General features: G+C 50.3%; 143 protein-coding genes, 1 tRNA gene and 2 pseudogenes. 68 read left to right on the forward strand and 78 right to left on the reverse strand.

Translation table 11 applies throughout. From position 1 onward, the window contains the following. Nucleotides 1-310 precede the first annotated feature (310 nt). The 4 genes and pseudogenes from H9I36_RS08400 to H9I36_RS08415 form a co-directional block, all read left to right on the forward strand. A pseudogene (locus H9I36_RS08400) lies at nt 311-469 on the forward strand (integron integrase); the annotation flags it as partial. Between the two features lie 112 nt (nt 470-581). After that, nucleotides 582-1,463, forward strand: a complete 882-nt coding sequence (locus tag H9I36_RS08405) for a cytochrome c oxidase assembly factor Coa1 family protein (RefSeq protein WP_187384912.1) — start codon at nt 582-584, stop codon at nt 1,461-1,463. Between the two features lie 108 nt (nt 1,464-1,571). Next, nucleotides 1,572-1,781: a hypothetical protein gene (locus H9I36_RS08410; protein WP_187384913.1), complete on the forward strand. Its 210-nt coding sequence runs from the start codon at nt 1,572-1,574 to the stop codon at nt 1,779-1,781. Between the two features lie 209 nt (nt 1,782-1,990). After that, a complete protein-coding gene (locus tag H9I36_RS08415) occupies nt 1,991-2,515 on the forward strand; it encodes a hypothetical protein (protein WP_187384914.1) in 525 nt (174 codons plus the stop codon). 710 nt (nt 2,516-3,225) lie between these two features. On the opposite strand, the gene H9I36_RS08420 is transcribed toward H9I36_RS08415, so the two are convergent. The 5 genes from H9I36_RS08420 to H9I36_RS08440 form a co-directional block, all read right to left on the reverse strand. After that, complete coding sequence (locus H9I36_RS08420; protein ID WP_187384915.1) at nt 3,226-4,119, reverse strand: PfkB family carbohydrate kinase; 894 nt, start codon at nt 4,117-4,119, stop codon at nt 3,226-3,228. A gap of 152 nt (nt 4,120-4,271) precedes the next feature. Beyond that, a complete protein-coding gene (locus tag H9I36_RS08425; protein ID WP_187384916.1) occupies nt 4,272-5,753 on the reverse strand; it encodes a glycoside hydrolase family protein in 1,482 nt (493 codons plus the stop codon). Nucleotides 5,754-5,882: 129 nt separating this feature from the next. Continuing rightward, nucleotides 5,883-6,887, reverse strand: a complete 1,005-nt coding sequence (locus H9I36_RS08430) for an ABC transporter permease (RefSeq protein WP_021495821.1) — start codon at nt 6,885-6,887, stop codon at nt 5,883-5,885. 2 nt (nt 6,888-6,889) lie between these two features. Further along, nucleotides 6,890-8,383 (reverse strand): sugar ABC transporter ATP-binding protein, encoded by a 1,494-nt coding sequence (locus H9I36_RS08435; protein WP_021495815.1) that lies wholly within the window; start codon nt 8,381-8,383, stop codon nt 6,890-6,892. Nucleotides 8,384-8,453: 70 nt separating this feature from the next. After that, nucleotides 8,454-9,401, reverse strand: a complete 948-nt coding sequence (locus H9I36_RS08440) for a sugar ABC transporter substrate-binding protein (RefSeq protein ID WP_187384917.1) — start codon at nt 9,399-9,401, stop codon at nt 8,454-8,456. Nucleotides 9,402-9,703: 302 nt separating this feature from the next. On the opposite strand from H9I36_RS08440, the gene H9I36_RS08445 reads away from it, so the two are divergent. Then, nucleotides 9,704-11,728 carry a LacI family DNA-binding transcriptional regulator gene (locus tag H9I36_RS08445; protein ID WP_187384918.1) on the forward strand — a complete coding sequence of 675 codons (2,025 nt, stop codon included), beginning with the start codon at nt 9,704-9,706 and terminating at the stop codon, nt 11,726-11,728. Nucleotides 11,729-11,921: 193 nt separating this feature from the next. Next, nucleotides 11,922-12,158: a hypothetical protein gene (locus H9I36_RS08450; protein ID WP_187384919.1), complete on the forward strand. Its 237-nt coding sequence runs from the start codon at nt 11,922-11,924 to the stop codon at nt 12,156-12,158. A 134-nt stretch (nt 12,159-12,292) separates the two neighbouring features. Here the strand turns inward: H9I36_RS08450 and H9I36_RS08455 are convergent, their stop codons facing one another. Then, a complete protein-coding gene (locus H9I36_RS08455; protein WP_187384920.1) occupies nt 12,293-13,249 on the reverse strand; it encodes an alpha/beta hydrolase in 957 nt (318 codons plus the stop codon). 130 nt (nt 13,250-13,379) lie between these two features. On the opposite strand from H9I36_RS08455, the gene H9I36_RS08460 reads away from it, so the two are divergent. The 3 genes from H9I36_RS08460 (at nt 13,380) to H9I36_RS08470 (ending at nt 14,956) form a co-directional block, all read left to right on the forward strand. After that, nucleotides 13,380-13,754 carry a desulfoferrodoxin family protein gene (locus H9I36_RS08460; RefSeq protein ID WP_187384921.1) on the forward strand — a complete coding sequence of 125 codons (375 nt, stop codon included), beginning with the start codon at nt 13,380-13,382 and terminating at the stop codon, nt 13,752-13,754. A 14-nt stretch (nt 13,755-13,768) separates the two neighbouring features. Then, nucleotides 13,769-14,422 carry an HAD family hydrolase gene (locus H9I36_RS08465; RefSeq protein ID WP_255422714.1) on the forward strand — a complete coding sequence of 218 codons (654 nt, stop codon included), beginning with the start codon at nt 13,769-13,771 and terminating at the stop codon, nt 14,420-14,422. A 129-nt stretch (nt 14,423-14,551) separates the two neighbouring features. After that, the gene (locus H9I36_RS08470) at nt 14,552-14,956 is read left to right on the forward strand and encodes a rhodanese-like domain-containing protein (RefSeq protein WP_187384922.1); all 405 of its coding nucleotides are present in this window, start codon (nt 14,552-14,554) and stop codon (nt 14,954-14,956) included. Between the two features lie 51 nt (nt 14,957-15,007). On the opposite strand, the gene H9I36_RS08475 is transcribed toward H9I36_RS08470, so the two are convergent. After that, nucleotides 15,008-15,982: a cation diffusion facilitator family transporter gene (locus tag H9I36_RS08475; RefSeq protein WP_187384923.1), complete on the reverse strand. Its 975-nt coding sequence runs from the start codon at nt 15,980-15,982 to the stop codon at nt 15,008-15,010. Nucleotides 15,983-16,100: 118 nt separating this feature from the next. Then, nucleotides 16,101-16,835: a deoxyribose-phosphate aldolase gene (deoC, locus tag H9I36_RS08480; protein WP_187384924.1), complete on the reverse strand. Its 735-nt coding sequence runs from the start codon at nt 16,833-16,835 to the stop codon at nt 16,101-16,103. Nucleotides 16,836-16,962: 127 nt separating this feature from the next. On the opposite strand from deoC, the gene H9I36_RS08485 reads away from it, so the two are divergent. The 5 genes from H9I36_RS08485 (at nt 16,963) to H9I36_RS08505 (ending at nt 22,661) form a co-directional block, all read left to right on the forward strand. Further along, nucleotides 16,963-17,136, forward strand: coding sequence for a ferredoxin family protein (locus tag H9I36_RS08485; protein WP_187384925.1), 174 nt, complete (start codon nt 16,963-16,965; stop codon nt 17,134-17,136). A 77-nt stretch (nt 17,137-17,213) separates the two neighbouring features. Continuing rightward, on the forward strand, nt 17,214-17,594 hold the full coding sequence (locus H9I36_RS08490; protein ID WP_187384926.1) for a hypothetical protein: 381 nt from the start codon (nt 17,214-17,216) through the stop codon (nt 17,592-17,594). A gap of 1 nt (nt 17,595) precedes the next feature. Continuing rightward, entirely contained in the window at nt 17,596-18,723 is a 1,128-nt protein-coding gene (locus H9I36_RS08495; protein ID WP_187384927.1) for a LysM peptidoglycan-binding domain-containing M23 family metallopeptidase, read from the forward strand. Continuing rightward, entirely contained in the window at nt 18,720-19,706 is a 987-nt protein-coding gene (locus tag H9I36_RS08500; protein ID WP_187384928.1) for a hypothetical protein, read from the forward strand. Before H9I36_RS08495 ends, H9I36_RS08500 begins: the two co-directional genes overlap by 4 nt. A 417-nt stretch (nt 19,707-20,123) precedes the next feature. Further along, on the forward strand, nt 20,124-22,661 hold the full coding sequence (locus H9I36_RS08505; protein ID WP_187384929.1) for a penicillin-binding protein 1A: 2,538 nt from the start codon (nt 20,124-20,126) through the stop codon (nt 22,659-22,661). A gap of 97 nt (nt 22,662-22,758) precedes the next feature. Here H9I36_RS08505 and H9I36_RS08510 read toward each other — a convergent pair whose 3' ends face one another. Further along, nucleotides 22,759-23,220 carry a threonine/serine exporter family protein gene (locus H9I36_RS08510; RefSeq protein ID WP_187384930.1) on the reverse strand — a complete coding sequence of 154 codons (462 nt, stop codon included), beginning with the start codon at nt 23,218-23,220 and terminating at the stop codon, nt 22,759-22,761. Between the two features lie 53 nt (nt 23,221-23,273). Then, entirely contained in the window at nt 23,274-24,068 is a 795-nt protein-coding gene (locus H9I36_RS08515; RefSeq protein WP_187384931.1) for a threonine/serine exporter family protein, read from the reverse strand. A 95-nt stretch (nt 24,069-24,163) separates the two neighbouring features. Between H9I36_RS08515 and H9I36_RS08520 the strand changes: the two genes are divergently transcribed. Beyond that, nucleotides 24,164-24,979, forward strand: a complete 816-nt coding sequence (locus H9I36_RS08520; protein WP_187384932.1) for an aldo/keto reductase — start codon at nt 24,164-24,166, stop codon at nt 24,977-24,979. Nucleotides 24,980-25,069: 90 nt separating this feature from the next. On the opposite strand, the gene H9I36_RS08525 is transcribed toward H9I36_RS08520, so the two are convergent. Both H9I36_RS08525 and H9I36_RS08530 read right to left on the reverse strand, forming a co-directional pair. Next, nucleotides 25,070-26,044 carry an SDR family NAD(P)-dependent oxidoreductase gene (locus H9I36_RS08525; protein WP_187384933.1) on the reverse strand — a complete coding sequence of 325 codons (975 nt, stop codon included), beginning with the start codon at nt 26,042-26,044 and terminating at the stop codon, nt 25,070-25,072. A gap of 35 nt (nt 26,045-26,079) precedes the next feature. Continuing rightward, nucleotides 26,080-26,514 (reverse strand): MarR family winged helix-turn-helix transcriptional regulator, encoded by a 435-nt coding sequence (locus tag H9I36_RS08530; RefSeq protein WP_255422715.1) that lies wholly within the window; start codon nt 26,512-26,514, stop codon nt 26,080-26,082. A gap of 54 nt (nt 26,515-26,568) precedes the next feature. Here H9I36_RS08530 and H9I36_RS08535 point away from each other — a divergent pair, with 54 nt between their 5' ends. Next, on the forward strand, nt 26,569-27,354 hold the full coding sequence (locus H9I36_RS08535; RefSeq protein WP_187384934.1) for a hypothetical protein: 786 nt from the start codon (nt 26,569-26,571) through the stop codon (nt 27,352-27,354). A gap of 109 nt (nt 27,355-27,463) precedes the next feature. After that, a complete protein-coding gene (murD, locus tag H9I36_RS08540; protein ID WP_187384935.1) occupies nt 27,464-29,014 on the forward strand; it encodes a UDP-N-acetylmuramoyl-L-alanine--D-glutamate ligase in 1,551 nt (516 codons plus the stop codon). 14 nt (nt 29,015-29,028) lie between these two features. Here murD and mutS read toward each other — a convergent pair whose 3' ends face one another. The 4 genes from mutS to H9I36_RS08560 all read right to left on the reverse strand — a co-directional run bounded on the left by mutS (nt 29,029) and on the right by H9I36_RS08560 (nt 39,073). Continuing rightward, a complete protein-coding gene (mutS, locus tag H9I36_RS08545; protein WP_187384936.1) occupies nt 29,029-31,611 on the reverse strand; it encodes a DNA mismatch repair protein MutS in 2,583 nt (860 codons plus the stop codon). A 4-nt stretch (nt 31,612-31,615) separates the two neighbouring features. Continuing rightward, nucleotides 31,616-32,149, reverse strand: a complete 534-nt coding sequence (locus tag H9I36_RS08550) for an OmpH/Skp family outer membrane protein (protein ID WP_222864676.1) — start codon at nt 32,147-32,149, stop codon at nt 31,616-31,618. A 30-nt stretch (nt 32,150-32,179) separates the two neighbouring features. Further along, a complete protein-coding gene (gene bamA / locus H9I36_RS08555) occupies nt 32,180-34,609 on the reverse strand; it encodes an outer membrane protein assembly factor BamA (protein ID WP_187384937.1) in 2,430 nt (809 codons plus the stop codon). Between the two features lie 78 nt (nt 34,610-34,687). Beyond that, complete coding sequence (locus tag H9I36_RS08560) at nt 34,688-39,073, reverse strand: translocation/assembly module TamB domain-containing protein (RefSeq protein WP_187384938.1); 4,386 nt, start codon at nt 39,071-39,073, stop codon at nt 34,688-34,690. Between the two features lie 75 nt (nt 39,074-39,148). Between H9I36_RS08560 and tmk the strand changes: the two genes are divergently transcribed. The 5 genes from tmk (at nt 39,149) to H9I36_RS08585 (ending at nt 43,555) form a co-directional block, all read left to right on the forward strand. Further along, nucleotides 39,149-39,766 carry a dTMP kinase gene (gene tmk / locus H9I36_RS08565; protein ID WP_187384939.1) on the forward strand — a complete coding sequence of 206 codons (618 nt, stop codon included), beginning with the start codon at nt 39,149-39,151 and terminating at the stop codon, nt 39,764-39,766. After that, the gene (locus H9I36_RS08570; protein ID WP_187384940.1) at nt 39,763-40,392 is read left to right on the forward strand and encodes a hypothetical protein; all 630 of its coding nucleotides are present in this window, start codon (nt 39,763-39,765) and stop codon (nt 40,390-40,392) included. The genes tmk and H9I36_RS08570 overlap by 4 nt, the downstream gene beginning before the upstream one ends. A gap of 11 nt (nt 40,393-40,403) precedes the next feature. Further along, nucleotides 40,404-41,516 (forward strand): 3-dehydroquinate synthase, encoded by a 1,113-nt coding sequence (locus H9I36_RS08575; RefSeq protein ID WP_187384941.1) that lies wholly within the window; start codon nt 40,404-40,406, stop codon nt 41,514-41,516. Between the two features lie 5 nt (nt 41,517-41,521). Continuing rightward, nucleotides 41,522-42,715, forward strand: coding sequence for a cysteine desulfurase family protein (locus H9I36_RS08580; protein ID WP_187384942.1), 1,194 nt, complete (start codon nt 41,522-41,524; stop codon nt 42,713-42,715). A gap of 420 nt (nt 42,716-43,135) precedes the next feature. Continuing rightward, nucleotides 43,136-43,555, forward strand: coding sequence for a DUF3276 family protein (locus H9I36_RS08585; RefSeq protein ID WP_187384943.1), 420 nt, complete (start codon nt 43,136-43,138; stop codon nt 43,553-43,555). Between the two features lie 202 nt (nt 43,556-43,757). Here the strand turns inward: H9I36_RS08585 and H9I36_RS08590 are convergent, their stop codons facing one another. Then, the gene (locus tag H9I36_RS08590) at nt 43,758-45,854 is read right to left on the reverse strand and encodes an elongation factor G (RefSeq protein WP_187384944.1); all 2,097 of its coding nucleotides are present in this window, start codon (nt 45,852-45,854) and stop codon (nt 43,758-43,760) included. A gap of 198 nt (nt 45,855-46,052) precedes the next feature. Here H9I36_RS08590 and H9I36_RS08595 point away from each other — a divergent pair, with 198 nt between their 5' ends. The 3 genes from H9I36_RS08595 (at nt 46,053) to H9I36_RS08605 (ending at nt 50,318) form a co-directional block, all read left to right on the forward strand. Next, nucleotides 46,053-47,819, forward strand: a complete 1,767-nt coding sequence (locus H9I36_RS08595; protein ID WP_255422716.1) for a phosphohexomutase domain-containing protein — start codon at nt 46,053-46,055, stop codon at nt 47,817-47,819. 149 nt (nt 47,820-47,968) lie between these two features. After that, a complete protein-coding gene (locus H9I36_RS08600; RefSeq protein ID WP_187384946.1) occupies nt 47,969-49,753 on the forward strand; it encodes a phospho-sugar mutase in 1,785 nt (594 codons plus the stop codon). After that, on the forward strand, nt 49,737-50,318 hold the full coding sequence (locus H9I36_RS08605) for a 3'-5' exonuclease (protein WP_187384947.1): 582 nt from the start codon (nt 49,737-49,739) through the stop codon (nt 50,316-50,318). The genes H9I36_RS08600 and H9I36_RS08605 overlap by 17 nt, the downstream gene beginning before the upstream one ends. Nucleotides 50,319-50,412: 94 nt before the next feature. Here the strand turns inward: H9I36_RS08605 and H9I36_RS08610 are convergent, their stop codons facing one another. The 17 genes from H9I36_RS08610 to H9I36_RS08690 all read right to left on the reverse strand — a co-directional run bounded on the left by H9I36_RS08610 (nt 50,413) and on the right by H9I36_RS08690 (nt 69,270). After that, complete coding sequence (locus H9I36_RS08610) at nt 50,413-51,306, reverse strand: M23 family metallopeptidase (RefSeq protein ID WP_187384948.1); 894 nt, start codon at nt 51,304-51,306, stop codon at nt 50,413-50,415. A gap of 142 nt (nt 51,307-51,448) precedes the next feature. Further along, nucleotides 51,449-52,672: an HD domain-containing protein gene (locus tag H9I36_RS08615; protein ID WP_187384949.1), complete on the reverse strand. Its 1,224-nt coding sequence runs from the start codon at nt 52,670-52,672 to the stop codon at nt 51,449-51,451. Beyond that, nucleotides 52,672-53,475, reverse strand: a complete 804-nt coding sequence (locus H9I36_RS08620; protein WP_187384950.1) for a hypothetical protein — start codon at nt 53,473-53,475, stop codon at nt 52,672-52,674. Before H9I36_RS08620 ends, H9I36_RS08615 begins: the two co-directional genes overlap by 1 nt. 125 nt (nt 53,476-53,600) lie before the next feature. After that, nucleotides 53,601-55,364 (reverse strand): DNA repair protein RecN, encoded by a 1,764-nt coding sequence (gene recN, locus H9I36_RS08625; protein WP_187384951.1) that lies wholly within the window; start codon nt 55,362-55,364, stop codon nt 53,601-53,603. Further along, nucleotides 55,342-56,199 carry an NAD(+)/NADH kinase gene (locus tag H9I36_RS08630; protein ID WP_187384952.1) on the reverse strand — a complete coding sequence of 286 codons (858 nt, stop codon included), beginning with the start codon at nt 56,197-56,199 and terminating at the stop codon, nt 55,342-55,344. Before H9I36_RS08630 ends, recN begins: the two co-directional genes overlap by 23 nt. Before the next feature lie 11 nt (nt 56,200-56,210). Beyond that, the gene (locus tag H9I36_RS08635) at nt 56,211-57,275 is read right to left on the reverse strand and encodes a DegT/DnrJ/EryC1/StrS family aminotransferase (protein WP_187384953.1); all 1,065 of its coding nucleotides are present in this window, start codon (nt 57,273-57,275) and stop codon (nt 56,211-56,213) included. Nucleotides 57,276-57,283: 8 nt separating this feature from the next. After that, the gene (locus H9I36_RS08640; RefSeq protein WP_187384954.1) at nt 57,284-57,763 is read right to left on the reverse strand and encodes a chemotaxis protein CheW; all 480 of its coding nucleotides are present in this window, start codon (nt 57,761-57,763) and stop codon (nt 57,284-57,286) included. A gap of 360 nt (nt 57,764-58,123) precedes the next feature. Further along, nucleotides 58,124-58,852 (reverse strand): ComF family protein, encoded by a 729-nt coding sequence (locus H9I36_RS08645; protein WP_222864677.1) that lies wholly within the window; start codon nt 58,850-58,852, stop codon nt 58,124-58,126. Nucleotides 58,853-59,184: 332 nt separating this feature from the next. Beyond that, complete coding sequence (malQ, locus tag H9I36_RS08650; RefSeq protein ID WP_187384956.1) at nt 59,185-60,783, reverse strand: 4-alpha-glucanotransferase; 1,599 nt, start codon at nt 60,781-60,783, stop codon at nt 59,185-59,187. Nucleotides 60,784-60,801: 18 nt separating this feature from the next. Continuing rightward, nucleotides 60,802-61,209, reverse strand: coding sequence for an ArsR/SmtB family transcription factor (locus H9I36_RS08655; RefSeq protein WP_187384957.1), 408 nt, complete (start codon nt 61,207-61,209; stop codon nt 60,802-60,804). Between the two features lie 334 nt (nt 61,210-61,543). Continuing rightward, nucleotides 61,544-62,326: a hypothetical protein gene (locus H9I36_RS08660; RefSeq protein WP_187384958.1), complete on the reverse strand. Its 783-nt coding sequence runs from the start codon at nt 62,324-62,326 to the stop codon at nt 61,544-61,546. Between the two features lie 30 nt (nt 62,327-62,356). Then, on the reverse strand, nt 62,357-63,037 hold the full coding sequence (locus tag H9I36_RS08665; protein ID WP_187384959.1) for a tetratricopeptide repeat protein: 681 nt from the start codon (nt 63,035-63,037) through the stop codon (nt 62,357-62,359). Between the two features lie 46 nt (nt 63,038-63,083). Continuing rightward, nucleotides 63,084-64,631 (reverse strand): sigma-54-dependent Fis family transcriptional regulator, encoded by a 1,548-nt coding sequence (locus H9I36_RS08670; protein WP_187384960.1) that lies wholly within the window; start codon nt 64,629-64,631, stop codon nt 63,084-63,086. Between the two features lie 20 nt (nt 64,632-64,651). After that, nucleotides 64,652-67,009 (reverse strand): 30S ribosomal protein S1, encoded by a 2,358-nt coding sequence (gene rpsA, locus H9I36_RS08675; RefSeq protein ID WP_187384961.1) that lies wholly within the window; start codon nt 67,007-67,009, stop codon nt 64,652-64,654. Nucleotides 67,010-67,162: 153 nt separating this feature from the next. After that, a complete protein-coding gene (locus H9I36_RS08680; RefSeq protein WP_187385044.1) occupies nt 67,163-67,885 on the reverse strand; it encodes a pseudouridine synthase in 723 nt (240 codons plus the stop codon). Nucleotides 67,886-67,898: 13 nt separating this feature from the next. Continuing rightward, complete coding sequence (gene scpB, locus H9I36_RS08685; protein WP_187384962.1) at nt 67,899-68,438, reverse strand: SMC-Scp complex subunit ScpB; 540 nt, start codon at nt 68,436-68,438, stop codon at nt 67,899-67,901. A gap of 10 nt (nt 68,439-68,448) precedes the next feature. Next, nucleotides 68,449-69,270 (reverse strand): segregation and condensation protein A, encoded by an 822-nt coding sequence (locus H9I36_RS08690; RefSeq protein ID WP_187384963.1) that lies wholly within the window; start codon nt 69,268-69,270, stop codon nt 68,449-68,451. A gap of 631 nt (nt 69,271-69,901) precedes the next feature. Between H9I36_RS08690 and H9I36_RS08695 the strand changes: the two genes are divergently transcribed. The 3 genes from H9I36_RS08695 (at nt 69,902) to nudC (ending at nt 73,361) form a co-directional block, all read left to right on the forward strand. Then, entirely contained in the window at nt 69,902-71,644 is a 1,743-nt protein-coding gene (locus H9I36_RS08695; RefSeq protein WP_187384964.1) for a DUF5312 domain-containing protein, read from the forward strand. Further along, complete coding sequence (locus H9I36_RS08700; protein WP_187384965.1) at nt 71,641-72,447, forward strand: purine nucleoside phosphorylase YfiH/LACC1 family protein; 807 nt, start codon at nt 71,641-71,643, stop codon at nt 72,445-72,447. The genes H9I36_RS08695 and H9I36_RS08700 overlap by 4 nt, the downstream gene beginning before the upstream one ends. 167 nt (nt 72,448-72,614) lie before the next feature. Continuing rightward, a complete protein-coding gene (nudC, locus tag H9I36_RS08705; protein WP_187384966.1) occupies nt 72,615-73,361 on the forward strand; it encodes an NAD(+) diphosphatase in 747 nt (248 codons plus the stop codon). Here nudC and H9I36_RS08710 read toward each other — a convergent pair. Both H9I36_RS08710 and H9I36_RS08715 read right to left on the reverse strand, forming a co-directional pair. Next, nucleotides 73,358-74,842, reverse strand: coding sequence for a M16 family metallopeptidase (locus H9I36_RS08710; protein ID WP_187384967.1), 1,485 nt, complete (start codon nt 74,840-74,842; stop codon nt 73,358-73,360). The genes nudC and H9I36_RS08710 overlap by 4 nt on opposite strands. Then, nucleotides 74,839-76,314: a M16 family metallopeptidase gene (locus H9I36_RS08715; RefSeq protein ID WP_187384968.1), complete on the reverse strand. Its 1,476-nt coding sequence runs from the start codon at nt 76,312-76,314 to the stop codon at nt 74,839-74,841. Before H9I36_RS08715 ends, H9I36_RS08710 begins: the two co-directional genes overlap by 4 nt. Before the next feature lie 132 nt (nt 76,315-76,446). Here H9I36_RS08715 and H9I36_RS08720 point away from each other — a divergent pair, with 132 nt between their 5' ends. Both H9I36_RS08720 and lgt read left to right on the forward strand, forming a co-directional pair. Next, the gene (locus tag H9I36_RS08720) at nt 76,447-77,595 is read left to right on the forward strand and encodes a nucleotide-binding protein (protein WP_187384969.1); all 1,149 of its coding nucleotides are present in this window, start codon (nt 76,447-76,449) and stop codon (nt 77,593-77,595) included. Nucleotides 77,596-77,598: 3 nt separating this feature from the next. Beyond that, complete coding sequence (gene lgt, locus H9I36_RS08725; protein ID WP_187384970.1) at nt 77,599-78,588, forward strand: prolipoprotein diacylglyceryl transferase; 990 nt, start codon at nt 77,599-77,601, stop codon at nt 78,586-78,588. 213 nt (nt 78,589-78,801) lie between these two features. Here lgt and tkt read toward each other — a convergent pair whose 3' ends face one another. The 8 genes from tkt to H9I36_RS08765 all read right to left on the reverse strand — a co-directional run bounded on the left by tkt (nt 78,802) and on the right by H9I36_RS08765 (nt 88,431). Next, the gene (tkt, locus tag H9I36_RS08730; RefSeq protein WP_187384971.1) at nt 78,802-80,772 is read right to left on the reverse strand and encodes a transketolase; all 1,971 of its coding nucleotides are present in this window, start codon (nt 80,770-80,772) and stop codon (nt 78,802-78,804) included. Between the two features lie 268 nt (nt 80,773-81,040). Then, complete coding sequence (locus H9I36_RS08735; protein ID WP_187384972.1) at nt 81,041-82,498, reverse strand: hypothetical protein; 1,458 nt, start codon at nt 82,496-82,498, stop codon at nt 81,041-81,043. Between the two features lie 52 nt (nt 82,499-82,550). Further along, nucleotides 82,551-83,195, reverse strand: coding sequence for a CBS domain-containing protein (locus tag H9I36_RS08740; RefSeq protein ID WP_187384973.1), 645 nt, complete (start codon nt 83,193-83,195; stop codon nt 82,551-82,553). 404 nt (nt 83,196-83,599) lie between these two features. Continuing rightward, entirely contained in the window at nt 83,600-84,304 is a 705-nt protein-coding gene (locus tag H9I36_RS08745; protein ID WP_187385045.1) for an ABC transporter ATP-binding protein, read from the reverse strand. A 48-nt stretch (nt 84,305-84,352) separates the two neighbouring features. Then, nucleotides 84,353-85,150 (reverse strand): ABC transporter ATP-binding protein, encoded by a 798-nt coding sequence (locus H9I36_RS08750; protein WP_187384974.1) that lies wholly within the window; start codon nt 85,148-85,150, stop codon nt 84,353-84,355. Next, nucleotides 85,143-86,138 carry a branched-chain amino acid ABC transporter permease gene (locus tag H9I36_RS08755; protein WP_187384975.1) on the reverse strand — a complete coding sequence of 332 codons (996 nt, stop codon included), beginning with the start codon at nt 86,136-86,138 and terminating at the stop codon, nt 85,143-85,145. The genes H9I36_RS08750 and H9I36_RS08755 overlap by 8 nt, the downstream gene beginning before the upstream one ends. A 53-nt stretch (nt 86,139-86,191) precedes the next feature. Then, nucleotides 86,192-87,115: a branched-chain amino acid ABC transporter permease gene (locus H9I36_RS08760; protein WP_187384976.1), complete on the reverse strand. Its 924-nt coding sequence runs from the start codon at nt 87,113-87,115 to the stop codon at nt 86,192-86,194. 170 nt (nt 87,116-87,285) lie between these two features. Then, complete coding sequence (locus H9I36_RS08765; RefSeq protein ID WP_187384977.1) at nt 87,286-88,431, reverse strand: ABC transporter substrate-binding protein; 1,146 nt, start codon at nt 88,429-88,431, stop codon at nt 87,286-87,288. A 279-nt stretch (nt 88,432-88,710) separates the two neighbouring features. Between H9I36_RS08765 and H9I36_RS08770 the strand changes: the two genes are divergently transcribed. Continuing rightward, on the forward strand, nt 88,711-90,075 hold the full coding sequence (locus tag H9I36_RS08770) for an immunoglobulin-like domain-containing protein (RefSeq protein WP_187384978.1): 1,365 nt from the start codon (nt 88,711-88,713) through the stop codon (nt 90,073-90,075). Between the two features lie 159 nt (nt 90,076-90,234). Here the strand turns inward: H9I36_RS08770 and ftsH are convergent, their stop codons facing one another. After that, nucleotides 90,235-92,265 (reverse strand): ATP-dependent zinc metalloprotease FtsH, encoded by a 2,031-nt coding sequence (gene ftsH / locus H9I36_RS08775; protein ID WP_187384979.1) that lies wholly within the window; start codon nt 92,263-92,265, stop codon nt 90,235-90,237. 185 nt (nt 92,266-92,450) lie between these two features. Between ftsH and fliS the strand changes: the two genes are divergently transcribed. From fliS to H9I36_RS08805, 6 genes are all read left to right on the forward strand, one after another. Beyond that, on the forward strand, nt 92,451-92,891 hold the full coding sequence (fliS, locus tag H9I36_RS08780) for a flagellar export chaperone FliS (RefSeq protein WP_187384980.1): 441 nt from the start codon (nt 92,451-92,453) through the stop codon (nt 92,889-92,891). 14 nt (nt 92,892-92,905) lie between these two features. Continuing rightward, complete coding sequence (locus tag H9I36_RS08785; RefSeq protein ID WP_187384981.1) at nt 92,906-93,385, forward strand: flagellar biosynthesis protein FlgN; 480 nt, start codon at nt 92,906-92,908, stop codon at nt 93,383-93,385. Between the two features lie 6 nt (nt 93,386-93,391). Next, nucleotides 93,392-93,910 carry a dihydrofolate reductase gene (locus H9I36_RS08790; RefSeq protein ID WP_187384982.1) on the forward strand — a complete coding sequence of 173 codons (519 nt, stop codon included), beginning with the start codon at nt 93,392-93,394 and terminating at the stop codon, nt 93,908-93,910. A gap of 130 nt (nt 93,911-94,040) precedes the next feature. After that, nucleotides 94,041-95,288 carry a response regulator gene (locus H9I36_RS08795; RefSeq protein ID WP_222864678.1) on the forward strand — a complete coding sequence of 416 codons (1,248 nt, stop codon included), beginning with the start codon at nt 94,041-94,043 and terminating at the stop codon, nt 95,286-95,288. Next, nucleotides 95,275-97,254 (forward strand): hybrid sensor histidine kinase/response regulator, encoded by a 1,980-nt coding sequence (locus H9I36_RS08800; RefSeq protein ID WP_187384983.1) that lies wholly within the window; start codon nt 95,275-95,277, stop codon nt 97,252-97,254. The genes H9I36_RS08795 and H9I36_RS08800 overlap by 14 nt, the downstream gene beginning before the upstream one ends. Nucleotides 97,255-97,276: 22 nt before the next feature. Next, entirely contained in the window at nt 97,277-98,110 is an 834-nt protein-coding gene (locus H9I36_RS08805; protein ID WP_187384984.1) for a histidinol-phosphatase, read from the forward strand. A gap of 264 nt (nt 98,111-98,374) precedes the next feature. Here H9I36_RS08805 and H9I36_RS12815 read toward each other — a convergent pair whose 3' ends face one another. From H9I36_RS12815 to H9I36_RS08815, 3 genes and pseudogenes are all read right to left on the reverse strand, one after another. Next, nucleotides 98,375-100,321 (reverse strand): InlB B-repeat-containing protein, encoded by a 1,947-nt coding sequence (locus H9I36_RS12815; RefSeq protein WP_222864679.1) that lies wholly within the window; start codon nt 100,319-100,321, stop codon nt 98,375-98,377. Between the two features lie 253 nt (nt 100,322-100,574). Further along, a pseudogene (locus H9I36_RS12935) lies at nt 100,575-100,772 on the reverse strand (hypothetical protein); the annotation flags it as partial. Nucleotides 100,773-100,933: 161 nt separating this feature from the next. Beyond that, nucleotides 100,934-101,290 carry a TraR/DksA family transcriptional regulator gene (locus H9I36_RS08815; RefSeq protein ID WP_187384985.1) on the reverse strand — a complete coding sequence of 119 codons (357 nt, stop codon included), beginning with the start codon at nt 101,288-101,290 and terminating at the stop codon, nt 100,934-100,936. A gap of 272 nt (nt 101,291-101,562) precedes the next feature. Between H9I36_RS08815 and infA the strand changes: the two genes are divergently transcribed. Continuing rightward, on the forward strand, nt 101,563-101,781 hold the full coding sequence (infA, locus tag H9I36_RS08820; protein WP_016521760.1) for a translation initiation factor IF-1: 219 nt from the start codon (nt 101,563-101,565) through the stop codon (nt 101,779-101,781). A gap of 55 nt (nt 101,782-101,836) precedes the next feature. On the opposite strand, the gene H9I36_RS13070 is transcribed toward infA, so the two are convergent. From H9I36_RS13070 to H9I36_RS08865, 9 genes are all read right to left on the reverse strand, one after another. Further along, nucleotides 101,837-102,406, reverse strand: a complete 570-nt coding sequence (locus H9I36_RS13070) for a DnaJ domain-containing protein (protein ID WP_370586964.1) — start codon at nt 102,404-102,406, stop codon at nt 101,837-101,839. Nucleotides 102,407-102,517: 111 nt separating this feature from the next. Continuing rightward, nucleotides 102,518-103,393 (reverse strand): aldose 1-epimerase family protein, encoded by an 876-nt coding sequence (locus H9I36_RS08830; RefSeq protein WP_187384987.1) that lies wholly within the window; start codon nt 103,391-103,393, stop codon nt 102,518-102,520. A gap of 64 nt (nt 103,394-103,457) precedes the next feature. Beyond that, on the reverse strand, nt 103,458-104,000 hold the full coding sequence (locus H9I36_RS08835) for a Smr/MutS family protein (RefSeq protein WP_187384988.1): 543 nt from the start codon (nt 103,998-104,000) through the stop codon (nt 103,458-103,460). Between the two features lie 43 nt (nt 104,001-104,043). After that, on the reverse strand, nt 104,044-105,543 hold the full coding sequence (locus H9I36_RS08840; protein ID WP_187384989.1) for a hypothetical protein: 1,500 nt from the start codon (nt 105,541-105,543) through the stop codon (nt 104,044-104,046). After that, nucleotides 105,492-107,132 (reverse strand): VWA domain-containing protein, encoded by a 1,641-nt coding sequence (locus H9I36_RS08845; protein WP_187384990.1) that lies wholly within the window; start codon nt 107,130-107,132, stop codon nt 105,492-105,494. The genes H9I36_RS08840 and H9I36_RS08845 overlap by 52 nt, the downstream gene beginning before the upstream one ends. A gap of 1 nt (nt 107,133) precedes the next feature. Further along, nucleotides 107,134-108,135: a VWA domain-containing protein gene (locus H9I36_RS08850; RefSeq protein WP_187384991.1), complete on the reverse strand. Its 1,002-nt coding sequence runs from the start codon at nt 108,133-108,135 to the stop codon at nt 107,134-107,136. 185 nt (nt 108,136-108,320) lie between these two features. Then, nucleotides 108,321-109,322, reverse strand: a complete 1,002-nt coding sequence (locus H9I36_RS08855) for a hypothetical protein (RefSeq protein WP_187384992.1) — start codon at nt 109,320-109,322, stop codon at nt 108,321-108,323. Next, a complete protein-coding gene (locus H9I36_RS08860; RefSeq protein WP_187384993.1) occupies nt 109,319-110,215 on the reverse strand; it encodes a DUF58 domain-containing protein in 897 nt (298 codons plus the stop codon). Before H9I36_RS08860 ends, H9I36_RS08855 begins: the two co-directional genes overlap by 4 nt. A 2-nt stretch (nt 110,216-110,217) precedes the next feature. Next, nucleotides 110,218-111,210 carry an AAA family ATPase gene (locus H9I36_RS08865; protein WP_187384994.1) on the reverse strand — a complete coding sequence of 331 codons (993 nt, stop codon included), beginning with the start codon at nt 111,208-111,210 and terminating at the stop codon, nt 110,218-110,220. Between the two features lie 77 nt (nt 111,211-111,287). Between H9I36_RS08865 and H9I36_RS08870 the strand changes: the two genes are divergently transcribed. Together H9I36_RS08870 and H9I36_RS08875 are read left to right on the forward strand one after the other, a co-directional pair. After that, nucleotides 111,288-112,589 carry an aminotransferase class I/II-fold pyridoxal phosphate-dependent enzyme gene (locus tag H9I36_RS08870; RefSeq protein ID WP_187384995.1) on the forward strand — a complete coding sequence of 434 codons (1,302 nt, stop codon included), beginning with the start codon at nt 111,288-111,290 and terminating at the stop codon, nt 112,587-112,589. Then, on the forward strand, nt 112,543-114,009 hold the full coding sequence (locus H9I36_RS08875; RefSeq protein WP_187384996.1) for an ABC transporter substrate-binding protein: 1,467 nt from the start codon (nt 112,543-112,545) through the stop codon (nt 114,007-114,009). Before H9I36_RS08870 ends, H9I36_RS08875 begins: the two co-directional genes overlap by 47 nt. Before the next feature lie 2 nt (nt 114,010-114,011). Here the strand turns inward: H9I36_RS08875 and H9I36_RS08880 are convergent, their stop codons facing one another. Next, nucleotides 114,012-115,007, reverse strand: a complete 996-nt coding sequence (locus H9I36_RS08880; protein WP_187384997.1) for an endonuclease/exonuclease/phosphatase family protein — start codon at nt 115,005-115,007, stop codon at nt 114,012-114,014. Between the two features lie 194 nt (nt 115,008-115,201). On the opposite strand from H9I36_RS08880, the gene dnaE reads away from it, so the two are divergent. From dnaE to H9I36_RS08895, 3 genes are all read left to right on the forward strand, one after another. Beyond that, nucleotides 115,202-118,777: a DNA polymerase III subunit alpha gene (gene dnaE, locus H9I36_RS08885; RefSeq protein WP_187385047.1), complete on the forward strand. Its 3,576-nt coding sequence runs from the start codon at nt 115,202-115,204 to the stop codon at nt 118,775-118,777. 66 nt (nt 118,778-118,843) lie between these two features. Next, entirely contained in the window at nt 118,844-119,440 is a 597-nt protein-coding gene (locus H9I36_RS08890; RefSeq protein WP_187384998.1) for a YggT family protein, read from the forward strand. A 3-nt stretch (nt 119,441-119,443) separates the two neighbouring features. Beyond that, the gene (locus H9I36_RS08895) at nt 119,444-121,891 is read left to right on the forward strand and encodes an ATP-dependent DNA helicase RecG (protein ID WP_187384999.1); all 2,448 of its coding nucleotides are present in this window, start codon (nt 119,444-119,446) and stop codon (nt 121,889-121,891) included. Nucleotides 121,892-121,970: 79 nt separating this feature from the next. On the opposite strand, the gene H9I36_RS08900 is transcribed toward H9I36_RS08895, so the two are convergent. After that, the gene (locus tag H9I36_RS08900; protein ID WP_187385000.1) at nt 121,971-122,810 is read right to left on the reverse strand and encodes a sigma-70 family RNA polymerase sigma factor; all 840 of its coding nucleotides are present in this window, start codon (nt 122,808-122,810) and stop codon (nt 121,971-121,973) included. A 326-nt stretch (nt 122,811-123,136) separates the two neighbouring features. Here H9I36_RS08900 and H9I36_RS08905 point away from each other — a divergent pair, with 326 nt between their 5' ends. Next, complete coding sequence (locus tag H9I36_RS08905; protein WP_187385001.1) at nt 123,137-123,670, forward strand: DNA-deoxyinosine glycosylase; 534 nt, start codon at nt 123,137-123,139, stop codon at nt 123,668-123,670. 3 nt (nt 123,671-123,673) lie between these two features. After that, entirely contained in the window at nt 123,674-124,735 is a 1,062-nt protein-coding gene (locus H9I36_RS08910; RefSeq protein ID WP_187385002.1) for a YkvA family protein, read from the forward strand. Between the two features lie 54 nt (nt 124,736-124,789). Here H9I36_RS08910 and H9I36_RS08915 read toward each other — a convergent pair whose 3' ends face one another. Both H9I36_RS08915 and H9I36_RS08920 read right to left on the reverse strand, forming a co-directional pair. Beyond that, complete coding sequence (locus H9I36_RS08915; protein WP_187385003.1) at nt 124,790-126,793, reverse strand: ABC-F family ATP-binding cassette domain-containing protein; 2,004 nt, start codon at nt 126,791-126,793, stop codon at nt 124,790-124,792. 11 nt (nt 126,794-126,804) lie between these two features. Continuing rightward, on the reverse strand, nt 126,805-128,118 hold the full coding sequence (locus tag H9I36_RS08920; RefSeq protein ID WP_187385004.1) for an SH3 domain-containing protein: 1,314 nt from the start codon (nt 128,116-128,118) through the stop codon (nt 126,805-126,807). Between the two features lie 188 nt (nt 128,119-128,306). Here H9I36_RS08920 and H9I36_RS08925 point away from each other — a divergent pair, with 188 nt between their 5' ends. Beyond that, complete coding sequence (locus H9I36_RS08925) at nt 128,307-130,415, forward strand: methyl-accepting chemotaxis protein (protein WP_187385005.1); 2,109 nt, start codon at nt 128,307-128,309, stop codon at nt 130,413-130,415. A gap of 22 nt (nt 130,416-130,437) precedes the next feature. Here the strand turns inward: H9I36_RS08925 and hisC are convergent, their stop codons facing one another. Genes hisC through amrA form a run of 4 tightly spaced genes read right to left on the reverse strand, consistent with a single transcriptional unit; the run spans nt 130,438 to nt 134,876 of the window. Then, a complete protein-coding gene (hisC, locus tag H9I36_RS08930; RefSeq protein WP_187385006.1) occupies nt 130,438-131,586 on the reverse strand; it encodes a histidinol-phosphate transaminase in 1,149 nt (382 codons plus the stop codon). A 52-nt stretch (nt 131,587-131,638) separates the two neighbouring features. Beyond that, nucleotides 131,639-132,484, reverse strand: a complete 846-nt coding sequence (gene amrS / locus H9I36_RS08935; protein WP_370586965.1) for an AmmeMemoRadiSam system radical SAM enzyme — start codon at nt 132,482-132,484, stop codon at nt 131,639-131,641. Next, nucleotides 132,471-133,439 (reverse strand): DNA-methyltransferase, encoded by a 969-nt coding sequence (locus H9I36_RS08940; RefSeq protein WP_187385007.1) that lies wholly within the window; start codon nt 133,437-133,439, stop codon nt 132,471-132,473. Before H9I36_RS08940 ends, amrS begins: the two co-directional genes overlap by 14 nt. Before the next feature lie 15 nt (nt 133,440-133,454). Beyond that, the gene (gene amrA, locus H9I36_RS08945) at nt 133,455-134,876 is read right to left on the reverse strand and encodes an AmmeMemoRadiSam system protein A (protein WP_187385008.1); all 1,422 of its coding nucleotides are present in this window, start codon (nt 134,874-134,876) and stop codon (nt 133,455-133,457) included. 180 nt (nt 134,877-135,056) lie between these two features. Between amrA and H9I36_RS08950 the strand changes: the two genes are divergently transcribed. Genes H9I36_RS08950 through H9I36_RS08965 form a run of 4 tightly spaced genes read left to right on the forward strand, consistent with a single transcriptional unit; the run spans nt 135,057 to nt 142,657 of the window. Beyond that, nucleotides 135,057-139,055 (forward strand): phosphoribosylformylglycinamidine synthase, encoded by a 3,999-nt coding sequence (locus tag H9I36_RS08950; protein ID WP_187385009.1) that lies wholly within the window; start codon nt 135,057-135,059, stop codon nt 139,053-139,055. A 4-nt stretch (nt 139,056-139,059) separates the two neighbouring features. Next, nucleotides 139,060-140,073 (forward strand): thioredoxin family protein, encoded by a 1,014-nt coding sequence (locus H9I36_RS08955; RefSeq protein ID WP_187385010.1) that lies wholly within the window; start codon nt 139,060-139,062, stop codon nt 140,071-140,073. 3 nt (nt 140,074-140,076) lie between these two features. Continuing rightward, nucleotides 140,077-141,369: a hemolysin family protein gene (locus tag H9I36_RS08960; protein WP_187385011.1), complete on the forward strand. Its 1,293-nt coding sequence runs from the start codon at nt 140,077-140,079 to the stop codon at nt 141,367-141,369. Between the two features lies 1 nt (nt 141,370). Continuing rightward, nucleotides 141,371-142,657: a hemolysin family protein gene (locus H9I36_RS08965; protein ID WP_187385012.1), complete on the forward strand. Its 1,287-nt coding sequence runs from the start codon at nt 141,371-141,373 to the stop codon at nt 142,655-142,657. Here H9I36_RS08965 and H9I36_RS08970 read toward each other — a convergent pair. Further along, nucleotides 142,639-143,565 carry an omptin family outer membrane protease gene (locus tag H9I36_RS08970; protein WP_187385013.1) on the reverse strand — a complete coding sequence of 309 codons (927 nt, stop codon included), beginning with the start codon at nt 143,563-143,565 and terminating at the stop codon, nt 142,639-142,641. The genes H9I36_RS08965 and H9I36_RS08970 overlap by 19 nt on opposite strands. 46 nt (nt 143,566-143,611) lie before the next feature. Next, complete coding sequence (locus H9I36_RS08975; protein ID WP_187385014.1) at nt 143,612-144,361, reverse strand: RluA family pseudouridine synthase; 750 nt, start codon at nt 144,359-144,361, stop codon at nt 143,612-143,614. Between the two features lie 166 nt (nt 144,362-144,527). Between H9I36_RS08975 and H9I36_RS08980 the strand changes: the two genes are divergently transcribed. The 8 genes from H9I36_RS08980 (at nt 144,528) to H9I36_RS09015 (ending at nt 151,469) form a co-directional block, all read left to right on the forward strand. Next, nucleotides 144,528-144,598 (forward strand) — tRNA-Gly (locus H9I36_RS08980). A 345-nt stretch (nt 144,599-144,943) separates the two neighbouring features. Beyond that, nucleotides 144,944-145,684 carry an FAD-binding protein gene (locus H9I36_RS08985; RefSeq protein ID WP_187385015.1) on the forward strand — a complete coding sequence of 247 codons (741 nt, stop codon included), beginning with the start codon at nt 144,944-144,946 and terminating at the stop codon, nt 145,682-145,684. 535 nt (nt 145,685-146,219) lie between these two features. Then, entirely contained in the window at nt 146,220-147,242 is a 1,023-nt protein-coding gene (gene aroF, locus H9I36_RS08990; RefSeq protein WP_187385016.1) for a 3-deoxy-7-phosphoheptulonate synthase, read from the forward strand. Between the two features lie 39 nt (nt 147,243-147,281). After that, a complete protein-coding gene (locus tag H9I36_RS08995) occupies nt 147,282-148,202 on the forward strand; it encodes a prephenate dehydrogenase (protein ID WP_187385017.1) in 921 nt (306 codons plus the stop codon). A 100-nt stretch (nt 148,203-148,302) separates the two neighbouring features. Next, on the forward strand, nt 148,303-148,527 hold the full coding sequence (locus H9I36_RS09000; protein ID WP_016521546.1) for a DUF1902 domain-containing protein: 225 nt from the start codon (nt 148,303-148,305) through the stop codon (nt 148,525-148,527). Between the two features lie 250 nt (nt 148,528-148,777). Beyond that, nucleotides 148,778-149,311 carry an adenine phosphoribosyltransferase gene (locus tag H9I36_RS09005; RefSeq protein ID WP_187385018.1) on the forward strand — a complete coding sequence of 178 codons (534 nt, stop codon included), beginning with the start codon at nt 148,778-148,780 and terminating at the stop codon, nt 149,309-149,311. A gap of 76 nt (nt 149,312-149,387) precedes the next feature. Beyond that, the gene (gene asnA, locus H9I36_RS09010) at nt 149,388-150,419 is read left to right on the forward strand and encodes an aspartate--ammonia ligase (protein ID WP_187385019.1); all 1,032 of its coding nucleotides are present in this window, start codon (nt 149,388-149,390) and stop codon (nt 150,417-150,419) included. Nucleotides 150,420-150,542: 123 nt separating this feature from the next. Then, nucleotides 150,543-151,469 carry an RluA family pseudouridine synthase gene (locus H9I36_RS09015; protein ID WP_187385020.1) on the forward strand — a complete coding sequence of 309 codons (927 nt, stop codon included), beginning with the start codon at nt 150,543-150,545 and terminating at the stop codon, nt 151,467-151,469. 126 nt (nt 151,470-151,595) lie between these two features. On the opposite strand, the gene H9I36_RS09020 is transcribed toward H9I36_RS09015, so the two are convergent. The 7 genes from H9I36_RS09020 to H9I36_RS09050 form a co-directional block, all read right to left on the reverse strand. Then, nucleotides 151,596-152,210 (reverse strand): dihydroxyacetone kinase family protein, encoded by a 615-nt coding sequence (locus H9I36_RS09020; RefSeq protein ID WP_187385021.1) that lies wholly within the window; start codon nt 152,208-152,210, stop codon nt 151,596-151,598. A 12-nt stretch (nt 152,211-152,222) separates the two neighbouring features. Further along, nucleotides 152,223-153,230, reverse strand: coding sequence for a dihydroxyacetone kinase subunit DhaK (locus H9I36_RS09025; RefSeq protein ID WP_187385022.1), 1,008 nt, complete (start codon nt 153,228-153,230; stop codon nt 152,223-152,225). A gap of 45 nt (nt 153,231-153,275) precedes the next feature. Beyond that, nucleotides 153,276-153,758, reverse strand: a complete 483-nt coding sequence (locus H9I36_RS09030; RefSeq protein ID WP_187385023.1) for a DUF4867 family protein — start codon at nt 153,756-153,758, stop codon at nt 153,276-153,278. A 5-nt stretch (nt 153,759-153,763) separates the two neighbouring features. Beyond that, on the reverse strand, nt 153,764-154,678 hold the full coding sequence (locus H9I36_RS09035; protein ID WP_255422717.1) for an ABC transporter permease: 915 nt from the start codon (nt 154,676-154,678) through the stop codon (nt 153,764-153,766). A gap of 78 nt (nt 154,679-154,756) precedes the next feature. Beyond that, on the reverse strand, nt 154,757-155,770 hold the full coding sequence (locus tag H9I36_RS09040) for an ABC transporter permease (RefSeq protein ID WP_255422718.1): 1,014 nt from the start codon (nt 155,768-155,770) through the stop codon (nt 154,757-154,759). Continuing rightward, nucleotides 155,751-157,271: a sugar ABC transporter ATP-binding protein gene (locus H9I36_RS09045; protein ID WP_187385025.1), complete on the reverse strand. Its 1,521-nt coding sequence runs from the start codon at nt 157,269-157,271 to the stop codon at nt 155,751-155,753. The genes H9I36_RS09040 and H9I36_RS09045 overlap by 20 nt, the downstream gene beginning before the upstream one ends. Nucleotides 157,272-157,485: 214 nt before the next feature. Then, nucleotides 157,486-158,493 carry an autoinducer 2 ABC transporter substrate-binding protein gene (locus H9I36_RS09050; protein ID WP_187385026.1) on the reverse strand — a complete coding sequence of 336 codons (1,008 nt, stop codon included), beginning with the start codon at nt 158,491-158,493 and terminating at the stop codon, nt 157,486-157,488. A 291-nt stretch (nt 158,494-158,784) separates the two neighbouring features. On the opposite strand from H9I36_RS09050, the gene H9I36_RS09055 reads away from it, so the two are divergent. Beyond that, on the forward strand, nt 158,785-160,284 hold the full coding sequence (locus tag H9I36_RS09055; protein WP_187385027.1) for a glycine hydroxymethyltransferase: 1,500 nt from the start codon (nt 158,785-158,787) through the stop codon (nt 160,282-160,284). Between the two features lie 105 nt (nt 160,285-160,389). Here the strand turns inward: H9I36_RS09055 and H9I36_RS09060 are convergent, their stop codons facing one another. The 3 genes from H9I36_RS09060 to H9I36_RS09070 form a co-directional block, all read right to left on the reverse strand. Continuing rightward, the gene (locus tag H9I36_RS09060) at nt 160,390-161,154 is read right to left on the reverse strand and encodes an Rpn family recombination-promoting nuclease/putative transposase (protein ID WP_187385028.1); all 765 of its coding nucleotides are present in this window, start codon (nt 161,152-161,154) and stop codon (nt 160,390-160,392) included. A gap of 116 nt (nt 161,155-161,270) precedes the next feature. Next, complete coding sequence (locus tag H9I36_RS09065; RefSeq protein ID WP_187385029.1) at nt 161,271-161,798, reverse strand: hypothetical protein; 528 nt, start codon at nt 161,796-161,798, stop codon at nt 161,271-161,273. Continuing rightward, nucleotides 161,795-162,766 (reverse strand): hypothetical protein, encoded by a 972-nt coding sequence (locus H9I36_RS09070; RefSeq protein ID WP_187385030.1) that lies wholly within the window; start codon nt 162,764-162,766, stop codon nt 161,795-161,797. Before H9I36_RS09070 ends, H9I36_RS09065 begins: the two co-directional genes overlap by 4 nt. 173 nt (nt 162,767-162,939) lie before the next feature. Between H9I36_RS09070 and H9I36_RS09075 the strand changes: the two genes are divergently transcribed. Both H9I36_RS09075 and H9I36_RS09080 read left to right on the forward strand, forming a co-directional pair. Further along, complete coding sequence (locus tag H9I36_RS09075) at nt 162,940-164,088, forward strand: lipoprotein TP_1001-related protein (RefSeq protein WP_187385031.1); 1,149 nt, start codon at nt 162,940-162,942, stop codon at nt 164,086-164,088. Nucleotides 164,089-164,382: 294 nt separating this feature from the next. Next, nucleotides 164,383-166,623 carry a peptidase U32 family protein gene (locus tag H9I36_RS09080; protein ID WP_187385032.1) on the forward strand — a complete coding sequence of 747 codons (2,241 nt, stop codon included), beginning with the start codon at nt 164,383-164,385 and terminating at the stop codon, nt 166,621-166,623. Nucleotides 166,624-166,648: 25 nt separating this feature from the next. Here the strand turns inward: H9I36_RS09080 and H9I36_RS09085 are convergent, their stop codons facing one another. Then, nucleotides 166,649-167,086 carry a single-stranded DNA-binding protein gene (locus H9I36_RS09085; protein WP_187385033.1) on the reverse strand — a complete coding sequence of 146 codons (438 nt, stop codon included), beginning with the start codon at nt 167,084-167,086 and terminating at the stop codon, nt 166,649-166,651. 347 nt (nt 167,087-167,433) lie between these two features. On the opposite strand from H9I36_RS09085, the gene sdaAB reads away from it, so the two are divergent. The 7 genes from sdaAB (at nt 167,434) to H9I36_RS09120 (ending at nt 174,547) form a co-directional block, all read left to right on the forward strand. Continuing rightward, nucleotides 167,434-168,102, forward strand: coding sequence for an L-serine ammonia-lyase, iron-sulfur-dependent subunit beta (sdaAB, locus tag H9I36_RS09090; RefSeq protein WP_187385034.1), 669 nt, complete (start codon nt 167,434-167,436; stop codon nt 168,100-168,102). Nucleotides 168,103-168,105: 3 nt separating this feature from the next. Then, nucleotides 168,106-168,990, forward strand: a complete 885-nt coding sequence (gene sdaAA, locus H9I36_RS09095) for an L-serine ammonia-lyase, iron-sulfur-dependent, subunit alpha (protein WP_187385035.1) — start codon at nt 168,106-168,108, stop codon at nt 168,988-168,990. Nucleotides 168,991-169,163: 173 nt separating this feature from the next. Then, nucleotides 169,164-170,678: an ABC transporter substrate-binding protein gene (locus H9I36_RS09100; protein WP_187385036.1), complete on the forward strand. Its 1,515-nt coding sequence runs from the start codon at nt 169,164-169,166 to the stop codon at nt 170,676-170,678. An 84-nt stretch (nt 170,679-170,762) separates the two neighbouring features. Continuing rightward, a complete protein-coding gene (locus H9I36_RS09105; RefSeq protein ID WP_187385037.1) occupies nt 170,763-171,698 on the forward strand; it encodes an ABC transporter permease in 936 nt (311 codons plus the stop codon). A gap of 4 nt (nt 171,699-171,702) precedes the next feature. Continuing rightward, the gene (locus H9I36_RS09110) at nt 171,703-172,584 is read left to right on the forward strand and encodes an ABC transporter permease (RefSeq protein WP_187385038.1); all 882 of its coding nucleotides are present in this window, start codon (nt 171,703-171,705) and stop codon (nt 172,582-172,584) included. A gap of 14 nt (nt 172,585-172,598) precedes the next feature. After that, complete coding sequence (locus H9I36_RS09115) at nt 172,599-173,591, forward strand: ABC transporter ATP-binding protein (RefSeq protein WP_187385039.1); 993 nt, start codon at nt 172,599-172,601, stop codon at nt 173,589-173,591. Then, a complete protein-coding gene (locus tag H9I36_RS09120; RefSeq protein WP_187385040.1) occupies nt 173,591-174,547 on the forward strand; it encodes an ABC transporter ATP-binding protein in 957 nt (318 codons plus the stop codon). The genes H9I36_RS09115 and H9I36_RS09120 overlap by 1 nt, the downstream gene beginning before the upstream one ends. Nucleotides 174,548-174,684 lie beyond the last annotated feature (137 nt).

The raw sequence follows: 174,684 nt of genomic DNA on the forward strand, positions 1-174,684 counted from the left end.
CCTTGAATGTGATTTTATCGCTTACTCCTCTGCTCATACTTAAATTTTAGCACAGAACAAATCTTTTGTCTTTAAAAATAATCAGGGCTGTCCTTTCTTTTTGGACAGCCCCATGTTGTTCTCATAAGGTGGTTGCAGTCGGCATTAATACCCTTTGTTACGACGCGGCATGTGAGATAACCCTCCGCACGAATAAAAAAAGTACCGAACAGAGATTGGATTCCGGCCGGATGTTTTTGGAAAGACAATGACAGCGAACTGCAAAGATATTTTCTCTCCTCTTGCCCAAGAACGATTACGGTCTTTTTATCCGGTTGCTTTTGCAAAAAAATATCCCAATGCCGGCAAAACTCAGGTCTGGCAGTGGGTGTTTCCTCAAGCTTGCCGATGGCGTAACAAAGAAACCGGCGAGCAGGGACGCCACCATATCGATCCTTCGGTTATTCAGCGTACCCTGCATGAAGCGGTTGATTTATTCCAGCTGATGATAAGGAAGAAAGATGTGATTTTTTGATCCGCAGCAATTTAGATGGAAAAGCATAGATTTTTGTGATATTATACGAAAATGTTGCAAGGATGTTATGAGAACACGCATTGGCGTGCAAGAATGGGAAAAAATGGAAAAAATAATTGATTTTTATGAAAAAAGAATAAAAATTATTCTAGGTATAATTCTTGGAGTTTGCATATTAAATTGTATTATTCACATCTGTAAAGATATAAAAATTTCAGAAGCTGTATTAGGTTTTGGAATAAGTATTGGCTTTTTCTTTATAGCATGGGCAATGGTTTTTATTGTGTTAGGTTTCCAAAAAATAAATCCGTTTTGTCCAAAATCTATTTTTAAGTTTTTTTGTTACTTTGTCATAATAATAAGTACAATTGGCGTTGTTTTAGGAATTATAAATGATACAATCCTTTGCGCGCTTAAAGATAAAAAGGATATATTTCAATTTACATACTCTACAGGCGCATTAGGCTTTATTTATGGGAGCATCTATTTATACAGAAAAACTTTTGGTAAAAATAGTGAATCAGAAGTTTCCGGAAGAAAAATTGAAAAATCAGATGAATCAAAAAAGAAAAAAATTATAAAATATTCTGTTATTTTTGGAGTTGGTTTTGTTGGTGCTATAATAATAGTATGTATTACAATTTTTTCATCATTTTTAAAATCTGAACCATATTTACATTCAATTAAGCTTATTGAAAATAATACAGAAATTTTGGAATATCTTGGTGAAGATTATAAACTTCCCAAAATTATAAGTGGTTCCATGAGCACAAATGGAAATGGGACTGGAAAAGTATCTATTTCATATACAATTAAAGGTAAAAACGGAAGCTCACGGGTTTATGTTGATGCAGAAAAAGAAAATGGAATTTGGAATTATAAAAAAATAATATTTTATAAACAAAAAGGAAAAGTAGATTCTATAGATTTACTTATAAATGAAAAATAGCGCCTAACACCGTTTTCAAAGCCGACAGGTAATCGAGCTGCCTGCGGTTTAAAACAATGTTATGTACACAACGCTATAGGCGTGGTTTTTAGAAAAAGGGGTAATAGAATGATTTTTCCAGGTTTAAAAAAATTGAGCCAAGAATTTGGTTTCAAAAATAACGGAACATATTTTTATGGATTTATAAATAATACATATGTTATGTTTGCAGATGGGGCGAATCGGAAAAATGTGTGTTTCAGATTTCCAATTGAATTAAATGAAGGTGATAAAAAAAAATTTTATCTTGGAAAAGGAAAGGATATGCAAAAAGTATAGATTTTTTTGACGATCAGTCTTTTGATGTTTATATTGTATTTACGGAATATTTTTTACCTTTCAAAATTTCAAAAATAAAAGAAGTAATTGAAGACATAACTGGTTATATTAAACAAAAATACCCGCAAGAAAAATCAAAATGCAGTGGAGATAACTGTATAGAAACGGATGGACTTAATATATTTGATATTGATGGTATTCCGTTGCCAATGTGTTCTTCTTGTGCAAAAAGATTAGAAACTAAAATTGAAAATGCGTATGAAGATTTTAGGCTCCAACCAAATAATTATCTTCAAGGTTCAATAGCAGCGATAGTTTTTTCTATTCCTGGAATATTAGTAACATTCATTTTATTTTTGTTAGGTAGAATCGCAGGTGCGTCAGGTTTAATATATTTTTATCTTTCACAAAAAGGCTATGTTTGGGCAAAAGGCAAAATGAACAAGATAGGTGTACTTATAATTTCTTTAATAAGTTTGGTATATACGGCTGTCGGAGTATATTTAAGTTATATTGCTGTTATTATAAAAGAAGTATTAAAGCTTCCAGAAATAAAAGGTTATCCGATATTTGAAATTGTAAAGCTTTCTTTTGAATCAGTAAAAGAACCTGAAGTCAAAAAAGAATTACTTACAAATATATATTTATCGTTGTTTTTGTGCGGTATTTGTATTTTAATAAATATGATTCAGTTATTAAAATCAACTGGCAAGGTAAAAATAAAAAAAGCATAACAAGGTTTTCAAAGCCGATAAAAACTTTGTCACAACAGTTGCTTTCCGCAGCTTTTCGCCGCTGCAACTTTTGCACCAATTTTGCGCGTTGCGCAAAAACGTTTTTACGGTTTAAAACGCTGGTTATACGAACGGCCGCAAAATGGAAAATATAAAAGAAATAAATGTTAATTATAATTTCACAACCGATACATATGGTTTTTGGGATGGTTATCGGTTAAACAGAAAAGGGCTTGGAATGTTTAATAATGGTTGTAATCCTGATTCAAAATATAAACAAAAGTACGTAAAATTCTTGTCGTCATATTTACACTGCTCGCAAAGTTTCAGAAAAAGCAGATAGACAATCAACGCTATCCATATTTGTGTTTTGACCGCATTTTCCTTGAGCCGAGTGACGAACAGAACGCCATTTTCGCAGAAATTGCCGAAGGTTTTATAATTACAGTAGCCTAAATTAAACGTAACAGTAGATTTAGGCGCTGTATAATTAGTGCGCGGAAGCGCACACGTGCATCTGCGAGTTTTCGAAAGAAAACTCGAAATTAAATTGAACGGCGCTATTTCAGACGTTCAATTTAAACCTTCGGTTATTGTTCGTATAGGAAATCGCGGAGCGTTTCACGTCCTTGTGAATGCCGAGATGATAGAGGCTGCCGCTTGTGATATGGTTTTATGTTCTAACCCAACTATACCGCGAATTACAGACTTTAAAAAGTACCTTCTTTATCTTGGACGTAGTGAAATTTATTTAAAAGCTCTTGGTCGTATTCTGGAATTGCGCCCTGATGCGCGCAGACATAATCCGCAAGGGTTGATCCGAAAGCCAACGCCTGCTGTAAAGGAGCGCCTTTAAGCATCATGTGCAAAAAACCTGCGGATAAACTGTCTCCGGCGCCGACCGTATCTACGACGGTTATGTCTTTACAGTTCTGCCGGAAAATTTTTCCGTCCTTCGTACAGCAAACCGAACCTTTTTTTCCGAGAGTTACTAAGATTATATCGAGCGGGTATCGGTGAAAAAGCTCCGCTATCGTTTCATCGAAATTCTTTTTACCGATGTCTGCGGCGTTCGCTATAACGGGAATTTCATCGTTATTCATTTTAACGATGGTGGCATGTAGAAGCCCTTGATCGATTATTTCCTTGCTGTAAAAATTTTTACGGATATTTACGTCGAAAAATCTTACAGGTACGTCGATAGAGTCCCATATTCGGCAGAGGGCTTTTCGGTTTTGTTCGCTGCGTTGTGCAAGAGTTCCGTAACATAGAACGTCAAACGGCCCTTTTAGCTCATCGGAAATTTTTATGTCGTCCCAAGCGCACGGCTCGTTAAAAGCGTAGTCGGCTATTCCGTCGACAAGAAAAACTTCGGCTTTTCCGGTAGGAAATTCGCTTATATGAATATGCTCGGAGCCTATTCCGAATTTTTTAACGGTGTCCAACGCCGACCGCCCCAGTTCGTCATCTCCTACCGCACTGACGATAGTTCCCGTTGCGCCGAGTTTTTGAAAATGCGCGGCCACATTTAACGGGGCGCCTCCGATTCTTGCCGAATCTTTGAATATGTCAAAAAGTATTTCTCCGAAACAGATAAATTTCATATTATTCAATCATTATAACATAATAGTCGCTATAAAGCGACCGTATCGTTGCCGTATTGTTACCGCCTGTTTCCGCCGGATTATTGATATCCAAGCGGCGGCGGCAAACCGGTACTGCGGATTTTTAAAAGACGAACGGCAACATACTCCGTCTAAACCGCAAAGTTTATATCACAGAATTCGACGTTGCAGTCTTCCGCTATAAAGCCCAGCTCATATTCGGGTTTTTCATACAGACGATATGAAAAAGCGATTTTTTCGTCAATGAATATGTCTATATTATCCTTTTCAACGAGCAGGCAGATCTTTATCCATGAATTTACATCAAAGGCAAAAGATTTTTCGCAAACCCTAAAGCCGTCAGGGCCCGGCATTTTCGGTTTGGGGATAGCCTGGCAGGATTGCTGCCAAAACGGATCCACGGGCATGGGAAGATTTAAAAGGGATACCCTTTGCATGGAATAATCGAATTCCAACTGCAGACAAGTCGATGCGTCGCGATCGCTTTTTAAAAGAATGCCGAAATTGTTATATATTTCATGAGCTCTGCATCGGCAGGAAAATAAATAGGATTCGGGGATGCCGGTGAAAAAACCGTAGGAGCACGTTCCTAAAGAGGATATGTCGATAGATCTGTTGCCGAAGTTAGTCCCGTTTCCTTGGATCTGCATATACTGCCAATCGATCTTTTTAGGATATAGAGAGCGAATTTCAGGCGGCATTTTTACATCCAATTCTCCTTTTGAGTTTTGTACCACTTCGTGCGGGACGCAAAATTTACCGCCCCAATACCATTCTCCCTGATCGCAATCGTCGCCTCTGTCGTGCGCCCAAGCAAAATAAATACGGCGTCCTTCATCGTTTGCCATGGACTTCGCGGCATAGAAGCGTCTGCCGCCTATTCCGTCGGATTTCGGGGTTCTCCACGGGCCGAAAGGCGAACTTGAAACTCTGTAAATGGTATTTACGTATTCCGAAAACCTTGAATAAGATAAATACCAATTTGAACCGATTTTATACATTTCGGGGCATTCGGGACAGTTGGTGTTCCCCGGATAATAAAGAACACGTGAATATGTCCATTTATCCAAGTCCGGGGAAGTATACAATACAACACATCCTCTTCTGGTAATCGCATTGCCTTTAAGCCTTGCAGACAAGATCATCCAATAGGCATTCTCTTCATCATTGTAAAATACGTAAGGATCTCTCCAGTCCAAAGCTTCAAAAAGATCTTCATTAGGTAACAGTATGGGATTCTTTTTATCTTTTTCCCATGTGATGCTGTCTTTGCTGTATGCATGGCATATAGTTTGCTGATATTTTGCTTTAATATTGTATCCGGTATAAAACGCATGGAACATTCCGTTACCGAAAACGACGGAACCCGTCCAAACACCTGAAGAATCCGCATCATCGTTTGTGCCCGGATGTATGGCTACGGGTAATTCTTCCCAGTGAAGCAGATCTTTTGAAATTGTGTGGCACCATGAAGTTCTAAGTCGATCGGGATATACTGTAGTGCCTTGGGGCGGGGTAAGTGAAAAAATATGATATGTGCCGTCATGAAAAAAAGGGATTGCATCGCCTGTTGACGGGCAGTGTTTTGTATGTCTGAATAATTTTGATGTCATTTTTATCCTCCTTAAAAATTCGACAGCCTAACAAAATATCGATTTTATAAGATGTTGAATCAGTGCGCTTTTTGTGCACGGTTTAAGTTTAAACTGAACGGCGTTATTTCGGATGTTCAATTTAAACGTTCATTTATTCTTTTTAATAAAAGAACGCAATATGCCGTTGCCGCCCTTTTGCGTGTCTATCAGGATTGCGATCAAGATGATTATACCCTTTACTATCAATTGCCAAAAAGAGCTTACTCCCAGTAAGTTTAAACCGTTTGAAATGATACCGATGACCATCGCTCCTATTACGGTTCCGCTTAGAAGACCTTTGCCGCCCGACATGGAAATCCCACCGAGTACGCAGGCGGCGATGGCGTCAAGTTCATAGCCGCTTCCTACCGAAGGCTGTCCCGAATACATTCTGCTTGAAAGGACTATTCCCGCAAAAGCGGATAAAAATCCGCTGATGGTATATATCAGCACTTCAACTTTGAAGATAGGCACGCCGCTTAATCTGGCAGATTCTCTGTTGCCGCCGATCGCATATATGTAGGCGCCGAATTTGGTTTTATTCAGCAGAAACGAAAATATAATTATCAGGATTAGCATGTAGACAATCGGCAACGGAATGACATTGAACAAATAGCCCGTCCCTATGTTAACGAAAAAAGATTCCTGAATTCGGGTTGATCTTCCGCCGCTGTATACATAAGCAACGCCGTTTGTAATATTCATCATAGCCATGGTTACAATAAAAGCGGGAACATTGAATTTGGCAATAAACAAACCCGATAAGAATCCCGTAGCCGTGCCTATGAGCAGCCCCAAAATAATAGCCGCCCATATAGGCATACCCTGGGTGACTATAAAGCCTACGGTCAAGGTTCCCGTCATCGCAACGATCTTCCCAACTGAAAGATCAATGCCGCCAAGGATAATTACCAACGACATTCCGATTGCGATATACATATTGATGGAAATTTGTCTTAAAACGGACAAAATATTATTTGCGGTAAAAAATTTATCCGTAAGAAACGTTAATAAGATACATAAAAAAAGCAGAACAACCAATATGCCTGCGTTGTTTTTTAATGTTGCAAACATACCGCGGTTTTTTACTTTTATGATTGTTTTATTGTTCATTATCATCCTCCTGCCGCATATTTCATGATTAATTCCTGCGATAATTCGTTTTTTGTGAGTTGCTTTACCAATCGGCCTCTTTTCATTACACAGACGGAATCGCACATATTAATCACCTCCGGCAGATCGCTGGAGATCAGTATTATTGCCAGTCCGGCTTTTGAAAGTTCATTAATTATTGAATAAATTTCAAATTTGGCGCCCACGTCTACACCCCGCGTAGGTTCATCCAAGATTAATAAGCTGGGATCGGTAGATAACCATTTGGCTATGACAACTTTTTGCTGGTTGCCTCCGGAAAGATTTATAACGTCGGTATCGTAAGATGATGCCTTTATCTTAAAGTTATCCGCATAGTAGTGAATCAGTTTATTCTTCTTTGCAGTGTCTATGGCAAATCCGCGCATGATCCGATCAAGAGACGCAAGTACCATATTAAAACCTACCGAATTGCTCAAAACCAATCCTTGTTTTTTTCTGTCTTCAGGAACAAATCCGATTCCTTTTTTAATAGCTTGAGAAGATTTTTTAAAATAAACGCTTTCACCGTTTAAATATACCTGTCCCTGCGTGCGATGAGGCGTGTTTGCAAAGATGCTCATCATAAGTTCGCTCCGTCCGGCCCCTATAAGGCCTGCAAAGCCGAGGATTTCTCCTTTATGAACTTTGAAAGTTATATCCTTAAAGGATTCACTCGAAAGCCCTTGTACGTCTAAAACAGTTTGAGTGTTTTTAAATGAAATTCCGGTACGAAAATCATATTTCTCTAAAGCGCGTCCTACCATCATGGATACAAGTTCATCCGTATCGGTTTTTTGAGTAAACTTTGTACCGACAAAGTGTCCGTCTCTTATAACGGTGATCCTGTCGGAAATTTGGAATAATTCTTCCATTCTGTGAGAAATATAGATGATGCTTACTTCTTGTTTTTTTAAACGCTCGATCGTCCGGAAAAGAGTATTTACGTCTTCTTTTCCTATTGAGGAGGTAGGTTCGTCCATGACAAGTATTTTGGCATTAAATGAGATGGCCTTAACTATTTCAACCATCTGCTGTTGTGCTATTGTCAATTCTTCAACTCTCCGTGTGACGTCAAGATCCACCCCGAGAGAGTTTAACTTGTCCTTCGCTTCAAGGATCATTGCCTTTTCGTCAAGAATTCCTGTTTTTTTTGTTATCTCCCGTCCAAGAAAAATATTTCTGTAAACCGGTATGGAAGGAACCAGCATTATTTCCTGATGGATTATTCCTATGCCGTATTCTCGGGCGGTATGTACATTTTTAATTTCAACAGGAGCTCCGTTTAAACTTATCGATCCCGAATCCGGTCTATATATGCCTCCGAGCACTTTTATTAGAGTAGATTTTCCTGCACCGTTTTCGCCAAGCAGAGCGTGTACCTCTCCTCTTTCCAGTGAAAAATCTATTCCGTTGAGCGCATAAACACCTGAAAATGATTTTGATATGTTTTTCATTTCCAGAATCGGACCATTCATAATATTACCCTTGAAAACATGTAAAACGAAGGAAAGGAATGCTTTCCTTCGTTTTGGTTATTATTGAAAATTACTGCCAGTCGTTGAGTGTTTTTTTAGCTTCGTCTATGGAAACCAAGTGGGAAGCAAGGTAAACGGAATTTTTGATCTGCTTGCCGCTTAGCACATCAAGTCCTTGCTGGAATGCGTATTTTACGATTTCTATAGGTACCTGTGCGGCTACGGCTGCAAATTCTCCGTCCAGCAGAGCTTTTTTTCCGCTGGGAGAAGCATCTATGCTGTATACTTTTATTTTACCGCTTTTATTTGCAGCTTTTACCGCTGCAGCGGCTCCTAACGCCGACGGATCGTTTATGCAGAAAAAGGCCTTTAGATCAGGGTTAGCCGTAATGATATCTTCGGCGAGTTTTAAAGATGCATCCAAAGCCGCTTTTCCGTCCTGCTGCGCCGTTATGTTGAATTTACTCTTATTGGATCCAAGTCCGTTTAAAAATCCGTTTACGCGATCTACACAGCTTTCGTTTGACGGAAAATCCAGAATTGCAATTTGTCCGCCGGAAGGAAAGTCCTTGACCATCTGTTGCCCGACAAGCTGCCCGGCCATATAACAATCCGTTGCTACAACCGATAAAACCAAGCCCAAATCCGCCTTTCCTACGGATGTATCGACATTGATTACGGGAACACCCGCATTTTTAAGCTCGATAAGTCCTGCAGTAATACCGTTTGAATCCACGGGAATTACGAATACCATGTCATAGCCTTGAGTCGCAACATCCGATAGTTGATTCAGCTGTTTATTCAGATCGTAGTCCGGATCCAGACAAGTATATTCAATATTTTTTTCGGCACAAAGTTTTTTAAAAGTGTCGTTCATTGTACTCTGAAATGTGTTGTTCTGCGTGTTCGGCAAAAAAGCAAATCTAAGAGATTTCGATTTTTTCTCATTTTCTCCTCCGGCAAACATTGCCATAGAAACAACACACAGCGATAAAATTATGCTGACTGTTTTTTTCATATTACATCCTCCTTGTTTGACGGAATACGCCCGCCCTTGTTTTACGTAAATATTAACACGATACAAAGTATATGTCAACAAATTTATTTTAATATTTATTTTACATAGACTTTTTCTTTAATTTTACGTAAAATACTGTAAAGTACAAATAATCTGTATAGCTTTGTACATTATAATAGAAAAACCTGTAAAAAATATCAGGCTGTTTCTTTTTACACGCACACAGAAGCTTTTATCCTTGTTATTCTCTGTGTTTTATGCAATCATATATTATTATTTTACGTAAAATTTGAGGAATACCGATGGCAAATAATAAAAAAGTTACCTTACAGGATGTAGCTGAAAGAGCGGGGGTATCGATTGCAACCGTCTCTCATGCAATAAATCATACAAGGTTTGTCGCCGAGAACTTGAATGAAAAAGTATTTAAGGCTATTGCAGAGCTGGGGTATGTCACTGACAACATAAAAGATACCGGTTTGAAAAAGCGAAACAAATGTTCCGTGATCTGCCTATTATTACCCAATCTTTCCGGTACCGTAAATCTTCAAATTGCCACTATGCTGGGAATCTATTTCATGTCACATAATTACCGCTTTATCGTGGAGATTACGAGTAATAACATATCGCAAGAAAAAGACATACTTACTTCTTTAGCAGCCGATAAAACTATTGCAGGCATATTTATTATACCTACCACAAATAACATTGCAAATTATAAACGTTTAATAAAAATAAACAAACCCATAGTTTTTTTGGACGGAAAACTTAACTCTAAAAACATATATCAAATAATTTCCGATTATAAAAAGGCCGTCTACCTTAGTACACAGCAGCTTTTGCTCTGCAAACACCATGACATTGCTCTTATTGTTTTAGAAAATGACCCATCGAGGGCTTCAGAACAGCTTGAAGGGTACAGAGAAGCCGTGGCAGAGCACAATGTTTTTTTTAGAGATTCTCTGGTTCTTACCGTTGACTCGGAGCAATCTATGGAAAATCAAGAGCATAAGATCAGAACGTTTTTAGAAGACATAAAACCTACAGCCTGCATAACATGCGGAAACAATCTTACCTTGTCGTTAATTAAAGTCCTTCAAATACTTGGTTTGGATTGCCCTGAAGACATATCCGTTATCGGATACGGAGATTCTCCTTGGAGTGAATTGTACTCTCCCCCGTTGACTGTATTAAAACAGAATGTTTCAAAAATTATAGAAAGTTCGAATGTCCTTATGATGAAACTTTTACAAGGTGAAAGACCCGAAACAAAGAAGATTGTCATACCGATTGAAATTATACAAGGTAAATCTATACAGATGATCAGCATGGGGCCATTTGGAGAAAAGGCAACCGCACCCGAAGAATTGGAATTAACGCAAAGGGAAAAAGAGATTATCAGAAATAAAAAACCCAAGGTTGCGATTTCTCTTCATTACGGAGGAACCGCATGGGCAAGATTGCACGAACAAGGGATCAGAGAAACCCTGGGAAATCTTGGAATTTCGGTAATATCCGTTATGGATGCGGATTTCGATCCTAAACTGCAACTTGCACAGCTGGATGCGATTAGATTGCAAAAACCCGACGCTCTGATCGCAATACCTACCGATGATAATCTTACGTCTCTTAAATTTACGGAATTGTCAAAACAGATGAAACTTATTTTTTTAAGCAATGTTCCCGCCGGTTTTAATGCCGACGCCTATGTTTCATGTGTTTCGGTAAATGAAAACGAAAACGGAAGGAATGTCGGAACACTGCTTGGCGAATATTACAAAAAAAGGGAACATGTGACGGTGGGCTTTCTTGTCCATGGAATACCTTTTTACGGAACACAGATAAGAGATTCTACAGCGGAGAAACTTGTCAGAGAGTATTATACTAATGTAAATATTTTTGCATGTGAAAAATTTATCTCGATTTCAAACGCATACAAAACCTGCTATGACTTGGTTAACTCATGCCCTGAAATCGAGGGTTTATATATTTCATGGGATCAGCCTGCGCTTGAAGCGATTCGTGCTCTTACCGATTTAAAAAGATTGGATATTGCCGTGTTCACATGTGATCTTGATCATGATATTTCAATGAATATGTTGCGCAAAAAAATGGTAAAAGGTTTAAGCACTCAGCGCCCGTATGAACAAGGAGTTGCAGCTGCAATGGCTGTTGCAAAATCCTTGGTTTCAAATAAAAAAATTAAATACATCGGCGTTGATCCGTATGTTGTAAAACCCAAACAGCTTATAAAAGCATGGAAAGATATCATGCATGAAAAGCTACCGGCTGATTTGGAAAAAGAACTAAAGAATAATTTTTTATAAAAAAACTATACGGGCACCGCAAAATAAAAAAATAATGGGGGCATGATAAAATCGTAAGAGACTGAATGGGAACTTCGCAACGAAGTTTCCAGCGGAATGGAACACACTATCGATTAGACTTTCCGCTGAAGCAAGACGGAGGTCATCATGACAGTTTACCGTGCATGTAAGAGTTGAGGACAAGATTGAAAATTTGTCTGAAATCAAGCAGTACCCGACAACAGCATCCGGTTATACGAAGTTTTTTGAAAGAATTGCCGGGTACAAGGCGGCGGACTTTGCAGTTAAAATCGGAGTGGAGTCAACCGGCAACACCAGATTCTTCAAGAATCAGGTTGAGAAAGCCGGAGCGGAAGTGACGGTAATCAATACATTGAAGTTTAAGATAATCAACGAATCGACGAAGAAAACCGACAAGTATGGGGCTTGATGATGAGCTTAGAAGCTTACAAAGTAAAAAAGGGCGCCAAAAAGGTCTTCACAGTCTCAAAAAACTATGCAAAACAAAGCAAAAGTCATGTCTACGGAACGCGCTACGAGAAAGGCTTTCATTCGGCATATATGCTAGTTCTGCAGCATGCCGTTTTCTTTCAACCACGCCTCTATGTCTTCGTTCCAGCGTGTCTCTTTCATAAAGGCGCCCTCGAGCATACCGAAACCGTGTCCGCCCGTTTCGTATTGCGCAAAGCGGCACGGTATATTTTTCGCTTTGAGAGCGGCGTACAGGAGACGGCTGTTTTCGAATTTGACGACCGGATCGTCGCGGCAGGCGAGGATGTATGTCGGCGGCATTGTCGGAGGAATTTGCTTTTCCATGGAAAAGCGTTCTTTTCGTTCTTCGCTCATATTTTTTCCGAGCAGGCTTTTCCGCGACCACTTGTTTGCGATATCGTCGCGCATCGAAACGACGGGATAGATCGCCATAACGCAGTCGGGGCGCAGGCTTACTTTCACATCGATGCCGAGCTTTGCAAGTTCGTTGCCGCGTTCGGCAAAGGCGCCCGCCATCGTCACTAAGTGTCCGCCTGCGGAAAAACCGATCGCGCCGACTCTGCCGGGATCGATGCCGTAGTCGCGTGCGTTTTCGCGTACGAGCTGGATCGCCCGCTGTATGTCTTCGAGCTGGGCGGGGTGATGAGCGCCTCCTTGGGCGACGCGGTAGCGCAGTACGAAAGTCGTAACGCCGAGCGCGTTGAATCGCTTTGCAGTACAGTGCCCTTCGTTATACATACCCAAGTGGTGATAGCTTCCGCCGGGGCAAATGATGAGAGCTGCCCCGTTTGCGTTTTCGGGCTTGCTCATAAACATGACCGAATCGCAGTTTTTCATACTCCGTACGCCCTGCCACAAAAAAACGGCGCGGCGGGAAGCGGAAAGAGGAAAGGCGGAAAAGACAATAAAAAGAACCGTACATACCGTACGAGTGCGGCGCATATTTGTTTTGATATTTTTTTTACCGTTTGCAAAGAAGCGCAATGCCGTTATATTGAAACGATGCAAGCTTTCGATTTTTTTATGCATGGTAAAAACTTACCCGAATACGACCCTTCCGTCAATGCGCAAAAAACTGAAATAAAAACAAAAATAAAATTATTTGCTTTTTTTTGTTTTTTCGGTATATTATATATAATACTATGTCTTGGAGGACACTATGCTATTTTACATATGCAGACATTGCGGCACAATCGTCAGCATGATTCACAAGGGAGGCTGCCTTCCGTCCTGTTGCGGAGAAGAGATGCAGGAACTCAAAGCGAACACGACCGACGCTGCGCAGGAAAAGCACGTGCCGGTCATCACGGTCAAAGGCAGCGAAGTTCATGTCGCCGTCGGTTCCGCCGTCCATCCGATGGAAGCCGATCACTATATTCAGTGGATCGCAATAGAAACAGAACAGGGCGTCCAGCGCAAGTCGCTTAAACCCGGAGAAAAGCCCGAAGCGTCGTTTGCGCTTGCTTCAGGCGACAAATTGATTGCGGCATACGAGTACTGCAATAAGCACGGACTCTGGAAGGCAAAAGCCTAAGCGCCGGAACACCGATGATGATGAAAACTTTTGCCGCAGTGATTTTCGATATGGACGGGGTTTTGCTCGACAGCGAAACCGTCTGCGATCTTGTGTGGCGTAAAGCGGCAAAAGAGTGCGGCATTGACGATATCGAGTACCTTATCGAAAAGAACCGCGGATGCAATTATGCCGACACCCGTGCCTCGCTCGAACACGATTTGCAAAGCGTATCCGCGGCCGATAGATTTATGAATCGCATCGCCGTGCTGTTCAATAAAATCGAAACGGAAGAGGGGCTTCCTTCGATGAAAGGCGCGCGTGAGGCGCTTGAATATTTGACAAAAAAAGGCTACCGCATCGCGCTTGCCTCTTCCACCGACGGAGATGCCGTGCGCCGTCAGATGAAAAACGCAGGTTTTATCGATTTTTTCGAAACGCTTACGACAGGCGATACGGTCGCGCGCGGAAAACCGGATCCCGAAATCTACGAGCGCGCCTGCGCATCGCTCGGTCTTTCGCCCGATGTCTGCTGTGCGATCGAAGATTCGCCGAACGGTATGCGGAGCGCGTACAGAGCGGGACTTTCGTGCATCATGGTGCCCGATAAAATTGCACCCGACGATGAAATGAAAAAAATCGCGATGTGCATATTGCCGTCTCTCGATGCGATCGGCACGGTTTTGTAATCGCATCGGCGAACGCGAGGGCTTCTGCCGGAAGTGCAGCCGATTTTTATATTATATGCCGTTTTTGGAAAATACGGTTTCCGGTGTTGTTGACACGGATCATATACTATTTTGATAAGGATTGAAAATATGAATACACGTACGATCGGAATTATTATTTTTATGGGGGCGATAATGTTTTTTTCGTGTTTTGCAAAAGAAAATGAAAAAAAATCGGCAGAGCAATTCACATCGATTTCTATGGATGAAGCTGCAAAGCTTATGGAAACGGAAAAGGATTTTATCCTCATCGACGTGCGCCGTCCCGATGAATACAAAGCGGGACACATTCCGGGCGCCGTCCTTTTAACAAACGAAACGATTACCGAAGAGAGTGCCGCACACATTTTGAAAAATAAAAATCAAAAAATTCTCGTTTACTGCAGGAGCGGACAAAGGAGCCGTGTTGCCGCCGGAAAACTTTCGTCGATGGGATATACAAACGTTGTCAATATCGGCGGCATTATGAGCTGGAAGGGTAAAATCGAAAAATAGCGAGCGGGGAATTTTCGAGTCTGCCCGCGCATGAGACTATACAGCGCGCACTCAACTGTCACCATTCGCGCGGTGACTGTCGACTCTTACATCGTTTTCATCGAGACCGAACTGCTCGTTTTCATCGTTCGATCCTGCCGGTTCCACATGAACCATGATGTCGTATACGTCGGGGATAGCCTTTCTGACGGCGGCTTCCACTTCACACGCGATTTCGTGCGCGGACGATACGCTCATATCGGCATCCACTTCGATATCCAAATCGATATCCCAATATGATGCGATTTTTCTGATCCGTGCGCGATGGGGATGCGACACCCCCTGCACGGAAGATGCTGCATCGAAAAGGCGCTTGTATATACCCCTGTCGGTGTTGCCGTCCATCAACTCGGTATTCGTATCGGAAAAGATCGCGATCGCGTTTTTGATAACCCAAACGCTTACGAGAAGAGCGGTAACGGGATCGAGTGAAGGGCAACGGAAAAGACGCGCAGCACCGATACCTAAAAGCACGCCCCCCGACATAACGATGTCGCTTTTCATATTCTGCGCATTCGCTTGGATCATGGCGCTGCCGCTTTTTTTGCCGAGTCTGTACTGCGTTACGGCGAGAATCGCTTTTCCTCCGATCGACAGCGCGGCAGCCGCGATGGCCGCAATGCTCACTTCGGTTTTATACGAATGTTTGACAAGCTGACTGACGGACGAAAGAGCGAGCTGCGTGCCGGCAAAAAAGATGACGAAGGATAAGGCCATCGTTGCCGTTGTCTCAGCCCTACCGTGCCCCCACGGATGTTCTCTGTCGCTCGGTCGAGAGATGACAGTGCTCACGATGAGCGTCATAAGCGCGATCGCGACATCGGTGAGCGAATCGATGCCGTCGCCCAAAACGGCAAGGCTTCCGGAAAGTTTCGCAAGAGCGATCTTCGCGCCGCCGAGCGCGAGGTTTCCGAAAAGCGCGATATAGCCCGCCCGCCTGATAAGCGATGTATGTATTTCGTTTTTATCGGTCGATTCGGAATTCATAGCGGATAATATTAACAAAATATTCAGCGTATCGCAAGCGCCGCGTTGCGGGGTACAGGTATCGCAAACGCGGCCTTGGCGACCTGTACGTTGACGGCGCCGCACATTTCCGTATTTTTCAACAGCCTTTGACGGCGGCGCTTTCGTCCCAATCTTCGACGATTTTGACGCCGCTCGACGTTCCGAGCCTGTTCGCACCGGCGGAAAGCATCGCCGAAGCGGTTTCTGCGGAGCGTATGCCGCCGGAAGCTTTTACGCCGAGCGCGCTGCCGACCGTTTTCCGCATGAGTTCGACGTGATGAGATGTCGCTCCGTTCGGAAGCGGCTTTCCGTCATCTCCTTTCGGATTTGCGAAGCCCGTCGATGTTTTAACAAAATCGGCTCCGGCCTTCGCCGCGCAGGTGCAGCACGAAGCGATCTCTTCATCTGAAAGAAAGCAGGTTTCAAGGATCACTTTTACGACGACGCTCTTTCCCGCTTTTTTTGCGGCATCCCGCGCCGAATCGGTGACGGCTTTGATGTCCGCTTCGACATCGTTGAAGCGGCCGTCCTTTGCCGCCCCTATATCGATCACCATATCGACTTCATCGGCTCCGTCTTTGATCGCGTGATCGGCTTCAAACGCTTTCACGGCGCTTGCATTCGCACCGAGCGGAAAGCCGATGACCGTACACACGCGTACACTCGAACCTGCCAGTTCCGAAGCCGCGAGCCGTACGTAGACGGGGTTCACGCATACCGATGCAAAACGATATTTTTTCGCATCCGCACAAAGTTTCCGTATTTTTTCCGCCCCCGCTTCCGGCGCCAAAAGCGTGTGATCGATCATCGATGCAACAGTTTCTTTTTTCATAATCATCCTCTTTTGTTCTGTACATACAGTATAACAGTCTTGCGCGGTTTTCGGCAATAGTGTATTATTTAAGATGTGGTGTGCCGTGTCACGGCGCAAAAAATCAAGCTATAACAGGAGAACACCTATGGCGTACAGAATCAACAAAGAGCAGTGCGTAAACTGCGGAACATGCGAACCCGACTGTCCGGTCGGCGCTATATCGGAAGCCGATAATGCCCGCATCATCGATGAAGAAAAATGCATCAGCTGCGGAACATGCGCAGGCGAATGCCCGACTTCGGCGATTGCAGAAGTGTAATTTTATCGCTTCGAAACAGGGACACGAGGCGAAGTGAAAATCGCTCCGCTGGTGTCCCTTTTTTTATACGGGAGTCTATGGCAAAGCGTATTCTCTATTATGTAATCACTGCGTTTTCTTCGGCGGCAAAAGCGGCGGCTCTCATTGCGCTGTGTGCCCTTGTCGGCATCTCCCTTACGTTTCCGCTGTGGTACTTTGCGACTTCCTTTCCTTCCCTCTACACGGCAGTCGTCCTCAGTGTTTTCGCCGCATACGTCGTATATAAAACGGCGCGCGCGATAAAAAAATCGACACCGAAAACAGTGTTCTGCGTCGCACTCGATATCGTCATAATCGCAGCAGGGCTTGCAGTTGCAGTCTCGCTCGTATTTGCAGGCGCGCGCTTTATCGCTATCCCCGTCATCATCCTCATCCCCGTGCTTTGCATTATCTCATCCCGTCTCTTGAAAAACGGGTAATATGCGAACTATACGCCGCCTCTTTATCGCGGCAGCTTTTACCGTATTTTTACCGATCCGTCCGCAAAACGCATTCGGATTTCGAAACGCCGCTCTTCAAAGAAATACATACGCAGCTGACGTCCAAAAGACGAACACGATTCCGACATACGCAGCCGCCGTTCAAAAAGCAAACACGGGTTCGCCCGTCGGAGCCGTATCTGCGCACGAGCCTTCCTGTAGCCCTTCATCGTCGGTACGCACGACTTCGGCGAAAAACGACATCACGCTGTACACTGAAAAGCTCCCGCGCATCCCGCATCTTTCTTCACGAGACGATGTTTTTAAGCAGTACGGTGCCGACGTCGAAGAAAACTACAAGCGTTCAGCCGCAGGAAAGATAAAGCACGCACAGTTTTACGCCTACACGCCGACTGCCGACGATACGCTTTTTACCCTCGCGGCAGCCTGTTCGATTCCCTACGAAACGATAGCAACGGTAAACGGCATCGCGAATATCGGCGATATGGCTGCAGGCAAAACGATCATTCTGCCCACCGATGCGGGCTTATTCGTTCCGGAAACGCCTGAATCGTCCATCGAAATATTAATAGAAAAAAAATATTTTCGGCTTATGGAAAATGTGCCGAAAGAGTGGTATAGTATAAACGGGAGGCGTTTTTATTTTCTGCACGGAGAGCGTTTCGATTCAACCGAGCGCGCGTTCTTTCTCGATGCGGATTTTAAAATGCCGCTCGACGCATCGTGGCTGTCGTCCGCATACGGTATGAGGGTAAGTCCCATCTCCGGCGAAATGCGCTTTCACCGCGGCATCGATTTGGCGGCTCCCGAAGGGGAACCCGTATATTCGTGCAAAAGCGGAAGCGTCATACGCTGTACAAAGGGCGATTCGATATACGGAAATTACGTCGTATTGAGACACGACAAAGGCATGACGAGCATTTACGCGCACCTGTCGGACGTACTCGTGCACGAAGGCGATATCGTTACGGGGAGAACTCGAATCGGGAGTGTAGGAAAAACGGGAGCTGCGACGGGAGCGCACCTCCATTTTGAAATACGCGTAAACGGCGTTTCGACCGACCCGCGCGGTCTTTTGCCGGATTACGACGGCAGGCAGGGACGATGAAGATACACGGTATCCGCAGTAAAATTATTATCTTTTCACTTTTATGTGCCGCATCTCCTCTTTTTTCCGAAACGTTCCGCGTACGAAAACTTTTTCCGCTCAAACTCACCGGTACGGTGCAGAGCGAACAAACGCTCGTAACCGGCATCAACGACAGTATCGCGATCTTTTTGCCGGAAGATCGCAGCTGGCTTGAAGGTATCGAAATAAAGATAGCGATCCCCGAAGAGGTCGCCGCATGGCAGGATTCGGTCGCTCTCTCCCTTTACGACAATATAACACCGCTCCCCTCCTCTTCTCAAATCGATTACAGCGGTACGCGTTCTTTTGTCAAACCGCTTCCGACCAGGCTTTCGTGGGTCATCCGCATTCCCCTGTCGGCATCGGTATCGTTCAAAGAAAGCGCATACGATACAAAGCTCGGCGTCGTTCCCGATACAAAACAGGGCTTCGTATTCGTACGACTGCAGCCGGCAATGAAAGGCATTCCCGACGAAACGATCAACGCGGAATTAAAGATTAGTATAAAACCGATTTTAATAAACAAAGGAAAGCTGCGAGTTTCCGTCGCCTCTCCGAACGGAGATACGTCTCCCTATACGCTTTTTATCGACGGCACTAAAACGGATGTCGATGAGAAAGGCTATACGCTCACTCCCGGCGCACACGACGTAAACATCGTATCCGATTTTTACCGCGACGAAATGCGCACGGTATGCATCGATCAGGCGAAGACGACGGAGCTTTCGATCGTGCTTAAAAGCCTCGTCCCGACGCTCGCCGTCACGGCTCCCGACAATGCGACGGTATATGTCGACGGGCAAAAATGCACCGTGTTCGGCAAAGAATTCGAAATTTCCGAAGGCGAACACACGGTGCGCTTTGTCATGGGCGATTACGAAATTTTGCGCACGCTCAACGCGCAAAAAGGCAAATCGTATACGGCTTCGGTTACCGTCGATTTAACGATAAGCGAACAATAACATCGAACATCGGTACGCGAAACGATCGGAAAATTTCGGAACGCTCGAAGTTCGCAGGTACACAAAACAGCGGGGTATCGAACCCTCCGCACGAATCAACACCCCCGACGCAAGCGTCGGGGTATGTTGTTCTCATAAGGTGGTTGCAGTCGGCTTTAATACCCTTTGTTACGACGCAAGCGTCGGGGTATTAAACCCTCCGCACGAATAAAAAACACGCCGATTCTTTTAAATCCGCTAATTTTTTTCGGCATTTCAGTCGATATAATATATACCGGGAGCATTTCCCCTCCCACCCATGCTTCCGGTTGCCTGATGGGCATTGGAGCCGATATGCGTTTTGCGTACCGGCTCCTTTTTTATATCGGGTGATTTACAAAATGCGCTATTCGGGCTAGTATACCCGTATTGACGCGTATGATAGAAAACAGGATTACCGGTTCGATTAAAAAATCGACGATCATAGAGGTTGCGCTGCTCGCATTTTTTGCGCTTGCGTTCGGGGGCACACTCGGCTGGGCATTGTCCGAAACGATCAATATTAAAAATACCGAATATATCACCGAATTCGAAACGGCGCTGCCGACAAAACTGCTCGACATAAACGGAGAACTCATCACCGAACTCGCGTCCGATGAAAAACGCGAAATCATCAGTTTCGAGCGCTTGCCGCGCCTCGTAGTAAATACGCTTCTTACGCGCGAAGACCGCGTCTTTTACAAACACCGCGGCTATTCCGCAAAAGCGATCGTGCGCGCGGTGATCGGACAGGCGCTGCATCTGGGACTCGGCGGCGGTTCGACTTTGACGCAGCAGATCGCGGGAACGCTCTACTGCGACCGTTCCGACAGAAGCGTAAAGCGAAAGATCAAAGAACTGTGGTGGGCGATGCAGATGGAGCGGCGGCTTTCGAAAAACGAAATCCTCGAAACCTATCTCAACCGCATCTACTTCGGAGGCGGCACCTACGGCGTCAACGCCGCATCGAAATATTATTTCGGACACGATGCGACAAAAATCACTCCGGCCGAAGCTGCGATCCTCGTCATCCAGTTGTCGAATCCCGCGTACTATAATCCCTTCGATCATCCCAACAGAGCGATGGACAGGCAGCGCGACGTCCTCGCGTCGATGGTAAACAGGGGATACATCACAAAGGCGGATGCCGACGAATCTTTCGACGAATACTGGGCGAATTTCGATTACACGAGAACGAGCGCATCGGCATACTTTACGCGAGACGATAAAGCTCCTTGGTTCAGCGAATACGTGCGGCGCGAACTCGCCAATATGGTCTACGGTTCGGAGGATATCTACACGAGCGGATTTACCGTCAATACGACGCTCGACCTGTCGCAGCAGGCGGCGGCGCAGGCGGTTATGGATAAATACATTTCACAGGCGAATCGAATGTGGAGGCGGGAACAGGGAAACCGCGCCGTAACGACCTTCAGCCCCTACGTCCCTCTTTCCGAACTCATCGCCCTCACTTTCGGTCTGCCGGGCATAAAGCTTTCGGCCGAACGCGCGAAAAAAACGGCAAACGCCGCATTCGTCGATCAGATCAATCCCGTACTCGATACGTGCTCTCTCATGTTCGGTCTTGAAGATTTGAAAATGCAGATCGTCAACAACGCGACGAAAATTTCGCAAGCGGAAAGCGAGCGGACGACGATCGAAGGAACGATGATCGCGATCGAAAACGATACGGGCTATATCACAGCTCTCGTCGGCGGCAGTCAATACGGCCAAAGCAATCAATTTATACGCGCCGTGCAGTCGCGCTTTCAGCCGGGTTCCACATTTAAACCGCTCTACTACTCTGCGGCGATCGATTCGAAAAAATTTACTGCCGCAACGGTTATCTCCGATACGCCGACCGTCTTTCACAAATCCGACGGCACGCCCTATATTCCGCAGAATTTCAAAGGCGTATACAGAGGCAACGTCCAGCTGTGGTACGCGCTTGCCCATTCGATGAACGTACCGTCCATAAAAGTGCTCGATGCCGTCGGCTTCGACGCCGCAATCGACAGGACGGCAAAGCTGCTCGGCATTCCGCAAAGCGAATACCGAGAGCGCAGTTTTATTCCCGTCTACCCTTTCGGGCTCGGTGTCTGTGACGTGCGGCCGGTTGAAATGGCACGGGCATTTGCAATATTTGCAAACGGCGGAAAAGAAGTCGTACCGATAGCGATCCGTACCGTCGAAGACAGAAACGGCAACGTCATCTTTAACCCCGAACGCGATATCCTTTTGGCGCAGCAGCAAAAGGGTGCCGCCGCGCAAATCATTTCTCCCCAGACGGCGTACGTTATGACGCAACTTTTGACGAACACCGTAAAAAGCGGAACGCTTGCCGGACAGAGCGGAAAGCTTTCATATAAAACGGCAAGCGGCAAATCCTATGCGATCCCGCTCGCGGGCAAAACGGGAACGACGCAAAACTGGGCGGATGCGTGGACGATCGCATTCAGTCCGTATTACACATCGGCTTTCTGGTTCGGCTTCGACAAGCGCGGTAATTCGCTCGGACTCAACATAACGGGAGCGACGCTTGCAGGCCCGGCCATGGGCGACTTTATGGGTGCGATTCACAAAGAGCTTCCGTCGAAAGATTTTACCGCGCCCGCATCCGGCGTTATACGCGCGACGGTCTGCACCGAAAGCGGACTCTTGCCGACGCCCGAATGCGGAAACCACATAACGACGCAATGGTTTCTCGAAGGGACGGCACCGACGGAACTCTGCACGATCCATTCGGATAAAAATGCGACGGCCGTATTTATCGACCGGCTGCAAAAGGAAATGTATAAATCGGGATTCGGCTATGACGAAGCCTACGATACGTCCCCGCTGACGATACCGTCGGATATTTTCGACGGCGGAACGCGAGCGGAAAGAGAAGACGATGCGGCGGACGGCGATGCGGATTACAATTATCTCATGGAATAAGAGCGAGTGCCGAAAAGTATCACGGTATGAAAGGATGCCTTTGCACGCATAAAATCGATAGAGTAAACGATTTTGCGACCGCCCTTTGAGACAACCGCTATCGCTTTATACTACGGCGTTTGGCGATAGCCGACCTCACGGTTCCCGCAACGGACGATGCAATCGCAATGCCGAGCGCGATCGCGACGGCTGCTCCGAGCGCGCCGTACCCGTATGAAAGAGATGTCGAAAAATCCCCCTGCACCGCGCTCCGCATCATTAAAAACACGCCTCCCCCTGGAACGAGCGGAATGATGCCCGGCACGAGATAGACGGTCGCAGGTCGCTTTAGGATTACAGCAAACACTTCCGCTCCCGAGGCAACCGCAAACGAAGCGCAAAAACAGCCGAACGATTCGTGTCCTCCGTAGAGCTTAAACACGCAAAACAAAAACCAGCCGACTCCTGCGAGTATCGAAGCGATGAGCGCATCGCGTTTTTCAGCGTTGAAGTAAAATGCGCAGCAGGCGGACGCTCCGAATGCCCACAAAATTTCAAGCGCGATTTTTGTCACCGTCATTTCGATCCTCCTATAAAAACTTTTGCAGGAAGTTGCAACTTCTGGAAAAATTTTTAGCCGACACTTTTTATTATCCTTTCGATGGCGTGCGTCACAAGCAAACCCGCAGTGCTGCCGACGGAAAGCGCGAGCGCCGTCAAAAGCGCATCGACGAGGCGCGACGTGCCGGCGACAAAATCGCCTGCAATGCTGTCGCGTATCGAATTGACGAGGGCAAGACCGGGAACGACCTGCATGAGCACGCCTATGATGACGACCGACGAATGAAGGGGAAGCGGCGTAAGACCGAGGATATCCGTCATAACCGAAGCGGCCGAACCCGCACACAGTGAAACGAAAAAATTATTGACCGTGCTTTTTCCGAGAAGACGGATCGCAGCGCGGAGGATGCCGCCGATAAGGAGCGCACAAAGAGCATCGAGCACGGTACCGCCGAAAAGCAGCGTAAAGAAAAAAGAACTCAACGCGGCGGAAGCGACGATAAAGGCGACTGAATATTCTTTCGCCCTTGCGATATGCATGATGCGCCGCTCGATGAGCGCAACGTCCGGAACACGCTTGTGCCGCTCAAGCGAGCGCGACAGATTGTTGATCATCGCCAATTTATTAAGATTGATATCGCGCTTGTATATGCGTTTGAAATACGAATAGTGATTCCGTTTTTCATCGAGAAACGAAACCATGACGACCGTCGTCGTTATAAACGAAGAGGGCTCGACCGCGCCGAGCGAGGCGGCCGTCCGCACAACCGTCGTTTCCGCGCGGTAAGTTTCCCCTCCGTTTTCAAGCACGACTGCACCTGCGGAAGCGGCGATCTGCTGTATGTCGTCGACATCGATGTGATCCATAGCGCGATTATAACGGGGAGATGCCGGCTTGTAAATGTATTTTTTTTTGATATAATAAAAACACAGTTTTGATTTTTATTAACGGGAGGTTCCATATGGGTATCGATGAAAAAGTTACGCTCAACAACGGCCTACTCATGCCGAAGTTCGGTCTCGGTGTTTACAAAGCCGGAGATGCAACGATCGAAGCGGTACAGGCGGCACTCCAATGCGGCTATCGTCTCATCGATACGGCGGCCTTTTACAACAACGAAACCCAAGTCGGCAAAGCGATCCGCGAAAGCGGCGTGCCGCGTGAAGAAGTTTTCGTTACGACGAAAATGTGGAATCAGGATCAGAGAGACAACCGGCAGGAAGACGCATTTCACGAAAGCCTCAACAAACTCAAACTCGATTACATCGATCTCTATCTGATTCACTGGCCGGTACCCGGCAAATTTATCGATACGTGGAAATACATGGAGGATTTTCTCGCATCGGGAAAAGTCCGCGCCATCGGCGTAAGCAATTTTTTACAGCATCACCTCGAAGAACTCGCCGCAGTTTCGAACACTGTCCCCGCTGTCGATCAATTCGAATGCCATCCGTTTTTAACGCGCGAAAGCCTGCGCGACTACTGCGCTTCCCATTCGATTTTTCCCGAAGCGTGGAGCCCGCTCGGACGCGGCATCGTGCTCGAAAGCCGGACGATCGAAGAAATCGCCAAAGCGCACAAAAAGAGCGCAGCGCAGGTGACGCTCCGCTGGGATTATCAAAACGGCATTATCACAATCCCGAAATCGGTCAATCCGAAGCGCATCAAAGAAAACGCCTCGATTTTCGATTTTGCTCTCACCGAAGACGAAATGGAAAGGATAAGCGATTTGGATACAGGTATGATGAAACAGGATCCCGACAATTTCGATTTTTAATAATTATTATTAAAATGCGGCATTGCAGAAAATATCAATTTTCGAAAATGCCGCATCGGTGCGTGAGCGCGCACATGTACATTCTTAATTTTATAACAAGCGCCAGAGTTCCCACAGCAACTGCATGATCTCTCGCGGTATCATCTTTGCAATGATGCGGTGCAGCGTACTCACGGCGCCCGTCGTTACAACAGGCAGGTTTAAAGCGCTCCCCAAAAGTGAAAGGTGCGCAACTACGGCAGTATCTTCTCCGAAATGAAAATTGCGTATCGCGCGCGAAGACGGCAGGGTACTCGATTCCGCATTTTTAATAAATTCGGTTTTCGTCATCCAGTACGGACATACCGCCGTCACGCGGATGCCGCGTGAAAAAAGCTCCCGGCGGACAGCCCGCGACCAGCTCAGCACGAACGCTTTTGTTGCGGCATAGACGGCGAGATGCTGAAACGGCTGAAACGCGGACGTGCTCGAAACGTTGATGAGCCTGCTCCCCCGCTTCATATACGGAAGAGATGCGAGCGCGGCATTGACAAGAGCCGTACAGTTGAGCGCGATCATGCGCTCGTTGTCTTCCCGCGCTATATCGCAATAATCTCCGATTTTGCCGATGCCCGCACAGTTTATAAAAAAAGCGATCGTCATGCCGTCACCGCTTTTTTCGGTCGCAGCCGAAAGGGCGAGTTCGGCGAAGGGCGAGCGTTTCACCTTCGATTCGAGTGCAATTTTTAAACGATCGATGCTCGCAGATTTTGTTAAATCGAGCGGCAGAACTGTAGCCGGATGAGCGAGTTCCGAAGCAAGGGCAAGCAATTTGTCTTCCCTCCGTGCGATAAGCAAGATTTCATCGATATCTTTCCGCCGGTCTACAAGTTTTGCATATATGCTTCCGAGTCCGCTCGAAGCGCCCGTTATCACAGCGAGCCGTATCATCATGAAGAAAATAATAAGGTGCTTTTCGCTTCGCGTCAATACAGCACCGGCGACAGCCTCTGTTTGACAGGGACGCCGATGCGCATACGCGAGTACGACACCGCTCCTGTGTTCGTCGCCCTCATCCGTACGCATACGTGCGACCTGCATCGCATAGGCGCGGGCGTTTTTTACTGCGGAAAATTTTCTGCAATGCGCGTGAGGTAGGCAAAAGCCTTTTTCTTTTCGTCTTCGGAAAACCCTTTATAGAATATTTTCAGCAGACCGTTTGCAAGTTCCGCCGTCACATCGTTGTAGCGCTTTCCTTTAGACGTGAGCGATACGAGCTTGCTTCTCGCATCGGCGGGAGACGGAGCCGTTTTGACAAATCCGTCGCGTTCGAGCTTCCGCACCAAAACGGTCGCCGTCGATTTATCGCGGTTGATTTTCTCCGCAAGCTCTTTCATCGAGAGCGCGTCCTTTGCGGCGAGCTGAAATAAAATAAAGCCGTGAGAAGAAGCAAAATCGGGCAAGCCCTTTTCCGCAAGACGCTTTATGAGAAAATCCGCCGCCGCCGAATGTATGCGCGATACGAGCGACATGCTCTGCCGTATATCCGTATTCATAACAAAAGTATACAGCTTGTTGCGCTCTAAATCAAATAGCGGTACAATGGCGCCATGTATCTCTTTTTTATCAAAAAAAATTTTTACGACGGTTGGGATAATATACTCACGCTCATCGTCGTAAACATCGTCGTCATGGCCGCTTCTTTGGGACTCTTGTCACTTATCTATGCGCTCCACCGAAGTACACCCCTCGTCATTGCGCTCATCATCATCTTCGGCATCGTCATATCGATACTCGCACTCGCAGCGGGAGAAATCGCTTCCTCTGCGGCAAATTTCGGCAGCGCCCATATTGCGGACTTTTTTCGCGCGATCCCGTCGTGTATCGCGGACGGCATCCGTTTCGGTCTTGTTCTTGCCGTCGTGGGAGCTGCGTCGTATGTATGCATCCCGTTTTACTTTGTGCAAAAAACGCTTCCTGCAATGTTTATCGGTTCGATGTTCGTATGGCTCGTCATCTTTACGCTGCTTTCCCTCCAGTGGTTCGTCGCAATCCGTTCCTTGCTGCATAACAATTTCAGAAAATGTATAAAGAAATGTTTTCTCATATTTTTTGACAATATATGGTTTTCCCTGTTTATGGCGGCATATACTTTTTTCCTCACGGCGCTGAGCGTTTTTTTACTCGGACTCCTGCCGTCTCTGTCGGGCATCGCCATGGCACAGGTGAACGCGTTCAGGCTTCGGTTGTATAAATACGATTATTACGAAGCGCATCCCGAATTGAAAACGCCGAAAGAAAAGCGCTGCATACCGTGGGATGAACTTTTGCAAAACGATAAAGAGACTCTCGGCCCGCGTTCGTTCAAATCGCTGATATTTCCTTGGAAAGAATAGGAAATGCTGACTGCTGAGTGACGATACCGATTATATTAAAAACCGTATGCGCTTAAGTGTACTATTTTCATTTGCACTTTATACGTTTTTCTGTTAATGTTTATCGATTATGAATTTTAAAAGTATAATAACTTCTCCTCATGTATATCCCGAAGGCTGCGTGTTTTCATCCCTCGCCGACATAAAAAACAAACACATCACCGTCATGGGACTCGGCTTAAACGGCGGCGGAGAAGCGGCCGTCAGATTTTTTTTAAAGTATGGAGCCTACGTCGTCGCAACCGATATGAAAACCGCGCAAGAGCTGAAGCCGACCGTCGACTCGCTCAACAACGATGCCTCTCTCAACCGGACACGGCTCACCTATCGGCTCGGCGAACACAGAATCGACGATTTCCGTTTTGCAGACTGCGTTATTAAAAATCCCGGAGTAAAGTACGAAGGCAATACTTATCTCGCTTGTGCAAAAGCGATCGAAACCGACATGAGCATATTCCTTGCATTTACGAAAGCGCCGATCATCGCGGTGACGGGCAGCAAAGGAAAATCTTCGACGGCGAGCGCGATTTATTTCGGTCTTTCAGAGGCGGGTCTTATGGCCTTTCTCGGCGGAAACATCACCGTAAGTCCTCTTTCGTTTTTGGAAAAGACGAATAAAACGACGCCTGTCGTACTCGAACTTTCGAGCTGGCAGCTTGCGGATCTTCGAGGAAGAAAATTATTAAAACCTCGCATTTCACTCATCACGAAGATCGTACCCGACCATCAAAATTGGTACGGCGATATGGCATCCTACGTCGCCGATAAGCGCCTCATCTACGCCGATCAGGGGAAAAACAACTGTTCGATTTTCGATGCGGACGCCGACGACGAAGGGACGCCGGAACCCGAAGCAGGGCTTTCGTGGGGCGATTTTTTTGCGCGCGAATCGAAGGCGACGGTTTTCCGCTACAGCATGCAAGCCCTTCCTCAAGGCGTATACGGCGCATGGCAGGATACGGACGCCGACGGAAAATTTTGCGGAAAGGCGCGTCTTCCGGGAAACGATGTTCCCGTAACCCTCCTCCGCTCGGTATCCGTTCCGGGACGTCACATGAGGGCAAACGTTTTGAACGCGGGGCTCGTCATGGCACTGTCGGGGATCGGAGCGGAAACTATTTCGAATATTTTAAGCCGATGGAAAGGCATACCGCACCGCTTGCAGTACTTTCACGTATGGAATCGAAAACGCATAAGGTTTCACTTTTACAACGATTCGTGCGCGACCGTTCCCGAAGCCGCCGTCGCCGCCGTCAGTTCGTTTAAAGTGCCGGTGATTTTGATCGCGGGTGGAACCGATAAAGGATTGCCTCAAAACCCGCTTTCCGAAGCGCTTTCAAACGATAGGAGAAAGCGCGTAAAAGCGCTGTACCTGCTTTCGGGAACGGCGACCGATAAATTGACGGAATTGCTTCGTGCCGACGGTACTCCGTTTTACGGCCCCTACGATTCTCTCGGCGAACTGCTCGGTGCGCTCAAAGCGAACGAATGCGCCGACGATGAGCGGGAAGCAAACGAAGTCGTTCTCTTTTCTCCGGGTGCGACATCGTTCGGTATGTTTACAAACGAATTCGATCGCGGCGCGAAATTCATGGAAGAAGTAAAACGCGTATTTCCGTAAATCGATTCGACCTATTATTTTCCCGAAAGCGATTTTTTCCAGCGAGCGACGACCTGCAGCGCGGCAAGAGGTGTCATATTGTCGGTGTCGGCTGAAAGTATTTCATCGAGCACGATCTCTTCGTCGCTGAAAAGACCGGGCGCATCGGAAGAGACGCGGACATCGGGAACGGAATCGAGAAGAGGTTTGTTCGAGGCAAGATTTTGAATATGCGCGAGGATGACGCTCGCGCGGTCGATCACCGACTGCGGCACGCCCGCCAAGCGCGCAACGTGGATGCCGTACGAGTTTTCGGCAGCTCCCTTTTTTACTTTCCGCAAAAATACAACCGTCCCGTTTTCTTCCGACACGTCCATGCAGAGCATTTCGAGCGACGGGTGTTCCATACGGGTGAGTTCGTGGTAGTGCGTCGCAAAGAGCGTTTTGCACCCTATGCCGTCGAGCAGGTATTCCGACACCGCCTGCGCGATCGCAAGCCCGTCTTCCGTAGAAGTACCGCGCCCGACTTCGTCCATGATGACGAGCGATTTTTTTGTCGCCGAACGGAGGATGTTCGCCGTCTCGGTCATTTCGACGAGAAAGGTCGATTCTCCGCGCGCGAGGTTGTCCGTCGCGCCGACGCGGCAAAAAATTCTGTCGACGATGCCGAGCTTCGCCCTTTTCGCCGGTACAAAGGAACCCGTCTGCGCGAGCAGCGCGATGAGCGCGTTTTGCCTGAGAAATGTAGACTTACCGGCCATATTCGGTCCCGTGATAAGCGCAAACGAATGGCCGCCGTCTTCTCCGATCGTCAAATCGTTCGGTACGAACTCGCCCGCCCCCATGTGCGCTTCGACGACGGGATGTCTGCCCTGCTCCACTTCGAACGCGCATCCGTCGGTGATTTCAGGCTTCGTCCAAGCGTGCAAAACGGCGGCATGCGCAAAAGATGAAGACGCATCGGTATAGGCAATTTCGCCTGCAAGCTGCATGAGATACGGCACGTATTCGTGCAGAGCGCTCCTGATTTTAATAAAAAGATCTCGCTCGAGTTCGAGCACTTTCGTATCGGATTCGGTAAGCTCGTGTTCGAGTTCCTGCAGTTTTTCGGTCGTATAGCGGTCACCGTTTACGAGCGCGCGTCGCATGATAAAGTGAGGAGGAACCGCCGAAAGCTTTCCCTTACTCACTTCGATAAAATAGCCGAACGCATTCGTGTATTTTATTTTCAGATTGGCGATCCCCGTGTTCCGCCGCTCTTCTTCTTCGTAGCGTGAAAGTATTTTATCGAAATTGTCGTGAACGCCCCTCCAGTGATCGAGTTCTTTCGACCATCCGCTTTTAATAATTTTCCCTTCGGTAAGCGTCGTCGGAGGATCGTCGTTTATAGCATTTTTAATAATTTCTATAATACGCTCCGCACGTGAAAAATCGATGAGCGAAAAATCGCGTCCTTGGAGTATCTCGCGCGCGTTCCTCCACCCCTCAAGACTTCCGCGAAGCGCCTGCAGATCTTTCGGATGAGCTCTGTCCATTGCAATGCGGCCGGCAAGCCGCTCTATGTCGAGTATGGGTTCAAGACGGCTCCGTATATCGCCGAGGAGTTTTCTGTCGTCGGCAAACAGGGACACGTGTTCCTGCCGTGCGGAAATTTTTTTCAGCTCTGTAAGCGGATACAAAAGCCACGAACGGAGCATACGGTTTCCCATCGCGGTTTTCGTGTAGTTGACGCATTCGAGCAGGCTGTACTGAGCGCTTCCGTCGCGGAGATTCGCCGTTACTTCGAGATTGCGCATCGAAGAATCGTCGATGACGACGTACTCGCTGTCCCTGTACACGCGTATGCCGTCCACGTGAGGAACGGCGGTGTTCGTCGTCTTTTCAAGGTAGTCGAGCAAAAAACCCGCAGGCGCGACTTCGGCCGAATCTTCGCACAGCCCGAATGGCGCGAGGTTCGCCGTTTTAAATTGCGCCGTCAATTTTTTATACGCCGTATTCGAATTGAAATGCCAATCGGGATAATACGAAAGTGCGAGGGATGGAAACGCGGAAAGGGCTGCCTGAACGGCGGAAGACGATTTCAGCGATTCCGGCAAAAGCAGTTCGCGCGGAGACGAGCGAGAAAGCTCTTTCGGAAAATGCTCCGCCGTCTCAGCCGCCGGCCAAGAGGTCGCGCTGAAAGAAGAAGTCGTCACGTCGATAAACGCGAATCCCGCTTTACCGTGAGACACGGAAAGGGCTGCCGCATAGTTCGCGACGCTTCCGTCGAGATATTCCGCTTCGACCGCCGTCCCCGGCGTGATGATTTCGACGACTTTGCGTTCGGTCAAGCCTTTGCCGTGAGCTACTTCACCGACCTGTTCGCAGATGACGATTTTTTTGCCGAGACGCAAAAGACGGGCAATATACACTTTCGCCGCATGATACGGGATGCCGCACATCGGAGCATCTCCTCTATGCGTCAGCGTTAAATTCAGAAGACGCGATACTTCTATCGCATCCTTGTTGAACATTTCGTAAAAATCGCCGAGACGGAAAAACAGCACTTCGTTTTTATACTTCGATTTTATAGAAGCATACTGCGCCATGAGCGGCGTCGGCGAGTTTTCCGTCTTCATGCCGCTAGTTGTTTCCGAGCTCCGCGATCACTTGCTCCGTAACGTCGACGGAGGGGCTGTACCACAAAATCGCGTTGTTTTGCTGGAGACTCAAAATCATACTGTAGCCGCCTGCTTCCGCGATTTTTGCAAGTACGCCGTAAAGCCGCCTGTAAAACGAATCGGAATCCTGAAGCGATTTTTGCATCGTCGCGAGCTCGATGTTTTTCGCATTCGTGTACTCGCGCAGGTATTCCGTCTTTTGCGTGATTTGACTTTCGATGCGCACCGCATTCGATTCGTCGCCGGAATCTTCGTAGGAGAGCTTTCTCTGCTGCAGTGCGCGGAGCTCTTCCGTCCGCTTATTGATTTCTTCCTGATACTCCGCTTTTTTCCGTTCGTAATTGCGTACCGCCGATGAATTGCGGAAATACGCGTTATACACTTTCGCCGTATCGACGACGCCGAACTTCGTAATCTGCTGTGCGGAAAGTCCTGCCGTCGAAAAGAGGGCGCAGAGCGAAACGGCAATCAGTATTTTTTTTATTCGATCGATCATCGCATTCTCCAAAATTATTAATTATTAATTTCAGCGGTTCGTTATATTGAAAGAAAGCACCAATACGCCGTTCGGATCGTTGAAGTACCATCCCCTCGCATCGCTGTGTTTAAACGTCCACGCATACAAAAGATGCAGGGGAAACTGCGGCAAGAGGAAGCGCAAGCCGGGTCCGAAGCTGAAATAAAAATCGTTTATCGACAGATTGTTAAACATCGTTCTGACGTCGCTCGTGATGGCCGCCGCATCGAAAAATCCGTCTACGCCGACGATATTCGGAAATATCGGAATGCGCAGTTCGAGACGGTTGCTGAGCATCGCTTTGCCGCGGACTTTGTTGTAGATACTCGTCCACCCGCGTCCGTTGAACATACCGTCGATATAGGCTTTGTTCGAATCGCCGAGAAGCGTTCCGGGTACGGGGAATATCGTCGTAAGCCCCGTATACGCGGCGAATACCGCCTTAAACGACCACGTTTTCGTAACGGGGAGATTGAACAGCGTAAAATAGCCTTCGAGCTTCGTATCGCTTTTAAGGAAAAATTCTTTTTCAAGGCCGGGGATAATGCCGTACCAGCCGAGCCGTTCGCTGACGAACCAGCCCCGCGAAGGGTCGTAGCTGATATCGCGGTTGTCAAGCGATATGCTGCCCCACAGGGAATTAGTCAAACCGAGCCTGTTCGCGTTTTGATTGACGCTCGAATCGTGCGGTACGTAAATCGATTCGTCGTACACGTTATCGCTGAGCGACGTCGAAAGTCCGCCGTTTATCTGCAAAATCGCAAAGTCGGGAAGCCACCTCCGTCCTACGGAAGAACTGAACGTAATACCCCACGATTCAAACTGCATATAGTATTCGTCGTCCGAAACCGTTCCGTCTCCGAGCATCTGCAGACGCAGCGCCGATTCTTTCGAATGTGAAAACGATATGGACTCATTGATGCCGATCGGCAAATCGAAAAGCCAATTTTGTCCGTAGGAGGCCGTCACGGTCTGGGACGTATTTGAAATATTGGTACCGGCGGAAATGGATTTTCCTTCTCCCCTCAGATTGGAATTCTGCCAGCGAGCAAACAGCGATATCGGAAAATCGTCCGGATCGGAAACGCCCGAAAAAGTCATACCGAATTCGAGCGTCGTCGTCGACTGCTCTTCAACGGTAAACACCAAATCCACAAGATCGTTTTCGCTGCCGGGCATCGGCTCCGGAACGACGCTCGAAAAATATTGCAGGTTGTACAGATTGCGCAAACCCTTCATCACTTTGTCGCGCGAAAAGACGTCGCCCGGTTCGAGCGGGATCTCCCGGCGGATCACGTAATCCTTCGTTTTGGTATTGCCCTTAATGATGATATTTTCGATGTGGCTTCTCGGCCGCTCGACGATCGAAAGCGCAACGGAAATCGTATGACGCTCGGCGTCTTTATTGAGTGCAGGCGCATATTGGTTGGTCATATAACCGTTTTCGGCATAGATATTCGTAATGCCCTGCAAGCCTTCCTGATACTTCGTCTGATTGAATACGGCGCCGGGCTTTAATTTGATATACGACAAAAGCGTTTCTGTAGAAAATATTTCGTTGCCGCTTATCGTCGTACCGCCGTACGTGTACTGCGGTCCTTCCTGCATGACAAAGGTAAGCGTCAATTCGTTGCGACCCTTCTTTTCGTTGAAAGCCGTTTCCTGCATGACATCGAGCACACGTGCATCCGCATAGCCTCTGTCCTGATAATACGAAATGATCGCCTGTTTGTCGGCTTCGAGGGACGAGCGCTGAAATGCACGGTTCTTCGCAAGCCCCGATTCTTTAAGCGACATTTTGCTTTTAAGCGTACGCTCCGAAACGAGCGTATTGCCGGAAAAGCGTATCGCCGAAATCACCGTGCTCGCACCTTCGCTTACGACAAAGGTAATGCGGATTCCGTCCGAAGTCTCTTCGATCGTGTGTGAAATCGTCGCATCGGTATAACCTTTTTTCAGATAGACGTCGCGGAGCGCTCGCTCGTCGAGGAGTACTTTGCTTTCGACGAATATGTCGCCGGTTTTTATCGCAACCGCATCGCGCAGCTCTCCGTTTCTGATCTTAGAATTGCCGGAAAAGCGTATGGATTGAACGACGGGGCGCTCTTTTACTTGAAAGACGAGCAGTATCTTATCCGCCGTTTTGGGGTCGTGTTTTGCAAACGGCGTAATATCGTCGAACATATCGAGCGCATAGAGGCGGTCGGACAAATCGGCATAGACTTCTTCGGTAAACGGCCGTCCGATAAACGCATTTGTAATGCCCGTAAGTTCGGAGCGCTTGACGTTTTTCAATCCTTCAAACGTGATTTCGGAAATCGTTTTACCCCAAAACCATCCCTCGTCTTCGCTTTCTTGGGCGGACAGGAAAGAGGCTGCACTGAGTGCAATGAAAAGCGAAAGCACGAAACGAATATACATCTTGCGGTTAAAACGCATAGCATCTCCCATCAATACGCGCATATGGATAAAAGCGGCTGCAATATGCCGTACGGCGTTTTTTATTTCATAAAATTTTCAAAACGAAAATCGCCACGAAAGCGTCAACGCCGTCGAAGGAACAATCACATTATTCAATATCGCAGTGATATCCGGGGTCATGTCCCATCTGATATTTACAAAGGGCGCTTCGAGTTCGAAACCGAATTCCGGCTGAAACGTTATCCCCTGCACCGTCGTACTGTCGTCGACCCTCGTCTTATCGTACACCAAATGCATGAGCGCATCGGCATATAATACGCTTCCGAAGTATTTACCAATATAAACAGTCGAATTATCGAGAAAGTTACCGGCCGACAGATCCCTGCGGCTCAAATCTCCCGAAAAACCCATACGCAGCGTATTCTGCAACACGGTCGTTCTCACGGAAAATATATCAAAATTCAGCCAATCGCGCAACTTGTTTTCGATTGCGCGCCCGATCGTCGATTGAACGGCATAATCCGTCGTCGCGATGAAGATATCGCGCATATTTCCCGAATCGGCGGCGACGATCTGCCCCAAAAGCGTCCGTATTTCCGCTTCCGATTTTGCAGGAATTGACGAAACCTGAGGATTGAAATCGAGCAGCGGCTGATTTTCCGCCGTAAGGATGATACGTATATCGCCTCCGTTCGCATCGCGTTCGCGTACTTCGGCGCGCACCGTAATGCGCGGATTGAAGGCTTCATCCGTATCGCTGAAACGGAGCAGTCCCTGTCTGAGATAAAAATTGCGGTTCAAATACGCGATATCGCCGGAACGTAGATGCATATCGCCCGCTATCGAAAACGAATCGTTCGTCTGATCTACTTTGACGTTGATTGAATCGCCGGGCACGAATACGCATCTGAGCAGCGGATCGAACACGAGGTTGACGTGGGGCCCGAATGTGATATCGACATTCGCCCTCACCGGAATGATATAATTCACATCGCGCTCTTTGAGCAATTCGGGCATACGAAATTTCGCTTTGACGTCTTCAACGTATACTTTCCCCGTCACGTCGAAAATTTTATCCTGCAAGGACAGGCGAAGATCGACGCGCGCCATGCCGTTAAATTCGGCGATATCGATATCCAAATCCGCAGGTGCGGTTTTATTCGGAGGGGTACGGACAGTCGCTTCGAAGCGATCGAAGGCCCAGCGGTCGAAATATATCGCCCCGGCAACATCGATAGCGCTGCCCCGCACGTCCATCGTCACAGGCGGGAGCGTTATTTCATTGTGATCCAGCAACAAAAAAAAGCGTTCTTGCGTGATATGGGACGGGATGGCTTTCGGAAAATTAAAGTCCGGTTTTTCGACGGAAAAGCTGCCGCTGAATTCGGGATCCGATAAAAGCCCGCCTATATGCGCTTCTCCGATCAACACGCCGTTATAGATTGTCACGACATCGTTTGAAATATGAGACATAAGCGAAGCCAAATCGACTGAGACATCGGACACCCGTATATCGAGCTTTTGCGATGCGATCGTTCCGCTGATGCCGGAGCGGAATGACCTGTCGTTCGAAATGCGCAAGTCGAGGACACCCGTATCGGTGATGCTGCCTGAAACACCGAGCGACGCAGACGAAGTGATAAACGCATTTCCTTCGGTGTATAAAAGCGTAAGCGAAAACGGAAACGGTTTTACAAAAAAAGAACCCGAAGCTCCCGGCGACGAAAGTGTCAGCGCAAACGATGAAGGGGCTGCCCCTCTTTTTTGAAATACCGTATCCGAAATTGCGAGCGAAAGCGGCAGTTTGACGCTCCTTTTCATAACGGTCGTCGTTATGTCGGCCGATGCGTTTCCGGTGTACGATGCAAATGAAAAACCGGCGCGGACATTATCGACGAGCAGTCTGCCGTATGAGAGGTGCATCGAATTGACGGAAAGATTTCGATCTTCGAGCGTCGCGCTTCCGTTTGCGGAAAGCAGCACACCCGCAAACATCACATCGGCGTCATCGACGGAAAGGGTCACGTAGGGATTTTCGAATGTTCCCGTCGCGCTCATCGACGCGGTCAGTCGATTGTTTTCGCTTTGTTCGGTCACAAAGCGGTTCAAATCGATATTACCGAATAAAACATCCGCATTGAAATACAAATTCTTTTTTAACATTTCGACGGAAAGCGGCACACGGTCGGGATTGTTTATTTCCGCGCTCGCCGTCACGGCTTCTTTGGAAAGCGGATTTGTCATCGTCATGTCGATATGTGCGGACTCGAATCCGCTGTCACTCATATTGACGGTACATTGAGAGGAGCCTGTGAGCGCGGAAAACGAATCCGTATACGAAACCGAATCGAAAACCGCTCCGTACTTTGTCACCGTGCCCGACAAAAGCACGTGGGGCGAAAAAGAAAATTTTCCGCCGGCGTCTTCCGATTCGAGCCGCGCGATGTGTACGGCAAAACCTTCGTCTTTCGTATACGCAAAGCCCGCTTCCGTAGAAAGCGTAAAGATCGTACCGAAGGCCTGCAGCGGAAAATTTTCCATCGCGAGAGAACCTTCCATACTGCCGTTATCGTAGCGCTGAAACTCGGCGGCAAGGTTGTAATCGCCCGACACGCTGACGACATTGGGCATGATGTTTCCGGTAAAGTGATAAGGAACCGATTTGTGCAGTACATCGAGCGTAAAAAACGAAGCCGACGAATCGGGAGCACGATCGATTTCAGCCGATGCGGAAAAGGTATCTCCCTTGTACACGACATTGAGCTGCGATACTTGCAGAGAAGATTCGTTTCCGTCAAACGACAAAAAGAGCGCTTCGTTTTCTTTTTGCGTATTTACAAAAAGCGCATAGGGCGCGTTGTAGGAAACCGATTTCAAATCCGACGAAACGTAGAGCTCTCCGGTAAAGACATAAGGGGCAAGGCGCGGTGCAAAGGACGACAGCGAAGCGGAATTGCTTTTGGGTAAAAAAAAGGCTCCCGCTTCGGCCGCACTGTCGAGGTAAAAATTGTTGATGTCGATCCCCGCTTGAATATAATTCGTGCGGGTAAGATAACTTCCGTCTATCCGAAGCGAGCCGGGCCTGTCCGCTTCGGCATGCGCATAGTCGGAAAGCTCAAAACTGTAATCGACCGAATTTCCGTTCGGTATCACGCGCGCTTCAAGTGCGGTAAAGTTTTTTTCTCCGAGGTGCACTTCGGGAGCGAAACACACAAAACCCCGATCGAGCGGGTCGAAATACAATTCGGCTGAAAGCACGTTCCCGTCGGGAAGGGCGATACGCTTTGCATCGACGATACCCGAGAGACGCATACCGTCGAAGCGATATAAAAGCGAAGCTTCGGCATCGCAGTTTTCCCCGGAGACGACGAGGTGCGGAATCGAAACTTCGTCTTTTGTGCCGGACACATCGTAACGCACGGAAAGAGAACCTCTCACAATCGTTTCGGGAACGAAAAAGCTGCCGCCGCTTGTATACGAAAGCGATTTTTGTTCGGCATCGTATTCGGCAGACCCCTTTGCCGTAAGTGATACTTCTCCTATGCGGCGCACGAAGTCCGCACGCCGCCGGGACGAAATAAACGATGAAAGTCTAAAACGCTCGGCGGCAAAAGAGGCTTCGCCCTTTTTCGAATCGATGTCGTAGGATGCGCTCATCATAAGCGGAAACGCCGACTGAAAGGTGCGCACGGAAATGACGCGGTCGTCGTAGGATGCGCGGAAGCTCAGTCTGCCGAACGAAAAATCGCCGCCTGTCATATTCGAAAAGCGTGCAACGAGGGAGCTTCCGTTTAAGCCTGAACGGACGGAACTCGAAAGCGTATATTTTCCCGAAACGCGCATACCCTTTGCGCCGTATAAAACCGCATCCGATGAGCCGCGCGCGCTCACGCCGAGCGAACGGGAAGCTTCATTGTACACGGCATCCGCAGAGCGTATCGTAAACGACGCATCCGCATAAGCGCTCCGATATCGAATGCGTACGTTTTTTATTAAAAGCGAAAACGGCAAGTCGACGCTGATGCGCGAAAAGTCCGTCCGTTTAGCGTTCCGCTTTGCGCCTCCCTCTTTTGTAAGCGATGCGATTTTTTCAATGATCGCTCTGTCGGCTGCATCGTCGTAATCGACGGCGACGCCGTCTATCGTCAAACTTTTAAAAGCGCTGTCTATGTCGCCTTGAAGCAATTTCAGCAATCGGTAGCGGAGCGTGATCCGTCTGATCGACACGAGCGCTTTGCCGTCGGCGGCGGAGCTGAGGACTATACCTTTTATATTGAAAACCGTTAGAATGGACGGCGACAGTGACGCATACGAAAAGGTAAGACCTGTCGTATCTTCGAGCATCGTCCGCATCGTTTGTACTCGGTGCGAAATGTTTTCGGTGAGCGCCTTATAGATCGGACGGACGCATGCAAACGACGCGAGGAGTATGATGAGAAAAATCAAAATGTATACACTGCGGATAACCGATTTTTTACTCATGCAGCCGCCGAATCCTCAAAGCGAAATCGCAAACCCCATCATATCAGAATATCGGAAAAAGTGCAGGCGTTTTCTATGATATTGCATAATTTTATCGTATTCGAAGGCATCGACGGATCGGGTACGTCGACACAGCTCGGCATCCTCAAAAAAAAGCTCGGCGATAAAATCTTTGCAACGGCAGAACCGACGGAACTCCCGACGGGGCTTTTTTTGCGCCGTATGCTCAAAGGCGAATTTTCGGTAGACGAGCGGACGGCGGCCTTTCTCTTTGCCGCCGACAGGTGCGAACACATCTACGGAAAGGGCGGCATCACGGAGCACGTGCAAAACGGCAAGATCGCCGTAAGCGACCGCTACATCTTTTCAACGCTCGCCTATCAGTCGGCTTCGTTCGGAGACGACATCCCTCACCTCGTAAACAGCGCCTTTCCGCTTCCCGAAACGCTTTTTTATTTCCGTATCGACCCTTCTCTTTCGTTCGAGCGCGTCGTACATCGCGCAGGGCAAAAAGAGATCTATGAAAAAGCCGATTTCCAAAAAAATACCGCCCGCCGCTACGATGCGGTCATCGAAGCGTTTGCAAAAAAAGAAGCGATGAACATAATCACGCTCGACGCATCGCGTCCCATAGAAGAAACAGCGGAAAAAATATGGAGTTACTTTGAAAATCTGCCGATATTGAAATCGTGAAAAAGTATTTTCCGTATATCGCGCGCATCGTCGCCGTTTCGCTCCTCTTTTCCCTCGGTATGGCTGTGCCCCTAAGCGCGTATATGGTCAAATACAAAGAGGATTTTTATCGCCTCTATCACATCCACTATCAGCAGTATCCCGACGACTGCATCGAAAATATCTATTGGCTTGAAAAAGCGGTGCAAGCGGACTTTTGCAATCCGCTCTACGCCGGCTTAAAAATCGAAACGAAAAAAGAATGGGAAAAATACCGCTACCTCTTTCAAATGCATTTGAATCTCAAACTCATCGAACAGCACTTGAGACTCGGCAGAACCTACGATAAAAAAGCCGCATATTTTTACGATGCTCCGTGGAAAGACGAATACGTGCGCGATTTGGAAAAAGCGCTTTCATGCTATACGGCCGGTCTCCATTATTGGAAAGAAGCCGAGCTGTGGGCGGAAAAAGCGAATGCCGTTTCGTTCGATTTTTTGTTTATCACCGAACGACAGTTTTGGGAAGACGAACGCGAGCGCATAAAAAACGGCAGTCTCGATTACGGAAAAATGCTCGCACGGGAAATCGCGCGCGTACAAAAAGTGCGCGACGCTTTTCTTGCAATGGACACGAAAAGCTATTAAAATATCCTCTTATGGATACTATCGTACGCATCTCCTATCCGCCCGTTCATCCGGGAACGGATGCTACCGGCATCGTCTTTGCAGAAACAGCTCCCGACTTTATCGATCTCTTTAAGCCCGGAGAAAAAACGGGACGCCGACGCTTTTTCGTCACCGATGCAAAGGTCGCAACGCTGCCTCTTTTCGCGCCTTTTATCGCAAGATTCGACGACGGAATTTGCGGAGACGACAGACTTGCCATACTCGGTTCGGGCGAAGGATACAAAACGATCGAAAGCGTCCTTACCATCGTAAAAAATGCGATCGATGCGGAGTTTTCGCGAAAGGATATTTTTGTCGCCGTCGGAGGAGGCGTCATTTCGGATATAACGGCTTTTGCGGCATCTCTTTTTAAGCGGGGCGCATCGTGCGTGTTCGTGCCGACGACGCTGCTTTCGATGGTCGATGCGGCGATCGGAGGAAAAACCGGATGCGATTTTAATAATTATAAAAATATGATCGGCTCGTTTTATCCCGCCGAATCGATATACATTTTCCCGGAATTCGTGCAATCGCTTTCCGAAGACCAATACCGATCGGGACTCGCCGAAGCTTTTAAAACCGCACTCCTGTACGACGCCGAACTCTACGACGTATTTAAAAACGAAAGCGAAAAGATATGTTCGCGCGATAAAGCGACGGTAAACTTTATTATTAAAAAATGCGCCGCGGCAAAGGCTTCCGTCGTCGAGCGGGATTTTACCGAACAAAATATCCGCATGTATTTGAATTACGGGCACACTTTCGGCCACGCCCTCGAATCGCTTGCGGGTTTCGGCAGCGTCACGCACGGAGATGCGGTCGCGTGGGGCATATCGCGCGCCGCCGCTCTCAGCTGCAATATCGGTTTGTGCAGCCGAGCGTATAAAGACGAAGTGCTCTCCGTCCTCGAGCGCTACGGTTGGGAAACGGATCCCGTGCCTTCGATTATAAAAGGAGGTGCTGCGGGAGCGAGACTCCTTTCTATCATGCACAAAGACAAAAAAAATACCGGCGGCGGCATCCGCCTCGTTTTACAAAAAGGTCTGACCGAAACGGTTTCCGAAACCGTAGCCGACGATGACATCTTGAACGTTTTAAAATAATGCGTATGGAACAAAACAATATCGATCATTATTTTGACTGGGCGGCAACCGCACCCTCCGACAAAGATATTTTGGAAGCCTCTCTTGCGGAAACTTTTTCGGCGTGGGGAAATCCTTCGAGCGTGCATTCCGTCGGAAAAGAAGCGAAACGGCTTTTGGAAAAAGCGCGCGCACTATGTGCCGCATCTTTGGGCGTACCGTCCGAAACGATTTACTTTACGTCGGGCGGAACCGAAAGCGACTGCATTCCCCTCCTTTCCGTATTGAACCGTCCGCAAAAAGGCACCGTGCTCGTAAGTTCCATCGAGCATCCGGCAGTCCGCGAACAGGCGGAATCGTTGACAAAATGCGGATGGCGCGTCGTCCGCATTCCCGCAACAACGGGCGGCATCATAACGGAAGAAGCGGTGCTGTCAAAACTCACCGACGATACCGCCCTCGTCTGCGTCATGGCGGTGAACAACGAAACGGGCGCGATTCAGCCGATCAAAGACATAGCCGATGCGCTTGCAAAAGGAAGCGGAAATAAACGAAAAGCGAAACTGCACGTCGACTGCGTTCAGGCTGCGGGAAAAATTCCGCTCGAACTTTCACACTTAAGTGTCGCAAGCGCGGCTTTCAGCGCCCACAAAATCGGCGGCCCGCGCGGGATCGGCATACTCTACCTTGCCGACACGATCGAATCTTTTTTCCGCGGCGGCGGACAGGAAAAAAATATACGAAGCGGAACGGAAAACGTTTTCGGTGCGCTCGCATTTGCGCGCTGCCTCGAACGCTACTGCATTTCGAATACAAACGAAAAAGCGCGCACGCGTTTTGAAACGCAAAAAAAATTAACAAAATCTTTTATGCAAAGCCTTTCCGAAATCGCAGGCTGTACGATTATCCCCGAAGCGCGGCTCGACGCCCGACACGAAGACGAATATTCTCCGTGGATCGTGCAGGCGTCTTTTAAAAACATTCCGGGACAAGTGATGCTCCGCGCTCTCGACGCCGAGGGATTTTGTGTTTCGACCGGAAGCGCGTGTTCTTCGCACAAGGGGCAGCATAAAGGCGGAAGCGCAGTTTTACAGGCGATGAACGTGAGTGCATCCGTCCGCGAGGGTACGGTGCGCTTCAGCTTCGGGCCGCGTACGAGCGAAGACGCGATGAAAGCGCTTGCAGCAAAGGCGGCCGAAATCGCCGCAAAATTCGCATAATCGACTGATACCGGGAGTGCAGCCGATTTTTTTCGTTACACGTAATTTTTTAGAGAATATAGATTCTGTTCTGCCGGCCGCTTTCGGCACACTCAGGAATTACGCATGAAAAATGTATACACAGAAAAGAGACATAGCATAAAATAAAAAAGGCGGAACGCGAGGCAGCGGCAATGCCGCCGAACCGCTCTGACCGATGGCAAGCAAAATTTCGAAGAAATTTTGCGCAGTCCGATTCCGATTACGGTCAGCCGCGGTGAACGGCAGGGCTGCTGCCGGGAGTGCAGCCTATTTTTTACGGTAACGGTTATTTTTTAAGAATATATATTTTCATGCGTAAGCCCTGCGGTACGGTGCCCTGAGGCGCAGTTGCCCAAGCACTCTTTTTATGATACTGTGAAGCGAACAGAGGAACGGATTATGGGTGCACGCGGAGAACTCTTTACAACGCAAGTATATTTGGACAATCGGTCGTATTTTTTTAACGTCAAAGAAAACAGAACCGGCGATATATTTCTTCAAATCGTCGAAAGCAAAAGCCGCGACGGAGCGGATTTCGACCGCCATCAAATTGCGATTTTCGCCGAAGACATGCAGAAGTTTTTACAAGGCATGGATAAATCGCTTTCGTTTATCGACAAAGCGCGCAGAGCCCGCGTCAAAGCCGCCCGCGAAAAAGAAGCAAAGTATGCAAAAAAAGTGTACTACGTAAAAGACGGCGAAAAAGAAGCGAAGCGCGACGACGGCATCAAACGCACGGGCAGAGTTCACATCGTATCGAAGCGGAGCAATGCCGATAAAGCAAGCGATGCTGCACAGACAAGCGGCGAAGAAAATTAAGGGAAGGTTTAAAAGCACCGCTGAAATGGCGCGGCGCTTTTAACTTCGAGTTTTCTTTCGAAAACTCGCGGATCAACATATGCGCTCACGCGCATGAGACGGCTGTCGAAAATCTCTTGTATCGCAATCCTTTCTAAAAGACCTGTACCCCATTGCAAACTCCCCTCGCGTTTTCGAAAATACCGCGAGGGGTACATATCTCCTACTCTTCGGCAAATCCTGCAGCGGCTTTTTCGGCACGGGCGGCTACTTCTTTGCTCTGAATGTCGACAGGAGCCTGTTCGTAGCGCGCGAATTCATAACTGTATTCTCCCCGTCCTCCGGTCATCGAACGAAGTCCCGTACAATAATCGAAGAGTTCCATCTGCGGAACGTCGGCTTCGATGATCTGTCTGCCGCCGGGTGCGGGATTCATGCCGAGCACGCGGCCCCTCCGCTTCGTCAAGTCGCCCATAATGTCTCCGGTGTACGCATCGGGGACGACAACTTTTAAATTGACGATCGGCTCGAGGAGCACAGGGCTCGCTTCCATAAAGCCTTTTTTAAACGCAAACTTCGCCGCAGTTTTAAATGCGATTTCGGACGAATCGACCGGATGATACGAACCGTCGTAGAGCGTCGCCTGTACGCCGACGACGGGATAAGCCGCAAGCGGACCGCGGGCAGTCGATTCGGCGATGCCTTTTTCGACTGCGGGAAAATAATTTTTCGGCACGGAGCCGCCGACGACTTTTTGATCGAACTCGTAGGCTTTCGTAAAATCTCCGGTCGGCGCAAAGCGCATTTTGACGTGTCCGTATTGTCCGTGTCCGCCGGTTTGTTTTTTGTATTTGTGCTCGACGTCGGAATTCTTTTTGATCGTTTCGCGGAACGCAACTTTCGGTTTTTCGATCCGCAAATCGATTTTATATTCGTCTTTCAAAATGTTTTGAATGACATCGAGGTGCATATCGCCCATGCCGTACATGAGCATCTGTCCGTTGACGGAATCGTTGACCGTTTTAAACGTCGGATCTTCCGCAGAAATTTTTGCCATCGCCTGCGCGATTTTATCGACGTCGGCTTTATTGACCGCGTGATAGCGCAGATACGTATACGGCACGGGAAGATCCTGTCTGGGATATTGGATCGGCGTCGCCTTCGTCGAAAGCGTATCGCCCGTCTTTACGTCACCCAGTTTCGCGACGGCTCCCAAATCGCCGGCATGGAGTTCGGAAATCTCAGTCGTCTTATTGCCCTGCATGATGTAGAGCTTTCCGATTTTGAATTCGGATGCAGTGGATACGTTGTAGACGAGATCGTCGGTTTTGAATATACCCGAGCGGATTTTAATAAGACTGTATCTACCGAGGAAGGGATCGACGATCGTTTTAAATACGAACGCCGTTTTCGGCTTAAGCACGTCGAAGTTCGCTTTGAAAATTTCGTTCGTACTCGTATTGATGCCGGACACTTTGCGGCTTTCCGCCGACGGCATATACTTTTCGATATCGTCCATGAGGTTGTACACGCCGTGCACCGCAGTGCCCGAACCCATGCACACCGGTACGATGGAACCGTCCTGTATGGAAAGGCGTACCGCTTCCCGTATTTCAGTTTCGGAAAATTCTTCGCCCGCAAAAAAGCGTTCCATAAAATCTTCCGACGTTTCGGCAACCGCTTCCATCAAAATCGTGTGATAGGCGGCCAAGTGCTCTTTCGAATAATCGGGTATATCCGTCGGTTCGACGACGCCGATCGCTTTGTAGCGAAACGCCTTTTGCTGGATGACGTTGACGTAGCCGGTAAACTTGCCGTCGTCGCGGATCGGCATATTGAAAGGCGCGATCTTTTTACCGTAAACCGCAGTCAAATCTTCGATCACTTTTCTATAGGAAACATCGTCGATATCCATATCGGTTACGAAAAACATGCGCGGCAGATGATATTTTTCGCACAGCTCCCACGCTTTTTCGGTGCCCGCTTCGATGCCCGATTTACCCGACACGACGATGATCGCGCCGTCGGCGACGCTCATCGCTTCATCGACTTCGCCGGCAAAATCGAAATAGCCGGGAGTGTCGAGGATATTGAATTTATAATCGTTCCACTCGACGGGAACGAGAGAGGTTCTGATCGATATGCCGCGCTTCTGCTCTTCTTTCGTAAAATCGCTGACGGTGTTTTTGTCTTCAACGCGGCCGAGCCTCGTCGTCAATTTGCTTAAATAGCACATCGCTTCGACGAGCGTCGTTTTGCCGGCGCCGCCGTGCCCGAGAACGGCAACGTTTCTGATTTTATCGGTTGTGTAGACCTTCATGATGCACTTTCCTCCAAATTTTATAAATATGTATTATTGTACTACGGGATCGGTGAAAACGCAAATATTTTTTTACGGCATTTACGGCACAGGTCGTTATAAAAAGCGCTCGTAAATCGGATACGCAAAGCGGAGTACTTTAACAGTACTTTAACAGGAGCATTTCATTTTGAAGCGCTTTGTGATAGAATGACAGTTATGGAACACAATATGATTCTTTCCGCGTCGGGCTGGCGCAAAGTTTTTGCAAAATCGGGCGACGAACAGGACACGACGAGTGAAATCGGCTCTGAAAATACCGCGCTCGCCGTTATCGCCGCTGGCGTTTTTTTCGATTATATCAGCGCCGCAACGGGACAAAAAAATCCCGTCATCGTATGCGGTACGGACACTCGCCCGACGGGAGGAGCAGTCGCATCGGCGATCGTGCGAACGCTTCTCGCGCGAAAAGCAATCGTGCGCTATCCCGGCGTCGTCGCGGCTCCGGAAATCATGGCGTACGCTCGAAAATTCGACGGCTTTATCTACATCTCCGCAAGCCACAATCCGATCGGTCACAACGGACTCAAAGTCGGCTTGAGCGACGGGGGAGTCGTAAACGCCGAAGAAAATGCGAAAATGGTCAAAGCCTTCGTCGAAAAATGCGCCGATGCCGAAGCGATGCAAAAAGCGGCATCGCTGCTCAATTCGTGCAGTGTGCGCGATGCGGAATGGGTATATGCGGAATCGCCGGGCTGTAAAAAAGATTCGCTTGCCGCATATAAAGCGTTTATCAAAGAAGTCGTCTCCGCTCTTCCCGAAGGCGCCGAACAGGACGCTCTTTTTTCAAACATCAAAAGCGCTGCCGAAAAAGCGCATATCGGTATCGTGTGCGATATGAACGGTTCGGCGCGTACGCTTTCGATCGACAAAGATTTTTTTGCCGAAAACGGTATCGGCTTTTATGCGATAAACGACAAAGCAGGCGCCATCGCTCACGAAATCATCCCCGAACCGGAAAACCTCGTGTGGTGCGCACAAGAGATGGAAAGGCTGCAAGCCGAAGGCAAAAGGGAGGCCGTCTTGGGCTATATGCCCGACTGCGACGGAGATCGGGGCAATATCGTCTATTGGAATGAAAAACAAAAAAAAGCGCTGCCTCTGAAAGCACAGGAAGTGTTTGCGCTTTCAGTCCTCGCCGAACTCGCATACGCCGACAAGCTCTACGCTGCAAAGAGCGGCTATAAGCCCGCCGTTGCGGTCAACTGCTGCACGTCCATGCGCGTCGACGACATCGCAAAGGCATTCGGCGCAAAAGTTTTTCACGGAGAAGTCGGAGAAGCGAACGTCGTCAATACCGCACGAAGTGCTCGTGAAAAGGGCTTTACGGTGCGCATTTGCGGCGAAGGCGGAAACGGAGGAAACATCACGTACCCGTCCGCCGTCCGCGATCCGCTTTCTACGCTGTTCGCAATTATTAAATTATTGACTGCGGACGGTTTGTATAAAGCGTGGTGCGAAAAATCGCATCACACATACAAAGAACGCTTTACGCTCACCGACGTTCTCGAAACGCTTCCCGTCTACACGACAACCGGCGTTTCCGAACCCGGCGCCGTACTCCGCCTCAAAACCTCAGACAACGCGGCGCTCAAAGGAAAGTTTCAGCGTATTTTCGAGCGCGAATGGAAGTCGAAAAAAGCGGAACTCGAAAAAAAATACGGCATCGTCTCATACGAAGCGGTTTTGACGAACGGAACGAAAGAAACTCGGAACGCTTCCGATTTTTCAAAGAGCGGTAAAGGCGGGCTCCGCATCATCTTTTTCGATAAAGATAAAAATCCGAAATCGTTTATGTGGATGCGAGGTTCGGGTACGGAACCGGTTTTCCGCATACTCTGTGACGTAAAAGGAGACGCGCACGACGAAGAGCGGATGCTCATCGAATGGGAAACGAAAATGCTTAAAGAGGCCGACAAAGCGTAAATGCGGGGAAAACACGGTATCGGTATTTTAAATCGGCGGGCGTACGGTGATTTTGCTCCGCGCGAAAAACTTACGCGAAATTGAAGTGCTGCGTAAAACCTGCTATACTTGAACGCGCCGCACAATAATAAAATGAAAAGGAGTGTGATATGGAAAAATCGGAAATCTTAAAACGCGCGAATGCGTACATCGCCGAAGAAAAAGATGAAAACTTTCGGAGCGAAGTCGAGGCGCTCATCGCAAAAGACGATATCAAAGAGCTCGAAGACAGATTTTATCAATCGCTCGAATTCGGCACGGGCGGACTTCGAGGTATAATGGGAGGCGGAACGAACCGCATGAACCCGCTCGTCATAAACCGCGCAACGCAGGGGCTCGCTTCTTACGTAATCAAAGCCTTTCCCGAAAAGGCAAAGGCGGGCACGCTTTCGGCCGTACTCGCCTACGACAGCCGAAAAAACTCCGACGTGTTTGCGGAAGCAGCAGCGTGCATTTTCGCGGCGAACGGTATCAAAGCCTATCTCTTTTCGTCGCTGAGGCCCACGCCCGAACTTTCGTTCGCCGTCCGTACGCTCGGTGCCGACACCGGCGTTATCGTAACGGCTTCCCACAACCCGCGCATCTATAACGGCTACAAAGTGTATTGGAACGATGGCGCGCAAGTGATTCCGCCGCACGACAAGGGTATCATCGGCGAAGTGAACGCCGTCAAAGAAATCAAAACGATGTCGAAAGACGAAGCGATAAAAGTCGGCAAAATCGTCCTCATCGACAAAGAGATGGACGAAAAATTCTGGGACATGTGCAAAGCGCAGCTTTTCCGGTCGGATCTCATCAAAGCGCATGCGAAAGACGTCAAAATCGTCTACACTCCGCTTCACGGAACGGGCGGTATGCACGTCGAAAAAGTGCTCGGCGATTTGGGACTCGAAGTGATCACCGTTCCCGAACAGCGAGACCCCGACGGGAATTTTCCGACGGTCGAAAAACCGAATCCCGAAGAAGCGCCTGCAATGAAACTCGCGATAGCGCTCGGCGAAAAGGAAAAAGCCGACTGCATTATGGCGACGGATCCCGATGCCGATCGCTTCGGCTCGGCTTTCCCGGACAAAGACGGAAAATTCGTTTTGATAACGGGCAATCAAATGGGCGCGCTTTTTCTCGAATATATTTTGCTTTCACGGAAAGAGCTCGGCAAAATGCCTGAAAAACCCGCTGCCGTCAGAACGATCGTCACCTCACCGTTTATCGACTACATCTGCAAAAAATACGGCGTCAAAGTTTTCGAATGTTTAACCGGTTTCAAATGGATCGCAGCGATCGAAGCCGAGATGGAAAAAGACAACTCGGCAAGCTACGTGTTCGGATTCGAAGAGAGCTACGGCTATAAAATCGAAAAAGAAGTGTTCGACAAAGACGGCATTTCCGCCTCGGCGATGTGCGCGGAGATGACGCTCTATTGGAGAAACAAGGGCAAAAGCCTCCTCGAACACCTCGACGACATGTATAAAGAATACGGTTACTTCGAAGACAAAACGATCGAACAGTATTTCCCGGGTCCTACGGGCGGAGATGCGATGCGCGGCATCATGACGAAGCTCAGAAACGAAGGGTTGAAGACGCTCGGCGGAAAACGCGTTAAAGAAATTCGCGACATCGAACGGAGCGTTTCGTTCGATCCGGCAAATCCGGCGACGACAAAACCGCTCGATCTTCCAAAAAGCAATGTGCTGCAGTTTTTCCTCGACGACGGAACGATCGTAAGCGCGCGGCCGTCGGGTACGGAGCCGAAAATCAAATTCTACATAAACTGCACGGTTCCCGTCGCCGGCAACAACGATGCGGGTCTTGTACAAGCGAAAAAAGAAGCCGCTCTCCTCCGCGATGCGATCGCTTCGGAAATAAAATCCACGCTCGATGCGGCTGCCCAATAAAATTTTCCGCGATTACAAAAAACTGCTCCGCCTCGTAAACGGCGGGGCGGTTTTTGCGGCGATCGATACCGAAACGACGGGTCTTACTCCCGACACTTGCCGCATCATCGAAATCGGCGCCGTGCTCTTCGATAAAACGGGCGTACTCGACACTTTCGCCTCTCTCGTAAATCCGGGAATCGCTCTGCCCTCTTTTACGAAAGAGCTTACACACATCACCGACGATATGCTTTCCTTCTCTCCGCCTGCATCTTCGGTGCTTCCGGCTTTTATCGAATTTATAGGAAGCGCTATCCTCGTAGCACACAACGCGCCTTTCGATTTGCTTTTTATCAATAAAGAATTGGAACGGAGCGGTATGCCTTCCATGTCGAACAAAGCGATCGATACGCTGAATTTGAGCCGATGGGCGTACCCTTCGGCAAAACATCATTCGCTGCAATACCTCGCAGCCGCTATGGGGATCGATGCGGAAAACGCACACCGCGCATCGGACGATGCGAAAACCTGCCGCAAAATATTTTTACGCTGCTTAAAAGACACAGAATCGGTGCAAAAAAAATAAATCGGATTTAAAAATTATATACAACGATCATTCACCGCGATTTTCGATGCGCATCGGCAAAGCCTGCGGCAATCGATACAGTCGGCGGAAACTTTCAACCGCGCGGCGCTTTTGCGGGGTCGATCGGCATACCGTTTTGGAAAACCATAAAGGTCAAACTCGGACTTCCCGCCGCATTTTTTCCGGCAGTGCCGACCGTGTCTCCGCACACGACGTAGTCGCCTTTTTTTACGTGTACCGAACCGAGCCACGAATACGCGTAGATCAATCCCGTCTTCGATTCGACAAACACGATATTTCCGTAGCCGCGGTACATTCCCGTGTACATGACGGTTCCCGCGCGGATCGATTTTACCGGTTCGTCTTTTTCAGCCGAAAGTTCGACGCCCGATACTTTACCCTTCGTGTAGACGACCGTCGGATGCTTTACCGGCCATAAAAGCGAAGAGTCTCCCGTTCCGGCAGGACTCTGAGATGAAGAGGAAGGCTTACCCGATGAAGGATTGTTCGGAATATTTTTTGCAACAGCTGCGGATTTTGCGGGCACTTTTATGTGCTGCCCTACTTTGATCACGGCATCGTTTGCCATATTGTTTATCGAAAGCAGATCGTATAATTTTATATCGTATCTCCGCGCGATCGAATAGAGTGTATCGCCTTTTTGAACGGTATAGGTTTCCGCATTTTTTGCGATTTCGGAAACGGGGACGCCCGGTTTCGTTTCCGGTACGGCACTCAATGCCGCCGCATTCGTTATATCGGCCGACGGAATTGTCAATTTTTGCCCCGCTTGAAGCACATCGTTTTCCGAAAGATTGTTTGCCGTTCGAAGCTCTGCAACCGTAAGCTCGTAGCGGCGGCTTATCGAATAGAGCGTGTCGCCTTTTTTGACGATATACGTAGTGTCCGCAAAAACGGACGAGGAAAGTGCGATGATGAGGGCGGCATACAATACGAACGAGGACGATTTTTTTCCGTTGACTTTCATACCGTTATAATATCGGCAAAAAAAGCGAATTTAATGAGACGGACAAAGGCCTGCCGAAAAACTTCAGTTTGCGGTCGATTTCCTTGATATAATTATGCACCGCAGTCGGACAAGTGCGTTTTCGGCAATCGGAAGCGTCGCGTCAGGAAGCGATCAAATCCTGAAATAATTTTCCCGCATCGATGCCGTTTATCGTTTCACACGGCGCATAGTGACCGAGAAGGCTCTCCCGCCCGTGCACCAAGTGTTCGGAGGTAATGCCGTGTTTGATCGAACTGTCGGCTTCGAGAAGGGCTGCAAGGTGATCGGAAAGGCGCACGAGGCGGCCGTCGACGGGTTCGAAGGCGTCGCTGTTAAAACGTCCGTTCAAATCTTCAAACGAAACCGCTTCGCTCTTTCCGTCACGCCGTATGCGGTTCAGGAATTCGTCGTTCGTATAATAGCGCAGTTCGTCGACAAAAAAATCTTCCATGAGCGGAACGAGTTCTCTGCCTGCGATTTCGTCTTCGATACGCTTTACGATGTCGGGCAGCGCGTCGGTCGCCTGCTTTACAGGCGATATGATATCGCGCGTTACGGCTTCAGGCAAATCGTGAAAGAGAGCGCAAAAAAAATTATTAATAATTCTTCGCGAGCACATTTCGATTCCGGTACTTCGCGAGAGCAGCAGCGTCATCACCGCGACAAAATAGCTGTGTCCGAGCACGTTCGTTTTCGGCACTCGCGGCGTTTGATTCCAGCGCGTTTGAAAGCGCAGCTGTTCGATCTTTAATAAAAAATCGTAGGTCTTTTGATGCGTGAGCATCATCTGCAGCCCTTCCAAATCGAGGTAGGGACGGATCTGCGCTTGGAGTTCCGTTTCGATCTTTACGAGGCGCTCCCGCTCGTTGACGACGGAGAGCATTTGGAGTTCGCGCATCGTCGAATACTTGTGCGCCGCCTGCAGCACGCGGTAGGATGCCGTAAGAGAGGCGGGGATCGGAAGCGTTTCCGCTTTTTGTCCGACATATATCGTAAAGCGGGAAAAGAGTTCGTCGTCGTTTATGAGCGGGCGGTACTGAGAAAGCACCCATTCGTCGAGCCGAAGATATTCGGCGGTGTATTCTTTTTTTAACAAACGCTGTACGGGCGCTTTTATATCGCACAGAGAAATCTTTCGGAGCAGGTCGAACAGAGAGGCATAGGCCATCCATTCCCAATCGATCGCCTCTCCTTTGTGTTCTTCGAATTTTCCGATGATATAGGCGATCATCATTTTTTCGCCGGCTTTGTCCATTTCGATCAAATCGAAAGGCCGGATCAAATCGTTCCAGCGCTGGATGGAAAATCCTTCGAAAATCTTGAGAGCGAGCGCTTTACCGATCATTACGAACTTAAACCCGCTTTTTGATCGGCGTCCATTTTATCTTTCCAGATGACGGCCTTTTTTTTGATATCTTCGGCATTCGTTTTATCGCCGATCGCAAGGCAGAGTTTGTGGCGCGCAAGCAGGAATTTGATCGCGTTGCGCATATCGTCGATGCGCCTCGTCGAAAGCTCGTATTTATCGCGGTAGCCGTTTGCCGAAGCGTCGAGCAATTTTTGCAATTTGCGCACGTAGAGCACCGTCGTTTCGTAATCGGCAGAACTCGGTTCAAAATAATCCTTTGCACCCTTTTTCATGTCGATGAGATTTTTTGCAACGGCTGCAAAGCGCCCTTCGAGTTCGACGAAGGACCACTTCCATTTGCTGTTTTCGCCGAACGCATCTTTTAAAAGCCGTATGGCAAGACCGAGCTTTCGGATAAGCAGATAACGCTTTGCAATCGGCGTATTCGCGATGTTTTCCCATTTGGACGAAAGTTCGGAGTACGGCACATCGATAAAATTCGTTACGATATCTTCGAGATAAATAATCGCACGGTAAAGCGTTTTACGCGATTCGTTGAGCGCGTCGTTATTTTTGACTTCGAGTATTTTCAGCGACAAACTGTTTTCCGCCATATAGAGGCTCGAAACGAAAACCATATCTTCGGCAAGCTGCAGCTTTTTATACGCTTCGCCCGCGTGGTCGCTTTTCATGAGGTCGACGAGCGTTTTTTCTTTTGCAAGCAGATCGTCGATCTGTTTTTGATAGGGCTGAATTGCTTTCGCAAGCTGTTCCCGCGTCGTTTCCGATATCTTTGCCATACCCGTCCTCCGAATAAAAGTCATTCTAAAAAGCCCTGAGCGCTTCAATCCCGCCGCGCTGTTTCGGCATCCCGTTTTATCGTTCCTTAATCCTTAAAAATTACACAGCGAGTAAATCTTCAGATTTATTTGCCGCCGAACCGTTCGAGCATCGACCGAGCGTGTTCAAGCGATTCGCTCGAATTTTCTCCGGAAAGCATGCGCGCGATCTCGTTTACGCGCTCCTCTCCCGAAACGCTGCGGCATCGTGACGACGTCTTGCCTTCCGACACGGCTTTTTCGATCTTTATCTGATTATCGGCATAAACGGCAATACTTGCAAGATGCGTTATGCACAATATCTGCCGATTTTTCGCAAGGTTTTTGAGGTGACTTCCGACCGATACCGCGACTTCCCCTCCGATACCCGTATCGATTTCATCGAAGACGAGTGTGGCAACCGGATCGGTTTCGGCAAATATCGTTTTAAGGGCGAGCATGACGCGGGAAAGTTCACCTCCCGAAGCGATTTGAGCAAGCGGCAAAAGCGGAGAGCCGGGGTTCGCGCTTATTAAGAATTCTACATTGTCCATGCCGTAGGGGCCGCATTTTTGCACCGCACCGCTTCCGGGCTTTTCTTCGACGCGCACCGAAAAACGAGTGCCCTTCATGCCGAGCTTTGCAAGCACCGATTCGACTTCTTTCGACATCGCCTCGCCCGCAGCCTTTCGTTTTTCGGAAAGCGCTTTTGCAGCCGTGTAGACGCGCCGTTCCGTTTCCGCCGCTTCTTTTTCCAGAGATGCTTTATCGGCAGTCCCCGCGCCGAGCCGTTCGAGATTTTCTTCGGCTTCCGCCGCATACTGCAAAACTTCGGAAAGAGGCGCAGATGGAGACGATGCGTATTTTTTCTTTAAATTATAGATGAGGGAAAGACGTTCCTGCACTTCGGCAAGGCGTGCGGGATCGTAGACGAGCTTGCCTTTATACGCGGAAAATTCTTCGGCAATATCGGACACTTCGTAAAACGCCGATTCCACGCGCGAATCCAAATCAGAAAGCGTTTTATCCATTTCGAGCGCATGGGATGCATCACGCCGCACTTGTTTTAAAATCGACACGGCTGAAGTTTCGTTGTCGGAAAGCATATTCACGATCGTATCGATGTCGGAGGCGAGCTTTTCGTAGGACGAGAGCCTCCCCTCCTCTTCAGAAAGCAGGGCATCTTCATCGGCTTTGAGCTTCGCCTCTCGTATTTCGTTTATCGCAAACGAATACATTTCGATTTTTCGAGAACGCTCTTCGCTCGATGCATTGAGTTCGTCGAGGAGTTTCCGCTTTTCGACGAGTTCGGCGTACAACGCGGTAAAACGGCGCACTTCTTCGGTGATGCCCGCCCTCGCGTCGAGGAAAACGCGGTGGCGGGGAACTTTCATAAGCGACTGATGATCGTGCTGTCCGTGGATGTCGACGAGAAGTGCCGAAAAAGAAGCCAAGTCGGCTCTCGTAACGGGCGTGCTTTGGATCCATGCCGATGACTTTCCCGAGTCGCGGAGTGTGCGGCGCACGAGCACACGTCCGTCATCGCTTTCAATGCCGTGCTGCAAAAGCCATGCTTCCGCCGTTACGGCTTCTTCTTCGACGTCGGGTGAAGTCTGCAGGGCTTTCGGCACATCGCTTTCAGCGCTTTCGCTTTTTCCGCCGAGTAAAAAGGTTCCCGACACAGACGCTTCGTGAGAGGGGCTTCGGATCATCTGAGCGTCCGATTTTCCGCCGAGCAGAAACGACAGCGCACCGATGAGGATCGATTTACCCGCACCCGTTTCGCCTGAAAGCACGGTAAAGCCGCGCGGAAATTCTATCGAAACCGAATCGATGAGAGCGAAATCTTTAATCGTCAGGTCTTCGAGCATGAGGCCCTCCCGACCAATTCAATTTTGAACGAAGCGCGCTGCAAAACTTTTCCGTCGTGCAGCCCGCAAGCTTTACTTTGTTCGCGGCTTTCCGTACGGTGATGACGCTTGCAGCTTTCAGCGCAAAAGGCGTCTGCCCGTCTACGGTGATAAGCGCCGCCTCTTTCCGCATCGAAAGGAGCTTTATGCACACTTCTTCGCGCGGATCGAGCACGATGGGACGCGACGAAAGCGAAAAGGCGTTTATCGGAGTAAGAATAATCGCATCGAGTTCAGGATCGACGATCGGCCCGCCTGCAGACGCCGAATACGCGGTCGAACCGGTGGCCGTGCTGACGATGATGCCGTCCGTTTTAAAAACGCCGAGCGGCACGCCGTCGTAGGATACTTCAAGTGAAACGGTTTTTGCAGCCGTATCCGCGCTGACGACGACATCGTTTAAGGCGACGGCGGAAAAATCCCCGCGCAAACCGCGCGAAAACGAAACTTCGAGCATACTCCGCTCGCCGACGAACATCTCTCCCGCTAAAAAAAGCTCGAGCTTTTCTTTCCATTCGTTTTTTTCGATGCTCGCGATAAAACCGAATTCGCCCAAATTGACAGGGAATACGGGAATGCCGAGAGATGCACAGCCGCGGGCGGCAAAGAGCACCGTGCCGTCTCCACCGAGCGTTACCGCAAAATCGCAGTTCGAAAAAGGATTGGCATCGCTGAAACCGTCAAAGCGGTAAAGCGACGATGCTATGTTCTTTTCCGCCAAAAAACGCTTGATTTCATTTCCGAGCGCGTGCGATTCGGGTTTTGACGTATTGACGACGATACGGCACTTTTCCATACGGCTCCCGCTCACGGCAGCGTGCCGAGCACTTTGACGATCTGCGCCGTCTCGGCGTGCGTAAGCCGCGGATAGAGCGGAAACAAAACGCAGCGCAGACTGAGCGATTTCGCGCGGATACACGAAGGAGAAAGCTCTTCATCACGGAGCGCGATAACGGAATGTTCGAAAGCACGGGTGATTTCGATACCTTTGCGGTCGGTATACTGTTTGACGTCTTTGTACGCGCTCGAAAGGACGAGCGGAAAACTACACATCGTCGACGCGCCGTCAAAATCGCGCACGAGCATCTTATGCCTGCCCGACATACAAGCGCGCTGAAAGATCGCAAAAATTTCCCTGCGTTTTTCTTCGTTTTTATTAAATTCGCGGAGTTCGACCCACGCAAGGGCGGCATTTAAATCGGGAAGCAGATCCGTAAGAGGCGCTTCGTCGGTGTATTTTTTAAGCGGGATCCAATCCCGCCTGCTTCCCGCCATGACGACAGCTCCCCCGCCCGCGGTGACGACATCGCGCTCTTCGAGGCTCAAAATGGCAAACACTCCGTACAATCCCGCCCTCGCGCGCGCGGCTTCGGCAGGCGTACGTTCCGTCCCCTTAGGAGAAGGGATCACCGAGCCGACGCTCTGCGAAATATCTTCTATGACGGGAATACCCAGAGAAGCGATCGCGTCCATATCCGGCATAATGCCGTTCGTTTCGTGCAGGAGGAGGATGCGCCCACCTTTTTTGATCCCCTCGGAAACGATATCCGCAGTTACGAGAGCGGTCACTTCGTCGACGTCGAGTACGAGCGGCGTATAGCCGAAATCTTCGAGGGCGAGTATCTGCCACGAAGGAGCGAGAGCCGAAATCATCACGACCGTACCCCGTTCCGCGCCGAGCGCTTTCATCGCATATTTTAGCGCGATGGAAGGACTCCTCACGGCAACGGCACCGTCGCATTTGAAAAATTCTTTTACCGACTGGATAAAACGCGCGTTCATCTCGCCCGGTCCGATCTTTTCGTCGACCATGCAGGTGAGCACGGCGTCCATCTCTTTCCGTCTGATCGTTGTACTGTATGTTCGAATCATCGCGGCCGTTAAAAATCGACAATCTTTTGCAGTTCTTTCGGATTGAACAGCTTATGTATGTCGAGCATGATGAGATAGGTGCCGTTGTCGGAACGGATAACGCCTTGAATGTATTCCGAGCCGATACCGCTGAACATCTGCGGGGGATCTTTTATATCGTCGGCCGTCACCGGAACGACACGCGCTACGCGGTCGATGATGATGCCGATCTTATTGTTTTCGATACTGAGGATGATAAAGCCGCCTTCGATATCGGTATCGATATCTTCATCCCTGAGCGATTTCAGCCGAAAGCGCTTGTGCAGATCGATGATCGGAATGATTTCCCCGCGCAGGTTGATGATTCCTTCCACATAATACGGCGCGTTCGGAATGGGGCGCACATCCTGTATTTTTACGATTTCTTTTACATCCATGATATCGACGCCGTATATTTCATCGCCGAGCTGAAACGTTACGAGTTGAAATTGAGAATCTTCTCCGGCCATATGCGCTCCTTGAAAACTGTTCCCGCCATCATATACCATATTTGCACATTTTGCAACATTCAATCCGCACATCAGTACAAACACACCGGAAACCGTAGTCTCAAAAAAAACAGCGGGTAAGACAAAAATCGGCGGTACTTCCGGCAGCAGTCCTGCCGTTCGCCGCGACTGACCGTGATCGGAATCGGACTACGCGAACTTTTTTCAAAAAGTTCGCGTGCCATCGGTCAGAGCGGCTCGACGTCAGTCCCGCTGCCTTGCGTTCCGCCTTCTTTGTGTAATTATGCGCAGATTTTTCCGTGTATACATTTCCGGTGCGTTTGCCCTGCGTACTTCTGCGGAGTCGTTCCTCCCGCTTTATCAATCCGCGATAAATAGAGTTACGGCGGACACTTTTTCGGCTCCGGCGGATTTTAAAACGGCAGCACAGCTTTCGATCGTTACGCCCGTCGTAAAAAGATCGTCGACGATGCACAGGTTTTTCGGTACCTTGCCGCCGAAACGTTTGAGTTCCTTTTTCAGTTTTTTCCCCGATTTCAGCGCGTATATTTTTCCGATCGATTCGAGCCGCGCTTCCCGTCCGAGCTGCTTTTGTTCGTCTGCCGTACGGCGTTCGAGGAGCCGGCATACGTCGTACCCGTAACGGTATTCCAAAAAACGGCACAGCTCTTCGATCTGATCCCAGCCTTTTTTGCGTATTTTTCCCGGACGCGGCGGTACCGGAACGACTACGCACCTTTCCGGCAGCTTTTTAAGGGCCGACGCTGCGCGCACGGCAAAAAACGGCGAAAGCGCGCGTTCTCCTTGTATTTTCCAACGGAACAAAAGCACACTGTTCCACAAGCGATACGAATAGAGAGGAAAAACGGCATCCGTATGTACCAAAAGGCACTCCCGCCTGCAGCGCATACACACACCGCGCTCGGATATAAGCGTCTTTCCGCACACCGAACACCGCTCTCCCTCTCCACAAGGAGGCTCTGCAAAACACCGCTTTTCGCACGCGCCGCACAGAGGAATCACTCCCGCCTGCCCTCCGCAGACCGCACAAGCGTTTCCGCCGGCGACAAAGGACAGGACTAAGTGCATGGCGCACACTGCCCTTTCTTTCAATGCAAAAAAGAAGCGTTTCACACTCTATATATCGCGCAAACTTTGCATTTTTACGCAGTTTTTTTTTAATTATTCGGACGAAACCGATTTGCTATCCCGCCTTCCGTGATTCGCTCACGCTCTGCGTCCTCGCTTCGCTCCGGTCGCCGAGTCACTCCAGGCGGGCGTAGGTCGTATGCCTCATGCCCGCAATTTTAATAATCCTATCGCAAAAAGACCGCGCACCCCGCAAAAGAGAGCGGGAAATCCGTGTCCCCACGATACAATTCGCCTGCGCGCTCGTTGCAAGCCGCATAGGAAACTCCGTGTTATCCACCGTTTCTTCCGTAGAGCTTGCTTAAAAAAGCAAGAGAGGCGGCCGCATCATCGGAGAGCGCATTCTCATCCATACGCCACATCCAATTTCCGCCCGCAGTCGAAGGTGTGTTCATGCGCGCGCCGTTGTCAAGGGCGAGCACGTCCTGCAGCGGGATGACGGCGTACGAAGCGGTCGATGCGAACGCTTCCCTCACGAGCTTTCCGCACAATTCGCCGCTTGTGACCATAGCCCGCGCGTCTTCATCCGAAAGCGGCTTTCCGCACACGTATTCGGCCGCACAGCGCACGACATCGTCTCTTTCTCGGAGGAGCCAGCCCTGCAGCGTATCGTTGTCGTGCGTGCCGGTATAGACGACGCAGCGCGTACTTTCGTATTCGTGGGGCAAAAAAGCGTTCGTCATATTTCCGCGCCGCTCTTCTTCAGGATCGAATGCGAACTCGAGCACTTTCATGCCGGGAAAACCGCAGCTGTCGCGGAGAGCGCGCACTTCGTCGGTAATGACGCCCAAGTCTTCCGCGATGACGGGGATATCGCCGAGAGATGCTTTGACGGCGGCAAAAAAATCCGCGCCGGGACACTTCACCCACATACCGTTTACCGCAGTCTCTTCCCCGTACGGAACAGACCAATAAGATTCAAAGCCGCGGAAGTGATCGATACGGATGCAGTCGACAAGTTCGAGCGCGCGCCTTATGCGCGAAATCCACCACGCATATCCGTCTTTTTTCATCGCATCCCAATCGTACAGCGGATTTCCCCACAGCTGTCCCGTCGCCGAAAAATAATCGGGCGGCACTCCCGCCACCCGCGTCGGAAAACCGTTTTCATCGAGCTGAAACAGTTTTTGATTCGCCCACACGTCCGCCGAATCGGGAGCGACAAAGATCGGAATATCGCCGATGATGTCGATACCGAGTGAATTGACATAGCGCTTCAATTCTCCCCACTGTACCGCAAAAAAGAACTGTATTGCTTTAATAATTTCGATATCTTCCGCATGCTCACTTTCCCACAGCGCAAGCGCTTGGGGATCGCAGGCGGCGAGTTCTTTCGGCCACGAAGTGTTCCACATCGCGTTCTCTCCGAGCGCATTTTCATCCTGCGCTTTTTCGTTTTCGTCGAAAAAATTTTTTACGCTCATAAAGACGGCATAAGTGTCGAGCCACGCCCTGTTATCGTTTTTAAAAGACGCGAAGGCATCCCGATCGGCGCCGCTCGCATGCGCAAAAAAATAACGAGCGCATTTTGAAAGAGAGGGCAGCTTCCATCGAACGACGGATTCAAAATCGACCGGCCCGTCGCAGCGTATAGAGTCGGGCGGGATTATATCGTCCGCACTCGCCCGGCCGCTTTCGGCAAGCAATTCAAAATCGATGAGGAGCGGATTTCCCGCGAAAGTCGAAAAGGATGCGTACGGAGAATCACCGTAGCCGGTCGGACCGAGCGGCAGTATCTGCCACAGCTTTTGATGCGAGCGATGCAGCCAATCCGCAAAACGATATGCGCTCTTTCCGAGCGTGCCGATGCCGGGACTTCCCGCAAGGGATGTCGGATGCAGGAGGATGCCGCTTTTTCGTGAAAATGTCATAGCGCGATTTTACTTTGTTTACGCTTCATCCGCAAGCAGATAATCGTCGCGGGCGATCATCCACGGCGCTTTTTCCTTTATCGATTGCATATCGATTCCGGAAACAAGTTTTTCGACGGACGTAAGCAAATCCTTCAGCTTGTCAAGCGTATTTTGAATATAGATAAAATAATAAACGCTCGTCCCTTTTTTATGACTCGTGATGATACCCGCATCTTTGAGGATTTTCAAATGATGCGATATCGCCGGTCGGGAAAGATGCGTTTTTGCGGTAATCGCCGCGACATCCATGCCGTCGAGTCCCGCTTCCGCGAGTATGAGGACGATGCGCTGCCGCATTTCATCGCCGAGAGCAGTAAAATAGGGCTTGCACACAATAAATTTTTTCCAAATCCGCTGAACTTCAGCGCGAAAATTCTTAACCATAGCTTCCCGCTTTATCCGATTATAAACCGCAGCATTTCATGCGTCAAATAAGTTTAAACGTTTATTCGTTTAAGCATATGATACAGTATACACCTGCCGGTACACTTTGTCAAACGACGGCGGTGATGATTCCGCCGCTATTGACTCGAGTTTCAAAATCTTGCCAAGAAATTTTTACAAGACGAAAATCGGCACATTGCAGCGGTGCGTCGTTAACCCCGAACTGCGCGAGAGCAGCGGTAGCAACAAAGGCGATCCATGAAAATGATTGCAAATGCGCGCCGCATCGTTAAATCCGATCTGCGTAACGCGATACGAACGCGTACTGTCGGCATCAGTTATCCGTCTCTCCGGCCTTAATCGCGACCGTTCCGAGGTGCAGCACTTTGCTGTAATACATCGTACGCGTCGTATCGTGTCCGACGGAAAGGGCATACATATCGACAAAATAGGTGTTGGGATACGCGCTTGAAAATCCGGAGCTCGAATAATTGTAGTCGTCGTCACCTTCCACGGGAAGTTTATTGGTATCCGGATCGAGACTCGTCCTGCCGAAATCGAAGGAATTTCGATTCCCTTCCCGCTTCGGAATCCATGTGCCGGCGGCGACGCTGCTGCCGGTATAACCGACGATGATCTTTGCCTGATAACGAGGATCGGTTTGATAATTCGTCAAGCGAATATAGATGCGCCTGTCCGCACCGGTCGATGCGATGAGCGGAGTTGTCGTTCCCGAAGCGGTTCCGAGCTCGCGGTATTTATACTTATCCCTGAGCAAGGTCGCCGCAGCCGAATACTCCGTCGAATTGTTTGCACTGCTCAACGCGGACGTAACGCTGCCGATCGATTCGTAGCGATTGTAGATTTTATAATAAACGGCCGTTCCTAAAAAATCGAATGACGTGCTTATGCTCGAGTTTCCGGTTTCGTTCGTCACAAAATCGAAATATTTATTGTCATACGTCGTATCCGCATTCGGCGTGTTGTATATACGAAAGGGCGCTTCGAGCACATAATACTCTTCCAGTCCGCAGCCGAAAAAACAAAGGCAGCACGCTGCAAGAAAAAACAATTCGTATACATGACAGTTTTTCCGCATGCCGCCGCCCATTCTCATGTAAAAAAAACAATTATATCGATATATTCGTTACTCGGTTTTGCCTTCTGCTTTCAGCGCGATAAGGCGCGTTTCGGCAAGATTCGTCCACGCATCTCCGAGCGCGCCTGCACTGAGCTTCGCATACGCTTCCGCCGCTTTTTTATAATCGCCGAGCGTTTCGTAGGTGCGCGCTTCGGAAAAACGCGCGTGAGACGCGAGCGGAAAATCCTTCACGTCCGCAGCTTTTCCGTAACTCGCCGCCGCATCGGAGAAGTTTCCGGTATTTTCATCGCAGACGGCGATATTGTAATACGCAAGCGGCGCCGTATACGACTTCGCGCCCTTCGCTGCGGCAGCCGCCCAATAAGCTTTTGCCGCCGCATAATCCTTTCGCCCGTACGCGATGCCGGCAGCGAGCATATTCGCCCTCACACCGACGATGCCGCCTTTCGAAAGATAAGGCGTAAGTTTCGTCATTGCATCGCTTCTTTTTGATTCGATTTCCGCATCCGAAAGAGGATCCGAAGCGTTCATGAGATCGTATTCTACGGTATCGACAAATGAAATGCCTTTCGTCGTTGAAGATGAAACGACGGCGGCGGAAATGCCGTATACGACTATCGCACCGATGACGACGGCCGCCGAGATGATGATCTGCATACGATGGCGCAGCATAAACTGCGAAAGACGTTCGCCTGCAGTCGCTTTTTCAAATTTTTTTTCAATCATATTTACTCCCGATAATCTCGCTTTTATCATACTCCCGTATTCATATCTATTCCGACAGTTCTTCGCGGTCGCGAAGGTCGCTCAGCAGACGCGAAACATAGGTCCGCTGAATGCCGAGTATTTTTCCCGCTTTCGTTTTATTCCAAGCGGTCTCTTCCAAAATTTTCCGCACATAGGCGCTTTTAAATTTATTGACCGCTTCTTTGAGCGAACGGTCGCCGCTCACGTCGGACGCGTATTCCTCCGCCATGCACTCGATTTCGTTTTTCCCGCTTCCGCGCTCTTCATAACCGATGCGGAGATCGAGCGCATTGATAAGAGGCGGCGTACCGAGCACGCATGCGCGTTCGATCGAATTTTCGAGTTCGCGGATGTTCCCCGGCCAATAATACGAATAAAGGGCATCCATAGCCGAACGCGAAAAACCGGTAAAATTCTTTTTCGTCTCTCCCGAAAACTTTTGCAAAAAGAAATCGGCAAGAGCGCCGATATCCTCTTTCCGCTCGCGAAGCGGCGGCACTTTTAAAGGTATGCCGCTCAAGCGAAAGTACAGATCGCTTCGGAACTTTTGCTCGCTCATCATCGCTTCGAGGTCGCGGTTCGTTGCGGCGACGACGCGCACGTCGACGGACACGGTTTTGCTCGATCCGACTTTTTGAAACTGCTTCGACTGTATGACGCGCAAAAGCTTCGCCTGCAGTTCGAGCGGCATCTCGCCGATTTCGTCGAGAAAGATCGTTCCGCCGTCGGCCGTTTCAAAGTAGCCCTTGTGATCGACTTTCGCGTCGGTAAACGCGCCTTTTACGTGCCCGAAAAGCTCGCTTTCGAGCAGCGAAGGAGAAAGAGCCGCGCAGTTGACCCGCACGAAAGGCTTTCCCGAGCGATCGCTTCTTCGATGTATCTGTTCGGCGACAAGCTCTTTTCCGACACCGCTTTCGCCGGTTATGATGATCGAAAGATTCGTCTTCGCAATGCCGTCGATCATTTTCAGCAAATCCGAAATGACGGGGCTTTTTGCGATAAACGGATGATAATCGCTTCCCGATGAAATCGTATTTTGCAGCGCGAAGATTTTATTTTGCGCGGATTGATACTTCGCCGCATTTTTATACGCTATGCCCGCCTGATTGCACAGCATATTGAGTATTTCAAGATCGTCGTCATCGAAATACAGTCCGCCCGCTTTGTTTATCAATTCGATGACGCCGATGCACTCGTCGCCCACGCACAGCGGGACCGCTATCATCGTTTTGGAAACGTAGCCGGTTTTATGCTGCACGTGATCGGAAAAGCGCGGATCGCGCGCGACATCCCGAAGGATGAGCGGCTGCCGATGAGCTGAAACCCAACCTGCAATGCTGTTTTTATCGACAGGGATGTCTTTCGCTTCCGCCCCTTTCGGCCCCAACGCGATGACGAATCGAAGCGTACCGTCGGCGTTTACGAGCAGCAGCGACGACGATTCGCAGTGAACGAGACGCATCGCCGCTTCAAGAATGTATGCGAGCAGCGCGTCCAAATCCGCGTAATTCGAATTGATTCTGTTGTTGATTTCGATGAGCGTATTCAGTTCATCTAAACCAATCGAAGTCATCTCGGTTTTCGGTAAAATTATTAATCTTTTTTCTGCGTCTGCAGAAAGTCGCCGAACGTATACGCGCCGTCGTTTTCATCGGGCTTTGCGATATACTGCGAAATGGCCGCCCGCTCCTGCGCCTTTTTGAATTCGCGCACGGAAAAAGCGATCTTTTCTTTTTCGACGTTGACGTCGACGACGTACACATTGATTTTATCGCCGACTTTATAATTTTTTACCGCCTCTTCAAAAGGTACGTTGCGGTCTTCGCTCAAATTCGTTTTATTGACAAGACCTTCGATGCCTTCCGGCGCTTTGACGAAAATGCCGAATTCCGTGATCGACGTGATCTCGCCTTCGAGCGTCGAACCGGGTTTATGCGCGTCGGCAAAGAGCTTCCACGGATTGTCGGTAAGCTGCTTGATACCGAGCCGGATACGGTGGCTTTCCGCATCGTTTTCGATGACGACCGCTTCCACTTCCTGATCCTGTTCGAGTTCGCTTCCGGGATGCTTGACTTTTTTCGTCCACGAAATATCGTCGCCGTGCAAAAATCCGTCGATGCCGTCTTCAAGTTCGATAAAGGCGCCCGCATTCGTGATCTTTACGACTTTGCCCTTTATGCGCGTGCCGACCGGATATTTTTCGCCGATCGTATCCCACGGATTCGCCGTGACCTGCTTTAAGCCCAGCGATACGCGGCCGGCTTGAATATCGTAGCCGAGGATCATGCATTCGACTTCGTCTCCGACTTTTACCATGTCGGACGGCTTGTTGACTTTTTTCGTCCACGAAAATTCGCTTATGTGCACGAGACCTTCGATGCCCTCTTCAAGTTCGATAAAGGCACCGAAATCGGTAAGCTTCGTCACTTTGCCCTTTACGACATCGTTGACGTGATAGGTATCTTCAAAGTGCATCCACGGATCTTCGGTAAAGTGCTTGAGCGAAAGGTTGATGCGCTTTTCGGCTTCGTCCATGCGGATCACTTTGAGCTCGATCTCCTGCCCTTTTTTGACAAAATCTTTCGGGCGGGCGACATGCCCCCAGCTCATATCGTTTATATGAAGCAGACCGTCGAATCCGCCCAAGTCGATGAAAGCGCCGAAGCTTGTAAAGCTCTTTACGGTACCCTTTACCGTGTCGCCGATCTTTACGTTCGAAAAAAATTCATCGCGGGCTTTATCGATCTGCTCTTCGAGATATTTTCTGCGGTTGACGACAACGTTCGCTTTGTTGTCGGAGTACAGCCGTTCGATATACATTTTGCTTTCGGTACCGATGAGCGATTCGGGTTTTTCGACCTTTTGGCTGTCGGACTGGCTGATCGGCAAAAACGCGTGTATGCCGCCGCCCAAATCGACTTCGAAGCCGCCTTTCACGACCTTCGATACAGTGCCGTCTATAGGCGTTTTATCTTTGAACGCTTGGGTAATATCCTTCCACAAGCGCTTTTCATCGGCTTGCCGTTTGGAAATCTCCGGACCGTTTTTGCCGAATTTATTGACGAGTTTAACCGTAACCGTATCCCCGACTTCCGGCACCTTTGAGCCGAACTCCGATTTGGGGATTCTGCCTTCCGATTTGCAGTTTACATCGACAAATACGGTATCGTCGGTAACCGCGACGACCGTCCCGTCGACGAGCTGTCCGTTTTCCGGCGTGCTCAAACTGTTCAGAGATTCTTCTAATTGTGTCTGGAACTTATCCTTGGAGTCCTGGTTTTGTTCCTTTTCCACTTCCTGTGTTTCCATCTTTGACCCTTTTTCGTGAATTTGATTTAATATTATCTCACAAACTTTCTCTATCGTCAAGGTGGATGTATCGATATATACGGCGTCGGGAGCAATGACGAGTGCGCCTTCTTTTTTGTTTTTATCGATTTCGTCGCGCTTCTTTATCGCTTCTTTGATCTCTTCGAGCGTCATGCCGCTCACGCCCTGTTTGAATCTCCGCTCGGCCTGCACGTCAAGCGACGCGTCAAGATAGAATTTACAGTCGGCATCGGGAAATACGACGGTCGTCATATCGCGTCCTTCCGAAACGATGTCGAGCGATTTTGTTAATTCGCGAAGGCGAGCGTTGACAAAACGGCGTACTTCGGGAAACGCGGACACGCCTGCCGCGTGAGCGCTCACTTCGTCCGCGTGCAGCAAGGATTCGACGTCATCGCCGTTTAGAATCAAATGCGAATCGACGTAATCGAGTTTTTGTTTTTTGCAAAAATCGACGACAGCCCCTTCGTCATTCAAATCGATGCCGTTTTTTAAAAGCGCGAGCGTGAGCGCGCGGTAAAAGCTTCCGCTGTTTAAAAACGTAATGCCGAGCTTTTTCGCAATAAGAGATGCAATCGTGCTTTTACCGGTACCCGCCGGTCCGTCTATCGCAATAACCATATATCCTCCCATAAAAACTTTTGCAGGAAATTAGAGCCTTCGGCTCGTTCTGCAAAGAACTGATTCTACGTGTCCGCTTTCGCGGACTTCGAATCAATTTCCGAAAAAGTTTTTAACCGTGCGCACTGGCGCACAGCGTATATCCGCGCCTTTCTAAAATCGCTCCGTTCCCGAATTTTTGCACAGTGCGAGAAGACCGCGCACTTCGCCCTTCGTTAGATCGCGGAACTCGCCGCGTTTAAGTCCGTCGACCGTTACGTTTCCGATCCGCACGCGCTCAAGCGATTTGATGCCGACTTGATAATATTCGAACACGCGCCTGATTTCACGGTTTTTGCCTTCGATCAAAACGATGTGCATTTTTCGTGCATTGTGTTCTTCGGCTTTGATGCAGCGGTAAAATACATTGTCTATGCGGATGCCCTTTTCAAAATCGGCTGCAAGCGTACGCGGGATATGCGTACTCGTTTCGACCGCGTATTCTTTTTCGAGTTCCGCCGACGGATGCGAAAGGGTTGCCGCAAAGCCGCCGTCGTTCGTAAAAATTATTAATCCCGTGCTGAACATGTCGAGGCGTCCGACATTGTACAACCTTTCTGTATACGCGGATTTTAACAAATCGGATGCGACGGGTCTCCCCTTTTCATCGGAAAGAGAGCACACATAGCCTGCAGGTTTATTGAGGAGTACGTAGCGGAACTCTTTTTCGGGTGAAACTATTTTGCCGTCGAGGGCCACTTTATCGCCGGACGACACTTTCGTACCGAGCGCCGTAACGATTTCTCCGTTTACCGAAACGCGGCCGGACGCGATGTACTCTTCCGACGCGCGGCGGCTTGCGACACCGGATCGAGCAAGGTATGCCTGCAGCCTCATCGGAAACGAAAAGTCAGCGGGCAAGCTCGAACCTCTCGGCTTCGTCTTCGTCGAGCTTCGGCAATTCGGATATGCTGTTCAAACGGAAAAATTTTAAAAATTCTTTTGTCGTGCCGAAGAGCACCGGTTTTCCCGGCACGTCTTTTTTGCCGACTTCTTTTATTAAATTTCGCTCCGAAAGCAGACGGATCATATTGTCGGCGGACACGCCTCTGATCGCTTCGATTTCGCCGCGTGTGATCGGCTGCGAATACGCGATGATCGAAAGCGTTTCCATAGCCGAGCGCGAAAGCTTTCCTTCGCTTTTGGAACCGTAGCGTTCCCGCAGCGCTTGCCACAATTCTTTTTTCGGAACGAGCGACCAGCCGCCGGTGATCATCTGCAGTTCGATACCGCTCGACTTTTCGGCAAGGCGTTCTTTTAAAGCGTCGATACACTTTTTGACGACTTCGCTCGAAAGCTGCGAAATATTCGCAAGCGAACGCTCGCTCACGGGTTCGCTTTCGAGAAAGAGGATCGTTTCGATCAATGCCGTTTCTTTTTCAAGCTCCATACCGCTTCCGTCACCCCTGTACGCTTGCACTGCCGGCACCCGAAACCGAAGCCGCCGCGTGTTCTTCTTTCAGTCTGCATATCTTTATATCACCAAAGAGCCTGTTTTGGAAGACGGCGATCATCCGGTCTTTTACCGCTTCGAGCAGCGCCATAAACGAACAGATGATATCCATTTCGTTTCCCGGCCTCGTGATCAAATCCGTAAACATACACTCGCCCGCCTCTTCGAGCTTTTCGTTCATGAGCGTGATCTTTTCGTTGATCGAAATCTCTTCGTACATGTTCAGTATCTTTTCGTTCGAATACTGAGAAACCATGTCGCGGAAAATCCGCTGCATCTGCTGAAGGAGATCCCACGTATCGATCTGCTCCCAAATGCCGTCGTCTTTGTCGAAAGGCAGCACGCGCTGGATCTTCGCGCGTTCGAAATTCCACTCCGACGTATCTTCCTGATCTTCCATCAATTGCGACAAGCGTTTGAATTTTTGGTATTCGATAAGGCGGTCGACGAGCTCCTGCCGCGGATCTTCGTCATCGTCGTCATACTCGATTTCAACGGGGAGCAGCATACGGCTTTTGATATAGAGAAGCTTCGCCGCCCAACTGTAAAATTCCGACAGATCGCCCAAATCGGTCTGCACCGCATAATCGAGATATTCAAGATATTGATCGGTGATCTCGGCTATCGGAATATCGTAGATATTGACTTTGCTTTCCCTGATAAGCGTCCACAATAAATCGAGCGGGCCTTCGAATTCGCCCGCCGTATAGCTGCGCTTTACTTTTGCCGTATCCGCCGTTTTTTGGAGTACCGACTGTTCTTCCGCCATTTTATGCCTCTCGAAACATCAAACGCCTGCGAGGAAATTACCCCGCGTGTTCCGCTGTAAAGTATGGGGCGGCAGCGTGTATTAAAATAGCCGTCCCATAAAACAGCACAGCGAGTAAATCTTCAATTTGGGAGCTGTACATCCGTTTTCAGCGTACAGATTCCTTACCTCAACTATCGGCAAAACGGCATAAAATCTCAACCTCCGGAACAATAAAAAAAAATCAGGGAAATCGTCGGAAAATCGAAGCTTTCGGACAAGGAGAAAATTTAAAAAATTTTGCTTGCATTATTTGAAATCTGTGGTATACTTACAAGCGGTGAAAGGGACAGAGCGTGAGAAGCACGCCGGAACGGTTAGCGCCGTTGAGGACGAGCGGTAAGGAGGGCAGCCTATGGTTGAAAATCCCCCGTACACAGCTGTCTTGGATCACTGATATTCAGCCGGTCGGAATGACCGCGCATGAAATGAAGGTCGGCAAAAGAACGCATACAGCGCGCTTATTGCCGTGACCGCAAATGCCGGCGTTATGCCGGCTTTTTTTATTGTGTACGGAAACGAATAATCGCAACGGAGTAAACGCATCTCGTAATCGACATTCGCTCCGATATAAAGTACACTGGCAAGCGATATGTTGAAAAACGAAGCGTTCAACAATTCTTTCGATAAACTCGTCTCCGGTATAAGTGCGGAAGAACGGCGGTTTTTGCTTGAAAGGCTGAAACAGGAAACTGCGGCTTTGCCTCCGCAGCCGCTTTCGGTTCCGGCAGAACAGGCATCCGACACGAGAACGCTCCAAGTCCGTATACAAACCGAATCGCCTTTGTATCGTTTCATTTTATGGCTGCGCGCGCTGCTTACGAATCAAAGCCGGGAGACGCTCTACAATAAAGACGTTATGGCGGATACGGCACGAAAAATCGCCCGTGCGCATCCGGGCTTGATCGATTTTCCGCACGGCGTATTGGAATCGATCTTTTACGAAAAACTCAAAGACATTCATGACTGCGCTTCTTTTTTCAAACCCTACATCGCCGCGGCATATGAGAACTCCGGCGAATTCTACGTTTTTTTAAGTACCTTCGTCGCGCCCGAAATCGCGGAACACATCGACAACGAAGCCGATCCCTATGCGATCCCGTTCGACCGGCCGCTCACGAACGAATTGCGCGTTTCACTTGCACGCAAACTCGATGCGGCGATCCGCGACATTTCAAGCGAAGCAAAGGCGAATATGTACGAAGCGGTGCGCGCCGTAGAATGGCTGAGGCAGTTTACCGCTCTGCCGTATTTGCACTTTCTCGCGCAATTTACCGCGATCGCATCGAGCTCGCACACCTGTCCCTTCGGAAACGCGCACACCGATTACGCATCCTTCGCGCGAGTGCTGTCGAACGGGGTATCGATTTCAAACGAAGTGCTTGAAAGCCTCTTTTTCTTCGTTCAGCGAAAAGCGACGCGTACGCTCGCCCTCGATGCCGACTCCGAAAAAGCGCTGAAAGATTTTTTGAAAAAAGCGGCGGCGACGCTTTCAAGCATACGTATATTTATCGAAACGGTTCCGCTCGTTCCGATCGGGCGCATTGTCCACGCAAACTGTACGTGGCTTCCGGAGCCGTTCGGAGGTGCGGAAGATTGGTCGATAAAATTCCGCGGTCAATGGAAAGCGATCTTCGACGAGAGGTGGAATTCATGGCTCGCCGACAGAAAAAAACATCAGCTCGTCGATTCGCTTACCGTGCATTTCGGACTGGAGGAATTTCCCGAACTGCCGTACCGTCCGTGGGCATCGCTGTGGGGCGGCATTCCGTTCCGTTGTGAAATGACGGCGGGATTTTTAGCGTGGTTTGCTTCGAATAAATACGGAGAAGCGATGCCGACGCTTACGACGCTCATGCTTGAAGGCATCTTTCTAAAAAACGAAAACCGCATCGAATTTTCCGAAGCCGTCAACGATTTTGCCTCGACAAATAAAAAAATCGAAGCGTTTACCGAATCGCTTGCCCCGCGCGGTACGAAGGGTATCGTATTCGAAAGCATCGCATCCGAACATATTCGCTCGCTGAAAGGACAGGAGCGTATCGATTCGCTGATGCTCGCAATCGAAGCGGAAGTCCGTGAACTCGGCAGCGCATTCTGCAAAGAATGTCGTACGATCGAAAATATTTTTTCCGGCATTTTTAATGAAAGCAAAAGCGCAGACTACGATGCGCTGCAAAACCTTATGACGATTCAAGGACGCGACAATCAGGATTTCAGAGATAAAATGCTCGAAGTCCGGAGTTTGCTGCAAAACGCGTTCAAGCTTCTCGCGGAAATCGAACCCTTCAATTTGCCGCGCGAAGCCCCTTCCGATGCGGCGGCGGCAGAATGACTCGCATCACCCTCTCCTGTACGGAGCCGTATGCGGTACGTCCTTTTTACGCAGGCGGTAAGCCGCTCTTGCACGATGCGCCCTTTTGGGGCATGACGCTCAAAAAAGCGGGAAGCATGCGATTCCGCTGGAACGAAACGAATGGAACGCGCGATACGCTGCTTAAAGAAATCACATCGGGCGGAAGCGCTTCGCAAAACGGTGCGCCGTGTGATCCCGTTCCGCTTGAACTCATCCATTCGAAAATCGTATACTCCGTCTCATCCGCCTCCGATACGTACGGCTTACAGGGCGACGGTATCGTGACCGATCGTACATCGCTCATGCCCGTCGTCACGGCGGCGGACTGTATGCCGATATTTTTTTATGAACGGGAACGCGGCGTCTTCGGCGTCGCCCATTCGGGATGGAAGGGAACGGGAATCGTTACGGAAGCGATCGCCGTAATGCGGCGAATATACGGAACCGATGTAAAAAACTTATCCGTCGCGCTCGGTCCGCATATACGAAGCTGCTGTTATATCGTAGACGAAGAGCGCGCATCGTATTTTAAAAAGAACTTTTGCGACGATTGCGTACGGGAATACGAAAGCGGATATGCAAATGCAAAGCGCTACCGGCTTTCGCTTGAAAAAGCAAATCTTTCACTCCTCGAAGCCTCGGGCGTCCGCGACGAAAATATCGCCGTATGCGATGACTGCACCGGATGCGACGAGCGCTTCGGATCGTTCAGGCGGGAAACGGGCGGCGACGTGCAAAAGCCTTTTACCGTACAGGCCGCCTTTTGCGGATGGATCCGCTGAGTGCGCGCGTACAGCGGACAGCATAAAAAGTCGATTTTGAATTTCATAAGGCCGCTCGAAACGGCAGCGTCCGCTCTCTCTTTCACTCATTATCAATTTTCGTTTTTGCCGCGACATACAGTGCAACGTTTACAAAAGACTGTCCGCTCGATATAGTAAGCCTGTCTATGGACTACTATATTTTCCGCAGCAACGACTTGCTCGTACGTAAAGATTCGCACGCGCTGCCCGACGAAAAAGCGTGGCACGCTTTGTGCGAATCGAAGTCCGTCCGCGATATGTTTTCGGAAACGCCGTACGCATACACAGCCGCCCTCCTTCAAGACGGCACAGTCGATGAAAATTACGAACTCATCCCGATCCGAAGCTATTTTGCCGAACACGACGAAAGCGAAGGTACCCGTGCCGCACGCGCAAAGGGAATGCTCTCATGGCGCCTTTCGTATAATTTTTGCCCTTCCTGCGCCGCCCCTCTCACCGACGACGAAAAGCTTTCCGCGCGAAACTGTACGAATTGCGGCGCACAGTTTTTTCCGCGCATCGAACCCTGCGTCATCGTGCTGATAACAAAGGGCGATAAGCTCCTCCTCGCAAAACACCGAGGGCGCAATCAAAACATCCATACGTGTATTGCGGGTTTTATCGAAATCGGCGAAAGCGCGGAACAGGCGGTCGTACGCGAAGTACGCGAAGAAGTCGGCATCGAAATAAAAGACCTGCGCTATGTCGGAAGCCAGGGCTGGCCCTTTCCCGACCAGCTTATGCTCGGCTTTCGCGCCGAATATAAAAGCGGCGACATACGCGTGCAGGAATCGGAACTCGTCGAAGCGAAGTGGTTTACGAAAGACGCGCTTCCGCCTTTCCCGAAACGGGGGAGCATGGGCTGGCGCCTCATCACGGGCGTATACGGCTAGAATTTAATATTACCGATATCTTCCGTGCCGACGACGCAAAACCACCGGCCGCCGCCTGCAGCCCAATATTTTCGGAATGCGCGCAGTACATCGTCGGCGCTCACCGAAAAAAGTTCGGCAATTTTTTCGTCGTACGCATACGGGTCTCCGAACATGAGAAGGCTGTATGTGAGGCGTGAAGCGACGCCGGCGTTCGTCACGGACGAAGCGTAAAACGAATTGACGTATTGATTTTTATAGCCTCGAAGCCTGTCGGCGACGGATGAAAAAATATACGAGCCGTCATCGTTTTTTCCGTCGATCACTTTGCCCGATGCGAAAATCGCCTCCGCTTCTTTTTCAAAGCGCACGACATTCTCCAAATCGCTCGCCTTAAATATATACACGTTCGCAAGTCCCGCCCGCATCGGAGTGACGGATGCGCTCGGCGAATAGCACGCGCCGTATTTTTCCCGCACGACGTTGAAAAGCACTTGCGAATACATGGAAGCGGCGAGAGAAGCCGCAAGCATATCGTCATCAAAGATCGAGGGGCCGCTCATCGCTTTTTCAAGATAGCCCGTGCCGGAAGCGGCTTTACTTCCGATGACGATCGGGTCTCCCGATACGGTAAGCGGCGGTACGTCGGGGGAGCGAAGATCGTACGATTGAGAGGGAATCGAACCGAAAGCGGCGTCGAGCTTTTTTAATAATTTTCTTTCATCGTAATTTCCGACTGCGACGATCATAATGCGCCGTGCGTCCGTATCGCGCTCATGGAGGAAGCGCATCGCTTCGACCGTAATATTGCCGATCGATTCGGGTTTTACCGACGAGCTTGCCGCATAGGGATGATCTTTAAAAATCGTCCGCGTCATCCGATAGGCGAGCATGCTTTCAGGATCGCTTTCCAAGCGCTGCATTTCCTGCGCGTAATCGGTCATAAGATTTTTATATTGCTGCGAATCATACGAAGGATGCAAAAACGCATCCGCAAAAACCGGCAGCACTCTGTCGAAATAATAATCGATACAGCTCATCGAAAGGACGGCTCCTTCACGCGAAACCTGCGGCAGAATCGAAAATCCCGTTTCGTACGCGAGAGCGCGGAGTTCGTCGTATGTGTACTTTTCCGAACCGCGAGTCATCATATCGAAGAGCGCCTTTTCCAAACCGGACGTTTCGGGAGAGAGATAGGAAGTTCCGCCTTTGACGATGACGGAAAGAGAGAGTTTTCTGTTCGCAGTATTTTTTCGGACATAGAGCGGGATGCCGTTCGAAAGGCGGAGTTGCCGCACATCCTTTCGGACGGAAACGGAGCCAGCGGCGGACTGCACAGTATCGGTTTTTACCGACGCGCACGAAAGGATAAAAGCGGAAAACAGGAGCGCGCAGAGCGGAACCGATATCCGCCGAAAGAAAGCGTATCTCTCGCCGCCGCGCCGCGCGGACGCACGCAAATCGAAACGATAAAAAAACGAACGCATATAAGATCCTTTCATTTTATCGCCTCCGTATCTTTATACCAAAATGCGGTATCGGCGGTGATTTCAGAAAAGCCGGCAGCGGCAAACGCTTCTTTTTGCTTTTCATACACGGCGGGATTGACGAGCACCGTAACGAGCGCGTTACGCTCCGAAACATATTCCGTCAAAAATCGGTCGATATCGTTTTTATCGATTTTCATCATATTGTCGAGATAGCGATAATAATAATCCGCATCCGCAGTGATCCACCAAAAACGGAGACTCGTCTTTACGCGCTCGGCCGTTTCGGCGTCGTCGATAAAGGTATCCTTTATCTTTTGATATACGCGCGAAAACTGCCGCGTCGAAAAAATCGCCGCATCGCCCCTAATGCGGCTCACGATATTTTCCGTAAGCGTCGTATAAAAAAGAGCTGCGCGCTGCGGCAAATCGTTTTCAGGCGAAAGAAGCAAAGCGCCGAACGACAGCGTACTCGTCGCGCGAGTGGTCATATAGCCTTCCCACACGTACTCGGAATCGGGAATGCCGAGCGCTTCGTTTTGCATCATCGTTCGAACGTAGATGCCGTCGGGATCGTCGAAAAAGTAGCCGAGCATATCGGCGGCATAGGTCGCCTTTCTGGCATAGCCCGCATCGGGGCCTCGCCAGATGACGGACACTTGCGCCGTATCGATCGAAATCCGGTCGTAAGGCATAACACGGAAGGTCGTGTGCGGAAGCGGATTGACAGGCTGTTGTTCGATCGGCGGAATCCACGGATCTTTTCCGCGTTCCCACGAACCGTACAATTCCTTTGCAAGCGCGTGTACTTCTTCAGGATTTACATCGCCTGCAATAAAGAGAGAAGCGTTGTTCGGTATGTAGTAGGTTTTTTGAATCGCGCGGATCTGATCGAGCGTCGCATTCCGCACGACAGCGGGAGAGCCCGCAGGATCGCATCTCCACGGATATTTCGGAAAAAGCGCCTTTTGAATATCGTACCGGTAAATCGTGTTCGGGTCGGAAAGCCCTCCTTCGATTTCCGAAAGCACGACTTTTTTTTCGCGCTCGAATTCCGCTTCGTCCAAAAGCGGTGATCTGATCGCATAGCTCCAAAACTCCATCCCCTCTCGGAGCAGAGATGACGGCACCGTAAAATAATAATTGACGCACTCCGCGCCCGTCGTCCCGTTCCAATCGGGCACTCCCATATCGCTTATGGCGCGCTGCACGCTCGCGGCATTCGGATACTTCGCGTTGCCTTTGAACATCATGTGCTCGTAGAGGTGAAAGAGTCCCGCATTTTCGCTCGTCTGCGCGATGCCGCCCGCCTTTACCGCGATTTCGATATATGCAAGAGGTGCCGCATGATTTTCGACGACGTATACGTCAAGTCCGTTTTCAAGCTTATAGCGGTGTACGTTTTTGATCGGCGTCTTTTCCGCAAAAGAGAAAAAGGCTGCCGACAGAAAAAAGAGAGTAAACACGGTGCGTTTTAAAAAAGTCATACCGGCAGTATAACAAAGGATGCACGGGCGCGCAACGACGGGATCAATATATGCTTCGGATAAAAGCGCATAATATTGCAACGTGCGCGATCGCAACTATGCACAAAAGCGCACGTGTGGTATAATCGACGTATGCAAATCATTCCCGTTGCGAGCGGAAAGGGCGGCGTCGGCAAAAGCCTTTTGTCGGCAAACCTTTCGATTGTGCTCGGTCAGGCCGGCAAAAAAACAGTGCTTGCGGATTTGGATTTAGGCGCATCGAATCTGCATCTCGCGATCGGTCAGCACGTGGATCCGGCGGCAAGCCTCGGCGCATGGCTCACCGACAAAGGCGAATTTGAAGACATCATCGCGCCGACCGATTACGAAAACGTGAGCTTTATCGCGGGCGACAGTCAAATCCCCTGTCTCACCTCGCTCAAGCCTTTTCAAAAGGCAAAGCTCGTGCGCAGTTTTCAAAACATCGACGCCGATTACCTCATCCTCGACTTGGGAGCGGGAACGCATCAGATCATCCTCGATATGTTTTTGCTTTCCGCACAGGGCATCATCGTAACCGCCCCGACCGTTACTGCGACGCTCAACGGCTACCTCTTCCTCAAAAACGCCGTTTTCCGCCTCATGTACACGACGTTTAAAAAAGGAACTGCCGGATACGACAGACTCGAAGCGCTGCGCAAAGATTCGACGTCTCTCCAGCGGCTGTATATCCCCAAATTGCTTGAAACCCTCGATAAAGCCGACCCGGAAAACACCGCGCTCTTTTTGTCGCGCATGAAATCGTTCCGTCCGCGCCTCATCATGAATCTCATCGACGATCCGAAAGACGCGGACAAAGCGCAGCGCATACGCCGTTCGTGCAACCAATATCTCGGACTCGATATCGAATACTTGGGAATCATGTATCGCGATTCTCTGCAGGAAAAAGCGCTCGAATCGCAGCTGCCGATCATCGTATACAAACCGCAGGCGGTGCTTTCGCAGGCGATCTACCGCATCGCCGAAAAAGTGCTCGCATCGGAAACGCATACCTTCGATGACGCCTATTCTCCCGATACGGACGGTGCTGAAACCTTCCAAATGGCGGAAGAAGAAGCGAACGAAGATTACGACTACAAACTGTCGGTCATCGACGATTTGGTCGGAAGCGGTACGCTCACGGTCGGAGAGCTCGCCGAGACGATCAAAACACAGCAGTTCGAACTGACGCAGTTGAAAAAAGAAAACATATTGTTAAAATCGAAATTGGTGCAGGCTGCAGCCCAAGGCTTTAAGGTATAAGCGATGTTTTTACCCTTGTATTGCAATTACCCGTCGTGGATCCGTCCTGAAATTTTTCCATGCATCCCCGTGCTCGGCCTTTTGCGCTGGTACGGTCTCATGTACATATTCGCGTTCGGCACGGCATTTTTCGTACTGAAAAAAGAAATGCTGGAAGGCGCGCTCGACAGCAAAAATTACAAAGCGACCGAAGACGACATATTCGGTTTTATCGCGACGGGGATCGTGTTTTTGCTCATCGGCGCGCGCATCTTTTCGACCCTCGTCTACGACACGAGCGGCATGTACCGCGAGCGGCCGTGGCTCATCTTTTGGCCATTCGACACGGTAACGCATAAATTTACGGGTCTTGCGGGTATGTCGTATCACGGAGGCCTTATCGGCGGTCTTATCGGTACGATTCTGTGGTGCAAGCGACACAAAAAAAACACGCTCCAATGGATGGATGCGATAGCGGTCGCGATCCCCGCAGGCTACACATTCGGCAGACTCGGCAATTTTTTAAACGGAGAACTGTACGGAAGAATTACGACAATGCCGTGGGGGATCGTCTTTCCGCAAGCGGAAAAATTTTCTGCGAGCTTGAAATGGGTGCAGGATTTTGCGGCAAAGATATACATGGAAATTATGGGAGCCACCGTAAACCTTCCGCGCCATCCGAGCCAATTATACGAAGCGTTTTTCGAAGGCGTCGTACTGTTCGGCATATTGTGGTTTATCAGAAAACGTAAAAGGTGGAACGGCATGCTTTCGGCCGCATACGTTTTCGGGTACGGCGCATTCCGCTTCGTCATCGAATATTTTCGGGAGCCGGATGCCGATTTGGGTTTCCGCATCGGAAAGGATACGGCGTCTTCCGTCTATATGAACGCTTCGCTCCTCAATTTTTCAACGGGGCAGATACTGTGTTTTTTGATGATGGTCTCAAGTATCGTCTTCGCCGTAGTTTCTTATTGTTACGCGAAAAAAATAGGAAAGGATAAGATACTGTAAGCGATAAGCTTCGCTTACGAAACTTGCGCTGACAACAAGACGGGATATTTTGTTATCAAGCGCTTTCCGCTTTTTACAAAAAACCGCAGAGAAAAGCTCCCTGCGGTTTAATAATTTTTATTAATCAAATCGAAATTGGTTTTATTGCCGCCTCGCAATTTTTACTTTGCGCTTTCAGCGTAAGCGGCTGCGCTTTCACCTGCGATACGACGCTCAGCGCTTCAGAATCTTTGCGAGATCGGAAGCGGTAAAGTGCAAATGCTCCGCAACTTTTTCCGCCGGCCCCGATTCGCCGAAGGTTTCGATGCTGAAGATATCGCTGCGATCTTTTACGAATCGGAACCACTCCGTACCGATACCCGCTTCCGCGGTGACGACGCGCTTTGCATTTCCGATGATTTTGCTTCGCGCCGCATCGTCCGCTTCGGAAAAGCGCTTCAAATCGATAACCGATACGATGCGTATCTTTTTTTCGGGAACGAGCTTCGCCGCTTCAAGCGCCGTATTCACTTCGGAACCCGATGCGAGAACGGTAATATCCGGAGAGGCGCTTCCTTCCTGCACGACATACGCGCCCGTGCGGATCGTCTTTTTCCAGTCTTTGTCGGCTTTTTCATATACGGCAAGTTTTTGCCGCGTCAGCGCAAGGCAAACCGGATGATTTTTGCTTTCGTAGGCCATCTTCCACGCTTCGACCGTCTCTTCGGCATCACCCGGACGGAGCACTTGTACGCCGGGAATCGCGCGGAGAGAAGCGAGCGTTTCGACCGGCTGGTGCGTCGGTCCGTCTTCGCCGACGTAAATAGAATCGTGCGTAAAAACGTATATGACCGGCTGCTTCATAAGAGATACGACGCGCAGCGACGGACGGAGGTAATCGCTGAACACGAGGAAGGTCGCACAGAACGGGCGAAGACCTCCGTGCAGACTGATACCTGCGCTGATCGCCGACATCGCAAACTCGCGGATGCCGAATTCGATCATGCGCCCTTTTCGATTTTCGGCCGAATAAACTCCGTCCAAGTCGTCGATTTTCGTTTTATTCGGCCCTGTCAAATCCGCCGAACCGCCGACGAAATTTCCGTAACGCTTTGCGATCATGACGATCGCTTTGCCGCTCGCATCGCGCGTTGCAAGGGAATCTCCGATTTTGAATGAAACGTCGGGAACGTCGTTCGTGGGAGAGTCGGTATGGAAAGCATCCCACTCTTTTCGAAGTTCGGGATTTTCTTCAGACCACGCTTCGAATTCTTTTTTCCATTCCGCTTCGCGCTCCGCATACGCCGCTTTTTTTGCGGCAAAATAATCGTACGCTTCGGGGAATACGTAAAAGTCTTTGTCGGAAGGCAAACCGATCGCTTCTTTTGCAGCCTTTACGCCTGCTTCTCCGAGGGGAGCGCCGTGTACGTCGGGCGTGCCCTGCTTCGGCGCGTATTTTCCGATGACCGACGTAAGCATGATGAGCGTCGGTTTGTCGGTGCATTGTTTCGCTTCTTCGGTCAATTTAATAATTTTTTCCGGTTCGTACATCGAACCTTTCAAAACCTGCCAACCGTACGCTTCGTAGCGCTTTGCGATATCGTCGGTAAAAGCGATATCGGTCGAACCGTCTATGCTGATTTTATTTTCGTCGTAAAATACGATGAGCTTTCCGAGCTTCAAGTGTCCCGCAAGGCTCGACGCTTCGGACGCAACGCCTTCTTGGAGACAGCCTTCGCCGACGAGCGAATACGTATAGTGATCGACGATTTTACGAGAAGCCGTATTGAATCGCGCGGCAAGCATCGTTTCCGCGATTGCCGAACCCACCGCCATCGCCACACCCTGTCCGAGCGGGCCGCTCGTATTTTCAACGCCGTCCGTCGCGCCGTATTCGGGGTGCCCCGGACATTTCGAGCCGACTTGGCGGAAACTCTTTATGTCGTCGAGCGTCACTTTGTAGCCGGCAAGGTGCAAAATCGCATACAGCCACATAGAACCGTGTCCCGCAGAAATCAAAAAACGGTCGCGGTCTGCCCATTTCGAGTCGGCGGGATTGTGTTTTAATATGTCGCCGTAGAGAACGGCCGCCAATTCCGCAGCTCCGAGCGGAATACCCGGATGCCCCGAATTCGCCTTTTGAATGGCATCCATCGAAAGGCCGCGCACGCTCGCTGCAATCGCTTCAATCGCTTTTTTGTCCATAATCGCTCCTATTAACAATAATTAATAATCTGTTCAATTTCGAGTTTGCTAGAACTCAAAATTTTCCGTCCATTTTGCTCATCAACCGAATGACGGTTTCAAAAAATAAAATTATGCTTACGGCGAGGTTCCGGCTGCGTGCCTTTTCGAGCGTCAGGCTTACGGAAGCCTGCCCCTAAAAGCTCGACCGCGGCTAAGCGGACGGGTTCTCGCTGAAAGCATCGCTTTGTTTAGAAATACTTTCGAAACTCGTCATTCGACTTAATTATCATTTTACAACGACAAACCCGCTGCCGCTTTCCGATTTGACGGCATCGGTAAGTTCGCCGCTGATATCTTCAAAATTACATTCCATACCGTCGAGCGATGCCGCAATCTCATCGACGTCTTCAGCTGCAGCGGCAGGCTCGCGTTCGATCATCTCCAACATGCGCAAAACGTGATTATAGATCTGCGACAGGATGACGAGCTCCTGCTGCGGATAGCGTTCAAGGTTTGCGGCGGATCGATCGATTTCCAGCACGAGCCGACTCGCTTTCCGGTACAGTGCAAGCGCGCGACGACGCAACGGCCCGATATGAAAATCGGCAAACCAATTGTAATCCTTTTTTATTATAGCGTGGCACGAATCGATATGCAATAAAAGAATTTTCCGCTCTTCGGGTTTTAAATGAACGCCGTCCGGCAAAATCCGGTCGAGGATGAGATCGGGATCGTATTTTTTTTCGAAAAGCTGATCTTCGATATACGCGTCGAAAACAAAATCCGGAGCGGCCAGATCTTCGAATATCTGATCGCCTGAATCCGTATCGATGTTTAAAAAATTATTCCACGTGCCGACGGCGGGAACTTCTTCGCCGGCTTTCCATAAGCGCGTTTCCACACCAAAAGGCTCGTAGGCGACTTTACGGCTTTGCAGGAGGAACTCTTCGACCGAACCGCAGTGCTCCGTACACAGCGCGTCGGCGTCGTCGAGAAAAATGCAGGCGAGCTGCTCTTCGATCGATGCGCAGGGACCGGCAACTGCGAAACTTTCGAGAAAATCGGATTCGAGCCTCGCGTACCAATTTTGCCGATCGAGATCGTCTGCTTGCATACGCATCGGATTTTCATCACGCTTTACCGGCACGACTTCGATGCGGCCGTAATCCCAATCGACGACACGGCACAAAATACGGTCGCCGTATTTGAAGGCGCAGTATTTGACGAGCGGCTCAAGGGAATTGACCGTAAGATGCACTTCGGACGGCAGCTCAAAATCATGGGCGGCCAAATCCAAGCCCTCGTTTGCGGGATCGGCGGCGATATATTGAGATGCGAATTCCGAACCGTAGAGCGCAAAGAGATCTGCGGCATGGGGGCTTGCAAAAGTCACAATCTTAGGCGGGAGTACTTCGCCTTTATATGTAAAAGTGAGCGATGACGGAAGCATTTCGGGATCGACGAAGGGCATACACCTCGCACCCGCGGCAAAACACTTATGTTCGACTTCGTAGCGTGTCGGCTTAAAGCTGAAAAAGCGGTTCGAAAACGCGCCCGCCCGTGTGATATACAGTCCGTCGTCGATCATAAAAACGCAATCGCTTGAAACAAGGTAATCTTCGCACATTGTACGCGTCGCGCGCACCCCCATTTTGCCGAGTATGCGCGCAAAATCCTTATCCGAAAAAACTTCGCGGTAGGTTCTGAGAAATCTGTCGATAAGCGTTTTCGCTTGTGCTTTCATCTTTTATAAAATACTGACAGTCCGCCGCAAAGGCAAATCTTTGCGCTCTCGGTCACACGACGCGGATATCTTCGACGGAAACGCCGCAGTCCGAAAGCACCGACTCCATCCGATCGAGCGTTATATCGGTCGCTTTTATCGTAAGGCGGCGTACGCCGGGTTCTTTCAGTTCGTCGGTGACGACGGAAACGATATTGCCGTTGAGCGCCGCGATCTTTTCGGCGATCTTTGCGAGCTGACCGGGTTTGTCGGCGCTGCTTATCGTCACGCGCACGCCTTCGTGTCGGGCGCCGAACATATTCGTAAACAGGTGAAAAAGATCGCTTTCCGTCACGATGCCGATGAGGATATCGTCTTTCATAACAGGGAGACATCCGATTTGATTGTCGACCATGATGCGCGCCGCTTCTTCGACGATTTCGTTTTCAGAAACCGTTACGACTTTTTTCGTCATAACTTTTTCGACGGTAAGTTTGGAAAGCAGATAGCCGATTTCATACATGTCGAGAGTGGTCGCATCGGACGGACCGGCTTTCGCCAAATCGTTTTTTGTGATGATGCCGGCAAGTCTGTCGTTTTTGTCGATAACGGGCAGCTTGCTGATGGTCTTTTTCGTCATAAGCGCTTTGGCTTCCGTGAGCGTCGTTTCCGGAGAAACGTACACCGGGTTTCGCGTCATCACATCCTTTACAATCATACAAATCCTCCTGCACCCCAAGGCAACCGAGCCGGAAACTATGTATCTAAAAAATAACGTGTAATGTAAAAAGCGGCTGCACTCCCGGCAGCAGCCCTGCCGTTTGCGCGGGGAACTTCGCGCTCCGCGCTCGTTGCAAGTGCCGCGGCAGACCGTAATCGGAATCGGACAGCGCAATCTTTTTTATAAAAAAGATTGCTTGCCATCGGTCTGAGCGGCTCGGCGGCAGTTCCGCTGCCTCGCGTTCCGCCGCGTTTTATGTACCCGCATACACTATTTTCATACCTAATACATTTCCGACTCGGTTGCCCTGTTCTGCATTTCCTTAGTATTATAACACATTCCGCGCGATTTTACCGCCATGCTGCGATTTTTTTATCGGCCGCCGTTCGCGCGTGATGATTTCAGCCGCCGAGGTAAGCCGCTTTTACTGCGGGATCGGCAGCGAGGTCGGAAGCCTTTCCGCTCTTCGATATTGCGCCCGTTTCGAGGATGTACGCGCGGTCGGCAACGGAAAGCGCTTTATACGCATTTTGTTCGACGAGCAGGATCGTCGTCCCTTCCGCGCTGATTTTTTTAATGATCGAAAAGATTTCGTCGACGAGGATCGGCGCAAGCCCCATAGAAGGTTCGTCGAGCAAAAGCAGTTTCGGAGAAGCCATAAGTGCGCGGCCCATCGCGAGCATCTGCTGCTCGCCTCCGGAAAGCGTTCCCGCATTTTGCTTTACGCGTTCTTTTAACCGCGGAAAAAGCTCGAACACTTTTTCCGTATCGCGCCGGATTTCCGCCTTGTCGCGCCGCAAATAGGCGCCGAGTTCGAGGTTTTCGCGTACCGAAAGATTTTGAAAAATACGCCGGCCTTCCGGCACCTGAATCAAACGGCGCTCGACGATTTTGTCGGGCGCGCAATCGGTGATGTCTTCTCCGTCGAAAAAAACGCTTCCCGCATCCTTTTTCAAAATATTCGAAACGGCGTGCAGCGTCGTCGTCTTACCCGCGCCGTTCGATCCGATCAGCGTGATGACTTCTTTGTCTTCGACCGAAAACGAAATATCGTGCAGCGCTTTGATCGCGCCGTATGAGACGGTGAGATTTTTAACTTCGAGCAGCGTACCCATCGTACCCCCATATAAAAATTAATAAAAATCGATTCTCGTTTACGACGCGTCCCGTCCGAGATAGGCTTTAATGACCTGCGGATTCGTCCGAATCTCTTCCGGTTTTCCTTCCGCGATAACGCGGCCGTAATCGAGCACCATGATGTGTTCGCAGATTCCCATGACGAGCTTCATATCGTGTTCGATGAGTAAAATCGTCAAATCGAATTCCTTTCTGATAAAATCGATCATGCGCATGAGTTCCGCCGTTTCCTGCGGATTCATTCCGGCAGCAGGTTCGTCGAGCAAAAGGAGTTTCGGCTTCGATGCAAGGGCGCGTGCGATTTCAAGTTTGCGCTGTTCGCCGTACGGCAGATTGCGCGCAAGTGAGTCTTTTTTGCCGTCGATTTTAAACAGCTGCAAAAGATGCATCGTCCGTTCGCTCATCATTCTTTCGTCACGGCGGAACTTCGGAGTACGCAGCAGTACGTCGAGAGGGGAAACCGTGCGCGACGAATGGAGCGCAATGCGCACGTTGTCGGACACCGAAAGATTTCCGAAAAGCCTGATGTTTTGAAAGGTGCGCGCAATGCCGATCGCGTTGAGCCCCGCAGGCTTCATCTTGTTGATGATGCGGACTTTACCGCTTTTATCCCAAAACGAAAGCTGTCCCGAAGTCGGCGTATAGATACCGCTGATCATATTGAACAGCGTCGTCTTTCCCGCGCCGTTCGGACCGATCAAACCGTAGAGCCTTCCTTCACGCAGTTCGCATGAAAAATCGCTCACCGCACACAAACCGCCGAAAACGATCGAAACGTCGCTCGCTTCGAGCACGAGTTTTTTTTCATCAGCCATTGCGCGCCTCCGTTTTTTTGCCGCGACAGAGCGCCGAAGCGATTTTATCAAAGGTGCGGACGAACGAAAATTCTTTCATACCCATAAGTCCCTGCGGGCGGAATATCATCACGATGATGAGGATGACAGGATAAATGAGCAGGCGATAGTTTTGCAAAAAACGCAAAAACTCCTGCACATAAGTGAGCACAAAGGCCGCGAGCACGCTTCCGGTCGTCGAACCCATGCCGCCGAGCACGACGAAGATGAGATAATCGATGCTCTTCGTAAACGACGCCTGGTCGGGTTTTACGAATCCGATAAAAGGCGCGTAGAGCGCCCCTCCTATACCCGCGACAAAAGAGGCGACGACGAAACCGAGCATCTTATATTTAAACACATCGATGCCCGCAGCGTTTGCGGCAATTTCGTCTTCGCGTACGGCGAGGATCGCGCGTCCGTAAGTCGAGCGTATAAAGTTCTGAAGCAGAATAATGAGGGCGACGAGGGTTCCGACGATGACCGTATACGCGAGCGCGGGATCAAGTGTCAGCACCGTCGGAAACTGTTTACCGTTGGGGCCTCCCGTCCATCGTTTGAGATTTACAAGTACGACGCGGATTATTTCGCCGAAGCCGAGCGTTACGATCGCAAGGTAATCGCCTTCGAGTTTGAGCGTCGGAAAGCCGATGAGAAATCCGAAAAACGACGTAAGGATACCGGCGAAAACGATCGAAAGGGGCAGCGGCACGTGCGCATTTGTCGAAAGCAAAATCGTCGCATACGCGCCGATCGCCATAAAGCCCGCCTGTCCGAGAGAGAGCTGCCCCGTGATGCCGCAAATCATATTGACGCTGAGCGCCATGATCGCGTTGACCGCCGACAGCGTGAGTATCTGCGCGGTATACGCATCGATGATTTCCAAGCGTATGAGAAGGGCGGGAAGCGCGACGGCAAGCAGCGCGCACACACCCGGAACAAGCATATTTTTCAGCAGTGTATTTTTCATAATTAATAATAACTCCTATGCGATGCGAAAGCCGTATTCCTACGCTTGGCGCATCACACTTTTACCGTGCGGCTCTTTCCGAATATGCCCGACGGCTTTACCAAAAGGACGATTATTAAAATCGAAAACGAAATCGCATCCGCGTACTGCGAAGAGAGAAAGCCCTTCGTGAGCGTTTCCGCGATGCCGAGAAGGATACCGCCGAACATCGCACCGGGGATCGAACCGATGCCGCCGAGAACAGCCGCGATAAAGGCTTTGAGACCGGGCATATACCCCATCATCGGATCGATTTGCGGATAAGCGGTCGCATACAAAACGCCGCCCGCACCCGCGAGGATCGAGCCTATGACAAAGGTAACCGCGATGATGCGGTTGACGCTGATCCCCATGAGCGAAGCGGCCTGCATATCGAACGAAACGGCCTGCATCGCTTTGCCCGTCTTCGTCCTGTTTACGATATAATTTAAAACGATCATCAAAAACGCACTCGATGCGATGACGATACACTGGATATTCGATACGGCAAGAGAGCCGAATAAAAAGTTTTTTACCGCAATCGTCGGAAACTGACGCGGATCGGGACCGACAAAGGGCAGCACGCGCATCGTATTTTGCAAGATGAGTTCGACCGCGATCGCCGTGATGAGCGAATTGAGGCGGGGAGCCGAGCGGAGCGGACGGTAGGCAAAGCGTTCGATGACGAGCGAAAGCATGGCGCAAACGACCATAGCCGCGGCGAATGCGAGCACGAGGCTTACGGGAGTGACGCTTGCCGCGACCGAAGGCGCAGATCCGAGCGCGACAAGCACGAAGTAGCCCGCGTACGCTCCCATCATGACGACGTCTCCGTGAGCAAAATTGATAAGTTTTACAATACCGTAGACCATCGTATAGCCGAGCGCGATGAGAGCGTAGATGCTGCCGAGCGAAAGCCCGTTGATGAGCTGCTGTAAAAACAGTAAACCGTTATTCATATTCGATTCCTAAACCTTTTCCATTTCCTGTATTAAACGGTAAGTTTTACAGTACCATATCCGCGCCGATTATTCAACAAACAAACATTAATAATTTGCATACCGCGTACAAATGAAAAAAGGCGCCGGCTTCGCAAAGGAAGGGGCGCCTCTTGCCGTGCAAAAAAACCTTAGGGATTGACTGTCGTCTTATATACGCTCGTCAATTTTCCGTCCGCTCCGCGCACGAGTTCGAGCATGACCGCGGACTTGACGGGATTGTGCCGGGCATCGAAAGTCAAGTGCCCCGTAACGTAATCGCCGTCCGTCTGCTCAAGAGCCGAGCGGACGGAAGCGACATCGAGGTTTCCGGCTTTTACGATCGCGTCGCGCAGCATATACACGCTGTCGTAGCCGAGAGCCGCAAACGCATTGGGCGCGGAATTGTATTTTGCCTTAAAGGACGAAACGAATTTCTGCACTGCAGGAACTTCCGAATCGACGGCATAGTGATTCGAATAAAATCCGTTGAGCACTTCGTCGCCTGCGTTTCCGGACAGTCCGTCCCATCCGTCCCCGCCGACGATGGGCGTCGTTATGCCCTGCATGCGAAGCTGGCGCGCGATGAGCGCGACCGTACCGTAGTAATCGGGAATATAGACGACAGCGGGTGCCGCGTTTTTGATTTTCGTAAGCTGCGCGTTGAAATCCTTATCACCGGTCGAATACGATTCGCGCGCGACGACCGTTCCGCCGCCGGCTTCAAATGCTTTGACGAAATTTTCTTCGAGCCCGACGGAATAATCGTTTTGAATGTCGTACAAAACGGCGGCGCGCTTTGCACCGAGCGTTTCCGTTGCGAATTTTCCGCCGACCGTTCCCTGAAAAGGATCGATAAAACACGCGCGGAAAATATAATCGCCCGCATCGGTGATTGCGGGAGACGTAGCCGCCGGCGCGATTTGGATGACGCGGCTTGCCTGAGCGAGCGTCGTTACGGCCTGCACGCAGCCTGACGTAAGCGAGCCGACGATGAATTTCACTTTATCTTTCGTCGTCAATTTTTTGAACGCATTGACGCTTTTATCGGGTTTGCCTTCATCGTCTTCTCCGATGAGCACGATTTTTTTACCGTTTACGCCGCCTGCTTCGTTGATTTCACCGATCGCAAGGTCGATGCCTTTTTTGCATTCGACGCCGTATACGGCGACGTCGCCCGACAGCGGAAAGATGCCGCCTATCGCAATCGTATCGCTTTCGCTTTTGGAACAGCCCGCCGCAAAAAGCGCCAAAGCCGCAACAAGCACAAAACCTGCGTATTTTCCGAGCATTTTCATATCGAATACCTCCGGGGTATGATCTTAAACATGAGTAAATATATTCAAAAATATTAAAGGTTGTCAAGCGCGCCGCAAATGCGTTTTACAACGATCCGACAGGGCGTGCATACGCGCTAGGGCAGGCTGCATTCGTCATACTCGGACTTCGATTCCTTTAAAAATTTTAAAACATATGTTACAATAATAATTATGAATATTTTATTTTAAAAATTCCGATCAAAAAAGCGGCACTTTTGATATGAATATTCAAAATTATTTTTATCACGGAGGTATATGATGGACAAAGCAAAACCTATGCATTCGTATAGGGGGGGGGTATTCGGTAAAGCTCTCTTTTTAAAATTAACAATTTTATTTTTCGGTATCGTGCTGACTGCCGTATCGATGGCAAGCTGCGCGAACGGATCCTCGGACACCGGCGGAACGACGATCCCGACGATACATCCCGACGAACAATGGGTCAATGAGGCCATAAGTAAAGCGGGTGCGGCTCCTACATTCATCGTAGGCACGGGAAAAACGATTACCCTTTCAGGAGACGGCTTAACGTGGACGTCAAATAACACCGCCATCATAAACGTCGCAGGCTCACCTTCCGGAGCATACGATGTTACGCCGCCTGAAGGGAAAGCCGATGTAACCTTAACGGCAAAGGCGAAAAAGGGTGCATTTTCAAAAGAAAGAAAGTTTACCGTCGTCGTACACAAAGACTCATCGACGGTGACAGTCGCCGATCTTATAAAAAGCATCAACCTGCCTTCGGAAACGGAAACCGACATAAACCTTCCTGCAACTATTCCGGGAGTTTCCGGCGCAAGCATAACGTGGACTTCGGATAAACCTTCCGTAATAGCCGACGACGGCAAAATAGATCCTGAAAAGCGGGATTTGCGCGACATACCCGTAAAACTTACGGCGACGCTTACTTATAACGGTACGGCGACGAAAGACTTTACCGTCGCCTTAAAGCGTCTTACGGAAATATCGGAAACTCGTACCAAGGACGGCAATACCACTACTACAAAGTGGATTTTTACCGATACCGAAATATGGTATACAAGAACACAGACTTCAAGTTCAGAGACGAATACGTACGGCAGAAAATTTATATACCAAGACATCGATACGACTACAAAAAAACTTAAAATGCTGCGGCAAACACATGATATGCTGAACGGAAAGTCGTACGAAATCGGCAGCTCCGAACACAAAGCTTTAGCGATAAACTCTGGAATGTCTGAAGCCGAGTATGCGGAATACGTGAATAGGAATAAAACACCCAGACTCTGTACCTACAGCATTCGGTATCACACGACCGAAAAAACATACGTTTTTTATATAAAGGAGACGTACGACAGTTCGAAAAAATGGTTTGAACAAAGCGGCAGCTATCGGTACGACACATCGCCTTATAAATATATACGGATTGAAAAGGAAATGGGATCGGACTATCGTTTTTCGTATGATGATAAATCCTACGTCGGAACAATAAACGCGGAAGGCACCGTCTTTACCGGCAAGGAAAAAGATAACAACGCAGACACGATTACTGTAGACATCACCGACAATCTTGACGGCACCGTTTCGATAAGAGTCGCAGGTAGTACATATACGCTCTACTTTTACGGCAGGTATCTATAACAGCAAAGTTTTTCCGCTCGTGCCGCTGCTGCAAACGGCAGCGGCAAAAATCGCCGGTCGACGGATAAGCAGACTGCAAACACGGACGGTCGTATCTGTAAACGGCGACGCGTCATGCAGATTGCACGCATCCCGCCGCAGCAATCCCCGCCGCGCGCCCTACACGCGTTTTGCCGATTTTTTTGCGGCGGGCTTCGACGCGTCTTGGATCGCTTTTGCATGCGCTTCGGCTTTGACGATCTCTTCGAATTCTTTGCCGTCCATCGTTTCTTTTTCGAGCAAGTACTTCGCGATGTATTCGAGCAACTCGCGGTGCTTTTTCAAAAGAGCGACGACGGATTTGTAGCGCTCGGCCATAATGCGGGCTATCTCTTCGTCGATATATTTTTGCGTTTCTTCCGAATACTCGCGCACGAGCTGCGGTTCGGCAGCCCCGTATCCCTGTCCCGATTTTCCGAGCGTAACGTTTTTAAATCGGTCGCTCATACCGTAAGCAGTGATCATTTTGCGGATCGTATCGGTTGCCCGTTGGATATCGTTTGCGGCTCCGGTCGAAATCTCGTCGAAGATAACCTGTTCGGCAGCTCGTCCGCCGAGTAGCACGTCGACTTCGTTGATCAAATCGCGTTTCGTCTCCAGTGTCTTTTCTTCTTCTTCGCGATACTGCGTAAAGCCGCCGATACCGTGAGAGCGCGGAACGACGGTGATCTTGTTGACCGGCGGATAGTCGGGCGTAAAAGCGCCGACGAGCGCGTGTCCCGTTTCGTGGAACGCGACGATGCGCCGCTCTTTTTCGTTTTCCTTGCGCGTCTTTTTTTTGAGACCGATGCTCACTTTGTCGATCGCGTCGTTAAAATCGGACATCGTCACTTTTGCGTGCCCGTTGCGTACGGCGAGGAGAGCCGCTTCGTTTACGACGTTTGCGAGGTCGGCCCCCGCGAAACCTATCGTGCCGTGCGCAAGAGATTCGAAATCGACGTCGGAATCGAGTTTGACGTTTTTCGCGTGGATGCGCAAAATCTCTTCCCTGCCCTTGACGTCGGGACGTTCGACGGGCACTTGGCGGTCAAAGCGGCCGGGGCGCAAAAGCGCAGGATCGAGTATGTCGGGGCGGTTCGTCGCCGCTAAAATGATCAATCCTTTTTCGTTATCGAAGCCGTCCATTTCGACGAGGAGCTGGTTGAGCGTCTGTTCGCGTTCGTCGTTGCCGCCGAGGTTGTTCATGCGGCTTTTGCCGATCGCATCGAGTTCGTCGATAAAGATGATGCACGGCGCTTTTTCCCGCGCTTGGCGGAAGAGGTCGCGCACGCGGCTCGCACCGACGCCGACGAACATTTCTACGAAGTCCGAACCGGAAATGCGGAAAAAGGGCACGCCCGCTTCTCCCGCGACAGCGCGCGCAAGGAGGGTTTTACCCGTACCCGGAGGTCCGACGAGCAGCACGCCCTTCGGGATCTTACCGCCGATGTCGGTATATTTTTTCGGCTGCTTTAAAAAATCGACGACTTCGATAAGCTCGTCTTTCGCTTCGTCCACGCCCGCAACGTCGGAAAAGCGCGTTTTCACTTTCCCCTCTTCGACGGCTTTCGCGCGCGACTGCCCCGCGCCGAAAATGCTTCCCATACCGCCGCCCATGCCGCTTCCCATCTTTCGAAGCACTAAAAAATACATGATAAAAATAAAAACGATCGGTATCAAATTAACAAGGATCGGAAGCAGGTAATTGTTTTGCCGGAGCACGAATTTATAATCGACGCCCTTTTCGTTCATCAGTTCGATGAGTCCTTCGCTTAGGCCCAGTACGCCGAGCGTTTTGTATTCCTGCCGGCTGCGCGTTTGAACGGGAAAAAGCATATAGCCTTTCGCGCTCTGCTCCGAAGAAACTGCGCGCTCGGGACCGTAGCCCGTAAAATAGGTTTCGCCGAGTTCGACCGAAACGATCTTTCCGTCTTCGATGAGGCGGCGGAATTCGGAAAAATCCACGAGGTTGTCGGGCTTGGACATGACGAACATATTGACCAGCGCAAGCACCGCAAGCACGAGGAGCATAAGCGCCCACAGCGGAAACCGCGAGCGGTTATTGTCATCGTCTTTTTTCTTTTTATCGTTGTTGTCCGGCCCTGCAAATTTAAAAAAATTGTACGGATCGTCTTTATTGTCGTCTTTTTTATCTTTGATTTCATCGCTCATCAAAAACCTCACTGGAATACGTTTCACTCATTTAAATATACGCAATATCGCCGCCTTTGTCGACACAAAAACGCTTGCGCCGAATGAATTTCGTATAAAGTTCCGTTTTCAAATACCGATACTCATATACGGATGACTGTTATCCCGACGAAATATCCCGCCGCATGGGTACACGGAGGTTGAACATGGGCTACAATCAAGCGTATAATGCATATAAAAATACGAATATCCGCACGGCAAGTCAGGGGCATCTCATCGTGTTGCTCTATGAGGGAGCGGTACGCCAGCTCACGGCAGCAGCCGATATGTTCGATTCGGCAAACGCCATAAAAGCGCGCGATATCGAAAAATTCAATAACTGTCTGCAAAAAGCGCAGGCGATCATCACGGAGCTGCAAGTATCGCTCGATATGGACAGGGGCGGCGAAATCGCAAAAAATCTCATGTCGCTGTACATATTTTTCAATAACGAACTCATGTCGGCCAACATCAACCGCGACAAAAAAAAGGTCGATTTTGTGCTGTCGATGCTGACGGAACTTTCCGACGCGTGGCGGCAGGCGGCAAGCAGCACGGCAAATGCACCGGCGGCGACGGTCGCAAACTCGCTGAATATAGAAGGCTGAATCGAGGAAAACTCATGCATAAACTTTCACAAAACGAAATAGACGAACGGGTCGCCGTACTCAAACGCTTTAAAACGCTACTCGTACAGCAGCGCGATAAATTCCGCGAATACCTCTTAGTGCTCGAAAAACAGCAAACGTCGATCACGGAAGAAAACACCGACGCCCTCATCGCGCATACGGAGCTCGAACAGCAAGTCGTTTCGAATATCGCCGGTCTGCAAAAAGTGATCGTACCGATGTCGGAAATGTATTCGTCGATCAGGAGTTCCGCCGAGGCCGACGAAACCCGCGCCCTCGAATCGATTCAAAAAGACCTTGCACACTTACAGTCCCAAGTCCTCGCCCAAAACGAAAAGAACCGCAGCCTGCTCCGAGTCCACATCGCAAACATTCAAACTCAGATGGAGCGCATTAAAAATCCGTACCGCGGAAGCAGGAGCGTGTATGCGCAAAAGCAAAGCGTCGGAAGTTTCGTCGAAGTGCAGGCGTAAGAGGGCATGATCGCACTCATCGCGGCATACGCAAAAAACCGCGCGATCGGAAAAGACGGAAAGCTCCCGTGGAAATTAACAAAGGAACTGCATCATTTCCGCGATGTGACTTCGGGCAATGTCGTCGTCATGGGACGAAAGACGTTCGAATCGCTCGGAAAACCGCTTAAAGGCAGAACGACGATCGTCCTTTCGAAAAGTAAAATCATTTCCGAAAGACAGATGCCCGACGCAAAGCTCTACGGAGCGAGAAGCATAGACGAAGCTCTTTTTCTTTCGGAAACACTTGCAACGAAAAGCGATCCTCCCCCCGACATCTTTTTTGCCGGCGGCGAAGCGGTCTACGCCGAAGCGCTGCCGTTTTGCAGCGCACTTTACATAACGGAGATCGACGCATACGTCGACGGCGACGCCTTTTTTCCGGACTTCGACGAAGCGCTCTTCGACAAAAAAATTATCAAAAAGATAAGCGACGATACCCTGCCCTACACATACATTCTGTACACGAAAAAAGCGCGCGATTGACCGTCCGAACAAACAGGCGCAGCGGATTCCGCGCTCTCCTGTAGGCATACACACACAAAAAAAAGCGCAAAAAAAAAGCGCAAAAAAAATGCTTGTCAATTTATATATTTGCGTATAAAATGATATAATTATGAAGAATGTTCTGCTGATAGATGCATCCCCCCTTTTTAGAGAGTTTTTGAAGGACAAACTTTCTGCAGAAAAAGTTTCGGTTACGGTGACGCAGGGAAAACGCGACGCCTTTATCAAAATGATTTCGATCCTGCCCGATCTCATCATCTATGAAATACAGGACGATTTTTCCGAATTGTTGCGCTTTTTGGAAAAAAAACGCGCGGATCCGAATGCCGTCCGCATTCCGATGATCGTCTCAGGTCCCGTCGCCGACCGTACTAAACTCTCGCAGTTTGCGCAGTTCGGCGTCACCAAATATTTTACCAAACCGATAAAATTCGATATTTTTTTCGAAGCGGTCGGACAGATCCTATCTCTCGCGTTTTCCATGGATACGACCCAGTGCGTACTCGACATCCACCGAAACGGCGATATCATCTTCATAGAAATCGCCGACGGGTTGAATCGGGAAAAGCTCGCGCTGCTCAAATATAAGCTGACGGAGATGATCGACGCGGGACAACTGGATGCTCCGAAGATAATCCTGATGCTGACGAATCTCGATCTTTCTTTCGTCGACGGATCGAATATCGAACTGCTGCTGGACAATGTGCTTGCCGACCCGAAAGTGCAGCCCAAAAACGTGAAAGTGCTTTCGCTCAATTCTTTTATCCGCGAGCTGATTGCGGGGCATCCCCAATACGACGGCATCGAAGTCGTAACCGAACTCTCTCACGTCCTCAATTCGCTCATCGACAGCAGCGCGGGTTCAAGCGTTTCCGAATTGGTCGAGGAAAAACTTTTGACGCCGATGCGCGAGCCGTCGCAGGATTCCATCGATACGCGTTTTTATTCCGACTTGGGTGTCGAACAGGACGACAGCGAAACCGTCGGAAACGTTTTGCGCATCGCGCTCGTGGACGACGACGCTGTCGTTTTGAAGCTTTTGGAAAGCGCGTTCAGAGCCGTAAGCGCGACCTGCGATCTGTATTCCAGCGGAGCGGAGTTTTTAACGGGCATCAACAAACACCGCTATGATCTCGCCGTCGTCGACATACTGATGCCCGGTATTTCGGGTTTCGATATTTTGGCGCGATTGGGCAACACCGCACACGGCGTTCCGATCATCATCTATTCGCAGACGACAAAGCGCGAAGACGTCATACGCGCGCTCAGCCTCGGCGCAAAGCACTATCTAGTAAAACCGCAAAAACCCGAAGTCATCGTACAAAAGGCGATAGAGCTGCTCCATGGAAAAATCTAATATCGATCCCGACCAGCGATTAACGTTTCTTGCGAACACCGTACACGAAATCCGTACGCCGGTGCAGACGATCATCGGCACGCTCGAACTGCTTTCCGATACGAAGCTCAACAACGAACAGCAGGAATACGTGCGCCAAATTCAATTCAGCACGAATGTTCTGCTCTCGCTCGTCAACGACATACTCGATTTTACGAAAATCAAATCGCGGCAGATCACCCTCGAATCGATTCCGTATGATGTCGTCGCTCTCACCGAACAGGTCGTCGACCTCGTCAGTATGGAAGCGTTCGGCAAAGGCATAGAGCTCGTCGTCGATTCCGACTACAAACTGCCGCAGCTTATCGTCGGAGATCCGACGCGCATTCAGCAAGTACTCCTCAATATTATTAAAAATGCCGTCAAGTTCACGCAATCGGGCTATATTCACGTAGCGCTTAAGTGCAAAGATAAAAAAATGCTGCTCTTTGAAATAGCGGATACCGGCATCGGCATTCCGAAAGAAAAACAGGGGCAGCTTTTTACCGATTATTATCAGGCGGAAACCTCGACGACGCGCAAGTACGGCGGAACGGGTTTGGGACTGGCGATATGCAAAGGACTCGTCACGGCGATGAACGGCGACATAGGCGTACGCACGAATCCCGACGGCGGCTCCGTTTTTTGGTTTACCGTTCCCTTTGCCGCGGCACAAAATCTGCCGGTTCCGAACACGATAGTCGCCGCCCCTCCGAATACGCGCATCCTAATCGTCGACGACAGCCTCCTCGCGGTAAACAGCATGCGCCAAAAATTCAATTCGTTCGGTTTGCACAATATCGCCCATGCAAAAGACGCGGCGGAAGCGCTGCTGAAAATGAAAAACGCAAACCACCTCGGAAAACCCTTTTCACTCGTTTTTATCGATATGAGTTTGCCGAAAGTGGACGGCTGGCACCTCGCATGGGAAATCAAAGAGTGCAATTTTACCGACACAAAATTATATCTGCTCGTTCCCGAAGGTCAGATGGGTGCCGAAGCGAAGATGAAGCTCATTAATCTGTTCAACGGCTATCTCTACAAACCGGTGAAACGCCATCTCGTGCAGTCACTGCTCAACGACATTTACGACGTACCGACCGACCTCGAAACCGTCGACGCAAAACAGACGAAGGCGAGCGAAGCGGCCGTCCCTGAAAATGGAACAAACATCACAGAGGGCATCACGGTGCTCGTCGCTGAAGATCATCCGCTCAACAGAAAACTGATCATAACGTTCTTAACAAAATTGGGTGCGCCGGTCATCGAAGCGGAAAACGGAAAGCAAGCCGTTGAAGCCGTCGAAAAAAACCGCGCGATCAATATGATCTTTATGGACATTCAAATGCCGATCATGGACGGCATCGAAGCGTCGAAAAAAATCAGAGCAAGCGGTTATACCGGCATCATCGTCGCGTGTACGGCAAACAACGATGAAGACGATTTCGATCTGTACCGCAAAATCGGCATGAACGACATCCTTGTCAAACCTTTTAAAAGGGACGATATAAAAACACTTATCGAAAAATGGCACACGGTTATCGAACTGCCCGTCGCGCCGAAAATCACGATGCTCGACAGCATGATGGCGCCGACGAATACCGCGTGGAATCAAAAAGACTTCGAAGACACGATCGGCGGCGATAGGACGCTCGGCAGGGAACTCATTGCCGAATACCGCAAACAGCTTGCCGCCCTTTTGCACGACGCGGAAAAAGCCGTCGCCGAAAAAAACTTCGACGAACTGCGCCGCATCGGTCACACAATCAAAGGCAGCTCCGCCGCGATTTCCGCGAACGCGCTCGCAAACAGGGGCGCGCGCATCGACGAAGATGCGAAAAGGCACGACATCGAAAACGTGCAAAACGATTTTTCGGCGTTGAAAGACGAATTGACGGTTTTCGAAATCAATTCGGATATATGGCAGCACGAGCGCACCGAAAACTAACGCAGGATACGGCAGGAAAGCGATGAAAACAAATTACCACATGCACACGACATTTTGCGACGGGAGCGATACGGTCGAAGCGATGGCTCTGGCTGCATTCGAAAAGCGATTCGACATAATCGGATTTTCAAGCCACAGCATGTACCCCTTTGCCGGCGACTGCCACATAGCTCCGCGAGAATTTAATAATTACGTAAACGCTGTGCGGAACGCGGCAAAAGCATACGAGGGACGCATGCGGATTTTGCTCGGCTTCGAAGTCGAATATATGCCCGGGCTTTCGATTCCGCGCATGAGCGATTATGCCGCTTTTCAGCCCGACTATCTCATCGGCTCGGTGCACTATCTCATAACGGAAAACGGAACCTTTTCCGTCGACGATAAAACCGAAAACGTCAAAGAGGGACTCGAACGTTTTTTCAACGGCAACGCAAAAGAAGCGGTGTGTATGTATTTTTCGCTGCAGCGCGAAATGCTGCAAAAGGGCGATTTTCTCATCTGGGGACATCCCGACGTTATCAGAAAAAGAAACGGCATCCTGCATTTTTTCGACGAAAACGAAAGCTGGTACCGAAGCGAACTCGTCGCGACGGCGAATTCGGCAAAGCATGCCGGCGTCATCGCCGAAATCAACACGGGCGGCATTGCCCGCGGCGCGATCGACGACGTCTATCCGTCCGCAGATTTTCTTTCGCTGCTCCATACCTCGGGCGTTCCCGTCATGATCAACTCCGATGCGCACAAAGCGGCAGACATCGACTGCGCGTTCGACAGAGCCGAAGCAGCGGCGAAAAAAGCGGGCTACACCGAAGTTTCGTTTTTGGATGAAGGCGTTATAAAGCACAGAAAGATCTAGGCTGAATAAATAAGTTGCAATGACTTAATTTCAAACATGGCATAATAGCTGTCCAAATTAATTGGTAATTGGTAATGTGTAATTTGTAATTGAGTTACCCATTAGCCATTGAAATTACCGTAAGCCGCATTTCGGCGCAGCCTTGCAGCGCGGGCGGTTCGTCCGATATCCCCGACGACTTTTTCAGCCTTCCGTAAAAAAAGGCCAAAACCCGTGTATACGGGACACGGATGTCCTATATACACGGCGGCGCTTTTGCAGCGTTTACAATTCAAAGTCCGGAGAGTAACACCATACGTATGAAAATACTTTTCCGCTATTGTAGTAGTCTATATCATTGTGTATGTCGTTCCCTATTTTCCATGACTGTCCGTTTACCGTGACGGTAATGTCTGTTGCTGTTGTCGGAAGCCGGTACGTTTTACTGTCGGGCAGCTCGATTCTCATCTGTGTGTCTATGTAGTATTTTTTCCCAGATTCGAAAGTGCCGCTTGCATTTTCCCACCCGGTGCCGTTCCACACCCGCCATATGTAGGGAACGAGATACAACAGCTTTGCGTGACTGTCTGCACTGTAGGTATATGTTATAGAATTGGGTATCGGGTTTCCTACTACAGGAGGATCCATCGTTGCCGTAAGCGCGGTTATTGGCGTGCGGTTATCACTCCAGCGCGCATACAGCGTCATGTGATCCGTTACCGGTTCAGAAAAGTCCCATGTGCCCCAAGCCTCCGTACCGTAGCTGGCATAATATTCGGAAGTACACCATGTGGAAAACGTCCAGTACGAATTGACGGCTGCGGGAGCGGCAGGAGGGGAAATCAGCTGTCCCGAATCGGCTTCAATCGCTAGGGGGACGGCACGTCCGCGCCAGCCGACGACAAAGGTAACGAGCTTTTTATCGACTATGCCTTCCGTACAAAAGACGTCGATAAACTTTTCTGCAGGAGGCGAAGCCTCATCGTATACCCTAATCTGCGCAATGCTTGCCGTTTGCCCCGCCTGCGCTGCTTCAGGAGTGCCTGAAATTACGCCGTCTTCTCCAAGCGAAAGACCTGCGGGAAGCGCTCCCGAGGTAATGCTAAAATGATACGGACGCGTACCGCCGCTTACCACTGAAGCGACATCAACTTCGGTTATCGGCTTTCCGACATAGGATTTGGGAACGAATACGCTGCTTTGGCTGAGCGTAAGAGGATTGCTGCTTGAGACGTGGTGTTCTTTTGAAGCAACGGATGCATATGAATAACCGGCATAGTTGTTTGGCGTCGAAACGCTCCACTCTTCGTAAGAATTGCCGTCATCGAAGCTTACAAATACTTTTATATCGGGAGAAAGCATATACCGTGCGTTGTCGGGGCTGTCTATGCGCACTTGCGTTTGTATTTGGTAGATTCCTTCCGTACAAGGCGAGCCTGAAACGTTGCTCCATTCCAGTCCGTCCTTTTTTTGCCAGCCGTATGTAGAATTATTCGCAATAAGTTTTGCAGGCTCTCCCACTACGCCGGAGGGCTCATAGTCCGTATATGTATAAGAAATGCCGCTGGGTATTGTTTGCCCCAATACAAGCGGTGCTGCTTTTGCGCGCACTTTGGTAATGGCAATTCGTTCTCTTACAAAGCTCACTTTCACGTTTACCGCTTTGGTAACGGCGAGGTCATAAGTGGCTGCTATGTTGCTTATAACAACATCGTCTACCTTCCATTCTTTTAGTTCATAGCCCGTATCCGGTACAGCGGTAAAGGTTACGGTTTTGCCTTTTTCGACATTTATAGGGCTCACATCCGTTTCCGTAACGCCGTCCGCCTTTGCTTTAAGCGTACCGTGCCCGCCTTCCACGCTGAAATTTACGGTATACTTGGGCAGCGGTGTACTGTCGCTTTCAAAGCTCACCTTCACGTTTACCGCTTTGGTAACGGTAAATGAATAAGAATTATTCGTGCCGTTTACGGTGTTGCCGTCAAGCGTCCAGCCCTTTACCTGGTAGCCCGTCCCCGGCACCGCGGTAAAAGTTACTGTTTTGCCTTGTTCGACGCTTATGGGACTTGTTGCCGTTTCCGTTATACCGTCCGCCTTTGCTTTCAGCGTGCCGTTTGTGCCGTCCACGCTGAAATTTACCGCGTGCTTGGGTGTGGGCGTAGGCGGAGTGCCGCCGCCCGAATCGCCTCCGTTGGAACAGCTTGTAAAAACGAGCGCTGCGGCAAACAGCAAAGCGCCGGCCGCTGCAATCGGTATTTTTTTTAAAAGGACTTTACCGAGTACCCCCCCCCCTATACAAACGTACAGGGTTCATCTTTCTTTCGTTCATCTAAACCTCCTCGTCAACGGGATAAACCGCTGTTTGTTATTATTATAACATATTTCATCGCTTTTAACAACTTTTATTAATTATTAATTATTGTTTTCAAGGTGATCGTAGAAGATCGGAGATACGACAAATTGTTGCCGCGTGAGACGGCTCGACTTACAGCTGTTCGACTTCCGCTTCGGTGAGACCGGTCGCTTGTGCGATAATACTGATGGAAACTCCAAGTCGTTTGAAATTTGCCGCGTCTTGCAGTGCTTTTTGATATGAGCCTTCTTTCAGTGCGATTTCTCTTTCTTCTTCCCGCTATACGGCGATATCCACGTCATAGTCATATTCGGCAATTAACATATTCATTCTCCTCAAAAAACTTTTGCAGGAAGTTACAACGTCCGAAAAAGTTTTTTCCGTACGCGCGAGCGCACACGTACTAAAGAAGTGTATAATCCGACTATCGAGTTTGCCCGACAAACTCGAAGTATAATCGCGCCGCTTGAAAAAGGCGAAGTGCCGTGCGCTCAGCGGCGCTTGCGCTCTTCTTCCGATGCACAGGTCACACACATAAGTGCATACGGAAGCGCCTTTAAACGTTGCTGCGGAATGTCTTTACCGCACTTGACGCACTTCCCATATTTTCCCTGACGGATGCGGTCAAGCGCATTGTCCACAAGTTGCAGGCGCGCCGCATCCTGAGAGCCGAGCGAATCGAGCAGCGTACGGTCGATCGCATCGGAGGCAACATCTATAACGTCGCCTGCGGCAACGGTCTTTACCAATTTTTTCATATCGTCGCTCTGCTCCGCAAGAGAGGCAAGGATAGTCTGCCGACGTGAGAGCAAATCTTTTTTCATACTTTCGATAAATTTTTTATCCATAACCGATGAACTCCGTGCAATGAACCTCGCCCGTGTTGACAAGCGAGGGGATTTTATACATACTGAACAGTATACGACCAAATCGGAATAAAAACAAGGTTTAAATTGAACATCTGAAATAGCTCCGTTCAATTTAACTTCGAGTTTTCTTTCGAAAACTCGCCCATATACGTGTGCACGATCGCGCACGAATGCAGCATTTTTGAAAATTGATATTTTCTGCAATGCCGCATTTTAAAGATTTTTTTATTCGATTACGCAGCGGAGGAACTGTGGCTAAAGAAGAAGCTATCGAAGTGGAAGGCGTTGTAAAAGAGGCGCTCCCCAACACAACGTTCAGAATCGAGTTGCAAAACGGACATCTCATCCTTGCGACGCTGTCCGGAAAAATGCGGAAACACTACATCAGAATCGTGCCGGGCGATACGGTAAAGGTTGCGCTTTCACCGTACGATTTGAACCGCGGCCGAATCATCTTCCGACAACGCTAAAGCACTTTTCGACGCCGCACGATTTACGCGCCAGAGGATTTGCGGCGTTTCCGTTCTATTTCCGACTTCCCAATTTAATAAGCGCGACGGCGGATTTTACCGCACCGATGACGCCGTTGATCGTGATAAAGAGACATAAGAGCCCGAACAGCGGGAAAAAGCCGAATATGCTGCTCGCGATGATGCCGAAAAACGCCTGCCCCAATTTCGAATAGAGCTGAGAGCGGAGCGCTTCTCGCGTATCACGTCTCTTTTCGTTTGTCCACGTATAGGTATAGCGCCTACCGGCATTTTGCCTGCCTTCGTAATTACTGCCGAACCATTGCCAAAACATATCTTCGTCGCTGAAGCGGGAATCGGCGTAGGATCCGTATGCATACTGCGCATTCTGCTGCCGAGCGTATGAGTATTCCGCCTGTCCGAAACGGTCGTACTGAGAACGCTTCGTTTCATCCCCGAGCACATCGTATGCGGCGTTTATGGCTTTGAATTTTTCTTCGGCGCTTTTATCGCCCGGATTTCTGTCGGGGTGATATTTGAATGCGAGTGTGCGGTACGCTTTTTTAATTTCATCGGTGCTTGCCGTTTTCGCGACTCCGAGCACCGCATACAAATCCTGTTCCATCAAGTATAAAATAGCCGTTTCGGACAAATGTTACAAGTGCTTGCCGCACGAAAGCGGAAGCGAGCAAAAATACGCGACCGCTCCGAGCGGAGGTCGATCGCGTACGAAATTCTAAAACAGCGTGATCGAAAAGGATTTTTCAAAAACGTCGGAAGGGGCAAGCTCGTTACCCCATTCGCGTTCGCTCAATTCGCCCGAAAAGCCTGCGCGGTCGCAGCGACCGTACCACGGTTCGATGCACAAAAACGGAGCGCTCCTTTCCTGCGGTGACCACAAACCGAAAATATCCGTGTCGAAGTCCACGCGCACGAATTCTTTTTTCGATTTGTCAAGCAATGTGACTGCACGGATACCGCTGTTTTCGAAGATGAGCGCGTCGTGCGAAAACATATCGGCGGTAATCCGCATTTCGCCGTCGGAAAGCGACAAGGAATCCGTCTTCTCCTGCACAAGACCTGCGGCGTTTATCGTACGTGCGGTGACCCGCTCTATTTTTTCAGCGCCTGAAAGCCGGATCGAACAGTCGGTAAGTTTTCCGCCCTGCACCGGACACACGAAGCCCGGATGTGCGCCGAGAGAAAAATACATCGCCCGTTTTCCGGTGTTCGTCACGCGCCAGGTCTGTGTCAGCGTGCTTCCCGTAATCGTATATGTGATTTCGAATAAAAACGGAAACGGATAAACCTTCAGTGTTTTGTCCGTATCGGAAAGCGTAAACTGCAGATACGTATCCGTACACTTCGAAAGCGTGAACTCGACGTCGCGTGCAAATCCGTGCGGCGTCATAGGATAGGTTTTCCCTCCATAGCGATAGACTCCTCCGTTCAATTTTCCGACAAACGGAAAGAGGTTCGGCGCCGAACGATTCCATACGGCGGGATCGGCCTGCCACAGATATTCGATATCGCCCTTTTTGAGCGATACGAGTTCGGCTCCTTTTAAAACCGCCGCTATTGAAATAACGCCGTTTGAAATTTCGTATTGCATATATGCCTCCGTATCAGTAAAGACTGCCGCTAAAAACTTCGTCGGTTTTTAGGGTACATCGATATTAATTTTTCAAAAATACCCACGTAGCGCCGCTGCCGCCCATGCGCCGGTCGGGATGACCGGAACGGCCGCAGCGTCTATCCTGTTCGATAAATTTTCTCACTTCCTCTCCGAGTACCGGATCGCTTCCCGTCGTGTGGATTCCCTTTCCGTGCACGATGAGGATTTTACGAAGTCCGCGTTTTGCGCATTCACCGACGAAAATCGTAAGCCTGTTCCGCGCTTCCTCGCGCGTAAGGCCGTGCAAATCGATGCGCGCTTCGATCGGAAGATCTTTTACATAGAGCTGCGAGCGTGTTCGATTACGCTCGGCTTCCTCGGCCGCGATTTTATCTTTATCGACGACGCCGTAACGGCGGAGCCACGCTTCCTGCGGATCGATGCGCTTTGTAAAACCGTTTTCATCTTCCGAACGATTCGACGACGCTTTGTTTTTTTCAGGTGCATTCGCTTTTTTACCCGAAACCGGATTTCCCGTCCGCGCTTTCCGCTTCGCTTCTTTTTGCATTTTATCCCATTCATCGAGTACCGTACCGAAATCCATAGTTCCTCCGCATTACCGATTATTACTTATTAATTATTAATTTTTACCGTATGGCGGCAACAGACGATGACGCAGCCCAGCCGCCTGCGGTACCGTATTGAATATACACCCATTTGCCGGCAGCCTCTTCAACGCGGACACGCTCGCCGCTTGCTATCGGAGAAACCAAACCCGATGACTCGTCGGGCACGAGCCGTATTTCACCGCCTTTAAAAATACCGTATGTTCCCGAAAGGCGTATTCCCGAAACTACGGCAAACGCAAAAACGATCATGGCGCAGCCTAAAAACGCGTATGCGCCTGCGCGTTTTTTCAGCACAAACAATACGGCGCACAAAAGTGCGAGCACAAATGCTGCCGACGCAAAAAATATGCACGCGGCAACGCTCGGTTCGGCTTTACCGGCTGCGATGCCGAGCTTTGCCTCAAATGCGCGCCTGGCGGATACCGCTTTCCACGGAAAAAAAGCGTGCCTCTCGGCGCTCCGCAGCATCGCAAGCGTCTCGCAATCGGATTCGGAAACGGCGCGTACCGTATGTTCGCTTTCGGAATTGTCGACTTCCGAAAAAGCATAAGAAAAATAGCTTTCGTTGCTGTCGCTCTCATCGGAAGGAGAGGAAAGTGCGGGTACGACGCGGATCGACGCCGGAGGCGGCGAAAGCTTTACACGGGCGCCGCTGTATGCGCTTACGGTAAGCTCCATGTCGGGGATGGGCGCATTCCCGCTGACGAGAGGTTGCCACTCGAAGAGAGCGACGGGAATCGGGTCTGTCGTAAAAAGCGACGCGCGCGGAGCACCTTCGGCGATTTCATAGCGCCACAACTCCGTCAAAAGCGCATTTTTCGGAGCCGCCCACGAAAAACGTAGCGCCTGTACGACGTACTGCACGTACAGCGTAAATAAAATTTTTTCACCGGCAGGCAGGGTAAACAGCGGTTCATCGTTCGCCGCGCCCTCCGCGAGTTCCGTTCCGTTTTCGAATTTAATAATCAAGCGAGGAAAAGTCGATGCGGGATTCTGTTCGATATTGACATCGGAAAAAGGAATATCATAGGGACGCCCTTTGATGCGCACGCGGAGCGACGGCAGCATATAGATGCGCGCATCCCGGAACGAAAGCCAGATATCGATTTCGGTACCGGACTGCATACCGCTCTCTGTATAATCCGTCTTCCGCATCGATACGACGCTGACGCCGGGCGGCATTACGGGACTGTCGGCTTGGACGTCGGAGGGTTTTACATCGGGTATGATGAGAGAAAACATATAGTCCGTTCCGGAATACAGCGCGCCGACGGGAGGCGTTACCCGGAGTTTTTGCAGATCGGACGGCGAAGAGGCATAGAGCGCCCCGATATCGAACGAAATTAATAAAAACAATATCGCAAAAACCGTTTTACCCGGTATTCGAAACAGCATTGCGGATTCCGCATTTTTCAAAAGTCGAAGTGCTCCGATCATTTCGTTTTTCATCCGAGTCGGCAATAAAATTAATAATCGACGGAAGAATTCGATTCCGCCGTCCGTTCGCTGTTTTTCCATTGCTTTTGATCATTCTCCCGTATCCGTTGGTATATAGCACTTTCGACAGCTGAAATCGCATCCGTATCCTCGACAAGCGGCACCGATTCCGTTTCCTTTTCGTGCGCTTCTTTGACGGTCTGCTGTCTGCGCGCGATTTCAAGGTTTTCTTTCGCCGCCGTCTTCGTGCCGTCGATCTTCAGCGCTTCCCGAAAGCATGCGACGGCTTCCGTGTAATTACCGCCCCGGTACGCAATAATCCCCCTATTGTAACAGGCTGCAAAGCGAACGTGCGCAGGCGAAGAGAGGTCGATGTTTTTCAAACACGAAAGAGAAGCCTCATATTCGCTCTGCATGATATAGGTCGCCGCAAGATTGTACTCGGCGTACTGTTCGGAAAGCGCGTCTCCGTTTTCGCCCGCTCTTTCTCCGACACGCAAAAAACCCGCGATCGCGCTCCGATAATTTTTCCGGTACCACGCCCACGAACTTACCGCTATCTCCTGTGCGTTTGCGATTCGAGCGGTACACGAGGAAAACAAAATCGCTGAAACACAGAGGAAAACGGCGACCGCCTGACTTTTGTGGAAGAGCCTCCGATAATTTTCAAAATCGAACTCGGCAACGGCGAAACTCAACACAAAAGCCGCAATCGCTAAAATCAAAAACAGCGTATACCGCTCTACGGGCTTTACTTCATACGAAACGGTGAGCGCGGTTTCGCTTTTGAGCGGTTTTAACAATTCGAGCGCCGAACCTGCTTCGGTCGCATCGATGTACCGCGCCGCAGCGGAATAATTATAGCGCGCGGCATAGTGAGAAGCCTGTTCGGCCGCTTTTTTCATCTGCTCCGAACGGAGAGCGGTCATCACTTTCGTCTTTCCGTCACCGGCATTTATCTCGACTTCCCGTTCCGTTCCGAATCCGATAAGTGAAACGTGCACGCCTTCTTTTACGCAAGTTTCGAGAGAGGCGGCGAGCTGCCCGTCGGTTTCGTCTCCGTCGGTAAAAATCCAAATGCGCTCCGCCTGCGCCGAGTCGGACGGAAACGAGCGGAGCGCAGCTTCGATGCCCTTGCCGAGCGACGTGCCGGCGGCGCTCATGAGATTCGGCGAAAGCGTTTCCAAAAGCGAGCGCACGATCGCCGTATCTTCCGTAAGCGGAACGACGATCACGCCGTCGCCTTTTGCCAAAACGACGGAAACGGACACGCCGTCCATGCGCGACAAAAGCATATCCGCATAGCGCGACGCCGCTTTGAGTCGCGTCAATCCGCCGGGCGCATCGTCGGCGGTCATGCTGTATGAAATATCGAATACGAACGAAACGGCGCTTCCGCTTTTCTGTACGGGCACTTCGTAAGTACCCCACGAAAATCCCGCATACGCGAAGACCAGCATAATCCATGCAAAGCAGCGGAACAATGTCCGTACGATGAGCGTACGAGAAAGATTGCGCATACGTTTTGATTCCGGAAGATTCGTATCGATGACGGCTGTCCGCTTCGAATATGCAATGATCCCGCGATATCTGTGAAATGCGGCGACGAGAGCCGGAATAATCAATATAAAGCCGTAAAAGGCGTAGGGACGTTCACAGGAAATCATCATATCAAATCAGCTCCTGCAGATAAAGCCTGCGTATAAACAGGGCAAGCGCGAATAAGATTACCGCCGCGACGATCAATCTGTCGTAATATCGTGTACTTTCGGTGCGCAAATGATACGTCTGCACGACGTTCACTTCCCTGCCGATCGACGAAAGCACGTTTGCCAAATCACCGGTCGTCTGCACGCCGTAATATTTTCCGCCGGAAAGGGAGGCGATGCGTTCGAGCGGTGCCGGATCGAAATCGGATTGCAGATAACCGGAATACACGCGCCCCGTTTTCGGATCGACGTAATCGAGCGGAGCCGCTCCCTTCGTACCGATGCCGAGCGCATAGACGGCAATGCGATTTTTTTTCGCCAGCTCGGCGGCCGTTTCGGGATGGATCGAACCGGCATTGTTTTCACCGTCGGTAACGAGAACGATGCATTTTTTCGGAGAAGCCGAAGAGCAAAGGTGATAGACCGCCGTGCTCAATCCCGTACCGATCGCACTCCCGTCGCCGAGATTCCCGATCGCAAGAGAGTCGAGCCGTGAAAAAAATACGGCACGGTCGATTGTCGGCGGTACGACGAGCGCAGCTTCAGTCGCCATCGCGACAAGGCCGAAGGACATGCCGCCGGTTTCCGAAGAGAGTGTACGTATCGCTCTGCGCGCAGCATCGAGCCTCGTCATATTTGCGATATCCTTTACCGCCATCGACGGACTCGTGTCTACGACAAAGAGGATGTCGGCACCGCGAGACGTATACACCCGCTCCTGATAATAAACGACGGGATCGGCAAGGGCGGCAACCGTGAGCGCAAACGCCGCTATGATAAAGATGCGGGAAATAAAAGATGCGGCGCTGCGCAGTCTGCCTTTCCATTCGAAGGTTTTGCCGCCCCAATCCGAAAGCGTTGCCGGAAACGCCATGCGTGTAAACAAGCCGCACGCTCTCAATATAAAAAGAAAGGGAACGAGCAGGAGCAAAAAAAACGCCGCAGGATTTCGAAAATCAGGCATAGGAAGCGCTCCCGAAAAACCTATCGCTTATTCGTGCGGAGCGTTCAATACTCCGCTGCCGCTTGAAGCTTCGCTGCGAGTCTTCGACAAGGTTGTTCATCAATTCGATTTTAATAAAATGCAAAATAAAATTTATTATTTTTTTGCTATTCATTTTATTCCTTTTCCGAAATCCATACCGCATTTCAATCCCGACGGGCGGCACCTTCAAAGCGTTCGACGGCATCGCGCACGATCCTGATAAGAGATGCGCGTTCATCCGTTTTGAGATCCGCCGCAAACTGCTCTGCAGGCTCCTTTTTCGAATCGATCGAATCGCGGGCGTAGCGCACGTAATCGGTACGCCGCAAAACCGCCGCAAGCGACATAGCGCCCGATTGGCTTTTTTCCGACATCGTGCCGGCCGTAATCTTTTCAAAGGTATCCATAATCGCGGAACTCGACACGGCGCTGAATCGATAGCCGAAGCGGAAATCGAGATAGCGCCTGATAAGCTGCTGCAGTTCCGTGCAAAATTCCGCATCGTTTATTTTATTTCCCGCCCGCTCAAGCCGCTTCAGCCGCCGGTACGATTCTTTTGCGTTTTTCGCATACGCGCGAAGCAGTTTCCGCGTCGCATAGGCTTCGCACACGGACTGCCATTTTACGATGAGGTTGATCAATGCGATCAACAGAATGATTGAAAGGACTGCCGCGATGTAGAGCGCGTACATCGTTCCGGGAAGCAAAAGCGGTCCCATGCTTGCGCGCAGCTGCGCGTCGTCCTTGTCCTGCAGGATCGACGAAACTTCGACACGCAGCCCTTTGATGATAAAGGGAGCTGCCGCACCTCCGTATACGGCGGCGGAAATATCGAACATTGGAAAATCGATCGCACCGGTATTCCACGGGATAAAGACAAGACGAAACGTATAGAGGAGACCGTTCCGTTCGAGCGACGCATTCAATATCGTATAATCGTCGGTATCGGTTTGAAAGGGAAGCGACTTCAACGCAAGTTCACGGGAAAGGACAGCATCGCCCATATCGGCAAAAAAATCGACGGCGGAACGAAACGTACAGCGCAGTTCGGCCGTATCGCCGACATAGATCGTTTTCGGCATGACTATCTGAGTCGTATCGTCTTCGGCAAAACCGACGGCATGTGCGCTTATCGCAATGCATAAAAAAATTAATAATTTTTTCATTGTCCCCGCCCCTTGTACGAAAAGAAATTCGAAAGGACGCGGACGATCTCGTCGTCGGTTGAAAGCGCAAGCGGTACGGCTCCGTGGCGGATGCACGATTCCTGCCAATGCATAAAGCGGCGGCGATTGTCGCTTCTCCATGCGTTTCGAAAGGATGATGACGAAGACGGCAGTACGAGGCGCACAGCCGTTTCGCTGTCGATAAAGGGCACCGTTCCGATTTCCGGAAGTTCGTTGTCGATCTCATCGACAATGCGCACCGCAACGACATCGTTTTTTTGTGCGAGAGAAGCGAGGGAAGTAATCCATCCGACCGTCCGGAAGTCGGAAAAGACAAAGACGAGCGACCGCTTTTTTAATAATTTTCCCGCACCCGTAAGCGCGCTTTCCAGAGCCGAACCGGCAGTGCCGTATTCATCGACTTCATCGAGGCGCGCAAGCAAAAGCATCGTTCGCTTCCGTCCGCTTTCGGGCGCGCACGAAAATTGTATGTCGCCGTCGAAAAAAACGGCGCCGATGCTGCTCGCATTTATCTCGGCCGCCATCGCGACAAGGGCTGCCGCTTCGGCTGCCGTGCGGTAACGCGTTCTGCTTCCCGTACCGCTAAACATCGAAAACGAACGATCTACGACGATAAAGATCTGGAGCTCGCGCTCTTCTTCGAAAAGCTTTACATAGGGCTTTCCCATGCGCGCGGTGACGTTCCAGTCGATGGCACGCACGTCGTCGCCGCGAAGGTATTCGCGCACGCCGCTGAATTCGATGCCCTGCCCGCGGAAGAGAGAACGGAAAGAACCCGTTTTAAAACTGTCGGCGAGAGACGCGGCGGTGAGACGGAGCAGAGCCGCCTGTTTTGCGAGCGTTTCCCTGTTGACGGCGAGCAGGTGTTTCATCGCTAGGGAACCGGCACGAAATCGAGGATTCGGGAAATGATTTCATCGGCGGTGACGGAATCCGCGGCGGCTTCGTAAGAGAGCACGAGGCGGTGACGCATGACGGCGGGAGCCGCAAGCTTAACGTCTTCGGGCAGCACAAACGATCGCCCTTGAAAGAGAGCTGCCGCTTTCGCACACTGTAAAAGCGCGATGCCCGCACGCGGAGAAGCGCCGAAAGCGATATAGCGCGTAATGTCATGTACGGACGCTTTTTTATCGGGATCGGGGCGCGTTACCGCTGTAAGCGAGACGATGTATTCGATAAGCGCATCGTCGCACACGATTTTCGAAAGCAATTTTCGAAGCAGGGCGATATCGCTCGAAGTCAAAATCCTGCGTACCGGAACGGAAGCTGCCGCTCCCCCCGTCTTTACGACGGCGAACTCCTCTTCGGCTTTCGGATAGGGCACGACGATCTTCAGCAAAAAACGGTCGAGCTCCGCTTCGGGCAAATTGTATGTGCCTTCCTGCTCGATCGGATTTTGCGTCGCAAGCACGAAAAAAGGCTCCGGCAGCGCATACGACGTTTCACCGATCGTCACCTGCCGCTCTTCCATCGCTTCAAGCATGGCGGACTGCACTTTCGCGCTTGCACGGTTTATCTCGTCGGCGAGTACGACGTTCGCAAACACCGGCCCCTTGCGCACGGAAAATGTCCCCTTTCCCTGCTCATAGATAAGCGTGCCGGAAACATCGGCGGGAAGCAGATCGGGCGTAAATTGAATGCGTTTAAAATCGAGTCCCGAAATTTGCGCAAAGGTTTTGACGGCAAGCGTCTTTGCAAGACCCGGCACGCCTTCGAGCAGCACGTGTCCGCCCGCGATAAACGCCGTCATGATACCGTCAAACAAGACATCCTGACCGATAAGACGTTTGTGCGCTTCAGTACGACATGCTTCGATCAGTGTGCGGCATGCTGCAAGTTCCTCTCCGCCCGCACTGTATTTTTCCATCTCACAACCTCAAGCCTGCATGCATTGCATTGTTATAATTGACAATCTCACCGTATTTCAGAATAATCTATTTTATCATGTTGAACCCTTTAGCACAAGAATTAAACGAATGCTTAAAAGACACCGTTGCGGGAAAGTTGCTTTCGGACGAAGGATCGCGGATGTATTTTCCGAAAGGGATAATCGCGCAGAGCGAAGAAGCGAAAAAGGGGGCGTCCAAAGCGAACGGAACGATCGGCATGACGATCATTAACGGAACGCCGGCGATTCTTCCGTCGATTCAAAAAAGCGTTCCGTCCTTTGACGCCCGTTCTCTTGTCGCATACGCGCCGACGGCAGGGCAAAAAGAGTTCCGCACGATTTGGCAAAAACAGATAATCGACAAAAATCCGCTTTTAAAAACGAAAAAAATATCTCTGCCCGTCGTCGTACCCGGTCTTACCGCAGGTCTTTCCTATATCGCAGACCTGTTTATAGACGAGACGAAACCGCTTCTTGCGCCGGATCCGTCGTGGGACAATTATGCGCTCATAGTAGAAGCGAGACGGGGAGCGGAACTGCACCCATTCAATTTCTTTGACAGCGGCAAAATCGACACGGTCTCACTTAAAAACGCAGTCAAAAAAGAAGCGGCTTCTTACGGTTCGGTACGGCTCCTGTTCAACTTCCCGCAAAATCCGTCGGGCTACAGTCCGACGAAAAACGAAGTTGCCGAACTCTGCCGCATCATACGCGAGGCGGCTTCCGGCGGCACAAAATTATTAATTTTATGCGACGACGCGTACTTCGGTCTCAACTATGAAGACGACATCGAAGCGCAATCGCTCTTTGCTCACATTGCGGACATCCACGAAAACGTGCTCGCCGTAAAAATCGACGGACCGACAAAAGAAGACTTCGCGTGGGGATTCCGCTGCGGCTTCGTCACCTTCGCTTCAAAAAATTTCAGCGACGAACACTACGATGCGCTTATCAAAAAACTCATGGGTGTCATACGTTCGTCCGTTTCGTGCAGTGCAACTCCTTCGCAGTCGCTGCTCATACACTCCTATAGCGACCCCGAAAACGAGGTGCAAAAAATCGCATTCCGAAAAATTCTCGAAGCGCGCTATCGCGCCGTAAGAAGCTTTGTCGATACTCACGAGTCGGGCGCGATCGAAGCACTGCCGTTCAATTCGGGCTATTTTATGAGCTTCCGCCTCAAAGGGATCGATGCGGAGACATTGCGCAAAAAGCTGCTTTCGGAAAGGGGCATCGGCACGATATCGATCGACGATCGGACGCTCCGCGTCGCATTCAGCAGCATAGACGAAGATAAAATCGAATCGGTGTATGCCGACATATACGCCGCAGCCGACGAGATGTACCGTGCCCTCTGAATCGACCGCCGCCCGCGCACTGCCGACGGAACGAAACACCGCTTCATCGTGCAGCGGACTTTCCGCAACAAGCGCCGTTGCATCGTTCTTTTTCCGACCGCTGCCATACGCTTCATCCCGTACGAGAGCTGTCGGCAACTGTACGGCGCAGGCGTGTAAAAAAATCCTGTGCTACCTTTGCGTTCTTTTTTTATTTACAATATTTTTTGCAGGCTGTTCACTCAAGCGCGAAACGCTCATCACGATATGGACAAATATCCCCGAATTTACCGAATATGGGGAACTTTTCAACGATACGCACGGCAAAAAAAAAGTGATCCTCGTCTATAAAAAAAATCCCTCGGAAGCGATCGCATCGAAAGCGGAAAAAAATCCTCCCGACATCGCCGTCGGCCCCTGGCTCCGCACCGATAAAACGAGCCGTTTTTTCCGATCAATCGACACGATATTCGACGGGAACGGTATAACGCAATCGATTTTCTATCCCCAGCTGCTTGAAGCGGGAAAGATAAGACAGGCGTACTACCTGCTACCGGTGAGCTTCAATCTGCCGGCCGTCATCTTTTCTCGAGAAAACGCGGCGGCAGTCGAAGACAATTACACGCTGTCGATCGAACAGATAAAAGCGGCGGGAGCCGCATTCAACGTACAGCAAAAAAACGGCGTCTATACGCGCATCGGATTTGCCCCTCAGGCGGGTAACAGCTTTCTTTATTTTACGGCGAAAGCGAAAGGCGCGCAGTTCCGCGAATATAAATCGTCGTTTACGTGGAACGCCGACAAACTTTCCGACGCAATCGCCTACCTCAAAAACTGGTCGAAAACCGTAAACACTTCTTCGGAAGCGGAACGGGATTTCACGTATAAATACCTGTCCGTGCCGAATTTCAAACGTGTCACGTCCGGACGCACGCTGTTCGCATACATCACGAGCGATGCGCTGTTCAGTCTCACGCCCGAACAATCCGAAATGCTCGACTACCGTTGGATCTACGACGGAAACAAAATACCGATCGAAGATTCCTTCGTCACGCTCGGAATTCCTAAGGGCGCAAAACACCCGAACGCCGCATACGATTTTATTGTATGGTTTTTGAGTGCGGAAACCCAGCGCGCCATACTTGAACGCAAAGCGAAACAAAACCTCGACATACACCAATTCGGTATCGCAGGCGGTTTTTCTTCGATCAAAGAAGTGAACGAACACATCCTTCCGCTGTATAAAACGATGCTTTTGACAAATACGCCGCCAACCGATATGCTCGGCGTACCGGAAAAGCTGCCTGCCGATTGGGAAATTATTAAAGAGCAGATCATCGTTCCGTACCTCAGGGACGAAGTGCAAAACACGGGCGGTGCACCCGTCGCCGATTTGCCCTCACGTATCGCAAACAGGGCGAAACCGAGCTACGAACAATAGAATCAATAGCGTATGCTCGCTGCAATGGGCAAATGATCGGAATAGCCCTTTCCCGTGTACATCGCATACCGAACCGGGATGCCTTCTTCGTCCGCCCACGGTCCGTCCGTTTCCGCCGCAAACGAAAGGACTTTAGCTTGTCCCGCCGTAAAAAAATGATCGATGCGCTCCCCTTTACCCTCGTAATAATAGCTGTACATCCCGCACGCATTTTCCGAAAGCCACGGCGATTTGACAAGCGCTTCCGATACGGTACCGAAACCCGCCCCATACAAAACGACAGCGTCCCCTTCGCCCCCCTTCGAAAACTCGCCGATATCGCGATTGAAGTCTCCGCAGGCGACGGCGGCGCTTCCGTTCGTCTCAAGCAGCAATCGGGCAAGGACGGATTCCTGCCAGCTCCGCCACAGAGCGCTTTCTTTTTCTCCTCCCAATTTCGACTTCCAGTGATTGACACAGAGCGTAAGAGAGCGGGAGCCTTGCAGCACGGACACACAGATGACGGGACGCATGCGCGGTTGTTTTGTATGAGTGCGGATATCGAGGGTATGAACGGTCATCGCGTGAAGCGGCCGGCGGGAAAGCACGGCACATCCGAGCGCGTCGCCATGCGCCTTTGCAAAACATACATAGCTCCAATTTTTTTTAGCATCCCACGCGCCGCCTGCCAGCATATTTGCGATATCGTACATAACGCCTTCGTTTTCGATTTCTTCGAAAACGTATACGTCCGCGTTGAGGTTTTTAATCGCACCGCAGAGACGGCCGAGCCGGGCGGTATATTCGTCCCTTCCCCACTTCGATTTAGGCGATTTGAATTCGGCGTATTCGCATCCGTCCGCGTTCGCATCGAAAAAGGTCTGTACGTTCCAGTTTACGATGCGGATCGTCCGGACGCCCTCTTCCCGTTCTCTTTCCTTCGCACCTTCGGCGGACACCGCGCAGCCCGCGCCGAACAAAAAGAGCGGTAAAAAACACGCGATCGTTATTTTTTTCATAGAGCTTCTCCGTGCGTCGATTTCGACTTCACCTTATAATCGTCGACGTTTTGCATTTTTACGCGGGTTTTGCGGAAAAGATTTTGCGGAAAAACGTCATAAAAATCGCATTACAGCTCGATACCGGACAAGCGTTTTCTACAAAGATTGCCCGTACACTTTCCCTTACGGGGGAAATCATCTATACTGACGGTATGGCAGATTATCCCAAATTCCCCGAAGCGCCGGAAGGCACTCCCCCTTCGCAGTTCGTACATCTTCACGTGCACTCCGATTATTCGCTGCTCGACGGCGCGGCAAAGATAGAATCGCTCGTAAAGCGCGCAAAAGAGCTGAATATGAAAGCGCTCGCGCTCACCGATCACGGCAATATGTTCGGCGTACTTAATTTCGAAAAGCTCTGCCATACGAACGGCATCAATCCGATCGTCGGCGAAGAATTCTACGTCGCGGAAAACGACTGCCGCACGCAGGAAAAGACGCGCTACGGCGGAAAATACTATCACCTTATTTTGCTGTGCGAAAACGAAACGGGCTACCGCAATATGTCGTGGCTTTCAAGCATCGCCTACACGGAAGGCTTTTACTATAAACCGCGTATCGATTTCAAACTGCTCGAAAAATATCACGAAGGGCTTATCTGTCTGTCGGCCTGTCTGCAGGGTGAAGTGCCGCAGGCGCTGCTCCACGGAGACGAAGCGCATGCGGAAGAAACCGCGAGGCGCTATGCCGAACTTTTCGGCCCCGACCGCTACTATATCGAAGTACAGGATCACGGAGTCGAAGAGCAAAAGCGCGTCGCCCCGCGCCTCATCGCGCTCGCAAAAAAGCTCAATATACCGGCGGTGCTGACGAACGACGTACACTATTGCATGAAAGAAGACGCCGAAGCGCAGGACGTGCTGCGCTGCATCGGCTTTCAAACAAAGCTTTCCGAACCGCACCAGACGATGGGAGACGGCAGAACCGAGTGGTATTTTAAAAGCGAAGGGGAAATGCGGTCCCTCTTTCCGGATTACCCCGAACTCATGGCGAACACGCTCAAAATCGCCGATATGTGCAATCTGACGATTCACCAGTACGATACGGCCGAACTTCGCACCTGCCTGCCGCACGTGCATATTCCCGAACCGTTTAAAAGCGAAGACGAATACGTGCGCCACTTAGTCGAAACGGGTTTGCGAAAACGCTATAAAACGATAACGCCGGAAATGACCGAACGCGCCGAACACGAACTTTCCATCATCTTTAAGATGGGCTTTTCCGGCTACTTTCTCGTCGTGTGGGAATTCATCAACTGGTCGAAAAAAAACAATATTCCGATCGGGCCGGGCCGAGGTTCGGGCGCCGGCTCTCTCGTCGCATACGCGATGGAAATCACCGACATCGATCCCTTCCGCTTTAAGCTGCTGTTCGAGCGGTTTTTAAATCCCGAACGCATTTCGATGCCGGACTTCGACGTGGACATGGATTACGATTTCCGGCAGGAAGTCATCCGGCACACGCGGGAAGTTTACGGAGATCCGCAAGTCGGACACATCGTCACTTTCGGTACGCTGAAAGCGAAAGCCGTCATCAAAGACGTCGGGCGCGTACTCGGCGTTCCGCTTGCGGAAGTGACGGCGCTTACGAAGTGCATTCCGAACAATCCGAAGTTCCGTTTAAAAGACGCCTTCACGCCTCCCGATGAAAGCCATCCCGAAAACGGGCAGCTCATCCGATTCAAAGACGATCCGCGTTACGAAAAGCTTTTCGAGCTGTGTTTTAAACTTGAAAATATGAACCGCAATACGAGTCTTCACGCATCGGGCATGGTGATTTCGCTGACGCCCCTTCCCGACTGGGCGCCGGTTTTCAAAGATCCGAAAACGGGCGAAGTCGGCGTGCAGTATACGATGGACATCATCGAACCGTGCGGCTTGGTCAAAATGGATTACCTCGGATTAAAAACGCTTTCGCTTATCCGCTACGCCGAGACGATCATCAACAAGCATCGAAAACCCGGAGAGAGCGAGTTCCGCACGGAAAGCGTCGATGAAGCCGATAAAAAAACCTACGAGCTCTTTCAGCGGGGCGATACCGCCGCGATTTTTCAATTCGAATCGCCGGGCATGCAAAAGGTTTTGCGTCAAGCGCAGCCGACAAAGCTCGAAGACCTCGTCGCGTTGAATGCACTCTACCGGCCGGGGCCCATGCAGTTTATTCCGCAGTTTATCCAAGGCCGCTTTCATCCGGAAACGATCACCTATCCCGACGACTGCCTGAAAGACATTCTCGAAGAAACCTACGGCGTCATGGTGTATCAGGAACAGGTCATGCAGGTTGCGCAGCGGATCGCGGGCTTTACGCTCGGACAGGCGGACATGCTGCGCCGCGCTATGGGTAAAAAGAAAAAAGACGTCCTCATGGCGCAAAAAGAAAAATTCATCGCAGGCGCCGTCAAAAACGGATTTTCCGAACAAAAAGCCGACCGCATATTCGAAATCATGGTACCCTTCGCCGGCTACGGTTTTAACAAATCGCACGCGGCCGCATATTCGGTCGTCGCATACCGCACGGGCTGGCTCAAGTGCCACTACCCCGCGGAATTCATGGCGGCGAATTTGACGAACGAAATCACATCGACCGACAAGCTGCCCGAATACATCGAAGAAGTGCGGCACATGGGCATCGCTGTCGACGCGCCCGACGTCAACCGTTCGGACATCGTGTTCGACGTCGTCGACGGGCATATCGTATTCGGACTGAAAGGCATCAAAGGTATGGGAGAAGCGGCCGCACAGTGCATCGTCGATGAACGAAACAAAAACGGTGCGTATAAAAGCTTTATCGATTTTCTCGACCGCGTCGATCTCCGCACGGTCAACAAACGCGCCCTCGAAGCGCTCATCAAAACGGGCGCTTTCGATAAACTCGATCAAAACAGGCCGACGCTGCTGAAAAATCTCGAAAACGCCGTATCGTATGCGGAAGCGAAAAAGCGGGATGCGGCGAACGGACAGGAAGATTTATTCGGCAGCACGGATGAAAAAGTGTTCGCCGATTTCGTATTCGAAAAAGTCGAAGACATGTCGAAAACCGAAAAGCTCAACGAAGAAAAGCAGCTCATCGGAAGCTATGTCAGCGGTCATCCGCTCGACGATTACAAAATTGCGGTAAAAAATGCGGTAACGCTCAATTCGCAAAATATCGAACGGGAAGCAAAAGATGTGCAGGCTATAAAAGCCGCCCGCATCGCAAACGGAGCGTCTGCGTGGCAGACGCGGAACTCCGGACGGGAACACGTCGCGCTCGGTATGCTCACCGATGTGCGGACTATCCGTACGAAAAAAGGCGACGAAATGGCCTTTGCAAAGCTGCAGGATTACGGAGGCGCGATCGACATCACGATATTTCCGCGCACGTGGGAAACGATAAAATCGCGGATTTTCGAAGACGGCATCTATGCGTTCCGCGGCAAAGTCGATGTGAATAACGACGCGGCATCCTTTATCGTCGATTCGATTGAAGATCCCGCATCTCTGGAAGCGCGCGCGGTAAGCGAAGTGCACATCGCCGTCGAAGACGGTTTTTCGAACGCCGCCGAAATCAACCCGCTGAAAGATTTTTTATTTGGCAAATCGGGTCAATGTTTTGTATATTTTCATATAGACACCGGTAAAGGCCCGTACATCGTCAAAGCGAATTCGCAGCTCACCGTATCATCGGATTCCGCCCTTATCGCCGAATTGAAAGAGCTGCCCTTCGTCAAAGACGTATGGACTGCATGAATATTGTAAGAGGAACCTCTAAAAACTGCAGTTTTTAGAGGTAACTTTGAAAATGCGAGGATACACATGGTAAGATATGTTATCGCGACGCTTATACGGCTCATCAATATCTATTCGTTTTTGTGTTTTATACGGATAATACTCACGTGGATTCCGGGCGCACAGTATTCGGCGCCGGGCAGGATTTTGTCGGCGCTGTGCGATCCGTTTTTAAATATATTCCGCGGCACGAGGTGGATGCAGATCGGCTCGCTCGATTTTTCCCCCGCGGTTTCGATCGGACTTTTGTACGCGATTTCCTATATTCTCCAAAATATTTTGATGACCGGACGTCTGTACCTCGGCGCCGTTCTTGCAATCGTTATCGGTATGGCGTGGTCTATCGTCAATTCACTTGCATTGTTTTTGCTCGTTTTGCTCATCATCAGATTTATCGTCATCCTTTCGCAAAAGCGGGCGAACTACTACGGCTCGCTTTGGTCGCAGCTCGATTACGCGCTCGAACCCTTTGTACACCGCATTTCCCGCATATTTACGGGAAATAAATTCGTCGGCTATAAAACCTCTCTCGGCATCACGATCGCCGCGCTCATCGGTATTTTGGCGGGCGGCCATTACCTTTTCAAATGGCTTATAAAAATCGTACAGCAGCTGCCGTTTTAAATAATGAAACTCGGCGATATACGCAATTCGATAACGACTCTTCCGGGCGTCGGGCCGGCGGCGGCAAAGCTTTTCGCAAAATTGAACGTATTTTCCGTAGCCGATTTGCTCACGCTGTATCCGAAACAATACGACGACCGCACGAAGCGTATACCGCTTTCCGCATTCCGCTCATCGAAAGTGCACTGCGCCGCCATCGTCACTTCCCACGAATGGTTCGGTTACGGCAGGATGAAAACGCTGAAGCTCATCATCTCCGACGGAGAGGCGGAAGCGGAACTCGTCGCCTTCAATCGGCCGTTTTTGGAAAAACAATTTCCCGTCGGAACGATCATATCCGTAACGGGCGCTTTCGATGTAAAATACGGCAAGCTCCAAAGCACTTCATTCGAAATTATTAAATTGAGCGAAAGCGGCGATCTTTCCGATTATAAAAAGACGGCGCTTCCCGACTCCCGCGTCCTCCCCGTCTATCCGCTCACCGAAGGACTCAATCAAAAAAACGTACGGAAAACGATCCTCGCCGCTCTCCGCGAATACAGCGCGGGAATCGAAAACGAACTGCCCGATTACATCATGGAAAAGCACAAACTCCTTTCAAAGCGCGATGCGATCCGGGCGGTGCACGCACCCGAAAGCCTTTCGCAGGCCGAAAAAGCGCGGCGAACGCTCATCTACGAAGAGCTCTTTCATTTTCAATGCGTCATAGCAAAGCGCGCGTGGGAACACAGGGGCGCAGTCCCCGATGCATCGCTTTCGCTCTCTCCGTTTGAAAATACGGAAGAACGCGGAGCGAAAAACGGAAGCGGAAAAAGCCCTTCCGCCGGCACGGATGAAAGCGGCGCGGCGGACGGAATATCCGCAGGCAGCATCGCTCCCGAAATCGGAGCGCCCGACGGTGCAGACGGCGGCATATACGACGCGACACGGCAGATATTCATCGATTCGCTTTCTCCTCTGCAAAGGGCGCTTTACGATCGCCTCCTGTTCCGCCTCACGCTCGATCAGATGAACGTCATCATGGAAATGGATGACGATCTCGACAGGGGCTATCGGGAACGCGAACTCGTCGCAAACGATGAAAAAAAAGCTCCGGCGGAACGCGCGGAAAACGAGCGGCCTCCGGTGTTTACGATGGCGCGGCTTTTGCAGGGAGACGTCGGATCAGGCAAAACGCTCGCCGCTTTTTTCGCATGTCTTCGCGTCATCAGCTGGAAAGGACAGTGCGCGTTTATGGCTCCGACGGAACTGCTCGCCAGGCAGCATGCGGAAAACGCTTCGCGCATGCTCGCGCCGCTCGGCATACGCGTCGCATTTCTCACCGGAAACGTAAAAGCAAGCGGCAGAGCGGAATTGTTAAAACAGCTTAAAGCGGGCAATATCGACATCGTGATCGGTACGCACGCGCTTTTTTCCGAAGCCGTACAGTACAACGACCTCCAGCTCGCCGTCATAGACGAACAGCACCGCTTCGGCGTTTTGCAGCGTCAAGCGATAATCGAAAAAGGCAGAAAGATTGCAGGTACTTCGTCCTACACGCTCCATCTTTTGATGATGAGCGCGACGCCGATCCCGCAGACGCTCGCACTCACCGCTTTCGGCGACTTGGACGTTTCGCTTTTGCGCACGCAGCCCGAAGGAAGAAAGGCGGTGAAAACATATCTCGTGCGGGAAGGAAACGAAGCGAACGCATACGAAGCGGTGCGTAAAGAACTCGAGGCGGGACATCAGGCGTATTTCGTCTATCCCGCAATAGAAGGCGACGGACGGCAAACGGACGGAGCGGACACGGACGGAAACGGCGACAACATGGAATCCGTCGGATCGGCGTATGTGGGATCGGGGGCGGAGGCAAAAGCGGCAGGTGCAAAGCGGACGCGGAACGTGCAGTTTCCGCTTTTGTATGCAAAAGAAAAATCCGCAGCAAAGGCGGCGGAAGAGATGTTCGCGTTTTTATCCGAGCGCGTGTATCCCGAATTCTCCTGCGCGCTCATCCATTCGCGCATCGATGAAGACGAGCAAGTGCGTATTCTCCACGATTTTCAAAAGGGACGCATACAAGTGCTCGCCGCGACGACCGTCATCGAAGTCGGAGTGGATGTACCGAATGCGACGTGCATCGTCATCGAACGCTCAGACCGCTTCGGACTCGCGCAGCTGCACCAGCTGAGGGGCAGGGTCGGGCGCGGAGATGCGCAGTCGTATTGCTTTTTGATCTACGGAAAAAACATCACGGAAACGGGGATCGAGCGGATGAAAGTATTGCGCGAAAGCACCGACGGATTTTTTATTGCGGAACGGGATTTAAAACTGCGCGGCCCCGGCGAAGTAACCGGAACCGCACAATCGGGAGACCTCGAACTCGGCATCGCGGACATCCGCCGCGACGGAGAAATCCTCGTCGAAGCGAGAAACGACGCCTTCGAATATATGCGAAGCGTTTTGCGCTGACGCCCTAAGCTTACCGTGCGAGCGGGAAAAACGCCGGCCGCACATCGGGCGAAACGCCGGCACGGCTCGGGCAAAACGACTATGCGATGTAAGCTTCGAGGCGCTGCATGCGTCTCGGATGGCGCATACGCACGATGGCGTGCTTTTCGATTTGACGGATGCGCTCTTTGGTAAGATTGCACGTATCGCCGACTTCTTTCAGAGACATGGGGCGGGTACCGTTCAAACCGTAGCGAAGCGACAGCACTTTCGCTTCGTTCGGCTTCAGCGTGTTCAGCACGTCTCCGATATCGCGCTTCATTGCATTCGAAATCGCTTCCTCGTCGGGATTGTCGTAGCGCTCGTCTTCGATAAAATCGCTCACGGACGTGCGGTCGTTGTCGCTCGAAGCGACCTGCGCGTCGAGGGAAATCATATCGCGCGAGATATTCACCATTTCGCGCACGTGCTGCTTGTCCATCTTCAACATACGCGCAACTTCGGCGAATTCCTGCTCTTCGGTTTTATCGCCCGTCATAAGCTTTCGCGCGTGTTCGATCTGCACGAGTTCGTTCGCACGGTTGAGCGGGAGACGAATGGCGCGGCTCTTTTCGCAGATCGCTTTTAAAATCGCCTGGCGGATCCACCACACCGCGTATGAAATAAAGTGATAGCCCTTCGATACGTCGAATCTGTCGACCGCCGTCAAAAGACCGATATTGCCTTCGCTGATCAAATCGGGCAAATCGAGTCCGTGATTTTGATACTTTTTCGCAACGTTGACGACAAAACGCAGATTCGCGTTGACGATTTTGTCTTTCGCAGCCTTGTCGCCCGCCTTCGCTTTCAGCGCCAAATCGGTTTCCTCGTCGCGCGAAAGCAGAGAAACTTTATTTATATCTTTCAAGTACATTGAAAGGACGTTTTCATCGTTTGTCATAGATACACCTCCAAGCCGGCACAAAACCGTATACGTAAATTATTGCAATATCTATGCCAATAACGAGGAAGAGGGAAAATCGTTACGATAATATTTTGTTAGAATCGTACATCATTTTTAATTCTTTATAATACAATAAATTAAAAAAAGATGTTTTTTTATCGTTTCGAATGACGATCGATTTTTCTTGACTTTCGGTAACATTTTGAGTAAATTTATGTCGAATTTACTCACCCTCATAAAAATACACTGAAATTGTGTCATTTTGATACTTTTTTTATATCGATTTTCTTGACGTGCGGAATGCTTGTTATTACTATATAAATATGCACACCGTAAATTCCGCCGCCGCTTCCCGAATCGACCATCCCTTTGCGCCGGTATACGATTCGAAAAGCCGCGTCCTCGTTCTCGGCACGATGCCTTCTCCGCGTTCCCGAACGGCGGGTTTTTACTATATGCACGGGCAAAACAGGTTCTGGCCGGTTATCGCCTCTCTTGCAGGAGAAAGGCTCGGCTATGCGAACGATGCGGGAAGCAAAGCCGTCGATGAACGGAGAGCGCTTGTGCTCCGGCACGGCATCGCGCTGTGGGACGTACTCGCTTCGTGCGATATACGGGGAGCGGCCGACACAAGCATAAAAAATCCCGTGCCGAACGATTTTTCAAAACTGCTTGTATCGTCTCATATCGACCGTATATATTGCACGGGGCAGACTGCGTATAAGCTCTACACAAAGCTGTGCGAAGAGGCGACACACATAGGTGCCGTATGCCTCCCGTCGACGAGCAGCGCAAACCGCGGGCGCTGGCCGCTCGATGCACTGATTGAGGCGTATCGCTGTGTATTTGAGCGGTGAGCGATGAACTTTCAAAAAATCAATAAAAAAGCGATTAAAAAAGCGGACGAACTCGGAAAGGCAGCCGGAAGACTTGAAGTAAAAAAGGTCGGCTCGCACTTGGAAAAAATGAAACGCGGTCCGATCGCGGATCTGTGGCATATCGTCGAAGCGCTGTGGGCGGGCTTTAAATCGCCGGAAATTCCTATCGAAACAAAAGTCATGATAATCGGCGCGCTCGTCTACCTCGTCAGTCCTTTCGATATCGTGCCCGATTTTTTACTGCCCGGAGGTTTGCTCGACGATGCCGCGGTCATCGCATTCGTCTACGCGCAGTGCAAAGACCTCATCACCGAAACGATCCCGAAAATATCCGAACAGGTAAAAAACGGCATCCGCGGCATAGGAGACGCGGCGTCGGAACAGATACGGCGCATCACCGAAGACACCGTGTCCGCTGCGGTCGGAAAACAGTTTCAACGGTACTGCACGCGATTTTTTTTCAACTCGCTTGTGAAGCTCGCCCTTTTTGCCGCGTCGATGCTGCTCCTTGCCCTTTCAAAACCTGCATGGGCGCCCGGCATAATCGCAGCGTCCGTTCTGCTCATAAGCGCGAGCCTCTGGTTTGCCCTCTCCGCCGCCGCCTCCTGCATCTCATGTTTTAAATTTCTTAATAATTTTTTTCCGGCGTTGAAACAAATCCGCACGCGGGAAACACAAAATGCGCTTGCAAATCCGCGCTATAAAAAATTGCGGCGGCAGGAAGTGTTCGCCGAAGCGCTTTACACCGCGACAGCCGAAGGCATCCCTTGCGGATCGCCGGCAAAAAAATCGTTGTACGCGTTTTTTTTCCGCGCATGGAACGAAGGCAAACTGCCCGCATGGATTCCGCGAAAGCGCGCTATGGCGGAACACGTGTGGAATGCGCTCAAAACCCGCATCGTCATCCTTATCGGCTCCATTACCGGCTACTTCGTCGTGTACAATGTGCTCGTGCGGAATTTCGTGCTGCCGGCCGTCACGGATTATACGCTGCCTGAGCTGCTCGCCTACCCTTTCATATACGTTTGGAATTTTCTGCGCTGACGATGCCGTACATCCGCACACACGATCGGCGCGACAACGGTACGCAGCGGTATGTCAGCTTTGCGCTTTTGCCCGTTCCGCGCTTTCGGCGACCTTCTCCCATTCTTCGCCGAGCGCAGTAAGACGCGCTTCCGTATCCGCGAGGCGCTTTTGTACGACACGTGATTTTTCTCCCGACGAATACACTTCGGGCTTTGCAAGTTCGTTTTCACATTCGGTCTTTTGCGCTTCGAGCGCGGCGATTTCCGCTTCAAGCCGTTCGACTTCGCGTTCGAGTTTGCGCTGTTCGGCTTTTCGCTTTTTCGCTTCTTCCCACGAAAGCTGTCCTCCCGCGAGTACATCGTTCGTACCGGAAAGATTTTCGCTCATGACCGAGCCTGCCGTACGAGAAACGGATTGCGCCTTTCCGTCGGCCGAAGATGCAAAAGACATACCGGCAACCGTTCCGTTTTTTTCCGCTTCGATGCGCTCAAGATAATACGCATAATCGCCCGGAAAAATGCGAAAGCGCCCCGCTTCGAGAGCGAGCACGCGCGTTGAAAGCCCTTCGATAAAACCGCGGTCATGGCTCACAAATACGACGGTACCGCCGAAATCTTTGAGCGCCTGCATAAGCACGTCTTTCGAATGCATATCGAGATGATTCGTCGGTTCGTCGAGCACGAGAAAATTGACCGGCGCGAGCAAAAGCTTTAAAAGAGCGATGCGATTTTTCTCCCCGCCCGAAAGCACGTCCAAACTTTTAAATACGTCGTCTCCGCGAAACAAAAACGCACCGAGCATGTCGCGCACTTTCGGAATCATTTCAAGCGGAGAGACACTTTCGATATAATCGATGATGCTTTCGCTGCCGGAGATTTCTTCCGAACTGTCCTGCGAAAAATAGCCCGTGCGCACACCGCTTCCGAATATGAGCTCGCCCGAAAAAGAAGTATCTTCCCCCGCGATGATCCGAAGGAGCGTCGATTTGCCCGCTCCGTTATGACCCGCGACCACGAGCCGATCCCCGTTTTCGATCGTTACGTCGAGCTTATCGAGTACATTGTGCTCTCCGTCATAGCTTTTCGTCACACCGTTTATGCGGAGCACGAGCTTTCCCGCATGAGGCGCGGGCGGAAAGGTAAAGCGGATTTTCTTCATCGATTCGGGGATCTCGATACGCTGTATTTTATCGAGCTGCTTTTGCCGCTCCTGCGCTTGAGATGCCTTTGTCGCTTTTGCGCCGAAGCGCCTGATAAATTCTTCAAGGTGACGGATTTCCTTTTGCTGCTGTTCGTAAGAGGCGATGAGTGTTTTCAATTCCGTTTTGCGCACCGCTTCGTAGTGCGTAAAGTTTCCCGGATAGCGTTTGAGTTCGCCGCCGAAAAGTTCGTACACATCGGTAACGCTGACGTCGAGAAAATAGCGGTCGTGGCTGACGAGCAAAAACCCGCCTTTGAACGACTGCAAAAATCGTTCGAGCCACGTGCGCGCTTCTATGTCGAGGTAATTCGTCGGCTCGTCGAGGAGGAGTATGTCGGGATTTTGCATGAGCACTTTTGCAAGTGCAATGCGCATCTGCCATCCGCCCGAAAACGCTTCCGTCCGTTTGGCAAAATCTTCGCGTGAAAAACCGAGCCCCGAAAGCACCGCTTCCGCCTGCGCCCGCCTTCTGTGCCAGCCGCTTTCGTCGAGCGCCGCAATAAGAGAAGCTTGACGCTCGGCGAGGTCGGACGAGCGTTCCGGATGCAGCGAAAGCTCGTCGCCTATCCTGTCGATTTCCGCCTGCATATCGTAGCCGAATTGAAATGCGGTATCCGCTTCTTCAAGCAGCGTGCGTCCCGCGTGCGTAAGCCCCGACTGCGGCAAATAGCCGATGCGCGCATCCTTTTGCACGACTCTCGTTCCGCTGTCGCAGGGGATGAGGCCGGCCATCACTTTGATGAGCGTCGATTTTCCTTCCCCGTTCGCTCCCGTAAGAGCGGCTTTGGTACCCGACTGCAGATTGATCGAAACGTTTTTTAATATGTCGCGGTCGCCGAATGCGAGCGACACTTTTGAAAACTGAACGAAAGCCATGTCAACCGCTGCTAATTTTTTTCGAAAAAGATGACGAGCGGACTCGAACCCCGCCTCACGAGGGTATTGCCTTCGAATCGCGCTTCGGATGCATCTTCGAAGCGTATGCCGTTAGTTTCGATTTTATACAAAAAATTCACTTTGGCTTTCATGCCTTCAAAGGAAAACGAAAGCACACCGTCGTACTGCGGCGAAAGCGATGCGTCGATAAAATAATCGATCCCGACCGTACCGCCGCCTTTTGCGCTTTCGGCGATGAGAGACGGAACGAGCCTTCGGTTGCCCCGCCACGTAAAGGAACCGTCGCCTTTGAGCGAAAGCTGTCCGTATGCGGCGCTTTTAAAATTCGGCCCCGCCGCTGCGATGCGCGCATATTCGGCTTCTCGCCGCTCTTTTTCTTCGGCGACGAGGGCGGCTATATCGACGTCCTCTCCGAGTGCGATAAAATTATAATCGCGCGGTCTGCCCGCATCGTCGGCACAAGTGACGGCGATATAATTGTTTTTGACGGAAACCTTTACGGGGGTATCGGTAAACGTATATTCGCCGTCGGCGGTTTTCATCGCCGCTCCGTAGTCCCATGAACCGTAGCGTTCGGGAAGGTTCAACGACACTTTTCGATTTTCGGCATCGACCGTAAAACAATAGGCGGCATTCATGCGAAGCGGATCGATTCTCTTTTCGCGTATCATCGCACGGTAATAATCGGGATACCATATCGTTCCGGCAAGCTTTTCAAATACGTCGTCTTTCTCTTCGGCACCGCTCCCCTCTCCAGCTGCGACGGCTCCTCCCTTTTGCGTTTCAAAGAGTTCGAGATTGTACGAAAAGCACCAGCCCTGTGTACCGCTCGACGTCAAAACGCGAAGCCAAGCGCCCTCAAGCGCATCGGATCCGACCATAACGGCCTGCCCCTCTCCCTTATACAGAATCTTAATAATTTCGCCTTTTCTGAGACGGTACACTTGTCTCGCCGTATTGACCGGTTCCGCGCGGATCGGAAGTCCGTCGAGCTTTACCGACGCATAGCGATGGAGGAATTCCGCGTACACAAGCTTCGCCTTTTTCAGTGCGCGACGGGAAGAGGGAGACGTAATCTGCCACAGCGGGATATCGAAACGCTCTTTGGAATCGGGTGCGGAGACGGCATAGGTGTGAGAAATATTCGAGCGGATATACACGGGAAGGATATCGCCGTCTTGAAGGCCGCGCTCGGGGATATCCCACAAAAGCATACCGTATCCCATAACGCGGGAACAGGACGCAAGCGCAAACGAAAGGGCGCAAAGCGCGATCAAACCGTATTTTTTCGGCAAACAAATCATAACGATAAGAATAACACAGAGATCCGAAAAAGTCATCGGCACGATTGCTGTGAGCCGATAGACTAAATGCGGAAAAATACATATACTGATAAAAACGTGTAAAAGAGTGTTTGACTTCTAAAGGAGTTCTTACGAATGAGCAAAAAAATTACCGTTTCTTTTTTCTTTGAAAAATCGGAGGCAAGCGCATGACCGATTCCGCAGACAAAAAACGATTTTCGATCCGTAAAAAATTAATTATTATTTTCGGACTGCTCATAGCGGTCGTACTGATCGGGGAAAGCATTTTTGCGATCCGTTCAACGCGCAAAGTCGTAACCGATCGTGTTCGAACCCACCTCACGGATAAGGCTGTCGACGTCGCGGAAATTATCGACGGAAGGATCACCGCATGGTTTCAATTGGTCGAAGGTATTGCGCGAATGCCCGATCTGCGCGATCCGTCGATTTCCGCAGCAGATAAAATCAAAATACTGCAGAGAGAAGCCGTGCATAATCCCAAAATATTGGAATTGGATGTAACGGATATGCGCGGGTACCGCCATACCGTTTCGGGGCAAACGGTTTTCGTCGCAGATAGGGAATGGTTCATACAGGCAAAAAACGGAAAGCCTTTTATCTCCGAGCCAATCGTTTCCCGTTCGGATAATAATTTTGTCATCGTCATTGCGGTGCCTCTCAGTAACGACAACAACGCGATTATCGGTGTTCTTCAATGCCTCATACGGGGAGAATCGCTTTCCGATATCATAGACGATATAAAAGTCGGGGAAACGGGCAATTGTTATGTTTTGGGTGCAACCGGCAATACGATCGCGGATGTAGATCGGGAATACGTACAATCGCTATACAATGCCGTTGAAGAGGCAAAGACGGATCCGAGTCTTGCATCGTTTGCAGAGTTTGAAAAAACCGCCGTGGAATCGAAAATTCCCGGAACCGGTTATTATACGTACGGAAATACGAAAAAAATAGGCGGCTACGCGAACAGTAAATTAGCCGATTGGACGGTGGTCGTAAAAGCTCCGTATGAGGAATTTATGGGAACCGTCAACAGGCTGAGCCTTACAATGGATTTGATCGGACTGACCATTTTGCTTTTGACGCTGGCTGTCATATATTTTATTGCCCGTAAAATGGTACAACCCGTTCAAAGTGTGGGTACTGCGTTGAAAAACATTGCGCAGGGAGACGGCGATCTGACGGTGCGTTTGGAGATCACCGGCAACGATGAAGTGACGGAATTGTCGGTATACTTTAATCAAACGATCGAAAAAATCGGTTACACGATAAAATCGATCGGCGAAAATACCGATACGATGAAATCGGTCGGCAATGAACTCGCATCGAATATGACCGAAACCGCAAGCGCCGTCCATGAAATAAGCAGCAACATCGACGGTGTAAAACAACAGGCGCTGACGCAGTCCGCAAGCGTTACTGAAACGGCGGCTACCATCGAAGAGATCATCAGAACGATCAAACAGCTGAACAACAGCATCGAAATACAGGCGGCAAGCGTTGCGCAATCTTCCGCCGCCATAGAAGAGATGGTTGCAAATATCGCAGCTATCGGGCAGACTCTCGACAAAACCGACGGTGTGATCAAAGACCTCGTATCGGCGACAGACGAAGGAAAAGATACGCTCGTCAATTCAAACGGTATCACGCAGCAGATCACGGAAGAATCGGGCAGTCTCATGGAAGCGTCGAACGTTATTCAGAATATCGCAAGGCAGACGAACCTCCTTGCGATGAACGCCGCGATCGAAGCGGCTCATGCGGGAGAAGCGGGAAAAGGCTTTGCCGTCGTCGCCGACGAAATCCGAAAGCTCGCGGAAGATTCGGCTGCGCAAGGTAAGACAATAACGTCGACGCTGAAATCGCTCGGCAACGAAATCGGTACGCTCGCTTCGTCCTCCAGAATCGTCGAAGAAAAATTCAATATCATCTTCACGCAATCCGAAGAAGTAAAATCGATGAGCGACCGCCTCACGGAAGCGATGCGCGAACAGGAAAGCGGCAGCAAAGAAGTACTCGTCGCGATCAAAGAGATCAATTCGGTGACAACGGAAGTACAGGCGGGATCGGAAGAGATGCTGAAAGGCGGAGAGCAGGTCGCCGATGAAATGCGCAAGCTCGACGATTTGACGCGCATCATCACCGACAGCATGAACGAAATGGCTTCAGGCGCGATGCAGATCAACAACGCCATACAGGATGTCAATTCGCTGACGCAAAAAAACAAAGCGAGCATCGAAAGCCTTGCAGCCGAAGTCGGAAAGTTTAAAGTCTGATACCGGAGCGCTCTCCGGCGGTTTACAGCGTTTCGATCACATCGCAAAGAGAACGCATTTGATCGGGCGTGCCGATCGTAATGCGAAGAAAATCTTCTATCCCCTTCGTCGCAAATCGTCGCACGAGGATGCCCCGCTCTTTTATGCGGCGGTACGCATCTTCTCCCGAAAGCCCCGCTTTACGCGCAAAGACGAAATTCGTTACGGAGGGGATGCAGTCCCAGCCCCGCGCGGCGAGGAACGCCGAAAACTTTTCCCGTTCGATTACGATTTTTTTTGTGCATTCGGCATAGTACGCGTCGTTTTCGCATGCAGCGATGCCCGCGATTTGAGAAGCGGCATCGATCGGAAAATGATTGAGCGAATTTTTTACCGTCGTCACCGTCCGCACGAGTTCGGGAGAGGCGACGATGTAGCCGAGCCGCATGCCGGCACCGCAAAAGCTTTTGCTGAACGTGCGGACGACGACCAAATTCGGAAAATCCGCAAGCAGCGGTATGCAGCTTTCGCCCCCGAAATCGACATAGGCTTCATCGACGACAAAGACCCTGTCGACCTTCGTCTCTTCAAGCATGGCGCGCACTTCGTTCCGCGAAAGAGAACGCCCTGTCGGCGCATTGGGATTTGCAAATATGATTCCTGAATTATTAATTTTTTCGCGTTCGATCATAGTGCGCGTATCGAGCGTCCAATCGCTTTTGAGTTTGACGAAGTCGAGCGGAATATCGTAAAAGCCGCCGTATACCGGATAAAAGCTGTACGAGAATTCGGGTGTGACGAGCTTTGTGTCCGAATCGAAAAAAGCATAAAACACGAATGAAAGCACTTCATCGCTTCCGTTGCCGGTATAGATCATATCGGGCGTCACCGTAAACGGTATCCTGTCCGCTTCCGACGGGCGGCACTTTTCGCCGGCGGGAACGGCGCGAGCGAGCACGCCGCCCGTTCTGTTGAGCATAGCCGCGATCGCCTCCCGCAGACGATGTGCATCGGGGTCGGGATAAAGCGCAAGTTTTTCCGGATGATTTTTAATAAAATCGGTAAGGGCGGAGATCACATTCGGACTCGGCGGATAGGGGTTTTCGTTTGCATTGAGTTTGATGTATGTCCTGTCCGACGGTTGTTCGCCCGGCACATAGGGATGCAACTGCGCCATTCGTTTGGAATTCATAGTATCGGTATTGTAATCACAGGACGCGGGAAAAACAAGTAGACCTGCGTACTCAGCAGTTGCCCGGGTACACGTATTCGAGATATTCGCGCGCGAGCGAAACCGATCGGTACACCGTGTCGACCGGCGTCGCATCGACATCTTTCATGCGCCAGTGCGGAAAAAAGCGCGTGATGTGCAGCGGAATCTTTTTATCGATGCTCGAAACCCACTGCGCGAGCGAGCGTATCTCATCTTCGCCGTCATTTTTTCCGGGAACGATGAGTGTCGTAACTTCGACGTGCGTCTTCTTCGCCGAGCGCACAATCGTATCTTTGACGACATCAAAATCGCCGCCCAAGCTTTCGTACCACTCTCGCGTAAATCCTTTCAAATCGATGTTCATCGCATCGATGTACGGCAATACTTTTTCGATCACAGTGCTGTTGACACAGCCGTTTGTGACGACGACGTTTTTCATACCGAGAGAGCGTACACAGCGCGATGCATCGCGCACGTATTCCCACGACACGAGCGGTTCGTTGTACGTGTATGCGACGCCGATATTGCCGCGAGGAGCAAGCGATAAAGCTTTTTCGGCAAGGGATTCGGGTGAAACATACGCCGTTTCGATGTCTCCGCCGCTTTGCGAAATCTCCGCATTTTGGCAAAACGGGCAGTGCATATTGCAGCCGAAACTTCCCGCCGACAAAATCATGCTTCCGGGAAAAAATCGATACAGCGGCTTTTTTTCGATCGGATCGAGAGCGAGCGCGGTAAGTCGTCCGTAATTGAGAGGGACGATGTTTCCGCCGCTGTTGATCCGGGCGCGGCATTTTCCCGTTCGGCCTTCGGCGAGAGAGCAGCGGTAAAAGCACGTGTCGCACGTCACACGCATTTCGGACTCAACGCTTTCCACGAAGCTCTCCCTGCTCCCTTCCCGTGTTGCGTTCCCAAAACACGCCGTCCGTATACCCTTGAATCGACGTATCGCGCTCCGCACGCGCGAGGCGCTTCAACGCAAGGAGGCAGTAGTCTTCGTTGATTTCGATACCGCAATACCTGCGCTCGAGCTTTTTTGCGACGACGGCCGTCGTACCCGAACCGAGAAAGGGATCGAAGACGAGCGAGCCTTTTTTCGAACTCGCCAATATCAATTTTGCGATAAGCTTTTCGGGCTTTTGCGTCGGATGCTCGGTGTTTTCGCTCATCGACCAATAAGGCACCGTGATGTCATCCCAAAAATTCGACGCGCCCGTCAAGCGGAATTTTCCGTCGTCGCCCTCTTCCCAATCTTTCGGTTTTCCGTCTTTGCGGTAGGGCGCTATGACGCGCCGCTTTTGCTTAACCGCATCCGCATCGAAATAATAATCACCGCTTACCGTCGCAAAAAAAATATCTTCCGAACAATTTTTCCAATTCGCTTTCGCCCCGCGTCCCTTTTCCCTCTGCCACGTAATGCGGTTTCGCACCGTCAAAAGACCGCTTGCCGCCGTGTACAAAGATGCCGCGCTCTTCCAATCGCCGCAAATATAAACGCTCGCATTTTTTTTGAGCAGCCGCACGACTTGAGGAAACCACGAAGCAAGGTAGTTCGCATACGCTTCATCTCCGCGAGACGCGAATTTTACGCCGCCGAAATTTTTTGTGATATTGTACGGCGGATCGATTATCATAAGGTCGACCGATTCCGACGGAAAAAAATCGATCGCCTTGAGCAAGTCGCCGTTGAATATCGAATCGACGATTTCATCTTTCGAAAGAGGGGCTGCCGCGCGGCGGATGAGCGGCTTTAATAATTTTCTGTCGTCCGCCGTAAGGACTGTCGTATGATTTCTCGGCGAAACTATTTTTGTATCTGCATCGTGTTCCATTGCAATACCCGGAATTTAATAATGGCGTACGACTTCAAAGCGTTCGAGTTCGGGATTTTCACTTTTGTCGATGCCGCCTTTTTTGCACGCGATTTCGATCTGTTCGTCGACCGTGTTTACCGTTTCGAGATTCGGCAAAAGCAAGCCGCGCCTGTTTCCCTTTGTCACGATGACGCCGTAGCGTTTTACGTCGAGCGCTTCTTTCGACGAAATTTTTTCAGGGCTTGCAAGGACGTCGACGCTGTAGACGAGAGATGAAAGTTCGTCTTCCGTCACTTCGGAAAAGCGCGGATCGGAAGAAGCTGCGCTTACGGCATTGTGCGCGATCTCTTGGGCAATGCTCTCCCGTACCGGTACGATCGTTCCGATACAGCCGCGGAGCATGCCGTCTTTTTTCAACGATACGAAAACTCCCGCGCGGTTTTCGAGCAAATCGTCCGAAAGTTCCATACGCTCGGAGCCGCTTGAGCACAGAGCCGCGCCTCTTTCGATGCGAAGCCTGCCTTTTGTTCGCACATAGTTTTCGACCGCAAGCCTTGCGAGGCGGACGTATTCGTCTTCGCTTTTTTTCCGCGCATCGAGAGAGCGCCTCTCCTCCGCTTCGTACCGCTCCAAAAAATTGCGCGTTTCGTCGCACCCCGTCACTTCATAGGCGCAGATCCCGTAGCCGACGCCGAAGGGTCCTTCGTAGGAAAGCTTTTCCGCTCGGACTGCCGTGCGGTCGAGGCTGCCCGCCATAATGATAAACGAACGATGACCGCACTCGGCGGCGTTTTCACAAAAATCGGGACTGAACGAAAAAAGCTTTCCGAAATCGGCACGTCCCATGACGTCCATAATGCGCTTATCGTAGACCGCTCCTTCCGCGCGATACCCGTAAGGCCCGTCAGATTTCAGCACGTGCGACAGATCGCCGCTTGCGACGACTACAATTCTTTTTCCCGTTTTTTCTGCAGCGTTTCGAATACACTCACCGAACGCATAATGCGCTTTGTACGACTGCCCCGAAAGACCGATACGCACGAGCTTATAATCGGTATAATATTTATTAATAAAATACAGCGGTACCGCCGTACCGTGGTCGAGCGAAGCCCGTCTTTCCCCTTTCGTGCCCGCTGCAATATCCGCTTTATCGGCTTCGCTGCAGACGGCTTTAACAAAATCGGCATCGTAAAAAAGGTGAAAGCGCACTTCCGGCGCACCGAAATCGGAAAAATTCCCGAACGCTTCGGTACCCGGCGATATATGAAAATAATCGCGATAGAGAGTTGCGTGCGGAGACGTGACGACGATCGTTTCGGGGTTGAGGTTCGCAATTTTTTTTGCGACTTGCACATACGCGGTAATCGTCGCCGCGATTTCATCTTCCCTGCCCTTACCTACTTCATGTACGATGAGAGGCGGATGCGGAACCGCAAATGCACCGATTATCGCCATAGCAACTCCCGTTTTAATAATTATTTTGCGTGCCGTTTCTGTAAAGGAACGGCATTTTCCGCTTTCAAGTGTACTCCATTTCACCGAAGTCGTAAACCTCGCATAAATCTCGTACATATATGTAAGCCGCACGTAAGCCGCGCCCTGTTCGAAACCGCGTAAATCCTTTATACTGTATCAATGTTCCGTTTGTATGTGGAAAGAAAGCACGGCTTTCAAAACGAAGCCGAGAGGATCAAATCGGAAATCGTTCATTTTTTGCGAATTCCGAGCGTTACGGGCGTGCGGTACTTGAACCGCTACGATGTCGAAAATATTTCCGACGAAGAAGCGAAAGAGGCCGCGCATCGAATTTTTTCCGAACCGCAGAGCGACGAATGTATTTTCGATGCGCTGCCGCTGCGTCCGGGCGAAACGGCGATCGCGTGGGAATACCTCCCCGGCCAATACGATCAACGCTCCGATTCCGCAGAGCAGTGTCTTTTGCTCTTGCGCGCAAGCCTTCCCGAAAAAAGCCGCGGTACGAAGCCGCCCCGTGTGCGGTGCGCAAAGGTCGTCCTCCTTTCAGGCGAGGTGAGCGCGCGCGACATTGAGCGCATTCAAAGCTACCTTATCAATCCCGTCGATTCGCGTCTTGCAGGAGACGCCGTCCCCGACACGCTTGAATTGAAAGCGGCTCCTCCCTCAGACATTCCGTCCGTTGCGGGATTTATCGGCATGGGCGAAAGCGAGCTCGCCTCTCTTCGAAAGCGCATGGCGCTTGCAATGGATGCGGCCGACGTCGAATTCATGCAGGATTATTTTAAAAAGGAAGGACGCGATCCGACGGAAACTGAAATCCGCGTACTCGATACGTATTGGTCGGATCACTGCCGGCATACGACGTTCCTTACGGAATTGACGGACATTAAAATCGAAGACGGCGCCTATGCTCCGCTTTTTACTTCATCGCTTAAAACCTATACCGATATGCGCGTCGACGTGTACGGAAAAGCGGAAAAACCCGTGACGCTCATGGATATGGCGGTCATCGGTGCAAAGTATTTGCGGAAGCACGGCAAACTCGACGATCTGGAAGCGTCCGAAGAAAACAATGCGTGTTCGCTGTTTATCGACGTGCATTATACGACGGACAAAGACGGCAAACCGCTCTCTCCCGATTCGCCGGGCGAAACGGAAAAGTGGCTGCTGTTATTTAAAAACGAAACGCACAATCATCCGACGGAGATCGAACCTTTCGGAGGAGCTGCGACGTGTATCGGAGGCGCGATCCGCGATCCGCTTTCGGGAAGAGCGTGGGTATACCAAGCGCTCCGCGTGACGGGAGCAGCCGATCCGACCGTGCCGATTTCCGAAACGATTCCCGGAAAACTTCCGCAGATGAAGCTGTGCAGGGAAGCGGCTCAGGGATTTTCTTCGTACGGTAATCAAATAGGGCTTGCGACGGGACAAGTCGCGGAATTGTATCATCCGGGCTATGGGGCAAAGCGCATGGAATGCGGGGCGGTCATCGCCGCTTCTCCCGCGGACTCCGTTGTCCGCGAAAGACCGGAAGCGGGCGACGTCGTCATTTTGCTCGGCGGCGGTACGGGACGCGACGGCATCGGAGGGGCTACGGGTTCGTCGAAAGTGCACACCAAAGAATCGGTGACGAGCGCGGGCGCGGAAGTGCAAAAAGGCAACGCCGTCGAGGAACGAAAGATACAGCGCCTTTTCCGCGATAAAAAAGTGAGTTTGATGATACGCCGTTCGAACGACTTCGGCGCAGGCGGTGTGTCAGTCGCGGTCGGAGAACTGGCGGCGGGGCTCGACATCGACCTCGATGCGGTGCCTAAAAAATACGACGGCTTAAACGGCACCGAGCTTGCGATTTCCGAATCGCAGGAACGCATGGCGGTCGTCGTACGCGAAAAGGATGCGCGCGCTTTTATCGACCTTGCGGCAAAGGAAAATCTCCGTGCGGTCGTCGTCGCAAAAGTGACCGGCACGAATCGCCTCGTCATGAAATGGAGGGGCAAAACGATCGTCGATCTTTCCCGCGATTTTCTCGACGCTGCCGGCGCTCCTCACAAAGCGCGTGCGTACATTGAAAACCCCGCGCTGCCCGAAACTTCGCCGCTCGTCCGCCCGCTCGAAACCGTTTCAAAAAAATTGCCCTCATCGCTTTCGGATGCGTGGCTTGCAAATATAAACGATTTGGCCTGCTGTTCCGAACGCGGCCTTTCCGAACGCTTCGACGGTTCCATCGGATCCGCAACCGTTTTGTTTCCGTTCGGCGGAAAATATCAGCGTACGCCCGAAGCGGCTATGGCGGCAAAAATTCCCGTCGCCTCTCCGCGTGAAACCTCGACGGCGAGCATGATGTCTTTCGGCTTCGATCCCTTCGTCGGCGAATGGAGCGCATGGCACGGCGCGCAAACGGCGGTCCTTTCATCCCTTGCAAAGATCGTGTGTATCGGCGGAAACGCCGCTTCGTGCCGCCTGTCGTTTCAAGAGTACTTCGGCCGCGCCGTCGATGAAAAGACGTGGGGCTATCCTGCGGCGGCTTTGCTCGGCGCGCTCGATGCGCAAAAGAAGACGGGCTGTGCGTCGATCGGCGGAAAAGACAGTATGAGCGGCACCTTCGAAAATATAAACGTTCCGCACACGCTCGTGTCGTTCGCCGTAACGCACGATAAAGCTGAGCGAGTGACGAGCGGTTCGTTTAAAAAATCGGGGAACGCGATCTATTTCGTCGGCACTCCCTATTCGCCGCTCCTTGCTCCCGATTTCACCGCATTTATGCAAAATGCCGCAATCCTCTATCGCTTGAACGCATCCGGCGCCATACGCGCGATGTATCCCGTCGGTTCGGGCGGCATCGCGGAAGCTCTTACGAAGATGATGATGGGAAACGGTATCGGAGGACGCATCGATGCCGTGCCGCTTTCGTTTACGAGAGCGCACATACAGGGCGCGAAAGCGTCTTCGGTCGATCTCTTTACGCCGCAATACGGCTCGATCATCTTGGAAGCCGCACCCGAAGCGGAAAGCGAAATCGATAAAGCGGGTTTTGTTTCCGGTACGATTGTTAAAATCGGCGAGACGATACGCGAAAGTGAAATCGTCGTCGAAGACGAAAATGCGGGAATTCCGCACACGAAGATTTTCCTTTCGGATGCCGAAAAAGCATGGGAGTCGAAACTCTCAAAAGTATTTCCTCCCGTATCCGAAAGCCCGGCTCCGCCTGCGCTTCCCTCCTTTGCGCTTGCCGCACATCCTTCGCTTGCCGATTTGAGGAGCCGCGTTTCGCTCGGCAAAAAAAGCTTTGCCGCTCCGACAAAAAAGGTACGCGTGCTCATCCCCGTTTTTCCGGGAACGAACTGCGAATACGATATGGCGCGCGCGTTCACCGTCGCAGGAGCCGAAACGAAGATCGCAGTCTTTGCAAACAATACTCCCCGAGCCCTCGAAGAGTCGCTCGAAACGCTTGAGCGGGAATTGAAAGGCGCGCAGATTTTAGCGCTTGCCGGAGGATTTTCCGGAGGAGACGAGCCCGACGGTTCGGGTAAATTCATCGCAAACGTTTTGCGCGAGGGGCGCATCGCAGAGCAAGTGATGCAGCTTATTAAAAAGCGGGACGGTCTCATCCTCGGCATCTGTAACGGTTTTCAGGCCCTCATCAAAACGGGGCTCGTGCCTTTCGGTGAGATCCGCACGATGACCGCCGATATGCCCACCCTCACGTTCAATACCGTCGGACGCCACATTTCGCGCATCGCCCGTACTCGCACGGTGAGCGCATTGAGTCCGTGGGCACTCGATGCGTCGGTTATCGACGAGAGGGTACACTTGATTCCCGTTTCACACGGGGAAGGCCGCATCGTTGTTGCAGCATCGCTTGCCCAACAGCTTTTCGCTTCGGGACAAGTGTTTTCGCAATACGTTGATGCCCTGGGTGTGCCTGCCGTAACCGAGCCGGACAATCCGAACGGCTCTCTCTTTGCAATCGAAGGGCTTACGAGTCCCGACGGCCGCGTGCTCGGTAAAATGGGACACAGCGAGCGCACGATCGGCATCGACGGAGGAGGCGCTTCGCGTGACCTCATCAAAAACGTCGCAGGCGATCCGCTTGCAAACAAATATGAAACTTCCTGTCAAAACATCTTTGCGGCGGGGGTACGATATTTTAATAATTAATAATATGGAGTATATGATGTTTAACAAAAAGATAAAACCGATAATCGGCGCTTTGGCGATCGCAACGTTTTTCGCGGGCTGCTCCGCTTCCGCAAGAGCAGGCAAAAACGGCTGGTACGTCGATTACGATGAAGCAAAAAAAGCCGCGCAGAAAAAAAATAAAAATCTCCTCATCCTTTTTTCCGTGGTCGACAATGACGAGGAAAGCCGAGCGCTCAAAGAAAAAGTGTTCGACACGAAAGAATTCGTATCCGCTCTTTCAAAGCGTTTTATCCTCGTCAATTTGGATTTTTCGGCCTCACTCTCCGGCGATGACGAAGGTCAAAGCGAAAAAGAGAAAAAAAAGGCGGAAGAGCGGCAGCGGAAAATCGACTACATGGGGTACATCGCCTCTCTCTATAACGTCGATTCCATCCCTTCTGTTTTCCTTGCGACGAAAGAAGGCTATTGTGCGGCGAAGATCGAAACTTCCGATGAAGATGCCGCCCCCGAAGCATATATAAAACTCATCGAAAGCAAATCGGCCGATCTCGATAAAATCAATACATTGGCTGATGCGGTGCGCGCTGCGTCGGGAGCAGAAAAAGTGCTTGCAATCGATGCGCTCACGGAAGCGACGGAGAATACGCGGCGCCTGCTTTTGGCCGATCTTTTCCGTACGGTTTCTTCCCTCGATCCCGAAAATGAAACGGGATTTGTCGGCAAATATATTTTACTCACGGCCGTCTCCGATGCGTCGACATTTTATATGCAGCGCGATTTCACTTCCGCGATTCAAGCGCTCGCTTCGGCCCCAGAAGACAAGCGCCTCAGCGGACGCGAACGACAGCAGGCGTATTATTATGCGGGCGAATTTTTAATAACGAGCGGCAGTACCGATTATAAAGCCGTCTTCGATTATTTTCAAAAATCCTACGACGCCGATCCCGAAAGCGAATATGCGCCGCGCATAGCACGAATGCTTGTAAGCTTAAAGGAAGAGATCGAGCGGATTTCCGGCGACGGGAAGCAGCGATAAATTATGGAAAACGACCCCCCCGATAATCCTGCAACCGTCGTTTTACTGATAGCCGCGGCTGCCGTTTTAATAACGCTGTCCGCGCTCTTTTCGATTTCCGAAAGTTCGTTCCTCGGAATGAACAAACTCCGTCTCCGCATAAAACGCAAAAGCGGAGACAGGAGTGCGCTTCGGGCGGCAAAGCTGCTCGAAAAAAAAGACGTACTTATCAATTCCCTGCTCGTTGCAAACGATCTCGTGAACATCCTCCTTTCCGCAATCCTCACCGCCGCCGCAATCGCGCTCTTCGGAAAAAAAGGTGTCGGGATCGCAACGTTTACGACAACGATTCTTTTATTGATTTTCGGCGAGATAACGCCGAAAGCGGTTTCGACGCGGCACCCCGATGTGTTCGCGTATGCGCTTTCGAAATTCGTCTCCGTCACCGTTTTTATCTTCAAACCGATTTCGATCGCGTTTACCGCCGTCGCACACGCGGTGCTGCATTTGTTCGGCGTGAGCACAAAAAAGCCCGACCGGTCGTATACCGAAGAAGAGATCAAAACCTTTATCGCCGTCGGTGCGGAAAGCGGTGCGCTCGAAAAAGACGAAAATGCGATCATGAACCGCGTTTTCAAATTCACCGATTTGGAAGCGCAGGATATCATGATCCCGCGTACGAAAATCGTCGCCGTATCCGATAAGGCAAGCTGGCGCGACATCATCGAAAGAGCCGAGCGATCGCGCTTTTCGCGCTTTCCCGTTTATCGTAAAGACATCGACGATATCGTCGGCGTCCTCTATATAAAAGATTTGCTCGCGTACAAAGAAAAGGCGGATGCGTTTTCCGTGCGGAGCGTCATGCACGAACCGATTTTTATCCTCGGTACGAAAAAGATGTCGTCGGTGCAGGAAATGCTCCGCGAAAACCGTCAGTCCCTTGCGATTGTCGTTGACGAATATTCGGGCACCGACGGCATCATCACGCAGAGCGACATCGCCCGCGAAATTTTCGGCATAACCGATTCGAATGCGAGCGGACGCGGGCATTTGCCTCCGGTAAAAATCGAAGATACGTCCGACTTCGTAACCGGCGGCGATATGCTGCTGAGCGAAGCGCGGGAGCTGCTGCATGTTCCGTTTGCATCTGACATAAACGAAACGCTCGGCGGCTGGATCACCGAGAAGCTCGGCGATATGCCGCGTGCGGGAGACTGCATCGAATACGAAGGACTGCGTTTTACCGTGCTTTCGATAAAAGACCGGAGAATTAATAAAATTCACGTAAAGCGCATCGCGGACGACGGAGAGGAATGATATGAATACCGTCGTCATATTAATAATTTTGATCGTGCTCGTCGCGCTTATCGGATTTTTTGCGGCATCGGAAACGGCGTACCTTTCCCTTTCGAAAATCAAATTGCGAGAACTCGTGCAGAGTAAAAAACGCTGTGCGAAAACCGCGCTCGCTCTCCGAAACGATATGGACAGGCTGTTGACGCTCGTGCTCGTCGGAATCAATTTTTTTAATACCTTCGCCGCGTCCCTTGCAACCGCGCTCGCCGTTTCGATCGTCGGTTCAAGCGGCGTCGGCATTGCGACAATCGTCATTACTTCCCTCGTAACGATTTTCGGCGAGATCATTCCGAAGACGGCCGCTGTCTTGCATCCGGATACTACGGCACTGCGCTTTGCGCCGCTTTTGCGCGCGCTTGAAAAAATATTTTTTCCGATCGTATGGTTTTTTTCGCGGATTTCACGCGGCACTTCGTTCATCGTCGGAAAATTTTGGAAGGACGACGAAGAGGATGTGACGGAAGAAGACATCAAAATGATGATCGCGGTCGCCGCGCGCGAAGGAACGCTCGAAGAAGGCGAAAGCAAAATGCTTTCGAAAATCTTTCAGTTCAGCGATCTGCGCGTCCACGATATCATGAAGCACCGCTCGCTCGTAAACGCCGTTTCCGCCGACAGCGATTATGCGCACATCTCCGATATCTTTTTGACGACAGGCTGTTCGCGCATTCCCGTTTTCGAACATACGCCCGATGCGATCGTCGGCGTGCTCGGATACAAATCGGTACTCTTCAGTTCCGAAAAAGAAACGAAACGGAGCGATTTTATCCGCCGGAAAATGTCACGTGCGCTCTTCGTTCCCGAAACCTTTACCGCCCTCGAAATGCTCGAAGATTTTAAAAAAGCGCACACTGATTTTGCCGTCGTGCTCGACGAGCAGGGCTGTACTGCAGGCATCGTTACGACGGACGATGTGATGCGCGTCGTATTCGGACGCATGACCGATGAAAATCCGACATCCGATATCGCTCCCGAATCGCGGATTACGCTGGTCGGAAAATCGGAATACATCGTGCCGGGCGATATGAAGCTCGACGACGTAAACGCCGTCCTCAAACTCGATTTGGAATCGGAAGATTTCAACACGCTCGGAGGTTGGCTGCTCGAAAAGTTCGGATACTTACCGTCGGCGAGCGAAGCGTATATAGACGGGACGACGGCGTACATCGTTGAAGACCAGGCGAGGCGCCGCATTTTATCGGTGCGCATAAAAAAAGGCGCCGGCCGAATTCAAAAATTTAATCGATAAGTGCAGCCGAGCGAAATCTCACCCGTACTGCGCGAAGCCCCGCCTTCGGCGTCATCGGTTCCGTGCCACGACCCCGTCGGTCGAGTCGCCTCGTACGTCGCTCCCCGTATACGGCGCGTCAGCATCCACGAAAACGCGAGCGACAACGATATGTTTTTATTAAAAGCATATACGGCTTCGGCGCCGAATCGATATGAGGAAAACCATCCGTGCAAAATGTCGGCAAAGTATCTGTCGGAACTTGTGCCGGATCCGCCGTAGTGATGATCGAGTGCCTGTATATACGTATACGGTGCAAAGGCGAACGAAAGCGCAAGCGTAAATTTATTATTAAAAAAGGTATCGAACGAAACGCCGAACCATGTATGCACTTCTTCGCGCGTATAATCGATTCCAAGCGGAACGTAGGGCTTTGCGGTGGGATCGTTCCACGCAACGCCCGTATGGGTAAGTATATCATAACCTTCCCATGCGCGCCCGTTCCGTGCTTTGAAAGCGATGCGTGAGTAATCGACTCCGCAAAAAGGACGGATCGCAAAGGTATCCGCTATTTGAAATGCATACGAGATTTGTCCGCCGAACGCATACGAAGAGGCGAGCATGTTTTTATGAATCGAATACGTGGTTTTTAAATCCGTCAGCGTTTTCCAATCGGAGTCTTCCATATTGCCCGATCGCATCGGAACGGCGCCGCGCGCGAAGCCTTGAATCGACAGTGCTTTCCATAACACGCCGACGGCGCCTCCGAAGTACAGCGCGGGTTTTATATCCCAATCGAGTTCGCTGATTTTTTTATAATTTCCGTCGACATCTTTTTTATAGACAAATTCGTCGATCGTACCGTATTCGACGGAAAAGAGCGGCGTGACGGCAACGCTCCAAACTTTTGCAGAAAGAGTTTTGATCATCGACGCAGACAGAAAAATAACAATTAATAATTTTGTCGTGCGGTTATTAAACGGCAAGGGGATCGACCTTATACAGTTTTGCAAGCTGTTTGCGCGTTGCATCCATATCTTTCGGATAGGGCGCGCAAAACGTCATGCGCTCGCCTGTCGCGGGGTGGGTAAGCGCGAGCTTGTACGCGTGCAGCGCGAGACGGGCTAAAAGCGGACGCTCTTCAAATACGTCGCCGTTCCACTTTTTTTTAAAATCGCTCAAGCGTACGGGTTTTTGATTACCGCCGTACAGCGGATCGCAGACGATGTATAATCCGTGTGCCGCCAAGTGCGCTCGGATCTGGTGAGTGCGCCCCGTCTTCGGAACGGCTTCAATCCATGCGTATTGACCGCAGACGCCGATGAGTCGAAAATCGGTGACGGAATCTTTACCGCTTTTTTTATTGACGACGGTGCGGTGTTTTGCGTCTCCGTCGGGAAGGAGCGCTTCGTCGGCATGCAGCGTTTCCCACAAGGGTCGTCCGTAGACGAGGCAGTGATAAATTTTTTCGACTTCTCTGCGTTCGAATTGCAGGGAGAGGAAACGGTGCGCTTTTTCATTGCGCGCATACGCGATTACGCCCGACGTATCTTTATCGATGCGGTGCACGGCAAAGAGTTTTCCGAATTCGCTTTCCGCTTCGATGTCGAGCCGCGGGGCCGCTTCGTCGTACCGGTCGGCGGCGATGAGCAGTCCGCTTTTTTTATTCAGTACGACGATATCGTCGTCCGCATAGAGCACCGTGTAAGGCGGTATTGCTTTCATAAAAACAGTATAGCAAAATGCTCGCGTGTATGAAAGGAGGACTGTAAGCAATGTTCGGTGAACGGCTGTAGAAAATTTTGCAGGGCGGTCATGATGAGAGATCGGTACAGATCGGTACGATGCGCTTGCATTCCCTTCGTTTTTCAGCTATGATGATTCCACCGACGCGGCTGTAATATAGCGGTAGTATACGAGCTTCCCAAGCTTGGTGTAGGGGTTCAACTCCCCCCAGCCGCTGAAACATAAAATTTGCGATGAAGCTATTCATTGACAGAATAATATATAATAGCAAGACGATTGGGAGTTGAACCGCGAAGTGCGCGCCGAGCAGGTGCGCCGAAGAGCTTGTAAATCCGAGCAATGCGCAGGATTTACAAGCGTGTTGATAAAAGAAAAACGTTTGCAAACGTTTTTTCAACTTCAGACTTTTGGCGGCAGGATGCCGCCGACAGCGCGCGAAGACGGCGTGGAAGGAGCGGACAGGAAGTCCGCGAGAGGAACGCTTCAACTCCCCCCAGCCGCTAAAACTTCAAATTTTCAATATAATCCTCCGCCGCAAAACAATATATAACAGCAAAATAATTGGGAGTTGAACCGCGGAGCGCGCGCGGCTCCGTCGTCAATACGGGAGACGGCTTGACGATGGTGGAACCGCTCGGCGCACGGCTTATCAATATGGACTGTGTCGCGGTTGCGGGTCATGGTATCAGAAAAGGCAATTCGTCGCAGCATACCAAGCCCCAGTGCCTGACGGCGTACCGTACAACAGGTACCATCCTCGTGAATATGGCGGGCAAAAGGATCGTGAACGAAACGGGCACCGACGCCAAATTGGTGGACGCCATGTCGAAAGCGGGCAGAGTATTTATGCTTATGGATGAAGCCGCCTTTGACGCCTATACGTCAAGCGCTATCCAACGAAAATATTTTACCGCGGCGGATAAAGAGCAATGGCTGAAAGAAAACGGTACGGGAGTAACGGCGTTCGCGCACGGCGATTCGCTGAAAGAAGTTACCGGAAGAGTGGGTATGGATGCCGAAGGACTTGAAAAAACGTTCGAAGCGTATAAATCATACGCAGCAAAGGGTGCGGATCCCGAATTCGGAAGAAAGGTGACCGTCGCTTTAAGCGATAATGGGCCGTATTATCTTGTCGAACAATGCCTGCGTTACAGTACGACGTTCGGCGGCGTTCAAATCAATAAAAAACTGCAAGTGCTCAAAAAAACAGGAAAGCGATCGAAGGCTTATATGCCGCAGGCGAATTGGTCGGCGGCGTGTTCGGCGAGCATTTTCCTTCGTCGGGTGTCGGCTGGGCAATGACGAGCGGCAAACCGGCAGAGGAGTCGGTCGCCGCAGCACTGAAGTGATCGATTTTTTGTTAGACGGTATTACGAAGAACGATATCCAAAAAAAGGGAGTGCCGTGCGAAAATACCGGCGGCACATCGGTTTTCGCTGCCGGTTTTCGGCAAAGCGCACCCTGTCAATGCCCTTGACAAATGCGATTGCTTTTCGCTAGAGTAAATGTATGAAACACGGCTTTTCCGTAAAAAACGATATGCGCTCATTCGCTGCGGGCGGCTTTTTGTCGGCGGCATACTCTTATTATCGCTATCGCTTTTTCTCCGCATGCGGAAGAGTCCCACCGGCCTAAGGCCGCGTATGTGTTTTACTGAAAGTAGGTAAACAGAGGGAACTCTTCGGAGTTCCCTTTTTTATTCGTGCGGAGGGTTTAATACCCCGACGCTTGCGTCGTAACAAAGGGTATTAAAGCCGACTGCAACCACCTTATGAGAACAACATACCACGACGCTTGTGTCGGGGTTGTTGATTTTAAATTATTACGGGAGTATGCCATGATTATTGTCTTGAAAAAGAATGCGACGGATGCCGCGATGCAGAATTTTATCCGACAGTGGAAAGAAAAAGGCTACGGCGTTCACGTTTCGCGCGGTGAAGAAGCGACGATTCTCGGTTTGCTCGGCGATACGACAAAGCTCGATACGGAAAGCGTTATCGCCGATCCTATCGTCGAAGACGTAAAGCGCGTTACGGCTCCGTACAAAATGGCAAACCGCGCTTTCCATCCCGATAACACGGTAATCGCCGTCGGGGAAGGAAAAAATGCAGTACGATTCGGCGGCGACACGGTTCCGGTGATAGCGGGTCCGTGTTCCGTCGAAAGCGAAGAGCAGGTCGTCGCGATTGCAAAAGAAGTCAAAAAGGCGGGAGCAAAATTGCTGAGGGGCGGCGCGTTCAAACCGCGCACGTCTCCGTACGCTTTTCAAGGGCTCGGTGCGCTCGGTCTTGAATTTTTAAAATCGGCAAAAAAGGAAACGGGGCTTCCGATCGTTACCGAATTGATGGACGTGCGCCAGCTGCAGTATTTCGCCGATGTCGACGTCATTCAAATCGGCGCTCGCAATATGCAAAACTTCGATTTGTTAAAAGAGATGGGCAAAGCGGGAAAACCGATTTTATTAAAACGCGGTATGGCGGCAACGATTAAAGAACTGCTTATGTCAGCCGAGTATATCATGGCGAGCGGTAACGAAAACGTCATACTCTGCGAGCGCGGTGTGCGCACTTTCGATTCTTATACGCGCAACTGCCTCGACGTGAGCGCCGTTCCGTACCTGCACAAAGTGAGCCATCTTCCCGTCATCATTGATCCGAGCCACGCGTGCGGTATGAGCTGGATGGTACCCACGCTTGCAAAGGCCGCGGTTGCGGCGGGGACGGACGGCCTCATTATCGAAGTGCATAACGATCCCGGCCGCGCGCTGTGCGACGGAGAGCAGAGCATCCGTCCCGACGAATTCGCTTCTCTGATGAAAGCTCTCGCCCGTATTGCGGAAACCGAAGGGCGACGCGTATGACGGTATCGTACATACTGCACACAGCTTATGGGGGAAATTATGAATGTAATGAATAATCTGCAAGATGCCGTTTACGGCATCGTAGGACTCGGTATCATGGGCGGATCGATCGCAAAAGCGATCCGCGCCAACGTGCTCGATATGCCGGAAGCTCGAGGAAAAATTTTTGCGTGCGATTCGCTGCCCGCGACGCTAGACGCCGCCGTTCGCGACGGTGTTATCGACAAAGGTTTTGCTCCGAGCGATGCAGGCGCGATGCTTTCCGAATGCGATATCGTCTATATCTGCCTCTATCCTCATGCGACGCTCGAATTTATTAAAACGCACCGGAACGATTTTAAAAGCGCTTCGATCGTTACCGACATAAGCGGTATCAAAACGTTTTTAGCCGACGGCCTTGCGGATTTTTCGAGGGCCGACGTTGATTGTATCTTCGGGCATCCGATGGCGGGCGGAGAAAAAGAAGGCTATGTCAATTCGAACGGCGCGTATTTTAAAGGACGAAATTATATTTTGATGCTGCGGCCTTCGAATAAAGTCGAAAACGTCGAGCTCATAAAAAGCCTCATCGCAGCGATGGGCTTTACGCGCATCGTCGAAACGGACTGCAAAACTCACGATCGCAAAATCGCATTTACGAGCCAGCTCTGTCACGTCATCGCGTCGGCTCTCGTGAAAAGCGCCGAAGACGAAACGATCACCGAATTCGGCGGCGGCAGTTTTGAAGATTTGACGCGCATCGCGATGATCAACGCACCGCTGTGGACGGAACTTTTTCTCGCAAATAAAGACGAACTCCTTTCGCATATCGCAGCCTTTGAAAAGCAGCTTGCGTTTATGAAAAAAGCCGTCGCGGAAAACGACGCCGCTTCGCTTGAAGCGTACCTCGCCGACGTGCGCACGCGCCGAATGAATATGGGAACCTTCGTCGTCAAAACGAGTACGGTACCGAACGGTTGAGGATGCGCCGATCGATCCGAAGGGGGCTGCTGCTGTAAACTTCGAAAGTAAGTAATTTTTGAACCTTGTACTCCGGCGCCAATCATGATACGATATTGATATGGAATATAGGATAAAAACGATTTGGGATCCTGAAGCTGCCGTATGGACTGCGACGAGTGACGATGTACCCGGACTCTGTCTTGAATCCGGTTCACTCGATGCGCTTATCGAAAAAGTTAAATATGCCGTGCCCGAACTTTTAGCGATGAATACGAAAACGACTGCCGGTACGGATATCGCGGTTTCATTTGCAGCGCAGCGTAAAGAAGTCGTGGCTCTTTGATGGCGGAATACAAAAAAAAGGTAAGAAAAAAATTGCTCGAATTCGGTTGTTCCTTTGTCCGGCACGGGAGAGGTGATCATGATATTCGGTAGAGTCCGGTCTCAAAAATCAATTTTACCGTTGACGGAAAAATAAAATCGCGTTTTACCGCCAACGCTATAATGAAATAGGCGGGAATTGATTTTCACTTTTAGATTCGTTTAAACCTTCGTATTGACGAGGAGAAGACCGTTCATTAGAATTGATAATTATGACCGATCTTGAAGTGCTCGACGGAGCGATCCGTCGTGTTCCCGACTTTCCGAAGCCGGGCATTCTTTTTTACGATATCACCGGTATCTTCGTCAACCCCGAGGCGTTTTCGTTTTGCATCGACAGTATGGTAAACATATATCGCGATAAAAATATAGATGCGGTTGCCGGTGTCGAATCGCGCGGCTTTTTGTTTGCAGCTCCCTTTGCCCTTCGCATGGGGATCCCGCTCGTGCTCGTGCGCAAAAAAGGAAAGCTGCCGGGCGATAAATATACGTGCGCGTATTCGCTTGAATACGGACAGGCTGAAATCGAAGCGCATAAATCGGATATCGAAAAAGGAAAGCGCTATCTCATCGTCGACGATCTCATCGCGACGGGAGGAACGCTCCAAGCTTCACGCAGTCTTATCGAACAGGGCGGAGGGGTCGTTTCGGATTTTTTCGGTGTCATAGGACTCGCCGACCTCAACTACAAAAAAACGCTTGAGCCGATACGCGTTACGACGCTCATCGATTATCACGGTGCGTGATCGCAGCTATGCTTAAGGGATATCTCTGAAATTTATAATTTCTGGAAATTATTAATTATTAAATACGGATGTCTTTATGAATGAATTGCCGTTGCATTACAAGCAGATACTGAATTCAAAAGAGACGGAACACGCGATCGTCCTGATAAAAAATTTTTTCCAAACGGCGCTTTCGACCGAATTGAATTTGACGCGCGTCACGGCGCCTCTTTTCGTGCAGAGCGGGATCGGCGTAAATGACGATTTGAACGGCGTCGAGCAGCCGGTATCGTTTCCGGTAAAAGATATGGGAAACAAGCGCATGGAAATCGTGCAGTCGCTCGCCAAATGGAAGCGGCTCAAAGTGACGGAACTCGGCATGAAAGCGGGCTTCGGCATTTACACCGATATGAATGCGATTCGTCCCGACGAAACGCTCGACGCTATTCATTCCCTGTACGTCGATCAATGGGATTGGGAAATGGTGATTACGCCTGAAAACCGTACCGTATTTTATTTGCACGAAATCGTAAAAAAAATCTACCGCTGCCTGAAGCGCGCCGAGTTTTATATTTACGATCACTATTCTGCGATCGCGCCGTCTCTCCCGGAAAATATTACGCTTTTGTACGCCGACGATTTGGAAAAGGAATACCCCGCGCTTACTCCGCACGAACGGGAAGCGAAGGCCGCAAAAAAATACGGTGCGGTGTTTATCACCGGCATCGGCGGAAAAATGCCGAGCGGCTCCGTTCACGACGGACGCGCGCCCGATTACGACGATTGGATCACCGAAACGGGCGACGGACATCGCGGCTTGAACGGCGACATCATCGTGTGGAACAGCGTGCTGAAAGCGCCGCTCGAGCTTTCTTCCATGGGCATCCGTGTTTCTCCCGAATCGCTGAAAGCGCAGCTCAAAGAACGGGGCTGTACCGACCGCGAAAAATTCGAGTTTCATAGAAAATTGTTAAAAGGCGAATTGCTACAGACGCTCGGCGGCGGTATCGGACAGTCGCGCTTGTGTATGTTTTTGCTCAGAAAAGCGCACATCGGCGAAACGCAGGTGAGCATTTGGCCGAAAAAAATTATTAAAGACTGCGCCGATGCAGGCGTCACACTTTTGTAGCACGGAAAACAAATTAAGGAAACTGTTCAAAAACTCCTTTGCAGTTCACTTCTGCGGACTTCGTAAAACAGTTTCCTTACGGAACCGACCGATAGGCTTGCAGTTTTTGGACAGCCCTCTCCAGTGGAAACGATTTTTTTTGTTGCCGACGAAACTTCCCGCCTCGACGATCTTTTGCGAAAAAAGCTGCCGCCGTATTTCGGCGGTGACGTACCCGTAAGCAATTCCAAAATACGACGCCTCATCGTCGCGGGTGCGGTATTTTCGGACGGCATGCAGCGCCGCATTCCCGCATATACGGTGAAAAAGGGAAGCCGCATCGAAGTAAAAATCGACCGGGGAAAATTTTTTTACGAAAAACAAAACGACGACATATCCTTCGAGCTTTCAAAACAATCGATTTTATACGAAGACGATTTTTTAATAATCGTCGACAAGCCCGATCGTTTTCTGACCGAACCGACGGTTGCAGGCAATCGCGGCAATATGTACGACGCCGTTATCGCTTGGCTGTGGAAAGAAAATCCTTCGCTTCGAAACAAACCTTACGCGGGTATCATGCATCGCCTCGACAGAACGACGAGCGGAGTATTGCTTTTTACAAAACAGCGCTCGGTAAATGCGCGCATACACGAACTGTTCGAAAGCGGCGCCGTAGAAAAAACATATCGCGCGCTCGCCGCAAAACCGCTCGTGCCGCCCGATGCGCAATTCAGCGTCGAAAGCCGGATAGGCAAACTCGGCGGGAGCGGTATGTGGGGCGAAGTAAAAGACGGACAAGGACGCTTTGCGCGAACGGATTTTACGGTACTCGGCGAATGCGTTCGGAACGGAAAAAAATTGTTAAAAATCGAAGCGCGGCCGATCACGGGTCGCACGCATCAAATCCGCATCCACCTCGCCTCAAGCGGTATGCCGATTTTCGGCGACGAACGCTACGGCGGCGAAAAGGCGGAGCGACTTTTTCTGCATGCCTATTCGATTTCGTTTGCGCATCCGGTAAGCGGCGATATGCTCACCGTGCGTGCAAAGCTGCCGGACGAATTTTAGCGCCGGAAAAATTGCATACGGTTTTATACTTGACGCCCCGCGTCGGGGTATTAAACCCTCCGCACGAATAAAAAAAGCTGCCGAAAAGGCAACAGCTTTCGGCAGCCATATACGATGCGTATGTTTTTACAGCGAGTCGTAGAATGCTTTTACGAGCAGCGCCGCGACGTATGCTCCCGGATCGAGCAATTCCCGGGATGCTTCTCCGCGCGTTGCCGCCCGACCGTGCACGGCAAGCATTCCCTTTGTGTTTTCATAACCGCGCATCGCTTCTTCGGCTGCGTGTGCGGCGCTCTCTTTGAGCGGCAGTTCGACGGAGTCCGTGAGCGCTTTTACTGCAGGATAAAGACCGTCGACAAATGTTTTATCGCCCTGTTTTGCTTTGCCGAGATTCATTACGCCTTCGAGATACGCACCGAACAACGCGTTGATATTTTCACGCGACAGTTCCGTAACGCCTTTCAACGCTTTCCCCGCATGCATAAGACCTGCCGCCATGAGCGTACCCATCGTCGAGGGGACGGCGGATCCCATCGCTTTTCCTGCGGCGTACAACATTTTTCCGCAGTCGCTTTCGGGAGAGTCTTTAATCGCGTTGTACGCAGCGGTAAATCCGTCGCTCATTGTCAATCCGAGGTCTCCGTCTCCGACGACGCTGTCTTTTTTTATAAGTTCGTCTTTCCGTTCGGTCATAATGTCAGAGGCGGATTTTAAAAAATTTTTTATTAATAAAGCATCCATATTTTCATTTCCTCATAGTTGTGTAAAAAACGGCGTATGAGCGGGAGCATCAAGGTATTTTTTTAATTCGTCGTCCAATTTCAAAACGCTGATCGATATGCCCGCCATCTCAAGAGATGTAACGTATTCGCCGACATAATAGCGGTGTACGCCGATACCGCGCGCTTTCATGATTTCATTGACCTTTTTTACGATAATGTACTGTTCATCGAGAGGTGTCGCTCCGAGTCCGTTGATGAGCACGGCCGTTTCATCGCCCCTGTTAAACGGCAGATCGTTTAATATTGTATCCAGCATCTCTTGAGCGATATTATCGGCGCTTTCGAGTTTTCCGCGCCTTATTCCCGTTTCTCCGTGAATCCCCATGCCGATTTCCATTTCGTCTTCGTCGATCGTAAAGCCCGGTTTTCCGACGCGGGGTACAACGCAGGGCGTCAATGCAACGCCCATCGTACGTACATTTGCCGCGGCCTTTTCCGCAATTCGCTTCACTTCTTCAAGCGGGAGCATCGCATCCGCGGCAGCGCCCGCGCATTTATATACGAATACTATACCTGCGACACCTCGTCGTTTGCTTTTTTCTCCTTGTGCCGGAGCGGCGGAAGCGACATCGTCCGCACCGAGAACGGTTTCCACTTTTATGTTCTCTTCAAAATCGGCCTGTTCCGCCGCCATATCGAAATTGAAAATATCGCCGTTATAGTTGCCGTAAATGTAAAGTACGCCCGCTCCGCTGTCTATGTATTTCGTACAGGCGAGCATTTGATCCGCACTCGGGCTTTGAAATACATCGCCGACCGAGCATGCATCGAGCATTCCTTTGCCGACATATCCGAGAAAAAGCGGTAAGTGTCCGGAACCGCCGCCCGTCGCGATGCCGACTTTGCCCTGTTTTTTATTTGCGGTTACAAGACAATGGACATCCCCGTTTGTATAGGTGATGAGATCCGGATGCGCAATGTACAGACCCTCGAGCATCTCTTTTACATAATCTTCCGGTTTGTTGATAATTTTTTTCATTACCAGTTTCTCCTGTTATGATCGATTTATAAAAATTATTAAAGATTACAATGTAATTTCCAGCTGTTCATTCTCTTGGTACGCCGAAACGACGCAATCCGTTTTATATGTCCGCTCGGGAAGCGCAATGAGGACGTGTCCCGTTTCTTTTTCTATTGAAAACGGACACAAATGATAAACGCCTGCGTTGAGCCGTACGAGCGTTCCCTTCGGCACGATAAACGCTTCCGTTTTTTCAGGGAGGAGTTTGTTGCTTGCAGGCGCGACATGGATAACGATGTCGGTGTCCAAAGGTAAAATGATTTCGCCGGTATGGTCGTGATATTCGACCGAATCCACGATCATTGCATCGCGCTTATGTACGACAAGCGGTGAAAAGCCGACAGGCGCATTGAATTTCACGGGGAAAAGAACTCTATCGGGATAAAAGCCTCCCAAATCATGACCTTCCGGATGTAAAAGGTCGGTAAAACTTCCGAACCGATTAAATACATCGACTGACAATTTTTGCGCTTTAATTTTTCTCATAATGATTACTCCTTTTCTTTTCTTTCTTCGATATATTTTGAAATCAGTACTGTGATAACTAAAATAATACCGAATACGAATGTTGCAACAAAAGAATTGACACGCCGTAAATTGAATGCACTTGAAATAAGTTGCAAAACGAAAACCGCGAGCATGACTCCGAATACATTGCCTTCTCCTCCGTTCGGGTTCGTTCCGCCGAGGACTACGATGAGCAGCGTCAACATAGTGTAGGAAGAGCCGTAATTGCTTTTTGCCGAATTGTAGTGCGACGAGATTAAAATACCGCTGAGCGCACTGAGAATTCCGCCGATGGCATACGTCATCACGGTAACTTTCACCGTATTTATGCCGCTGTATTTTGAAGCGGTTTCGTTGGTGCCGAGGAATTTAAGCTCCTGTCCGTAGACGGTTGAACGCATGATGAATGCCATAACGCAGGTGATGAGCATAAACACGTAAAACGGTATCGGAATTCCGAGGAACCTGCCGTTTGAAATCATCGAAAAAGATTCGGGAAGACCGGTAAGCGCAGGCCCTTTCGTGATCGCGAGCCCGAGTCCTTCGTACAACTGGAGACCGCACAGCGTCACGAGCATTGCAGGTATTTTTAAGTAGCCGATCAAAAATCCGTTTATTAATCCGCAACAAAGTCCGACGATGAGCGAGAGACAGACAGCTATGATAATTGAAACGGGAGAGCCGCCGTTTGCGAGCATAAAGCATGCTCCGATGATGCTTGACAGATTCGCTATGCCGACGAGGGACAGATCGATACCGCCTGAGATCATCGCAATCATCATTCCGTAACACATGATGCCGTATTCGGGCAGCTGGATAAACATACCGCGCATATTCGCCGCTCGGAGAAAACGACGAGGTTCGAGAATACTCATAATAATAAAAATTGCTATAATCATACCGAGCAGCATGAAATTTTCGCCGTACAATTTTTTTATCGGTTTTATTTTTTTTATCACAGTCATAGTATCCCGTCCTTATATCTTTTCGCTGTTTTGTATACGCTTCGCTCTGATCGATGTGATACTCGTGCCGAGTACGATAATCAATCCGATGACGAAAGTTTGAAAACGAGTGGGAACTCCGACCATGACGAGATTGTTTTGAATCAGCGCGATCAGCAAAATACCGAGTACGGTACCGATGACGGTGCCGTGTCCTCCGGTAATGCGGGTACCTCCTACGACGATGGCTGCGATGACCATCATTTCACTACCCATTAAATTTTTCGCGGTAGCCTGCCGCATAAGGATCGTGTGGGTGACGCCGCCTACTGCCGCAAGAATTCCGCCTGCGGTATATACGACCGATTGTATGAAATTTACTCGGACGCCTGCGATGCGAGCCGCATTTTTATCCCCGCCGATCGCATATATGCCTCTGCCGAACATTGTGTATTTTAAAACGATATAGAGCAGGACGAGCACTATGATCGGAATGAGAATAAAACTTGTCATTTCGAAGCGTATCCCGTTTTTGTTTATATAGCTGAATAGAAATTGCTTTGAAAGAGAATCGATATGCGGAGGGATATTCGAATACTCTTTGGTACCTAAAAATGCGAGCGTACCTCCGTTCAATATACTGCTTACTCCGAGCGTCGCAATAAGCGGAGGAATATTTCGGTATACGATGAGGAATGCGTTCAGTAAGCCTATCGCGAAACCGAGCAGGCAGGCGAGACCGTAAAAGAAAGCTACATTATCGATGTTGTATGTCAATATGAGCCGTATCGTCGCGTATGACGTAAAGCAGGCGGTAGCCGGAAACGATACGTCGATGCCGCCCATGATGATGACGGTCATTTCTATCGCGGCAAATATCAAAGAAACGAGCATTGCACGCAAAAGAGTGATGACCGTCGAAAAACTGCAAAATGCGGGATTTACAATACCGATTACGGACGCGAGTACGATTATCGTGTATAAGACGATCGCTTCATTCGACGTATACCAATCGTTTTTGATTCTTTTATCTCTGAGCATATTCATTTTTTTCCTCTTCGGTTACGGAGCTCATCATTGCGCTGATGTCTGATTCCCGTATATCGGTCACGTTGAAGACTCCCGAACTTTTTCCGTTTTTCATAATTATTAATTTATTGCAGTTGTAATACAACTCGCTCAAATCGTCGGTGATGATTATAACGCCCATCCCCTGTGCGGCGAGGTCGTGAAGGATGGCATGGATGTCCGCTTTCGCGCCGACATCGACACCGACTGTCGGGCCGTTTAAGATGATGAGATCCGGATGCGTGTTCAGCCATTTTGCGATAACCATTTTTTGAGCGTTACCGCCGGAAAGCGTTTTTATAGGCGTTTCTACCGCAGAGGCGACACAGCCGATTTTTTTTATCCAATCGGCCGTTACCTGATCCATTTTTTGCAAATCGAGCCGTCCGTGTACCATGTAGTCGGAAATCGATGCCGCTACGGTATTGTCGCGTATCGAGCGCGACAAAAACAATCCTTGTGTGAGCCGGTCTTCGGGAACGTACGCGATTTTATTTGCAACCGCGTCGGATATGGAACGTATTTTCAATTCTTTACCGCGCAATTTGATCGTACCGCTTGTCGGCGGAATGATGCCGAAAAGCGTATCTCCGATTTCTCCGCGACCGGAACCGAGCAGGCCGGTGATCCCGAGCACATCGCCTTTTTGCAATGTAAACGAAACGTTTTCAAAACTTCCTTTTCGGCAAAGGTTTTGTACGTCGCAGATGACGTCGTCATCCGTTTTCGGAGGATCGTATTTTTTGTCCACGAGTTTCCGCCCCGTCATACATTCGATGAAACGGGAACGATCGAAATCGTTTATCGAACCTGAGGCGACATTTTCACCGTTGCGTAAAATGGTAAGCGTATCCGCAATTTCGTAAATTTCTTCGAGCTTATGATTGACGATGACGATCGCCATGCCGTCGTTTTTAAGATAGCGCAATACGTCGTAAAGCATTTTGACTTCGCATTCATTGAGTGCGGTCGTCGGTTCATCGAGGATGAGCAGCTTCGCATCATTGATGATGGCTCTGCATATCGCAACCATTTGTTTATTTGAAATGCTCAAACGTTCGACGGGAATATCGGTATCCATATCGGCACCGATCATACCCATCGCTTTCAATGCAAGTTCGCGCGAATCTTTCCAGTTGATGAATTTTCTGTTTTCCATGAGGTTTCGATTCATAACGATATTTTCCGCGACCGTAAGGTTCGGAAAGACGGCGAAATCCTGATAGATTACCTGTACGCCTTTATGAATCGCATCGATGGGAGTTAAATTTTTTACTTCCGTTCCTTCAAAAAAGATTTTTCCGGATGTCGGCTTTTTTACACCGGATACTATTTTGATCAATGTCGACTTTCCGCAGCCGTTTTCACCTGCAAGACAGTGTATCTCTCCGGGATAGACGGTCAGGTCGACGCCTTTCAACGCTTGTACGCCTGTAAATTCTTTCGTTATATGAGATAATCGCAAAAAATCTTTTGCCATTGTTGTCTTCCATAAAAAATCATCGCCGTTCGAAATCCCGCTGTGGACGACCGGCAGCCGATCCAATCCACACCGCAGAGCTTCAGATGCGGCGCAATTGCAATAGTAATAAGAAATGCAGTGATGCCGAAAAAATATATGTATGCGGTTTTCAGCATATTTTGTTAAGAGACAAGGAAGACGTACACACATCTTCCTTGTTTGCCGTTTTAATTTAGAAATTGATGGACGGATCGTCTACGTTGCTTTTCGTAATGTCGATCCATGCCTGTCCGCTCAATACTTTGCCCTTTAACGAAAGATTCGTATATCCGGGGACGTTGAGGTTCATACCGTCTGAAATCTTTTCTTTTTCGAGTACTTTGAGGGCGAGCTGGATCATCGCTTTACCTGCGAGTGCAGGATCCCAAAATGATGCCATCGCGATGGTGCCGTCTTTGATATATTTTCCGGAGACGGAAACGAGCGATGTTCCGACGATGTGGACCTTACCTGCGAGCCCGAGTTCTTCGACCGCAAGCGCCGCACCTGCCACATCGGGCATAGCCGATCCTTGAATGCCTTTTAGGTTGGGATTTGCCGTGAGGACTTCTTTTACCTTGTTGTACGACGTTTGGAGATTATCGGCCGTTTCGATTTTATCGCCGTATTGTTTCATGCCGGGGAATTTTTTCAACTGCAGCGCTTTCGCGGCGTCGACCCATTGATTGTGCGATTCGCTTGTGAGAGAGCCGACTTCAAAAATATAATCGCCTTTTCCGCCGGTCAGTTCACCGAGTTTTTCCATAAAATGACGACCGTATGCGTCGTTGTCGAACGCTTCGATATCGTAATCGATATTCGTCATGCCCGATGCTTCGTGGGAAATAACGACAATACCTTGATCGCGCGCTTTTTTCAAGACGGGTTCAAGAGCCTGGGTCGAAAACGGTACAACGCAGATAGCATCGACGCCCTGACTGATGAGGTCTTCGATAAAGCGTGCTTGGAGTGCGCCGTCGCCTTCCGACGGACCCGTATAAAACGCATCGATACCCGTTTCTTTCGCATAGTCTTTTACGCCGACTTCCATTCGTTGAAACCACGAAATGCTTGTCAACTTCGGAACGACGGCGATCCTGTATTTTTTACCCGAACCGCCCGCATCCTGTGCACCGGTCGCAAACAGCGCCGTGTTTACGGCTAAAATTGAAACTGCCAATAGCAATCCCGTCTTTTTCATTTGGAATCCTCCTGGAAAATTCTTAAAATGTATTTGTTTTGTACACAAAAGTATAAAGCCGATTTTTTGAGCTGTCAAGTTTTTTATGACAGGGTATGCCCGACACGAGGATAATTTTGTAACTTTATAATTTTTTCCACGCCGGTTCTCTCGAGATGCCCCAGATTGCTTTTTTTCCCCGATTCGATTATGATTCGCGTATTACATTTGAAGAGAACGTGTGCGCTTGCGCGCACTGCTAAAAACTTTTTCGGAAGTCGCAAGGTTCGAAAGAGTTTTACGGGAGAATCTATGGCAAGCCCTTTGGAAAAATATCTTACATCGTGCAACGGAAAACCGAACACCGCAATGACTTCGTACGTCGCAAATCTGCAGCAGACGGCGGCGGTCGCGCCTGAAGTCGCAGCGAGCGTCGTCAAAGAACTTGAAACGCAGCGCGCCCACTTAAAACTCATCGCAAGCGAAAATTACTGTTCTCTTGCCGTACAAACCGCGATGGGAAACCTCCTCACCGATAAATACGCCGAAGGCTATCCCGAACACCGCTATTACGGCGGCTGCGAAAACATCGATGCGGTCGAATCCTGCGCGGCGAGGGAGGCCGAAAAACTTTTCGGCGCGGATTACGCATACGTGCAGCCGCATTCGGGCTGCGATGCGAACCTTGTCGCCTATTGGGCGATTCTCAATCACAAAATCGAAATGCCCGCGCTTGAATCACTCGGCGTAAAAAGCGTATCTGATTTGACGGAATCGCAATGGGAAGAACTGCGCAAACGATTCGGGCGGCAGCGCCTCATGGGTCTCGATTATTATTCGGGCGGACACCTCACGCACGGATACCGCATGAACGTTTCGGCAAAGATGTTCGAAAGCATTCCGTACACGGTCGATAAAGAAACGGGGCTCCTCGATTACGACGCGATCGAAAAACAGGCGATGGAAGTAAAGCCCCTCATTTTACTTGCGGGATTTTCCGCTTACCCGCGCAAAATCGATTTCAAACGGTTCCGAGAAATCGCGGACAAATGCGGCGCCGTACTCATGGTCGATATGGCGCACTTCGCGGGTCTCGTCGCAGGCAAAGTGTTTACCGGAGATTATGATCCGGTAGCCTTTGCGGATATCGTCACGTCGACGACGCACAAAACCCTGCGCGGCCCGCGGGGAGCGCTCGTACTGTGCAAAAAAGAATTCATCGACGACGTAAACAAAGGCTGCCCGATGGTTTTAGGCGGACCGCTCGGAAACATCATTGCGGCAAAAGCGGTCGCATTCAAAGAAGCGCTTTCGAACGAATACCGCGAATACGCGCACAATGTCGTCAAAAATGCGTGCGCCCTCGCACAGGCATGCGCTTCACTCGGCATGAAACTGCAGACGGGAGGCACGGACAATCACCTCATGCTCATAGACGTGACGACTTACGGACTGACCGGACGACAGGCGGAAGCGGCAATGTTTCAGTGCGGCGTTACGCTCAACGCAAACTCGCTCCCCTTCGACAAAAACGGCCCGTGGTGGACGAGCGGCATACGCGTGGGTACTCCGGGCATCACGACGCTCGGTATGACGGAAACCGACATGAAAGAAATCGCTTCGATCATCGATTCGGTGCTGAAAGGCACGAAGCCCGGCACGACAAAAGACGGAAAACCGGCAAAAGGGAAAATCGTCCTCGATCCCGCCGTACAGGAAAAAGCGAAACAGCGCGTACGGTCGCTCCTTTCAAAGCACGTACTCTATCCCGAACTCGACCTTGCGTTTTTGAAAAAAGAATTCGTTGGATAAATTATCCGTCGTCAAATCCGCGGCGGAAACCGCGGGCGGTGCCGGTCAATGAAATAGAAGCTGAGCGGTAATTGTTAATCGGTACATTGCCGATTAACAATCACTCTAAAGTTTTTCGATTTCTTCACGTACGAGGCCGGTTGCTTTTGCAATGATATCGACGGAAACGCCGAGCCGTTTGAAATTTTTCGCATCTTCCAATGCTTTTCGCCGCTCGCCTTCATCTCTTGCATCCATCATTGTAGCCGACATTATTCGATATTCGTTTCGCGCCTGTTCGTTGTCTTTTACTGTCCGTATCATGTCATCCAACCTCCCGGTAAATTCCGTCGTCGCTTTTCCCGTCTTTATATATTCCAAAAGACCGCTTAAATTTTTGTCTTCAATTTTATTAAAAGCCGCCGCGTTTATTATAATCTTTTTTGCCCCGTCGTGTAAGGGTATTTGTCGATCTTCGAGACAGATATTTTCAAATGAATAAACGGGCTTTCCTTTTCCCGGCGCATCGAATAAACAGATAAAAATGATAAAGCTGTCGTTCAGCTTGCTGTAGGAATTTCCTTTATCCAAAACGGAAATATCGATCGCCGCTTGATAAAAACGCATCCGCTTAGGAAGATTATGTTCGTCGCTCACTTGCATTTCAATATCATATATTTTGCCCATTTGGTTTTGTACCAAAACATCGAAACGAACCGATTTTGCTTCTTCGTATGTGGTGATATTGTATTGTGTTGAAAGATACGTTATATTTCCGATTTTATCGGATAAAATCATTTCGAGGAATATCTTGCAGAGTTCTTTGTTTTGCATAACTTTGCAGAACATAAAATCATCGGCGATAGTCAAATCATCAAAACTTTTATGCATACTTTTTTTCTGTTATTGATCCTGCTATTGTAATTTTATACGTAAGTCCGGAAGCCGCGGACGAGTCGGTCAAGGGAATAGAAACTGCGCGCCAAACGCTGCGGTGTGAGAGCCGCTCACTTCGCATATACGCCGTAGGGATCTTCCCAAACGCTGCCGTCATCGTATTCGATTTTGCTCACGTATAAAAAATCGATAGTATAGGCTTCGTCCGGCGCTTCAAAAACATAATCATCGAGGTCGAACTCCGCGTTTACGACAGCGCGCGGCGCGACACAATCATCCCATTCGAGCACAATGCAGTTTCCTTCCGTAAAGGGAGACTCCCCGTCACGTCCGCTTAGAAAAACGACGGCAAAAAACTTTTGTACCGCCCGTTCGCTTGCATTGTAAAACGTCAGCGCGATGCCCGCATATTCGTAAAACGCCGCATCCGCTCCGACGGACACTTCTCCCTTTATGCGATAGGGACTGCGCGCGTAGAACGGAAACGAAAAGCAAAGAACACACATCGCAGCGAACGCGAATTTAAATTTTGCAAAAGTGTGAAGTCCGCCGGTTTTCTTCGTTCTGCATCCGTTTTTCGATCCGTTTTTTTCGACAGCCTCGCCGCGTTTCTTTCCAAGTATCGATTTGTTTTTCATCTTGCAGCCTCGTACATAAATTTTCTTCCCCGCGATGCGATCGCTTTACCCGATACCGCAGATTTTACCGGACGAGGGGACAGGGCATGCAGTTTCAGCGATTTCAGTATCTCAGAGGCGATATTCGTACAATGCATAAACGGATCGTCCGTATCGGGGACAGGCGACCCTCCGTTTAAAGATATTTTAAGCGGGCGCGCGGGAAACGCGATATCGAAAAGCAAGTGGATGTCGCTTCCGTCGTACAAAAGCTCGTGTGCAATAATGCAGCGCACAAGCGCCGCGATATCGATTGAGGAGGCGTAACCGCTTTTGAGATGTGCAAAAGCGGAGGCAACATCGGATGCGGAAAGGAGCGCAAAGACGAATTTGTTCGCATGCAACGCTTCGACAGCCGTACGTACGCTCATTTCGCTGTGCAGGTACAGTATACACGGCGGTTTTACGCCGGATACACTTCTCATCCGCTTTATATCGGAAAAGATCGATATCGCAGCCGTCGGAATACCGCGCCCTGCAGGCGAACAGAAAATCGCAAGACCGCTTTGCTGCGTGCCCAATTTCCGAAGCCCTTCTATCTGAGCACCGCACAAACCGAGTCCTTCAAGCGGAGGCAGAGCACGGGTACAGCAGGGCAGACGAAGTACGATATCGCCCTGCACGACGGAGGTGCATATCAAAAGGGGATGCACATCTCGATGGATAAATCTGCCGCACAATTTTGTTCTTCCATTCATATGCGAAAGCGAGGCTATATGCCCGGCGAGACGCCGAGCAAGAGGCGGCTGCAGCGTCATGCGTTCGGAAAACGCTCCGTGCGTTTTAAAGATGACGGCCGTTTTTCCGACAACGATTTCTCCGGCGGAAAGTGCGCGCGCCTGCCGTATAATCGCGCAGAGCATTTCCTCTTCATGTAAATCGGCGTACGCGGCAACAGCGGCCGCGTGTGTAATGGTGTCTGTTTTCATCACAGTATAAATCGCCTCAATGTGTCAAAAATCGGAAGTTTTTTCGCAGTTTTTTTCAAAAACATTTCCGCTTTTTGTCATAATTTCTCGATCTATATTGCGGACTGTAGTACAGCGCCTATCGTTTCGCAGTCGGATCGATCGACAACGCTTCTACGGTCGGGAGGTCGAAAGTGAAAAAAGAACACATACGGGTACTTGTACGGTTTTTACAAACGGCGTTTTTAACTGCGGTCGTATCGTTTGCGCTTTGTCCGATTTCGTGCAAAGTGACGGATGAAGGTCTGCAGTTGCTGCACGGCGATTATGCAGCTCCGGTGCTGGAATCCTATGCCGCCGAAAGTGAAAAGCGAGTGTCGCTTTCGTTTTCCGAGCGCGTAACGATCACCGGTGCGATCATCACTCGGGCAGCGCCTTTTTCGGACGATGCCCTTTCTGCGGAGGATGTCGGTCTTTCGCCCGCCTTAAAAGCGGTGTCGGGGGAAACGGACGGCATTTCGGTCGGTATTTCCTACGGCGGTGACGGGAGGACGGCGATCGCGGAAGCGGCGGAAGCGCTCGAAGCCGGTGCACAATACGCGCTGTACGGTGAAGCGCGTGATGAAAACGGGAATACGCTTACGTTCTGCGTTCCTTTTATAGGATTCAACAGCCGTATACCGAAAATCGTCATCAGCGGTGTCCATCCCCAGTTCGCATCAGCACCGAGTGGAGGAGGAGATGCAAAATGCGAATTCGTCGAACTCTATGCGCTCACGGACGGAAATATTGCGGGACTTGCAATTCAAAGCGCAGCGGACGGTATCGACAGAGCGTTTACGCTTCCCGCTGCGGAAGTACGGGCAGGGGACGTCATAATCGTTCACCTGCGCACAAAAGGCGACGGCTGCGTGAGCGAAACGGGCGGCGACCTGTCGCTTGCGTCGGGATGGTATACCTCTCCCGCCGTCCGCGATATTTGGTCGCCGAACGAAAAAGCGTGTTTGGGAGACAAAGAAGACGCGGTCATGCTCGCTAACGCTTTTACCGGCGATATCCTCGATGCCGTATTATATGCGCATCCGGAGAGTGCGGCGTGGAGCAATGGAAACGTAAAAGACACCGCACAAAAGATTGCTGCAAAAGGTATTTGGAAAAGCGTATCCATTGAAGATGGGGCGAGTACCGACGGTTTGACCGCTTCGAAGATGCTCAAGCGATCGGGCTGTATCGCGCTCCGACAGAAAGCTGAAAACGGCACGCTAGGCGATATCATTGAACAAGCGAAAGAGCATTGGAGGGTAGAAAAAATCGTAAAGGGCGCGGTCAATTCTGTAGAATGAGATCCCGTAGAATGACGAGAGCGCCGATACCCCGCCGTATCGCCGCCGATGTGTGACGGGAATGACGGAGGTACCGATACCCTCATGCCGCATTCGTGCGCGTGCCTCGCAACGAACGCGTAAGCACGAAGTTTCCAGCGGCGCACATACGCATATTCGCGAATTTTGGAAAGAAAACGCAAAGTTTAAAAGCGCACGCCATTTGAACGGCGCTTTTAAACGATCCTGTGTTAAACGATCCTGTGTTAAACGATCCTGTGGCGCTTCGCTTCGATTTCTGTTATAATTGCGATTATGGCAGAACTATTGGCGCCGGCGGGTAATATCGAATCGCTCGACGCGGCTATCGGCGAAGGTGCCGATGCGGTATATCTCGGTCTCAAAAGCTTTAACGCGCGGCTTCGTACGACGAACTTTGCGTGGAATCAATTCGAAGCGGCTGTCGATGCCGTTCATCGGCTCGGCAAAAAAATATACGTTACGGTCAACACGGTATGCGAAGAGCATGAGACGGAAAAGCTGTACCGGCTCCTCGCCTACCTCGACAGGGTAAAGCCCGACGGGCTTATCGTGCAGGATTTTGCCGTCATCCGCATGGCGCAGCAGTTTTTTCCGTCGATGGAATTGCACGCATCGACGCAGATGAACGTCGAAAGCGCAGCGGGCGTAAACCTTTTGAGCAGGGAAGGCGTAAAGCGCGTTGTCCTCGCACGCGAACTCGGTCTCGAAGAAATAAAATCGATAAAAGCTGCGACGACGGCCGAACTCGAAGTATTCGTGCACGGCGCGCTGTGCGTAAGCGAATCGGGACTCTGTCTTTTTTCAAGTTTTCTCGGCGGCAAGTCGGCAAACCGAGGTATGTGCACGCAGGCGTGCCGCCGCTATTATGCGGCGGAAAAAAGCGGCGGTATTTCGGAAGGATATTATTTTTCACCGTGCGATCTCGAACTCGTCTCTCAAATCCCCGACCTCGAAGAGGCGGGCGTCGCTTCTTTTAAAATCGAAGGGCGCATGAAAAGCGCGGAGTACGTCGGTACCGTCGTAGCCGCTTACCGTTATGTTATGGATCACTGGAAGGAAGATAAAAAAGGCGCGATCATAACGGCGAAGCGCATGCTCGCATCCGATTTTGCCCGTTCGAAATCGTCGTATTGGTATAATTTTAAAACGCAAGCCGAAGGCGTCGAAAAGGCGGGAGATGCGATATTGAACCCCGATCAGGCGGGCGGTACGGGCATCTATCTCGGTACAATCGCTGCGTTGAAAGACGCGCCTGCCGCCCTCGTCGAAGCGGAAAAGGAAAATGCCGCGCCGGATACTCCTCCGGAACAGCTTCGCGTGCAGATGGCGCGTTTAAAAGGCGGCTCTTACGATCCCGATCCCGGTGATTCGATCCGATTGCATCGCAGGGACGATTCCGGCCGCGTAAGCCGCAAAGTGCGCAACGCGGAAACGGCTGAAGACGGCACTCGATGGATAGACGTACCCGGCGGTTTTCAAGTCGGCGACAGCGTCTACCTCTTGCAGATGAAAGCCGCATCGAAGCGCTATCCTCGAGTCATCTCGCGCGACGTGTCGCTTTTCCGCAGGCAGACGGGGGACGAAAAACTTCCCGTGCTCGATTTAACCCCCGTGGGAAAAAACGAACTGCAGTTTTTCCCCGAAGGCTTATACGTACAGGTGTCATCCATAGCGGACGTGTTCGTCGTCCAATCCGCACATCCGGTAAGAGTCATCATCGAACTGAACGCGGAAACTTCATACGACTTCGTCAATCATAAAACGGTGCTGCCCCTTTCCAAAAAGCAGCTCATCATTTCTCTCGATCCCTTTTGTCCGCCCGAAACCGAAAACTCATTGCGGCAAACGCTCGATGCGCTCATCGGCGACGGCTTTACGACGTTTATCGCAAACAATATCGCTCATATCGCGCTGCTTAAAGGCAAAAAAGGCGCGAACGTCATCGCCGGTCCCTACCTCTATACGTTCAACCGCTGGGCGGTTTCGTGGCTCGAAAATCAAAACATCGGTGCCTTCGTTATGCCTTATGAGAATTCGCGCAAAAATCTTTTGGCGACGTTTTCGCCTTCCGTCCGCTCCCGCATCCTCGTGCCCGTGTTCGCATATCCCGCGCTTTTCCGCCTGCGCTTCAAACTGCCGCCCTCATACGATTTTACGTATTTTACCGATAAAGAGGGTGCTTCGTTTAAAGTCAATTCGACGCCGGACGGTTCGTTCGTCATGCCGGAAACCGCGTTTTCGGTGACGGATAAATGCGATCTTCTTTACAGCGACGGCATCAAACGCATTTTGCTCGACTTTTCGAAGACGAAGGTGACAAAACCCCAGCTGCGAGAAGTGATGAATTCGCTTGTAAAAAAAATCCCGCTCGACGGCGCGTACCGCTTTAATTGGAAAGAAGGCTTTTACTCGCCGAAACGCGTCGAGGAGCAAAAAGCGCGGGGACAGGAAAGCCGTCCTCATACAAAAAAGTCCGTCGGTCGAAACATATCGGACAGACTGTCGAAAAAGTAAGCGACTTTTACGACAGTCCCCTTTTCTAAAATACCGCCGTTTCTTCCATATCCATGCGATCGAATTCTTCGGCGGATGCAGCCGTAGCCTCCGCTATACCTGCAAGCTCCGCATCCGAATTCGCCCTTTGTCCGACTTGCGGTTTGAATTCGATATGTTCCGCTATGATCGTAATACGGCTCACATTCTTTCCGTCCGCTCCTTTCCAGCGGTTCTGCTTGAGCCTGCCTACGACACGCAGCCCTCTTCCTTTCGTAACGCGTTTTTCACAGTATTCGGCCATCTTACCGAACGCTTCAACATCGAAATATGAAACTTCTTCGACACCCCTGCCGTCGCCGCTTTTGTACCAGCGGTTTACAGCAAGCGGGATCGTACACACTTTGCAGCCGTGCGGCGTCTCTTTAAATACCACATCGCGCGTGATGTTCCCTTCGAGAATGATCGAATTTAATTGATTCATAAAAACTCCTGTCATACCGATCTCAAACCGTATTATCGTTTCAAAATCAAGCGGGCACTTCTTGAAAACTCGGTCGATTTTCTTGAGGTGCCCAAGCGTATAGTGCCGGCCGGCAAACGCTTTTTTGCACGCAGCGTACATACTATATATCGCGAAATTTTTTCATTTTCGGAGTTTTTTACAGCGCAAAATGATGCATTTTTGCAAAATTTTGTTACTTTACGGGCGATATATAAGGTACCCTTTTGACATTCGGCGTTTTAGGTAAAAATTGATTTCCGTGGATCAAGTTCCCCTGTAATTGATTTTAATGCTCCGTAATGCTAGTATTCCGATTCGGTACAACTATGAACGTCTTTCATATTATCGGACCCGTCATGATCGGACCGTCAAGTTCGCATACGGCCGGAGCGGTGCGCATCGGGCGCGTCGCACATAAAATCCTCGAAGGTGCCGAACCGGCGGAAATCACCGTCGAACTTTCCGGCTCCTTTGCAAAAACCTACGCGGGACACGGCACGGACAGAGCGCTGCTTGCGGGGATCATGGGTTTTGACAGCGACTCTCCGGAAATTCGAGACGCGTTTTCGATCGCCGAGCGGAAACACATCCGCTACGAAATCGTTCCTATCGACATACCCGACACGCATCCGAATACGGCACGCATTTCCATAATCACAAAAGACGGAAAAAAAATTATCGTGCAGGGATCGAGTATCGGCGGCGGTAATATCCGCATAACTCGCATAAACGATATGAAAGTCGATTTTTCGGGCGAAAACAATACGCTTTTGGTTTTGCACTACGACAAGCCGGGCCTTGTCGCCGCCGTCACGAATCTCATGTTCGAAGAATACAAAACAATCAACATCGGCAACTTTAAACTGTCGCGGTCTTTCAAAGGCGGGCCTGCTCTCATGACGATCGAAGTCGACGGACAGATCCCGGACGGCCTCACGGAAGATATCAAACACATTCCGAATGTGATACACATTTTATTGATAAAGGCGATTTAAACTATGTTGGCATATAAATCGATTGCAGAATTGACGGAAGCCGCACTGGCGCAAAACAAAACGATAAGCGAAATAGTCATCGCCGATCAGGCGGCGGACATGGAAAGCACTCCCGAAGCATTGTATGAAAAAATGGATCAGAGCTTTCAAGTGATGATCGAAGCCGTACAATACGGACAGGAAAAAAATCAAAAATCGATGTCGGGCTTGACCGGCGGCGAAGGCTATAAAATGTTGCACTATGCCGAAGTTTCAGGCGGCGGGCTGTGCGGTTCGTTTATGACACGCGCGCTGAGCCGGGCTTTGGCGGTTTCAGGCTGCAACGCCTCTATGGGTAAAATCGTCGCAGCTCCCACTGCCGGCAGCTGCGGCATCCTTCCGGGCTGCTTGATTTCCATGTATGAAGATAAAAAAATCGACCGGCGCGCCGTCGTCATGTCGCTTTTTACCGCAGGCGCTTTCGGCATGGTCATAGCGAATCAGGCGAATATCGCCGGCGCCGAAGGCGGCTGCCAGGCGGAATGCGGAAGCGCCGCCGCGATCGCAGCCGCAGCCCTTGTCGAGTTGCAGCGCGGCACGCCTTCACAATGCGCCGATGCCTGCGGCATTGCCATTTCCAATCAGCTCGGTCTCGTGTGCGATCCGGTAGCGGGCCTCGTCGAAATTCCGTGCATCAAACGCAATGCGGCCGGACTCATGATCGCATTTTCCGCCGCCGATATGGCCCTCGCCGGTATCGCATCGGAAATCCCCGCAGACGAATGCATTTTTGCGATGCGCCAAGTCGGAGAAGCGCTGCCGTCCTCTCTACGTGAAACTTCGCTCGGGGGGCTTGCGGCGACTCCCACGGCACAAAAATTAAAAGAGAAAGTATTCGGAAAAGATTGATTTTTTGAAAATGAATATATTCTAATTTTATTATAATTTTTTTTGACAAATAAATATTGATGTGGTATCATTATATTTTATAAACGCTCTCAGCCGATAGATACTATTCGTTATCAAACGACCATAGCGCTTATCAAATCTATACCTATGTGTAAAAAATTGGAGGATCACACATGAAAAGGATTGTCGGTTTTATTCTATTTGCGTCGCTTTTTTTGGCTTCCTGCGGAAAGCCGAGCGCAAAAAAGGGCTCGGAAACTGCGGGCTCAGGTCACAAAGAAGAGCTGATCATCGGTTCGGCAGTCGATATCAATAATCTCAATCTTCAAAAACAGGCCGATCAAATCAACAATATCTGTCTGAAATTGACCCATCAGGGGCTTTTTCAACTTGACGAACAAAACCGCCGCATCCCCTGTCTCGCAACCGAAGCGAAATGGATAGACGATCATACGATCGAAATCGCCCTCGTTCACAACGCCTGTTTTTCGGACGGTACGCCGCTGACGGCAAAGGACGTAAAATTCACGTACGACATGGCGCTCACCAATCCCGTCGGATCGAATCTTACAGGTCTCACTTCGACGGATGTCATCGACGACTACACCGTGCGCATGAACATGAGCGACTATTCGAACGACTATCTTATGAATCTCACATTTATCCCGTTCGGCATCCAATCGAAAGCCGCCTACGACAGCGGCATGAAAGAACCGTGGCTCATCGGTTCGGGTCAGTACATATTCGATAAATGGGTGGAAGGCGAATATTCGACCTTCGTCAAAAATGAAAAATACTGGGGCGACAATCCGGGAATCGCAGAACGCATTACGTTCAGACCGCTGCTCGAATCTTCAAGCCGCGTCATCGCACTGCAAAACGGCGAAATCGACGTTTGTATCGATCCTCCCATCAACGAACTCGACATTCTCAAAGAATCGCCGAACATCACCGTCCACGAACAGGCCGGCACTCGTCTGTTCTATTTCGGCGTCAACTGCTCCAAAAAGCCTTTCGATAATCAAAAACTGCGCCAGGCGATCGCATGCGCAATCGACCGCGAATCCGTCATGCAGGCGGCGGTCAAAGGCAAAGGAACGCCGCAGACGACCATACTGAACCGCGGCTTGTGGGGATTTTACGACGATATGCCGGGCTTCGGCTACGATGTGGAGCGCGCGAAAAAACTGCTTGCGGAAGCGGGTTTTGCCGGCGGTTTCGATACGACGCTTACGATCGCGAACTCTTCGCCGTATATGTCCATCGCGCAGGTCATCCAGTACAACCTGAAAGTGATCGGCATAAACGCGGAAATCAAAACGATGGAAGATGCGACGCTCAAAGCGACGTGCAAAGCCGGAACGCAGGATATGTTCTTGTGGAGATGGAATGAAACGATCCGCCCGGACTGCGTATACCGCGATCTCTTCTATACCGGAAGCGGCTCGAACTTCCATCACTATTCGGACAAAGCGGCGGACGTTCTCGTCGATAAAGTGCTCAAAGACAAAGACGCGGATCAGAGAGCGGCCGACAGCAAAGAACTGCAAACCTATCTCGTCAATGCATGTCCGCAGGTTCCGCTCTATATTGCAAACCTCGTCATTGCCTACAATAAAAATCTTGTTATGCCCTTCTTCCGCTCAGGCGGCGACCACGAATGGTTTAACGCTTATATAAAACAATAATTTTCATTACCGCTTTCAGACGACACCTCCGGCAAAAGTCCGCAGGTGTCGTCATTCTTATCAATACAGACGGAGTATTTTAGAATGCTGAAATATATTATAAAAAGAATTCTCCTCATGTTTCCCGCAATTTTGGCAACTTCTTTTATCATTTACTTTGCCATGAATATGACGGGCGGAGATCCCGCGCTTACGATCGCTCCCGAAAACGCAACCGAAGCGCAGCTCGATCAGATCCGGATGGAGCTCGGCTTAAAAGATCCGCTTATCGTCCGCTACGGGAAATATATGCTCGGTATATGCAAAGGGGATTTGGGAAAGAGCTACGTTACGAAAAAAGACGTATTCAAAACGTACATGGAGCGCTTGCCGAATACGCTTCAACTCGCGTTTTCCGCGGTTTTGATCGCAACGCTGCTCGCCGTTCCTCTGGGGATTTATACCGCCATTCATCAAAACACGTGGAAAGACACCGGAGGCATGGTCTTCGCTTTATTCGGCGTTTCGATGCCGAATTTTTGGCTCGCGCTCATGCTCATCCTTTTGTTTTCCGTCCGTCTGCAATGGTTTCCTTCCGGCGGAAAAGGCGGACTCAATACGCTCGTACTGCCGGCCGTCACCGTCGGCTTAGGCTTTGCCGCACTCATCACCAGAACGACGAGAAGCGCCATGCTCGACGTTATCCGCCAGGATTATATGACGACCGCCCGCGCAAAAGGCGCCGGTGAAAAAAACGTCATCTTTCAGCACGGCTTACGCAACGCACTCATCCCGATCATCACGGTTATCGGTATGCAGCTTTCAAATGCGCTCACCGGTTCCGTTCTCGCAGAAACGGTTTTTTCATGGCCGGGTATAGGCCGCTTGATCGTGGATTCCATTTCCAAGCGCGACACGCCGATGGTCACCGGCGCGATCATCATGTCGTGCGTACTCATGGTCGTAGTGAACCTCGTCATCGATCTTATCTACGCTTTTTTCGATCCGCGCATCAAAGCTCAGTACGCTAAAAAGGGATAACAACATGTCAATCAATAAAAAAAAGGAAACGGTAAAAAGCCGCTCGCTTTTGCAGCAGACATGGCATCGCCTTTTGAAAAACAAAGGCGCCGTCATCGGAATGATATTTTTGATCGCCCTCGTCGCAGTCTCCTTTGCAGCCGGTTATATCTACGATTACGACAACGACATCATCGCCATCAACGTCAACAATGCTCTCCAAAAACCGTCGATGCAGCACTGGTTCGGTACCGACAATTTGGGAAGAGACATTTTTGCGCGCATCCTCTACGGCGCACGCTACTCTCTTATGATCGGTGTCGGAGCCGTCTCCATAGGACTCGTTATCGGAATTACGCTCGGAGCCGTCGCGGGTTTTTACGGCGGTATGATCGATCAGATCATCATGCGCATCGTCGACGTTTTTTATTCGATTCCGAATATCATGATCGCCGTCGTCATCGTGTCGCTGCTCGGAACGAGTACGGTAAATCTTTTGATCGCGCTGTGTTTTACGTGCGCGACGAGCTTTACGCGAATCGCGCGGGCAGCCGTCATGACGATCCGCGACCAACAGTATGTCGAAGCCGCTTACGAACTCGGTCTTCCGACGTGGAAAATAATTATCAAGCACATTCTTCCGAATTGCCTTTCGCCGATAATCGTTCAAGTAACTTTGCTCATCGGCACGACGATCATCGCCGCATCTTCGCTTTCGTTTCTCGGAATCGGAGTACCGTCTCCCGCTCCCGAATGGGGTGCGATGCTTTCCGAAGGGCGAAAATACGTGCGGGTTGCAGGTTATATGTGCGTAACGCCGGGCATCGCGATAATGCTTACCGTTTTGGCGTTGAATCTTTTGGGCGACGGCTTGCGCGACGCGCTTGATCCGAAAATGAAAAAATAACACGAGTGTAAACTATGTCCGAAACTGTTCTTGAAGTAAAAGATCTTATTGTACATTATGAAACCGACGACGGCTGCGTCGAAGCGGTAAACGGGCTGAGCTTTTCATTGGAAAAAAAGCAAACGCTCGGACTCGTCGGCGAAACGGGTGCGGGAAAAACGACGACCGCGCTTTCCATACTCCGCCTCATTCCGACTCCTCCGGGAAAAATCGTGAGCGGTTCCGTGAGCATCAACGGCAAAGACGTTCTTGCGATGAAACAGGAAGAACTGGAAAAGATGCGCGGCACCGACGTCGCCATGATTTTCCAGGATCCGATGACCGCATTGAATCCCGTCATGACCGTAGGCGAACAGATTGCGCAAGTGTATATGCTGCATGAAAAAATCAATAAAAAAGCGGCGTTTGAAAAAGCGAAAGAAATGCTGAAGCTCGTGGGTATCGCCGAATCGCGCGCATACGATTATCCCCATCAATTTTCAGGCGGCATGAAGCAGCGTGTCATCATCGCCATAGCGCTCGCGTGCAATCCTCAGCTGCTCCTCGCCGACGAACCGACGACTGCGCTTGACGTTACCATTCAAGCGCAGGTTTTGGAATTGATCCGCGACCTGATCCGAAAACTCGGCATGTCCATGGTTTTGATCACCCACGATTTGGGCGTCGTTGCGGAAATCTGCGACAACGTTGCGGTCATGTATGCGGGGCGCATCGTTGAAACGGGCAGCGCATGGGAAATTTTCAACGAAACCGCGCATCCGTATACAGAAGGCTTATTCGATTCGCTGCCGAACTTAAAACAGCGGGGCGAAGAACTCGTACCGATAAAAGGCATGATGCCCGACCCGACAAATCTTCCTGCGGGCTGCGCCTTTTCTCCGCGCTGTCCGTATGCGACGGAAAGCTGTTCCGCAGCCGTTCCCGGTATGCGGTGTATTCACGGAACGCATTACGTAGCCTGTACGGCGTATGACAGAGCCGGATTCAAATTGCGGGGGACAAAATAATGGCAAAAACATTGCTCGAAGTGCAAAATCTTACAAAATACTTTGCGACTCCCTCAGGTCAGCTCCACGCGGTCGACGGAGTCAATTTCACACTCGAAGAAGGAAAAACGCTCGGTATCGTAGGAGAGTCCGGCTGCGGAAAATCCACAACCGGCCGCGTCATTTTGAAACTCATCGAACCGAGCGGCGGCAAAATCATCTTCGACGGAGAAGATATTACGAAATACAGTCGCAGAAAAATGCGCCCATTGCGCACGCGGATGCAGATGATTTTTCAGGATCCGTTTTCAAGCCTCGACCCGCGCCAGACGGTTTCGCAGCTCATCGCCGAACCGATCGTCGAACACAAACTCATACGGGGCAAAGCGGCTATTGAAAAACGCACCCTTGAGCTTATGGAAACCGTCGGTTTGGCAAGCCGCCTTATGAACAGTTATCCGCACGAACTCGACGGCGGCAGACGTCAGCGGATCGGAATCGCGCGCGCGCTTGCGGTAAAGCCGAAACTCATCATCTGCGACGAGCCGGTGAGCGCGCTCGACGTTTCCATTCAGGCGCAGATTTTGAATCTTTTGAAAAAGCTGCAAAAAGATTTGGGACTGACGTACATCTTCATCACGCACAATCTCGCCGTCGTCAAATATTTTTCGGACGATATCGCCGTCATGTATTTGGGGCAGCTCGTGGAAAAGGCTTCGTCGGACGATATATTCGCGTCCCCGACGCATCCGTACACGAAAGCCCTGCTCTCCGCCATTCCGATCCCGAAAGTGACGAAAGAAAGAGTGCAGCGCCGCTTGATCCGCGGGGAAGTTACGAGCCCCGTCAACTTGCCCGACGAATGCCGGTTTTTAAAACGCTGCGACGAATGCGACGAAGAGCTTTGCCGCACAAAAAACCCGGAGCTCAAAGAAATCGCACCGAATCACTTTGTCGCCTGCAGCTGCATCCGCTGAAACCGCAATCCGCTTCAAACACGATGGGGCTGTCCAAAAAGAAAGGACAGCCCTGATTATTTTTAAAGACAAAAGATTTGTTCTATGCTAAAATTTAAGTATGAGCAGAGGAGTAAGCGATAAAATCACATTCAAGC

Origin of the sequence: Treponema sp. Marseille-Q4130, assembly GCF_014334325.1 — a bacterium.
In the GTDB taxonomy this organism is placed as follows: Bacteria; Spirochaetota; Spirochaetia; order Treponematales; family Treponemataceae; genus Treponema_D.

What these genes read in the sequence shown, in the direction of transcription:
- H9I36_RS08630 (WP_187384952.1), bottom strand. Translation starts at nt 56,199, where the DNA reads ATGGAAAAGTGCCGTATCGTCGTCAATACGTCAAAACCCGAATCGCAC.
- H9I36_RS08465 (WP_255422714.1), top strand. Translation starts at nt 13,769, where the DNA reads ATGATGATGAAAACTTTTGCCGCAGTGATTTTCGATATGGACGGGGTT.
- H9I36_RS08520 (WP_187384932.1), top strand. Translation starts at nt 24,164, where the DNA reads ATGGGTATCGATGAAAAAGTTACGCTCAACAACGGCCTACTCATGCCG.
- H9I36_RS08920 (WP_187385004.1), bottom strand. Translation starts at nt 128,118, where the DNA reads ATGATTTGTTTGCCGAAAAAATACGGTTTGATCGCGCTTTGCGCCCTT.
- mutS (WP_187384936.1), bottom strand. Translation starts at nt 31,611, where the DNA reads ATGAAGACGGAAAACTCGCCGACGCCGCTCATGGCGCAGTATGCTTCT.
- H9I36_RS08915 (WP_187385003.1), bottom strand. Translation starts at nt 126,793, where the DNA reads ATGGCTTTCGTTCAGTTTTCAAAAGTGTCGCTCGCATTCGGCGACCGC.
- H9I36_RS08695 (WP_187384964.1), top strand. Translation starts at nt 69,902, where the DNA reads ATGTTGAAAAACGAAGCGTTCAACAATTCTTTCGATAAACTCGTCTCC.
- H9I36_RS09005 (WP_187385018.1), top strand. Translation starts at nt 148,778, where the DNA reads ATGACCGATCTTGAAGTGCTCGACGGAGCGATCCGTCGTGTTCCCGAC.
- H9I36_RS08975 (WP_187385014.1), bottom strand. Translation starts at nt 144,361, where the DNA reads ATGAAAGCAATACCGCCTTACACGGTGCTCTATGCGGACGACGATATC.
- H9I36_RS08605 (WP_187384947.1), top strand. Translation starts at nt 49,737, where the DNA reads ATGCGGCTGCCCAATAAAATTTTCCGCGATTACAAAAAACTGCTCCGC.
- H9I36_RS08765 (WP_187384977.1), bottom strand. Translation starts at nt 88,431, where the DNA reads ATGAAAATGCTCGGAAAATACGCAGGTTTTGTGCTTGTTGCGGCTTTG.
- H9I36_RS08855 (WP_187384992.1), bottom strand. Translation starts at nt 109,322, where the DNA reads ATGAAAAAATTATTAATTTTTTTATGCATTGCGATAAGCGCACATGCC.
- nudC (WP_187384966.1), top strand. Translation starts at nt 72,615, where the DNA reads ATGGACTACTATATTTTCCGCAGCAACGACTTGCTCGTACGTAAAGAT.
- H9I36_RS08515 (WP_187384931.1), bottom strand. Translation starts at nt 24,068, where the DNA reads ATGGATCACATCGATGTCGACGACATACAGCAGATCGCCGCTTCCGCA.
- H9I36_RS08785 (WP_187384981.1), top strand. Translation starts at nt 92,906, where the DNA reads ATGCATAAACTTTCACAAAACGAAATAGACGAACGGGTCGCCGTACTC.
- H9I36_RS09065 (WP_187385029.1), bottom strand. Translation starts at nt 161,798, where the DNA reads ATGAAAAACAAATCGATACTTGGAAAGAAACGCGGCGAGGCTGTCGAA.
- H9I36_RS08430 (WP_021495821.1), bottom strand. Translation starts at nt 6,887, where the DNA reads ATGAACAATAAAACAATCATAAAAGTAAAAAACCGCGGTATGTTTGCA.
- H9I36_RS08575 (WP_187384941.1), top strand. Translation starts at nt 40,404, where the DNA reads ATGGATACTATCGTACGCATCTCCTATCCGCCCGTTCATCCGGGAACG.
- tkt (WP_187384971.1), bottom strand. Translation starts at nt 80,772, where the DNA reads ATGGACAAAAAAGCGATTGAAGCGATTGCAGCGAGCGTGCGCGGCCTT.
- fliS (WP_187384980.1), top strand. Translation starts at nt 92,451, where the DNA reads ATGGGCTACAATCAAGCGTATAATGCATATAAAAATACGAATATCCGC.
- H9I36_RS08610 (WP_187384948.1), bottom strand. Translation starts at nt 51,306, where the DNA reads ATGAAAGTCAACGGAAAAAAATCGTCCTCGTTCGTATTGTATGCCGCC.
- sdaAB (WP_187385034.1), top strand. Translation starts at nt 167,434, where the DNA reads ATGAACGTCTTTCATATTATCGGACCCGTCATGATCGGACCGTCAAGT.
- H9I36_RS08905 (WP_187385001.1), top strand. Translation starts at nt 123,137, where the DNA reads ATGCACACCGTAAATTCCGCCGCCGCTTCCCGAATCGACCATCCCTTT.
- H9I36_RS08485 (WP_187384925.1), top strand. Translation starts at nt 16,963, where the DNA reads ATGGCGTACAGAATCAACAAAGAGCAGTGCGTAAACTGCGGAACATGC.
- H9I36_RS08505 (WP_187384929.1), top strand. Translation starts at nt 20,124, where the DNA reads ATGATAGAAAACAGGATTACCGGTTCGATTAAAAAATCGACGATCATA.
- ftsH (WP_187384979.1), bottom strand. Translation starts at nt 92,265, where the DNA reads ATGAGCGATGAAATCAAAGATAAAAAAGACGACAATAAAGACGATCCG.
- amrA (WP_187385008.1), bottom strand. Translation starts at nt 134,876, where the DNA reads ATGGCGATAATCGGTGCATTTGCGGTTCCGCATCCGCCTCTCATCGTA.
- H9I36_RS08460 (WP_187384921.1), top strand. Translation starts at nt 13,380, where the DNA reads ATGCTATTTTACATATGCAGACATTGCGGCACAATCGTCAGCATGATT.
- H9I36_RS08470 (WP_187384922.1), top strand. Translation starts at nt 14,552, where the DNA reads ATGAATACACGTACGATCGGAATTATTATTTTTATGGGGGCGATAATG.
- H9I36_RS09025 (WP_187385022.1), bottom strand. Translation starts at nt 153,230, where the DNA reads ATGAAAAAAATTATCAACAAACCGGAAGATTATGTAAAAGAGATGCTC.
- H9I36_RS09085 (WP_187385033.1), bottom strand. Translation starts at nt 167,086, where the DNA reads ATGAATCAATTAAATTCGATCATTCTCGAAGGGAACATCACGCGCGAT.
- H9I36_RS08815 (WP_187384985.1), bottom strand. Translation starts at nt 101,290, where the DNA reads ATGGATAAAAAATTTATCGAAAGTATGAAAAAAGATTTGCTCTCACGT.
- H9I36_RS08965 (WP_187385012.1), top strand. Translation starts at nt 141,371, where the DNA reads ATGAATACCGTCGTCATATTAATAATTTTGATCGTGCTCGTCGCGCTT.
- H9I36_RS09020 (WP_187385021.1), bottom strand. Translation starts at nt 152,210, where the DNA reads ATGGATGCTTTATTAATAAAAAATTTTTTAAAATCCGCCTCTGACATT.
- H9I36_RS08805 (WP_187384984.1), top strand. Translation starts at nt 97,277, where the DNA reads ATGAAAACAAATTACCACATGCACACGACATTTTGCGACGGGAGCGAT.
- H9I36_RS08850 (WP_187384991.1), bottom strand. Translation starts at nt 108,135, where the DNA reads ATGCCTGATTTTCGAAATCCTGCGGCGTTTTTTTTGCTCCTGCTCGTT.
- H9I36_RS08405 (WP_187384912.1), top strand. Translation starts at nt 582, where the DNA reads ATGAGAACACGCATTGGCGTGCAAGAATGGGAAAAAATGGAAAAAATA.
- H9I36_RS09115 (WP_187385039.1), top strand. Translation starts at nt 172,599, where the DNA reads ATGTCCGAAACTGTTCTTGAAGTAAAAGATCTTATTGTACATTATGAA.
- H9I36_RS08525 (WP_187384933.1), bottom strand. Translation starts at nt 26,044, where the DNA reads ATGCGTACGGATGAGGGCGACGAACACAGGAGCGGTGTCGTACTCGCG.
- H9I36_RS08620 (WP_187384950.1), bottom strand. Translation starts at nt 53,475, where the DNA reads ATGGCAAAGATATCGGAAACGACGCGGGAACAGCTTGCGAAAGCAATT.
- H9I36_RS08435 (WP_021495815.1), bottom strand. Translation starts at nt 8,383, where the DNA reads ATGAATGGTCCGATTCTGGAAATGAAAAACATATCAAAATCATTTTCA.
- H9I36_RS08535 (WP_187384934.1), top strand. Translation starts at nt 26,569, where the DNA reads ATGTATCTCTTTTTTATCAAAAAAAATTTTTACGACGGTTGGGATAAT.
- H9I36_RS09030 (WP_187385023.1), bottom strand. Translation starts at nt 153,758, where the DNA reads ATGAGAAAAATTAAAGCGCAAAAATTGTCAGTCGATGTATTTAATCGG.
- H9I36_RS08720 (WP_187384969.1), top strand. Translation starts at nt 76,447, where the DNA reads ATGCAAATCATTCCCGTTGCGAGCGGAAAGGGCGGCGTCGGCAAAAGC.
- H9I36_RS08795 (WP_222864678.1), top strand. Translation starts at nt 94,041, where the DNA reads ATGAAGAATGTTCTGCTGATAGATGCATCCCCCCTTTTTAGAGAGTTT.
- H9I36_RS08495 (WP_187384927.1), top strand. Translation starts at nt 17,596, where the DNA reads ATGCGAACTATACGCCGCCTCTTTATCGCGGCAGCTTTTACCGTATTT.
- H9I36_RS09055 (WP_187385027.1), top strand. Translation starts at nt 158,785, where the DNA reads ATGGCAAGCCCTTTGGAAAAATATCTTACATCGTGCAACGGAAAACCG.
- H9I36_RS08655 (WP_187384957.1), bottom strand. Translation starts at nt 61,209, where the DNA reads ATGGTTAAGAATTTTCGCGCTGAAGTTCAGCGGATTTGGAAAAAATTT.
- H9I36_RS08865 (WP_187384994.1), bottom strand. Translation starts at nt 111,210, where the DNA reads ATGGAAAAATACAGTGCGGGCGGAGAGGAACTTGCAGCATGCCGCACA.
- hisC (WP_187385006.1), bottom strand. Translation starts at nt 131,586, where the DNA reads ATGAATTCCAAACGAATGGCGCAGTTGCATCCCTATGTGCCGGGCGAA.
- scpB (WP_187384962.1), bottom strand. Translation starts at nt 68,438, where the DNA reads ATGGAGCTTGAAAAAGAAACGGCATTGATCGAAACGATCCTCTTTCTC.
- H9I36_RS08600 (WP_187384946.1), top strand. Translation starts at nt 47,969, where the DNA reads ATGGAAAAATCGGAAATCTTAAAACGCGCGAATGCGTACATCGCCGAA.
- H9I36_RS08895 (WP_187384999.1), top strand. Translation starts at nt 119,444, where the DNA reads ATGAAACTCGGCGATATACGCAATTCGATAACGACTCTTCCGGGCGTC.
- H9I36_RS09000 (WP_016521546.1), top strand. Translation starts at nt 148,303, where the DNA reads ATGGAATATAGGATAAAAACGATTTGGGATCCTGAAGCTGCCGTATGG.
- H9I36_RS09060 (WP_187385028.1), bottom strand. Translation starts at nt 161,154, where the DNA reads ATGCATAAAAGTTTTGATGATTTGACTATCGCCGATGATTTTATGTTC.
- deoC (WP_187384924.1), bottom strand. Translation starts at nt 16,835, where the DNA reads ATGAAAAAAGAAACTGTTGCATCGATGATCGATCACACGCTTTTGGCG.
- H9I36_RS08500 (WP_187384928.1), top strand. Translation starts at nt 18,720, where the DNA reads ATGAAGATACACGGTATCCGCAGTAAAATTATTATCTTTTCACTTTTA.
- H9I36_RS08550 (WP_222864676.1), bottom strand. Translation starts at nt 32,149, where the DNA reads ATGATCGATCGAATAAAAAAAATACTGATTGCCGTTTCGCTCTGCGCC.
- H9I36_RS08490 (WP_187384926.1), top strand. Translation starts at nt 17,214, where the DNA reads ATGGCAAAGCGTATTCTCTATTATGTAATCACTGCGTTTTCTTCGGCG.
- H9I36_RS08595 (WP_255422716.1), top strand. Translation starts at nt 46,053, where the DNA reads ATGGAACACAATATGATTCTTTCCGCGTCGGGCTGGCGCAAAGTTTTT.
- H9I36_RS08750 (WP_187384974.1), bottom strand. Translation starts at nt 85,150, where the DNA reads ATGGCTGATGAAAAAAAACTCGTGCTCGAAGCGAGCGACGTTTCGATC.
- bamA (WP_187384937.1), bottom strand. Translation starts at nt 34,609, where the DNA reads ATGCGTTTTAACCGCAAGATGTATATTCGTTTCGTGCTTTCGCTTTTC.
- H9I36_RS08890 (WP_187384998.1), top strand. Translation starts at nt 118,844, where the DNA reads ATGGTAAGATATGTTATCGCGACGCTTATACGGCTCATCAATATCTAT.
- H9I36_RS08670 (WP_187384960.1), bottom strand. Translation starts at nt 64,631, where the DNA reads ATGACTTCGATTGGTTTAGATGAACTGAATACGCTCATCGAAATCAAC.
- H9I36_RS09045 (WP_187385025.1), bottom strand. Translation starts at nt 157,271, where the DNA reads ATGGCAAAAGATTTTTTGCGATTATCTCATATAACGAAAGAATTTACA.
- H9I36_RS08875 (WP_187384996.1), top strand. Translation starts at nt 112,543, where the DNA reads ATGCCGACATATACGCCGCAGCCGACGAGATGTACCGTGCCCTCTGAA.
- H9I36_RS08950 (WP_187385009.1), top strand. Translation starts at nt 135,057, where the DNA reads ATGTTCCGTTTGTATGTGGAAAGAAAGCACGGCTTTCAAAACGAAGCC.
- H9I36_RS08640 (WP_187384954.1), bottom strand. Translation starts at nt 57,763, where the DNA reads ATGGCCGGAGAAGATTCTCAATTTCAACTCGTAACGTTTCAGCTCGGC.
- H9I36_RS08995 (WP_187385017.1), top strand. Translation starts at nt 147,282, where the DNA reads ATGAATGTAATGAATAATCTGCAAGATGCCGTTTACGGCATCGTAGGA.
- H9I36_RS08755 (WP_187384975.1), bottom strand. Translation starts at nt 86,138, where the DNA reads ATGAAAAATACACTGCTGAAAAATATGCTTGTTCCGGGTGTGTGCGCG.
- H9I36_RS09080 (WP_187385032.1), top strand. Translation starts at nt 164,383, where the DNA reads ATGGCAGAACTATTGGCGCCGGCGGGTAATATCGAATCGCTCGACGCG.
- H9I36_RS09070 (WP_187385030.1), bottom strand. Translation starts at nt 162,766, where the DNA reads ATGAAAACAGACACCATTACACACGCGGCCGCTGTTGCCGCGTACGCC.
- recN (WP_187384951.1), bottom strand. Translation starts at nt 55,364, where the DNA reads ATGCTCGAAGACCTGACGATTAAAGATTTCGCTCTCATCGATTCGGTT.
- H9I36_RS08615 (WP_187384949.1), bottom strand. Translation starts at nt 52,672, where the DNA reads ATGATCGGTAAAGCGCTCGCTCTCAAGATTTTCGAAGGATTTTCCATC.
- H9I36_RS08665 (WP_187384959.1), bottom strand. Translation starts at nt 63,037, where the DNA reads ATGATTGAAAAAAAATTTGAAAAAGCGACTGCAGGCGAACGTCTTTCG.
- H9I36_RS08645 (WP_222864677.1), bottom strand. Translation starts at nt 58,852, where the DNA reads ATGCACTTAGTCCTGTCCTTTGTCGCCGGCGGAAACGCTTGTGCGGTC.
- H9I36_RS08760 (WP_187384976.1), bottom strand. Translation starts at nt 87,115, where the DNA reads ATGAATAACGGTTTACTGTTTTTACAGCAGCTCATCAACGGGCTTTCG.
- H9I36_RS08880 (WP_187384997.1), bottom strand. Translation starts at nt 115,007, where the DNA reads ATGAAAAAAATAACGATCGCGTGTTTTTTACCGCTCTTTTTGTTCGGC.
- H9I36_RS08790 (WP_187384982.1), top strand. Translation starts at nt 93,392, where the DNA reads ATGATCGCACTCATCGCGGCATACGCAAAAAACCGCGCGATCGGAAAA.
- H9I36_RS08425 (WP_187384916.1), bottom strand. Translation starts at nt 5,753, where the DNA reads ATGACATCAAAATTATTCAGACATACAAAACACTGCCCGTCAACAGGC.
- H9I36_RS08940 (WP_187385007.1), bottom strand. Translation starts at nt 133,439, where the DNA reads ATGGAACACGATGCAGATACAAAAATAGTTTCGCCGAGAAATCATACG.
- H9I36_RS08410 (WP_187384913.1), top strand. Translation starts at nt 1,572, where the DNA reads ATGATTTTTCCAGGTTTAAAAAAATTGAGCCAAGAATTTGGTTTCAAA.
- H9I36_RS08830 (WP_187384987.1), bottom strand. Translation starts at nt 103,393, where the DNA reads ATGCAATACGAAATTTCAAACGGCGTTATTTCAATAGCGGCGGTTTTA.
- asnA (WP_187385019.1), top strand. Translation starts at nt 149,388, where the DNA reads ATGAATGAATTGCCGTTGCATTACAAGCAGATACTGAATTCAAAAGAG.
- H9I36_RS08420 (WP_187384915.1), bottom strand. Translation starts at nt 4,119, where the DNA reads ATGAAATTTATCTGTTTCGGAGAAATACTTTTTGACATATTCAAAGAT.
- H9I36_RS08860 (WP_187384993.1), bottom strand. Translation starts at nt 110,215, where the DNA reads ATGAAACACCTGCTCGCCGTCAACAGGGAAACGCTCGCAAAACAGGCG.
- H9I36_RS09050 (WP_187385026.1), bottom strand. Translation starts at nt 158,493, where the DNA reads ATGAAAAAGACGGGATTGCTATTGGCAGTTTCAATTTTAGCCGTAAAC.
- H9I36_RS08970 (WP_187385013.1), bottom strand. Translation starts at nt 143,565, where the DNA reads ATGATCAAAACTCTTTCTGCAAAAGTTTGGAGCGTTGCCGTCACGCCG.
- H9I36_RS08415 (WP_187384914.1), top strand. Translation starts at nt 1,991, where the DNA reads ATGTGTTCTTCTTGTGCAAAAAGATTAGAAACTAAAATTGAAAATGCG.
- H9I36_RS09110 (WP_187385038.1), top strand. Translation starts at nt 171,703, where the DNA reads ATGTCAATCAATAAAAAAAAGGAAACGGTAAAAAGCCGCTCGCTTTTG.
- malQ (WP_187384956.1), bottom strand. Translation starts at nt 60,783, where the DNA reads ATGACATTTTCACGAAAAAGCGGCATCCTCCTGCATCCGACATCCCTT.
- H9I36_RS09040 (WP_255422718.1), bottom strand. Translation starts at nt 155,770, where the DNA reads ATGAATATGCTCAGAGATAAAAGAATCAAAAACGATTGGTATACGTCG.
- H9I36_RS08735 (WP_187384972.1), bottom strand. Translation starts at nt 82,498, where the DNA reads ATGAAAGCACAAGCGAAAACGCTTATCGACAGATTTCTCAGAACCTAC.
- H9I36_RS09120 (WP_187385040.1), top strand. Translation starts at nt 173,591, where the DNA reads ATGGCAAAAACATTGCTCGAAGTGCAAAATCTTACAAAATACTTTGCG.
- H9I36_RS08700 (WP_187384965.1), top strand. Translation starts at nt 71,641, where the DNA reads ATGACTCGCATCACCCTCTCCTGTACGGAGCCGTATGCGGTACGTCCT.
- H9I36_RS08440 (WP_187384917.1), bottom strand. Translation starts at nt 9,401, where the DNA reads ATGAAAAAAACAGTCAGCATAATTTTATCGCTGTGTGTTGTTTCTATG.
- H9I36_RS08715 (WP_187384968.1), bottom strand. Translation starts at nt 76,314, where the DNA reads ATGACTTTTTTAAAACGCACCGTGTTTACTCTCTTTTTTCTGTCGGCA.
- sdaAA (WP_187385035.1), top strand. Translation starts at nt 168,106, where the DNA reads ATGTTGGCATATAAATCGATTGCAGAATTGACGGAAGCCGCACTGGCG.
- dnaE (WP_187385047.1), top strand. Translation starts at nt 115,202, where the DNA reads ATGGCAGATTATCCCAAATTCCCCGAAGCGCCGGAAGGCACTCCCCCT.
- H9I36_RS08845 (WP_187384990.1), bottom strand. Translation starts at nt 107,132, where the DNA reads ATGATGATTTCCTGTGAACGTCCCTACGCCTTTTACGGCTTTATATTG.
- H9I36_RS13070 (WP_370586964.1), bottom strand. Translation starts at nt 102,406, where the DNA reads ATGGAACAGGATTTGTATGCGGTGCTCGGAGTCGCGAAAACGGCAAGC.
- H9I36_RS08840 (WP_187384989.1), bottom strand. Translation starts at nt 105,543, where the DNA reads ATGGAAAAACAGCGAACGGACGGCGGAATCGAATTCTTCCGTCGATTA.
- tmk (WP_187384939.1), top strand. Translation starts at nt 39,149, where the DNA reads ATGATATTGCATAATTTTATCGTATTCGAAGGCATCGACGGATCGGGT.
- rpsA (WP_187384961.1), bottom strand. Translation starts at nt 67,009, where the DNA reads ATGGTTATTGCGATAGACGGACCGGCGGGTACCGGTAAAAGCACGATT.
- H9I36_RS08590 (WP_187384944.1), bottom strand. Translation starts at nt 45,854, where the DNA reads ATGAAGGTCTACACAACCGATAAAATCAGAAACGTTGCCGTTCTCGGG.
- H9I36_RS08475 (WP_187384923.1), bottom strand. Translation starts at nt 15,982, where the DNA reads ATGAATTCCGAATCGACCGATAAAAACGAAATACATACATCGCTTATC.
- H9I36_RS08800 (WP_187384983.1), top strand. Translation starts at nt 95,275, where the DNA reads ATGGAAAAATCTAATATCGATCCCGACCAGCGATTAACGTTTCTTGCG.
- H9I36_RS09035 (WP_255422717.1), bottom strand. Translation starts at nt 154,678, where the DNA reads ATGATTATAGCAATTTTTATTATTATGAGTATTCTCGAACCTCGTCGT.
- H9I36_RS09105 (WP_187385037.1), top strand. Translation starts at nt 170,763, where the DNA reads ATGCTGAAATATATTATAAAAAGAATTCTCCTCATGTTTCCCGCAATT.
- H9I36_RS08530 (WP_255422715.1), bottom strand. Translation starts at nt 26,514, where the DNA reads ATGAATACGGATATACGGCAGAGCATGTCGCTCGTATCGCGCATACAT.
- H9I36_RS08900 (WP_187385000.1), bottom strand. Translation starts at nt 122,810, where the DNA reads ATGACAAACGATGAAAACGTCCTTTCAATGTACTTGAAAGATATAAAT.
- H9I36_RS08635 (WP_187384953.1), bottom strand. Translation starts at nt 57,275, where the DNA reads ATGATTCGAACATACAGTACAACGATCAGACGGAAAGAGATGGACGCC.
- H9I36_RS08910 (WP_187385002.1), top strand. Translation starts at nt 123,674, where the DNA reads ATGAACTTTCAAAAAATCAATAAAAAAGCGATTAAAAAAGCGGACGAA.
- H9I36_RS08580 (WP_187384942.1), top strand. Translation starts at nt 41,522, where the DNA reads ATGGAACAAAACAATATCGATCATTATTTTGACTGGGCGGCAACCGCA.
- H9I36_RS08870 (WP_187384995.1), top strand. Translation starts at nt 111,288, where the DNA reads ATGTTGAACCCTTTAGCACAAGAATTAAACGAATGCTTAAAAGACACC.
- H9I36_RS08960 (WP_187385011.1), top strand. Translation starts at nt 140,077, where the DNA reads ATGGAAAACGACCCCCCCGATAATCCTGCAACCGTCGTTTTACTGATA.
- H9I36_RS09100 (WP_187385036.1), top strand. Translation starts at nt 169,164, where the DNA reads ATGAAAAGGATTGTCGGTTTTATTCTATTTGCGTCGCTTTTTTTGGCT.
- H9I36_RS08680 (WP_187385044.1), bottom strand. Translation starts at nt 67,885, where the DNA reads ATGAGGCTGCAGGCATACCTTGCTCGATCCGGTGTCGCAAGCCGCCGC.
- H9I36_RS08455 (WP_187384920.1), bottom strand. Translation starts at nt 13,249, where the DNA reads ATGCATAAAAAAATCGAAAGCTTGCATCGTTTCAATATAACGGCATTG.
- H9I36_RS08690 (WP_187384963.1), bottom strand. Translation starts at nt 69,270, where the DNA reads ATGGCGGAAGAACAGTCGGTACTCCAAAAAACGGCGGATACGGCAAAA.
- H9I36_RS08710 (WP_187384967.1), bottom strand. Translation starts at nt 74,842, where the DNA reads ATGAAAGGATCTTATATGCGTTCGTTTTTTTATCGTTTCGATTTGCGT.
- aroF (WP_187385016.1), top strand. Translation starts at nt 146,220, where the DNA reads ATGATTATTGTCTTGAAAAAGAATGCGACGGATGCCGCGATGCAGAAT.
- H9I36_RS08835 (WP_187384988.1), bottom strand. Translation starts at nt 104,000, where the DNA reads ATGGATTTCGGTACGGTACTCGATGAATGGGATAAAATGCAAAAAGAA.
- H9I36_RS08925 (WP_187385005.1), top strand. Translation starts at nt 128,307, where the DNA reads ATGACCGATTCCGCAGACAAAAAACGATTTTCGATCCGTAAAAAATTA.
- lgt (WP_187384970.1), top strand. Translation starts at nt 77,599, where the DNA reads ATGTTTTTACCCTTGTATTGCAATTACCCGTCGTGGATCCGTCCTGAA.
- H9I36_RS08740 (WP_187384973.1), bottom strand. Translation starts at nt 83,195, where the DNA reads ATGATTGTAAAGGATGTGATGACGCGAAACCCGGTGTACGTTTCTCCG.
- H9I36_RS08585 (WP_187384943.1), top strand. Translation starts at nt 43,136, where the DNA reads ATGGGTGCACGCGGAGAACTCTTTACAACGCAAGTATATTTGGACAAT.
- H9I36_RS08770 (WP_187384978.1), top strand. Translation starts at nt 88,711, where the DNA reads ATGGACAAAGCAAAACCTATGCATTCGTATAGGGGGGGGGTATTCGGT.
- H9I36_RS08560 (WP_187384938.1), bottom strand. Translation starts at nt 39,073, where the DNA reads ATGAGTAAAAAATCGGTTATCCGCAGTGTATACATTTTGATTTTTCTC.
- H9I36_RS08955 (WP_187385010.1), top strand. Translation starts at nt 139,060, where the DNA reads ATGGAGTATATGATGTTTAACAAAAAGATAAAACCGATAATCGGCGCT.
- H9I36_RS08445 (WP_187384918.1), top strand. Translation starts at nt 9,704, where the DNA reads ATGGCAAATAATAAAAAAGTTACCTTACAGGATGTAGCTGAAAGAGCG.
- H9I36_RS08510 (WP_187384930.1), bottom strand. Translation starts at nt 23,220, where the DNA reads ATGACGGTGACAAAAATCGCGCTTGAAATTTTGTGGGCATTCGGAGCG.
- murD (WP_187384935.1), top strand. Translation starts at nt 27,464, where the DNA reads ATGAATTTTAAAAGTATAATAACTTCTCCTCATGTATATCCCGAAGGC.
- H9I36_RS08660 (WP_187384958.1), bottom strand. Translation starts at nt 62,326, where the DNA reads ATGAGAATGGGCGGCGGCATGCGGAAAAACTGTCATGTATACGAATTG.